We start from the raw sequence: 229318 nt of genomic DNA, 5'->3' as shown, positions 1-229318 counted from the left end.
ACGGTCCCGCTTCAGACGACCCTCTCCGGATCGACGTACCAGCTCAAGGACCCGACGCGCGGCAACACGTACACCGGCGACGCGGAGAACAAGACCGACCTGTGCATCTTCGGCATCTGCATCAGCCGCGCCCCGGCGACGCTGTTCACGGACGCCGACAACCACTGGGGCACCGGCGCGGCGACCGACCGCTCCACCGCCGCCGTCGACGCGCAGTACGGCACCGACGTCACGTGGGACTACTACAAGAACGTCCACGGCCGCAACGGCATCGGCAACGACGGCAAGGGCTCCTACAACCGGGTCCACTACGGCAACAACTACGCCAACGCCTTCTGGGACGACAGCTGCTTCTGCATGACGTACGGCGACGGCAACGCGACGCAGCTCGGCCCGCTGGTGGCGCTGGACGTGGCAGGCCACGAGATGTCCCACGGCGTGACGTCGAAGACGGCCAACCTGACCTACTCGGGCGAGTCCGGCGGCCTCAACGAGGCCACGTCCGACATCTTCGGCTCGCTGGTCGAGTTCTACGCGGGCAACGCCTCCGACGCCGGCGACTACCTCATCGGCGAGAAGATCGTCCGCTCCGGCTTCGGCCGGGACGCCCTGCGCTACATGGACAAGCCGAGCAAGGACGCCAACTCCGCCGACTACTGGAGCAGTTCGGTGGCCAACCTCGACGTCCACTACTCCTCGGGCGTCGCCAACCACTTCGCCTACCTCCTCGCGGAGGGCAGCGGCACGAAGACGATCAACGGGGTCACCTACAACTCCCCGACGTACAACGGCGCCACGCTCACCGGCATCGGCCGCGACAAGCTCGGCGCGATCTGGTACCGGGCCCTGACCGTCTACATGACGTCCTCGACGAACTACGCGGGCGCGCGGACGGCCACCCTCAACGCCGCCAGGGACCTCTACGGCAGCGGCAGCACGGAGTACAACGCGGTGGCGGCGGCCTGGAGCGCGGTCAACGTGAATTGACTTCCTCGTGGCCGGATCACCCGCTAGGCTCCCCCGGCGCGCACGTCCGGCGCGCGCTGGGGGATCAGGGTGACCAGGGGGTACCGGGGGTAATGGGGGACATGGGCGAGGAAGTCGGCGTGGCCGAGAAGGGGCCCAACGCTTGGGCCCAGGCTACGGCGGCGCTGGTCGTCGTCGGGGTCATCGGGGGCGGGCTGTTCGTGATGCAGAAGAACACGGCCGACGCCGTCGACAAGCCGGCCACCTGCTCGGCCGACGCCGAGGCCGGCAAGGAAGCCAAGGAAGCGGCTGCGGCGAAGCGTCTCTCGGCATCGCAGTTGTGCACGGCGCTCAACCGCGCGGACCTGCCCACGCTCCTCGGCACGCCGCAGGAGCAGGCGCGCGGGACGGGCCAGGGCACCACCGGTTCGGCCACGTCGCTCATCGGCGTCGTCCCCGAGGCGACCGTCACGCTGGACACCTACACCGTGAAGCTCTCGCGGTCCTACGACGACCTCCCGGTGGCCCAGCTGGAGGGCCTGCTGGACGGCGCGCAGAAGAAGACGATCCTCGGGCATCCCGCGGTGCTCTACTCGAGCCGGACGATCGCCATCCGTTTCAACCTCGGCGGCGGCAAGTCCGAATCCGGCCCCGGTTCCGTCGCCCGCAGCCTGCTCGTCGCCCCGGACGCCAAGGACGGCGGCGGCTCCTACGAGATAGCCATCTGGCGGCAGGACGAGCTGGTGCCCGACGACGCGGCCCTGATCCGCGTCGCACAGCAGGTGCTGCCGACGGTCCCCGGATGGACCGCCGGGTGAGCCGTTCCGCCACTCCGGGCGCCCTCGCGCGCGGTCTTCTGATCGGCGCCCTGGTCGGGGCGTCGTCGGCGATTCTGGTCGTCGGCGTCGTCCTCGAGAGAGGCTCCCTGTTGGTCGTCGGCCTGGCGCTGGCCGTGGTGCTCGTCGTGATCGGCGTCGTCGTGAGCGGACCGAGACGCGCCCGCGAGGCGGCCGTCCCGCGCCGCACGGCTCTCGCGATGATCGAGAGCCTGCGCGCGGACTCCACCGAGTCCGGGGACGTGCCGATCAGCTTCGAGCTCACGGTCGCGCCGGACGACGCACCGGCGTTTCGCGTGCAGCTCAGCCACAACGTCAACCTGGTCGACCTCCCCGACTACCGTCCGCGCGGGATCCTCGTCGTCGAGTACCCGGCGGACCGGCCCTGGCGGACCGGGATCGTCAAGCGGCCGACGCCGGAGTGGAAGAGCCGGGCGGCCGACGCCCTCATCGACTCCGCGCCCGAGTCCGCCCTCGTGCGACGGCCACCCGAGGAGCAGGCGTTCCGCGCCGGCTTCTTCGTCGGGCTGCTGCTCGGCGCGGCGGCCGTCCTCCTGCCGTTCCGCGCGGACCTGACGGGCCCGGACGGCTTCGGGTCGCCGGCCGCGTCCGAACCGTCCGTGTCCTCTTCCTCCTCCTCTTCCTCGTCGTCCACCACGGTCACCTCGACGTCGGTGTCCGGCACGGTCTCCGTCGGGCCGGACCGGTCGCTGCTCGACGAGGGCGAACTGCGCCGCGCGGTCGAGGCCTTGACCAAGGGCAAGGACGAGAACGCCGCACGGGCGATCACCGTGGTCGTCCAGGAGCGGCTGCTGACCGTGGTGTTCGCCCCCGCCGGCGCCGCCGTCCCGCAGTTCGACCTGGACGCCCTGCCCTACGCCCGCATCCCCGCCCTGGTCCGGGAGGCCACGAAGACCCTCGGCGCCGGCTCCCCGGGGACCTGGCAGCTCACCGCCGACCACCTCACCAACTCCCTCGCCCTCCGGGTCACCGTGACCGGCCCGGACGGCGCGGCCTCGCTCGACGCGGACGGCGCGGGGAAGATCGTGCGGCGCAGTCCGGCGCAGTGAGACGGCGGGAGGGCCGGCGCCTTCCGGCACCGGCCCTCCCGCCGTCTCGGTCGTTCCTCGTCAGGCGACCAGCTCCGGTTCCTCTGCCGGGGCCGTCTGCGCCGTCTGCGGCTTGCGGTCGCGCATCACCAGGGTCGCCAGGACGGCGGCGGCCAGGACGCCGATCGCGCTGACCGTGAACGTCGTCGTCATCGAGGCGGTGAAGGCCTCCCGGGCCGCCCGGACCAGACCGGCGTCCTCGCCGGCCACCGCCAGCGCCCCGCCGATCGACTGCCGGGCCGCCTCAGGGGCGTCGGCGGGCATCTCGGCGGCGAAGCCGCTGGTCAGCAGGGAGCCGAGGATCGCGATGCCGAGGGCGGTGCCGGCCTGCTGGATGGTGTCGTTCAGGGCCGAGCCGACGCCCGCCTTGTCCGCCGGGATGGTGCTCATCAGCGCGCCGACGGCGGCGGGCATCGCCAGACCCGCGCCGAGGCCGAGCAGCCCGAGGGATATCGCCGGGACGGTGAAGCCCGAGTCGGCGTCGACCGTCGTCAGCAGGGCGAAGCAGGCGACCATCACGAGCATGCCGGCCAGGATCACGAACCGGTTGCCGATCTTCTCGGCCAGCTTGACGCCCACGCCGTTGCCGATCAGCGCGGCGATGGCGAGCGGCAGGAAGGCGAGGCCCGCCTTGACGGGGGAGTAGCCGAGGACGAACTGCAGGTACTGGGTGAGGACCAGCAGCAGACCGCCGTTGCCGATCTGGACCAGGGCCAGCGAGAGCGAACCGCCGCTGAAGTTGCGGTGCTTGAACAGGACCAGCGGGACCATCGGCGACGCGGTGACGTTCTCCCAGATCACGAACCCGGCCAGACCGACGACGGCGACCATGAGGCTGACGGCGGAGCGGCCGCCGAACGCGCCGTGCTGCGGGATCTCGATGATCCACCAGACCAGCGCGGTCATGCCGACCGCGGACAGCACGGCGCCCAGCGGGTCCGCCTTCTGCCAGGGCGCCTTGGACTCCGGCATCAGCAGCACACCGGCGACGACGGCGAGGGCGACGACCGGGACGTTGATGAGGAAGATCGAGTGCCAGGAGAAGTGGTCGATCAGGACGCCGCCCAGGACCGGGCTGCCGACCAGCCCCAGCATCGACACCGAACCCCAGGCCGCCATCGCCTTGCCGCGCTCGTCCTCGTCGAAGACGGTGATGAGGATCGAGAGGGTGGAGGGCATGATCAGCGCCCCGCCGACGCCCATCGCGGTGCGCACGGCGATCACCTCGCCGGGGCTGGTGCAGATCGTCGCGGCGAGTGAGGCCGCCCCGAAGAGCACCAGGCCGATCAGCATCACCTTCCGGCGGCCGAAGCGGTCGCCGAGGCTGCCCGAGGTGAGCAGGAGACCCGCGAAGACCAGGATGTAGGAGTCGAGGATCCACTGCGTGTCCTGGGCGGTGGCGCCGAGGTCCTCGGTCATCGAGGGGACCGCGACCGTGAGCGCCATGCTGTCGATCGTCAGGACCACCGTGCTCAGGCACAGCACGACGAGGATCCACCAGCGGCGGGGGTCGCGCCCGCTCCCACTGTTCTCGGCACGCGCTTCCATGGTTTCTCCCCTGTTGTGTGCGAACGCTGTTCCTTCGATGCGCACACTGTACGCATGGCGGAACAGTGTGCGCAAGTGTTGAACTCTGTACGCTGGAAGCGCACGTTGTACGCACCGGAGTGTGGGAGAGCCCATGGCAGCCAAGGCGAAGAACCCGAACCCCGTCCCGTCCGTCTGGGCCCGGCAGCAGCGCGAGCCCGACCAGCCCGCACTGAGCAGGGCGGCGATCGTCCGCGAGGCGATCACGATGCTGGACGCCGACGGCGTCGAGGCGCTGAGCATGCGCAAGCTGGGCGCCCGGCTGAACGCCGGCGCGACCTCCCTCTACCGGCACGTCGCCACCAAGGACGAGCTGATGGAGCTGGCGGTGGACGAGGTGGCCGGCGAGATCCACGTCCCGCCCGCCGACACGCCCGACTGGCGGGCCGCCGTCACCGAGGCCGCGGGCTCGTTCCGTACGACGGCGCTACGGCACCCCTGGCTGTCCTCGGTCCTCGGCCAGGCCGGCCTCGCCTACCTCGGCCCCAACCTCATGGCCTTCTCGGAGAAGCTGGCGGCGCTGTTCACCGCGGCGGGCTTCCCCGAGCCGAGCGGCGCGATCGACACGGTCCTGTCGTACGTGATCGGCATGAGCACCACGGAGGCGGCCTGGCTCACCACGGTCGCCCGCTCCGGCGAGACCGAGGCCGACTTCATCGCCCGCCTGATGCCCGCCGCCCAGCAGGCCGCCGCCTCCTACGACCACCTCTCCGAGGGGTACGCGGCCGGTGCCGCCGCGGTGGGCAACCCGGTCGCCCTGCGCGACGCCAAGTTCGCCTATGGCCTGGACGTCGTCCTGGACGGCCTGGCGCTACGACTGCCCCGCTGACTCAGGGGTTGGCCATCTCCACCCGCACCGCGCACACCTTGAACTCCGGCATCCTCGAGGTCGGGTCCAGCGCCGGGTTGGTCAGGGTGTTGGCGCGGCCCTCGCCCGGCCAGTGGAACGGCATGAAGACCGTGTCCGGGCGGATTCCGGTGGTGATGCGGGCCGGCGCGACGGCCCGTCCCCGCCGGGACACGACCGCCAACGGGTCGCCCTCGGCCGCCCCGAGCCGCGCTGCCAGCCGGGGGTGCAGCTCCACGAACGGGCCGGGAGCGGCGGCGTTCAGCTCGTCCACGCGCCGGGTCTGGGCGCCGGACTGGTACTGCGCCACGACCCGCCCGGTGGTGAGCAGCACGGGGTAGTCGTCGTCCGGCTCCTCGGCGGACGGCCGGTGCGAGACCGGCACGAACCGGGCCCGGCCGTCCGCAGTGGCGAACCGGTCGAGGAAGAGCCGGGGAGTGCCGGGCGGCACCGGACGGTCGTCGTCCGCCGAACCGTCGTCGTCGGCCGAACGGTCTTCGTCCGCCGGACCCTCTTCGTCGGCCGGGCAGGGCCAGAACACGCCTTCGCCCGCCCCCTCCGCCAGCCGCTCGTAGCTGATCCCGGAGTAGTCCGCGATGCCGCCCGCGCTGGCCCGCCGCAGCTCCTCGAAGACCTCCTCGGGCTCGACCGGGAACCCCTTCTCGACGCCCAGCCGCGCCGCCAGCTCGTGCAGCACCTCCAGGTCGCTGCGCACACCCTCCGGAGCGGTGATCGCCCGCTGTCGCAGCAGCACCCGCCCCTCCAGGCTGGTGGTCGTCCCCGTCTCCTCCGCCCACTGGGTGACCGGCAGGACGACGTCCGCGAGGGCCGCGGTCTCCGACAGGACGACGTCACAGACGGCGAGGAAGTCGAGGGACTTGATGCGCTCCTCGATGTGCGCGGCGCGCGGGGCCGACACCACCGGGTTCGACCCCATCAGCAGCAGCGACCGCACATCGGACCCCAACGCGTCCAGCAGTTCGTAGGCGCTGCGGCCCGGTCCGGGCAGCGAGTCGGGGTCGACGCCCCACACCTCGGCCACATGCGCTCGCGCCGCCGGGTCGTCCAGCTTGCGGTAGCCGGGCAGTTGGTCGGCCTTCTGGCCGTGCTCGCGCCCGCCCTGTCCGTTGCCCTGTCCGGTCAGACAGCCGTAGCCGCTGAGCGGCCGCCCGGCCCGGCCCGTCGCCAGGCACAGGTTGATCCACGCGCCGACCGTGTCGGTCCCCTTGGACTGCTGCTCGGGCCCGCGCGCGGTGAGCACCATCGCCGCCTCCGGCTGGCAGAACAGCCGCACGGTCTCCCGGAGTTCAGGAACGGACACCCCCGTGATCCGCTCCACGTACTCCGGCCAGTGGGCCATGGCGGCCGCCCGCGTCTCCTCCCAGCCGACGGTCCGCTCACGCACGTACTCCGCGTCGACCCGCCCCTCGGCGACGATCAGATGCAACAGGCCGAGCGCCAGCGCGAGATCCGTCCCCGGGCGGGGCGCGAGGTGCAGGTCGGCCTGCTCGGCGGTCTTGGTCCGCCGCGGGTCGATGACGATCAACGTGCCGCCGTTCTCCCGCAGTTCGTTGAAGAACCGCAGCGCGGGCGGCATCGTCTCGGCGAGGTTGGACCCGACCAGGATCACGCACCCCGTCCTCGGGATGTCCTCCAGCGGGAAGGGCAGCCCCCGGTCGAGCCCGAACGCCTTGATGCCGGCCGCCGCCGCGGACGACATGCAGAACCGGCCGTTGTAGTCGATCTGCGAGGTGCCGAGCACGACCCGCGCGAACTTGCCGAGCGTGTACGCCTTCTCGTTCGTCAGCCCGCCCCCGCCGAACACCCCGAGCGCGTCCGGCCCGTGCTCCGTGCGGATGCGGCCCAGCTCCCCGGCGATCCGGTCCAGCGCCTCGTCCCAGCCGGCCGGCACGAGCTCGCCGTCGGCGGAACGCATCAACGGGGAGGTCAGCCGGACGCCCGGCGCCAGCACCGCGGGAGCCGTACGCCCCTTGCCGCACAGGGCGCCCCGGTTCACCGGGAAGTCCGTGCGCTCGACCACCTCGACGCCCCCCGTGGGCAGAGGCGACAGGGCCATCCCGCACTGCAGCGCGCAGTACGGGCAGTGGGTGGGCGTCGAGGCGGTCCGCATGCGCTCAGCGTGCGTCGGCCGTGTTACGCGCCGTGCGGTCTCCTGTTACGGCGGTGTGGGCGTGCCCTCCCCGACGGCCGGCCGACGCGGTGAGGCGCCGCTCACGGTGAGATACCGGGCACGCCGTCTGCCGCGAGCGCCCGCGCCACGCCCTGCTCCTTCGGCCCGAGGAACCGCGGATCCGGCTCGAACACCGCGTCCAGGGCCGCCTTGCCGGCCGCGAGGATCTCCCGGGTCCCGCCGTAGTACCAGGTCACGTCATGCTTCGCGTCGACCCCGACCCCGTACGAGTCCACCCCGGCCGCCTCACACAGGGCCACGGCCCGCCGGATGTGAAACCCCTGGCTGATCAGGACGGCCCGGTCGACCCCGAAGATCTTCTTGGCGCGGACGCAGGAGTCCCAGGTGTCGAAACCGGCGTAGTCGCTGACGATCCGCGCGTCCGGCACCCCGTGCCCGGTGAGATAGGCGCGCATGGCGTCGGGCTCGTCGTACTCCTTGCGGCTGTTGTCGCCCGTCACCAGGACGACCCTGATCCGGCCCTCCCGGTACAGCTTCACCGCCGCGTCCAGCCGGTGCGCGAGATACGGGGACGGCTCGCCGTCCCACAGCCCGGCGCCGAACACCACGGCGACCTCGGTGCGCGGTGCGTCGGCGGTCGTGCCGAGCCGGTCGGCCGTCGACACGAACAGCCAGGTGGCCGGCAGCAGCGCGAGCACACACCCGGCCATCACGGCCTGCACCAGCCGACGCCGCCCGGCAAGGGTGCGCGGCAGCCGCAGCCGCGGTCGCAGCCGACGGATGTTCATGAGGTGTCCCCCCGGTTCGACAGCACCCTCGATCCCCTTCGGTCCCGTTCGATCCCCTTCGACCTGGGAGGACGCGCGCTACGGTGATCCGGTTCGTTTCCCCGCCCTCGTTTCCTCGCCGTGTGTCCCGCGCCTCACACCGCGCCCGCTGCGGCGGTGAACCCCCGGAAAACACTCGTGACGGTCAGGCAACGGGGGTGCAACCTCGCCGCGTCAGGATCGGTGCATGAGCCAGCCAAGCCTCGTCCACCTCGCCGGCCGCCGGCGTCCCGGCCCGCCCGCGCTGGTCGTCGTCGCCCACGGCAGCCGCGACCCGCGCGCCCTGAGCACCGTCCGCACGCTCCTGGACCGGGTCCGCGAGCAGCGCCCCGACGTCGCGGTCCACCTCGGCCACATCGAGCTCAACGAGCCCCTGCTGACCGACACCCTGGCCGACCTGGACGCCCGCGGCACCATGGACGCCGTCCTGGTCCCGCTCCTCCTCGCCCGCGGCTACCACGTCAAGCGCGACATCCCCGAGATGGCGGCGACGGCCCGGGTACGCACACGCGTGGCCGCACCGCTGGGCCCGCACCCGCTCCTGGTGGACACCCTGCGCACCCGCCTGATCGAGGCCGGCTGGAACCCGGAGATGACGGACGAGGAACGCCGCACGAGCGCGGTGGTCCTGGCGGCGGCAGGCTCCCGGGACCCCGACTCGGCGGTGGACACCCGCCGCACGGCCGACCTCCTGGCCCGCAGCCTGCGCGTCCCGGTGATCCCGGCCTACGCCACCACGGCGACCCCGACGATCCCGACCGCGCTGCGCGCCCTGGCGGCGAGGGGCCGCGACCGGATCGCGATCGCCTCCTACTTCACCGCCCCCGGCCGCTTCGCGACAGAGTGCGCGGCAGCGGCCCCCTGGATCGCCTCGGCCCCCCTGGGCACCCACTCCGCGATGGCCGACCTCCTCCTCCACCGCTACGACCAGGCAGCCGCAACAGGGGCCGGGACCAACGCCGCTTAAGGGGTACAGCAGCCCACCTGGCGCCCAATTGTCACTACCGCCGCTTACTGTCGAGTCATGCCCTACGACGAGCCGTCAACAGAACGCTGGGCTGCGGAGCCCGACAAGCGTCCAGGCCGCACCGCCTTCCAACGCGACCGCGCCCGCATCCTTCACTCCTCGGCGCTGAGAAGGCTCGCGGGCAAGACCCAGGTCGTCACCCCGGGCGAACGCAGCCAGGTGTGGGACGCCACCCCACGCACCCGCCTCACCCACTCCCTGGAGTGCGCCCAGGTCGGCCGGGAGCTGGGCGCGGCCCTCGGCTGCGACGCGGACCTGGTCGAGGCGGCCTGTCTCTCGCACGACCTCGGCCACCCCCCTTTCGGCCACAACGGCGAGCAGGCCCTCAACGACTTCGCCCAGGACTGCGGCGGCTTCGAGGGCAACGCCCAGTCGCTGCGGCTGCTCACCCGCATCGAGCCCAAGCGCTTCACCCCCGAGGGCTCGGTGGGCCTCAACCTCACCCGGGCCACCCTCGACGCCGCCACCAAGTACCCGTGGCCCCGGGGCGCCCACCCCACCGACCCCGCGTCCCCCAAGTTCGGCGTCTACGAGGACGACCGGCCGGTCTTCGACTGGCTCCGCAAGGAGGCCCCCGGCACGCGCACGTGCTTCGAGGCCCAGGTCATGGACTGGGCGGACGACGTGGCGTACTCGGTGCACGACGTGGAGGACGGCCTGCACGCAGGACACATCGACCCCAACGTCCTGCACGCCGAACCGGAGCGCCAGGAGGTCTACCGGGTCGCCGTCGGACGCTATGTGCCCGCCGACACCGATCTGGCCGAACTCGCCGCCGCCCTCGACCGCCTCCAGGAGGAGGAGTGGTGGCCGCACGGCTACGACGGCACGGCCACGGCCCAGGCCCGGCTGAAGGACACCACCAGCCAGCTCATCGGCCGCTTCTGCCTCGCCGCCGAGGGCGCCACCCGCGCGCGACACGGCACCGGTCCCCTCACCCGCTACGACGCCGAACTCGTCGTGCCGCACGAGACGCGCCTGGAGTGCGCCGTCCTCAAGGCGGTCGCCGACCGGTACGTCATGCAGCGCGTCGAACAGGAGCGGCTGCGGGCCGACCAGCGCATCGTCATCAGCGAGCTCGCCGAGGCCCTCACCGTCCGCGCCCCCGACGGCCTCGACCCGCAGTTCCGCTCTCTGTTCGACCAGGCCCCCGACGACCGCGCCCGCAAGCGCGTCGTCGTCGACCAGGTCGCCTCCCTCACCGACGCCTCGGCCCGCTCGCTTCACACCCGTCTTACCGGGCACACGAGACGGTGACGGGGGCGCTCCCGGTGCGCCCAAACGGGCCCGAACACGCCTCGGCGAGCCTTGATCGGGCACGTCCCCCTTCCCCCATCACGCTCCGTGCGGGACGCTCGCATGTGGCGGTTCGCACAGTGTTTTTCTGGGGGACATCCCCAGACCCCCCGGTAGGAGGCATCACGTGGTCGACGCGGATCAGACATTCGTCATCGTCGGAGGAGGCCTGGCCGGCGCCAAGGCGGCCGAGACGCTGCGGGCGGAGGGCTTCACCGGCCGAGTGATACTGATCTGCGACGAACGCGACCACCCCTATGTGCGACCGCCCCTCTCCAAGGGTTTCCTGCTCGGCAAGGAGACCCGCGAGAGCGTCTTCGTGCACGAGCCCGCCTGGTACGCGCAGAACGACGTCGAGCTGCACCTCGGCCAGACCGTCGACGCGATCGACCGCACCGCGAAGACGGTCCGCTTCGGTGACGACGGCACGCTCGCCCACTACGACAAGCTGCTCCTCGCCACCGGCGCCGAGCCCCGCCGGCTGGACATCCCCGGCACCGACCTCGCGGGCGTGCACCATCTGCGCCGGCTCGCGCACGCCGAGCGCCTCAAGGGCGTCCTGGCCGCCCTCGGCCGGGACAACGGCCACATCGTGATCGCCGGCGGCGGCTGGATCGGCCTGGAGATCGCGGCGGCGGCCCGCGAGTACGGCGCGGAGGTCACCGTCGTCGAACCGGCGGCGACCCCGCTGCACGGCGTGCTCGGCCCGGAGCTGGGCGGCCTCTTCGCCGACCTGCACCGTGAGCACGGCGTCCGCTTCCACTTCGGGGCCCGGCTCACGGAGATCGTCGGCCAGGACGGCATGGTCCTCGCCGCCCGCACCGACGACGGCGAGGAGCACCCGGCCCACGACGTCCTCGCGGCGATCGGCGCGGCCCCGCGGACCTCGCTCGCGGAGGCGGCGGGGCTGGAGATGGCCGACCGCGCCCACGGCGGCGGCATCGCCGTGGACGCGCAGCTGCGCACCTCCGACCCCGACATCTTCGCCGCCGGGGACGTCGCGTCCTTCCCGCACGGTCTGTTCGAGACCCGGCTGCGCGTCGAGCACTGGGCCAACGCGCTGAACGGCGGCCCGGCGGCCGCCCGCGCGATGCTCGGCAAGGACGTCGTCTACGACCGCGTGCCCTACTTCTTCTCCGACCAGTACGACCTGGGCATGGAGTACAGCGGCTGGGCCCCGCCGGGGACGTACGACGAGGTCGTGATCCGGGGCGACGCGGCCAAGCGGGAGTTCATCGCGTTCTGGCTGCACGAGGGGCGGGTGCTGGCCGGGATGAACGTGAACGTGTGGGACGTCACAGAGCCGATCCAGAAACTGATCACTTCGAAGGCCCCGGTGAACACGGAGGCGTTGGCCGACCCGCACGTCCCCCTCGAAAGTCTCGTCTCCTAGCCCGGCCGAGGGGTCGGCTCGTCCCAGGAGTGTCAGTCCACCCCCGTAGAATCACTCTGTGGCTGGGCGGATCAACGACGAGGACGTGAAGGCGGTTCGGGACGCGGTTCCGATCGACGCCGTCGTGTCCGAGTACCTCCAGCTGCGCAACGCGGGCGGCGGCAACCTCAAGGGCCTCTGTCCGTTCCACGACGAGAAGTCGCCGTCCTTCCAGGTCAGCCCCAGCAAGGGGTTCTTCCACTGCTTCGGCTGCCAGGAGGGCGGCGACACCATCACGTTCGTGATGAAGGTCGACCACCTCACGTTCTCCGAGGCCGTCGAGCGGCTCGCCGCCCAGGCCGGCATCACCCTGCGCTACGAGGAGGGCGGCTACAACCCCGCCCACCAGCGCGGCGAACGCATCCGGCTGGTCGAGGCCCACAAGATCGCCGCCGACTGGTACGCGGAACAGCTCGCCACCAGCCCCGAGGCCGACACCGGCCGGATGTTCCTCGCCGAGCGCGGCTTCGACCAGGCCGCCGCCCAGCACTTCTCCGTCGGCTACAGCCCCCAGGGCTGGGACCACCTCACCCGCTTCCTGCGCGGCAAGGGCTTCACCGACAAGGAACTCCTCCTCTCCGGGCTCGCCCAGGAGGGCCGCCGCGGCCCCATCGACCGCTTCCGGGGCCGGCTGATGTGGCCCATCCGCGACATCGGCGGCGAGGTCGTCGGCTTCGGCGCGCGCAAGCTCTACGAGGCCGACAACGGGCCCAAGTACCTCAACACCCCCGACACGGCGATCTACAAGAAGTCCCAGGTGCTGTACGGCATCGACCTGGCGAAGAAGGACATCGCGAAGTCGTCCCGCGCGGTCGTCGTCGAGGGCTACACCGACGTCATGGCCTGCCATCTGGCCGGGGTGACGACCGCCATCGCGACCTGCGGCACGGCCTTCGGCGGCGACCACATCAAGATCCTCCGCCGGCTCCTGATGGACAACGGCAGCGCCCGCGTCATCTTCACCTTCGACGGCGACGCGGCCGGCCAGAAGGCGGCCCTGCGCGCCTTCGAGGACGACCAGAAGTTCGCCGCCGAGACGTACATCGCGATCGCCCCGGACAACATGGACCCCTGCGACCTGCGCCTCGCCAAGGGCGACGAAGCCGTCGCCGACCTGGTCGAACCCCGCACCCCGCTCTTCGAGTTCGCGCTGCGCCAGATCGTCGTCCGCTACGACCTCGACACCCCGGCGGGCCGCGCCGGCGCGCTCGACGAGGCCGCGCCCATCGTCGCCCGTATCAAGAACAGCGGCGCCCAGCACGAGGTCGCCGTCCAGCTCGCCGGGATGCTCGGCATCCTGGACACCCAGTTCGTCGTCAAAAGGGTCGCCCAGCTGGCCCGTTGGGCCCGCGACCGCGGCGGCAAGGGCCCCGCGCCCGCCCGCGGCGGGCCCGGGGGCGGCGCTCAGCAGCCCTACGACGCCGCCCCCCGGCCTGCCGCGGGCGGCCCCGCCCTCAACCTCCGCAACGCCGTCTACGCCACCGAGCGCGAGCTCCTCAAGCTCGCCCTCCAGCGCCCCGAACTCGTCGCCCCGGCCTTCGACGCGTACGGCGTGGACGAATTCACCGCCGCCCCCTACGCGGCCGTACGCCAGGCGATCCTGGACGCGGGCGGCGCCGAGTGGGGCGTGCAAGACGGGCACGAGTACCTCGTACGCGTCCGCGACACCGCGCCCGACGACACGGTCCGCGCGATGGTGACGGAGCTCGCGGTCGAGGCGATCATGCGCCGCACGGTCGACGAGAACTACGCGGGCGAGCAGCTCGTGACCGTCCGCCGCAGGGCCGTGAACCGCCGGCTCACCGATCTGCAGTCCACGCTGACCCGCCTCGGGCACCTGGACCCGGCCCAGGCGGCCGCCGTCCAGAACGAGATGATGATCCTGACCAGGTACGACAGGGCGCTCCAGCACGAAGGCCCGTCCGCTCTCTGAACGTGTGGTCACGGACCGGCCGCAAAAAGTCACCGCACGCCCCTCGTGGCAGCGATGTGTCGTACTCCACACTGGGTTGCGGTGCCTGAGTCCTCGGAGCGCGGCCGATCCCGGACGGACAGCGGCGTGGCCGCCGACTCCGCCCCCGAAGTACCGCTGCTGCTCACCTCAGCAGCGATCATCCTGGAGGTCGCCCCCGTGCAGACCCAGACCCTCACCCAGACCGACAGCACTGCCGACAGCACGAACGCGAACGACGCCGCGGAAGCGGACGCCGAGACCGACGTCCTGGTCGCGGTCCCGCCGCAGAGCCGCGCCGCGCACCACCCGGAGACGCGGCCGGATCAGGAGAGCGGGCAGGAGAGCGGGCAGGAGGCCGGGCCAGAGAGCGAGCCGGAGACCGAGCCGCCCGCCGAGGTTCTCGCGGAAGCCCCCGAAGACGCCCCCGAGCCGGTCGCCCCGCCCCGCGCCCGCGCCACCGAGAGCGCCAGCCCGTCCTCCGACCTGTTCCGCCAGTACCTGCGCGAGATCGGCCGGATTCCGCTGCTCACCGCGGTCGAGGAGGTCGAGCTGGCCCGCCGTGTGGAGGCGGGCCTGTTCGCCGAGGAGCGGCTGGGCAGCGCGGCCGACCTGGACAGCGAGCTGGCCCTCGACCTCGACCGGCTGGTCGTCATGGGCCGGATGGCCAAGCGCCGCCTGATCGAGGCCAACCTGCGACTCGTGGTGTCCGTCGCCAAGCGGTACGTGGGCCGCGGGCTCACCATGCTCGACCTCGTCCAGGAGGGCAATCTCGGCCTGATCCGGGCGGTCGAGAAGTTCGACTACGCCCGCGGCTACAAGTTCTCCACGTACGCCACCTGGTGGATCCGTCAGGCCATGTCCCGGGCGCTCGCCGACCAGGCCCGCACCATCCGCGTCCCCGTCCATGTCGTCGAGCTCATCAACCGGGTCGTGCGCGTCCAGCGGCGGATGCTCCAGGAGCGCGGCTACGAGCCCACCGCCGAAGAGGTCGCCGCCCAGCTGGACCTGCCCCCCGAGCGCGTCGGCGAGGTGCTGCGGCTGGCCCAGGAGCCGGTCTCCCTGCACGCCCCGGTGGGCGAGGAGGACGACGTGGCCCTCGGCGACCTCATCGAGGACGGCGACGCCGCCAGCCCCGTCGAGTCGGCGGCCTTCCTGCTGCTGCGCGAGCACCTGGAAGCCGTGCTCTCCACGCTCGGCGAACGCGAGCGGAAGGTCGTCCAACTCCGCTACGGCCTCGCGGACGGCCGCCCGCGCACCCTGGAGGAGATCGGCCGCATCTTCGGCGTGACGCGCGAGCGGATACGCCAGATCGAGTCGAAGACCCTCAACAAACTCCGCGACCACGCCTTCGCGGACCAGCTGCGGGGCTACCTGGACTGAGCCGGGCCGCTCGCCGTCACCCGATGCGAGCGGCCCCACTCTCCACCGTGGCTAGTCGACCTCGGCCACCGCCTGCGCGAACTGTGCCGTGTACAGGCGCGCGTACGCCCCGTCCGCCGCGAGCAGGTCGCTGTGGGCGCCCTGCTCGACGATCGAGCCGTTCTCCATCACCAGGATGGTGTCGGCGTCCCGGATGGTCGACAGCCGGTGCGCGATGACGAACGACGTCCGCCCGTGCGCCAGCTTCGCCATCGCCTTCTGGATCAGCACCTCCGTGCGGGTGTCGACGGAGCTGGTGGCCTCGTCGAGCACCAGGATCGTCGGGTCGGACAGGAACGCCCGCGCGATGGTGATCAGCTGCTTCTCACCGGCGCTGACCCCGCTGCCCTCGTCGTCGATCACGGTGTCGTAGCCGTCGGGCAGGGTGCGCACGAACCGGTCGGCGTGCGCGGCCCGCGCCGCCTCCTCGATCTCGCCGCGGGTGACCTCCCGCGACGCCCCGTACGCGATGTTCTCCGCGATGGTGCCGCCGAACAGCCAGGTGTCCTGGAGCACCATGCCGATCGTGGCGCGCAGCTCGTCGCGGGTCATCCGCGCGATGTCGACGCCGTCCAGGGTGATGCGTCCGCCGGAGACGTCGTAGAACCGCATGAGCAGGTTCACCAGCGTCGTCTTGCCGGCGCCCGTCGGGCCGACGATCGCGACCGTGTGACCGGGCTCCACCGTCAGCGACAGATCCTCGATCAGCGGCTTCTTGGGGTCGTACCGGAAGGACACGCCCTCCAGCGCCACCCGCCCGCGCAGCTCCTCCGGCCGCACCGCCTCCGTCGGATCAGCCTCCTGCTCCTCCGCGTCCAGGAGTTCGAAGATTCGTTCCGCCGAGGCGACGCCCGACTGCACCAGGTTCGCCATCGACGCGACCTGCGTCAGCGGCAGCGAGAACTGGCGGGAGTACTGGATGAACGCCTGTACGTCGCCGATGGACAGCGTGCCGGACGCGACCCGCAGGCCGCCCACGACCGCCACCAGCACATAGTTGATGTTCGAGACGAACATCATCAGCGGCTGCATGACCCCGCTGTTGAACTGCGCCTTGAAGCCGGCCTCGTACAGCGCGTCGTTCTGCTCGGCGAACTGCTGCGCCGACTCCTGCTGGCGGCCGAACACCTTCACCAGCGTGTGGCCGGTGTACATCTCCTCGATGTGGGCGTTCAGCTTGCCGGTGGAGCGCCACTGCTGCACGAAGTGCGGCTGCGACCGCTTGCCCACGCGGGTGGCGACGACCGCCGACAGCGGCACGGTCACCAGCGCGACCAGCGCGAGCAGCCAGGACACCCAGAACATCATCGCCAGCACGCCGATGATCGTCAGCAGCGAGTTGACGAGCTGGCCCAGCGACTGCTGGAGCGTCTGCCCGATGTTGTCGATGTCGTTCGTGGCACGGGAGAGCACCTCACCCCGTTGCCGCTTGTCGAAGTACGACAGCGGCAGCCGGGACAGCTTCGTCTGCACGTCCTCGCGCATCCGGAACATCGTGCGGTTGACGGCCCGGTTCACCAGGCGCGTCGCCACCGCCATCAGCAGACCGGCGATCAGGAACACCCCGAGCGTGACCAGCAGGATCTCGCCCACCGCGCCGAAGTCGATGCCCTTGCCCGGGGTGAAGTCGGTGCTGCGGAGCATGTCGGCGACGCTGCCGTCGCCGCGCTCGCGCATCGCGTCGAGGGCCTGCTCCTTGCTCGTCCCGGCCGGCATCTCCCGTCCGACGATGCCGGCGAAGACCAGGTCGGTGGCCTGGCCGAGGAGCTTCGGCCCGACCACGTTGAGGCCGACGCTGAAGACCACGCAGACCAGCATCACGTAGAGCGTGAGCCGCTCCGGCTTGAAATGGGCGAGCAGCCGCCTGCCGGACACCTTGAAGTCCAGCGAGCGGTTCTCGGGACCGGTGCCGGCCATCATGCGTCCCATGGGCCCGGCCATCAGGCAGCCTCCGCTTCCGTGAGCTGGGAGAGCACGATCTCCCGGTAGGTCTCGTTGTCCGCCATCAGTTCGCGGTGGGTGCCGGCGCCGACGACCCGGCCCTCGTCCAGGACGATGATCCGGTCGGCGTCCCGGATGGTGGCGACCCGCTGGGCGACGATCACGACGGTCGCCTCGGCGGTCTCGCGGCCGAGCGCCGCCCGCAGGGCCGCGTCGGTGGCGTAGTCGAGGGCGGAGAAGGAGTCGTCGAAGAGATAGATCTCCGGCCGCTGGACGAGCGTCCGGGCGATCGCGAGCCGCTGCCGCTGCCCCCCGGAGACGTTCGTCCCGCCCTGCGCGATGGGGGAGTCCAGGCCGTTCTCCAGCTTGCTGACGAAGTCCCTGGCCTGCGCCACCTCCAGCGCGTGCCACAGTTCCTCGTCGGTGGCGTCCGGATTGCCGTAGCGCAGGTTGGTCGCGACCGTCCCGGCGAACAGATACGGCCGCTGCGGCACGAGTCCGACGGTCTTCGCGAGCAGCACGGGGTCGACGTCGCCGACGGCCACCCCGTCGACCAGGACCTCGCCCTCGGTGGCGTCGAACAGCCGGGGCACCAGCCCGAGCAGCGTGGACTTGCCGCTGCCGGTCGAGCCGATCACGGCCGTCGTCTCGCCCGGTCGCGCCACGAGCTCGACCGCCTTGAGGACGGGCTCCTCGGCGCCGGGATAGCGGAACCCGGCGCCCCGGATCTCCAGATGCCCGTGCCGGCGCAGTTCGGTGACGGCCGCTGTCGGCGGCACCACGGACGAGGAGGTGTCCAGCACCTCCTGGATGCGCTCGGCGCACACCTCGGCGCGCGGCACCATCATGAACATGAAGGTGGCCATCATCACGGACATGACGATCTGCATGAGGTAGGCGAGGAACGCGGTCAGATCACCGATCTGCATCCCGCCGCTGTCGATGCGGTGGGCCCCGAACCAGACCACCGCGATCGAGGACAGGTTCACCGTGGTCATGACCACCGGGAACATCAGCGCGAGCAGGTTGCCGGTCTTCAGCGAGATGTCGGTGAGGTCGGTGTTGGCCTTCCGGAACCGCTGCTCCTCGTACGCGTCCCGGACGAAGGCGCGGATGACCCGGTTGCCGGTGATCTGCTCGCGCAGCACCCGGTTCACGGTGTCCAGCCGCACCTGCATGGACCGGAACAGCGGCCGCAGCCGGCGCACGATCAGGGTCACGCAGATGCCCAGCGTGGGCACCACGGCGACCAGCACCCCGGACAGCGGCACGTCGAGGCCGAGCGCCAGCACGATGCCGCCCACGCACATGATCGGCGCGGACACCATCAGCGTGAACGTCATCAGGGCCAGCATCTGGATCTGCTGGACGTCGTTCGTCGTCCGGGTGATCAGCGAGGGCGCGCCGAAGTGGCCGACCTCACGGGCGGAGAAGGACTGCACCCGGTCGAAGACGCCGGCCCGCACGTCCCGGCCGAGCGCGGACGCGGTCCTGGCTCCGTAGTACACGGCGCCGATGTTGCACACGACCTGCGCCAGCGAGACGGCGATCATCACCCCGCCGAAGGACAGGATGTAACCGGTGTCCCCCTCGACGACGCCTTTGTCGATGATGTGCGCGTTGAGGGTGGGCAGGTAGAGGGTGGCGCAGGTCTGCAGGAACTGCAGCAGCACCAGCAGGGCGATGGGTTTCTTGTAGGGCCTGAGATAGGTCCGCAGAAGTCGTATGAGCACGCTACGTCTCTCGGAGTGGGGGCCAGGGGCATTGGTTGCCCCTGGCCCCCATCGTCGGACACTCCACCCGTGTTACCTCAACCGATTAAGCCGACAGCAGTGCTTTCCGCGCCACCCGTATCGCCCTATACGCGAAATGCCCCGGTATGGCTATATGCGAAATGCTCCCGGGTGGGTCTGCTCCCGCACCGACACGTACTGCTGCCGCACGGCCTGTCCCACGGCCAGCTCCTCGCCCGGGTCCAGTACCTGCGCCGCCGCCCCCTGCCAGGCAGGCGGGGTCCGCGGGTCGAGGGCGCCCTGCGACACCCCGAGCGCCCACGCGGCCTGCCGGGCCGCCCCGATCGCCGCGTAGTCCGCCGGCTGCGGTACGACCACCTGGACCCCGAACAGCGCCGGCGCCGCCGCCTGCACGGCCGCCAGCTCCGCCGCCGCCCCGAGCAGGAAGATCCGCCGCACGTCCACGCCCCGCCCGCGCAGCACGTCCAGCGCGTCCGCGAGCCCGCACAGCATGCCCTCGAAGGCGGCCCGCGCGAAGTGCTCGGGCTTCATCGACTCACGCCGCAGCCCCGCCAGCGTCCCGGCCGTGTGCGGCAGGTTCGGCGTCCGCTCACCCTCCAGATAGGGCAGCATGACCAGCCCGTGCGACCCGGGCGTCGACTTCATCGCCAGGTCCGACAACGCCTCCAGATCGGCCGCGCCGACCAGCTCGGCGGCCCCGCGCAGGGTCCGTACCGCGTTCAGGGTGGTGACGACGGGCAGATGCATGCCGGTCGCGTCCGCCAGCGAGGTGATCATCCCGCTCTGGTCGAAGAGCGCCTCGTGGTGCACGGCCATCACGGACCCGGAGGCGCCGAGGGACACGACCGCGTCGCCGAGCCCGATCCCGAGCCCCAGGGCCGCGGCCATGGTCTCGCCGGTGCCGGCGGAGATCAGCAGCCCCTCCGGCGTCGTACCGGCCGCGTCGGACGGTCCGATCACGTCGGGCAGCATCACCTGGTGGCCGAGCGCCAACTCCACGAGATCGGGCCGGTAACCGCCGGTGGCCGCCGACCAGTACCCGGTCCCGGAGGCCCCGCCGCGATCGGTGGTCCGCCGCACCGGCCGCCCGAGCAACTGCCACACCAGCCAGTCGTGGGCCTGGAGCAGCACGGCGGTCCGCGCGGCCGCGTCGGGCTCGCTCTTCGCCAGCCAGCGCAGCTTGGTCACCGGCTGCGGGGCTTGCGGCACGCACCCCACCGCCTGGGCCCATGCCTCGCGCCCGCCGAGCGCGTCGATCAGATCCGCCGCCGCGACCTGCGCCCGCTTGTCCCCGCCGACCATCGCCGGGCGCACCGTGTTGCCCTGCGCGTCCAGCGGGACGACGGCGTTCTGCTGCGAGGACACGCCGATGGCCTGCACGCCTTCGAGCAGCCCGCCGCCCGCGGCCTCGCCCAGGGACAGCAGCCAGGCCTGCGGATCGACATCCGAAGGCCGCGCACTGCTCTCCGCGCCCTCCATCGGATGCGGCGCGTATCCCTGCCGGAGCACGGCTCCGGTGTCCGCGTCGCAGACGACGATACGAGTGAAATCGGGCGAACTGTCCAGCCCGGCGACTATCCCCATAACGAAAATTCTGCCGCACGCGCCGCTCGGGTTTGGCCGCGGAGACCGCGGGAAGGGGTGCGCGACCGTGGGCACGGGCCCGTCGTGGCTGGTCGCGCCCGCGTGGCGCGGCGGCATATGTCACAGCCGTACGCCCGCCGGACGGGATTCCGCGCCTTCGCCGCCCTAGGTGTTGCTGGTGCCCCAGTCGTCCCCGCTCGCGCCGTTGACGTTGCGCTCGCGCAGGGACCGCACCCGCCCCGCCACCGATTCGGGCATCCGGTCACCGACCTTCTCGCTGACCGCGTGGTACGCCTTGCCCGCGTACTGGCGGCCCTGCTGGGCGGCGGTCTCGGCGGTGTTGCGCACGGCGGGGTTCTGGGCGACCTGCCGTGCGGACTTCTTCAACTGCTCGTAGCGCTCGCGCCCGGCACGCGTGCCCAGCACGTAACCCACAGCCAGTCCGACGACGAACGTGAGCTTGTAGCGCATGACGGCCACCCTTCCCTCGTGACGGTCCCGGCCGTGACCTCGACGCCGGGGGGAACCGATTGGCGGAGCACCCCCCTGCTTGCGCTAATGTATGTGTCGCAGCGAGCGAGCGCCCCCTGGCGAATACCCAGGTAGGTACGATCGATGCAACGAGGCATTCCCCTGTAGCTCAATTGGCAGAGCAGCCGGCTGTTAACCGGCAGGTTACTGGTTCGAGTCCAGTCGGGGGAGCTTCGATCTCCTGTAGCTCAATTGGCAGAGCAGCCGGCTGTTAACCGGCAGGTTACTGGTTCGAGTCCAGTCGGGAGAGCAGCGTGAACGAGGACCCCGTGGGGGTCCTTTTTCATGTCGGCGGGAACCGCGCAGGCCAGGGGGGCAGTCCTCATGGTCGTGCAAGGTCCACCAGCCGAAGCGTGAGATCGTATGAGCGGCTATGCTGCGGCAGACGGCGCGCACACATGTACGCGACACGCCGCTATGGGGCGGTAGCTCAGCCGGTTAGAGCAGCGGACTCATAATCCGTCGGCCGTGGGTTCGAGTCCCACCCGCCCCACCTGCGCAGGCTCCTGACCTGCGGAAACGTTCATTTTTGGGTGTCGGGGCGTCAACTTTGCCTGGGCGGGCCGAATCCGCTGCTCGTGGGCTCGGCGTCGTTGCCGTCGGCAGCAGTGAGAGCTCGGCTGACCTGCACAGATGCGATGGCGCCACGGTCCGGGAAATCGCCGAATACGGCCAGTGTGAGCGGCTGGACGTCGAATTCGGGACGCTCGTAGGACGCAGGGAAACGGAAGCCGCTCGTCCGTTGTCATGCCGTCGACGCCGTCACGGGGCTTCGGGTCGAGGCCGCGAGGTACGACGAGGGCGCGGTCCGCTAGCGGCGTAGATGGCGGCTGTACGCCACCAGTCGGCGTCGGCGGGCAGCGCGGTGGGGGGCGGGTTGCTCATGGTGCTCGGTCCTGACTGTTCTGAAGGTGGTGGGGTGGGGGTCAGTCCTTGACCGAGCCCTGGAGCGGCGCCTTGACGAAGTGGCGTTGCAGGAACAGGAACACGAGGTTCGTGGGGGCCATGATGGGCAGCGCGCCGGCGTTCAACAGCACCTGGTCGGTGGCGTATTTGGTGGTGAACGCCTGGAGCGCGCCGGCCATCGTCCGCTTGTCCGGGTCGTCGATCAGCACCAGGGCGAGCAGGAACTGGTTCCAGGTGAGCGTGCTGGACTTCAGCAGGGTCGTGATGTCGGCGACGTTCCAGGCGTCGACGAAGTTGTGCCAGTGCGGGTCGGACGATCAAATCAGACCCGAGGGGAAGGTTCCCTGGGGCGCCAGGGCCGCGCTGGCCATGCTCAGTAGCGGTACGACCGAGTAGAGCGCGGCGGCCGCGATCGGGATCAGCCCGGGGGCGCGGCGGCGCAGTGTCCGTGCGGTCTGTGCTCTTTGCGACGTGCGTACGGTCTGCGTTCGTTCGGGCATGGTCACTTCTCCCGGAACAGGCGCTGGAGCGGGACGACGACCGCGATGACGATCAGGGCGAGGACGACGGCGAGCGCGGAGGCCGCGCCGAGGCGGCTGTCGTTGAACGCCAGGGTGTGGACGGCGGCTCCGGGGACCATGGTCTGGGTGCCGGGGCCGCCCTGCGTGGCGAGGTAGACGACGTCGAAGCCGGCGAGGGCGGCGAGGGCGGCGATCGACTGCCCGCGAGACGCAAGGTGGACGCCGTGGTCGCGCCGGCGTTCCCGGTCGGCGAGGAGGAGCAGCGGCGGCTGGAGCTGATGGGCGTCACGGTCATCGCCGCAGGCGGCCAGCACGCGCCCTACCCGAACGTGTCCATCGACGACGAGACGACGAGACGACGAGACGACGAGACGGCGGGCCGCAGGGCGTGGACGCCATGGCCAAGCTCCTCAGCCGGCCGGAGCCGCCCACCGCCGTCTACGCCCACTCGGGCGAGATGGCCCTCGGGGCGATCCGCACCCTGCGACGGGCGGGCCTGCGCATCCCGGAGGACCTGTCGGTGATCGGCATCGACGACCACCCGGTCGCTGAACTGATCGATCTGACGACCGTACGGCAGTCGGTGCGGGAGCAGGGGGCCACCAGCCGCTGAACCGAACGGTGCCCCGGACGGCCCCGCCGCATAATGTGCCGCTCACAGGAGATCAGTAGTGCCCAGTACTGCACCCAGACCGAATTGTAGCCTGGCCGGTAGCGAATTCCCGCGGTTCACTCGGAGCAGCGAAATGGTCATTGTGGTCGGCGGCGGCAACTCCGGCGCCCAGATCGCCGAACGCACCACGAACGTAGGGACGGACTACGCGAGATCTCCGGGCCAACAGCAGAGAAATCCCTGCTCCGGATGCGTCCGGAAGGGTGAAGGGGCATGCTGAGAGAGGCAAGAGGAGCTCGATTCCTTAGACGCTGCCGTGGCGGAGCCTGCTAGGGAGAGTGGCCACACCTGAAGCCGCCGGTCCTTTTTCGTTCTTGAAGGTCCTAGCCCCCTGCACGCTAGATCCTTGAACATCGGCTGCCGTCCCCATGAAGAGAATGTTCCCACGCGTAACAATGAGTGGTGTGCCATGCGAAGAGAGATCCTGTCCGTGGCGGCCGTTTCAGGATTGCTGGTCTTCCCGGCGTTCAATCCGGCTCCGGACCCTGCCTTGGCGAGTCTTTCCGGGAGCAGCGCCGGCGCGCAGCCTGCGGCGGTACCGGCTTATGAAAGAGACACGACGTGTTCGCCCACGGGTGCCATCCCATATGGTCATGAATGTGGTGGCGAATTCACGATAGCACCTGGGGCGGAGCTATCCGTCAAACTCACCGGCGACGTCGCTATTGCCGATTTCGGGCTATTTGAGTCGGGTGGTGGGGGTCGCTTGCTCGCTGAAGCCGAGTACGTCGGCGATGAATGGGAGAAGCTGTGGACGAATGACACGGGAGAAGTCGTGGATGTGGTTCTGAAAGCCGATCCGTTCTCCGGTGTCGATAGCCAGAAGAAGATCAACGCAACAGTTCGCGTCGTGGAAGCGGTTCCGCAAGTCAGCGCGGCCGACCTGCTTTCCAAGGTCAGACACTGCGACCAGATATCGGACGGCAAGTACAGGACAAGCAGGAAGGCTCCGGCCACAGTGCCCGTGTGCGACACGAACGGGGCGGTGTTCTGGAAGGCAGACATGGACATCGACTGCGACGGCCAGGTCACCGATCAGTGCAACAAGCAAACCGACCCGTCGTTCAGGGGCGACACGGCCTTCCAGCAGTCCAACGGTAAGCCCCTGAACGCCGAGGAGCTGCCGTATGTGGTCGTGCCCGGCCGCAGCAACATCTGGAACTACGCTCGCTCCGGCATCAAGGGCGGCGGCGTGGTCGCCGTGATCTACAACAACAAGGTCGAGTACGCGGTCGTCGGTGACATCGGCCCCAAACGCATCATCGGTGAGGCGTCCTATGCGACGGCGGAGGCTCTGGGCATCGACACGGACCCGGCGACGGGCGGGGTCGACTCCGGGGTGACGTACATCCTGTTCAAGAACTCCAAGGCATCCCCCATCGAGAACCACCGCGCGGCCGTGTCGCTGGGTGAATCTCTGGCAGAGCAGTTCGTCCAGAACAACTGAGCTTCGCGGTCTCCTGACCATCTCCTTCGATCGTCGCTCTCGCCCGGCGGTGCGGCGCGAGTACCCCCAAGCGGTCAAGAAGATCACCAACGGCGCGGATGAGTTGCCGGCGTTCTTCGACTTCCCCGGCGATCGAATGTTCCCGCGCGTGACAATAGGAGGCGCGCCATGAGAAGAAAAACTCTGTTTGTGGCGGCCGTCTCGGGACTGCTGGCCATCCCGGCGTTCAATCCGGCTCCGGCATCCTCCCTGGCAAGCCCTTCCGGGAGCAGCGCCGGCGCGCAGCCTGCGGTGGCACCGGCTTACGAAAGGGATACGACGTGTCCGCTCACGACGGCCGTCCTGTACGATCATGAATGTCGTGGTGTATTCAGGATGGAGCCTGGAGCCAAACTCTCCGTGAAGCTTACCGGTAACGTCAAAATTGCCGATTTCGCGGTCTTTGAGCTGGGTGGTGATGGTCGCTTCTTCGGTGAAGTCGAGTACGTCGGCGATGAATGGGAGAAGCTGTGGACGAATAAAACGGGAAAAGCCGTGGATGTGGTTTTGAAGGCCCGCCCGTTCTCCTCTGTTGATAGCGAGGAGAAGATCAACGCAACAGTTCGCGTTGAGGAAGTGGTGTCGCTCCCGGGTGCCAAGCTCAGCCATGCAGAGGCGGACGCCAAGCTGAAGGCGGCCGGCATCCGGTGGAAGTCCAGCGGAAATTGCACCGATCGCAACAAGAAGAACTGCACGAGCTACGAGGGCATCCGGGTGGCCACCGTGGACGGCGCCATCGCCTTGAAGGAAAGCAGTGGCTGCGTGCTTACGGTCACTGGCGGCACCGAGAAGGGGCACTCCAGGAAGGGCAAGTACACCCACTGGAACGGCTACAAGCTCGACTTCAGCCGCACCAGCTGCCTCACCAAGTGGATCCGCGCCCACGCCGACAGGCTCAACGATCGCGGCGACGGTGCCCGTCAGTATCAAGGAACTCTCAACGACAGGACAGTCATTTACGCTGACGAGTACTGGAAGAATCACTGGGACGTCATTTACAAGTGAGCCTGCGCTACCTCGGCAGTGGAGGGGCGGCAGGGCCCAGCACTCGCAGCGCCTGCTCCAACAACTACGTAGCTGATGTCGTGTGCCTGCCTACCGTCGGCGATCAGCGTCCCGGGCCAGGAGTGGTGACGTCCCGGTGGCGTCAGGTTTTCGGCCGTGTCTCGTGTCGGCGGTATTCGCTCGGGCTGACGCCGTGTTCCTTCTTGAATGCGGTGCTGAGGGCGAAGGCGTTGGCGAAGCCGACGCGGTCGGCCACCACGGCGAGAGTCGTGTCGGGCTCGTGCAGCAGGTCGGCGGCGAGCGCCAGGCGACGTCGGCGCAGGTAGGTCATGGGCGGTTGTCCGACCAGGGCGTTGAAGCGGCGGGCGAGGTGCGCTCGTGACACGCCGGTTTTCGCCGCGAGTGCGGGCAGGGTCCACGGGTGGGCGGGGTCGGCGTGCAGCAGACGCAGTGCCGGGGCGACCACGGGGTCGCTGTGGGCCCGGTACCAAGTGGGGATCTGGGCGCCTGGACGGGTGAACCAGGCGCGCAGGGCGGTGATCAGCAGCAGGTCCAGTGTCCGGTCCAACAGGATCTGCTGCCCGGGTTCCTCGCGGGTGATCTCCGCGAAGGTCGAGTGACTGACCGGGCAGGTCCCCACGGACGCTTCGATGACGGCAAGCGGTGGCAGGACCGACAGCAGTCTGCCCGGCGTGCCGCTGTCCACGGTGTACAGGCCGTTGATCAGCAGGGTGCGGTCCGGCTCCGCGGCGGTCCAGGCGTCCGTGTCCGGCATCCGCGCGGGAAGCAGTTCCTCGCCTTGGGGCGTCGTACAGCGGCCTCCGGCCCGGATCACCACGTCCGGTTCCGTGCCCGGGGCGTCCGCGATCACATACGGCGCGCCCCCGCACAGCACCGCGACATCGCCGGGGTCGAGCCGGACCGGCGCGCCGCCCTCGGGGGTGATCCAGACGGAGCCGTGCACAAGGACCGCGAGGGCCAGCGGTGAGCCGTCCTCGAAGCGCGCCGCCCAGGAGCCGGTCGGGGAGGACTGGTGGAAGACCGAGCCACTGGTCCGGACGCCGTTCAGGAGACCGGTCAGCGGATCGACGCCGGTCAGGCCCGAGGGATCCATGCCGGTCAGCGTAGACGAACGCGTATGGAGGTGAGCCCGCGTGGCATGGGTGAGGCGGTCGGCGGCTGGTTCTGTTGAGGCCATGAGCGACGAGACGATCCTGGTGACGGGTGCTACGGGAAAGACGGGCCGCCGGGTGGCGCGGCTGCTTCGGGGGCGGGGGGTGGCGGTCCGCGATGCCTCCCGTTCCGGTACGCCGTCGTTCGACTGGACGGATCGGGGTACGTGGGAGCCGGCGCTGCGGGGTGTGACGGGGATGTATCTGGTGGTGCCCGATCTGGGCGGCCCGCAGGCCGCGGAGACGATCGCCGCGTTCGCCCGGCAGGCCGCGGCGGCCGGGGCACGGCGGGCGGTGCTGCTGTCCGTGCCCGAGGGCGGGGCGGATCAGGAGCACGTCCTCGCCGCGGAACGGGCGCTCGAACACGCGGGCCTGGACTGGACCGTGCTGCGGCCGCGGTGGTTCTTCCAGAACTTCAGCGAGGACTTCCTGCTCGACCCCGTGCTGAGCGGCGAGGTACGGCTTCCGGCCGGAGAGGGCCGGGAGGCGTTCGTCGACGCCGAGGACATCGCCGAGGCGGCGGTCGCCGTGCTCACCGAGGACGGGCACGCCGGGTGGCACTACGAGCTCAGCGGCCCGAGGCTGATGACCTTCCGGGACGCGGTCGAGGAGATCGCCCGGGCCACCGGCCGCGACATCCGCTACGTGCCGCTGCCCCCGGAGGCGTATGCGGACGAGCAGCGCGCCCAGGGCGTGCCCGAGAAGTGGGTGCAGCTGTCCGTCGACCTGTACGCGTACGTCCGCGACGGTGGCCTCGCCACACTCAGTGACGGCGTTCAGCGTTCGCTGGGCCGCGAGCCACGGGACTTCTCCGACTACGCCGAGGCCGCTGCCCGGCAAGGCGTCTGGAACGCCTGACCTTTCCGGAGCAACCACCGCGGACGCGTGCTCGAGCCCAGGCCATCGCGTCGGCGGTGACCACGGGCGCCGACACAGGTCGACCCCGCCCGACTGGATCCCGCCGACCGGACCTCGTCGACGGCCTTGCGCCCTCGGGTTCGAGAACGGGGCGGACCGCAGTCGTCGTGCCGGACAGCTGCAGTTCCTTTGCCGGTCACTTGTCCGTCAGCGCACCGCCAGTGTTTTCGTAGTGTGCTCCGGACTGGCCGTGGACCTGCCATTCGCGAGGCGTCGTACCGTATGCCGCGCGAAAGGCCCGGCTGAAATGGCTGGGATTCACAAAACCCCAGCGTTGGGCGATTGCCGCCACCCCCAACTCCCGGGCCATGGGCCGCAGAAGATCCCGGCGGCACTGCTCCAGTCGCTGCATCCGAATCCAGCCGCCCACGGTTGTGCCCTCGAGCTGGAACAGTTTGTGCAGGTAACGGACCGACATGAAGTGCGCTTCGGCGATCCTGGCCGGTGACAGGTCGGGGTCGTCGAGGTTGCGCATGACGTGCTCCTTCACCCGGTGGAGGGAGGCCGTGGCCACCTGCGGGCGCTCGCAGGCAAAGCGGCCACGCCGCTCGTCTATGAGCAGCACCATCAGATCGAGCGCGGTGGCGGCAACCCGGCGGCCGACGCCGTCGTCGAAGCCCTCGGCTTCACGTGCCATGCGCGCAAGATAGGTCGCCACGAGTGCGGCGCTGCCCTCCTCGCCGGTGAAGGCGGTGGCAGTCAGTGCCTGCAGATCCTCGTCCCGCACGTGAAGATCTTTGCGAGGGAAATGGAAGGAGGTGAAACAGAATTCCCCTTCGAGTTTGATCCTGAACCGGCGGGACGAGTCAATGATGGAGAATTCGCCCGGTTTTATCACGGATTCCCGCCCGTCCTGCTCCTTTATCGCGGTGCCTCGCTGCTGAAGGCTGACGGTAAGTGAATTCCGGTCCTCGCGGGAGATGTTGCGCCTGTTGCGCGTCACTACTTGCGGTCCGGCCTGAACGCGAGAGATCTGCAGGGCGCCGAGCCGACTGCTGACGATCGTTCCGGGCGACGGCTCCTTCTCGAGCAGATTCACATCCATCGGCATGAAGGTGCCGGAAACCGCTTGATGCCACCGCTCCGCCCGGTCGGCAGCGGACAGCGGAGCTGTGGAGAGGACAGTGCACACAGGTTTCCTCCGTGGACGTCGCGGGCGCTCGGAAAAGATCCGTACACGAATCCCCTGTCTGCGCAGCCGACGTGGATCCCGCTGCTCGGAGGTCGGACCGCAGAGCACCCGCCTGTCCCCCCAGCCTGCCGTGCGCCCTGGGGAGACGCATCAGTCGGTCGACTGGTCGGTGCCTCATGCCCGTGTCCCCGCCGGGGTCCGGCAGCGTCCCGCTCATCTACCGCTTGTCCCTTCCCATCCCATGCGCCGCTCGACTATGTCCCGCAGCTGATGGCGACTGCTGATGCCGAGCTTGGGATAGACGTTGTACAGGTGGGTGCCGACGGTACGAGGGGACAGGAAGAGCTGCTCCCCGATCTCGCGATTCGACAGGCCGTTCGCCGCGAGCCGGACGATCTGCTGCTGCTGAGCGGTCAGCTCCGCCAGCGGGGCGGCAGCCTCCGGCGCGGTGGTCCCACCGCTCGCACGCAGTTCGGCACCGGCCTGCGCGGCGAGCCGGTGCGCGCCGAGCCGGGTAGCGGCCTCGATGACGGTCGCCAACTGCTCGCGTGCTTCCCGGGGCCGTCGTTTCCTGCGCAGCCAGAGCGCGTAGCTCATCCGTGCCAGGGCGCGTTCCATCGGCCACTGGTCCGCTCCCGGATCGACCACGGCAAGGCGGAAATGCTTCTCGGTGTCGGCGTCCAGGTCCACCAAGGCTGCCGCGTGGTGCATCAACAGCGTCATCCGGAGGGTCGGCCGGCGGCCCTCGGTCTGTCGAACCGCCGCGAGGACGTGTACTGCCTCCCGGTGCCGGCCGAGCCGTTGGGCCGCACCGGCGAGGGCGGCGATGGAACGGCCGGAGAGGAGGTTGTGCACCGGAGTGCCGTCGTCCTCGAACAGGGACCGGAGGTGGCGGAAGGCGCTCTCGTGGTCGCCGAGGGACAGGGCGGCGAGTCCCCGCGCTCTGAGCATCCGGGCCTTGGTGGCGCGGTTCTCGTCGAGGCTGACGGCGTGCCAGTTCGGTCCGGTGAGTTCGACCCCCGGCTCGTTGTCCCCGCGCAGAGCATCCAGGGTCACTCGCAGTGCGTCGAGATCCAACTCGGCGCACGTCATCCCGCGGACGACCGTGAAGGCCTGCGCCTCCTCGATCAGCTCCGCCGCCTCCGCCCATCGTCCGGTGGCCAGCAGGGCGTCCGCCTGCACGGCAAGGAGGTGCGCGACCGGGCCCATGGCCCCCGCCGCCCGCAGCGGCACGAACACCTGCCGAAACAGGTCCACGCACAGGTCCGACTCGTCCGCGTGATAGGCAACCGCTCCGACCGCGACCATCCGGTGCAGTGTCGCCGGGTCCTGCAGGTCGGACAGCCGCGGCAGTAAGGCAAGCGTCTTCAACAGGCTGGAGGCTCCGGCGGGATCGCTGGTGGCCTGGACGACGGCCAGGAGCGAGGCGGTGACGTCGTCCCGGGTGAGGTTGGAGTAGTACGGCTCCGTCGTCCCGGGACCGCCCCGCTCGGCCCGGTTGATCAGGGTGGCCTGGTCGAGCATCCCCGGAAGGACCCGCAGGTGCTCATCGATTCCCGACTGGTGGGCGATTCCGCCGGCGATCGCGACCATGGCAGTGGCGGTCGTCCCATCGAGCGGGGGAGTGCGCTCCCACGCATCGACCAGCAGGGAGAAGGCCTCGCGCTGGAGCGAGAACAACGACAGCGCCCAACTGGTGGCGCAGATGGCAACGCTCAGCAACTCCGGGTCACGATTCACGGCGACGAAGCTCTCGTAGAGTTCGCGGACCCAGGCCGGGTCTCCGAAGTCGTTCGCTGCCGTCAGCGCTTTGGCGAGGCGGCGGGCCCGGTCGTCGTCGCAGGGGCTGAAGCGCGCAGCCTGCTCCAAGGTCTTCGCGGTGGCGTAGAGGCCTCCTCGGCGCTGGGCCAGGAGGGCGGTGGCCTCCAGAGCCGCAGCCACCGACTCGTCCGGGCCGATCGCCGCGCCCGCCAGGTGCCAGGCCTGACGTGACGGTTGCTCACCGAGCACCGCCGCCAAGGCCCGGTGCGCCTGCTGCCGTGACTGAACGGGCTCGCGGTGGAACGCCGCGGTGCGGATCAACGGGTGCCGGAACACCACGCGTCCGTCGGTGACGGAGATCAGGCCCGCGCGCTCCGCCGGGGCCCACACGGACAGGTCGTACCCGGTACCCAGGGCGGCCATGAGCGTCGCCAGTTCCTCGTGCGTCGATGCGGCGGCCGAGTACAGCAGCGCGCGCTGCGTCGCCGTCGGCAACGCATCCAGCTGGGCAGCGAACATCTGCTGGATACGCGAGGTCTGCGGTAGGGCGTCATTCGTCGGCGCAAGCGCCCTGTCGGTGCGAAGGGCTCGGCACAGTTCGATGACGGCCAGCGGATTGCCCTCCGCCTGATGGAGCAGGTCCAGCCTGGCGCCTCCCGTGGGCGCGCCCGGCTGCGCGTCCAGGAGCTGCGCCGCCGCCTGGGATGCCAGTGGCCCGAGCGGCAACACCGCGAGATCCGCGGGGATGCCCGGCGGGGGGACCTCACCGCGTGCCGCGAGCAGCACCATGACGGATTCGCCGGCCAGGCGTCGGGCCGCGAAGAGCAGGACGTCCAGGGAGTCGCGATCGCAGGCTTGGATGTCGTCGACGGCCAGCAGCACGGGGCTCGCCTGCGCGATGTGCCTGAGCAGCATCAGGACGGCGACGCGGAATGCCATGGGCTCGGCCGGCCCGGTGACCGGTGCGAGTCCGAAGGCCGCGCGGAGCGCATCCCGCTGGTGCTCCGGCAGGAACGCGAGATCGTCCAGCACCGGGAGCAGCAGTTGGTGCAGCGCTGCGAACGACTGCTGCATCTCCGTCTCGCAGCCCTGGGCGGCCAGTACACGCGTGCCCGTCCGGCTTGCCCGCTCCGTCGCGATGCGGAGCAGTTCGGTCTTGCCGGTACCGGCTTCGCCCAGCACCAGGAGGGACTGGGGCCGGTCACGACCGGCCTCGACGCACTCCAGAATCCGGCCGATCTCCGCCTCCCGGCCGATCGGACTGGTGGCCAGAGCGAAGATCGCCGTCACAATCTGCCTCGCAGTACACTTTAATGAACGATCAAGTACAGTATAAACTAGTCTATTAAATTGTACTCTTCCGTTATGATACTGAACTATCCGGTGGGTGGAGCGTGCCGGGCCTTGAACCGCCGACTCGGTCCCCGGCGTGCAACGTCAGCCCCCGGCGCACGGCCCGGTCTCCGTGGCCAGTGTTCCCCACCCCCGCGGGGCGGCGGCCGGAAAGCGAGCCTGCGATGCCGGGCCCGGTCCAGCTCGCGTCGGCAGGCGTCGAGCCGGCGCTGTCGTATCAGCTGACTCACTGTCGTGCCCTCGTGCTGGAAGACCTTGCGCAGATAGCGGACGGAGATGTTGTGGGCGGACGCGATCGATTCCGGCGACAAGTCCGCATCCGCCAGCTGCAGTTCGACGTATGCCCGGACACGGGACAGCGTCTGCTGTGAACCGCTGCATCGGCCGGCATGGTCTTCATCCCTTTCCTTCGGGCAAGACCGATCGTGGCAGCGGGGGCTGGGCGGGGCATCGCACGTTCTCGACCGGTTCCCGGAGCGCACGTGGGATGCCAAGCGCTCACGCTCCGTCGTGAAGCCGATGTCCGCCCTCACGTCTTGGTGGTCGTGCCCGGTTCTTCGGTCGGCCGGTCACCGCTGTGCGGCAGCTGGGACCGCTGCTCGCCCTCGAGCCCGGCGGGACCGCATGTGTCGGCGAGCCGACTCCAGGTCACGATTCCTGCAGCGCCGGGACGGAGAGCTCGCCCGAACCTCGGACGATCAGCCGGGTGGGAACGGTGATGGTGCGGGCTCGAGTGCGGTCCCCGTCCAGGCGGGTCAGCGCGGTGGTCGCCGCTGTTCTGCCGAGTTCTTCTGCGTCCTGGGCGACGGCCGTCAGGGCCGGCTCGAGTGCCTCGGCGAGCGAGACGTCGTCGAAGGCGACGACGGCGACGTCCTTGCGCTTGCTGCGGGCCAGTTCGGCGACGATGCCCAGCGCCATGATGTTGTTGCCGGCGAACAGGGCCGTCGGGGGATCGGCCAGCCCGAGGAGCTGGGAGGTCGCGGCCTCGGCGCCCTGCTGGTCGTGGGCGTTGGCGACGAGCGAGCGGTCGTGGGGGATGTCGGCTTCCTGGAGTGCCGAGCGGTAGCCGGCCAGACGTTCGCGGCGCGTGTACAGCTTCAGGGGCAGGTCGCCGACGAAGCCGATGCGCCGGTGTCCGTGGGCGACGAGGTGGGCGACGCCGTCGTGGGCTCCGGCGCGGTTGGAGCTGACGATGCTGTCCGTGGCGAGGCCGACCCCTGGTCGGTCGAGGAAGATCACGGGCAGTCCCGCCGTGCGCTGGGACTTGAGGTGGGAGTGGTCGGCGCCGACGGACGGGACGACGATCAGGATGCTGACGCGGCGGGCGAGGAACTTGTCCGTCAGGGCGCGTTCGCGCTCGGGGTCGTCCGCGGAGGAGCCCATGAGCAGGGTCAGTCCGCGTTCGCGGACGGTGTCCTCGATGGCGCGGGCCACGGCTCCGAAGAAGGGGTTGGCGAGGTCGGGGATGACCAGGCCGATGGTGGTGTCCGGGCCGCCGACGCGGATGTTGCGGGCCATGAGGTTCGGCTGGAAGCCGAGCTTGGCCACTGCGGCCAGTACCTGTGCCCTGGTCTGTGCGGAGGCGGGTCCGTCCTCGTTGAGGACTCGGGAGACCGTCTTGGCGCTGACGCCGACTTCTCGGGCGACATCGGCCAGGGTGGGGCGGCGGTTCGCTGCCATGGAGGAAACCGTCTCCTGAGGGCTCTCGGTTCCGGCCACGGCCTTGGCCGGAGACTGCGAGAGCGGGGTTGTGCTGTCAGTTGGCCTGGACTCCGGCGGCCTTCGCGGCCTCCGAATCCGCTACGACAGTATCTCCGGCTTCGTCGACGGTGAGAGCGCCGGTCATGATGGCGACGACCTCGGCCATGGAGTAGTCGGAGGGCTTGATCACGGCAGCGCGCCGGCCGAGGCGGTGGACGTGGATCCGGTCGGCGATCTCGAAGACGTGCGGCATGTTGTGACTGATCAGGACGACCGGCATGCCCTTGTCGCGGACCCGGCGGATGAGGTCGAGGACCTGGCCGGACTCCTTGACGCCGAGGGCGGCGGTGGGTTCGTCCATGACGACGACGGAACGGGCCCAGGCGACGGAACGGGCGACCGCGACGGCCTGCCGCTGTCCGCCGGAGAGCGTCTCCACCGACTGCGTCAGCGAGCGCAGGCCGATCTTCAGGTCGGCCATGTGCTCGGCGGCCTCCTGGCGCATGCGCTTCTTGTCCAGCATGCGGAAGACACTGCCGAGGACGCCGGGGCGGCGCAGCTCGCGCCCGAGGAACATGTTCGAGGCGATGTCCATGGAGGCGGCCACGGCGAGGTCCTGATAGACCGTCTCGATGCCGTGGGCGCGCGCACTTTGCGGCCCGGAGAACTGGATCGGCTCGCCGTTGAGTCGTATCTCGCCCGCGTCGGGGGCCACCGCGCCGGTGAGGGCCTTGATCAGGCTGGTCTTGCCGGCGCCGTTGTCGCCGATGACGGCGAGGACCTCGCCGGGGAGCAGGTCGAAGTCGGCGCCGTCGATGGCGGTGACCTGGCCGTACCGCTTGACCAGGCCGCGGGCCTGCAGCACGGGCGTGGGGGAGGAGGTGACGGTCATCGGGCCTTCTTCCGGGAGAGCTGGTCGACGGTCACCGCGAGGATCACCAGGACTCCGGTGATCAGGGTCTGGTAGATGGAGGCGACGCCCATCAGCTGCAGGCCGTTGCGGAACACGCCGACGATGAGGACGCCGATGAAGGTGCCCAGGACCGAGCCGCGTCCGCCGAAGAGGCTGGTGCCGCCGAGGACCACGGCGGTGATGCTGTCGAGGTTGTCGGTCTGCCCCGCCTGCGGGTCGCCGACTCCGGTGCGGGAGATGAGCAGCAGGGCGGCGATGCCGTACAGCAGGCCGGCGACGGTGTAGATGCCGATGGTGAGGCGGGAGGTGCGGATGCCGTTCAGCCGGGCGGCCTCGGCGCTGTTGCCCAGGGCGTACACGTGCCGGCCCCAGCCGGTGCTGCTCAGCGCGTAGGCGAGGACGAGGAACAGGGCGATGGTGACGAGGGAGCCGTAGGTGATGTCCGTGTGGCCCAGCGGGAAGGTCTCCCCGAGGGCGGTCAGCGGGCCGGGCAGGTTGGTGACCGTCTGTTCCTCGGAGTAGATATGGGTCAGCGCGAACGCCACGTTGAGCATGCCGAGGGTGACGATGAACGGCGGCAGCGGGATCTTCTGCACCAGCAACCCGTTGAGCAGCCCGAACCCGCCGCAGACCGCCAGGCCCAGCGCGATCGCGACGAGCGGGGGTACGGATCCCTCGGCGGCCATCTTGGCGATCACGATGCTGCCGAACGCCATCACGGCCCCGCACGACAGGTCGATCCCCGCCGTGAGGATGATCAGGGTCTGCCCGATGGCGAGGGTGCCCACGACCATGACCTGCTGCACGATCAGCGAGAAGTTCCCGCCGGTCAGGAACTGGTCGGTCGAGAAGGAGAAGAAGGCGCAGGCCAGGAGGAGGGCGGCCAGGGGTCCGGTGGTCGGCGCCGTGAGCAGTCGCCGGGCCGTGGTCGGCGCTTTGAGCTCCGAGTACGGGGTGGTCGTGGCTGTCATGCGAGGTCCTTGTCGGAAGACAGTTGTCCGGGTCGGCGGACGGGGGAACGAGACGGTTCTGGCGAAGTCGGGTGAAGTCGGGTGGCGCGACAGCGCCCCCGGCAGGGGCGCGGGGCACTGCGCGACCAGCCCCCACCGGGCCCGCAGCAAACACCGCGCCCACCCAGCGGAGCGCTTCGCTCAGCCCCAGCAGTTCTCCAGGCCGTAGGCGGTGTCCTTCGACGTGACCCCGGCCTGCGCCTTGTCGGTGATCAGCGTGACGCCGGTGTCGGTGTAACCGGACGCCTTCTTACCGTCCTTGGCGTACGTCACGACTGCCTTGACGCCCTCGGCGGCCATCTTCAGCGGGTACTGCTGCGAAGTCGCGGCGATCTTGCCGTCCTTGACGGCCTGGGTGCCGGTGCAACCGCCGTCGACGGAGACGATCAGGACGTCCTTCTCCCGGCCCTTGGCCTTCAGCGCGGTGTACGCGCCCAGGGCCGCCGGTTCGTTGATGGTGTAGACGACGTTGATGTCGGGCTCCTTCTGGAGACAGTTCTCCATCGCCGTCTGGCCCTTGGCCTGGTCGCCACCGGTGTCCTGGGCGCACACGACGTCCTTGTCGGTGGCGCCGAAGCCCTTCAGGAAACCGTTGTGTCGCTGGACGCCGACGGAGACGCCCGGCGCCAGGTCGAGGGCGGCTATCTTCGCCGTCTTGCCCTTCATGGCGGCCTTGGCGTACTCGCCGATCAGCTCACCGGCCTTGAGGTTGTCGGTGGCGAAGAGTGCGTCGACCGCGCTCTCCGGCTCGGTCGGGGTGTCCAGGGCGATGACCAGGACACCCTTGGCGCGGGCCTTCTCGATCGCGGGCACGATCGCCTTGGAGTCGCTCGGGGTGATCAGGATGCCCTTCACCCCGGCGGCGACCATGTTCTCCATGGCGGTGACCTGCCCGGCGTTGTCCCCGTCGAACTTGCCCGCCGCGGTGGACAGTTGGGCGCCGTTCTCCTTGGCGGCCTTCTCCGCGCCCTCCTTCATCTTCACGAAGAACGGGTTGGTGTCGGTCTTGGTGATCAGACCGACCTTGACCTCGCCGGAGCCGGAACTCGACGAGCCCGATCCGGAGCCGGAGCCGCAGGCCGTCAGGGTGAGGGTCGCGACGCCCGTGACCGCGGCGGCTCTGAGGAGGGAGGAGGACAGGCGAGTGGTGCGAGACATCATCGACTCCTGTGGGATAGCGAGCGGCACGGATTTGGGATCAGAGCACGCCGCTCGGGATGTCATCGTTGACTTATGTCATCGTTGACACTGCCTGGCCAGGATGATGGACTCCGGATCCCGGCAACGTCAATGCCTTCCACTCGTCACAAATCGGCAACGTCCGTCGCCGTCGGCTCCGCGCGGCCGGCCAGTGGCTGTGTCGCCGGGCCGCCTCTTTGCCCGGTCTTTCCGAGCCTTTCCGAGCCTTTCCGAGTCCTTCCGAGGGAGAGCAGCCCATGAGCCCGCGTCAGATCACCGTTCTGGGAGAGTGCGTCGCGGACGCCTTCGCCGAACCGGCAAACGCCTCGAACGAGCTCGCCCTGCGGGTGCTGCCCGGCGGCGGACCTGCGAACACCGCGGTGGCCCTGGCCCGACTGGACACACCGGCCCGCTTCCTCGCACGCCTGTCCGGCGATGTGTTCGGCCGCCTGTTCCGGGCCCATCTGGAGGCGTCCGGCGTCGACCTGTCGTACGCCGTCGCCGCCGCCGAGCCCAGCACGTGGCCGTGGCGGAGCTGGACGCCACCGGGCAGGCCGCGTTCTCGTTCCACGCGCAGAACACGGCCGACTGGCAGTGGACTCCAGGCGAACTGGCGACGGTGGATCTGTCCGAAACGGCCTGTGTGCACACCGGGTCGCTGGCGCTGGTGCGTGAACCCGGCGGGGCGGTGGTGGAGGAGTTCCTGGCGGCTGCTGCTCCGAGTGCCACCATCAGCATCGATCCCAACGTCCGGCCGCTGCTGGTGCGCCCCGAGGTCTACCGCGCCCGGCTGGCGCACTGGTGCGCTCTCGCCGACATCCTGCGGCTGAGCGAGGACGACCTGGAACTCCTCCTGCCGGGCACTCCGCCCGAGCAGGCGTGCGACATCTGGCATGCGGCGGGGGTACGGCTCGTCGTGATCACGCTCGGTGCCGACGGCGCTCTGGCCTCGCTCGACGGCGAACGGCTTCGGGTGCCCGCGGTGGCCACGCGGGTCGTCGACACGGTCGGCGCGGGGGACTCCTTCACCGCCGGTCTGCTGCACCACCTCGGCGTCCGCGGACTCCTCGGCGGCCGGCTGGCCGATCTCGGTCTCGACGAGGTCGCGGAAGCCTGCCGGTTCGGCACCCGGGTCGCGGCCCTGACCTGCTCGGTCGCCGGTCCCAATCCGCCGTGGCGGAACCAGCTGGCGCAGCTCACGGACGCCGGCGGTGCCTGACGGGTCGGGAGGGCCGCGCCGGGCGGTTTCGCCCAGCCGTCGTCCGGCACCCTCGACTCCGCCCACAAGTGACGTTCACGACCGACGCCCACGACTGACGCGCACGACTGACGCCCACGACTGACAAGGACACGAGACCGTGAAGAAGACCCTGCTCGCCGAGTTCACCGCCCGCGAGGGAGCACAGGACGAGGTCGCCCGTCTGATCGGCGACTACGCCCTGAAGGTGCGCGAGGAAGAAGGCAACCTCGCCTTCGACGTCTACACCAAGGCAGCCGCCCCGCGAGCCTTCTGGATCTTCGAGGTGTACCGGGACGAGGACGCCTTCCAGGCGCACCTGAACGCCCCGTACGGCAGCCCTTTCAACGCCGTCCTCGTTCCGCTGATCGAAGAGGACGCCTCCGCGCTGACGTTCCTGAACCCGCTGGCCACGAATCCGTGACGACCCGTTGACCAGGGCCTCCACCGGGGCGCGGGCTCATCCCGCACCGCGGCGAGAGGCGCCGGGCCTCCGCAGGGGGCTTCGGGTCCACCGGCGGGCATGCCACCGTGCCGAGAGTCGCAGGGGACGACGTCTGCTCTCAGCCCTGCGCCTCGATCTCGGCATCGGCGACGGCGATGGCGACGCCGAGCGCCGTGGCGATGTTGCCCGCTGCCGTCATGACGCGGGCGGTGCCCACGATGGGCGCGATGGCGACCAGGACGTCCTGAAGCTGGGCTGCGGTCATGCCGACCTTGAGGGCGGGGTCGATATGGGCCACGTAGGAGATCGGCGGGGCGTCCGAGGCGGCGAGTGCCGCGATGCGCGTGAGCAGAAGCATGTCCGGGGCCAGCCCGCAGCGCTCGATCGAGTCGACCGTCATGGCGGCGAGGGTGTCGAGGACGGGGGTGTCGGATGCAGTGGACATGGTGCATGCCCTTCTGGGTGTGTTTCCGCTGGTGGGGGGTCAGGCGGAAGAAACGGACTTCCGCGGAGGTGGGGGTTCCCCTCCACCGTAGAACCGATCCAGGTCTCGCGCATGGGGGTCATCGCAGGCGGCGCGGCGCGCCGTGCTGCTTCCCGGAGCCTGGTGGCGCGTCCTGCGCCTCGCGCAGGTCGGGGGTGGTGGCGTTGACGGCGTCGTACCAGTTCCCGTAGCGGACGGCGAAGTACGGTGCCGACATGCCGTGCAGCAGGATGCTGAGGCCGATGGTGGCCGCGATGACTCGGCTCAGCAGTTCGATCCCGGGCACGTGGTCCTCCACCAGGAGGAGTCCGAAGACCACGGAGGCCAGGCCGCGGGGGCCGAACCAGCCGACGTAGGCCACGGTGGGCAGCCGCATTCCGGTGCCGGCCAGCGCGAGGGCCACCGGAAGCATTCTGACCACCGTCAGGCTGAGCACCGCGTACGTGATGATCCGCCAGTCGAGGTGCTCCAGTGTCGGGCCCAGCAGGACCGCGCCGAAGACCAGGAAGCTCAGGGACCCCAGCAGCCCGCCCGCGTACTCGGCCAGGTCCGCGGGCCGCTCCTTGGCCGGTTCCGCACCCGTCGGCTCGCCCTTGCGCAGTGCGACGCCGAAGGCGAAGCCGCCCATCCAGGCGGCGATGAAGCCGCTTCCGTCCACGGCCGTCGCCACGCTGTACGCGGCGAAGGCCACCGCGAGGACGACCACCTGCTGCCACTCACCCATCACCCAGCTCCGGGCCCGCGCGAGGGTCAACAGCCACCCTCCGGCCCATCCGAAGGCGAGCCCCACCACGGAGCTGACCACCAGGGCCCGCCAGAACACTCCGCCCACGCCCTCCTCGGAGGCGGTCGTGCCGGGGATCGCGGCGAGGAACATGAGGAAGAACGGCAGCGCCAGACCGTCGTTCAGCCCGCTCTCCACGTTGAGCCCGTGCCGCACGAGAGCCGGGACACGCGGGCTGGAACTGGCGGTCTTGCCGAGCGCCGCGTCCGTGGGGGCGAGAACCGCGCCGAGCAAGGCGAACTCCCAGAGGGTCAGGCCGGGAAGCAAGGGCCACGCCAGCAGCCACCCCATGGCGATGCTCAGCGGCAGGCCGATGGACAGCAGCCGCAGGGGCAGGAAGCCGCCCGTGCGCAGGTCGTGTCGGCGCACGGTCATCGAGTCGGTGAAGAGCAGGAGGGCCAGGGCGGCCTCGATCAGCGTCAGGATCGGGCCGGCGTCATGGCCCAGGTCGAGAACGTCCAACCCGAGCGGCCCGATGAGCGCTCCGAAGCCGGTGAACACCATCGGAGCCGACACCGGCGTCGAGGCCAGGCGGCGCGAGAACAGCGCATAGCCGGCGGTGACGGCCGCGACGGCGGCTCCGGTCCAGGCGCTGCCACCACTCATGACGTCCCACCACTCATGACGCCCCACTCCTCTTGTCGCAACGCGCAACGCGCAACGCGCAACGCCGTGACCGCGCGACGGCAAGCCGGCCGCCCGGCCGTGCGGCAGCCGCGCCGCGAGGAGTGCACCTCGTGGGGCGGCTGGGCCGAGCGGGAATCAGTGTGACGCTTGGTCGGATCCCGGGTACGGCACCGACACGCGGCACCTGTGATCCACGCGGGCTACTGCGATCCGCGTGTTGCCGTCGACGAGAGTCCGAACTGTTCGGCGCGGATGACGATGACCTCCCGCGCGTATGCCGGTGTCCGACGCGGAGGTCACGCCTGCCGCTTGGCGTCGATCTCGGCGATCAGGGCCTCGACGCGGGTCTTGATCTCGTCGCGGATCGGGCGGACGGCCTCCACGCCCTTGCCGGCCGGGTCCTCCAGGGCCCAGTCGAGGTACTGCTTGCCGGGGAAGATCGGGCACGCGTCGCCGCAGCCCATCGTGATGACGTAGTCGGACGCCTGAACGGCTTCCGTGGTCAGGACCTTCGGCTTCGCTTCGGCGATGTCGACGCCGACCTCCTTCATGGCCTCGACCGCGGCCGGGTTGACCTGGTCACCCGGGACGGAACCGGCCGAGCGGACCTCGATCCGGTCGCCCGCGAGGTGGGACAGGAATCCGGCGGCCATCTGCGACCGGCCGGCGTTGTGAACGCAGACGAACAGCACGGAGGCGAGCGGGCTGGAGGACATCGGTTCTTCCTTCGTAAGTGAGGATCACCCCGGACTGGTATCAGTATGGAGTGATGTGAAAGTATCAGTCCATGATGATGTCAGTCGACACTGATCTGATGCGGGTTCTCGCGGACCCGATCCGGCTCCGGATCGTCACCCTGCTCGCCAAGGAGACGCTGTGCAGCACGCACCTGATCGAGGAGACGGGGGTCAGACAGACCAACCTCTCCAACCATCTGAAGGTGCTGCGCGAGGCCGGGGTCGTGGAGACGGAGCCGTGCGGCCGGTTCACCTACTACCGGCTCAAGCCCGATGTCATCGCGTCTCTCGCGGGACAGTTCGCCGATCTCGCCGAGGCGGCGCGCGTCACCGCCGAGAACAACGTCAAGCGGTCCTGCCCCTGACCTGGCGGCTCTCGCCGTCGCCCGCACCCGGAGTCCTGTCGACGACGACCGAGACGTCCTGCTGGCTGCCACCGAGGAGTCCTGTTGACCGCCACTGATGCCACCGAGAACGACAGGGCAGGGGACGTCATCCTCTCCGCCGCGACGGGGCGCGGTCCGCAGCCTGCCCCGGGTGCCGCCCCGCTCCGCACGCCGCTGACCGCCAGGGCGACGGCCGAGTTCATCGGCACCGCCCTCCTGGTCGCCGTCGTGATCGGCTCCGGCATCCAGGCCACCGAGCTGACCCGCGATGTCGGTGTGCAGCTGCTGGCCAACTCGATCGCCACGGTCTTCGGCCTCGGCATCCTGATCCTGCTGCTGGGCCCGGTCTCGGGCGCCCACTTCAACCCGGTGGTCACGCTGGCCGAGTGGTGGACGGCGAGGCGCGGCGGCGACGGCGTCACGACCCGCGAAGTCGCCGTCTACGTCCCCGTGCAGATCGTCGGCGCAATCGCCGGGGCGATCCTGGCCGACGCGATGTTCGCCGAGCCCCTGGTGGAGTGGTCCACCCATGACCGCTCGGCCGGGAACCTCCTGTTGGGCGAGGTGGTGGCCACCGCCGGCCTGGTCCTGCTGATCTTCGGCCTGGCCCGCACCGGCCGACTCCGCTTCGCGCCCGTCGCGGTCGCCTCGTACATCGGCGCCGCCTACTGGTTCACCTCGTCCACGTCCTTCGCCAACCCGGCGGTGACCATCGGCCGCACCTTCTCCGACACGTTCGCGGGCATCGCGCCCGGCTCGATCGCGGGCTTCGTGGGCGCGCAACTCATCGGTGGTGTGGTCGGCTTGGCCCTGGTGGCGCTCGTCTTCCGCCCGGGGCGATCCGCTGAATGACCCGCAGGCGGTAGGCGGTAGGCGGTAGGCAGTGGTGATCGGCGGCGTTCGTCCGGGCTCGCCGCCGGTCTCTGCCTGCGCCGCCCGCGCGGTCGTTCGAACGACTCAGCCCGGGGATCCGAGCATCTGCCTCATGGCGGCCACCACCGACGGCTCCACCTTGTAGTACACCCATGTGCCGCGCCGCTCGGAGGTGAGCAGGCCGGCCGCCTTGAGCTTCTTCAGGTGGTGGGAAACGGTCGGTTGAGAGACCCCGACGTCGGAGATGTCGCACACGCACGCCTCCCCGCCCTCGTGTGAGGCGACCAGCGAGAACAGTCGAAGTCTCACCGGGTCGCCGAGCGCCTTGAACATCGCGGCGGTCCGTTCGGCCTCCTCGGCCGTCAGCGGGTGCTCGGTCAGCGGCGGGCAGCACGGCACGACACTCTTGGCAGTCTCCGCGGCCGGCAGCGGCAACGCCTTGATGTTCGACATACTTCTATGTTGACACACGTCGAACCAGGCAGGTGGGGGCAGGTGGAGCTGCCTCGATGGCGCGAAGGGCGCCCGGTCGCCTGCGTACCTGCTTCGATGAATGTCTATGTTGACGCTTATCGATACAGGTGTCAGGCTGGGCCGTGTGCAAGCCATCGACAGATGTCGAAGCAAGCAAGGAGTCGCCGTGAACGTGCCTGCCCTCACCGAGCTGCCCGTCGCCGTGGTCGGAGCCGGTCCCGCCGGTCTTGCCGCCGCCGCTCACCTCCTCGACGAGGGTCTGGAGCCCTTGGTCCTGGAGGCCGGACCGGTCGCGGGGGCGGCGGTGCGGGAGTGGTCGCACGTGAAGCTGTTCTCCACCTGGGGCGAGGTGGTCGACCCGACCGCCGAGAAGCTGCTTGCCCCGACGGGCTGGACCAGGCCCGACCCGGCGACCTACCCGTCCGGCGGCGACTGGGCGACCCAGTACCTGGAGCCCCTCGCCGCGGCCCTCGGCGAGCGGGTCCGCTTCGGCGCGACCGTGACCGGCGTTTCGCGGAGCGGTCGCGATCGCATCGTCGACGCCGACCGCGAGACCCAGCCCTTCGTCGTGCACGTCGAGTACGCCGACGGCCGCGAGGCGCGGATCTTCGCCCGCGCGGTGATCGACGCGTCCGGCACGTGGAACACGCCCTCCCCGGCCGGTGCCGACGGGCTTCCCGCGCTCGGTGAGAAGGCGGCGGCCGACCGCATCGCGTACCAGGTCCCCGACCTGAAGGACCCCGCTGTCCGGGCCCGCCACGCGGGCAGGCGCACAGCGGTCGTCGGCTCCGGAGCGTCCGCCTTCACCGCACTCGCCTACCTGGCCGACCTCGCCAAGGCGGACGACGGCAGGGGCACGAAGGCGGTCTGGGTCCTGCGCCGCGGCATCTCCGGTTCCACCTTCGGCGGCGGGTCGGCGGATCAGCTTCCCGCCCGCGGCGCTCTGGGTCTGGCGGCGAAGGCCGCGGTGGACGACGGCTACGCCGACGCGGTCACGGGCTTCCGCACCGAGGCCATCGAGCGTGACGGCAGCGGCCGGCTGGTCCTGGTCGCCGAGGACGGCCGACGGCTGGAGCCGGTGGACGAGGTGATCGTGCTGACCGGGTTCCGCCCCGACCTGTCCTTCCTGTCCGAGGTCCGCCTCGACCTGGACGAGCGCCTCCAGGCACCGGTCGAGCTGGCGCCGCTGATCGACCCCAACCAGCACTCGTGCGGCACCGTCTACCCACACGGTCACCGCGAACTCTCCCACCCCGAACAGGGCGTCTACCTGGTCGGGATGAAGTCCTACGGCCGCGCCCCGACGTTCCTGGCGATGACCGGCTACGAGCAGGTCCGCTCCGTCGCCGCCGCGATCGCCGGTGACCTGGAATCCGCCGACCGCGTCGAACTCACCCTCCCCGAGACCGGCGTATGCGGTGGCGCCGGGCTGTTCGACGCCCCCGAGGCCGACCAGGACGCAGGAGGCTGCTGCACGCCCGCGCCCGCCCTCGTCCAGATCGGCGCCGCCGCCCCGGCCGTCGAACGCGCCGCCGCCCCGGCCGTCAAGGCGGACGAGCAGAGCCAGGCGGGCGGTTGCTGCGGCTCGTGACCGAACCGCGGCCCGCCCGCGGCGATGAACAGCCGCCCGCTCGGCGCGCGCGGCACGGACCTCATCACCCACGGGACCGCAGAGGCTGGGGTGCCGGCGAGCGGGCAGGGTGGTCGGGCCCGAGGAAGACGACGATGCCGTTGCCGTCGGGGGAGGGGTGAGTGGCCGGGGTCCAGCCCTGTCGGCGGTAGAAGGACATTGCCCGTCCGGACCCGACGGAGGTGAGCAGCCAGGAGCGGCCGTCCGGGGCGTCCGCGGTGACCGCCTCCAGCAGGTCGCCGGCCAGGCCCGTGCCCTGGGCGGCCGGACGGACCGCGAGTTCGTCGATCTCGCGGGCCCCGACCAGCCAGTCCACGGTGCGCTCGGGACCGAGGCCGGCGGCTGCCTGGGGGTAGCAGCGGTCGGTGGGGAAGGGGGCGAGGGTCGTCCAGGCCGTGGCGAAACCGACGACGTCCGCCCCCGCGAAGGCGAGCGCGGCGGTGAAGCCGGGACGCCGGACGTCGTCCGCCAGTCGGCCCAGGAACTCGACCCCCTTCTCCTCGTCCTCGTGCCACGGCGGCGCGCAGAACGCCTCGACGTAGACGGCGTGCAAGTCGTCGAAGTGCACGCGCAGTTCAGCGCACTTGAAGATGCGGATGTCGTTCATCAGGCATCGCCCACCCTTCCTGTCGTCAGGTTATTGCAAGTAGTTCGCAATAACCTCTAGATTGCAATAGTGCGGGGCATCGTAAGCCTGACAGCGTCCGTTCCATGGGCGGTGCCCCGCACCCATGCGCCGCCCTTACTGCCCGCCCGTGACGTGGGAGCCCTGCCATGCCCCGCCTGATGCCGGATACCCGACCGCAACGCGTCCTCGCGGCCTCGAACTTCGTCTACACCGTCGGCAGTGGCCTCTATCTGACCGCCGGGGTGCTGTACTTCACCGAGGCGGTTTACCTTCCGGCAGACCAGGTGGGGCTCGGGCTCGGCATCGCCGGACTTGTCGCACTGGCCCTCGGCGTTGCGGTCGGTCATCTGGCGGACCGACATGGAGCACGAGGCGTCTACGCGGCCACCCTTGTGGTCCAGGCGCTGGCCACGGCGGGCTTTGTACTGGTGGACGGCTTCTGGCCGTTCGTGCTGGCCGTCGGCTCGGCTGCCGGGGCGAAGGCCGCCGGAACAGCCGCCCGCTCCCCGCTCATCAGGCACTACGGAGGAGACCGGCCGCAGGAGTTCCGGGCCTATCTCCGCGCCGTGACCAACGTCGGCATCTCCCTCGGCGCGCTGGGAGCGGGGTGGGTCGTACAAGTGGGCACCCTCACCGCCTATCAACTCATGGCCGTCGGCAACGCGATCGCCTTCGTGGTCTCCGCGGCGCTCCTGATCCTGCTCCCGCCGGTCGCGCCGGTCCCGGCCGTCGGCGGCCCGCGCTGGATCGCCCTGCGAGACCGTCCGTACCTGCTGCTCACCGTCCTCGACGGCATCATGGCCATCCAGTTCAAGGTGCTCACCGTCGCCATCCCGCTCTGGCTGGTCGGTGCCACCACGGCTCCGCACTGGCTCATCTCGGGGACCATGCTCACCGGGACCGTCATCGTCGTGGCATTCCAGATGCGAGCCAGCCGCAACATCGATTCCCCCACGGCGGGCGGCCGCGCCTACCGCCGGGCAGGAGTCGCCTTTCTCATCGCCTGCTCGATGATCTCCCTGTCCGCGGGGATACCCGCGTGGGCTGCCGCAACCCTGCTCATCGCCGCCGTGGTGATCCACACGGTCGGCGAGCTCTGGCATGCCGCCGCCGGCTTCGAGGTGTCCTTCGCCCTCGCCCCGCAGCACGCCACCGGCCAGTACCTGGGCGTGTTCGGCCTGGGCGCCGGACTGGCCGAGGCCCTTGGGCCAGGTCTGCTCATCGCGCTGTGCATCACCTGGGGCCGCCCCGGCTGGTACCTCGTCGGGGCCATGTTCGCCCTGACCGGCCTGGCGGCACCGCCCGCCGTCCGCTGGGCACAGCAGCACCAGCACGTCGTGGATCCCGACGTGGTCGGCGCCCTCCTCACCCACCGCTCGGCGGACCCCCTCCTGCCGGCGCTGACCCCATCGCCGGCCGGATGTTCGTCAGCCAGAAGACCGTCAGCAAGCACAGCTACAACATCTTCACCAAGCTCGGACTCGAACCGTCCGAGGGGCGACCAGTCCACTTTGTTGTGACTGGCTCTGTCCTGGCCGTGCGGGCGCCCGTTGGGATGGACGTGGTTCCGCCGCAGCCGCTGCTGAAAGGCCCTCGATCACGATGCCGATGCCGATGACGATGCCGCGCGCACGCTCGTTCGTGCAGGTCGACGTGTTTTTCACGAGCCCCTATTCCGGCAATCCGGTCGCGGTCGTCCTGGACGGGACGGACCTGAGCGATGAGGAGATGCAGGGCCTGGCGCGGTGGACGAATCTGTCCGAGACCACGTTCGTGCTGCCCGCCACCGTCCCGGAGGCGGACTACCGGCTGCGGATCTTCACTCCGCAGGGTGAGCTGCCGTTCGCCGGGCACCCCACCCTCGGTTCCGCGCGCGCCTGGCTGGACGGTGGCGGAATGCCGCAGCACGACGACCACATCGTGCAGGAGTGCGCCGCCGGCCTGGTCACCGTGCGCCGCGGCGAGGACGCGCTGTCCTTCGCCGCCCCTCCTCGGGTGCGCGACGGCGCGCTCGACGACGCATATCTGAACCGGATCGTGGCCGCGTTCGGCATCACGCGCGACCGTGTCCTCGCCCACCAGTGGGTCGACAACGGACCCGGCTGGGCCGTGGTCCGGTTGTCCACGGCCGAGGAGGTCCTCGCCCTCGAACCCGATCTCTCCCTCATCCCGGACGCGATGGTCGGCGCGATCGGGGCCTACCCCCAGGGGTCCCCGCACCACTTCGAGATGCGTACCTTCGCCCCCGGCGTCGGCGTGCCCGAGGACCCCGCCTGCGGCAGCATGAATGCCGGCGTCGGGCAGTGGCTCACCGCCACCGGCGCCGCACCCTCCGCCTACCGGGTCTCCCAGGGCGCGAGAGTGGGCCGGGCCGCGAGCATCGAGGTCTCCGCCGACACGGACGGCACCGTCTGGGTCAGCGGCGCCGCCGCCGTCTGCATCCGCGGAACCATCACTCTCTGACCGCTCCGCCGCCCACGCCCTCGGCAGTGAGCGTCCTCACCGCCGGGCGGGCTCGTCGCCCTCGCGGTAGAGCACCAGGTGCTCGTGGAAGAGGACGCCGTCCCGGACGTCGCCGGTGGCGGTGAAGCCGGTGTCGTCGACGTAGTCGATGTGGGCGCCGGTGACGGTGTAGCTGCCGGTGTAGGCGCTGCGGCGGTTGCCGCGGGCTTCGTCGTAGCGGCCGTCGGGCAGTAGTTCCTGGCGGATGAACCCGTCCGCGGTCACCCACATGCCGACGTACGGGTGCGGGGTGCGGGGCGTGTCGTTGCTGGTCATGGCTCTACGATCGCCCCGGCGCCCGGGGGGAACCAGGCCGCCGTCCCCCCAGGTGAGGGCTTCCTGGGTGCCGGACACCTGGGATAACGGCGGCCTGGTTCCGGCTCCGCCGTGCGACGAACCTGGTGGTCGGGCAGCCGCTGTAGCTGCCGAACACTCGCCTCGGACCTGCATCGGCGCTCATTTCGCGCAGCGGGGAAACCGATGAGGCGACCCCACTGAGGAGCGCGCACATGAGCATCACCGAGACCCGCACCGCAGGCTGGAACCCCGAGGTCCTCGACGAGATCCTCGCGAACGACGAGGGCCGGCCCGTCCTGTTCACCAACGCCCGCATCCTGACCATGGACCCGCTCATCGGGACCATGACCGGCGCCGACCTCCTGTTCGTCGGCTCCCTGCTCGTGGGCGTCGGCCCGGGCATCATCACCGCCGCGGGGGACGACAACGCCATCGTCGTCGACTGCACCGGCCTGACCATCGCCCCCGCCGTCGTCGACACCGTCGCCCTGGCCGGCGGCCGCGGCCGTCGCTCGGAGTACGTCGCGACGCTGACCCCGGGCAACGTCCCCGACTTCCTCGTGGTGCCCGACGAGCTCGCCGCCGACGTGCCGAGCGCCGTCGCCGCGCTCATGACCTCGCCGAAGCAGGTCCACGCGCTCGTCGCGGCCGGCCGGCCGGTCCTGTGGGCCGGCACGGACGTCCCCGGCCGGGCCGCCGCCCCCGAGGCGGGCATCCCGGCCGCCGACGACCTGACCGGCAGCCCGCGCGTCGGCGTCTGGATCGACAGGAACGACTTCCTGCACCAAGAGCTCACCGCCGACGGCCGCTACGACGAGACCCGGGGCGGACGCCCGCACGCATACCAGGGCCGGTACTGGATCGACGGCGACCGCATCGACTACCTGGACGACCTCGGCTTCTGGGCCTACGGAGAGTTCCGGGGCGACGAGCTGCACCACGCGGGCTACGTCATGAAGCTCGGCTGACCCTCCCCCTCCCCCCCTCCCCTCCCTCGCTCCGCCCCTCCTGCGTACGGAAAGAAGACCCCTCATGAACGTCAACGACACCACCAGCGCCGCCGTGCTCGAAGAGCTGCGGCGCCGGCCCGCCGACCGGCGGCGCGTCCTGTTCACCGGCGCGACCATCGTCACCATGGATCCCGCTCTCGGCGTCATCGACGGCGGCGACCTCCTCGTCGAGGGCGACACGATCACCGCCGTCGGCCGTGACCTCGACGCGGCGGACGCCGTGATCGTCGACGCCACCGGCACGATCCTCACCCCCGGCTTCGTCGACACCCACCGGCACGCCTGGGAGGCCCAGCTGCGCCGGATCATGCCGGACGTCGACGACCTCGGCGGCTACGTCATGGCCACCCTGGCCGGCTACGCCACGGTCTACCGGCCCCAGGACATGTACATCGGCACCAGACTGGCCGCCCTGACCGCGATCGACAGCGGCATCACGACCATGCTCGACTTCTCCCACAACTCCCGCACCCGCGAGCACTCCGACGCCGCCGTCGAGGCCCTCGTCGACACCGGCATACGCGGCGTGCACGCCTCCATGGGCCCGCACTTCGGCACGTGGGACCGGCAGTGGCCCGGCGACCTGGCCCGCCTCAAGGACCGGTACTTCAGCAGCGACGACCAGCTGCTCACCCTGCGCCTGGCGACCCTGGCCACCGACGAGATCGCCGGACCGGCCCTCGCCTACGGCCCCGAACTCGCCCGCGTCGCGAAGGACTTGGGCATCGGAGTGAGCGTGGACGCCGTGTTCGGCGCGTCCGGCTCCGAGGCGGTGCTGCGCTGGGCCAAGGACGGCGTCCTCAGCCCCGACGTCACCCTCATCCACTCCACCGGCCTGACCTCCGAGGCATGGAAGGCGATGGGGGAGACCGGCACCACCGTCGCCCTCGCCCCCACCTCCGACGCGCAGATCGGCCTGGAGACCGCGATCCCCGCCGTCGACGAGGCCCTCGCCGTCGGCATCCGCCCCGGACTGAGCATCGACGTCGAAGTCGCCCTGGCCAGCGACATGTTCACCCAGATGCGGGCCCTGCACGCCATCCAGCGGATGCGCGCGGTCAACGCCGCCTACGGCACCGACCGGCAGCCCTCCCGTATCACCACCCACGACGTCCTCGACTTCGCCACCCTCCAGGGCGCCCGCACCAACGGCCTGGCCGGAGTCACCGGTTCACTCACCCCGGGCAAGAAGGCCGACCTGCTGGTCGTCCAGGCCGAGGACCTCAACAACATGCCGCTCAACGACCCGATCGGCACGATCGTGCTGGGCTCCGACGCCCGCAACATCAGCGCCGTCCTCATCAACGGCGAGCCCCGCAAGTGGGACGGCCGCGTCCTCGACGTCGACCTGGCCGCCCTGCGCGGCGAGGTGCACGCCTCGCGCGAGTACGTGCTGAACACCCCGGCCGCATGAGGGTTCGCGCCCCCGATCCATGGTCCCCGGCCGTCCTTTCCACCCCACGGCCGGGGACACCCCTTTGGAGTTCCCATGTCCCACCCCGTCACATCCCCTCGGCACTCGACGGCCGCGCCCGACACCCCCGACCAGCCGCCCTCCTGGGCCCCCGCCGCCCCGACCATCGCCCTGCTGACCGCACTCGGTGTCCTGATGGTCGGCCAGATGTACACCGTGCTGGCCCTGCTGCATCCCATGGCCACCGCGCTCGGCACCACACCGGAGCAGGTCACCTGGACCGCGACGGCGTTCGGCTTCGCCTACGCCGTCGGATTCCTCCTCGCCGGCCCCCTCTCGGACCGCTACGGCTCGCGTGCCGTGATCACCGCAGGGCTCGTGGTCGCCACCGCGGCCACCCTGGCGGTCAGCGCCGCCCCCGACCTCCCCACGGCCATCGCCCTGCGCAGCGTGCAGGGACTCACCGCCGCGACCTTCGCACCCTCCGCGCTCTCCTACGCCGTCCACCACCTCGCGCCACAGCGTCGCGGCACCGCCCTGACCTGCATCACCAGCGGCATGTTCGCCGCTGCCGTGCTCCTGCAGATCGGCGCCCAGGCCGTCGCGGCCGGGCTCGGCTGGCGCGCGGTCTTCTGGATCGGCGCCTCGCTGATGGCCCTGAGCCTGATCCCGGTGCGCCGTGTGCTGCGCCCCACCGCACACCGGGCCACCGGGGGCGGGCTGCGCCAGGCGTTCGCGGCGATGCCACGGCTGCTGCGCCGGCCGCGCCTGGTCGCCCTGTATCTGTCGACCGTGGCGTTGATGTCCGCCTTCGTCGCCGTCTACACGGCGGTGGCCATCGCCGGACCGTCCGGCATCGCCGGGAACTCCTCCGCGATCCTCGCCCTCAGGGCGAGCGCGCTGCCCGCCCTGGTAGCCGTCCCCGTGCTCGCCCCCGTGCTCCAGCGCCTGGCCGCGCCGCTGCGGGCGGTCCTCGCCTTCGCGCTGGCGGCCCTCGCCGTCGCGGTCGGCTCCTTCCTCGGCGGTCACACCGTGGCGCTGGCCTTCGCGCTGCTGCTGTTCGTGGCGGCCGTCGCGGCAGCGGCGCCCGCCGTCGTCGAGATCATCAACTCCCATGCCCCGCATGCCCGCGGCGCGGCCGTCGCCCTCTACGGATGCAGCATGTTCATCGGCGCCAGCCTGGGCCCGCAGCTCACCGGCGCCCTGACCGGCCTGGGCTTCGGCGGCATCCTCCGTATCGTCGCCGCCGCGCTAGTCCTCGGCGTCCTGCTCGCCCTGCCCACGCTCCGCCACCACCGCGCCGACTGACTCCGGACCCCTCCCGAGGGGCCGCCACGACCCACACGTCCGATGTCCCTACCTGGTCAGGGCCCTGGACCGGCGTCCCCAGCAGCGCGAGCGCCGTATCACCGCCCCGCAGCGCCTGCCGCTGGCCTGGGCGGGGATGCGCGGAGCCATCTCCCTGGCCGCGGCGCTGACCGTGCCCGCCGCGACCGCCGAGGGACACCCCGTCGGGCAACGCGACGCCGTCGTGTTCATCACGGCCGTCGTCATCGTCATCACCCTCGCGCTCCTCGGTCCCACCCTGCCGGCCGTGGTCCGCCGGGCCCGCTTCCCCCAGGACGAGGACAGTGACACCTGCGTCGGTCGGTGTCGCCGTCCCGCGTTCCCGTCTCCGCCAACGCGTCATGGCGGGGGAGGAACAGCCGGACGCTGTTCCTCCCCCGCCATGACGGGACGGACTTCAGATGGCCTGGGCGGTGGGCATGACGGTGATCTCGGTGAGGTTGACGTGGCGCGGTACGGCGGCCATGAAGGCGACGGTCTCCGCGATGTCGGCGGACTGCAGACAGTCGATGTCGTGGATGAGGTCGGCCATCAGCTTGGAGGCGTCCGGGTCGGTGACGTGGTCGGGCAGTTCCGTCTCGACCATGCCGGGCTCGATGGTGGCCACGCGGACCATCTTCGGGCCGAGTTCGACGCGGAGCAGCCGGGTGAGGTGGCTGATGTACGCCTTGGTGCCGGAGTAGATGGAGAACTTCTCCAGGATGCGGGTGGCCGCTATGGACGAGGTGTTGATCAGGTCGGCGGGCCTGCCCTGGGCGGCGGACTCCGTCAGGTGGGGGAGGAACCCGGCGATCACGTTCATCAGACCGCCGATGTTGAGGTCGATCTGGCGCTGCCAGTCGTCGACCTTGAGCTCCTCGATGCCGGAGATGAGCTGGACGCCGGCGTTGTTGAACACGAGGTCGGCCTTGCCGAAGCGGGCGGCGACCTGGTCGGCGGCGCTCTGGACGGCGGCGCGGTCGGTGACGTCGACGGCCAGGGCGAGCGCCGTGCCGCCGGCCGCCTCGACGGCCTTGACGACCCCGTCCAGCTTGTCCTTGCGGCGGGCCAGCACGACCACGGTGGCGCCGAGTTCGGCGAGGCGCTGGGCGGTGACGGCGCCCATGCCGCTGGAGGCGCCGGAGACGACGGCGACCCGGCCGGCGAGCGGGGTACCGGTGAGCAGAGCAGCAGACATCACAAAACCTCAATCTCTTCGATCGGAAGGCTCAGAGGTGGGGAGAGCCGGGATGGTGCCGCAGCCCGGCCGGCCAGGTCGTCCGGCCCGGCCGGGCTGGGGGAGAGAGCCGTGGGCGCACGGAGGCGAGGGCGCCCGACGGGATGTCAGGCGGCGTCCTCGTGGCCGGTGGCGGCGGACTTCTCGCGCCACGGCGCGAGGTCGTCCTGCACCTGCCGGTACTTGACGTCCAGCCGCTCGAGGGTGTCGCGCCCCAGGTAGAGGTGCGTGGGCAGCTTCTCGGTGGAGGCCACCTCGACGATGAGCGCGGCGCCCTTGACGGGGTCGCCGAGCTGGGCGTGGTTGGCCCGGTCGATCCAGTCCAGCGTGACGTGCGCGGGGGTGTCGTCGTAGTCGGCGATGCGGTCCGCGGCCACCGACAGGGAGCTGGCGTCGAGGAAGTCGGTGCGGAAGACCCCCGGTTCGACGACCATCGACTGGATCCCGAACGGCGCCATCTCGACGGAGAGCGCCTCGCTGATGCCGGCGACGGCGAACTTCGACGCGCAGTACAGGCTGACACCGGGCTCGCCCTCGAAACCGGAGCGGGAACCGATGTGCACCAGCCGGCCCGAGCCCTGCTTGCGCATGACGGGCAGCACGGCGCGGGTGACGTTGATCAGCCCGAACACGTTGAGGTCGAACAGCGACCGGGCCTCCGCGTCGGTGATCTCCTCCAGCGCGCCGAGCAGACCGCGGCCGGCGTTGTTGACCAGCACGTCGATGCCGCCGAACCGGTCCACGGCGGCCTCGACCGCCTGCGGGACGCTGTCGTTGTCCGTGACGTCCAGGGCGACCGCGAAGACCTGATCGGAATTTTTCAGATCGTCCGGCACGCGTTCCGGGTTCCGTACGGCGACCACGACATTGTTACCCCCTGCCAGAGCGGCGCGGGCGATTTCCGCACCGATTCCACGGGAGGCGCCGGTGACAAACCACGTAGCCATGGGGAAAACCTCTTTCGTCTTTTTCGGATCCCGTTTCGGGGATTTCCTGTTGACGAGTTCGAGTCTGCCCGGCGGCTGAGACGCCATGAAGGCCGCGCTTTTCCTGGGAGTCCCACACCTAGGAAAGGCGAGGTACTTCGGGTGCGCCGAGGGAGCCCAGCAGGGCCAGTCCGTCGGCGGAGGGGGAGCCCGGCTCCGCCTGCAGGACGATGAGCTGCTGTCCCGGGACGCTGCGGATGTTGAGGGCCTCGTGCCGCAACTCCAGGTCTCCCACGACGGAGTGGTGCACCTGCTTGACGTCGTAGGGCGGGACCCGGGTGTACTCGTGTGCCCACAGGGAGCGGAACTCGCCGCTGCGCACCGACAGTTCGCCGACTAGCTCCAGGATGCGGGGATCCTCCGGAGTGCCGGCGGCCGTCTGCTGAAGGTCGGCGACCGCGCGATGCCGGGCCCGCTCCGGGCTCCGGTAGAAGGACTTCGCCGCGGGGTCCAGGAACAGCATGCGGAGCACGTTGTCGTGCTGCGCGAAGTCACGGTAGAGGGCGTCGGCCAAGGCGTTGGTGGCCAGCAGGTCCTGGGCGTGACCGATGATGAAGGCCGGCGTCCTGGTCCAGCTCTCGATCAGCTGCCGCAGGTGCGGGCGGACCCGCTCGACCCGGGAGGGGGACTTCGTGCGGCGGGCCGTCGGCCGGGCCAGCCGGAAGAGCTTCCCCTTGTCCTCGTCCCCCAGTTGCAGCGCGCGAGCAAGGGCCTCCAGCACCCGGGGCGAGGGGCCGAGTTCACGACCCTGTTCGAGTCGGCTGTAGTAGCTCAGGCTGACTCCTGAGAGCGTCGCGACCTCGTCACGCCGTAGGCCGGGCACCTTTCGCCGGCCCGCGGTGGGCAGTCCTGCCGCGGCAGGGCTGAGGCGTTCTCTGCGGGAGCGGAGGAACTGGCCCAGCCCTCCAACCGGGTCAGGGTGCGTGTAGTTGTCCATGCTGCCAAGGTAGGCGGAAAACACCGGGCAGAGTCCGGCCGACGGTGGGTGCGTTACTCCCAGGAATACGGGCCCCCGGCAGCTGGCTACCCTTCGTGAATGTCGCGCTACATGGCGCCATAGTGCGTGACCGACAGTTCTCAGCGGCTGAAAAGCATCTACGCTTGCCGCATGAGCAATGGGACGCCTTTGGGTGATTTTCTCCGAGCCCGCCGAGAAGCCCTGAAGCCACACGACGTCGGTCTGCCCGAACACGGGCGACGCCGGGTTCCCGGACTGCGCAGAGAGGAAGTCGCGCTGCTCGCCGGAGTCAGCTCCGACTACTACATCAGGCTGGAACAGGGACGCGAGAACAGCCCGTCCCCACAGGTCCTCGACGCGGTGGCGCAGGCGCTGAAACTGGACGCGGAAGCCACCGACCATCTCAACCGCCTCTGCCTCACCGCCTCGCAACGCCCGCGGGACTGGGGCGAGACGGACGTCAGCGGGCAGTTGTTGCAGCTGATGGACGGATGGGACCACACTCCGGCCTTCGTCCTCGGCCCGGCCCTCGACATCCTGGCGGGCAACTCCCTCGCCACGGCCCTCCACAGCGGGTTCGAGAAGTTCGACAACCTCGCCCGCATGGTGTTCGTCGACCCCGCAGGGCGCGAGTTCTACCAGGAGTGGGAGCGAGCCGCGCACTCCTGTGTCGCCGAGATCAGGGCCGCCTACGGACACGACCCCGAATCGGCCCGTATCGCCGAAGTCGTGGCGGAACTGTCCGGTCAGAGCGAGGAGTTCGCCGAGATCTGGCAGTTGCACAACGTGAAGAGCAAGTCCCAGGAGGGCAAGCATCTCAAGCACCCCCAGGTCGGAGACCTGCACATCAAATTCGCGGCGTTCACGGTCAACGGAGCCCCGCACCAGCAACTGGTGGTCTATCAAGCAGAACCGGCCGGCCCGACCGCAGCTGCTTTCGAGACGCTGAGGGCCCTGGCCGCTCAGCCGAGGCAGGCCCAGGCAGCCGCGCCCGTGACCGATCTCGCCGGCGACGAGCGGTAGCGGCGAGCGGTAACGAACAGCGAACAGGGAACGGCGCGCGGGCTCAGCGGAGCAGCAACGCGTCCCCGGAGTGCTGGAGCGCCAGGACCGCGGCGGCCGTCACGATCACCGCGAGGGACGGCACGGCGATCTGCACCGCTCCGCGGCGGCTGTCCCACGCGGGAAGGAAGCCCGCGGGAACCGCCAACACGAGCAGTACGACGGCGAGTCCGGCCAGGGAACTCGTGACGAGCACGCTGCCCCACGCCTCGAACGGATGCTTCCAGGAACCGAAGCGGGTCGCCCACAGGACGGTCACGGTGGCCACGGTTGTCAGGGGAGCGGCGTAGGGGGCATGGCCGAGCCCGCCGGATCCCCGGAGAACGACGAGCATGACGGCCCAGACGGCCCCGGCGCACAGCGCGGTCAGCACATCGAGTCGCCATGTGCCCGTCCAGTCGCCCGCCGTCGCGGACGACCGATACGCCAGACGGGCCGCCACCGCGGCGCCTGCGGCACCGACGGCCGTCAGCGCCGGGAGCCAGCGGTGCAGGCGCGGGCGCAGACGGTGTTCGGGCCGGTGGGAGTCGCGTACGGCGCAGAAGGGCTGGGCGAGCATGCGCCAGGGGCTCGTGTCCCGTGACCGCCAACCCTGCACGACGACCCCGGATCGCCCTGACGGCGATCCGGCTACCCCTGCCCCGCTCCGCGGGAGCGGGCATTCACCCCGGCCCTGAAGGACCGGGCACCCTGCCCGAAAGCCAGGTGGACGACCGCTCAGGTCTACGTCGGCGCGAGCCCGAGGACCACCGCGCAGCAGGCGGTGCGCTCGCTCGCCGGCTATCAGAAGGTGCATCTGCGCGCCGGTCGGTCGAAGACCGTCCGGATCCGGGTCGACGCCCAGCAGTTGAAGTACTGGAACACGTCCGCCGACGCCTGGGCGCTCGGCACCGGGAATCGGAGCGTGTGGGTCGGCGGCTCGTCCCGGACGCTCCCCCTGCACACCGGCGTCGACGTCACCCGCTAGGTCCTGTCCGGCCGATCAGGTCGCAGACGCGGGGAGACCCAGGTCACAGTCCGGCGTGTCACAGGGCGGCGGGGGTGTCTCGTCTCAGGGGTGTAGGCAGTGACGATGACAGAGGAGCACACCATGGACGCGCGACTGAACTACTTCGCCACCCCGACCGCCGGCAAGGCCGTCCGGAGCTTCATGGCGACGGGCCGGGCGATCAAGGAGCTGCCGCTGCCGGCCGAGACGCAGGAGCTCGTGGCGTTGCGCGTGAGTCAGATCAACGGCTGCGCCGTCTGCGTCGACATGCACACCAAGGAAGCGGCCGCCGCCGGCGAGACCTCGGTACGGCTGAACCTGGTGGCGGTCTGGCGGGAGGCCACGGTCTTCACCGAGGCCGAACGCGCCGCGCTGGAGTTCGCGGAGCAGGGGACGCGGGTGGCGGACGCGGCCGGCGGGGTCGACGACGAGGTGTGGGCGGCTGCCGCCAAGCACTACGACGAGGATCAGCTCACCGCCCTGGTGGTCCTGGTCTCCTTCATGAACGCGGTCAACCGGCTGAACGTCATCAGCCGGCAGCCGGCCGGCGACTACGTGGTCGGGCAGTTCGGCTGATGGGCAAGGTCGAGGAGTTCGAGGAGCTGCGGCCGCTGCTGTTCTCGATCGCCTATCGGATCCTGGGCAGTGTGGGCGAGGCCGAGGACGCGGTGCAGGAGACATGGCTGCGCTATGACGGGTCGGCGACCCGGCCCACCTCGGTCAAGGCGTTTCTGTCGGCCACGGTGACGCGGCTCTCGATCGATGTGCTGCGGTCCGCGCGGGTGCGGCGGGAGGAGTACGTCGGGCCGTGGTTTCCCGAGCCGCTGCTGAGCGATCCGTACGACGATCCCGCGCGGTCGGTGGAGCTGGCCGACTCGGTGTCGATGGCGGCGCTCCTGTTGCTGGAACGGCTCAGCCCGCTGGAGCGGGCGGTGTTCGTGCTGCGGGAGGTGTTCGGCTTCGGGTTCGACGAGATCGCCGAGGCGGTGGGCCGGTCGGAGGAGGCGTGCCGGCAGCTGCTGGTGCGGTCGCGCCGGCACATGCAAGCCGGGCGGCCTCGGTTCGCGGCGGACAGTCGGGAACGGCAGGAGCTGGCGACCCGGTTCTTCGACGCGCTGAAGGACGGCGATGTGGGCGGGCTGCGGAACCTGCTGGCCGCCGACGTGACGCTGGTCGGGGACGGCGGCGGCAAGACCCCGCAACTGGCCAGGGCCGTCATCGGCGCGGACAACGTCGCCCGGGTGCTCGGCACGGTCTTCCCGCTGATGTTCCAGGTCGACGTCTCGTTCGAGCCGCAGCAGCTCAACGGGCAGCCCGGCGCGATCCTCCGCGACCGGGACGGCAGGATCCTGCACACCATGGTCCTCGATGTGCTCGACGGGCAGATCCAGACCGTCCGGGCGGTGATCAATCCCGACAAGCTCGGCCACCTCGGGCCCGTCGGCGACGCCTGGGCCCTCGACCGGGAGGTCAAGCTCGTCCGCCGACAGGCCCCTTAGGCACGGCGCCAGGGCGACCCGTGGTGCCTCCACCGAGCCGCCGCTCGGTGGAGGCATCGGTGGCTTCTCAGCCGCAGGAGCCGGTGAAGACGTCCACCTGGTCGCTGTTGCTGCTCGCCACGACCAGGTCCTGGGTGCCGTCGGACGTCAGGTCGGCGGCCGAGGCCTCGTAGGCGCCGTCGGACGTCAGTTCGGTCAGCGCGGTCAGTCCGCCGCCCGATGTGCCCTGGAAGACGCTGACGGAGCTCCCCTTGAGCGAGGAGACGAGGACGTCCGTCACCTCGTCGCCGTCCACGTCGGCGGCTCCCACAGCCACCGGCAGGGCGGACGTGGTGTAGGCGACGGAGTCGTCGAACGTGCCGTCGCCGTTGCCCGCGAACACCTCCAGGGTGTTGGAGCCGTTGCTGATGGTGGCCAGGTCGGTCTCGCCGTCGCCGTCGAAGTCGCCGTGGGCGATGGAGTAGAGGCGGGCGACGCTGGCGTACTCGGTGACGGCGCCGAAGGTTCCGTCGCCGTTGCCGAGCGCCACGCTGACGCCGCCCGCCGTGGCGACGCTTGCGGTGGCGATGTCCAGGTCGCCGTCGTCGTCGAAGTCGGTGAGGACCAGGCCGTGCGGCCTGGTCACGGTCACCGCCTCGACGTCGACGGTGAACGCGCCCTCGCCGTCCCCCGTCAGCAGGCTGACGCCGCCGCCCTGTTCCTCGGCCACCGCCAGATCGAGGTCGCCGTCCCCGTCGAGGTCGCCCGGGACCAGGGAGCGGGCGCCCGCGCCGACGGTGTACTGGACGGCGGTGCCGAAGGCGCCCGCACCGGTGCCGAGCAGGACGCTGACCGTGCCGCCGGTGAAGTCGGCGGTGGCGAGGTCCGGGTTGCCGTCGTCGTCGAAGTCGGCGATGACGGTCTGGTAGGGCTGGTCGCCCACCGGGTATTCGGTGGCCGCGCCGAAGGTGCCGTCGCCGTTGCCCAGCAGGACGGAGAGCGAGTCGCCGTCGTTGTCGGCCGCCACGACGTCCGCGTTCCCGTCGCCGTCGAGGTCGCCGGTCACCACATGGCGAGGGTTGTCGCCGACGTCGAGGGAGGTGGCCGACCGGGTGAAGGCGATGGCGGACGAGCAGGCGGTGGTCTGTGCCGCGAGAGATCCGGTCGCCGAGGCCAGGGCCGCGACGCTCGCGCCGATCGCCAACGCGCCGACCGTGCCGAGGACCAGAACGCGACGGGCCTTGCGTTTCCTGTGGTTGCTCATGAGAGCGAGCCCCTTCGATGTGAGTCATGCATCTGATTGTCATGCACCTGACTGGACTGTGCCTCACTGGAAATTAGGGGCGTCTGCTGTGATTCACGTGTAAAACGGCCGTGCTTTCGCACTCAAAGCGACAAGGGATCAAAGCGACAAGGGGTCAAACCGTCAGCGTGATCGCGCCGGTGTAGGTCCCGCCCGGCGCGACGGGGGTCGGCGTCCCGTCCACAGTCATCGTCACGGCGGAGCCGTCCGGGGCGGTCACCGCCGAGTCCGCGTCGAGGGTCAGCGCGCTGAGATACGACGTGCCGGTCACCGTCCACGTCGAACCGCCGGTCAGCGCGACGAGGACGCCGTTGTTGACGACCGGCTGGACGGTGTTGGTGACATGGCCCAGCTCGGTGTACTCGGCGGAGCCGATGGAGTCGACGGCGTGCCGGGAGACGGAGGCGGACAGAACGCCCTCGACGGTCGACCCGTCGAAGGTCAGCGCCAGGTTCTGCCCGCTGCGGCGCGCGTTGTAGAAGTCGCCCCGGACGGCGATGGCGGTGAAGGACGCCGTGGTGTCGGTGGCGTGCACCGCCGTCACGTCGAAGCCGGCGTCGCGTACCGGGTCGTCGGTGGGCTCGGTGTACACGCCGTTGAGGGAACCGGGGTTGTCGGTCTCCATCAGCTGGAGCACGACGCCGTCGCCGGGGGTGATCCGGGCGCCCTGGGAGCCGTCGACCGTGATGGTGGCGCGGACGGCCTTGACGAGGAAGACGGTGTGGCGGGTGGCCAGCGCCGTGGAGCCGTCGATGTGCAGGGTCCCGGCCCCGTGCCACAGCACGCCGAATCCCCGGGACTCGATCCGCGTGCCCTGCGCCGGGAGGGCGGCCAGTTCGGCGTCCGAGAGGCCGAGGGCGAGTTCGGCGTCGAGGGCCGCGACGGCCTCCGCGGTGCTGTCGCCGTAGTGCACGGTGGCGTTGGAGGCGCCGATGATCGTCGCGTAGGTGCCCGCGTCGATCTCACAGCCCAGGAGGCGCTCCACGACGTTTCCGTCCGCGAAGGTGCCGTATCCCTCGTCGCCCAGGTTGGCGATCCGACAGTTGACGGCGGTGGCCTTCGAGTTGGACGTCGAGTCCACGGAGAAGGCGCCCCAGGTCTCGGACTCGACGGTGGAGGAGAGATAGGTGGCCGTCGTGTTCGCGCCCAGCAGGTTGGTGGCCCGGACGTTGCCGGAGATGCCCAGCCGCCAGGGCACGACCAGCATGTTCGCGCCGCCCGCGGGGACGTAGTCGGCGGGCAGGACCCCGTTCAGGCAGCGGACGGTCGAGTTCTTGACCAGCAGGGCGCTGCCGTCCGCGGCCACGATTCCGCTGCGGACCACGCCCTTGTTGGTGATGGTCACGCCGTCCAGGACCAGGGACGTGCCCGCGCCGGTCCCGACCACGGCGGTGCCGTCCCCGATGAAGTCGCAGCGCCCGTTGCCGGTGAAGGCGATCTCCGAGCCGCGCAGCGCGTAGGCGCCGCCGCCCGCCACGTACACCCCGTTGAACGCCTCGCCGTTCGAGACGATGCCGACCTCGCTCGCCCCGGAGTCCGTCACCAGGCCCCCGGTCACCGCCGACAGCGCCGACCTGGCCGTGACGACCCCGGCGGCGCCGACGTACAGGGCTTGCCGGATCGGGAAGGTCACGTTCGCGAACGTCGCCGTGTTCTGCTCGGCCACGGTGAGCACGATGTCGCCCTCGTGGGAGCCGGGCGCGAGTGTCGTGGCGGTGGCCAGCGTCGCGGTGAGCACCGAGCCGGTCTCCACGCCGTCGACGGTCATCGTCAGGCTGTACCCGTCCGGTACGGCGAGTGTGCCGCCCTCGGCGATCGAGAGGGCGCTCAGCCGGGTCGTCGTGCTCAACAGGTAGGTCTCGCCGGCGCCGACGGAGAGTGTGTCGTCGCTCGACGCGGCGGCTCGGGCGGGCGCGGCGGGTAACGCGAGGGCCGCCGCCCCGAGGGCGAGGGCCCGCACGCGGGCTCGCATGGTCATGGACCTCATGGACAACCAACTCCCTGTGTCGCGGCAGGCGTGATCGGCGTGATCGGCGTGGTCGGCGTGACTGCTGGGGCAGTACTACCTTCCTAGTGTCGACACTAGGGAGTGGTCAATGGTCAGTTCGGGGAATTCAGCCTCAACTGTCGACAGTGTCGGCTGAATTCCCTGTGCTCGTCAGTCGAGCTGGGTCACCTTCGGAACGTCGCCCGAGGCCGACGCGTCGGCCGGGGGCAGGGCGGCGGGGTAGAGGCGGATGCCGCTGACGGCCCCGTTGGTGTACTCGCCATAGACGCCGGAGGCCTGCTTGCGGCCGATCTGGAGCGGGCCGGTGGCGTTCCACGGGGTGTAGGTCCAGTCCCGGGTGCCGGTGAGCTTGCCGTCGACGTACAGGCGCAGCTCCTTGGCGGTGGCGTCGTAGACGCCGACCAGATGGGTCCACCGGCCGGTGGTGGCCTTGCTGCCGTAGACGGCCCGCCAGACGGCGCCGGTGGCGTCGGTGCTGTGCCGGCCGAAGGCCCAGACCTGGGCGCCGGAGGAGTAGTACAGCTGGAAGCCGTTGTTGACGGCGCCGTTCTGCGAGACGAACGTGCTGTTGGTGCCGGTGAGGGAGTTGAGCTTCACCCAGGCCGAGACGGTGAAGCTCTTGGAGGTGTCCACCGCGGACGCGGCGGTCGCGCCGTACCCGGTGGTGCCGGTCAGGCCGAGGGAGTTGCCGCGGGTGGCGTCCGTCGTCCAGGAGTAGGCGCCGGACAGGCCGGCGGTGAGGGTGCCGGTGCTGTCGGCCGTGGTCGCGCCCGAGCCCTCGGCGAGCTTCCACCAGTGGGTGGCGGTGTCGGACACCGAGCCCAGGGAGACCGGGGCGGCGAAGTCGTAGGTGGGCGGGGAGGTGAGCACCAGGCTCTGGCGGTAGTTGTACTCGGTGAGCTGGCCGAAGGCGTCCACCGCGTACAGGTCGGGCATGCCGTCCGGGCCGCCGCCGCTCGTCGCGCCCAGCTGGACCGGGCTGTTGATGTCACCGGGTGAGGCGATGCGCGGGTAGGCGGTCGGCGACAGCGTGAGCCCCAGGCTGGTGTGCGCGGTGGGGTGGAGGAGGGCCGGGACGAGGGTCGTCGTGTCCACCGTGATCGGGTAGCTGTACAGGCTGCCCGTCGCGTTGTCCCGGGACCACAGGACCGGGCTGCCCTTGAAGGTGCCGGCGGCGATCAGGGTCTGACCGCTCCAGTCGCCGTCGCCGAGCAGGATCGGGTTCTTCAGGTGCTGGCCGCCGTCGGACTGGTAGATCCACAGCTCCTTGTTCTCGACGGTGATCACGGCCGGATAGCCGTTGGTGTTGCCGAAGACGTTGCCGGGCGCGATGAGCTGACTGACGTTCCAGGTCTGGCTGTTGTAGTCGGTGGTCCGGCAGCGGCTGTCGTCGGCCACGATGTCGGCCGGCGCGCAGGCGTCCTTGGCGACGACGTCGAAGCGTCGGCCGATGAAGCCGCCGTACGTGGAGTACGGGGACCTCGGGAAGGACGCGTCGTCGACCGGGTCCTGGTCGTTCTTGATGATGTACAGCTTGCCGCTCTTGTACGCGAACAGGTCGTCGACGTCCGCGCCGTGCAGGTTGCCGCGGTGGGCGATGAGGTAGGTGTTCCAGCCGGTGCCGTCGGGGGAGTCGGCGGCGGAGGCCACGGTGACCGGGCCGGTGACCGCGGGCGGGGTGCCGGTGACCGGGCCGCTCTGCACCGGGTCGGCCGGCTGCGCCGGGTCGCTGTTGCCGGGGATCAGGTCGAGGTCGCCGGTCTTGGTGGTGGCGAGCAGGTCGGGCACGCCGTCGCCGGAGATGTCACCGGGCTTGACCGGGGTGGCCGGGTCCCAGGGGACGGTGAAGGTGTAGCCGGAGGGGGCGGTGGAGATGTTGCCGGCCTTGTCGACGCCGGCCACGTACAGGGTGTGCACGCCCCAGTCGCGGATCGGCACGGGGATGGTCGCGGTGGCCCTGCCCTGGCTGTCGGTGCCGGTGAGCGCGGCGCTCTCGCCGTCGGCGGCGGTGGGCGGCGAGTCGAGCTGCCACAGGAAGGAGCTCATCCCGCTGGACTTGCAGGGGCCCGGGTCGCAGCTGGTGTCGGCGGCCGGGCTGTCGGCGCCGGCCACGGTGAAGTTGGTGGTCTTGCCCACGCCGGCGTAGATCACCGGGTCGGCGGTGCCCGAACCCACCGACGGGAAGGAGGAGTTGCCGGTCACCTCCGGCGTCGGCGGGGCGGTGAAGTCGGTGGAGAACCAGCAGTGGTCGGAGATCGGGGACTTCAGGTCGGAGGTCGAGTCGTCCTCCGCGTAGACGTCCCAGCCGTACTGGTGGCCGTCCTTGAGGGTGGCGCCGATCTTGACGGCCGCGTCCGTGCCCGAGTCGAGGAAGGCGCTGGCCGGGGTCGAGACATTGGCCCCGCTGCCGTCGCCGTCGGGATCGACCGTGCGGTCCCAGACGTGGTAGTGCGCCTTGACGTTCTCGCCCGACATCTGGGTCGTGACGGTGGAGTGCAGGGTGACCTCGCTGCCGGCGTCCGAGTAGGTGGTGGCGCCGATCCAGCCGGTGCCGTTCGTGGTGCAGGCGGCCGAGGCGCCGGCGGCGGCCGGGGTGGTGTGCAGGCTCGTCGGCACGGCGGGCGGGATGTCGAAGCGGGTGGTGAGGGTCAGGGTCGTCGACATGCGCAGGTAGTCGTCGTTGCCGGAGGTCTGCGACTCGTTGCCGTACAGGCCGATGGTCCAGGTGTTGGTGCCCGCGCCGAAGGTGCCGTCGGCGTCGTAGCCGTCGCCGTCCGCGTCGGCGATCTTCTGCGCCTGGTCGGTGACGTGGAAGGTGGCGGTGCTGTTGCTGCACGAGCTGCCGGAGTTGGCGCCGCTGGGCACGGTGTCGGTGGACGGCGGGAAGGCGGTGTCGTGCACGCCGGGCCGGGACAGCCAGTCGGTACTGGCGGAGATCGCGTTGGTGGTGTGCAGCGTCAGCGGCTGGTCGTGGCTGCAGTCGTAGCTGGCCGCGTAGGTGGTGGAGATCTTCACGAAGGCGTCGTAGACGACGAACGCCGGGTGCAGTCCACCGGTGTTGATCGTCCAGTACGAGCGCTCCACGCCGACCCCGCAGGCGCCGCCCCACTGCTGGTAGCCCACGCCCTGGCCGTTGGTCTGCGCCTTGTCGTACTGCGGTGCGTCGTCGCAGGTCGAGCTGGAGTAGACCTCGGTGAAGTGGCCGGCGGTGGAGGAGACCGGGTTGGTGTACGGGTCGATGTACACCGGGTAGGCGGTGTCCGGGTCGGTGAGCATGCCGGCGTCCGGGGTCAGCGTCAGGGCCTTGCCGGTGGCGGTCATGGCGACCGGCTCGGTGTCGGCGCCGGGGCCGGGGCCGTCCACGGACGAGACCAGACCGTCGGTCGGGCCGGGCGTCGGGGCGGGCGTCGAGGCCGGCGTCGGGGCGGTGGCGGCCGTCGTGGTGCCGGAGTCCCACATCAGCGGCTGGGGGCTGGTGTAGGCCAGGTCGCCGTCGGTCGCGGTGGCGCTCATGCTGTCGGCGTCGGTGGTGGCCAGGGTCAGACCGTGGGTGGCGGTGGCCAGGGTGAGCTTCTTCAGCTCCGGATTCGCGGCGGCCTCGGCGTCATGGACGATCAGGACGTCGCTGAAGCCGCCCTGGTCGGTGACGGACACCGACAGGTCGACGCCGGGCAGCACCGAGGAGTACAGGGCGGTGTCGCCGTCGACGCTCGGCTTCGGCAGTGTGAACGGCAGGGTCAGGGCCATGCTCGGCCCGTCGGCGTGGGTCAGGGTGACCAGCGGGCCGTCGCCGCCGCCGGAGAGCGTGACCCCGTTCGGGGTGGCCGTGGGCGTGAAGCCGCCGTGGCCGTCGGCGACCAGGGCGGAGTCGACCGGGGTCCACTCGCCGTCCTTGCGGACGCGGGCCGGCAGCACGCTGGTGGTGTTGGAGAAGGTGCCGTCCGGCAGCGCCTCGGTGGTGGAGACCTCGGTGGTCAGCGCGTTCACCGGGACAGCCTTCCCGGTGGACTTCGCCTGCGCCTGCGCGGCCAGCAGCGGATCGGCCGGGGTGGACGAGAAGTCGTCGGCGGCGGCGGGCAGGACGGGCAGGACCGGGAGGACCGTCAGCAGGCCGAGGGCGGCCGCGAACAGGGCGAGTCGGCGCACCGGAGCAGCGCGTCTTTGGCCGGTTCGTATCGGTGATCCGGAGGGGCTGGGAGCTCTCAACACCTGGCGGGCTTCCTTCGATCGCTGGCATCGGGGTGGGGGAAGCCCGGTAGCCACAGGGCAGTGATCAATTTCGGTACAGAAACTACACACGCTCTGCCAAGTTGAAGCACGGTCTTCTCACGGAATTGGCAAAGGGTATTGAGTCGCGATCATGGCCGCATTTAGCTTCCGGTCGATCACTCACACGTGTGCGGTGACGAAATGACGGCCTCTCAGGGCCGGATTCCGGGGGTTCGCGTGAGTGGCAGACGGCGCTGGTTCGCGGGTGTATGGCATCGAAGATTCCTTGGCGGACTTGGCCTTTGGGCCATTCCGGTCGCCCTCTTCGCACTGCTCCTGCCGGTCGCGATAGCCACCGGCGTCGGCACCCCGGGCTTCCTCGCCGGCCACTCGGACGACCCCGACTTCGGCCACCACGGCGGCTTCACGTTCGACGGCACCGTGTGGAACCCGAAGGACCCCAAGAGCGTCGACACCACCCGGGCCGTGGGCGCGCACGCCCTGACGCCGAAGACCCCCGCGCACCCCAAGGGCTACCGGCCGTTGGGCACCTACACCGCGGACGCCCCGCAGTGGCCGAAGGCGGGCACGGCCACCGTCGACCTGTCGGCCGCAGGCGCGACCGAGCCGGTCAAGGCGGGCGCGCTGCCGGTCTGGGTGGCCTCCGCCGACGCCGCGCACACCGTCCCCGGGGTCCGCGTCCAGACCGTGTCCCACGACCGGACGCTCAAGGCCGGCGCCAACGGCATGCTGCTCGGCCTCACCGCGAGCGGCACCCCGAGCGGCACGACCGCCGCAGGCAGTCGCGTGCAGGTCGTCATCGACTACGCCGCGATCGCCAAGGCGTACGGCGGCGGCTACGGTTCACGGCTCCAGGTGGTCCAGCTGCCGGGCTGCGCGCTGACCACGCCGGAACGCACGGAGTGCCAGAAGCGCACCCCGGTGAAGTTCACCAACCGCGCCACCGCCGACCAGCTGACCGCGACCGTCACCCTGGACTCGGCACCCGCTTCCGCCTCCGCCTCCACCGCCGCTCCCGCCCCCGCTGCCTCCTCCTCCGCCGAGCCGCAGCAGAAGGACCAGGACGACGACACGGGCGGCGGCCCGACGACCATGTCCGTGCGCACCGAGCCCCTCACGGCGGCTGCCCCCGCCGACACCACCGCGCTGGCCGTCACCTCCGGAACCTCCGGCTCCCAGGGCGACTTCGGCGCGACCAGCCTCTCCGCCGCCGGCACCTGGCAGGCCTCCGCCACCGGCTCCTTCACCTACGCCTACCCGGTCTCCGTGCCCGCCGCGATCGGCGGCAACGCCCCTGACGTCGGCCTGAGTTACGACTCCCAGTCGGTGGACGGCGAGACCACCGCCCGTAACTCCCAGTCCTCCTGGGTCGGCGACGGCTGGAGCTACCAGGTCGGCTCGGTCGAGCGGAGCTACCGCAGCTGCGGCTCGCTCCTCGACTCCGACGGCAAGAGGATCCTCAAGGGCTCGGGCGACGAGTGCTGGGGCGGCGACAACGCCACGCTCTCCTTCGGCTCGCACTCCGGTGTGCTGGTGCCCGACGGGGTCGACTCCGGCGTCGCCGGCGAGATCCGCCAGTGGCGGCTGCAGGGCGACGACGGCACCCTCGTCCAGGAGCTGTCCGGCGCCGACAACGGCCTCCACGACGGCGTCTACTACCGGGTCCTGACCACCGACGGCACCGCCGCCTACTTCGGCGCCGACCACGCGCCGACCGGCGCCGGCACCGAGGCGACCATGCCCGCGAGCCCCGCCGACGACTCCACGCACTCCGCCTGGGGCGTCCCGGTGCTGCACCCGCGCTCCACCGACCCCTGCTACACCGGCGCCAAGGGCAAGGCCTCCCAGTGCGACAAGCCCGAGGGGTGGCGCTGGAACCTCGACTTCGTCGTGTCGCCCACCGGGTTCGTGCAGCGCTACGACTACTCGACCGAGTCGAACTACTACGACCTCGGCGGCGGCCAGGCGGCCGAGAGCGACGACACCGACGACACCGGCACCCTGACCTCGTACACCCGCGGCGGCGCGCTCTCCCTGATCTCGTACGGCTACACCCTCGCGGACGAGAAGGCCGGGCGGACCCCGGCGGCCCAGGTGGACTTCGGCCTGGCCCAGCGCTGCCAGACCACCTCCTCCTTCACCGACTGCTCGGCCGGCAACCTCAAGGACTCCACCGCCACCCACTGGCCGGACGTCCCATGGGACCTGCACTGCGACTCGACGGACAAGACCAAGCTGCCGGACGGGGCGACCACGGTCCCCGACGACGTCTGCATCACCTCCGGCCCCAGCTTCTGGACCACGACCCGGCTCGACTCCATCACCACCAAGGTCCATGTGAAGGCGACCGACCAGCTCACCGCGGTCGACTCCTACAAGCTGGGCCAGGTCTACTCGGACGCGGGCGGCACCGTCGACCCGGTCACCGGCACCTCGGTAGACCCGAAGGACGCCGGAATGCTCCAGGCCGTGATGTGGCTCCAGTCCGTGAGACACACCGGCAAGGACACCTACGACAACGGCAACAGCGATATCGCGCTGAACCAGGTCTCGTTCACCGGAACCGAGATCGACAACCGGGTGAACGACGATTCACCGTCCGCCCCGCCGTTGTACCGGCCGCGGATATCGAGCGTGCAGACCGAGACCGGCGAGTCGATCGCCGTCGAATACAACTCGACCCCCTGCGCGGGCCGAACGCTGTCCATATCGCAGGCCGACAGCAACACCAATTCCTGCTATCCCGTCTACTGGACCGTCCCCGGCGCCTCCAAGCCCATCGCGGACTGGTTCAACAAGGTCACCGTGAACAGCGTGGCCGTGTCCGACCTGACGATCGCCGGCCAGTACAAGCCGGACGCGCAGAACAACCCGGCGGGCTCCGAGACCCAGATCTCCCGCTACAGCTACTCCGGCCCCGCCTGGCACCGCGACGACTCCGCGCTGACCGACGACCAGTACCGGACCTGGGACCAGTTCCGCGGCTTCCGCACCGTCACCGTGCAGACCGGACAGGCCCCCGAGCCCGTCACCCAGCAGAGCACCACCTACCTCCAGGGCATGGACGGCGACTACAAGGCCGACGGCACCCGCCGCTCCGTCACCGTCGACGCCAAGGTGGGCGGCAGCACCGTCCTGAGCGTCACCGACGCCGATCAACTGGCCGGCACCACCCTCCAGGACGACACCTACACCGAGGCCGGCGGCACGGTCGACGCCAGCAGCGTCAACGGCCCCTTCACCTTCACGGCCACCGCCTCCGCCCACCAGACCCCTTGGACGGACTGGACGCAGGAGGACAACCCCGGCGACACCGAGCCCGCCCTGGCCACCCTCCCCGACCTCGCCGCGCACCGGATCAAGGCCAGCAGCTCCCGCGAGTACGAGCGCCTGGCCGGCGGCGGCTGGCGGCACACCACGACCGACACCGCGTACGACGCCCAGGGCCGCGTCTCCACCGTCAACGGCCACGGCGACGGCGTCGATCCCGACCAGGAGAAGTGCGCCACCACCGGCTACGCGACCCCGCCCGCGTCGAACACGATGATGCTGTCCTACACGGACCGGGTCACCTCGATCGTCGGCGCCTGCGGCACCGCCCTCGGCGCGAGCAGCCTGCTGACGGACCAGAAGATCTACTACGCGGGCGACGGCACCCTGTCCGGCCTGGGCGCCTTCGGCTCGGTCACCGCCGACGGCCAGGTCACCGGCACCCAGACCGCCACCGGCTTCACCGGCAGCACGGAGAACTGGCAGACGACGTCCGCCACGGCCTACGACGGCGCCGGCCGCGTCACCGACGCCTACGACGCCACCGGACAGAAGACCCACACCGACTTCGACCCGGACTGGACCGGCGCGGGGAACAACACGAACGCCACCGGCAAGTCCTCCGTCAACAGCCAGGGCTGGACGGTCGGTTCCACCCTGGACGCGCTGCGCGGGCTGCCGCTGGAGAGCGTCGACGCCAACGGCCGCAAGACCGACATGACGTACGACGCGCTCGGCCGGCGCACCGCGCTGTGGCTGCCCGGCCGCGACAAGGCCGCCGGACAGAGCGCCGACGAAACCTTCGCGTACGAGATCAACCCCGGCGCGGTCCCCGCCCCCGGCGACACGATCACCCAGCCCGGCGCGCCGACCTCGGTCACCACCAGGACACTGCGCGAGGACGGCACGTACGCCACCTCGATCTCGATCTACGACGGCATGCTCCAGCCGCGGCAGACCCAGTCCACCGCGATGGGCGACTCCAACTCCGGCCGGATCGTCTCGGACACCTTCTACGACTCGCACGGCTGGCAGACCGCGTCCTACGCGGCCTACTCCGAGCCGAACGACTTCCCCTCGACCACGCTGTACGCGGCGAACGAGAACCAGATCCCCTCCGAGACCACCACGACCTACGACGGCCAGGGCCGCCCGCTGCGCGAGACGCTCTGGCACCAGGCCGTCGAGCAGTGGCACGGCTCCACCGCCTACCCGGGCGCGGACGAGGTCGACACCACGGCCCCGGCCGGCGGCCGCTCCACCGCGACCTTCACCGACGCCGTCGGCCGGACCACCAGCACGGTCGTGAAGAACACCGGCTCCACGGTCACCCTCCCGGGCGGCTCGGTGATCCCCTCCGGCACCTCGCTGACCTCGGACAGCGTCCGCCTGACCATGCAGGCCGACGGCAACCTGGTGCTCTCCGCGCTGGCCACCGGCAAGACGATCTGGTCCTCCGCCACCAGCGGCCACCCGGGCGCCTGGGCGAAGTTCGGCACCGACGGCAACCTCGTCGTCTACAGCACGGCCGTCGCCCAACTGTGGACCACCGGCCTGACCGCTACCACGGGCGCGACCTTCCAGGTGCGCAACGACTCCACCGCGGCCGTCGTCGCCCCCGGCGGCTCCACCGTGCTGTGGAAGCAGGGCACCGCGAACGCCGTCCCGGCCGCCGACGCCACCACCCACTACACCTACACCGCGGCCGGCCAGCTCGACTCGATCAAGGACAACGCGGGCAACGCCTGGTCGTACACCTACAACGCGCTCGGCCAGAAGCTGTCCCAGACCGACCCGGACGCCGGAAAGACCACGTTCGACAAGTACGACCTGGCCGGCAACCTGCTCCAGACCACCGACGCGCGCGGCCAGGTCCTCTCCTACGCCTACGACTGGGACAACCGCCCCACCGCCGAGTACTCCGGCGCCTGGTCCGCGGCCCCCGACCAGACCAAGCTGCTCGCGTCCCATGAGTACGACACGCTGGAGAAGGGCTACCAGACCTCCGCGACCCGCTATGTCGGCGGCGCCACGGGCAAGGCCTACAAGCAGGCCGTCACCGGCTACAACACCGCCTACCAGCCGCTGGGCACCACCCTGACGATCCCGGCCGCCGAAGGCTTCGCCGCCGCCGGCCAGTCCGCCGCGCCCGCCTCCGGCACGGTCACCTACACCTCCACCTCCCGCTACACCCCGAACGTAGGCCTGCTCTCCACCCAGCACTACCAGGCGGACGGCAACCTGCCCGCCGAGGACATCGACTACGGCTACACCCAGCAGGGCAACCTCGACGGCATCGGCGGCTTCATCAACTCCGCCAACACACCCGCCTACGTCGACGCCACCGTCCACGACGCGTTCGGGCGCGTGCTGCAGACCAACTACGGGCCCACCGGCAAGGAACTGGCGACCTTCGCCCAGTACGACGCCACCACCGGCCGCGTCACCCAGGCCAGCAGCATGCTCCAGACGTCGACCACCGCCCTGGACGTCGTCAACCTCCGCTACGACCAGACCGGCGAGCTCACCGCCGTCGACGACCTGCAGAACAACACCACGCACGACACCCAGTGCTTCACCTACGACTCCTTCCAGCGGCTGACCGCCGCCTGGACCGACACCGCCGGCATCACCGACCCGGCCGCCGCGACGGTGGGCGCCGTGGGCGGCTGCACGACGGCCAGGGTCCAGACGACCACCGCCTCCCCGATCAAGACGACGACCGTCGGCGGCCCGGCCCCGTACTGGCAGACCTATACCTACGACCAGCTCGGCGACCGCACCGGCATGGTCGGCCACGACACCACCGGCAACGCCCTCAACGACACCACCCAGGCCATCGCCTACACCGGCACGGACGGCACGACGACCGCCACGCTCCCCGACCAGGCGGGCACGGCCACCATCGGCAACCCCGGCACCGGCACGGCGAGCATCGCCGCCGCCTACACCGACCCGTCCTACGCCAACGCCAACGCGGGCGACACCATCAGCCGGAAGGTCACGACCACCGGCCCGCTGTCCAACGCCTTCACGCTCTCCGGCGGCGCCAAGAAGTGCATCGAGGACGCGGGCAGCTCCACGACCGCCGGCGCCAAGGTGCAGATCAACGCGTGCAGCGGGGGCACCGGCCAGAAGTGGACCATCGGCACCGACGGCACGGTCAAGGTCCTCGGCCTGTGCCTGGACACCACCGGCAACGCGACCGGCGTGGGCACCCTCGTCGTCATCGACACCTGCAAGACCGACGCCACCCAGAAGTGGAAGGTCACCACCGCCGGCACGCTGGTCAGCAACGCCAACAGCGCGGTCTGTCTCACCGACCCCGGCGCCTCCGCCACCAATGCCACCCAGCTGACCATCGCCACCTGCGGCGGCAGCGGCCAGACCTGGACCGGCGCCCCCACCGGCGCGATCCCGGCCGGCCAGAGCCAGACCTTCACCTACGACGCCGAAGGCCGCACCGCCACCGTCGCCACGACCTCCGGCACCCACACCAACACCAGCAAGTACCTCTACGACGCCCAGGGCGACCTGCTAGAGCAGACCGCAGCCGTCGACGGCGCCGACAAGACCCGCATCCTCTACCTCTTCGGCGGCACCGAGCAGATCACCCTCAACGTCTCCGCGAAGACCTGGACCGGACTGCGCGACATCACCGGCCCGGACGGCACCACCGTCGCCCGCTCCAGCAGCGGCACGGTCAGCTACGAGATCGTCAACGGCCAGGGCACCGCCGTCACCGCCGTCGACGCCTCGTCGCTGGCCGTCACCCGCCGCGCCTACGACCCGTGGGGCAACCCGCGCGGCGCCAAGCCCAGTTCCTGGGTGGCCTCGGACGAGAACGCGGGCTTCCTGGGCCAGCCGACCGACGCCACCACGGGCCTCAACCTCCTGGGCGCCCGCAACTACGACCCCGTGACGGGACGCTTCCTCACCCCCGACCCGGTCTTCGAGCCCGGCGACCCCAACCAGATGGGCGGCTACACCTACGCGGGCGACAACCCGGCCAGCTCGGCGGACCCGAGCGGGCTGATGCTGGTCGCCGACGGCGGCGGTGGCTGCGGCTCCGCCTGCCAGGCCGCGGCCGCCAAGCCGGACACCAGCACCTCCAGCGGCAAGAAGAAGCACCACAGCAGCGGAGGCTGCCACGGCTTCTTCGGCTGCGCCGGGCACTACTTCAAGAAGGCGCTGCCCGTCGTCGCGACCGTCGTCACGGTCGTGGTCGTGGTGGTCGCCGTCGCGGTGGTCGTCTCCGCCTGCGCCGGCACCGTGATCGCCGCCCCCGCCTGTGTCCTGGGCGCTGCCGAGGGCGCCGGAATGGTCGGCGGCATGTTCGGCGGCGACTGCGCGGCGATGGGCTGCGCGGGCGGCGGCGGATTCGCCGCGGAGGAAGGGGACTCACCCCCTGCGGGCGGCGGAACCGACGCGGCCCCCAAGGCCGCCGCGGAACCCGCCCCGCACGACGCCACCGGCAGCTCCGGCGGCTCGGGCGACGCCGCCGCCGACGCGAGCGCGGGCAAGCAGTCCGCGAAGGACGCGGCCGGCGAGAACGCCGCCGAGCCGAAGAAGTCCGACGCCCAGCACGACGCGGCGGCCTCCCGCAAGGCCGCGGCCGCCTCGGACGATCCCGGCACCGGCAACTCCGGCACCGAGGAGGGCGGCCAGTGCAGCTTCTCCCCGGACACGCCCGTCCTCATGGCCGGCGGCAAGACCAAGAAGATCGGCGAGATCAGGACCGGTGACAAGGTCGAGGCCGCCGACGCGGGGACCGGCGAGCACGCCGGCGCCCGTGAGGTCCTCGCGACGCTGGTCCACCGGGACAAGGACCTGATCGACGTCACGGTCGACACCGGCCACGGCCATGCGGCGACCCTCCACACGACGTCCAAGCACCCCTTCTGGGACGCGACCGCCCACGCCTGGGTCCCGGCGGGCAAGCTCGTGGCAGGGCACGCCCTCACCACGGAGGACGGCCACCGCGTCCTGATCGCCGGGGTGCGGGCGACGCCCGGCGCGGCCGACCGCTACAACCTGACGGTCCGCGAGCTGCATACGTACTATGTGCTGGCGGGTTCCACGCCGATTCTGGTCCACAATTCCTGTGGGCCGGCCGACGTGACGGTTCAATGGAAGCCCGGAATGCCGAAGGGGCAGTTCAACCTGAAGGCAGCCGCGTTGCAGAAGCTCAGCGACAGCGGGGTTCTCTTCAAGGCGCCCAACCCGGTGGCCCGCGACACGACGGTGACCAACAACTACAAAGCGAATCTGATTGCTCGGGTGTTCGACCAGTTCAGCTCGACCAACCCGGAGTTCGCGGAAGCCCTGAAGATCCGGGTGCTGAAGATGAATCCGGATCACGTCTGGGAGCTTCAGCTGGGCGGGCCGGACGACGCGAGCAATCTCCATATCCTGGAGGCGTTCACCAACCAGGACATCGGCCGTCAGATATGGCAGCAGATTCGAACGCTCCCGGACTACACGCCCATCCGCATCACTATTCAGGGACCCCCATGATCTCGCCTGAAGTTCAGCAAGCCCTGGCGACGGCGCGGGCGACTGTGTCGCTGGAGCAGGAGTGGTCGATGATGAACCACCTCCCGGCAGGGGCGACCGCCCCTGTCCGGGCGGAGGTTCCGACCGAGTACCTGGAACTGCTCTCCGTCACCGACGGCGGAGTCTTCGGCCGAATCCTCGTGTTCGACGTCAAGGATGTCGGCAAGATGCAGTTCTATGCCGACGACACCGAAGGCGCCCTGGTGCCGCTCGGCCACGATGCGTGGTTCTGCTTCGGGAAGGTCAACGAGGACCCGCTTTTCATCAAGCGGGAAGACGGATCCGTCTGGGGATTCCCCGACAGGGGGATCATCTGGTGGCAGAGCGAAGGCTTCGAGCGACTGGCCGACAGCCTCGGTGCGTTTCTGGACGAGTATGTCTTCGGTCGTCGCTATCGGTATCTTTCGGGAGCCCCGGAAAGCGACCAGTGGTGGCGTCTGCTGCTGCACATGGGACGAGTCGAATAAGTGAGGGATTGACGCCGTGGCGTATCTGATCATGGGCCTCGTCGGAGTGCTCGCCGGAATCCGGGCGCTGGCGCTCCGGCGCAAGCAGCTGAGCGGGGCCGGTGGGGCGTCCGCTCAGCTGATCCTGCGTCCCGCGTTCCTGGCCGTCCTCGCCGGAATCGCCATCGTCGGCGGCGCCTTCCTGCTGGCCGGCGGCGTCGCGGCCCTGGTGGAGGGCTAGGTCCCTTCCTGGAGACTCGACGACCAGGTCAGCTGGTGGACGAGTTCGGCGTCGTCGGACCGGCCCACGGGCGGCGTCGCGCCGGGCGTGCGGGGCTGGGGTACCTGGACGCCCCGGGAGATGTTGCCGCTGACGGTCGTGTTGCGCTCCACGCGCGGCCGGCGCAGCTCCTCGTAGCGGGAGAGCGCGGAGTCGAGATCCGGGGCGTCGCGCAGGCACTTGGCGAGGATCACGGCGTCCTCCAGCGCCATGGACGCGCCCTGCCCGGTCGCGGGGGAGGCCGCGTGGGCCGCGTCCCCGACGAGCAGGGTCCGGCCGCGCCGCCACGGGGTGCCGTTCGGTATCTCCGTGGCGTTGGTGACCAGCACGGGTTCCGTGGTCGCCGCGACGATGTCCGCGGCCCCGGTCGGGTCCTTGCGCAGCAACGGAACGAGCAGCTCACGCCATTGGGCGGGGGTGGCGTCGGCCAGCTCCTCGGCGGCCAGCGGCGTGTCGGCGTCGACGCGGACGAACCAGTACGTCTCCCCGCCGGGTGACGTCATATGGCCGAAGGCGGCCCCGCTGCCGCGGGTCATCGTGATGCACGCGCTCTCGTCCCCGTCGGCCTTCGGCGCGGCGGTGGTGTAGCCGTAGAAGACGCGCTGGCCCGCGTAACACGGCTGGACGGCGGGCTCGGCGGACTCCGTGGGCGCGGTGACCCGGCGGACCGTGGAGTTCAGGCCGTCGGCGCCGAGCAGCAGATCGCCCGTGGCCGTGCCGCCGTCGGCGAAGTGCGCGGTGACGCCGTCCGGCCCGTCCTCGACGGAGACGAGCCGCGCCCCGTGGACGATACGGATCTCCCGCCGGACGGCCTCCGCCTGCAGGGCCGCGTTGAGCTCGCCGCGCCGCAGACACCGGTACTGCAGCCGGGGGTCGCCGAACTCGCCCAGCGGAGCGCGCACCACCTCCGCGCCCGTCGCGTCGACGACGCGCATCGAGGTGAGCGGGAAGCCGATCGAGGTCACCGCGTCGGTGGCGTCGATCTGCGCCAGCGCCCGCAGGCCGTTGCTCGCGAGGGTGAGGAACGCGCCGATGTCCTCGGCGGTGTCCGGATGCGCCTCGAAGACGGCGACCTCCTGCCCCGCCTTGCTCAGCGCCAGAGCCGCCGCCGTGCCCGCGATCCCGCCGCCGATGATGAGTACCCGCGCCATGCTGAACACCCCGTTCTTCCGCGTTCTCCCGCGTACGGACCCGGCGATCGTATGCGCCCGTACGTGCGTCAGCGGCCGCTACGGCGTCCCAAGGCGTCGAGAACGCCCGCGAGTTGGCGCAGCGGCTCCTCGCCGACGATACGCAGGACGACCGTGTCGGCGCCGGCCGCGGCCAACTCGCCGATGCGTCCGACGGCTTCGGCCGCGGTGCCGGAGACGGTGAACACGTCCTCCTGTGGACGGCCGAGCCAGGCGCCGTGGCCCTCGGTGTGCGGGTGGAGGGTGCGGGCGACGTCGGCGGGGTCGTCGCCGACGCAGGCGAAGGCGAGGACGGTCAGCGTGTGGTCGGACCCGGCGCCGCCCTTGGCCGTCAGCGCCCGGGTGTTCGCCAGGTCCTGCGGGCCGTGGCCCTCGGCGATCAGGGTGCCGTCCGCGACCCGGCCGGACAGTTCGAGGGAGCGGGGCCGGACCACACCGGCCACCACCGGCGGTACCTGGACCGGCGGATGCACCAACTGGACGCCGTCCAGCCGCACTTCGCGTCCGTCGAGCTCGACCCGCTCACCGCGCAGCAGCGCGCGCACGGAGGTGATCGTCTCCTCGAGGAGCGTCAGCGGAGAGCGGGGCGCGACGCCGACCGACTCCATCCACTCCCGCACCCCGTGTCCGATGCCGGCCACCAGCCGGCCGGGGAACACCCGGGCCAGGGTGGCCAGTTCCATCGCCAGCAGCGCCGGACTGCGCAACGGGGCCGGCGCGATCCCGATGCCCACCCGCAGCCGCTCGGTGGCGCCCAGCGCCACGGCGGCCGCCGACACCCCGCCGTTCCAGCCGAGGTCCTCGACCACCCAGAGGTCGTCCACCCCGAGCGCCTCGGCCTGCCGCGCGAACCCGGGCAGGCTCTCGGGGGCCCAGTCGCGGTCGAACATGACACCGATGCGTGCGTGCGTCGCGTCCGTCATACGTAGGAACCTGCTTCCTGTCTCGTGCCGGGCGGCAGAGGCTCCGCCCGGACCGGAGTCGGGGCGGAGCCTCTGAGGGGTGTGGCGCGAACCGTGTCGGCGGCGGGGTCAGCCCTTGACGGGCTTGCCGCGGCCCCAGGCCCAGGCGAGGCGGTCGGCGCCGGACTGGTTGGTGGTGGCCAGCCAGGGGCGGTCGGTGGTGCCCGTCAGGGTCTGGATCGAGTACATGTCGTCGGTGCGCAGGCCGGGCCAGTAGACGGAGCCCATCTTCAGCTCGCGGAAGGTGTCGGTGACGGCCTGCATGTAGTTGATGAAGTTGTTGTCGGGGGTCTTCTTGTTGTAGTCCAGGCCCGTGGTCATGAAGGCCCCGAACTCGTCCGCGACGGTCCGGTTCGCGCAGTCGCCGATACGGACCTTCAGGTCGGCCACCCACTGGTCGTAGGTCGCGTACTCCTTCCAGAACCCGTAGTGGTGCAGCGAGAGATACGTGCCCTTCAGGCGCGGGTCGGCGCAGACCGTCGTCACATGGTCGTTGTAGCCGGCGCCGCTGACGAACACCCGGTTGCGCGGCACCTTCGAGTACGTCGACAGCCACTTGGCCGCGATGTCGGCCCACTCGGTGTCGGTGTAGCCGTGCGGCTCGTTCATCGGCTCGAAGTAGACGCGCTTGTCGTTCTTGTACGCCTTGACGACGGTGTCCCACATCGGCCAGTAGCGGGCCGTGTCGTCGATGAAGCCGTCCTTCTGGGCGCCGGTGCCCTCCCAGTAGGAGACGATCACCTTGAACCCCTGGTCCGAGGCCGCGTCGATGACCCCGCGGTAGGACTTCCAGTAGGCGCCGTTGACCGTGTACGGGTTGATCGGCAGCCGCACGGTGTTGGCGCCGAGGTTCGCCCGGAACGCCGCGATGATCCGGCTCGCCTTGGCGTAGGTCTGCTGGTAGGTGTCCGAGGTCGACAGGCCGGACAACTGGAGGTAGTCGTCGGCGAAGTTGTCCCGGGGGTCGGCCCAGTTCACGCCCTTGAACGAGGTCGGGTCGAGGGTGGGCGCGGCGGCATGCGTGGAGGTGGCCGAGGCCGGGCTGCCGGCCAGGGTCGCGCCGGTGACGGCGGCGACGGCGACCGCGACGAAGGCGGCGCGCAGACGGGGGGAGAGGGAGGACGCTCTGGCGGGGGACTTGCGCATCAACTTGCCCTTTCAAGTTCATGTTTGCGTAAACATGGAGCCCCGCAGTGGCTGATGTTTACGTAAACATAGCGGCGCCGGAATCGTGGCACCCGGGCCGGTGATCGTCAAGGTTTCGCGCACGTAACGTCGGATGACTCGTGTGGCGGTCGTGGCCAGAGCGTCGAGGCCGCCGCCGACCCCGCCTCCGTCGCCCCCGCCGCCGACCCCGCCTCTGTCGTCCCCGTGCGGGACGGCAAGGATCCCGCTCGAGGCGCGCTCGTCCTCGGGGCGACAGCCCGGCGCTGCTTCGGCACTTCGGTCAGGGCGTCGGCGTGAGCGTCACGCGCCCAGCGGGTTCAGCGTCAGCGGCTCGATCTTGCCCTCCAGCATCGCGCCCAGGCCCTGGGCCGCGCAGATGTCGGGGCGTTCGGCGATGTGCACCGGCATGCCCGTGGCCTGGCGGAGCATCTGGTCGAAGCCGGGCAGCAGCGCGGAGCCGCCGACCATCATGATCCCGCGGTCCGCGAGGTCGGCGACCAGGTCCGGAGGGCACTCGCGCAGCACCCTGCCGATGCCGTCGAGCACGGCGGTCAGCGGGGTCTCGATGGCGTCCCGGACGGCCGCGGTGTCGACCCGCACCGAGCGGGCGAGGCCCGTGGCGACGTCCCGTCCGTGGATCTCGGTGGACGTCGGCCCCTGCGGGGTGAGGCCGTTGCCGGACAGGGCGACCTGCAGGGGCCGGACGGACTGGCTGGGCAGCATCAACTCGTGCTCGTGACGCAGGTGTTGGACGATCGCGTGGTCCACCGCCTCACCGCCGACGGGAATGCGTTCGGCGGTCACGATCGAGCCCAGGGAGAGGACGGCGACCTGTGTCGCGGCCGCCCCGCACACCATGATCATGGTGGCCTCGGGGCGTTCGACGGGCAGCCCGCAGCCGACGGCGGCGGCGATGAGCGTGTCGACCAGCTCCACGCGCCGCGCGCCGAGACCGACCAGGGTCTCGATCGCGGCGCGCTGGGCGAGCGGGTCGGCGTCGTGCGGTGTGCAGGCGGCGGCGCGCAGGAAAGGCTTGCGGCGCAGCTGGCGGCGGATCTTGTCGCCGAGCAGATGGCGCAGCATGCGCTGCGCCATCTCGATGTCGACGACGGTGCCGCCGGAGACCGGGCGCACCACACGGATGTAGTGCGGAGTACGGCCCGTCATCTTCTCGGCGAACTCGCCGACCGCGATCAGCGCACCGGTGCGGGTGTTCACGGCGGCGGCGGACGGCTGGTCGACGACGAGCCCGGCGCCCTTCACATACACCCGCGTCCGCGCCGCTCCCAGATCGACGGCGAAGTGGCAGCGGCGCAGCTGCTCCAGACTGGCGGTCATCGCAGTTCCTCCCGAGAGCACAGACCGTGCAGGCCGCCGGGCGGTCGGCCTCCCTCGCATCGTGCGGGGGCGGGGCGTCGGCCGCCTTTTCAGGGGGGCCGGGCGGGGTGCGGCCGAACGGGTGGGACTACAGGTTCCGGGCCGCTTCCAGCACCGGCGTGAGGGAGGGGACCGCCACATCGCAGCCCGCCCTCAGCAGGGCCTGCTCGACGGTCGGGTTGCGGGCGAGGCCGATGAAGCGCAGGCCCACGGCCTGGGCGGCGGCGAGCTCGGCGAGCGTGGAGCCGATCACCAACCCCGTGACGGCGGGCGTGCCGAGGGAGCTCAGCGCGCGCAGCAGACAGTGCGGATCCGGCATCAGGCGGCCGAGGTCGTCATCGCGGCCGTGCACGCCCTCCAGGAGCGGCAGCAGCCGGTAGGACTCCAGATGGCGGCGGACGGCGGGTTCGCACACGTCCGTGGCGACGGTGACCCGGCGCCCGGTCTCGCGGAGCGCGCGGACGAGGGCCGCGGAGTGGTGTGTCGTCGGCGCGTCCGGTACGGCGTCCAGCTCCAGTCGGTCGAGGCGGTCCCGCAGGACGGGGGCCAGCCGGTCGTGGGCGAAGGTGCGCAGGACGTCGAGCGGGTGCACGAACAGCTCCCGGCCCGCCGACCCGCCCGGAGCGACCGGCGGACGGCCCGCCAGGGCGTCCTCGGGGTCGCGGTGTTCGGCGACGACGAAGAGCAGGTCGAGGGCGGCCGCGCGGGCCGACGTCGACGTGAACAGGCGGGCGAGGGGGCCGTCGAAGCCGAACAGCACGGTCTCGGAGTCGGCCAGCAGGTCCGCCAGCGGGCGGTCGGAGGGTCCGGTCGGCCGACGCACCTCGGGGGGCGGGGCGTAGCCCGGCGCGAGGGTGACCGCGCAGGTCACCGCCAGCCCCGGCACCGGCCACCTGCCGAGCTGCGCGTTCACCGCGCGCTGCGCGCCGGGCGCCCGCCGGACGGAGTGATGGCGGGTGATCCGGGCCCCTGCCTTGCGCACGTGCGCCATCAGCTGATCGGCCAGTCCGAACACCTCCGCCCGCACGAACGCCACCGGGTCGGCCACCCGCCAGGACAGCTCCACGGCCGCCGAGAACGCGCCCTTTCCGGAGCTGGGCAGGGAGACCCGGTGGACGGCCTGCTGGGGCGTGAGGTCCACCTCGTAGTAGGTCGTCGGGGCGGGCGGGCGTCCGCCGTAGGGGTCGGCGGGGTTGAGGAGGGTGAGCGGGCCGTCGGGACGCGTGTGGACGATCGCGGTGCGGCCGGGGGCGGGTATGCCGAGCTGTCTCAGGTCACGGGTGAGCAGCGGCCCGCGCACCAGGTCACGCCCGTCGTCCGCGGCGCGCGGCGCGGGCAGCGGGCAGTGCCAGGCGAGCGGCGGAGCGTCCTCGGCGTCGCCGTACAGCGGCCGGAAGCGGTGGGGGCCGGAGGCGGCGGAACTGTGGGCGAAGGCGTCGTGGAGGGCGGGCGGGACGGTGATGAGGACGGGCGCGTCGCTCTGCGGCGGCGTGAAGGGGGTGGGGCCGTCATGGAACGTCACGCGCAGGCGCGGCGGTTCGGCCAGGTCGGCGAGCGGGCCGGGGAGCCAGCGCAGGGCGGCGGCGAGGACGGGCAGGAGATAGGCGTCGGGGCGGAACCGGACGACGTAGCCGTCCTTGCGGACGAAGACCTCGTACTGCTGCGGTGTGAGCGCGCCCCGGGCGAGCACTTCGTGCACGGCGACTTCGAGGGTGATGCGGGTCTCGGGGCGAGCCGTGAGGTCGGCGTCGGTGGTGAAGAGGAGCGTGGGGGAGGGCGTGGGATCGGACCTGGGCTCGGGCGCCGGGACGGGGGGTTCCGCCAGGTCCCCGCCCAGCCGGGCCACCGTCTCCGCGCTCACCGTCGCGAACGCCGGACCGCCGTCGTCTCCGCCCCCGTCGGCGCCCGTCTCCGCGCGGAACTCGCCTGCCGTGCGGCCCGCTCGTTCGTCGATCAGGCCGCCGATGTGCTCCAGGAGTTCGCGGGCGCGGCCGCGTGTCGTGCGCGGCAGGGTACGCAGCAGGAGGTCGCGGACGCCGGGCCGGAAGTCGTAGGAGCCCGGCGGGCCGGGGGCGGTGGTGAGCATGCCGCTGAGGATCACCTCGGCCAGGTGCTGGGGCCGCGGGTCGCGGTTCACGGCCCGCTGGACCAGGCGCATCACCGGGACGGACGGCACGGCGAGCGCCAGATGACCGGCCAGCCGGAAGGCCTCCGGGGACGCGGTGGCGCGGAACCGCAGGACCAGGTCCTGGGCGGGCAGGGCGACCGGGTCGGGGGCCTCCCGGTCGGTGGTCGGGGGAGCGGCGGGGGCCGGCGGGAGCCAGGCCGCCGCCCCGGGGGTGCGGGCGCCGCCCGGACCGGCCACCAGCGCCGCCCAGTTGGCCAGCCAGGGCGCGCCCGGTTCCAGGACCGGCAGGGGCAGCGCCGCGTCGGGCACGGGCCGCCCGGCCTCGGGGTCGGCATCGGTGTCGTACGGGGTGAACGCGAGCGCGGTGAGCGGGGCCGCCATGGTGGGGGACGCGAGCAGGCCCGGCTCAGCAGGCAGTGCCGTCGTGGGCCACAGGTGCTCGGGGAGCGGCTGGACGACGGCCAGCGGCATCCGGGCCGCCCAGTGCCGCAGGGTGGCGTACCAGCGCGTCCCGGCCGGGCCGGGGCGCCACTGCGGGCCCATGCAGTCGCTGACGACCAGGGTGACCGTCCGCCCGTCGGCCGGAGCGGGGAGGTGCCGGGCCCGGCCGTCGGGCGTGGCCGGGTGCAGGGTGACCGTGCGGAAGATGCCCGACTGGACCAGCACGGTGTGCAGTTCGCGGACGAGGGGCCGCCAGACCGGCATCGTCGGGCCCGTGTCGTGGACGAGGTGGAGCCGCAGCCAGCGGTCGCGCGCCGGGCGCAGGACGGGCAGCCACACGTCCGGGTGGGCGCCCAGCCGGGCGATGCGGTCGGTCGTCGCCCGCTCGTCGAGCAGCCGGGCGCGCGCCGACGGCACCGTCCGCTTCAGCGGGCGCAGGGCGCGCTGGAGGGCGAGGGGGTGGGGGAGCATCGGCGGCGCGGGCGCGAGGAGCGGCCGGCTGCCGGTGCCGGCGGCGCCGCCCTGGGCGGCGGGGAGGCGGAGGGGGACGCGCTCGGCGGGGGCGGCGGGGACGGCGGGGGTGATCGGCGGGTCCGGTCGGGCGGCCGGCGGCGGCACGGGCGTGGCCGGCGGCGTCCTGCTCCCGGCCGGGTCGCCTGCGGCACTGCCTGCCGTACCGCCGTCTGCCGTCCCGTCCGCGATCTCCGTGGCGCGCTCGTCGCCCTCCTCCGACCGCCCTGCCAGCCACAGCAGTTCCGCCAGCTCGCGCGGGGTCGGCGGCGTCTGCGCGGTGGCCGTCAGGAGCGCGGTCAGCCGGGCGAGGGCGGAGGAGTCCTCGGCCGCGCGCGCCGGTGTTCCCTCAGAAGCCATCGCCGTCCGCCGTCGTGCTCAGGTAGGGCATCAGCTGTTCGGCCAGGGCGTCCCGGGAGTCCGTGTCGAGGCCGGTGACGCCGGTGAGGTAGAGGGCGTTCAGCAGCTGGTCGGTGGCGAGTTCGCCGTCGGCCGCGCGGGTCAGGAAGCGGCCGATGAGGCGTTCCGCCTCGCCGGGCGGGGTGTCGAGGTGGGCCCGGACGATGTCGGTGAGCTGGGCGTGGTCGGGGCGGCGCAGCTTCAGCCGGACGCAGCGGCGCAGGAAGGCGGGCGGGAACTCGCGCTCGCCGTTGCTGGTCAGGACGACGAACGGGAACGCGCGGCAGCGGACCCGGCCGCGGGTGACGGCGACCGGGGTGTCCGAGCCGTCGGCCAGCACCTCCGCGGTGGCGTCCGCGGCGGAGTGGCGGGCGGCGCGCATGAGTTCGGGGATCTCGTACTGGCCCTCCTCCAGGACGTTCAGCAGGTCGTTGGGGAGGTCGAGGTCGCTCTTGTCGATCTCGTCGACGAGGAGGGCGCGCGGCCGTTCGTAGGGGAGCAGGGCGGTGCCGAGGGGGCCCAGCCGCAGATGGTCCTCGACCCCGCCGCCCAGGCTCTCGACGTCCCCCTCGGCCCCCGCCCGTGCCGCCTGCCGGGCCGCGTACAGCCGGGACAGCGGGTCGTAACTGTAGAGGCCGTCGGCCAGGGCGGAGCGGCTGGTGATGTTCCAGCGCAGCACCGGGCCGAGGCCCAGCTCGCGGGCGACCGCGTAGGCCAGGGAGGACTTGCCGGTGCCGGGCGGGCCGGTGACCAGCAGCGGGCGGCGCAGCACGAGGGCCGCGTTGACGAGCTCGACGCTCTGCGGGGTGGCGACGTACGAGCGGGCGCGGTGGACGCGGTCGGGCGAGACGGCCGCCTCGTCGTCGGCGTCCCGGGGCGGCGGCACGACGGGCTCGCCGTCGAACGCGCGCCAGGGCGGCGGCGCGGGCAGCCGGTCGATGCCGTCGTGCGGCTCGCTGCTTCCGGTGTAGACGGACCAGTGGGGCATGGTTCTCCGAAACGTGGGGGTGGGGCGGCGGCTCAGGCCACGGGGGAGTGGGCGTGGGCGGGCGCGCCGTCGTGCGGGTCGGTGAAGACGCGTGGGTCGTCCCACAGCAGCTGGATGTCGTGCGCCCAGTGGCCGTCCTCCGCGTCGGCCTCCTCGCGGAGCGCCAGGACCCGGCGCGGGAGTTCGGCGGGCGGCACCTGGGACAGACAGACGTCGAGCTCGTCCAGGAACGTCTTGCCCGCGCACCCGTCCCCGCCGGTGCAGGGCTCGTCCGGCCCGGTGGCGCAGCCCTCGCGGGACCAGACCACTATCGGGGCGGGCGCGTTGAGCGAGGTGTCGAAGTGGGGGCGGGTGCGGGGCACGCCCGGGGCGGTGGCGAAACCGGCGAGACAGGCGTCGTCCTGGCGCAGCCGTATCCGGAGCCGGCGGGGTTCCTCGGGGCCGCCGCACTCGACCCGGTGCACGCGCGCGCCCGGCGCGGAGTCGAGCCGGTTCCACGCCCGGGTGAGCTGGTGCCGCACGCTCGCCCTGCGGCGCGCCTGGTCGGTGACGACGAGCGGGTACACGCAGCCGAGCGGGGTGTCGTCGTCGGGGGCGCTGGCCCAGCGGTCGACGGGCAGGTCGATCCAGTCGCGGGGCAGCGCGAACGCGATCAACTCGTCGCAGCCGGGCGTCAGATAGCGGAAGGCGGCCTCGATCCGGTCCTGCACATAGGCGCGCAGCCCGGCCTGCGGGACGGTGTCGGAGCCGACCGGATGCCGACGGCCCCCGCTGTACGCGGACACCTCGACGCGGACGTGTCCGTCGCCCGCGCCGCTGTGCTGGAGGTCGACGAGGATCGGCGACCAGTCGGGCGCCGCGGCCGTCTCGACGGGGGCCTGGAACATCGACTCCACATGGGCGGTGAAGCGGGCGACGGTGGCCGCCGCGTCGGCGCCGTCGACCTCGCACAGCACGAACAGGGCGGCCGACCACAGCGAGTCGAACCCCTCGTCGGGCGCGTCCGGGTCCAGCGGACCCCGGGCGGCCTCGTAGAGCCGCACGCGCCGCCCGACGGCGCCGGGATCGCCGGGATCGCCGTCCAGGCCCTCGCGGACCGCGCGTTCGACGAGTTCGCGCAGCCGGGCGCGGTCGGCGGTGCGGTGGTCGGAGGTGGGCACCAGGCCCGCCAGGTCGGGCCAGTAGCGGGCCATGACCTCGACCGGCATCATCCGCCCGTTGTGCACGCCCCGGTCGCCGGCCGCCGCGGTGACCATGCCGACGACCTCGCCGGTGTCGGCGAGCGTGACGGCCGCGCCGCTGAACCCGGGCGCGAGCGGCTGCCCGCCGGGCTGCCAGGCCTCCAGCTGGATCCACTCGCGGTTGAGCAACTGGGTCGCGGTGATGCGGTACTCGGCGAGCGTGCCCTCGTCGAAGCCGACCGGGAAGCCGTAGACGACGAGCTTGCGCGGCCGGTCGGACCGGTGGGCGTGGGCGTCGCCGACGGGGGCCAGTGCGGCCGGGGCCATGGGGACCTCGTGGGCCAGCTCCAGGACGGCCAGGTCGCCCAGGTCGGTCGCCGAGCCGCCCCAGCCGCCGTCGGCGACCACCCGGGCCGGCACGGCCGGCGCGCCGGGGCGCTCGGTGAACGTCACCGTCAGCGTGTCGGCGGCGGCCCGGTGCACGACATGAGCGCAGGTCAGCACCTTGCGCGGGGTGATCAGGAAGCCCGCCCCCGCCACCTCGCCGGCGCTCTCGATCCGGGCGTGCCACTCGGCGCTGTTCATGAGACGGCGGCGGGCCCCGGCCCCTCCGTGGAGGACGGCGACCAGGTCAGCTTCACCACGAGATGCCCCTCCGCCGTGCCCTTGGCGATGATCGCGCCCGTCTCCGCCGACAGCTTCACCCCGAACTCGATCTCCACCCCGTCCGGCTTCAGCGCCCCGTCCCGGAACACCCGCAGCGCGGACTCGGCGGCCGCGCGCACGCCGTCCAGGGCGCTCTCGAAGGTGCGGGCCGCCTGGACGGTGCCGTCGCCCCGGGCCACCAGCCGCGAACCGGGCCGCGCCTGGGTGACCGCCTCGACGGCGACCACGGCGCCGCTGTCGGTCCTGAACTCCACCAGCTCTTCCACTACGCCCCCGTGGCCCCTTTCCGTTCCCGTGCCGTTCCCGTGCCGCTTGCGACGCTCTGCCGCGCTGCGGCTCTGCGCGCATCCATTGTCACGGACGGTGCTCGGGATTGTCCCGCATTCAGTGGGGCCGCGTGGGACGGATCACTCCCAGCTCCATCAAGTCCTGCGGTCGGATGCGGAGTTGATCCGCCGTCAGTTCCACCTCTGCCTCGGGGCGCTTGAGGATGGCGGCGGCGAGTTCCGGGGCGATGACGGAGAAGTAGCTGTCCGGCGTGGCCCAGGTGCGGCCGGGCGCGGCCAGCGCCAGCGCGCCGCCGGAGCCGCCCTCGCCGATCACCAGCGTGGTGAGCGGGGTGCGGGCGGTGGCGACCACGCCGAACAGCTCCGCGATCGCCGCGCCCGCCCCCTGCCGTTCCGCCTCGGCGTCGTTGGCCGCGCCCGGGGTGTCCACCAGGGTGAGCACCGGGATGCCGAGGCGGTCCGCGAGCCGGATCAGCCGGGCGGCCGTGCGGTAACCGGCGGGCCGGGTCGCCGCCCCGGTCTGCGCGGCGTACGCGACCGTACGGCCCTGGTGGGCGCCGAAGCCGCACAGCATGCCGGCGGGGTCCGCGCCGCCGCACCGGTCGCCGGAGATCGCGAGCCGGTCGGTGAAGTAGGCGTCCAAGTAGCGTGCGGCACGCGGGCGTCGCGGCGAACGGGCCCGGCGCACGGCATCCCAGCCGGAGGCCGGGAGATCCGTCGTCCCGAGGGCCTCGGGCACCGGAGCCGGGTCGGTCGAGACGCCCGTCAGCAGCCGCAGCCACCGCCCCAGCGTCTCCCGCAGCTCCTGCGGCCGGACGACCGCGTCCGCCGACCCCGCCATGACCTGCGCCTCGGCCGTGTAGGCGGCCGGGTCCGCGTCCGGCGGCCGGACCCGCGACCCCGCGAAGCCGACCTGCGCGCCCGGCAGCGCCAGCACCACGTCGGCGCCCGCGCCCAGGGTGGCCCAGCCGCCGCCGGTCGTCGGATCCCGCGCCACCGCGATCTGGGCCAGCCCGGCTTCCCGGGTGAGCGCCGACTGCCGTGCCACCCGCTGGAGTTGGGTGAGGGCGAGCATGCCCTCCTGCATCCGGCTGCCGCCGGTGGCGACCAACGGCACGACCGGCAGCCGGTGTTCACGGGCGTACGCGTACGCGGCCTCCAGCCGGTCGCCGGTGCGCTCGCCCAGAGAACCGCCCAGGAAGCCGAACTCGAAGGCGATCAGCACGGCCCGGGCGCCCTCGACGCGTCCGACGCCGCAGACCACGGACTCCGACTCGCCGGTGCGCCGGGCGGCGCGGGCCCGCGAGTCGTCGTAGCCGGGCCAGGCGAGGGGTCCGTCGCGGGTGAAGTCCTTCTCGTCGTGGGGGAGTTCATGGAACTCGTCGGCGACGAGGGCGATGACCTCCCGCGCGCTCGCCCGGTCCGTCGTCATGAGGGCAGCGCCCGCTTCATGATCTTCCCCATGTCGTTGCGGGGCAGCGCGTCGAGATACCGGACCACGCGGGGCCGCTTGTGCGGCGCGAGCCGACGGGCCACATGGTCGGCCAACTCCCGTTCGTCCGGCGGCACTTGCGGATCCGACGGCACGATCCAGGCGACGATCCGCTCCCCGAGGTCTGCGTCCGGCTCCCCGGTGACGGCGGCCTCGCGCACCCCCGGATGCTCCAGCAGCGCGTTCTCGATCTCACCGGCCCCGATCTTGTACCCGCCGCTCTTGATCAGGTCGGTGGCCTTGCGCCCCACGATCCGGACGTACCCGTCGGGATCGCGCACGGCCACGTCCCCGGTCCGGAACCAGCCGTCGGCGGTGAAGGCGGCGGCGGTCGCGTCGGGACGGTTGAGGTACTCGGTGAACAGGTTCGGCCCGCGCACCTGGATCTCCCCGACGGTCTCCCCGTCGTACGCCGTGACGACGGTCCCGTCCTCCTCCACGAGCCGCAGCTCGACGCCCGGCAGCGGCACCCCGACGGTTCCCGCCCGCGCCTCCCCGTCGGCCCGGACGCTGGTGTTCATCAGCGTCTCCGTCATGCCGTACCGCTCGATCACCCGCCGTCCGGTCGCCGCCTGGATCCGCTCGTGGTCGTGCACGGGCAGCGCGGCCGAACCGGACACCAGGAGCCGGGCCCGGCCCAGCGCCTTGGCCAACTCCGGCTGTTCGGGGAGGTCCTGGGCGATCCGGTGGTACATCGTCGGGACGCCGAACAACATGGTCGCGCCGTCGTTCAGTTCCCGGGCCACGCCCTCGGTGGTGAAACGGCCGAGGTGACGGACCGAGCCGCCGCGCCGCAGCGGGCCCAGGACGCCCAGGACCAGGCCGTGGACGTGGAAGAGGGGGAGGCCGTGCACCAGCACGTCCTCGTCGGTCCACTGCCAGGCGTCGGCGAGCGCGTCCAGGGTCGTGGCGAGCGCCCGCCGCGGAAGGACGGCGCCCTTCGGCGGCCCGGTGGTGCCGGAGGTGTAGACGACGAGGGCCGGGTCCTCGTCGCCCACGGGCTCCCGGGCCGCCCCGCCGCCGCGGGGGGCGTCGTGCACGTCGACGTCGATCCGTTGCAACTCCCGGAGCGCGGCGGGCAGTTGGTCGCCCGGGGCCGCCAGCACCAGGCGCGGCGCACTGTCGGAGAGGATGTGCCCGAGTTCCTTCTCGCCCGACTTCGGGTTGAGCGGGACGGCGGCGACGCCCGCCTCCAGCGCCGCCACCACGGCCACCGCGGTCTCCAGTTCCGGTGTCGCCCAGACGGCCACCCGGTCGTGGCCCGCGAGCCGGTCGGCCAGCGCGCCGGTCGCGGCGGCGAGCTCCGCGTACGTGAGGGAGCGGTCGCCGAACCGCAGGGCGGGCCGCCCCGCTGAAGCGCCCGTCAGGGCCGGGAAGAGAGAGGACACGCGTCATGCTCCTTAACTGTCGAACCTGCCGTCTGCCGCCTGCCGGGTCTACCCGAACCCTGGCACGACCATCACCAGCCACACCACCGCGGGTACGACCGCCACCACGGCCCCTCCGTAGATCATCAGCTGTCTGAAGAAACGCTCGCGGTCGACCTCCGGCGCCGCGGCCAGAACGAGCGCGCCGTTCGTCGAGAACGGGCTGACGTCCACGACCGTCGCCGACACCGCGAGCGCGGCGATCATGCCGACCGCCCCGATCTCGCCCTGCGCGAGGAACGGCACGGCCAGCGGGATCAGCGCCCCCATGATCCCCACGGAGGAGGCGAACGCGGACACGATCGCGCCGATGTAGCAGAGCAGCACCGCCGCCAGCAGCGGGACGCCGATGCCGCTCACGCCCTCGCCGGCCCACTTGATGGTGCCCATCTCGTCCAGGACGCCGACGTACGTCAGGACACCGCAGATCAGCAGCACCGTCGACCATGCGATCTGGCCCACCGCCTTGCGGCTGTCCTCCGGCCAGAAGGTGCTCAGCAGGACGGCGAGGGTGATCGCGGTCAGCCCGGCGTCGAGGTCGAAGGCGAGCACGGCGACGACGAGGGCGACCAGCGCGCCGAGGGTGGCGACCCGGGCCGGGGTGAGGCTCACGGCGACGGCGACGGCGGGAGCGTCGCTGGCAGCCGCGACGACGGTGGCGGTGCCGGAGGGCTGCCCGGCGGTGTCGGAGGGTTGTGCGGCGGTCCCGTCGAGGGCCGGGGGGTCCCCCTTCGCGGGTGCGGCGCCGGCCTCCGGAGCCGGCCCCGCCGCGGCTTGCGCGCCCCGCGCCCACAGCTTCCGTCCGCCGAACAGCACGAACACGACGGCGGCGATGACGAGATTGGCGAACAGGGAGGCGAGGAAGAGCGCGACCTCGTTGCCGGGGAGGTGCTCGCGCTCGACGATGCCGTTGACGATCGTCCCGTAGATGCTGATCGGCGAGAAGCCGCCCGCCTGGGCGCCGTGCACCACCATCGCGCCCATCAGCAGCGGACTGATCCCGTACTGGGCGGCGAAGCTCAGCGCGATCGGCGCGACGATGGCGACCGCGGCCGGGCTGACCGCGCCGATCGCCGTGAGCGCGCCGGTGAGGGCGAACATCACCCAGGGGATGAGCGCCACCCGCCCCCGCACGAGCCGGATCGCGGCGTGCACCAGCCAGTCGGTGGTGCCGTTGGCGCGGGCGATCGCGAAGAGGTACGTGACACCGACCAGGACGACGAACAGGGCGCCGGGGAAGCCGGCGAAGATCCCGTCCGCATCGAGGTCGGCGACGAGTTCGCCGACCCCGAAGGCGGCGGCGAAGGCCAGCGCGCCCATGTTGACGGAACGGGTGGTGGCGATGACGAACACCACGACCAGGACGAGGATCGAGATGAGTTCGGGGGACATACGGGCTCCCGTCGTTGGGTCCCGAGCGCAGGAGAGTGGGGGGAGTGGTTCGGTGGTGGTTCGGTGGGCGGTTCGGTAGTGGTTCGGTGGCTGAGTGGATCAGCCACTTTGCTGGGCTGGGGGTAGCGTGGAGGCAGCCGGAGCGCCCGTCAAGAGGGCGTGCGGCGACGAGAGGGGGACCCCGTGACCGACGCCCTGCGGCCCATGACGAAACAGCGCCTCTACGAGCAGGTGCTGGACCGGCTGCGTCAGTACGTCGTCGAGGGCGGCCTGAAGGCCGGTGACCGGCTCCCGCCGGAGCGCGACCTGGCCCAGCGGCTGGGCGTCAGCCGGGCCTCGGTGAAGCAGGCCATCGTGGTCCTGGAGGTCCAGGGCCTGGTGGAGGCGCGGCACGGCGGGGGCACGTATCTGGTCCGCGACAGCCTGGACGTCGAGCCGGTCGAGGAGATGGTCGAGCGCCGCCGGCGGCTGCCGGACGTGCTGGAGGCCCGCGAGGCGCTGGAGACCAAGCTCGCCGAACTGGCCGCCGAGCGCCGCACGGAGGAGGACCTGACCGCGATGCGCTCGGCGCTCGCGCACATGGCCGAGGAGATCGAGCGGGACGCTCACGGCGTCGAGGGCGACCGCCGCTTCCACGCGGCGGTGACGGCGGCCGCCCACAGCAGCCTCCTCGCGGAGTTCATGCGCTCCATCGCCGACCAGATCGCCGAGAGCCGTACCGAGTCCCTGCGCCAGCCCGGCCGACCCGCCCGCTCCCTCGCCCAGCACCAGGCCATCGTCGACGCGATCGCCGCCCGCCGGCCTCGGCAGGCGGCCGCGGCGATGCGCCGGCACGTGCGCACGGTGGCGAAGGTGCGGCTGCTGGACTGGGAGCCGGGCGACGACGAGAGGGAGGGCGAGGGCGAGGACTGACGGTCGGGTCGTCGGCCGTTAGCCTGCACGGGTGCGCGAAAGGCGCACGGACGTACGAGAACGGAGTCCTGTCGTGCCCCGAGTCGCCCTCGTCACCTATGACCCCCGGCCGGAGCCGAGCAAGGACCGCGACCTTCCCGTGCTGCGAGCCGCGCTGGAGGCGGCGGGGGCCGAGGCCGACGCCGTGATCTGGGACGACGACGAGGTCGACTGGGCCTCCTACGACCTCGCCGTCATCCGCTCGACCTGGGACTACAGCTGGCGGGCGGACGAGTTCACGGCGTGGGCGGAGCGGTGCGGCAAGTTGACGCGACTGGCGAATCCGGCCGCCGTCGTGCGCTGGAACAGCGACAAGCGCTACCTCGGGGAGCTCGCGGCGGCCGGGGTGCCCACGGTCCCCACGCGCTACCTCGCCCCGGGCGAGCCCACCGGCCCCGACGGCCCCACCGGCTCCCATGGACTGCCGGGCGACCACGAGTACGTCGTCAAGCCCGCTTCCGGCGCCGGCGCCCGCTACGCCGCCCGGTACACGCCCGAGCAGCACGAGACGGCCGTCCGGCACCTCGCGCGGATGCACGCGGAGGGGCTGACGGCGATGGTGCAGCCGTATCTGCGCGGCATCGACACCGGCGGCGAGCGGGCCCTGCAGTTCTTCGGCGGACGCCTCCTGCACGCCAGTCGCAAGCGGGCGGTACTGGCGCCCGGCATCGCCTTCGACGCGGACAAGGTCGCCCACCCCGGCCTGGAGCCCTGGACGCCGACGCGGGCCGAGCTCGCCGTCGCGGAGCGCGCCCTGGCCGCCGTGCCGGACGCGCCCGAGCTGCTCTACGCGCGGGTCGACCTGGTGGACGGCGACGACGGCGAACCGCGCGTGATGGAGCTGGAGCTGGTCGAGCCGAACCTCTTCCTGTTCCTGCACCCGGAGTCGGTGTCGGCCGTGGCGGCGGCGATCCTGGCGGCGGCCGTCACCCCTTGACCGCCGCCTGACCGCGGCCTTCGGATTCCCCTGTTCTTCCCCCGTTCCTCCTACTGTCTGGCCGTCGTCCGTTGCAGCAGTCCCCAGGTGAACTCGGAGACGACCTCCCGTTCCACCCCCCGACCGTCCGGTGCGGTGTAGGCGAGGCCCCAGCGGGTGGGGGCGGAGCCCTCCAGGGGGTGGGCCGGGGCGAAGGCCTCGGCGACCTCGTCGACCGTGCAGGACCAGGGGGTGAGGTCGGCGAGGCTGGTCAGGGTCGGCGGTTCGGATTGCGGGGCGCGGACCAGCCACTCGTTCCAGGCCATGCCGTTCGGGGCGACCAGCACCTCGAAGCGCAGCTCGGGCCAGAGCTGGACCGGCCAGAGCCAGGCCTCGCAGTCGAGGTCGCCGACGCGGCGGGGGGTTCTGGACTCCGGTTCGCCGAGCACCGTGCGGTAGCGGGAGAGCGCGCCGCGTGAGTGCGGGGAGTGGGTCATGGACTGCCAGCGCTTGTTGGCCTCCCGCATCTGGGTGAGGGAGACGCCGAGTCCGCGGCGTGCCGTGTCCACCAGTTCCGGGTTGTGGTCGTTCATGCGGCGCAGCAGGACGAGTTGGAAGTCGAACGATGTGAAAGAGCCGGCAAGGCGCTTCTGGGTCGGCATGCCCCCCATCCTGGCCCACCCGCACGTTTCACGACCATTGCCCAGCGGAAAGCCATATGACAGCCTGTGTTCGTCATGCCGATCGCCTGTTGAAATCTCGAACACAGGCACTGAGACAACTAACTAAGGGAGGGGGCCGGACATGGGACGCCTCGTACCTGCCGTGACCCGAGCTCTCGACATTCTCGAGCTCTTCCTCGACGGGGACGGTTCGCTCTCCGCCCCCGACATAGTGCGCAAGCTCCAGCTTCCGCGCACCACCGTGCACGAACTCGTGACCACGCTCTCGGCGCGGTCGTACATCGTTCCCGTGCCCGGACAGCCCGGACGGTACCGCCTGGGGGTCCGCCCGTACCAGCTCGGCAGCCGCTACGCAGAGCAGCTCGACCTCGCCGCCGAGGGTCAGCAGGTCGCGCGCACCGTCGCTGAAACGTGTGACGAGACGGTCCACGTAGCGATCCTCGAAGGCACCGACGTCATCTACATCGCCAAGGTCGACTCGACGCACGCGGTCCGGATGGTCTCGGCCGCGGGCCGCCGGCTGCCCGCCCACTGCACCTCCGTCGGCAAGATGCTGCTGGCCTCGCTCCCCGAGCCGGAGCTCAGCGCGCGGATCCCCGACGACGCCGACCTCGTCCGGATGACCCCCAACAGCATCACCGAGCCCGACGCCCTGCGCGAGGCCCTGGCGGAGATCCGCGAGCGCGGGGTCGCCGTCGAGAGCCGCGAGTCCAACCCGGACGTCAGCTGTGTCGCGGCTCCGGTGCGCGACCGCACGGGTCAGGTCGTCGCCGCCCTCTCCATCTCGGTGCCGATGATCCGCTGGAGCGACGAGCGCCGCGTCGAACTGGAGCAGCTCGCCATGAAGGGCGCGGCCGAGCTGTCCGAGCTCCTGGGCTACCGGAGCGTGGCATGACGACGACCGGCACGGCCTACGAGGTCGCGGTCCGGGCCGAGGCGACCCTCGGCGAGGGCCCGACCTGGGACCCGGCCGCCGGCCGGCTGCTCTGGCTCGACATCCTGGGCTCCCGGCTGCACACCTACGACCCCGCGACCGGCCGTCGCACGGTCCGGGTGACCGACCAGCACGTGGGCGCGGCCAAGCCCCGCGCCGGCGGCGGCCTGGTCCTCAACCTGCGGGACGGCGTGGGCCTCCTCGACGACGACGGCGGCTTCCGCTGGCTGCACCACGAGCCGGTCCCCGGCCGCCGCGCCAACGACGCGGCCGTGGCCCCCGACGGCTCCCTGTGGGCCGGCACCATGCGCTACGACGAGGCGCCCGGCGGCGGCACCCTGTCCCGGCTCACCGGCGACGGCTCGGCCGAGGTGATCCTCGACGACGTGGCGGTGAGCAACGGGACGGGCTGGAGCCCGGACGGCACGCTGATGTACTACATCGACTCGCCGACCCGCCGCGTCGACGTCTTCGACCGCGCGCCGGACGGACGGGTGTCCGGCCGCCGTCCCCTGGTCGAGATCGAGGACGGCGCGGGCTTTCCCGACGGCCTCACCGTCGACGCCGACGGCTGTGTGTGGGTGGCGCTGTGGGACGGGGCGGCGGTCCGCCGCTACACCCCGGACGGCGCACTGGACCGGGTGATCGCCCTGCCGACGCCGCGCGTCACGGCCTGCGCGTTCGGCGGCCCCGACCTGACGGACCTGTACATCACCACGGCCCGGGTGGGCCTGGCCGCCCCGCACCCGGTGGCGGGCTCACTGCTGGTGGTCCCGGGGGCGGGAAAGGGCCTGGCCCAGCCGCCGTTCAAGGGCTGACAGCTCGTCACCGCGGGCAGCGGCGCCGCGGGGGCGGCTCCCGGCCCACCGGGGGCGGCCCCCCGCAGCGCCGGGCCGCGCAACCCGCCCCGCCGCCCCCGACGGCCGCGCCTACTCCAACCCGGCCCGCTTCAACTCGTCCCCCGACAGCGGCGGCCCGCTCAACGCGGGCTTCAGCGACCCCACGGCGGCGGCCACCAGCACCGACGGGGTCAACAGCACCTGCGGGCCGCGCTCCAGCGACGTCACGTCCGTCACCCGGCGGGCGATCCGGCCGTTGCCGGTGGCCGTGTGCATCAGACGGCCGACGTACGCCGACTGGAGCCGGTCCCGCAGCGTCGGCCCGTTCTCGGTCGCGCCCGGATAGAACACGTCCTGGCCGACGGCGAGGTCCCAGGCGGTCTGGGCCGGCCGGGCCACCGCCTTCTGGACGCGACGGGACAGCCGGGGCGAGTCCCACCCGTGCCGCCGGACGACGTCCCGCAGGGCCACCGCGCTCTGGGCGGCGACCGCGAGGCCATGGCCGTAGAGCGGGTTGTACGCGGCGAGGGCGTCCCCGAGGACGGCGAAGTTCTCCGGCCAGGCCGGCATCCGCTCGTAGAAGTGACGGCGGTTGAGGGTGGTCCGGGTGTACGACACGTCGGACAGCGGCTCGGCCTGTTCCAGGAGCTGCCCGATGACGGGGTGGCGCAGTTCCTCACGGGCGAAGCGGACGAAGTCGTCGTTGGCGGAGGAGGGTTCGCCGCCCCGGGTGCCGTTGAGGGTGACGATCCAGCGGCCGTCCTCGATGGGCAGCAGAAACCCCGCCCGACCGGGCCGGCCGTCCCGCGGGTCGGGCTGCACGTTGACGATCGGGTACCCGGACCGCGCCTGCTCGGGCGCGAGATACAGCCGACTGGCATAGGCGAGCCCGGAGTCCACCTCGCGCCGCTCCACCGACGGCAGCCCGAGCTCCCCCAGCCACCCCTCGGCCCGCGATCCCCGCCCGGTCGCGTCGACGACGAACCCGGCCGGGATCACCCGCTCCGCGCCGGATCGTTCCTGCGCCCGTACCCCGGTGACCGCACCCGCGTCCCCCACGAGCCCCACCGCCTCGGTTCCGGACAGCAGTTCGACCCGGTCGTCCGCGAGGACCTGCGCGCGGATCGTCGCGTCCAGGAGGTCGCGGCCGGCCAGGATCACGTGGTGGGACTCGGGCCAGCGGCGGAACCAGCCGCGCGCGCCCAGGACGACCATGTCCGTCGTCACCGGGGACCGGCGCGCCCCGACGGCCAGCAGCGCCTCGACGATGTCCGGCAGCAGTTCCGCCACCGCCCGCACCCCGCCCGACCACAGCATGTGGGCGTGGCGGGCCTGCGGCAGGCCCTTGCGGGGCGCGGGGCCGTCGGGCAGCACATCCCGCTCGACGACGACGACCCGGTCGGCGAGGCCGGTCAGGGCGCGTGCCGCGAGCATGCCCGCATGGGATCCCCCCAGGACTACGGCGGTTCTGGCGGGGTTGGAGGGTTCACTCATGCGTGGACAAGCTCTCTGCCGGGGCGTTCGCGCGGGCGCGCACCGCCTGGATGTCGTCGGGGTGGCGAAGGACGAGGGACACCGCCTGGATCTCCCGCAGGAGGTAGGTGGTGTCGGCGCGGGGCGGGGAGGACAGGGAAGCGGCGGCGGAGGCAGGGGAGGCGGAGGCGGGGGAGGCGGGGTGTTCCGGCGCGGGCGGCTGCGCGTGCGGCCGGGACCGCTGCTCCCTCGCCTCGACGGCGTCCAGGAGCGTCACCGCGGCGGCCAGCGTCTGGGCGACGCCGCGCTCGAAGCCGAGGGCGACGGCGGCCTCGTAGGACCGGGCGCGCAGATCGTCGTCGAGGTGCCGGGCCAGTTGGAGGAGCGCGTCGCGGATGAACGTCTCGCGGCGGATGAGCCGCAGTTCCGGGGTGGCGCGCAGGTCGAACGGCTCGCGCCCGCCCGCGACGGTCCGCATCAGCCGGGACAGCGGCTTGAGGCTGCGGTGCCGACGGCGGATCCGCCACCGCTCCTGCAGGTACTGGCCGGCGTGCGGGACGATGAAGCCGATCGCGACCAGCGTGGCGGCGACACAGGCCGCCGACGGCGCGATGCTGGTGTTCAGCCAGTCCAGGTCGTGCCCGGTCCACCGGGCCGCGACGGCCGTCAGCTTCGCCGCGCTGAACAGCAGGTTCGTCACATAGCCGGCCCCCAGGAACCTCAGGCCCCAGCGCAGCCAGGCGTCGAGGCCGTCGGTGCGGCTCCAGTTCCACACGAGCCGGGCCGTGACCGAGCAGGCCACCGTGTGCGCGAGCAGGTAGAGCAGGATCTCCTCGCGCATGAACGGCGTGTTGGCGTAGTAGGTGTCCAGGTCCTGGATCTGCTCCACGGGGACGTCGGCGAGCGCGAACAGCACCCACAGCGCGACCACCACACCCGCGTAGACGGAGACCACCCAGCGGGTCGCGCGCCGGGTCTGGGCGGAGCGCTCGGTGCGGCCGTTGCGCCAGGCGATGATCAGCAGCAGCCAGGACGCGGACAGCGCGGTGAGCAGGGAGTACACCCAGGGGGCCGCGATGTTCGGCACACCGGTGACCCGGTTGGTCCAGGCGATGGTCTTCGGGGCCGCGAACACGAACACCGCGCAGGCGAACACCAGCAGGCCGCCGACGGCGCGCAGCAGCGGGTCCCGCCAGAGCTTGAGGATGCTGGGCAGCTTGATGGCGAGGGCCGCGCCCAGGACCACGGTGGGCAGCCAGAACGAGATGTACATTCCATGGCTCACCGCGCCGCACCCCGGCGTCCGCGATAGCCGAGGGTCCGCTGGACCGCGGAGGTCTCGGCGGCGGGGCCGACGGGTCCCGCCTGTCCCGCGGATCGGGCCGACCCGGAGACCGTCGCTGCGGAGTCGGTCAGATAGCGCCGGACGCGGGCCGCGAGCCGGTGCCCGAAGTCGTCGGCCTCGGCCTCGTCGTCCGCCCGGGAGCCGTTGCGGGCGGCGACGGTCAGCGCGATGGAGTCCCAGTCGGACCGGTCGGCGATCCGGTCGGCGAGGACGCCCGCCGCGGCCGTGCCGACGCCGTGGTGGTGGTGCCGGTGCCCGGCGTGCAGATGCCACAGCTCATGGCCGAGGATGACCAGCTGCTGCACGTCCTCGGCCCGCTCCTCGACGATGACCAGGTCGAAGTCCTGGAACTCCACCCACAGCCCGGTCACCTCGAAGGCGTCGGGGAAGCGCTCGAAGCGCAGCTCGACGGGGCGTCCGCCGCGCAGCGCGGACATCTCCTCGCACAGCGCCCGGCACACGTCCCGCACACCGCGGGGCCGACAGGGGCGCGCCCGCAACGCGGCGGAGAGATCGCCGGTCAGCTCGCGCATGGCGGGTCCGGTCCTCGCGCGCCGCAGCGCCGAGGCGATCCGGGCCGCCCTCCCGCGCGCGCCCGCGACGTCCATCAGCTCCCCCTTCGCAACCGCCGTACGGCGGCCTGTTCGAGACTACGCGGCCGGTCGTGTCCCCGTCACGAGAAGTCGTCGAGCGGGAGATCGGCGAAGGAGATCGTTGAGGACTCAAGGATAGAAAGCGCTATCAGAGATCCTGTCGAAAGCATTGACGCGCAGGCGCTTCGATTTTACGGTCCGTTCGAAGTTGCGAGCATGATCCGAAATGTCGAACGAATGGTCACCGACAGCAACGACAGGGGCAAGGTATGGGACAACCTGGCCTGAATCGCAGGCAACTGCTCGCCGCCGCGGGCGGACTGGCGGTGGCGGGCAGCCTCGGCTTCGCGGCCCTCGGCACGGGAGCCGACGCGCTCGCGGCCGGCGCCCGCACCCGCGTCCGTTACTGGAACCTTTTCCAGGGCGGCGACGGGGCCAACCAGGTCGCGATGGTGGACGCCTTCCGCAAGGCGAACCCGGACACCGCGGTCAAGGACTCCACGCTCGCCTGGGGCGGCCCCTACTACACCAAGCTCGCCATGGCCGCCGCCGGAAACCGCGCCCCCGACCTCGGGGTCATGCACCAGGGCCGCATCCCCGGCTTCGCGCCCGGCCGCCTGCTCGACCCGTGGGACGTGGACCTCCTCGCCCAATACGGGGTGCGAGAGGCCGACTTCAACCCGGTGCTGTGGCAACGCGGCGTCGTGGACGGCAAGTTGTACGCGCTGCCGCTCGACATCCACGTCCAGCTGAACTTCTACCGCAAGGACGTCTGCGAGAAGGCCGGCCTCCTCGACGCCGACGGCCGCCTCCCCACCGCCACCTCCACCGACGACTGGTTCGAGATCCTCAAGACCGCCAAGGGGCAGCTGAAGAACGGCCGGCAGACGCTCGGCCTGCACGCCAACGACCAGAACTTCTGCTGGTGGTTCTTCGTCGCCTTCTACCAGCAGCTCGGCGGCACCTACTTCGACGACGACCGGACGACCCTCACCTTCGACACCGACAAGGCCACCCAGGTCCTGGAGTTCCTCCGCAAACACGTCACCGACGGCTATGTCACCGTCGGCGAGGCGGACGGCGAGGCCTTCCTCGCCGGTTCGCCCTTCACCTGGGAGGGCAACTGGTCGGTGCCGTACTTCAACGGCGAGAAGGTCGAGTACGGGGCCCAGCCGCTGCCTCCGGTGTTCGGCTCCCCGGCCACCCACGCCGAGTCGCACTCCTTCGTCCTGCCCCACCAGGCCGGTCGCGGCGGCGACGCGGACAGGGGCGCGTACCGGCTCGCCGCCTACATGGTCACCCACGCCACCACCTGGGCGAACGGCGGCCATGTCCCCGCCTATCTGCCGACCTTCGAGGACCCGGCCTATCTGAAGCTCGCCCCGCAGAACGAGTACTCGCGCCCGGCCATGGACCACCAGGCCAACGAACCCCACATCTGGTTCGCCGGCTCCACCGGCATCCTCGCCCAGCGCCTCGGCCCGATCGTCGCCGCCTCCAACCTCGGCTCCGCCGCACCGGACGCGGCGGCCCGCCGCATGAAGTCGACGCTCCGGCAACTGCTGACGATGAAGAACCCGATGGACGGCCGCACGGCAGCCGAGGAGCTGAAGGGAGCGAGCGCGTGACCACCCACCCGAGCACCCACCTGAGCACGCTCGCGCACGCCGGGACGCTGCCGTCGTCGCGCACCGCGGTGGCCGCCGACTCCGCCCGCGCCCGCTGGGGCCGCCGTTTCCAGCACGGCGGCTGGTTCGTGGCCCCCTTCTTCGTCCTCTACGGCCTGTTCGTCGTCCTGCCGGTCGTCCGCGGCCTCTACCTCAGCTTCACGGACGCCAACATCTCCGGAGAGCACACCGGTTTCGTGGGCCTCGACAACTACCGCGAGGCCCTGAAGGACGACCTGGTCTGGGACTCGCTCTGGCACAGCGTGCAGTTCACCCTGTACGTGGTCCCGGCGATCGTCGTCCTGGCCCTGCTGATGGCCCTGATCGCCCACCACACCGTGCACTTCAAGTGGCTGTGGCGGCTGTGCTTCTTCGCCCCGTTCCTGCTGCCCTCCGCGGTCATCGGCAACCTGTGGTGGTGGCTGTTCCAGCCCACCAACGGCATGGTCAACCACGTCCTGGGCTGGGACACCCCCTGGCTCACCCAGAAGTCCACGGCGATGCTCGCGGTCGTCATCGCGACCGTCTGGTGGACGGTCGGCTTCTCCTTCCTCCTCTATCTGGCCGCCCTCCAGAACATCCCCCAACATCTCTACGAGGCGGCCGAGTTGGACGGGGCGAACGCCTTCCAGCGGATGCTCCACATCACCGTGCCCAACCTGCGCAACATCACCGGGCTGGTCTTCGCCCTGCAGATCCTGGCCTCGCTCCAGGTCTTCGACCAGGCGGTGGTGATGTACCAGTTCGGGCCGGGACCCGAGGAATCGACCCGCACCTTCGTCCAGTACACCCTCGAACAGGGCTTCACCAGCTACCGCGTGGGCTACGCCTCCGCGATCTCCTTCATCCTCTTCATCATCGTCGCGGCCGTCGCCCTCGGGCGGATGTGGCTGCTGCGCAACCGCGAGGAGGGCACGCCCCGATGACGACAGCGACGACGAACCCGACGGCCGAGCGGCCGACCCCCCTCCTCCGCAAGCCGCGCAGCACCTGGACCCCGGCCCAGATCGCCCTGACCCTGGTGGCGGCGGCCCTCTCCCTCCTCTGGCTGGCCCCGCTGGCCTGGGCGCTGTCCACCTCGCTCAAGACCCCCACCGACTCGGTGACCTCCCCGCGCTGGATCCCGCAGGACTTCACGGCGGAGTCCTGGAAGGCGGTGATCGAGGCCGGCAACATCCCCAACTGGTTCGTGAACTCGGTGGTCGTGTCGGTCTGCGTCACCTTCATCGTCCTGGCGGTCGCCTCCCTCGCGGGCTACGGCTTCGCCCGCACGGAGTTCCGGGGCAAGTCGGCCCTGCTGGCGCTGACGATGGCGGGCCTGATGTTCTCCCCGGCGATCCTCGGCGTCCCGCTCTTCACCACGGTCCAGTCGCTCGGCATGGTCGACACCTACTGGGGCATGATCCTGCCGCAGTGCGCCCCGGCGGCGATGGTCTACATCCTCTACAAGTTCTTCCAGTCGCTGCCCCGCGAACTGGAGGAGGCGGCCTTCATCGACGGCGCGGGCCGCTGGCGGATCTTCTTCACGATCGTCCTGCCGCTGTCCAAGCCCTCCCTCTCGGCGGTCGGCATCTTCACCTTCATCGCCTCCTGGAACAACTTCCTCTGGCCGTACATGGTGACCAACAACCCCGACCTGATGACCATGCCGAACGGCATCGCCACCGTGCAGAACGCCTTCGGCATCGTCTGGCCCCAGCTCATGGCCGGCGGCCTGCTGGCGGGCCTCCCGCTGATCGTCGTGTTCGTCTTCTTCCAGAGCCAGATCGTCAAGGGCGTGGCCCACACGGGACTGGCGGGACAGTAAGGAGATCCGGTGCGCCTCAGTCTCAGATCCGCGACGACCCTGCTGATCGCGGCGGTCGTCACCCTGCTCCCGGGCACGGCCCGGGCCGACGTCACCTACCCCGACCCGCAGCCGATCACGGGCCAGCAGATCATCCACGACCCGACGGTGCTCCGCCTCAAGTCCGGCGGCTACGTGGCCTATTCGACCGGCGGCGTCATCGGGGCCCGCACATCGAGGGACCGCGTCCGGTGGGACGACGCGGGCAACGCCTTCGACCGGCCGCCGAGTTGGTGGTACGAGTACAACGACACCGGCGACCCCTGGGCCCCCGACCTCTCCTACCGGGCCGGCCGCTACTGGCTGTACTACGCGGTCTCCTCCTGGGGCACCAACCACTCGGCGATCGGCGTGGCCACCTCCCCGAGCGGCCTCCCCGGCACCTGGACCGACCACGGCAAGGCCTTCGCCTCCGAACGCACGGACTCGTGGAACGCCATCGACCCGGCCCTGATCCAGGCCGACGGCCGCCTGTGGATGAGCTTCGGCTCGTACTGGACAGGCATCCGCATGGTCGAACTCGACCCGAGAACGGGCAAGGCGCTGCCGGACGCGCAGGTCCACCATCTGGCGACCCGCCCGGACGCCCCCTACGCGGTCGAGGGCCCGTACATTGTCAAGCACGGCCGCCACTACTACCTCTTCGCCTCCTACGACACCTGCTGCGCGGGCGTGAACTCCACCTACAGGATCAGGGTGGGCAGATCGACGTCGGTGACGGGCCCGTACGTCGACAGCACGGGCAAGCCCCTGCTGGAGGGCGGCGGCGACCTGCTGCTGGCCGGCCACGGCCGCTACGTCGGCACCGGCGGAGAATCGATCTTCAAGGACAGGGGCAGAGATGTCCTGGCGTACCACTACTACGACGCGGCGGACGGCGGCACGCCGAAGCTGGGGCTGAACACCCTGACCTGGAAAAAGAACGGCTGGCCGGCAGTCCTTTAGGGGCGCGGGCAACCCCCGCCCACCCGCACCCGCCGACGAAACCGCACCCCCTCCCCGAAAGGCGCACATGCACACCGCCCAGTTCACCCTCGACCCCGCTTTCAAGGTCGGCGAAGTAAACCCCCGGCTCTTCGGCAGCTTCGTGGAACACCTCGGCCGCTGTGTGTACACGGGCCTCTTCGAACCCGACCACCCCACCGCCGACGAGGCGGGCCTGCGCCAGGACGTCCTGGAGCTCGTCCGCGAACTCGGCGTCACGGCCATCCGCTACCCCGGCGGCAACTTCGTCTCGGGCTACAAGTGGGAGGACTCGGTGGGCCCGGTGGCGGACCGCCCCCGCCGCCTGGACCTCGCCTGGCGCTCGACGGAGACGAACCGCTTCGGGCTCTCCGAGTACATCGCCTTCCTGAAGAAGGTCGGCCCGCAGGCCGAGCCCATGATGGCGATCAACCTCGGCACGCGGGGCGTGGCGGAGGCCCTGGAACTCCAGGAGTACGCCAACCACCCGGCCGGCACGGCGCTCTCGGACCTCCGCGCCGACCACGGCGACAAGGACCCGTTCGGCATCAGGCTCTGGTGTCTGGGCAACGAGATGGACGGCCCCTGGCAGACCGGCCACAAGACCGCCGGGGAGTACGGCCGCATCGCCGCCGAGACCGCTCGCGCCATGCGCCAGCTGGACCCGTCCGTGGAACTGGTCGCCTGCGGCTCCTCCAGCCAGTCCATGCCGACCTTCGCCGAGTGGGAGGCGACGGTCCTCGCGGAGACGTACGACCTGGTCGACTACATCTCTCTGCACGCCTACTACGAGCCCCAGGACGGCGACGTCGACTCCTTCCTGGCCTCCGCCGTGGACATGGAGTCGTTCATCGAGAACGTCGTCGCCACCTGCGACCACATCGGCGCGAAGCTCAAGTCGAAGAAGAAGATCAACCTCTCCTTCGACGAGTGGAACGTCTGGTACATCTCGGGGTGGCACGCGATCGAGAACTCCGGCGCGCGGGACTGGGCGGAGGCCCCCCGTCTGCTGGAGGACAACTACAGCGTCATGGACGCCGTCGTCTTCGGCTCCCTCCTCATCGCGCTGCTCCGGCACGCCGACCGGGTGACGGTCGCCTGTCTCGCCCAGCTCGTCAACGTCATCGCGCCGATCCTCACCGAGCCGGGCGGCCCGGCCTGGCGGCAGACGACGTTCTTCCCGTTCGCGCAGGCCTCGAAGCACGGCCGCGGCACGGTCCTCGACGTTCGGGTGGACTCGCCGACGTACGAGACGGCGAAGTACGGCGAGGCGGACCTGCTGCACGCGACCGCCGTCCGCGCCGAGGACGGCACGGTCACCGTCTTCGCCGTCAACCGCAGCCGCACCGAGCCGCTGCCCCTCCAAGTCGGGCTGAACGGGCTGGACCTGACGTCGGTCGTCGAGCACAGCGTGCTCGCGGACGCCGACCCGGACGCGCGCAACACGCTCGCCGACCCCGAGCGGGTCGCCCCGCACGCGGCGGAGGGGACCGCGCTGACGGACGGCCGGCTGACGGCGACGCTGGAGCCGCTGTCCTGGAACGTGATCAGGCTGGCGTGACGGGCTCCGGTGCGGGGATGACCTCACAATGGGGTCATGAGGATCTCGGCAAGGGCGGACTACGCGGTACGGGCGGTGCTGGAGCTCGCCGTGCGGCAGGGCGGCGGCGACCCGGTGAAGGCGGAGTCGATCTCCGCCGAGCAGGACATCCCGCACAAGTTCCTGGAGGGGATCCTCGGCGATCTGCGGCGCGGCGGGATCGTCGACAGCCGGCGCGGCGGCGGAGGCGGCTACCGGCTGGCCCGTGATCCGGCGGCGATCACGGTCGCGGACGTGATCAGGGCGGTGGACGGCCCGATCGTGTCCGTACGCGGCGAACGTCCGACGGGCCTGACGTACACGGGCTCCGCGCAGCCCCTGCTGCCGCTGTGGATCGCGTTGCGGGCGAACGTGCGCCGGGTCCTGGAGGGCGTCACGATCGCCGACATCGCGGCGGACGCGCTGCCGGCCCCGGTGAAGGAGCTGGCGGCGGAACCCGCGGCCTGGGAGAACCCCTGACGGCTGTGCGGGCCGCCGCTCTCGTGAAGCGGCGGCCCGGCACTGCGGGGTTTACGCGTGCCTGATCAGGCGGAGTCGACGCCCACGGTCAGCGTCGCCTTGTAGCCGTCGGACACGCTGGAGCCGAGGGCGGTCAGGGTGAGCAGCCCGGAGGACGCGCCGCCGTCGTCGTAGATGCTGTCGTTGGCCAGCGTCGTCTCCTTGGTGGTGTTCGCGGAGTACGGCGAGGTGGCCTGGATCTCCTCGTTGATGTCGGCGTCGAAGAAGAGCTGACCTGTGTGGATGACGTCGCCGCCGGTGTACGAGTCGTCGGTGAGCGTCACCTCGGTGTGCACCCGCATGTGGACGTGCACGGCGCGGGAGACGTAGTGGCCGGGCCAGATCGAGGTGATGCTGCACTGGCCGTTCGCGTCGGTCATCTGACCGCCGCGCAGGAAGGTGCCGTTGTCCTCCTCGGTGTGGCCGTTGCCGCCCACGAAGCCGGAGTACTCGCCCAGCGCGTCGCAGTGCCAGATCTCGACCAGCGCGTCGGCGAGCGGCGCACAGTCGTTGGCCTGGTCGACGACGGTGAAGGTGTACTGGACCTCGAAGCCCTCCTTGTCCTCCCGGATGTCCTCGCGGACGAGGGCGCCGTCCAGGGAGTACGGGCCCTCGGTGACCTCGGCGTTGAGGGTGCAGACGCCGCTGGACGCGCTGGTCGCGGCCTCGGCCTCGGTGGCCGCGGTGGTGCTGTCGGCGGTGCTGTCGGCCGCCGAGGCGAACCCGGCGACGGCGAGGCCGCCGGCCGCGGCGACCGCGGTGCCGCCGATCAGGACGCGGCGCCGCTTCATGCTCTTGTCGAGCCGGTGCTTGCCCGGCTGGTTGTCGTTGGTGTCGATGGACTCGTCGTGGTGCTCGGTGTTTCCCGTCATGCAGAGGAAGTTAGAAGCGGACCTGAGGAAATCCTTAATGCGGGGCTGTGCAGGACCTGGGGATGCAACGGTCAACTGCCTTCCTTTCCACGTTAGTTCGGACATGGTTCGGACATGGCTCGGACATGGCGAAACACCGGACGCCGGATCCGCGATCTCTCTAGCGTTGAGCTGCGCCGCACCGATCCGAGGGAGACATATGGCAGACGACCGCGTCGAACTGGCCGACGCCGTACAGGCGGTGAGAGATGAGCTGATCACGGCCGCGAGCCGCGCGACCGGGCAGGACGTCGTCTTCGAACTGGGCGACATCGAGCTGGAGTTCACCGTCGAGATCCGCAAGGAGACCGCGGGCGGTCTCAAGGTGAAGGCATATGTCTTCGAGGCGGGAGCGGACGCCCGGGGCGGCAGCTCCAGCACCCACAAGGTCGCGGTCACCCTCAAGGCCCTGGACGCGCGTACCGGGCAGCCGTGGAAGGTGGGGAACGAGAGCAGGGGGAGCGTGGCGCGCTTCGGGCGCAGCGGTGACGGGCGGTGATCGCAGGGACGGCGCTGGGCCGGGTCGTCGCCGTGCGGGCCGACGGCCAGGGGAGCGGTGTGCTCATCGACACCCACTTCGTGCTGACGGCCCGGCACCTGGTGCAGGGGCATGACCTCATCGAGGTGATCCACCCGTCCGGCTCGGCGGTGGAGTGCACGGTCGAGTGGGCGGACGACTCCTTCGACGTCGCGCTGCTGCATGCCAGGGAGCGGGTGATCGCGCCCGAGAGCGAAGCCGCCCTGGGGGTCTTCCGCAACGGCCGGATCGACACCGGCCAGCCCGTCCCGCACTGCCAGATCGTCGGCTTCCCGGGGGTCCAGCGCTACGGGGAGCGCGGTGAGGAGCTGGAGTTCGACCAGTACCGTGCGACCGTGCTGCCGATGGCCGGACGGATGCGCGACCTTCTCGTCTGCGAGCTCGACCGGCCGGCCGCGGCGGAGCGGGGCCGCGAGGCCTCGCCGTTGCAGGGACTGTCGGGCGCGCCCGTCTTCGCCGGGGAGGTGCTGCTCGGCGTCGTGACCCAGATACCGCGCGGCCGGCATCACCTGCGGATCGAAGCCGCCCCGATCGAGGCGGCGTTGAGCGTGTCGCGCAGTTCGGGATTCGCGATCCCCTGGTTCGAGGCGGTGACCGAGGTCCATCCCCAGGACCAGCTGTTCGAGAACCGCTATGCGGCCGACCTGAGTTCGCAGTACCGCAAGACGGAGATCTTCGGGATCGACGACCTCGGCAGAAGCGAATCGCGCTGGGATCTCGACACCGCCTATCTGAGCCTGCAGGCCGACGAGCCCCGGATCCTCGCGGACAGCGGTTCCAGGACGTCCGACACCTCGCCGCAGCGCATCGACAGTCTGCTGACCGCTCGTCCCCGCGTTCTGCTGCGGGGCGAGGCCGGGGCCGGCAAGACCACCCTCGTCTGGTGGCTCGCGGCGCACGCGGCGAACGGCACCCTCGGGCCGGAACTCGCCGAACTGAACGGCCTCGTCCCCTTCGTCATCCCGCTGCGGGAGATGTACGCCCGCGGCGGACGATTCCCCACGGTCTCGGAGCTGCCGTCCGTCGGCCGGGGCATCACGGACGGCGCACCCCACGGCTGGACCCGCCGGGTTCTGGAAGCCCGCCGGGCACTGCTCCTGGTGGACGGGCTGGACGAGGTCCCGGGCCGACAGCGGGAGGAGGCCCGCCGCTGGCTCTCCGCCCTCCTCGACCGCTACCAGTTCACCCGCTGCCTGGCGACCGTCCGCCCCAACGCCGTCGAGAAGGACTGGCTGGCGCAGGACGGCTTCGCGGAGCTGACGCTGCTCCCCATGAGCGACGAGGACATCACCACCTTCGTCGGTGCCTGGCACGACGCGGCCCGGCTGGAATGCGATCACCTCTTCGACACCCGGCGCGGCGTCGACGAGCGGAAGCTGCTGACCACCCTGGAGCAGGACCTGATCCACCAGCTGGGCCGGAACGCCGCGCTGCGCGACATGGCCCGCACGCCCCTGCTCTGCGCCGTGATCTGTGCGCTGCACCGCCGTCGGCGGGGCCTGCTGCCCACCACCCGCTGGTCGCTCTACCGGGCCGCCCTCGCGATGCTCCTCGGCGGCCGGGACGCCGGCCGGGGCGTCCTGCACACCGACCACGTCACCCTCGACTCCGACCTGCAGCACGAGTTGCTCCAGCGGCTCGCCGTCTGGCTGGTGCGTACCGGACAGCAGCAGCTGACCCGCGCCCAGGCCATCCGGCAACTCGAACCGGCGATACGGGACGTGGACCAGCTCCGCGACGAGGAGACGCCCGAGCGGGTGCTGCTCTTCCTGCTGCACCGGAGCGGGCTGCTCAGGGAGCGCACGAACGACACCATCGAGTTCATCCACCGCACGTTCCAGGACTACCTCGCCGCGAAGGAGCTCCACGAGAGCGGATACGTCCTGGAGCTCCTGAAGCACGCGGAGGACGAGACGTGGAGCGACGTGATCGTCCTGGCCGTCGGCCATGCCACGCGCAAGGACGCCCATCACCTCGTCGAGGAACTGGTCCGGCGCGGGGACGCCGTCGCGAAGAGGGTGCAACGGTGGCACTTCCATCTGCTGGCGGCGCGGTGCGCGACGAGCCTCCTGTCGCTGGACGAGCGGCTGATGGGCGGGGTGCGGGACCGGGTCCGCAGCCTGATGCCGCCGCAGGGCGGCACGGAGGTCAGCGAGGTCACGGAGCTGGGCGACTGGGGCGTGGAGACGCTGCCCGGCCCGGACGGCCTGAGCGAGGAGACCGCCAGGAAGATCGTCGCGGTGCTCGTGCGGATCCGCACCGCACGAGCCCGGCAGGCGCTCAGACGATTCGCACCGCACCCGGCCGAGGACGTCCGACGGGACGTCGTGACGGGCTGGGCCCTGCAGCCCACCGAGGAATACGCCCGTGACGTGCTGGCCGGGATGCACTGTCCGCTGCTCCGGGTCCGGCTGCCCTCGGAGCTGGCCTGTCTCACCCGGTTCGGCTCCATCCGGCGGCTGGTCGTCAGCGGCCCCCACTCGGCGGAGGAACTCGAGGCCACGCTTCCGGTGGACGGGATCGAAGAGATCGAGATTCGGGCCAACGCGGCGGTGGAGCATCTGGAATTCCTGCGCAGGCGCGGCGATCTGCGGAATCTCGTGCTGTCCGGCTGTACCTCCCTGCGGGATCTCCGGGTGCTGCCCGACCTGAATCTGACCTCTCTCTCCCTACGGGTCCAGGGCTTCTCCCGGGAGCAGCTCGGGCTGCTGGCCGGGATGCGCGAACTGCGCGGACTCGCCCTTTCCGGAGTGCCCAGGCAAGGCTGGGCGGCCCTGCGGCCGCACAGCGGGGTGCGCGAGTTGAGCGTGACCTCGGAACACGACGAGTGGCTCGCGGATCTCGACGGCTGGGCGAGCCTTCGCCGTCTGCACGCGGACATCGCGGGCCGGGACGTTCCGGAGATCGTGCAGGCGGTGTCCCGATCCCCCCAGGTCGAGGACCTGGCGCTGGCCATCCGCTCGCTGCAGGAACTGCTGCCGGCCGCCCCACTGCCGCAGATCCGGAATCTGGAGCTGTCCGGCCTCATCGAATACGGCCATCTGTCCCAGCTGCGCCGGGTGTTCCCCGGGATGAGAAGGCTGCATCTGTCGTTCGACCCCTATTCGCGGGCCCCGCAGTCATTGGACCTGACGCCGTTGCTGGACATCCCCGACCTCGTCGTCCATCTCGTCGGTATCAGCCGCGAGGGGGCCGGCATCGCCGGAGCCAAGGAATTCGGTCCCCGGCTCGCGATCTCCGCGATCTCCGCCGTACGCCTGGCGGAGGTGTGAACGGGCCCGGGTGAATGGCCGGAGTTCGACCTGACTGTGGTTCAGGGGGCTCCCTACGATGCGATCGCCCCGGTTCTTCACAGCAGCTTCACAGTTTTTCCGTGGAGCCGACGCTGCGTGCAGCCGGGCGCTGCCACCCCCCACCCTTCGATCGAAGGAGAGATCATGGCAAGTGGGCTGCTCCTGGGCGGCGCGGTCGCCGCTCTCATCACAGCGGCGATACCCGCGCACAACTCGTCCCCCGTTTTCGACAACCCGCCGCCGGACAGGATCGTCATCGACGTCGCGACCGTGAACGGCTCGGGCTGTCCGGCCGGTACGGCGGCGGTCGCCGTCTCCGAGGACAACACCGCGTTCACGGTGACCTACAGCGACTACCTCGCCCAGGTCGGCGGGAGCTCCAACCCCACCGCCTTCCGTAAGAACTGCCAGCTCAACCTGGTCGTCCACGTGCCGTCGGGCTTCACGTACGCCATCGCCAAGGCGGACTACCGCGGCTACGCCTCGCTCCAGTCGGGCGCGAGCGCCGTCCAGCGGGCCTCGTACTACTTCCAGGGCTCGTCGCAGACGGTGTTCAAGAACCACAACTTCAGCGGCTCCCTCAACGACAACTGGCAGGCGACCGACACCACCGACTGGGCCCAACTGGTCTGGGCCCCCTGTGGAGTCCAGCGCAACTTCAACATCAACACCGAGCTCCGGGTCAACGCCGGCACCTCGACGCCGAGCAAGGTCAGCTTCATGACCATGGACTCGACCGACGGCGACCTCAGCACCGTCTACCACATGGCCTGGCAGCAGTGCCCGGCCAAGTGAGCCCGCGCTAGCGGATCGCGGTCCGCGTCGGGCACGCCGACTGGGCGTCACCAGGACTTCGGTGACGCCCAGCCGGTCATGCGGTGCTCAGCTCTCGGTGGTGCTCAGCTCTCGGCGCTCAGCTCTCCACGCCCAGTGTCAGCGTCCCCGCGTAGCCCGAGGACGTCGAGCTGCCCAGGGCCGTCAGGGTCACCAGGCCCGACGCGGCCCCTCCGTCGTCGTAGATGGAGTCCTGGGCGAGGGTGGTGCGGGTGACCGTGTTGGTCGAGTACGGGGAGACGGCCGCGACGGCGGTCGTGATCGTCTCGCTGAAGAAGAGCTGACCGGTGTGCAGTTCCTGGCCGCCGGTGAACGAGCCGTCCGAGGTCAGGGTGACGTTCGTGTGCACCTTGATGTGGATGTGGATGCAGCGGCCCCGGTACCACCCGGGGTAGATCGTGGTGAGCGATGCGACGCCGCTGGAGTTGGTCAGGACTCCGCCGCGCAGGAAGGTGCCGCTGTCCGGCTCGCTGTGGCCGTTGCTGCCGACGAAGCCGGAGTACTCGCCGAGGGCGTCGGCGTGCCAGATCTCCACGAGCGCGTTGGACAGGGGCACGCAGGTGTCGTCGTCGACGACCGTGAGGGTCAGCTTCAGCGGGATGCCCGCCTTGCCCTCGGTGATGTCGGCGCGGACGTACTGTCCGTCGAGGTAGTAGGGGCCTTCGGTCATCTCCTTCGTGAGGGTGCAGACGGCCGCGGCGGCGACGGGGGCGGTGTCCGGCTGCTGCTCGGCGGTCGGGGCGGTGACGGCGGCGGTGGCGCCGACGGCCAGCGTCGCGGCGGTGGCGCCCGAGGCGATCAGCACGGTGCGCCGGCCGATGGGGTGGTCGGATTCGTGGGGGGTTCCGTTGGGGTTTCCCGTCATGTCTGTCATGAACACGGCACCGTAGGAAGGGTTCCTGTTGAGAGGCTGTCAGTTAGGCAAAGTGAGTGCTCGTCAAGTTACTTGCCGGGCAAGTGTCGACACAAGACTGCCGCCCTCCGGTTGGCCCGGAGGGCGGCAGCGCACGTCCCGCCCCTCTCGGCTCAGGACAGCAGCTTGATCGCCTGCCAGCCGCCGGTGCCCACGGCCACCGGCGGGCCCACCGGCCCGGTCCTGCGGCCCGGCAGGAACTCCAGGCCCGCCGCGGTGTTCGCCGTCGTCGTCCACAGGTCGGAGACGCCGTCGCCGTCGGAGTCGCCGTAGGCGGTGATCAGCGGCCGGGCCGCCGTCGTCCAACCGGTCGCGTACGCGGTGCGGTTGGCGATCGCGCCCAACGACGCCGGGTCGGTGCCGCCGTCGGTGACCCCGTCGCCGTCCGCGTCGCCCGGGCTGCGCCCGTGGTAGACCCACAGCTCGCCGCCCGCCGTGTTGCGGGCGATCAGGTCGGTGAAGCCGTCGCCGTCCACATCGCCGGGGGAGGCGAGCTGCATCCCGCTCCAGCCCGCGGTCCCGATGAGGTAGCCGGAGTCGAGCGTGCCGCTGAAGCTGCCCGGCATGAACCAGAGCTGGTCGCCGATGACCGCCACGAAGTCCGGGTAGCTCGCCTCGGCGTCCGCCGTGACGTCGCCGACCGAGACGATCTGCTTGATGGTCGCCGGGTCGGTCGCCACGTCTGTCTCCGGGTCCGGGAAGACGTACACCTCCTGCTTGGTGTCCTCGGTGAACTCGCCCTGTCCGCTGTTCGGGTAGAGCCACAGCTTGCCGTCGGAGCGGCGGGCCACCAGGTCCTCGTAGAAGTCCTCGGTCCAGTCGCCGCGGTGGGTCAGCAGCGCGCCGTTCCAGCTGCCGTCGGAGGACAGCGGGACCATCGTCGCCAGCCTTCCGGCACCCGTCCCGCCGTACAGCCGCAGGTTGTTCGTGCCGTCGACGGCGAAGAGGTCGGGCATGCCGTCGCCGTTGACGTCACCGGGCTTGTCCGTGACGCCGGGGCTCTTCACATAGAAGCGGTACGGGTAGACCGGGCCGACGTTGCCGCCCGCGTCCTTCAGCCGTACGTACAGCGTGTGCGGTCCCGGGGTGAGCGGGGTGATCTTCGCCTGGGCCGGGCCGCCCTTGGCCGCGGGCTTCGCCGGGCTGCTCGGCGGGGTGCGGTCCAGGCCGTACAGGTACTCGGTGGTGTCCGACACGCCGTTCGCGCCGAACTCGAAGGTGCCCTCGGTGCGGGCCAGCGCGCCCTCGACCGGCTCGACGTCGGCCGTCGTCTCGGGGTAGAGGTCGTCCTTGGAGTCGACCAGCGGCATCACGGTCGGCGCGTTCGGGTCGAAGCCGAAGCGGCAGCCGGCCGCGCCCGCCGTCGGCGTCCAGTCGGAGGCGAAGCCGTCGTCCGAGACGTCCTCGGCCTGCGCCTTCCAGGAGAACTGCCCGCCGCTCGCGCCCTTGTGCTGGTTGAGCAGCGCCTTCGGCACGGTGATCCGCGCCTGCGCGCCCTTGGAGTCGGTCGACTTGACGGTGACCTTCACCCGCTTGTCGAAGAAGATCCCCGGCGAGACGGCGTGCTTGCCGGTCGCCCACAGGTGGAACTGGACGTTGACCGAACCGCCGTCCGGGTCCCACACCTGCGCGGTGAGCGTCACGTCCGTGTTGCCGACCGTCACGTACGAGGAGCCGTTGCCGCACTCGTTCGCGCCGACCTTGGTGCTGGGGATGGTGTCCAGCGCCCACGGGGCCTTCGCCCGGCGGTTGAACTCGACGATCAGCTTGGCGTCCGGCTTGAACTTCTTCCAGCTGTACTCGTCCTTGGCGTCCTCCGCGCTCTGCGGGGCGCGCAGCCCGAAGGTGATGCTCGACCACTTGCTCGCCGCCGCCTTGACGGCCGCGTCCTTGGCGTCGAAGTCGACGGCCGCGTTCGGGCAGCCGAACGTCTCGTTGCCGTGGGCGACGCTGCGGCTGTCCTGCCGCGTCGACCAGGAAGGCTGCTTGTTCCAGGTGGTCGCCGAGCTGATCGCGCCCGTCAGATACAGCTCGACCGGCTTGGGCGTGCAGGACCAGGAGTGCGTCTCGGTGATCTGGAACTGCGCGTCGATCACCTTCACGCCCGCCAGGAACTTGGAGCCCACGCGGAAGAACGAGCGGGCCGTGCCGCCCGTGGACGACTCGTAGCCGACGCGCGCCTCGCTCGTCGTGCCGCCGTCCCAGCCGGTGCCGTTCCAGTAACTGCTGGTCGGATGCGGCTTGTAGGCGATCGTCCAGGCCTCGCGGGTGCCCGTCATCCGCGGGTCGATGTAGACCGGGAACTCGGTCTCCGGAGCGTCGAGCAGCTTCTGATCGGGTGTCAGGGAGATACGGCCGTCGGCCACTTCGACGCCGACCTCACTGCTCCTGGTGCCCGGGGTGAGCGGGGACGGGTCGGAGACGGGACCCGAGGTGTCGACAGCTGCGGCCGACGCCCCCGATCTGGCCGTTTTCGAAGTCGAGGCCGTCGGTGTCGGCGGCGCCTGTTCCGTCGTCCCCGACGAGTCCCACATCCGGGCCGTGGAGGAGGCGAACACCGTCTGCCCGGCCGCGTTGACCGCGGTGAGCGTGCCTGTCTCCGCGTTCTTGCGCAGGTCGAGGCCCTCGGTGCGCAGACCGAAGTCGATCTCCTTGAGCTCCGGGCGGTCGGCCGCCTCGGGCGTCTTGACGATCAGGGCCTGGCTGAAGCCGTCCAGGCTCGCCTTCACGGCCAGGTCGACGCCCGGGAAGACCTCCCGGTAGGTCGCCGTCGCGCCGTCCAGCACCGGCTCGGGAAGGGCGGTCGGCCAGGTCAGGGCCAGTTCGCCGCCCCGGTCGGAGAGCGTCACCAGAGCGTTGTCGCCGCCGGCCGAGAAGGTGACCCGGCCGGGCGCCGCCTTTGGCTGGATCCGGCCGGACGCCTCGGCGAGGGTGGTGTCCACCGGCGTCCAGACGCCCTCGCGCTTCACCCGCACGGGCAGGGTGTGCTGGGTGTGGCGGAGGTTGCCGTTGGGTAGTGCATGGGTCTCGCTGGTCTCGGTGCGCTCGGACACCAGCTCCACGGGCTCGCCGGTCTCGGCGGCCTGCTGGAGAGCGTGCTGCTCGGGGTCGGCGGCGGCGGTCGCGGCCGACACCGGTGAGGTCGGCGGTGTCAGGCCGAGCGTCCCGCCGGCGATCGCCGCGACCAGCGCGGCGCGCGCTAACCGCCGGGTCCGGTGTGGTCTTCGGGATGGTGCAGGCATGGGCGAATCCCCCCGGAGTTCGTTGCCGTGCGTGCCCCCGACCGGGGGCCGCGACGCCGAACAGTACCCGCGGTCATAGGCATTCCTTTGCCAACTCATAGCGAAAGTGGGGATTGTCGCATTGCCTGTGTATTACTTGTGCGAGTGATCGACAGCGCTTACTGTCTGACCGTTCAACACTCGGTCACACAGAGTGAGGGGGAGGTCCTTTTGTGGACCACTTGATAAGACAACTGCGCTATTTCGGTCATTGGACCAGATCCGTCTCCCTGTTAGTGGGGCTCGTGCTGTTCGTCGGGCTGATACCCGACGACGCCAGCGCCGCCGACGGGAGCACCCGGATCTCCGACGTCAAGCGCGACCGTTCCGTACCCGGCCAGGACTTCGACAAGAAGCGGCCCGCTACGCGCGACGAGGCCACGGGCGCCTTCAAGCCCGCCGCGGGGATCGTCCCCGCCCGCACCTTCACCACCCTGGTGACGGACCGCAGCGACAAGCTCCCGAAGAAGGCGCCGCTGACCACCGGCGCCGACCAGGGGGCGACTGCCGTACAGAGCGGCCCGGTGAAGGTCCGTCAGGCAGCCCGCGGCAAGTCCGCCCGCGCCGCCGCCGCACCCGGCGGCGCCGTCCAGGTCCAGGTCAGGGACGCGGCCGCCGCCCGCAAGGCCGGTGTGCAGGGCCTGCTGTTCACGGCGGCCCCCGAGCAGAACGGCCTGGGACCCGCCGCCTCCGGCGCGGTCGAACTGGAGCTGGACTACGCGTCGTTCAAGGACACCTTCGGCGGAGACTGGGGTTCCCGGCTCCGCCTCTACCGGCTTCCGGCCTGTGCGCTGACCACGCCCGAACTGGAACGCTGCCGTACCCGCACCCCGCTGCCGGGCGCCAACGACGCGTCCGCGCACACCGTTTCGGGCGCCACCGACCTGACGGCGGCGTCCACCGCGGCCGCCAGGTCCACCGCCGCCGCCGCGCCCGCCGTGTTCGCGGCCGCCGCCGAGGCCGCAGGGCCGGGCGGCAACCACGGCGCCACCTCGCTGTCGCCGTCCGGCTCCTGGATGGCGGGCTCCTCGTCCGGCGGCTTCTCCTGGAGCTACCCGATCGAGGCGCCCGAGGTCCCCGGCGGCCCGCAGCCCGAGGTCGAACTCTCCTACAGCTCCCAGGCGGTGGACGGCCGCACCGCCTCCACCAACGGACAGTCCTCCTGGCTCGCCGAGGGCTGGGACTACGAGCCGGGCTTCATCGAGCGCCGCTTCCGCTCCTGCTCGGACGACAAGGACCCGATCAAGGACGGCAACGGGGCCGAGCAGAAGCCCAACAACACCGGTGACAGCGGCGACCTGTGCTGGGGCTCCGACCACGTCGTGATGTCCCTGGGCGGCAACACCGCCGAACTCGTCAAGAAGGACGGCACCGACGAGTGGCGTCCGGCCGACGACGACGGCACCCGTCTGCAGCACAAGTCCGGTGCCGCCAACGGCGCGAACGGCGGCGAGTACTGGGTCCTGACCACCACCGACGGCACCCAGTACCACTTCGGCCTGAACAAGCTGCCCGGCGCGCCCGACGGCACGGTCACCAACTCGGCCCTCACGGTGCCGGTGTTCGGCAACCACCCGGGCGAGCCCTGCCACGCCACGGCGTTCATGGACTCCGACTGCTACCAGGCCTACCGCTGGAACCTGGACTACGTGGTCGACCCGCTCGGCGACGCCATGACCCTGTGGTGGAACAAGCGGACCAACTACTACGGCCAGAACATGAAGGCCGACCAGCAGATCCCCTATACCCGGTTCGCGGAGCTCGACCGTATCGACTACGGCCTGCGCTCCGACAAGCTGTTCGGCGTCCAGCCGGCCGGCCGGGTCGCCTTCACCGCCACCGAACGCTGCATCCCCACCGCCGCGTTCGACTGCACCGAGCCCAAGCGGACCGCGGCCAACGCCAAGCACTGGCCGGACGTGCCGCTGGACCAGGAGTGCCTGTCGGGCGCCAAGTGCACCGACAAGTACTCCCCGACCTTCTGGACGACCAAGCGCCTGACGAAGATCACCGCCAGCGTGCTCTCCGGCAGCGCCCTCAAGCCCGTCGACTCCTGGACGCTGGAGCAGTCCTACCCGGCCACCGGCGACGGCACCTCCCCGGCCCTGTGGCTGGACGCCATCGCCCGCACCGGACACGGCGCCGGCGGCAGCGCCGCCATGCCGAAGGTCACCTTCGCCGGCATCCAGCTGGACAACCGCGTCGACAAGGTGGAGGGCCTGCCGCCCTTCTCCCGCTACCGGGTGCACGCGATCGACACCGAGACCGGCGGCCGGATCGGCGTCACCTACTCGGCGCGCGACTGCCAGGCCCTGGAGCCGAAGCGGATGCCGGCCTCGCCCGAGTCCAACACCATGCGCTGCTTCCCGCAGTACTGGACGCCCAAGGGCGCCCTCAACCCGGTGAAGGACTGGTTCCACAAGTACGTCGTCACCGAGGTCCGCGAAGAGGACCTGGTCACCGACAGCCCCGCCAAGGTCACCTCGTACGAGTTCCTCGGCGGCGCCGGATGGGCCTACGACGACAGCGAGTTCACCGAGAACAAGCACCGCACCTGGTCGCAGTACCGCGGCTATGAACGCGTCCGCACCCGCCAGGGCACGGGCGACGACGTCAAGCAGCTCACCGAGCACCGCTACTACCGCGGCCTGCACGGCGACAAGCTGCCCTCCGGCACCCGCAACTCGTCGGTGACCGACAGCGAGGGCAAGACGTACAGCGATCTCCCGCAGTACCAGGGCCAGTTGCTGGAGCAGATCGGCTACGAGTCCGACGGCGGCCCCGTCGACTCGGCCACCGTCACCACCCCCTGGGCCGTGAAGACCGCGACCCGGACCCGCGCCGGAACCACGCCTCTCGAGGCCTGGATGACCCGCCCGGAGAGCGTCCGCACCCGCGAGCGCGTCAAGGGCGACACCTGGCGCACCACCACCGAGACCACCAAGTACGACAGCTACGGCCTGCCGTACGAGGTCGAGGAGAAGTCCCCCGGCGGCAAGCTCCGCTGCTCCACGGTCGCCTACGCCCGCAACACCACGGCGTATCTGATCGAGCCCGAGTCGCGGGAGCGGACCACGCTGGGCGCCTGCGGCGCCGCGAACGCCGAGGTCGTCGAGGACACCCGGACGTTCTACGACAACCTGGCCTTCGGCGCGGCCCCCACCAAGGGCCTGCCCACCGAGGTCCAGGAGCTCAACGGCACGGGCGACGGCTTCATCACCATCGACCGCACCGAGTACGACATCCACGGCCGCGAGACGGCGACGTACGACGCGGACAACCGCAAGACGTGGATGGAGTACACGCCGACCACGGTGACCCGGCCGACCAAGCAGGTCTCGCACGACCCGCTCGGGTTCACCGAGACCACGGTCTTCGACGACGTCCGCGGCCTGCCGCTGACCGAGACGGACGCCAACGGCAGGACGGCCACCATGGAGTACGACCCGCTGGGCCGGCTCCTCAAGGTCTGGGAGATCGACCGCGACCCGGCGACCCAGACCCCGACGGCCACGTACGACTACACCGTGCGCCGCGACGGTCCGACGATCGTCACCTCGCGCACGCTGAAGGACAACGGCCAGTACGCGGTCTCGTACGAGATCCTCGACGGCCTGCTGCGCGAGCGGCAGACGCAGGACGAGGCGGTCGGCGCGGGCCGGATCGTGAACGACGTCTTCTACGACAGCGTGGGCCGTCCGTGGAAGCAGAACGAGGGGTACTACAACTCGGCCGAGCCCGAGGCGAAGCTCCTCCAGGTCGGCGACAACGAGGTGCCGTCCCAGAGCCGCACGACCTTCGACGGACTGGGCCAGCCCACCGCCGAGGTCACCTACTACCGCGGCACGGAGAAGCTCCGCACGACGACCGAACGCGACGGCGACGTCTCCACGACGATCCCGCCGGCGGGCGACACCGTCACGGCCGTCTTCGAGGACGCCGAGGGCCGCACCGAGCGGCTGCGCGAGTACACCGACAAGGCCCGCACCAAGTGGCGGGACACGCTGTACGAGTACGACGACCTCGACAACCTGAAGAAGGTGACCGCGCCCGGCGGCGCCGCCACCAGCTTCGAGTACGACAAGCGGGGCCGTCAGACCGCGATCGTCGAACCCGACGGCGGACGCACCGAGATGCGGTACGACAACGCGGACAACGTGATCGAGACCGTCGACCCGCTCAAGCGGACCCTGGTCACCACGTACGACCAGGGCGGCCGTCCGACCACTCTGCGCGAGGGCAGCGATACCGGACCCAAGCGTCTGGAGTGGACGTACGACAGCCTCCGAAAGGGGCTGCCCACGGCGCAGATCCGCTACGACAGCGGCCGTGAGTACCGCGAGGAGATCACCGCGTACGACGACGCCTACCGGGTGAAGTCGACGAAGACGGTGATCCCCGTCGAGGAGACGGGCCTGGCCGGCGCCTACGAGTACGAGTACTCGTACACCCCGACCGGCAACCTCGCCTGGGTCGAGGTCCCCGGCCTCGGCGGTCTGGTGACCGAGCGGGTCGTCTTCCGCTACAACTCCGACGACCTGCCGATCGCCATCGGCGGCGCGTCCGCGTACCTCGCGGACGTCGAGTACTCGGCGTTCGGCGAGATCCTGCGCACGGACGCCGGACCGGCCGGCAAGAAGGTCTACGGCTCCTACGTCTACGACGAGTTCACGCGTCGGCTCCAGACGGCGACCTTCGACCGTTCGATCAGCCCGGTCCGGATCAACGAGACCCGGTTCGGCTACGACGAGGCCGGCAACGTCACCAAGATCACCGACGTGCCCGGCAGCGCGGCGCCCGACGCGGGCAAGACGGACACCCAGTGCTTCGTCTACGACCAGCTCCGTCAGATGACCTCGGCCTGGACGGCGAAGACCGAGGACTGCTCGGCCGCCCCGTCCAAGGACACGGTCGGCGGCCCGGACGCCTACTGGCAGTCGTACGAGTACGACACCGCGGGCAACCGCAAGACCCTCGTCGATCACGACCCGACGGGCGACGCGGCGCAGAACGTCACCCGCACGTACACGTACGGCAAGGCGGGCGTGGGCGGTCCGAACGCGCTGGCCGAGATCAAGTCGGTCGGCCCGCAGGGCGAACGCCTCAACACGTTCGCGTACGACAAGGCCGGCAACACCACCGGACGCCAGAACGGCGGCACGCAGCAGACGCTCGAGTACGACATCGAGGGCCAGCTGCGCAAGGTGACCGAGCCGGTCGAGGGCGGCGGCGCCAAGGCCACGTCGTACCTGTACGGCGCGGACGGCAACCGTCTGATCCGCACCGGCGCGGACGGCAGCCGCACGCTGTACCTGGCGGATGCGGAGTTGACGGTCGACGCGGCCAACACGAGCGCGAAGGCCGAGCGTTTCTACGGGCATCCGGACGGCTCGGTGACGGTCCGGGCGACCGGCGGCGTCCGTCAGCTGATGCTGGCCGACCACCACGGCACGTCCCACACGGTCGTGGACCTGGTCGACCCGGCCATGGCGGTCACCCGCCGCAAGTCGATGCCGTTCGGCGAGGCACGGGGGTCGCAGCCCACGGCCTGGCCCGGGCAGCGCGGCTTCGTCGGCGGCACGGTGGACAAGGACACCGGCCTGACCCGGCTGGGCGCCCGTGACTACGACCCGGTGACGGGCCGGTTCCTCACGGTCGACCCGATGGTCGACTACACCCAGCCGGCGACGATGAACCCGTACGGCTACAGCAACAACGCCCCGGCCACGTTCTCCGACCCGTCGGGGGAGTTCTTTCCGATCCTGATCGGCCTCGCGGCCCGGATCGCCATCCAGGCGGCGATCCGTGCGGCGGCCCGTCGTGCGGCGATCATCGCGGCGCGTAAGGCGGCCCAGGCGGCGGCCCGACGGGCGGCGGCGCTGGCCCGCAAGCGGGCGATCGAGGCCGCGAAGCGCGCGGCGGCGAAGGCCCGCCGGGAGGCGGCCCGAAAGGCGGCCGCGGCGAAGCGCGCGGCGGCGAAGAAGGCGGCGGCCCGTGCGGCGGCCAAGCGGGCGGCGGCCAAGCGGGCGGCAGCCCAGGCCCGCGCCCGCGCGGCTCGCGCGGCGGCGAAGAAGGCGGCAGCCCGCCGGGCCGCGGCCCGCAAGGCGGCGGCCCGCCCGAAGCCGCGAGCCAAGCCCCGCTCCCAGCCGAAGGCGCGTCCGAAGCCGTCGCAGGTGAAGCGAGCGGTGAAGAAGGTCGCGAAGGAGGTACGGGAAGAGGCCAAGGAGACGGTCAAGGACGAAGCCCAGAGCCAGGTCTGCGAGGCCAACAGCTTCGTGGCCGGGACCCGGGTTCTGATGGCCGACGGCTCGACCAAGCCGATCGAGAAGGTCAGGGCCGGCGACAAGGTCGTCGCGACGGACCCGAGGACGGGGAAGACCACCGTCCAGGGGGCCACGGCGACGATCATCGGCAAGGGCACCAAGAACCTGGTCCGCATCACCCTGACGGTCCACGACGGCTCGACCGCCAAGGCCACGACCACGTCGGTGACGGCGACGGCCGGCCACCCGTTCTGGGTGCCGTCCCTGCGGGAGTGGGTCGACGCCGGTGAACTGAAGCCGGGCCAGTGGCTCCAGACGTCCTCGGGCACCTGGATCCAGATCGGCGCGGTCGAGGCATGGACCGCCAAGAAGGCCACGGTCCACAACCTGACCGTCACGGACGTCCACACGTACTACGTGCTCGTGGGGGCGGCGCCGGTCCTCGCGCACAACTGCATCGATCCCCGGCCCGACTTCAACTCGGATCTCTCCGCCAACGGGCACTACGCCAAGCACGTCAAGGGCGTCGACTTCCGCATCAAGAAGGGGCGTGTGCGCGAGCCGCGTGCCTGGGAGGCGAGCATGCCCGAGTTCGACAGGCTCGGTGGCCGGAGGGCGTATCGGGAAGCGGCCAGGGACTTCATGCACGGCGACGGACCGGACGGCTCCATCACCGTGCGGACGTCCGGTGGCGCCATGCACCGGTTCGACCCCAGCACGGGCTACTACGGTTACCTCAACAACGGAGGCACGATCTCCACGTTCTTCCGTCCGGCCGATGGGTTGTCATACTTCCGGCGCTCGGCGATGAGTGCCCGTTAGGCAGGTGGCAAGCGACATGAGCAGTTCCTTCGTCGACAGGTTCGGATACCTGGCCGTGCGGGCGGGACGCCGTCAGGCGAGCACTCCCTTCCGTGCGCTGGAGATCTGGGAGTCACTCGTCGACGACGCCTGCGACGGATACGCAGGGACGCTGTTCGAATACTGGGACGAGCTCTCGGTGAGGCGGTTCCTGCAGGGAGTGCTGGACGATCCCGTCATCGGGGAGACGCCGGAGATCGCGTGGTTCGCCGCGGAAGTGGCGCGGATCGACGGGAGGTTCCGGGAGCTCCTCGACGCCGGGCACGCGGTGCCGGGCGGCGGGCCGGAGTGGTGGGCTCGCAGGATTCCTCGGGTGGCCGACGAGGAGATGGCCCAGAACGTGAAGGACCATTTCGGCATCGAGCTGGAGGTCATCTGACCCGGATGCGGCACGGGACGGCTCCCCCGGAGACTCATCCGGGGGAGCCGTCCGCAAGCGTGCGGCGGCCGCCGTTCGTCCACGGGTTGAGGACTCCGGAAGGGGAGGCGATGGGACGCATGCTCAAGCGGGTTCCCCAGGTCCCCTGGGGGAGTCTCAGGGACTCGACGGGATCGGCTCGCGACATCCCGCCACTCCTTTCCAGAGTGGCCTGGGGTGACGAGGAGACCGTGAGTGAGGCCGTCGACGAACTCGGCGACCGGGTGTGCGCCCTCGGCTTCGTCGTGTCGGAGGCCACGCCCCATGTGGTGCCGTTCCTGGTGGAGTTGGCCGGAGCGGACACCGTCCGCGGCCGTGCGCAGATCCTGGAACTCATCGCCAGGATCTACGCGGCCAGGGAGCGGGAGTCCACCGCCCGTCTGGCGCCGGGCAAGGACGCGCAGGGGTACCAGGAGAAGATCGCCTGGGAGGCCGCGAGCCAGAGCGCCGTTCTGGCGGGCGCCGGGGTGTTCCGGGGCTTGCTGGACGATCCGGACCCCGAAGTCTCCAGGGTCGCGCGAGAACTGATCGCGGCCCTCACGTAGGCGAAGGCGGCATCGGCGGCTCCCCTCTGGGTTCCAGGGGGGAGCCGTCCGTTTCTCGAAGACTTTCGAGTGTCCGCGCGGGCCGTTGACGCGCAAGGGGTTCGAATCTACGGTCCCGCCCGACGACGCGACCGCTGTTCGACATCGCGAACAGCGGGCCCCCACCGAAGGAGCGTCCGTATGAGCCGCACCTCACGCAGAGCCGCCCTGTTCGCACTCCCCGCCGCGATCCTGCTCGCCCTGACCCCCTCCACCGCCTCCGCGTACCCCAACCCCGGCACGGTCACCGGATCGACGGTCGTGCACGATCCGTCGATGATCCGCACCTCCGCCGGCCGCTACCTCCTCTACGCCACCGGCGGCGGTCTCGCCCACCGCACCTCCACCGACCGCATCGCGTTCAGCGCGGGCGGCGACGCGTTCTCGACGAAGCCGGGCTGGTGGTCGTCGTACGGCGCCACGGAGGCCTGGGCGCCCGACCTCTCGTACCAGGGCGGCAAGTACCTGATGTACTACGCCGTCTCGACGTTCGGCTCCAACAGGTCGGCCATAGGACTGGCCGGTTCGACGACCGGACTGCCCGGCTCCTGGACCGACTACGGCACCGTCTACACCTCCACCACCGCCAGCGACTACAACGCCATCGACCCGAACCTCTTCGTCGACGACGACGGCAAGTGGTGGCTGTCCTTCGGGAGTTGGTGGACGGGGCTGAAAATGATCCGGATCGACCCCGCCACCGGGAAGCAGCTCTCCTCCGACACCGCGCGCCGCTCGATCGCCTCCCGCCCCACCGGGACCAAGGCCGTCGAGGCGCCGTACATCGTCAAGCGGGGCGGCTACTACTACCTCTTCGCCTCGTACGACACCTGCTGCGCCGGCGTCAGCTCCACGTACAAGGTCAAGGTCGGCCGCGCCACCGGCGTGACGGGGCCGTACTACGACAAGAGCGGCGTCGCGATGACGAACAACGGCGGGACTCCCGTACTGGAGTCGCACGGCCGGTACATCGGCCCCGGCGGCCAGTCGATCATGAAGGACTCCGACGGGGACCTGATCGTCTACCACTACTACGACGGCAACGACAACGGCACGCCCAAGCTGGGCGTCAACCTCCTCGACTGGAGCAGCGGTTGGCCCGTCGCCTACTGAGGCCGCCTGCACGGCAGGGATGGGCGCGGGCGCGCTGCCGGCCGAAGGCCGCGCAGCACGCCCGCGCCCACGAAGCGGTGGCTAGCTGACCTGGCCCATACCCGCCGCGTTCGGCCAGCTCTGGGCGTTGGGCCAGCCGGTGGCAGCCGCGGGGGAGAGGCCGTTGGTGCCCCTGACCTGGGCCGCGGTGAGGCCGCCGCGGGCCGGGACGCCGGTCGGGGTCGGGCCCATCGGCGGGGCCTGGGCGGCCGGGGCCATGGCGGGCGCCATCGCCGCGGGGGCCATCGCCGCCGGGGCCATGGGCTGCGGGGCGGGCACCGGTGCCGGCATCTGCACGGGCTGGGGGAAGACCTGTGCTGCGGCCGGCATCGGCATCCCGACGCCGTCGGACGGTGCGGACTGCGCCATCGCCGGGGCCATCGCCGGGGCCATCGCGGGGGCGGCCATCGCCGGGGCGGCCGCGACCAGCCCCGGCATCTGGGCGCTCATGCCCATGGCCTGAGCGGCAAGGCCGGGCATGCCGGCCCCGTTGGTGACCAGCCGGTCCACCGCCGCCGTACCCGAGCTGTAGCTGATCCCGGTGCTCAGCTCGGGCACGGCAGCTCCCCTCCTGGTCCCGTAGAGCACCTGTTCCAGGCCGGACACCAGGCGACGCACGTCCACCTGGGGGCGCACCACGAGCCTCAGGAAGCGGCTCGACGAGCCGATCTTGTTGCCGCACTCGCGGACCAGGATGCGGTGCTCGGCGAGCAGCCGGTCGCGGACCACGGTGCCCTCGGCGCCGACGGGAAGGCGCACGAAGAGGAAGTTCCCCTGGGAGGGGTAGACGGTCAGCCCCGGCAGCGCGCTGAGCTGGCTCGCCATGTCGAGACGGTCCCGGCGCACCTGCATCAGGCTCTGCGCGTACTCGGGGCCGTGCTCCTTCAGCATGAACACCACGTACTCGGCGAAGGCGTTGAGGTTCCACTTCGGCAGCATCGAGCGGACCCGGCCGGCCAGCGACGGGTTGGCGACCATGTAGCCGAAGCGGATGCCGTGCAGACCGAAGTTCTTGCCGAGGCTGCGCAGCACGATGACGTTCGGCCGGATCATCGCCTCCTGGACGACGCTCGGTTCCTGCTCCGCGTCCGCGAACTCCAGGAACGACTCGTCGATGACGATCAGGTCCAGGTCGGCCATCGCGTCCATGAACTGCACGAGCGCGTGCTTGTGCAGGAAGCCGCCGTCGGGGTTGTTCGGGTTGCAGATCACCGCGACCTTGGTGCCGCGGGTGCGGATGAACTCGGCGTACTGCGCGAGGTCCAGGGCGAAGCCGCTGGACTCCTGGAGCGGGAACATGTCGACCCGCTTGCCGGTCTCCATCGGCTGGTCGGTCCAGCGGCCGAAGGTGGGCACGGGGACGGCCAGCGACTCCCGGACCAGCAGATGGTCGATCCAGGTGATCAGCTCGGTCGAGCCGTTGCCCATGGCGACGGCCTGCGGCGGGAGCTGGAGCAGGTTGCAGAGCTCGGCCGTGATCGTGTCGGCGCCGCTGGGGTAGTACGTGATGATGTCCCGCAGCCGCGCGGACATGGTGTCCATCATGGCCGGGGTGGGGAAGTACGGGTTGCAGGGGATGCAGAAGTCCACCGGGCCGACCCCCTCGCCGCCCTCGCGAGTCAGTGCCGCCATCGACGGACTGTGGGCCGCAGTGTTACGGAACAACGAGGAGACGTTGTCGGCCATGGAACCTCCGTATGGGGCGGGCCCGGCGGGGACGACCGGGCCCGTCGTCATTGGGTGGCCCGCGCGGGGGAGCGCGGGCCGCTCTTACATACGGAGACTGGCGGGGTGTTGTTCAACGGGTGTGAAAGCAGTGTGAGTTCTTGTTTGGGTTCCGGAACCCTGGGCACGCTCGCGCCGTCTTACCCCTACCTGCCACCGTCACCGCATCAGCAGTAATGCCGGCTACGCGTCGAACGTGTGGATCGTCGTCGTCCGGTAGGTCTGTCCGGGCCGCAGCACCGTGGAGGGGAACGCCGGCTGGTTCGGCGAGTCCGGGAAGCCCTGTGTCTCCAGGCAGAGGGCGTCGCCCTGGCGGTAGGCGCGGCCGCCGGGGCCGACGAGCGTGCCGTCCAGGAAGTTGCCGGAGTAGAACTGCAGTCCCGGCTGGTCCGTGGCGATCTTCAGGGTGCGGCCGGAGCCCGGGTCGCGCAGCGTGGCCACCTGGACCGGCTCGGCCGTGAGGCCCTTGTCGAGGACCCAGTTGTGGTCGTAGCCCTTGGCCCGCAGCTGCTGGAGGTGGCCGGCCCGGAGGTCCCGGCCGATCGTCTTGGGCTCGCGGAAGTCGAAGGGGGTGCCGGAGACGTCCGCGAGCTCGCCCGTGGGGATCAGGCCCGGGTCGGTGGGCGTGTAGCGGCCGGCGGCGATCGTGAGCTCGTGCCCCTCGATCGTGCCGCTGCTCTCCCCGGCCAGGTTCCAGTAGACGTGACTGGTGAGGTTGACGACGGTGGCCCTGCTGGTGGTGGCCTCGTAGTCGATGCGCCACTCGCCGCGCTCGGTGAGGGTGTAGGTGACCTTCACCTCGAGCGTGCCCGGGTAGCCCATCTCGCCGTCGGCGCTCGTGCGGAACAGGTGCAGGCCGACGTCGGATCCCTCGGTGAACGGCTCCACGTCCCACACCTGCTTGTCGAAGCCCGTCGCGCCGCCGTGCAGGCTGTTCGCGCCGTCGTTGACGTCGACCTGGTGGGCCGTGCCGTCGAGGGTGAAGCGGCCCTTGCCGATGCGGTTGCCGTAGCGGCCGATCAGCGCGCCGAAGTACGGGGTGCTGGCGACGTAGTCCTCGATGCCGTCGAAGCCGAGGCAGACGTTGGCGTGGCGGCCGTGCCGGTCGGGGATCTCCAGGGACTGGACGACGCCGCCCCAGGAGAGCACCTTCAGCCGGGTGCCGCCGTTCTCCAGGAACCAGCTGGAGACCTCGGTGCCGTCGGCCAGTGTGCCGAAGGGCGTCTTCAACATGTGCTGCCTTCCACTACCTGCCTGCCGCCGAAAACAGAACGGGCCCCGCCTTCCGGCGGGGCCCGTTCCGGTTCAGGAACCGGACTTGCGCTTGTTCCAGACGTCGAACCCGACCGCGGCCAGCAGGGCGAGGCCCTTGATGACCTGCTGCCAGTCGGTGCCGACGCTGAGGAGGTTCATGCCGTTGTTCAGCACGCCGAGGACCAGACCGCCGATGATCGCGCCGAGGACGGTGCCGACACCGCCGCTCATGGACGCTCCACCGATGAACGACGAGGCGATCGCCTCGAGTTCGAAGCTGAGGCCGGCCTTCGGGGACGCCGCGTTCAGCCGCGCGGCGACCACGAGACCCGCCAGGGCCGCGAGCACGCCCATGTTCAGGAAGACCAGGAAGGTGACCTTCTTGTCCTTCACGCCGGACAGCTTCGCGGCCGGCAGGTTGCCGCCGATCGCGTAGATGTGACGGCCGAAGACCGCGTTGCGCATGACGTAGCCGTAGCCGACCACCAGCACGGCCAGGACGATCAGGATGATCGGCGCGCCCTTGTAGCTGGCGAGCAGCATCGTGACCGTGAGGATCGCGGCGACGATGGCGACGAGCTTGAGCAGGAAGAGGTTCCTGGGCGCCACTTCGAGGGCGAACTCCTGCTGCCGCTTGCGGTCGCGGACCTCCTGAAGGACCGAGAAGGCGATCAGGGTGAAGCCCAGCAGCAGCGTGAGGTTGTGGTAGTTCGTGTCCGGGCGGACCTCCGGGAGGAAGCCGTTGCCCATCTTCTGCAGGCCGTCCGGGAACGGGCCGAGCGTCTGGCCCTTCAGCAGCATCTCCGTCAGACCGCGGAAGATCAGCATGCCCGCGAGGGTGACGATGAAGGAGGGTATGCCGAGGTAGGCGATCAGGAAGCCCTGGGCCGCGCCGGCCACCGCGCCGATGGCCAGGCACAGCAGCAGCGCGAGGGGCCACGCGATGTCGTGCTGCACGGTCAGCACGGCCGCGAAGGCACCGGTGAACGCCGTGAGCGAGCCGACCGACAGGTCGATATGACCCGCGATGATCACCAGCATCATGCCGATCGCGAGGATCAGGATGTAGCTGTTCTGCAGCACCAGGTTGGAGACGTTGCGCGGCAGCAGCAGGTCGCCGTTCGTCCACACCTGGAACAGGAGCACGATCAGACCGAGGGCGATCAGCATGCCGTACTGGCGCATGTTGCGGCGCAGGCCGTCCAGCATCAGCTGGAGCAGTCCGCCGCCGGAGGCCGACCCGCCGCTCTTGCCGGGCGGCGCGGTGGCCGGGCTCTTGGTCACATCGGTGCTCATCGCGTTACCTCTTTGTCCTTCGTCATCTGACGCATCAGCACTTCCTGCGTGGCCTCGGCACGCGGGAACTCACCCGTGAGCCGCCCGGCGGCCATGGTGTAGATGCGGTCGCACATGCCGAGCAGTTCGGGCAGCTCGGAGGAGATGAAGACGACCGCCTTGCCCTGGGCGGCCAGCTGGTCGATGACCGTGTAGATCTCGTACTTGGCGCCGACGTCGATGCCGCGCGTCGGCTCGTCCAGGATCAGCACGTCCGGACCCGCGAAGATCCACTTGCTGAGGACGACCTTCTGCTGGTTGCCGCCGGAGAGCTTGCCGACCCGCTCGAACACGGTCGGGGCCTTGATGTTCATCGACTTGCGGTAGCCCTCGGAGACCTGCCGCTCCTCTTGCTCGTCGACGACCCCTCGCTTGGCCACCTTGTTCAGCGCGGTGAGCGAGATGTTGCGGTTGATCGTGTCGATGAGGTTGAGGCCGTAGTGCTTGCGGTCCTCCGTGACGTAGGCGATGCCGTGCTCGACCGCCTCCGCGACGGACTTCGTACGGATCTCCTTGCCGTCCTTGAGGACCGTGCCGCCCGCGTACCGGCCGTAGGAGCGCCCGAAGACGCTCATCGCCAGCTCGGTGCGGCCGGCGCCCATCAGGCCCGCGATGCCGACGATCTCCCCGCGGCGCACCTGGATGGACACGTCGTCGACGACCTTGCGCTGCTGGTCGATCGGGTGGTGCACGGTCCAGTCGCGGATCTCCAGGGCCGGGGCCGCGCCCTTCTCCGGCTCGTGCGGGGTGCGCTCGGGGAAGCGGTGGTCGAGGTCGCGGCCCACCATGCCGCTGATGATCCGGTCCTCGGTCGTCTCCGCCGACCTCACGTCGAGCGTCTCGATGGAGTGCCCGTCGCGGATGATCGTCACCGAGTCCGCCACCTTGCGGATCTCGTTGAGCTTGTGGGAGATGATGATCGAGGTGATGCCCTGGTTCTTCAACTCCAGGATGAGATCGAGGAGTTTGTCGCTGTCCTCGTCGTTCAGCGCCGCCGTCGGCTCATCCAGGATGAGGAGCTTCACCTTCTTCGACAGCGCCTTCGCGATCTCCACGAGCTGCTGCTTGCCCACGCCGATGTCGGCGACGCGGGTCTCCGGGTGGTCGCTCAGACCGACCCGGCGCAGCAGCTCCGTGGCGTGCCCGAGGGTCCTCCTCCAGTCGATGAACCCGCCCTTGGCGTGCTCGTTGCCGAGGAAGATGTTCTCCGCGAGGGAGAGGTACGGCGACAGCGCCAGCTCCTGGTGGATGATGACGATGCCGTGCTGCTCGCTCGCCCGGATGTCCCTGAAGGAGCAGATCTCTCCCTCGAAGAGGATGTCACCCTCGTAGCTGCCGTGCGGATGGACGCCGGAGAGCACCTTCATCAAGGTGGACTTCCCGGCGCCGTTCTCACCGCAGATGGCGTGGACCTCGCCCTGACGGACGGTCAGTGAGACGTCCGACAGCGCTTTTACGCCGGGAAAGGTCTTGACGATCGAGCGCATTTCCAGGACGGGTCCCGCCATGGTCGTGCCTTCCAATCCGTAAGGTTCGACGCTTACTTGAGCTGGTCCGCCGTGTAGTAGCCGCCCTCGACGAGCTCCTTCTCGTAGTTCGTCTTGTCGACGCTGACCGGCTGCAGCAGGTAGGCGGGGACGACCTTGGTGCCGTTGTCGTACGACTTGGTGTCGTTGATCTCGGGCTTCTTGCCGTTGAGCGAGGCGTCGACCATGTCCGTGGCGACCTGGGCGAGCTTGCGCAGGTCCTTGTAGACGGTCATGGACTGCTCACCGGCGATGATCGACTTCACCGAGGCCAGCTCGGCGTCCTGGCCGGAGATGACCGGCAGCGGCTTGGCGGCGGTGCCGTACCCGTCCGACTTCAGCGCGGCGAGGATGCCGATGGAGATGCCGTCGTAGGGCGAGAGGACCGCGTCGACCCGGCCGGTCTTGTACGTGGAGGTGAGGATGTCCTCCATGCGCCGCTGGGCGGTGGCGCCGTCCCAGCGCAGCGTGGTGACCTTGGTGAGCTCGGTCTGGCCGGACTTGACCACGAGCTTCTTGCTGTCGATGTACGGCTGGAGCACGCTCATCGCACCGTTGAAGAAGTACTTGGTGTTGTTGTCGTCGTTCGAGCCGGCGAACAGCTCGATGTTGAACGGGCCCTTGCCGGCGGCCAGGCCGAGCTTGTCGACGAGGTAGGTGGCCTGGAGCTTGCCGACCTTCTCGTTGTCGAAGGACGCGTAGTAGTCGACGTTCTTCGTGCCGAGGATCAGACGGTCGTAGGAGATGACCGGGATCTTGGCGTCGGCGGCCTGCTGGAGCACGTTGTTCAGGGACTTGTTGTCGATGGCGGCGATGATCAGCGCCTTGACACCCTGGGTGATCAGGTTCTCGATCTGCGAGACCTGCTGGTCGGGGTCGTCCTCGCCGAAGACCAGCTTGGTCTTGTAGCCCTTGGCCTTGAGGTCCTTCTCGACGTTGGCGCCGTCGGTGATCCAGCGCTCGGACGACTTGGTCGGCATCGCGATGCCGATCGTCCCGCCCTTGGCGTCGCCACCGGCGGCCTCGCTGCCGCCTTCGCCGGACTGTCCGCAGGCGGACAGGGTCAGGGCGAGGGAGGCGGCTCCGGCTATGGCGGCGAGTGCGGCTCTGCGGTTACGCATGTTCATCATCCTTGATGTGTGTGCAGGGATCGGTCTCGCGGTGCCAACGGGCCCTGGCGCTCCCGGAGTTGAGGCCGGGAAGACCGAGAAGAAACCGAGAAGAAGATGTGTGGGATTCTGCGCGCCTGTGTCGGCTTGTGTGAAGCAGGGTTTCCGGAACGTTATGAGTGAATGTCGAACCGGTTCAGTTCGCCGGGCAGCCGCGAGCCGAGAGGCGCCATGTCGCCGTCCGCTCCGTGCCGCGCGAGCAGGTCCAGCGCGAGCCGTCCGCGCCGCACTCGTTCCCGGGCCGTGGAGAGCGTGAGATCGCGCATGTGGTGACCATACGGGTAGATCCCGGGGGCCTTGGACAGACCGAACTTCAGGTAGAGCGGTGCACCGCGCCGGATCAGCTCGGCGACCTCGTACATCCGGATATAACCGCCGAGATCGTCGGGGGCCTCGATGTACATGTCCATGGGGGCGCCCGACGCCCGCCGGATCTCGGTGAGGTGGTCCAGCGTGAGATCGCTGGGCACATTGACCGAGTCGGCGCCGAGGCGCTCGTAGACCGCGTACGCGGCCGGGTTGACGGGGCCGATGAGCGCCGACACCTTCAGGGTCGTGTCCGCCGGGATGATCCCGGCCTGGCGGGCCCGGTGCAGCGTCCACAGCACGCCCTCGTCGGCGACGAGGAGGCACTTGACGCCCAACTCCGTTGCCCGGACGGCGTCTTCGACGCAGCCGGCCACCGCGTCGTGGCCGCGGGCCCTGAGGCCCCCGCCGCGCGAGTCGGTCCGGGTGGAGCCGCCGATGTCCCAGGTGCCGCGCGGACCGGTGAACAGGCAGAGCTCGATGTCGCGCTCGCCCGTCGCCTCGACCATCTCGGTGATCTCGGCGTCGGAGAGCATCCACACGCCGCTGCCCTGGCTGATCCGGTGGATCGGCACGTCGAGCCGCGAGGCTTCCTTGAGGATGACGGCCAGCGCTTCGGGACCCTCGCACGAAGGGACCTCGGTGCGCCAGCGGCCGCCGCCCGGGAAGGTGTGGGAGGAGGCGTCGGCGGGGTCGAGGGCGGGCGCGCCCAGGCCGAGCGCGGTGAGCGCCTGCTCACCGGGTCGGCGGGCGGCCGTGGCGGAAGCGTCGGTCGTCACAAGCTGTCCTTTGTGTTCGATATTTCGGACGAGGTTCGCGGCTCAAGGCGTGCGGGGGGTGGGTGTACGCCGGTACGGCGGCCGTCAGGTCGCCTCCGTACCGGCGTACGGCTAAGGGTTTCGCCGGCGCTCGGCCGGCTTTTCCTAGGGGCGGAGCAGGACCTTGCCCACCTTCGGATCGCCGGATCCCACGAGCTCGATGGCCTCGGAGAACTCGGCGAGCGGCAGCTCGTGGGTGACGAGCGGCAGCGGATCCAGCAGCCCGGCCCCGAACACCCGCACGGTGTGCGACCAGGCGTCCGGCGGTGCGCCGAAGACGGTGTGCACCTCCAGCTGCCGCACGACCAGGTCCGTCGGGTCCAGCCCGTCGGCGCCCGGCGCGGGGATCCCCGTCAGCACCAGCCGTCCGCCACGTCGCAGCAGCGCGGCGGCCGTGCGCGCGGCCGACGCGGAGCCGGCGGTCTCGATGACGACGTCGAAGTCGTCCGGCAGCTCCTGGTCCCGGGTGCGGAAGTCGGAGGCGCCGAACCGGCGGGAGAGGCCCTCCCGGTCGTTGCGGGTCCCGACGACCAGCAGCTCGGCCGGGGAGCCCGCCTTCAGGAACTGGACGGCGAACATGCCCAGGGTGCCGGTGCCGACCACGGCCACCTTCTCGCCGGGCAGCGCGTGCGCCTTGATCGCGGCGGCCGCGATGCAGGCGGCCGGCTCCAGCAGGGCGGCGGCGGTGAGATCGGCGTCGTCCGGGAGCACGTGCAGCAGCCGGGCCGGCAGGGTGAGGGTGGCGGCCATCGCCCCCGGCTGGGTGAAGCCGGTCTCCTCGTACCCGTCCGTGCACAACGTTGTCTCGCCCGCGTGGCAGCGGTCGCAGACCTGGCAGTTGCGGAAGCCCTCGCCCACCACCTTGCGGCCGACGAGGGACGCGGGGACCCCGGCGCCGACCGCCTCGACCGTCCCGGACCACTCATGGCCGGGGGTCAGCGGGTAGCGGACGTACCCCTCGGGCCGGTTGCCCTGGTACACCTCGCGGTCGCTGCCGCAGATGCCGGTCGCGTGGACCCGGACCAGCGCCTCGCCGGGCTCCGGCAGCCGGGGCTCGTGCGGGACGATCCGGTGCTCGCCCGGCGCGTCGACGACGACTGCGGTGCTCACTTCTCGGCGCCCTTCGGCTTGCGCTGCTCCCAGCCCTCGGCCCACAGGTCGAAGCGGGCCTGCTGCTGCGGGAACTCGGCGGCGGCGTCCACGTCCAGCTCGACGCCCAGACCGGGCTTGTCGGAGAGGTGGAAGTAGCCGTCGATCACCTCGGGCGCGCCCTTGACGACCTTCTTGATCTCCGCGTCCGCGAAGTCGTTGAAGTGCTCGAGGATCTTGAAGTTCGGGGAGGTGAACCCGACCTGGAGGGAGGCGGCGGTCAGCACCGGGCCGCCGACGTTGTGCGGGGCGACCAGCACGTAGTGCGCCTCGGCGGTCGCGGCGAGCTTCCTGGTCTCCCAGATGCCGCCGATGTGGCCGACGTCCGGCTGGATGATGTCGACGGCCTGGCTCTCGAACAGCTCGCGGAACTCGATGCGGTCGTGGATGCGCTCACCGGTGGCGACCGGGATGTCGACCTTGGCCGCGACCTTCTCCAGCGCCTTCAGGTTCTCCGGCGGGCACGGCTCCTCCAGCCACGCGGGCTTGAAGGGCGCGAGCTCCTTCGCCAGCCGGATGGCGGTGGCCGGCGAGAACCGGCCGTGCATCTCCAGCATCAGCTCCGAGTCCGGCCCGATGGCGTCGCGCACGGCCTCGATGAGGGAGACGGCGTACAGGGTCTGCTCGTGGTCCAGCTCGAAGTGGCCGGTGCCGAAGGGGTCGATCTTGAGCGCCTTGTAGCCGCGCTCCATGACCCCCTGGGCGGCCTTGTGGTAGGCCTCCGGGGTGCGCTCGGTGGTGTACCAGCCGTTGGCGTACGCCTTGACCTTGTCGGTGACCTTGCCGCCGAGCAGCTGCCAGACCGGGACGCCGAGGGCCTTGCCCTTGATGTCCCAGCAGGCCATCTCGACGACGGCGATGCCGGACATCACGATCTCGCCGGCCCGCCCGTAGTCGCCGTACTTCATCCGGCGCACGAGGTCCTCGACAGCGAACGGGTCGGAGCCGAGAATGTGGTTGGCCTCGGCCTCCTTCAGGTAGCCGATCAGCGCGTCGGTGTGGCCCAGCATGCGGGTCTCGCCGACACCCGTGATGCCCTCGTCGGTGTGCACCAGGACGTAGGTCAGGTTGCGCCAGGGCGTCCCGACCACGTGTGTGCTGATTCCGGTGATGCGCACGGAAGTTGCCCTTCGACTGTTCGAGATTTCGTCACTTGTTCGAAATGCTGGGCAGACAGTAAGGATGGCGCGCGGCGGGTGTCAATGGGTCGAACAGGTAACGGTTTCGATAGTTTCGGCCCGGCTTTCGACACGGACTGATCAACTCGCCACGCCGAGATGATCGATTTCCTACACAACCTTCACAGCCGGACCTAGGAACGTGACCACCCGGGAACCTAGTCTTCCCGCGTCATGGACTACTGCAACCCGTGCCGAAGGCACCTCAACGGCGCCCTCGCCTGCCCGGGGTGCGGCGCATCCGCCGAAACGCTACGCGCGTATCCCCAGGAACCGGCCCGGACGTGGGAGGAACCCGCGCCCGACGTGCTCGCGCCCGACGCACCCGCGCCCGACCCCGTCGAGGACCGGGACCGGCACCCGGACGACGGCGTCGAGGGCGAGAGCCCGGACACCGAGCCGCAGGGCCGCGCCGCGCGCCGCCGCGAGCAGGGCCGGGGCGGCCGGCGGGCCCCCGCGGGCACCGCCGCCGCGTCGGACGCCAGTCGTCGCGATCGCAAGGCCACGGTCCATCGGCGGCGTCGCAAACGCACCATTCTGGTCACCGTCGGCTTCGTCCTGGCCGCGGGCGGTCTGAGCCTGGCCGAACTCGGCATAGACGCGCCGGGGTTCTCCTCCACCCCGGACCCGGCGGTGGCCGGGGGCGAGTCGGCCGAGGTCGACGGTTCGACGGCGGAGCCGAGCGCCTCCGCACAGCCCCTGGACGACAGGACCGGCACGGGCGGGGGCACGGCTTCGCCCTCCCCCGACGCCTCCGGCTCCCCGTCGGCCTCGGCCTCGGCCTCCGAGTCCCCGGACGACGAGGCCACGGCCACGCGGAGCCCCGACAAGGAAGCCCAGTCGGCCCCCCTCCCCGGTTCCTCCGGCTCGACGACCCCCTCGGACTCCGACGCCACCTCGACGGCCGACCCCACGCCGGGGAGCTCCCCGGAGCCGTCGCCGTCGGAAACGTGCACGCGGTTCCTCTGGTGGTGCTCGTAGCTCGTCCGACGTGCGTGGCTCGTCCGACGCGCGTGGCTCGTCCGTGCGGCGACCCGGCGCAAGGGCCTGCCGAGGAGGATGTACCGGGCGTCCGACCCGCCCAAGAGCCCTGCGGCGGGCTTGAGTTGGGCGGGTCGTGGTCACTCGTCCCGTCCGCCCTCGCCACCCGGCGCGTTATTCAACCGTGACGCCGTTCCGATGCAACCCTCTTGACCGCTGTGAATTGTTAGCGCTCACAATGACCTCCGCATTCACCAGTCGGCGTCCACCGCCGCGGCGCGGCAACATCCGCCCGCAGCGCAGGACTTATCGGCAGACGATCGCCAAGGAGGTACGGCCGTGACCCGCGCTCAGCTTCGACCGCCCACCATGGCTGACGTGGCGCGACTGGCCGGTGTCTCCCACCAGACCGTGTCCCGTGTGCTGGGGGATCACCCCAACGTGCGGGACGAGACCCGGTCCAGGGTGCTGCACGCGATCGAGGAGATGGGATACCGTCGCAACTCCTCCGCACGAGCCCTGGCGACTCGGCGCACCCGGACCCTGGGTGTGGTCGCCTCCGACACCACCCTGTACGGGCCGGCCAGCACGTTGTTCGCGCTCGAGGAGGCGGCCCGCGCCGAGGGGTATCTCGTCTCGACGGTCAGTCTGCGCGAACTGACCATGGAGAAGGTGTCCGAGGCCCTGAACCACCTCAGCGAGGGCGGGGTGGAGGGCGTGGTCGCCATCGCCCCACAGCGGTCGGCGGTGGAGGCTCTGGCCGAACTCCGCCATCCCTTCCCGGTGGTGGTCGTGGGCAGCGGGCCCGGCATGGACGTCCCCGGCGTCAGCGTGGACCAGCACCTGGGCGCGCGGCTGGCCACCGGTCATCTCCTGGCCGCCGGCCACCGCACGGTCTGGCACCTCGCCGGGCCGGAGGACTGGCAGGAGGCGGCCGACCGGGCCGCCGGCTGGCGGGCGACCCTCGAAGCGGCGGACGTCGAACCGCCCATGCTGCTGCAGGGGGACTGGAGTCCGCTGTCGGGTTACCGGGCCGGCCAGGAACTGGCCGGCTGGGTGGGCCGAGGACTGACCGCCGTCTTCGTCGCCAACGACCAGATGGCGCTGGGCGTGTTGAGGGCCCTGCGCGAGGCGGGGGTCCGAACCCCCCAGGACGTCGCGGTGGTCGGCTTCGACGACATCCCGGAGTCGGAGTTCTTCGCGCCTCCGCTCACCACCGTCCGACAGGACTTCGCGACGGTGGGCAGGCGGGGCATCGCCCTGCTCCTGGAACTGATCGAAGGCCGGCCGCCGGCCACCGCGAACCGGCTTGCGATCGAGCCCCAACTCGTCGTCCGCGCCAGTTCCTTCCCGTACGCCGCCCAGTCGGAAGGCGTACCTCTCTGACGGACCGACAGGTCTTCCCGCCCCCCACTGTGGCCGACATACCGAACAATGATCGACAGGCTGGACGCAGTGCGGCCGGTCCTCTCGAGTGTCAACGGGTCCATCCCCGGACCGGCTCTTCAAAGGAGAAGAACATGCTCAGCAGAAGGAACTTCCTCACCGCGGCGGTCGGCGTGGCGGCAGCGGGCGGCCTGACCGCCTGCGCCAAGAAGGACGACACCGCGTCCAGCTCCTCCTCCGGGGACGGCAGCAAGGCGATCAGCCTCGGCTTCTCCCAGGTCGGCTCGGAGAGCGGCTGGCGCAGCGCCAACACCGACTCGGTGAAGTCGGCCGCCAAGGAAGCGGGTTACAGCCTCAAGTTCTCCGACGCGCAGCAGAAGCAGGAGAACCAGATCTCCGCCATCCGCAGCTACATCGCGCAGAAGGTGGACGTCATCGCCTTCTCGCCGGTGGTCGTCACCGGCTGGGACGCGGTGCTCAAGGAGGCGAAGGCCGCGAAGATCCCGGTGGTCCTCACCGACCGCTCCGTCGAGACCTCCGACGAGTCCCTGTACGTCACCCTGGTCGGCTCCGACTTCACCGACGAGGGCCGCCGCGCCGCGAAGATCCTGGAGAAGGTCATCGCGAAGGCCGGCCTGAAGGGCGCCGTGAAGATCGCCCAGCTGGAGGGCACCACCGGCGCCGCCCCGGCGATCGAGCGCGCCAAGGGCTTCAAGGAGGTCATGGACGCCGACCACGCCTCCGACTGGAAGGTCGTCGTCAGCCAGACCGGTGACTTCACCCGCGCCGGCGGCAAGCAGGTCATGGCGGCCTTCCTGCAGTCCAACCCGGACATCAACGTGCTCTTCGCGCACAACGACGACATGGCCATCGGCGCCATCCAGTCCATCGAGGCGGCGGGCAAGAAGCCGGGCACGGACATCCTGATCGTCTCCATCGACGGCGTGAAGGACGGCTTCGTGGCCATGTCCGAGGGCAAGATCAACGCCATCGTCGAGTGCAACCCGCTGCTCGGCCCCCAGCTGATGGACGTCGTGAAGAAGGTCAAGGACGGCGAGACGGTCGAGCGCTGGATCAAGACCAAGGAGGGCGACTTCATGCAGGACCAGGCCAAGGCCGCGCTCCCGACCCGGAAGTACTGACCGACGCACCCACCGGCAGGGAGCCTCCGGCCGACCGAGCGCCATCGGTCCCGGGGCTCCCTGCGGGCCCGAACCTTTTCTCACGAGGAGCACTGCGATGGCAGAGCCGCGGCCCGTCCTGGAGATGACGGGCATAGTCAAAGAGTTTCCGGGGGTACGGGCTCTGTCGGACGTCGACTTCCGGCTCTTCCCCGGCGAGATTCACGCCCTGATGGGCGAGAACGGCGCGGGGAAGTCCACCCTCATCAAGGTCCTGACCGGGGTCTACACCCTGGACGGCGGCACGATCACCCTGGACGGGAAGTCCGTGCGGTTCGGCAGCCCGCTGCAGGCGCAGCAGGCCGGCATCAGCACGGTGTACCAGGAGGTGAACCTCTGCCCCAACCTGTCGGTGGCGGAGAACATCTTCATCGGGCGCGAGCCCACCCGGATGGGCCGTATCCAGTGGAAGCGGATGCGCAAGGAGGCCGCGGAGCTGGTGGACCGGCTCGGCCTCGACATCGATGTGACCGCGCCGCTGTCCTCGTACCCGCTGGCCGTGCAGCAACTCGTGGCGATCGTGCGGTCGGTGGGCACCGGCGACAGCGACGGACAGGGTTCGGGCACCAAGGTGCTGGTCCTGGACGAACCGACGTCCAGCCTCGACCGCGACGAGGTCCAGGAGCTGTTCCGCCTGATGCGGCAGCTCAAGGACGAGGGCGTGGCGATCCTGTTCGTGTCGCACTTCCTCGACCAGATCTACGAGATCTGCGACCGTATGACGGTCCTGCGCAACGGCACCCTCGTCGGCGAGCACCTGGTCGCGGACCTCGACCAGGTCGCGCTGATCCAGCTGATGATCGGCAAGGCCCTGGACCAGCTGGAGGAGCTCCACGACCAGCAACTGCACGCCGACGTGGGCGAGACGCTGCTCAAGGCGGACGGCCTCGGCCGGACCGGCGGCATCGCCCCCTTCGACCTGGAGATCAAGAAGGGCGAGGTGATCGGCCTCGCCGGCCTCCTCGGCTCGGGCCGCACCGAGCTCGCCCGGCTGCTCTTCGGCGCCGACCAGCCGGACAGCGGCAAGGTGTCCATCGGCGGCAAGCAGGTCTCGATGAGCGCCCCGAACGACGCGATCGGCGCAGGCGTCGCGTTCTGCTCCGAGAACCGCAAGACCGAGGGCCTGGTGCCCGATCTGACGGTCCGGGAGAACATCATCCTGGCCCTGCAGGCCTCCCGTGGCTGGACCCGGCCCATCCCGGTCGCGCAGCGCGACGAACTCGTCGCCAAGTACATCAAGGCGCTGGACATCCGCCCCGCCAACCCCGAGGCCAGGGTCGGCCAGCTCAGCGGCGGCAACCAGCAGAAGGTGCTGCTGGCCCGCTGGCTGATCACCCAGCCGAAGCTGCTGATCCTCGACGAGCCGACGCGCGGCATCGACGTCGGCGCGAAGGCGGAGATCCAGAAGCTCGTCGTCTCGCTCTCCGAGGACGGCATGTCCGTGCTGTACATCGCGGCCGAACTCGAAGAGGTGCTCCGGCTCAGTCACACGATCGGAGTGCTGCGCGACCGCCGGCTGGTGGCGCAGCTCGCCAACGGGCCCGAGATCACCACGAGCCGGATCCTGGAGACCATCGCGAGCGGAGAGCACCAGTGACCACCTCCACCTCCACCTCGACCTCCACCCGATGGCGAGCGCTGACCCGCCATCACCTGTTCTGGCCGATAGCGGTCCTCGTCTTCCTGCTGCTCGTCAACGTTCCCTTCACCCCCGACTTCTTCTCGATCAAGATGGCGGACGGCCACCTCTACGGCAGCCTCGTCTCGATCGTGCTGTTCGGATCGCCGCTCATCCTGGTGGCGGTCGGCATGACCCTGGTCATCGCCACCGGCGGCATCGATCTGTCCGTCGGCGCCGTGGTCGCCATCACCGGAGCACTGGCCTGCTCGTACATCAGCGACCAGGCCGATCAGAGCGCCCTGTCCGGGGTGCTGCTCGCCATGGGCCTGGGCCTGGTGGCCGCGGTCGTCTGCGGCCTGTGGAACGGCTTCCTGGTCGCCCGGATGGGCATCCAGCCGATCATCGCCACGCTGATCATCATGGTCGCCGGGCGCGGTGTCGCCCAGCTGATCACCGACGGCCAGATCATCACCATCAACAGCGAGCCGTACAAGCTGATCGGCGGCGGCTACTGGCTGACGCTGCCCTTCTCCATCTTCGTGGTGGCCGTGGTGGTGGCCGTCACCGTCGCGCTGACCCGGCGCACGGCGCTCGGGCTGCTGGTCGAGTCGGTCGGCGGCAACGCCGAGGCCAGCCGGCTGGTGGGCATCAGGTCCCGGCGCATCAAGATCATGGTGTACGCGTTCTGCGCGCTGTGCGCGGGCATCGCGGGCCTGATGATCAGCTCCAACACCTCCGCGGCGGACGGCAACAACGCCGGTCTGTGGATCGAGCTCGACGCGATCCTCGCCGTGGTGATCGGCGGCACCTCCCTGCTGGGCGGCCGGTTCTCGGTCGGCGGCACGGTGGTCGGCGCCCTCGTCATCCAGACGCTGACCACCACGATCTACACCATCGGTGTGCCGACCCAGACCAACCTGGTCTTCAAGGCCGCCGTCGTCATCGTCGTCTGTCTGCTGCAGTCCCCGAAGTTCCGGGCCAAGGTCTTCGGCGCCGGATTCGGCGCCAGGTTCGGCGCGAAGGCAGGCGCCAAGTCGGCCGCGGCGCCCGCGGACACCGCCGCGGCGACCGAGGCCGCTCCCAAGATGGAGGTGTCGTGATGAGCACGACCACCCAGGCCCCCACGGCCCCGGACAGCCGTACCCCGTCCAAGGCCGCGCGGCTGCTCGGCGACCGGCGGCTGCCCGTCGTGGCGACGGCCCTGCTCTTCCTCGTGATGTACGGCGTGGGCCTCGGCCGCTACCAGTACTACGGGTTCGCCGAGCCGCAGGTCTTCCTGAACCTGTTCATCGACAACGGCTATCTGCTGGTCGCCGCCGTCGGTGTCACCTTCGTCATCCTGTCCGGCGGCATCGACCTGTCCGTCGGCTCGGTGATCGGCTTCACGACGATGTTCACGGCCTGGCTGGTCGAGCGCCAGGGGCTGCCGATCGTGGTCGTGATACCGATGGCGCTGGCCGTGGGCGCCTTCGGCGGGTTCCTGATGGGCTATGTGATCCACAACTTCGAGATCCAGCCCTTCATCGTGACCCTCGCCGGCCTCTTCCTCTTCCGCGGCCTGTGCCTGGTCATCAGCAAGGAGTCGATCTCCATCGGCGACTCCTCGGTGAGCAGCATGGCCCAGGCGCAGGTGTCGCTGGGGATGGGCTTCCTGTCGATCGGCGCGATCGTCTCGCTGGTCGTCCTCGCCGTGGCGTTCTACGTGCTGCACTACACGCGCTTCGGGCGCCGGGTGTACGCCATCGGCGGCAACGAGCAGTCGGCCCTGCTGATGGGTCTCCCGCAGGGCGGCACGAAGATCGCGGTGTACACCGTGAGCGGGTTCTGCTCGGCGCTCGCCGGGCTGCTCTTCACGCTGTACATCCAGTCCGGCGACCCGCTGCACGCGACGGGCATGGAACTCGACGCGATCGCCGCGGTCGTCATCGGCGGCACCCTGCTGACGGGTGGCTCCGGCTATGTCCTGGGAACCCTGTTCGGTGTTCTGGTGCTGGGTCTGATCAAGAGCATCATCCAGTTCGAGGGCACGCTCAGCTCCTGGTGGACGAAGATCGCCACCGGTGTGCTGCTGTGTGCGTTCATCCTGATCCAGCGCTTCATGACGACCCGCAGGAAGACCTGAGCCGAGGGGACGTTCCCGGTCCGGAGCGGTCCGGCGCACCCACCCCGTGCGCCGGACCCTCGCCGTTTCCGCTTCCGCGTCGCCCGTCGCCTGCCTGCCGTCGGCTCAGCCGGACTTGAAGATCGTCCAGACCGTTTTGCCGATGGCGTGTTCCGTGATGCCGAAGTCGTCGGAGACGTGCCGGGCCAGATGGAGGCCTCGGCCCGCGCAGGCCTCGGAGGTCGGGGGGTCCGCGGGGACCGGGTGGTCGCCGGTGTCGCGGACGGCGAGGCGGATCAGCGGGCCGTCCAGGGTGAGGGTCACGCAGTACTGGCGGCCCGGGGGCACGCCGTGCAGCAGGGCGTTCGTGGCGAGCTCCGAGACGCACAGTTTTATGTCGTCCAGCCGGTCGACGCAGCCCCACTCGGTCAGGATCTGCTCGACGAAGGCGCGGGCGGCCCGTACGGAGGCGCGCGAGCGGGGGAAACGACGTTGCCGTGTCAGGGGCACGGGGGGCCACCTCCGGTGGTTCAGGGGCGTCCTGCGGCGATACCTTACTGTTATTCGCGAAAGGTAACAAGGTAGTGAAGGGTGGCTGAGGGTGGCTCGGGGTGGCGGTTGGCGGATCGGACAGGTCGCCTACCGTGTAGGGCGGCAGGGTCGAAAGAACGGTCGGCCGTACAGGAGGACGTCGTGGGTGGGAGCGATTGGGTCAGCACGTCGTTGCCGTATCTGATGCCCCGGGGGACGGGGCAGGGCGACCCCTGGGCGGCCGAGGCCGCGGCACAGGGGCGGCGGGGTACGCAGCGGATAGTGCATGCCGGCGAGGTGCCCGCCCCCGCCGACGTGGCGGCGTTGCTCGACGTCCCGGAGGGCGAGCCCGTCGTCGTGCGCCGACGTCTGATCCTCCTCGACGACGAGCCGAGCGAGCTCACCGACACCTATTACCCGACCGCCATAGCGGCCGGCACCCGCCTCGCCGGCACCGCCAAGATCCGCGGCGGCGCCCTCGCCCTGCTCGCCGAACTCGGCCACGTCGGCGTCCTCGTCCGGGAGGACGTCACGGCCGGGATGCCGGACGACGACGAGCGCCAGGCCCTGCGCACCGCCCCCGACGAGCCCGTCCTGCGGCTGGTCCGGCTCACCCTGGACCGCGACGACCGGCCGATCCAGGTCGACCGTATGGTGATGCCTGCCCTACGGCAGAGGCTGCGCTACCAGATCAGGATCGGATGACCGTGCCCAAGGCAGAACCGGAAGCCGTCGACCGCCGATCCCTGCACGAGCGGATCGCGGCCGATCTGCGCGACGACATCATGAGCGGAGAGCTCGCCCCCGGCGCCAACCTGCCCACCACCGCCCAGCTCAAGGACCGCTTCGACGCGTCCAGCGCCACCGTGCAGAAGGCCCTTCAACTCCTCAAGGACGAAGGCCTGGTGATCGGCCGCGCGGGCGCCGCCGTCACCGTCCGCGAACACCGTCAGCGCACGGTCCGGCCCGCCGCCCTGATGGCGCCGGGCGGTCCCGGCGCGCCCTACCGCTGGCTCACCGAGGCAGCCAAGCACGGCACGCACGCCCGCACCGAGCTCCTCGACGTGACCGAGACCCGACCGCCGGCGGACGTCCGCGCCGCCCTCGGCCTCCCGCCGGACGGCACCGCCCTGCTGCGCGCCCAGATACTCCTCGTGGACGACGAACCCGCCGAACTCGTCGAGTCCTACTACCCGTCGGACCTCGCGCAGGGCACGCCGCTGGCCGAGCGCCGCCGGATCAGGGGCGGAACTCCCGCCCTGCTGACCGAACTCGGCCACCCGCCCCGCCGCAGCACGGACCGGGTCTCCGCCCGCGTGCCCACCCAGGACCAGTACCGGGCCCTCCGCCTCACCAGCAGCATGCCGGTACTGCGTACACTGCGCGTGATCCACAGCGACGACGACCGTGCCGTCGAGGTGACCGTGATGGTGAAGGCCGGTCATCTCTACGAGCTGCAGTACGAGTTCACAGCGGAAGGAGGGGGAGGAGCGTGACCGTGCTCGTCCTCTCGGGGCTCCTCGCCCTCGTCCTCGGCGGCTGCGCCTGCGTCTGGTGGGCGGCGCGCGGCGGCCCGCGCTGGGCGCGCGGCGTGAGCGTCGTGGTGCTGGCGATCGGCGAGCTGGTGCGGCAGGCGGACCGCAGCGGCCGACGCGGCAGCGGACAGTCGACCTCGGACGGCGGGCAGGACGACTAGCGCGACCAGGACGGCCGGGACGGCCGGGACGCCGGACAGGCCCTAGGGTCGGCTGCCCTCGGTCGTCAGCATGCGCTGCAGCAGTCCCCGCAGCGCCTCCCGCTCCTCGGCCTCCAGCCCCGCCAGCGGTTCCCGGGCGAACCGCAGCGACTCGCGCAGGCCCTTGGCGATCCGCCGCCCCTCGTCCGTCGCCGCCGCGAGCTTGACCCGGCGGTCGGCCGGGTCGGGACGACGTTCGACCAGACCGCGGGACTCCAGGCGGTCGACGATGCCGGTCACGTTGGACGGCTCGCACTTCAGCTTCTTCGCCAGCTTCCGCATCGGCAGCGGCTGCAGCGAGAGCAGGCTCAGCAGCCGGGCCTGCGCCCCGGTCAGGGCGTGGTCGGCGGCGGCCTCCTCGTAGTCCTCGTAGTAACGGGCCACGACCTCGCCGATCAGCTCGACGACCTCCATGGTCACAGGGTCGGGGAGGCGGGTCGCATGTGAGGTCGGCATGGAATCAGCGTACCTCGTTACTTGACATCATGAAATATTCAGAGGCATGGTTGTTTCAGGTACTGAAGTATTTTGCAGTGAAGCAACAGAAGCATCTGAAGCACTGAAGCATGCGAAAGGCAGCCTCCCCATGACTGACTCGGCCTTCCCCACCACCAGCCGCGAATGGCGTCTGCTCAGCCGCCCCGTCGGCTGGCCGAAGCCCGAGGACTTCGAGCTGGCCGAGGCGGAGATCCGCCGGCCCGCCGCGGGCGAGGTGCTGGTCCGCAACGCATACGTCTCCGTCGACCCGTACATGCGCGGCCGTATGAGCAGCGCCAAGTCGTACGTCGCCCCCTTCGAGCTGGGCAAGGCCATGCAGGGCGGGGCGGTCGGCGAGGTCGTCGCCTCCGCCGCCGAGGGCGTCTCCGTCGGCGACCACGTCCTGCACTTCGGCGGCTGGCGCGAGTACGCCACCGTCGACGCCAAGCAGGCCGTCAAGGTCGACCCCGAGGCCGCGCCCCTGTCCACCTACCTCGGCGTCCTCGGCATGACCGGCCTCACCGCCTACGCCGGCCTGCTGCGCACCGCCTCCTTCAAGGAGGGCGACTCCGTCTTCGTGTCGGGCGCGGCCGGCGCCGTCGGCAGCCAGGTCGGCCAGATCGCCAAGCTCAAGGGCGCCTCCCGGGTCATCGGCTCCGCCGGCTCGGACGACAAGGTCAAGCTCCTCGTCGAGGAGTACGGCTTCGACGCGGCCTTCAACTACAAGAACGGCCCCGTGGCCGAGCAGCTGCGCGCCGCCGCTCCCGACGGCGTCGACGTCTACTTCGACAACGTTGGCGGCGAGCACCTCGAGGCGGCCATCGGCTCCCTCAACCTGCACGGCCGGATCGCGATCTGCGGCATGATCTCCGTCTACAACAACACCGAGGCCGCCCCCGGCCCGAAGAACCTGGCCCGTCTCATCCAGACCCGCGGCCGTATCGAGGGCCTGCTGGTCGGCGACCACTACGACCTCCAGTCGGAGTTCGTCGCAGAGGTCGGCGGCTGGATCCGCTCCGGTGAGCTGAAGTACCGCGAGACGGTCGTCGAGGGCATCGAGAACAACCTGGAGGCGTTCCTCGGGGTGCTGCGCGGCGACAACATCGGAAAGATGATCGTCAAGCTCTGATCCGGCCTTGAGCCGAATCGGATCCGGCCCTGATCCGGCCCTGATCCGACTCTGATGCGCACGACGAAGGCCGCACCCCTGGACGACGTTCTTCCAGGAGTGCGGCCTTCGCCCTGCCGTCAGCCGGCCAGTGCCGCCCGGTGCACGGCCGCCACCAGCCGCTCGTTCTCCGGGGCCGCCCCGCCCGGGAAGGCGAACCGGCGCCGCGTGTAGCCGTAGGCCAGCCCGCTGCGCGGGTCCGCGAACGCCTGGCAGCCGCCCGCCCCGCTGTGCCCGAACGCCCCGACGCCCAGGAACGGGTACCAGGTGTCCGCGGTCGCCTGGAAGCCCAGCCCGTACGACTTGTGCGTGCGCGCCACCACGTCGTACCCCACGGAGTGCAGCTGCCCGAACTCCGCCGCCGTGTCCTCCTTCAGCAGCGGCGCCTTCCCGTCGACCTCGCTGATCGCCGCCGCGTACAGCCCGGCCAGCCCGCGCGCCGAGGCGACCCCGCCCACCGAGGCCGGCCCCTTGGCTCGGATCAGGGGGTCGTTCGGCAGGAGTTCGAGGTCGGTCGGCTCGGCGGTATGGCGGTTGAAGGCGACCGCGGCGAGGGTGTGCGGCCCGCCGGGCAGGGAGTCGAGCAGCGCCCGCTGCTCGGCGGTCGGCGCCATCGGCTGCGCGGCCTTGAAGCGCGGCTCGTGCACCGCCGGCAGCCCCAGGAAGAAGTCCAGCCCGTACGGGGCGCGCACCCGCTCCTCGTACACCTCCTGGAGCGTACGGCCCGTGGCCCGCCGTACGACCTCGCCGGTGAGCGCCCCGATGACCAGCGCGTGGTAGCCGAAGGCGGTGCCCGGACGCCAGAACGGCCGTTGGTCGGCCAGGCGTTCGGCGAGCTGCCGGTCGTCGGCCAGCTCCTGCGGCGAGAACCCGCCGTCCGTGCCGATCACGCCCGCCCGGTGGGCGAGCAGTTCGCGCAGGGTCAGCGCGCCCTTGCCCTCGGCGGCGAACTCCGGCCAGTAGTAGGTGACTTTGCGGTCCAGCTCCAGGGTGCCCTCCTGGACGAGGAGCGCGACCACCAGATGGGCGGCGCCCTTGGTCGACGAGTAGACGCCGTAGAGGGAGTCGGCGGCATCGGGGGAGCCGGGGGAGTCGGCGTCGGCACCGGGCACCCACAGGTCGACGACCCGCCGGCCGTGCACATACGCGCACAACTGGCCTTCGTAGTCGGGCCGTTGCGCCGCCTCCTCCGCCACGAAGGCGGCGAACTCCTCCCGCACCGCTTCGAATCCGTCGGCGACGGTGCCGTGGATCTCCTTGGTCGTCCGAGTCAATCGAGTCATCCGTTCTCCTCAACCAGCCCGCTGCTTGCGTGAGCCATGGTGATCAACGCCTGTGCGACCTGCGGGAACTCGCCCTTCGGGTGATCCCGGAAGAGGGGTTCCGTGCCGAACAGGACGGCATGCGGCCCGCTGACGACCGCCGGCTGTCCGGCCGCGGCGGCGGGTCCGCCCGAGCCGTCGGCCAGGGCCCGCCAGTGGCCGGAGACGAGCGGGTTCCCGGTGGCGTACGACTGCTCGACGCGCACCCCGGAGCCGAGACCGGTGAACCAGACCGGTGCGTAGACGAAACTGTGACCGGGTGCCGCGGCCGTCACCGGACCGCCCGAACCCACCACCCGCACCACGCCGTTGGCATCCCCGTTGCCCTCGACGGCCGTGACGTCCAGCAGCCCGGCGCCGGTGCCGACCGAGGCTCCGCCGACGCCCCGACCCACCAGACCGTGACCGGCCAGGAAGGCGTCCAGGGCGTTCCGGGCGGACGCGCCGAGAGCGGCCCGGTCGAGCCCGGTGGACACGAACAGCACGTCCACCGACGACCAGTCGAAGCCCGCGTCGAGGACAGCCGTCGAGACGGGCGTGACGTCGAAGCCCATCTCCCGCAGCGCGAACAGCTCGCCCGGGGTGACGGCGGCGGCGACGCGCACCGGATGCAGCGCGGTCGTCGTGCCGGTGAGTCCCGCGGCCGTGAAGGAGACGTCGTAGGCCCGTGCCGCGACACCTGCCTGTCCGCGCGCCGACGCGGGCACGACGACGCTGCCGTCCGCGGCCCGTCGTACCTGAACCCCTTGCCGCAGCAGGGAGTTGAGCGCGGCCACGGCGCTCGGGTCGTCGAGCCGCAGCCGCAGGTCGCCGCGCGGGGCGACGGCGGCGACCGGGGCCGCGGCGGAGACGGGCCGCAGGGCGAGCCCCGCCAGGCCGCCGCCGGTCACCGGCACGACCTCGGCTCCCCAGAGCCGCCCCAGACTCCAGCCCGAGATGTCGTACATCACCGACACCTTGTCGCTGATGTCCCGCCCGTCGGCGAGCAGCACGTTCGCCATTCCCCGCTTGGGCTGATGCAGATCGACGACGTAGGAGCCCGCCGGATACGTCCGCCCGCCGAGCCGGAACGCGCGCGTGGCACGGGTGACACGGACGTCGTTGGCCAGGAGATGGTCGACGAGACGGGCGGTGGCCGTGGATGCCTTGCCCGCCGGGAGGACGTAGGCGCGCGGGAAGGCCGTCGTGTAGACGTCCTCCGGGCCGATGCCCGGCACCCCCGGGACGGTCTGCGCCGACACCGGCACCTGCGCCGCGCCGACGGAGCCGCGCCGGAACACCTCGATCTGGTCGGCGACCAGCGAGGCGCGGTGGGTCCGCACGAAGTCGAGGGTGGCGCGCAGGGCCGCCCCCGCCACGTCCACGTTGACGGCGGAACGCCGGCGCAGCTCCGTCACCGGCAGCGTGTTGTAGGCGGAGTTGTTGACGACCAACGGGATCTCCACCGTGTGCGCGGCGACCGTGCCGTGGAAGGCGGCGTACTGCGGGGTGAAGATCGGGGGCCAGTCGTCCCAGCCCTCCTCCTGGTCCCGGAACGGGATCTGGGCGGGCTGCACGCCGTCCTTGGCGGGCGTGTAGCCGAGGCCGTTGACGGCGGCCTCCATGCCGAGGGCGTTGGCGTAGGTGTTCTTCAGGAAGAGGTCGTATTCGTAGTTCTCGCCGTGCGGCGGGGTGGTCGGCTCGATGAGGGTGCCGTTGACGTACCCGTGCAGGTCCAGCATGACGGCGGGCTGCTTGTCGATCTCGATCTGCCGCATCGCGCGCGCCTCGGGCTGCGAGGCGGTGACGAAGTCCCGGTTGAGGTCGAAGCCGTTGGCGTTCGCCCGGGTTCCGGCGATCCGGCCGTCCGGGTTGGCCGTGATGTTGAAGTAGAGGCGGCTGTGCGCGAGTAAGTCCTTCGTCCGCGCGTCGTTCGCGGTGGCGAGGCGCTCGATGAGGGCGAGGGAGGCGTCGGTGCCCTCCCACTCGTTGCCGTGGATGTTGTTGTTGAAGAAGACCGGGGCCTTGTAGCCGGCCTTGATCTCCTTGCTCCGGGCCGCCGTGACCGGAGCGTTCTCGATGAGCTCGCGCATCCGTTCCTGGGCCTGCGCCTGACGGACGGTCTCCGGGGCGGTGACGGTGACCAGATAGAGCCGGTGCCCGCCCGCCGACCGCCCCGCGACCTCCACGCTCACCCGGTCGCCGAGGGCCTGGAGGGCGTTCAGCTTCGGGGCGATGGCGTGGTACGGGGTGAGGCCGAGCTTGAGGGACTTGTCGGCGGGGTTCTCGGGATCGGCGGCGAGGGTCTGTCTGCGCGGGTAGCCGCGGACGCCGGTCCTCTCTGCCGCCGGTGCGGTCAGGGCGCGTTGAGCCGCGCTCTGCGGGGAGGCGGCGGCCGTGCGGTCGAGGGCGGAACCCGCGGAACCCTCCCGGGTGACGGGTTTCGGGTCGGCGCCGGCGGGGTGGGGGGTGAGCAGGAGAGAGCCCGTCGCGGCGAGCGCGAGGGCGCTGATCAGAACAGGTCGGGCAGGGTAGGTGCTCGTGGTACGCACGTGTACCTCCTCTGGACTTGCCGAGATCGTTGCTTCCGAAGAGCGGTACGGCGAGGTGTACCCGTTCGACTCAACTGCAACAAGAGGGTGTTGGTGTCACCGATACCCCGGATGGCCCACCGGATGGCCTACCGGACGGCCGAGGAGGGCTGTTCGAGCACGACCGATAGGGTTCGGGCATGCGCGATCTCGGGGTGGGGTTCAGATACCTCCTGAAGGGCCAACGGTGGGTGGCCCGGCACGGCAGGCAGTACGGGTTCGGGCTCGTTCCCGGCCTGATCACGCTCGTTCTCTACGCGGCGGCGCTGGTGGCGCTCGCGGTGTGGGGCGAGGACTTCGTCGGCTGGGCGACGCCGTTCGCCGACGACTGGTCGAGCCCCTGGCTCGGCCTGTTCCGCGGCTTCCTCACCGTCGTGCTGTTCGCCCTCGGCCTCCTGCTGTCCGTCCTCACCTTCACCGCGGTCACCCTGCTCATCGGACAGCCGTTCTACGAGAGCCTCTCCGAGACGGTCGACCGGGACGTCTCGCCCGACGGCATCGCCCCGGAGTCCGGGCTGCCGCTCTGGCGCGAACTGTGGATCTCCGCCCGCGACAGCCTCCGGGTCCTGGCCCGGGCCCTGGTGTGGGCGGTGCTGCTGTTCGCCCTCGGGTTCATCCCGGTCGTCGGCCAGACCGTCGTCCCGGTGATCGGGTTCATGGTCACCGGCTTCTTCCTCACCGAGGAACTCGCCGCCGTCGCCCTCCAGCGCCGGGATGTCGACCTGCGCGCCCGACTCGCCCTGTTCCGCTCCCGCAAGACCCTGATCTGGGGCTTCGGCACACCCCTGGGCCTGGCCTTCCTGGTCCCCTTCGCCGCGGTGTTCCTGATGCCGGGCGCGGTCGCGGGCGCCACCCTGTTGGCCCGCGAACTGCTCGGCGAGGAGATCCGCGAGGAAGCGGTCGCGCCCGAAGAGGAGAACGTCACGTCATGACCGAGCTGCTCGCCGTCGCCCTCATCACCGTGCTGGCCGTCATCGCCCCCGGCGCCGACTTCGCGATGATCGTCCGCAACAGCTATCTCTACGGCCGCCGTACGGGACTGTTCGCGGCCACCGGAGTCGCCGCGGGCGTCCTCGTGCACGTCACGTACACGATGCTCGGCGTGGGCCTGCTGATCGCGTCCTCGACGTTCCTCTTCACGATCATCAAGCTGGTCGGCGCCGCCTACCTCGTCTACATCGGCGTCCGCACCTTCCGTACCCGCGGCGAGGTCGAGATCGATCTGACCGGGAAGACCGAGCTGACCCCGCTCGCCGCGCTGCGCACCGGCTTCCTCACCAACGTCCTCAACCCCAAGACGACCCTGTTCGTCGTCTCGACGTTCTCCCAGGTCGTCAGCCCCGGCACCCCGGCCCACCAGCAGGTCGGCTACGGCCTGTTCATGTCGCTGGCCCACCTGCTGTGGTTCGGTGTGGTCGCCGTCTTCTTCTCCCAGGACCGGATGCGCACGCTGATGCTGCGCGGTCAGAAGGTCCTCAACAAGGTCATCGGCTCGGTCCTGGCGGGCCTGGGCGTCAGCCTCGCGTTCGCTCCGTCGCACTGACCGCCACGGTCAGGATCGCCCGCACCTGGGCGACGATGTCCAGCCGGTTGCGCACGAACTCCGCATCGGTCACCTCGGTGGTGTTGCCGGCCCCGAACTGCAGGACCGGCGTGTGCACATGCCCGCCCGGCAGGCTGTCGTGCAGGCCCAGCCGGTCGCGCAGCAGGGTGGCCCGGTAGGCGATCTCGTTGGAGAGGTAGTTCCCGCCGCCCCCGGCCCGCGCGGTCGACCCCGCCGTCGGCCCGTCCGGCCGCACCACCGGAGCCGTGCCTCCCCCAGTGCCAAAAGCCTGGGAGGTACCCCCAGCCGGGATCTCCGTGACGCTCGTGTTGTCGTAGACGGGGAACCGGCCGGTGTCCGCCGCCACGATCGCGGGGTACGGCAGGGTCGTGGTCGTCCACTGCGGCTGCGAGGCGGGGTCGGCGACCGGGACCGTCTCCGTCCGCCCGATGTTGTCGTTGTCGGGGAAGCCGCCGCGCCAGGCCCCGTTGGTGCGCTCCACGTCGAACCGGCCGACGCGGCCCTGGCTGACGGTCGTGAACAGGTCCACGTGCGGCAGATACGGCCGCAGGGTGCGCTCCACGGTCCCTTCCGCGAAGTCCTGCCAGCGCACCGGGAAGACGGCCGTCTCCACCCGGGCCGGCCCGTCCGCGGTGCGGATCACCGTGCCGTCGAGGGCGAGCGCGGTGGCCCCGGACGGGTTGGAGATCCGGATGTCCCGGTCCAGGGTGAACGGGTCGAAGCCGGTGACCAGGACCCGCTTGAGCCCCTTGGCATGGGCCGGGTAGCGGATGTCGCTCTGGCCGCGGGAGGTGCGCTCCAAGGCGTCGAGCAGCGCGGTCCGTTGGCGCTCGGTGACCGTGAACGCGGGCTCCCAGGTGCGCACCTCGCTCGTCATGCCGAGCCGCGCCCAGTACAGCGGCCGGTCGTCGTCCCGGCTGAGGTCCCCGCCGGCCGGACCGCGCCCCTGCACCCGGTCCACGGCCCGCCGCCACAGGGCCGCGCCCTCCCGGTCGACGAGCCGCCGGGCCTGGGCGTAGGAGTGCGAGGCCTGCAACAGCCGGGCGAACCGCGGAGCCACCGCGTCGAACCCGGACCGGGCGAGGATCTCCTGAGGAACGGCCCCCGCCAGTCGCTGTTCCTCGACGGTGGGCGCGGGCGCCGTCTCGGCCGCGGTCGCGGCGCTGGGGGAGGAGAGCCCGGCCAACAGGGCCAGGCCGAGGAAACCGACGCGAACTCGTATGGAATGCACGGGGGTTGAGGTCCTTCCGTCGCTGTGGGGGAGAGCGTGGGTGTGGGACGACGGAAGTATCCCGTGACGGGAGTGGTCTACGCCATGCCGCGAGGGATCGCGGCCGCCGCCTCCCGCAGCGCGGCGACGAACGCCTCCGCCGCCGGAGCGAGCGCGCGTCCCCGCTGCGTCGCCGCGTACACCGCCCGCGCCGGGGCGCCCTCGTCGCGTACCGGCAGCAGCACGACGTCCGGCCGTACGGACGCGGCGGCGAGCGCCGGCACCAGGGCGACGCCGAGACCCGCGGCCACATAGCCCTGCTTGGCCGTCCACTCGGCGACGACATGCGCCACCCGCGGCCGGAAGCCCTCCCGCAGGGCGGCGTCGAGGAGGGTGCCCTCGGGCCGCGCGGACCCGGAGACCCAGTCGGCGTCGGCGAGTTCGCCCAGCCGCACCGGCCGACGGCGACCCGAGAGGGGATGCCCGGCCGGCACGGCGACGTACAGGGACTCGTCCAGGAGGTGCTGCAGGGCGTACGACTCCAACGCCGTGCGGCCGGTCGTGGACACCACCGCCAGGTCGAGGTGCCCGGCGTCCAGCCGCTCCAGCAGGGCCGGCGTGAGCCCCTCCTCCCGGGTGACCCGCACCCGGGGACAGCGGGCCCCGAACGCGGCCAGCGCCTGCGGCACCAGCGCCGCGTCCGCCGTCGGGAACGCCCCGAACCGCAGCCGCCCGCCCGCGCCCTCCCGCAGCGCGGCCAGCTCCCGCCGCGCCCCCTGCACGGCCTCGGCGACGGACTCCGCGTACGGCACCAACGCCCGCCCGGCCTCCGTCAGCCGCACCCCCCGGGGCAGTCGGTCGAACAGCGGCCCCCCGCCCAACGCCCCCTCCAGCGAGGAGATCTGCCGCGACACCGCGGACTGCGTCCACCCCAGTGTCCGAGCGGCCCCCGTGAACGACCCGCCCCGCGCGACCTCCAGGAACGCCCGCAGCCACAGGGTGGACAGATCGGTCTCCGGGAACCGCGGCCCAGGCGTGTCATATGTTCCATGCTCTCCATGCGAGTTCGGCATGGCTGCCATGCTAGACATTCGCTTGTCGCATCACCGGGACGGACCTAGCGTCGACGGCATGGAGAAGACCGCACCGCACGTCACCCTCGACAACCCCGCCGGCGCGCCCCAACCACTCAGCCCCTACTACTCCCAGGTCGCCCGCGTCCGGCAGGCCGACGGCAGCGCCCTGCTGTTCCTCTCCGGCCAGATCGCCGAGGGCGCGACACTCGCCGAGCAGAGCCGGGGCGTGTTCGAGACCATCGACGCCCTGCTGAAGGCCCACGGGGCCACCCTGGCCGACGTCATCAACATCCGTACGTACCTCACCGACATCTCCCGCCTCGAGGAATACGGCGCCGTGCGGCGGGAGTTCCTCACCGGGACCCCGCCCACCAGCATGACCTTCGAGGTGCCGCGGCTGTTCCGGCCGGAGGCACAGATCGAGATCGAGGTCGTGGCGGCGGTGACCGGCGGCTAGGGCCGCCCAGGGCCGCCTAGGGCCCGTCCGGCTCCTCGCCCAGCAGGTGCAGGAAGTCGCGGAACGCGCCCGGCATGTCCACCGACTCCGGGTCCAGCAGCCACTGGAACTGCAGACCGTCCATCACCGCCACCAGCAGCGGGGCCGTGCGCTCCGGGGTGAGGCCGTTCGGGAGGCGGTCGCCGTACCCGGCGCGCAGCACCGCCGCCATGGTGGCGCGCACCCGTGTGTACCGCTCGGTGAAGTACTCCCGCGCCGGATGCCCCTCCGTGACGCTCTCGCCGAGCAACGCCGAGAAGGTCTGGATGATGGCCGGCCGCATCGCGTTGTACTCGACCAGCGAGACCAGCAGATCCACCCGCCACCGGGTGTCCGGCACGGCGTCCCACTGGTCGCGCTCCTGAAGCACCGCCACCAGCAGCGCGTCCTTCGTCGGGAAGTGGTGCAGCAGCCCCTGCTGGGTCAGTCCGACCCGCTCGGCCACCGCCGCCAGGCTCGCCCCCCGGTAACCGCGTTCGGCGATCACCTCCAGGGCCGCCCGCACGATCTCGGCCCGCCGCTCCTGGCTCCTGGTACGCCCGCTCATGCCGTCACCGTAGCGGCATCCGAGCCATTGAATGTAACGGCTGGATAACGAAACCTACCGCTCTACAGGTGACCGTGCAGGATGGAGGTGCACGATGAAGGCGTCGCACCGGCACGGCACGGATCGGCACGGCACGTCACTCAACGAGGAGGCACCGCATGGCGGGAACCGAGGAGGATCGGGAGGCGGCCGTCGAGAGTGCTCTCGGCAAGCTCGACCTGGACGCCAAGACCCGGCTGCTGGCCGGCCAGGACGTGTGGTCGCTGCCCGAGCTGCCCGAGATCGGCCTGAGCTCCCTCGTCATGTCCGACGGCCCCGTGGGCGTCCGGGGCGTGCGCTGGACCGCCGACGACCCGTCCGTCGCCCTGCCCTCCCCGACCGCCCTCGCCGCCGCCTGGGACCCGGAACTCGCCCACCGCGCGGGCGTCCTGCTCGCCCAGGAGGCCCGCCGCAAGGGCGTCCACGTGCTGCTCGCCCCCACGGTCAACCTGCACCGCTCCCCGCTCGGCGGCCGCCACTTCGAGGCCTACAGCGAGGACCCGTACCTCACCGGTGTGATCGGCGCGGGCTATGTCAACGGCGTCCAGTCCGGCGGCGTCGGCACCACCGTCAAGCACTTCGTGGCCAACGACGCCGAGACCGACCGCTTCACTGTGAACAACCTCGTCGGCGAACGAGCCCTGCGCGAGCTGTACCTCGCGCCCTTCGAGGCCATCGTCGAGCACGCCCGCCCCTGGGGCGTCATGACCGCCTACAACAGCGTCGACGGCACGACGATGACCGAGCACCACCGGCTCGTGAACGAGGTCCTGCGCGGCGAATGGGGCTTCGACGGCTTCAACGTCTCCGACTGGATGGCCGCCCGCGACACCGTGGGCGCGCTCCGCGGCGGCCTGGACGTGGCCATGCCCGGCCCGCAGACCGTCTACGGCCCCGCACTGGCCCGGGCGGTACGCGACGGCCGCCTCGACGAGTCCGAGGTCGACGACGCCGTACGCCGCGTCCTGCGCCTGGCCGCCCGCGTCGGCGCCCTCGCGGACGCCGAACCGGCCGTCACCGCGCTTCCCGCCCCGGTCGACGGCGAGGCCCTGGCCCACGAACTGGCCCGCCGCTCCTTCGTCCTGGTCCGCAACGAGGCGGACGCGCTCCCGCTCAGGCCCGGCACGGTCGCCCTCATCGGCGCCGCCGCCCGCGACGCCCGCGTCCTCGGCGGCGGCTCGGCCACCGTCTTCCCGGCCCACACGGTCTCCCCGCTGGACGGCCTGACCGCCGCCCTCCCCGAGGGCGCCCTCACCTACGCCGTGGGCGCCGACCCCACCACCGAACTCGCGGTCGCAGGCAAGGGCTTCGAGCTGCGGACGGTCTGCCGGGACGCGGCCGGGGAAATCATCGGCGCCGGCTCCGCGCCGGGCGGCCTGATCCAGTGGATGGGCTCGGACCTCCCTACGGGCGTCACCCACGACAACCTCCACACCGTCGAGCTGACCGGCGTCTTCACCCCGCGCGAGAGCGGCCCGCACACCTTCGGCATCAAGGGCACCGGCGCCTTCACCCTCACCGTCGCCGGGACGACGTACTTCGACGACGTCCAGCTCCCCGCCGACGGCACCGACCCCTTCGAGGCGTTCTTCGGCGCCCCGGCCCCCCGCGCCCAGGCCGAACTGACCGCCGGCGAACCCGTCGAGGTCTCCCTCACCCATGTCTTCGCGCTCCCCGAGGACATCCCCTTCAAGGTCATCTCCTTCGCCCTGGCCCACCAGGGCCCGCAGCGCGACCCCGACGAGCTGATCGCCGAGGCCGCCGAGGCGGCGCGAGCCGCGGACACGGCCGTCGTCGTGGTCGCCACCACCGACCGCGTCGAGTCCGAGGGCTTCGACCGCAGGGACCTCCGCCTCCCCGGCCGACAGGACGACCTGGTGCGCGCCGTCGTCGCCGCCAACCCGAACACCGTCGTGGTCGTCAACGCGGGCTCCCCGGTGGAGCTGCCGTGGCGCGAGGACGTCGCCGCCGTCCTGCTCACCTGGTTCCCCGGCCAGGAGGGCGGCGCGGCGCTGGCGGACGTCCTGACCGGCGCCCACGAACCCGGCGGCCGCCTGCCCACCACCTGGGGCTCCCTCACCGACGCCCCCGTCACCGAGGTCACCCCCACCGACGGCGAACTCCCCTACACCGAGGGCGTCTTCATCGGCTACCGCGCCTGGGAGAAGGAGCACCGCACCCCGGCCTACCCCTTCGGCCACGGCCTCGGCTACACCGACTGGACGTACGAGGCGGTCGCCATCACGGGCTCCACGGTCAAGGTGCGGCTGCGCAACAGCGGCGAGCGCACGGGCCGTGAGGTCGTGCAGGTCTATCTCGCACCGATCGGACCGGCCCCGGCAGCCGACCGCCCGGCGCCCGACCGCCCCGCCCGCTGGCTGGCCGGCTTCGCCGCCGTCGAGGCCGGTCCGGGGGAGAGCGTCGAGGTCACCGTGGACATCCCGCAGCGCGCCTTCGAGGTGTGGGACGAGGCGGATCACCGATGGTTCTTTGTGAAGGGTTCGTACGAAATCCAGGTGGGTCGCTCGATCGCCGACCGTAGGATCACCGCGACGATTAACGTGTGACCTGGCGCCCGCCGCCCCACGAACAGCCCCGGTCCGGGACCTGACCCCTGGACCGGGGCAACATCTTTTTCCCGGCGGCCCAAGCGGGTCGGGCGAAGTCGGCTGCGGTGCGGCAGCGCCCTGAAGGGGCGCGGGGCGCTGACATCTGCGGCTCCGCCGCGATGGGGGTCCCCCCGCTCGAGCGCAGCCGAGAGTGGGGGAGCGACCGGCCACGATGGCGCCGCGGCGAAACGACGGCACATCGCGGCGGCCCCAGCGGAGCGCCTAGCGCACCGAGAAGCCGTACACCGTCTCCGACCGGTACTCCGCGCCCGGCAGCAGCACGGTGCTCGGGAACTCCGGCCGGTTCGGGGAGTCGGGGAAGGCCTGCGTCTCCAGCGCGACCCCCTCGCCGGGCACGAAGGGCTCGCCCAGGTGGTCGGCGGTGTACAGCTGCAGCCCCGGCTCGGTCGTCGCCACCGTCAGCACCCGCCCGGACGCCGGATCGTGCAGCTCCGCCACCTCGACCGGTGTGTCCGTGACGCCCTTGTCGAGCACGAAGTTGTGGTCGTAGCCGGCGCCCACCTTGCGGGCCGCGCGGAAGTCGAAGCGGCCGTCCGCCACCTGCGCGAGCTCACCCGTGGGAATCAGGTCGGCGTCCACCGGCGTGTACCGGGAGGCGGCCAGCCGCAGCTCGTGACCGCCCGCGCTGCCGGTCCCGGGCCCGCCGAGGTTGAAGTAGCTGTGGTTGGTCAGGTTCACCACCGTCGGCGCGTCCGTGACCGCCCGGTAGACGAACCGCAGCGCCCCCGACGCGTCCAGCGTGTAGGTCGCCGAGACCTCCAGACGGCCCGGGAAGCCCTCCTCGCCGTGCGCGGCGACCCGGCTCAGCCGCAGCCCGTGCTCGACCGGCTGCACCTCCCACACCCGCTTGTCGAAACCGCGCGACCCGCCGTGCAGGGAGTTGGGCGCGTTGTTGGGCTCCAGCGCGTACGTCACGCCGTCCAGCGGGAAGCGGGCGTGCGCGATCCGGTTGGCGTACCGGCCGATCAACGCGCCGAGGTAGGGCTCCGGGTGCGCGAGATAGCCGTCCAGGTCCGCGAACCCCAGCACCACGTTCGCCGCGTGTCCGTCCCGGTCCGGGACCTCGACGGACTGCACGATCCCGCCGTACGACAGCACCCGCACCCGGGTGCCCGCCCGCTCCAGGGTCCAGCGGTGCACCGGGGTGCCGTCGGAAAGTGTTCCGAAGTGTTCGCTCATGAGCAAAACTCTAGGGCAGGCCCAGGTCACGAGGCCTGCGCGGTGACTCCTCGATACGCCATCTCCGCGAGCCGCGCCTGTCCGTCCTTGCTCGGATGGAACCAGTCCCAGTGGCTCAACTGGTCCGTGCCGAATCGGAAGTCGTACACCGCGCCGCCGTCGAACCGGCACCGCACGTCCTTCGCGCAGACCTCCTTCAGCACCGTGTTGTAGTCCTCCACCCGCTTCTGCACGGTGTCCCGCCGCAGGGTCGCCGCCGAGTCCAGCGCGTCCGCGTCGGCCAGCATCGACGGACAGATGCCCAGCTTCCACACCTGCTTGCCCAGCGCGTTCGTCCGCCCCTGCGACCACAGGCGCTTCAGGTTCGGCACGCTCGCCACGTACACCTGCGTCTTCGGCAGCGCGCGGCGCAGCGTGCTCAGCGCGTCCTCGAACTCCGCCCGGAAGTCCGCCACCGGCGTCATCGCCTCCGTCGACGCGCGACAGGCGTCGTTCGCGCCCGCCATCACCGTGACCAACTGCGGTTTCTCGGCGACCGCCTGCGCCATCTGCCCCGGCACGTCCGCCATCCGCGCCCCGGTCGCCGCGTAGTTCCAGCTGTGCGTGGCCGCCTTCGCCGCGCCCAGCAGCCGCACCGCGAGACTGTTCACCTCGGTGCTGCTGCCCGTCGCCCAGGACACCTCGGGACAGTCCGCGAGGACCGTACACGCGTCGAAGCCACGGGTGATGGAGTCGCCCACCGCCGCGACCGAGTCCGGAGTGGAGTCCCACACCGGGGTCGGCGACGGGGACGGCTTCGCCTGCCGAGCCTGGGTGCCCGAAGCCCCCGAGTCGTCGCCGCCCCCCAACGCGTCGCAGCCGGCCAGGCCCAGGACGGCCGCCGTCGTACCCGCGAGCACGGCCCGCGCGTGCCGTTTCCGTTTCCGCATCCGCCGGTGTTCCCCTCGCTCTTCGATCGACGCCCCCCCGTTATGACAACGCACGGGAGTTCCCGGCGAATCACACCCACAAGATGGAACGCTTCACGCCACTACAGGCGTCCTGCCGAGTGAATGGCGGTGGTTCACGGCACCGGGACCGACGGTACGTCACACTCCTTGCGCCGCCGCACGGTAGCCTCGCCATCAACGCGGCTGCCTGCCACCGCAGCCATGCCAGCCTGCAAGACTGTCCCGCTCTGTCCGGAGGTCCCGGTGACGACACGTGGAGTTCTGTACGTGCACTCCGCGCCGCGCGCGCTGTGCCCGCACGTCGAGTGGGCCGTCGCCGGGGTGCTCGGCACGCGCGTCAGCCTCGACTGGATCCGGCAGCCCGCCGCGCCCGGCACCTGGCGCTCGGAGTTCTCCTGGAAGGGCCAGGCCGGCACCGCCTCCAAGCTCGCCTCCGCGCTGCGCGGCTGGCAGATGCTCCGCTTCGAGGTCACCGCGGAGCCCTGCGCGACCGCCGAGGGCGAGCGCTACAGCTGCACCCCCGACCTCGGCATCTTCCACGCCGTCACCGGAATCCACGGCGACATCCTCATCCCCGAGGACCGCCTGCGCGCGGCTCTGCTCCGCAGCCGGCGCGGCGAGACGGACCTGGAAGCCGAACTCTCCAAACTCCTCGGCAAGCCCTGGGACGACGAACTGGAACCCTTCCGGTACGCGGGAGAGGGAGCCCCGGTCCGCTGGCTGCACCAGGTCGTTTAGGGGCGCGGGGCTGTATCGATATGCGGCTCCGCCGCGGGGCGCGAGAAGCCCCACCGGCCAGCACCCGGCCGACAACGCACACCAGAACGGCGATTGGCCCGCCCCCAACCAGGGGTGCGGGCCAATCGCCGTTCACGAAACGTCTCAGATGGTCCGGAACGCCAAGACGACGTTGTGCCCACCGAACCCGAACGAGTCGTTGAGGGCCGCGATCCGGCCCTCGACGGGCAGCTTGCGCGCCTCGCCGCGGACGATGTCCGCGTTCGCCTCGGCCTCGGGGTCGAGGTTCTCGACGTTGATGGTCGGCGGAGCGATCCGGTTGTACAGCGCGAGGACCGTCGCGACGGTCTCGACGCCGCCCGCGCCGCCCAGCAGGTGGCCGGTCATCGACTTGGTCGCCGAGACGGCCATGTGGTCCGCGTCGTCGCCGAAGACCTTGCGCAGCGCCTTCAGTTCGGCGATGTCACCGGCCGGCGTCGACGTGGCGTGCGCGTTGACGTGCACGATCTCCGCCGGGTCCAGGTCGGTGCTGTCCAGCAGGTGCTGCAGCGCGTGCGAGATGCCGCGGCCCTCGGGCTCCGGCTGCACGATGTCGTGGCTGTCGGCGGAGATGCCCTGTCCGACGGCCTCGGCGTAGACGCGGGCGCCCCGCTGGGCCGCGTGCTCCGCGGACTCCAGGACGATCACGCCGGCGCCCTCGCCCATGACGAAGCCGTCGCGGGCGACGTCGTAGGGACGCGAGGCGCCCTGCGGGTTCTCGTTGTTCTTGGACATCGCCATCATGTTGCCGAACGCGGCGATGGGCAGCGGGTGGATCGCCGCCTCCGTGCCACCGGCGACGACGACGTCGGCGCGGCCGGTACGGATCATCTCGATGGCGTAGCCGATGGCCTCCGCGCCCGACGCACACGCCGAGACCGGAGTGTGCACACCGGCACGGGCGCCCACGAGCAGACCCACGTTGGCGGACGGGCTGTTCGGCATCAGCATCGGCACGGTGTGCGGGGAGACGCGGCGGACGCCCTTCTCCTTCAGCACGTCGTACTGGTCGAGGAGGGTGGTCACGCCGCCGATGCCGGAGGCGATGACCGCGCCGAGCCGGTCGGGGTCGACCTTGCCGTCGCTGCCGTCCTCACCGGCCTTGCCGGTGAAGCCGGCGTCCTTCCAGGCTTCCTGGGCCGCGATCAGCGCGAACTGCGCCGAGCGGTCCAGCTTGCGGGCCTGCGGCCGGGGGATGACCTCAAGAGGCTCCACCGCGACCGGGGCCGCGATACGGACGGCCTGATCGGCCGCCCAGTCCTGCTCCAGGACCTTGACACCGGACTTGCCGGCGACGAGACCCTCCCAGGTAGAGGCTGCGTCGCCACCCAGCGGTGTGGTTGCGCCGATACCGGTGACGACCACGGTGCGATTGGTCGGGCTCACGGATTCATTCTCCAAGTTACGAGGATTCAGCGGCGCCACCGCCGGGTGGCGGGGCAGTTCAGCCCAGGGCCGGTGGATCAGGCCTGGTTCTTGAGGATGTAGTTCGTCGCGTCGCCGACGGTCTTGAGGTTCTTGACGTCCTCGTCCGGGATCTTGACGTCGAAGCGCTCTTCGGCGGCGACGACGACCTCGACCATGGACAGCGAGTCGACGTCCAGGTCGTCGGTGAAGGACTTGTCCAGCTGGACGTCCTCAACCGGGATGCCGGCGATCTCGTTCACGATGTCGGCAAGACCGGCGACGATCTCTTCCTGAGTGGCGGCCATCTTGGCGCTCCTTCTTTGCTTTTCCAGAGGGTGTGGCAAGGGGTGTTTCCCGTGCCGGACCGGGTGATCCGGCACGGAGTGCCTAGGGGAGGGTAACGACAGTCGCGGCGTAGACGAGACCCGCCCCGAATCCGATGACGAGCGCGGTGTCGCCGCTCTTCGCCTCACCGGTCGCCAGGAGTCGCTCCATTGCGAGCGGAATCGAGGCGGCCGAGGTGTTGCCGGTGGTGCGCACATCACGGGCGACCGTGACGGACTCCGGCAGCTTGAGAGTCTTCACCATCGAGTCGATGATCCGCTCGTTGGCCTGGTGCGGGATGAAGACGTCGAGTTCGTCGGCGGTGATGCCGGCGGCGTCCAACGCCTCCTTGGCGACCTTCGCCATCTCGAACACGGCCCAGCGGAAGACCGCCTGGCCCTCCTGCGTGATCGCGGGGAACTTGGCGACAACGCCGTCGCGGTAGTCCGTCCACGGCACGGTCTGCTTGATGGTGTCCGACTTGTCGCCCTCGGAGCCCCACACGGTCGGGCCTATGGCCGGCTCGGCGGAGGGTCCGACGACGACCGCGCCCGCGCCGTCGCCGAACAGGAAGGCCGTCGCGCGGTCCTCCAGGTCGGTGAGGTCGGACAGCCGCTCGACGCCGATGACGAGGACGTACTCGGCCGAGCCCTCGACGACGATGCCCTTGGCGAGCGTCAGACCGTAGCCGAAGCCCGCACAGCCCGCCGAGATGTCGAACGCGGCGGCCTTGTTCGTGCCGAGCTTGTCGGCGATCTCGGTGGCCACGGCCGGGGTCTGCTTGAAGTGCGAGACGGTCGAGACGACCACCGCGCCGATCTGCGCGGCGGTGATCCCGGCGTCGGCGATCGCCTTGCCGGACGCCTCGACCGACATGGCGGCGACGGTCTCCTCGTCGTTCGCCCAGTGCCGGGTCTCGATGCCCGAGCGCGAGCGGATCCATTCGTCGGACGAGTCGATCGTCTCGAGGATCACCTCGTTGGGGACGACCCGGGTGGGCCGGTAGCCGCCGACGCCGAGGATGCGCGCGTACGGGGAGCCCTTGCTGGGCTTGATCTTCGCCATCAGAGCTCCTCAGGCGACGCCGTGCTCGGCGATGAGTTCGCGAGCCGCGTCGAGGTCGTCGGGTGTCTTGAGCGCGAGCGTCTTCACACCGGGCAGGGCGCGCTTGGCCAGGCCGACCAGCGTGCCGCCGGGGGAGACCTCGATGATCGCGGTCGCGCCGAGCTCCTTGAAGGTCTCCATGCACAGGTCCCAGCGGACCGGGTTGGCGACCTGGCCGATCAGCCGGTCCAGGATCTCGGCGCCGGTGGCGACGGCCCGGCCGTCCTTGTTGGAGAGGTAACGGACCGTCGGGTCGGCCGGCGTGACCTCCGTGGCGGCCTTGGCGAGGGTCTCGACCGCGGGCGCCATGTGCACGGTGTGGAAGGCGCCGGCGACCTTCAGCGGGACGACCTTGCGGACGCCCTCCGGCTTGTCCTCGTTCAGCGCGGCGAGCTGCGCCAGCGTGCCCGCGGCGACGATCTGGCCCGCGCCGTTGATGTTGGCCGGGGTCAGCCCCAGCTTCTCCAGATGCGCGAGGGAGACCTCGGGGTCGCCGCCGAGCAGGGCGGACATACCGGTCTCGGTGATCGCGGCGGCGTCCGCCATCGCCAGGCCGCGCTTGCGGACGAGGTCCAGCGCGACGGTGTCGTCGAGGACGCCGGCGAAGGCGGCGGCGGTGAACTCGCCGACGCTGTGGCCCGCGACCGCGCCCGGGGACACGTCGCCGAGTGCCGTGGCGGACAGGATTCCGGCGGCGACCAGCAGCGGCTGGGCCACCGCGGTGTCACGGATCTCGTCCGCGTCGGCCTGCGTGCCGTAGTGGGCGAGGTCCAGGCCGATGGCGTCCGACCACGCGGCGACACGGGCGGCGGCGCCGGGCAGTTCGAGCCAAGGAGTCAGGAAGCCGGGCGTCTGGGCGCCCTGGCCGGGAGCGACGAGTACGAGCACTCTCACACTCTCTCTTGGGGACGGCCGAAGCCGCCCGTGGGGACAGGGACGAAGAACGGCAGGGGGTTTTGTGGAGCCCCGACAAAAGGCTAGGTCTGGGGATCGCCGTCGACCAGACGCCCCAGGATCAGTGCGATCCGGAGCGTGAACGCGGAGCGTACATCCGAAGGCGACCAACCGGTGACGTCAGTCACACGTCGAAGCCGGTAGCGCACGGTGTTCGGGTGAACGAAGAGCATCCGCGCGGCCCCTTCGAGACTGGACGCCTGTTCGAGATATACGGAGAGGGTCTCCAGGAGCGCCGATCCGGCCTCCTCGAGCGGTCTGTAGATCTCCTCCACCAACTGATCGCGCGCACCGGGATCACCGGCGATCGCGCGCTCCGGAAGCAGATCGTCCGCCAGTACCGGCCGGGGTGCGTCCTGCCACGCCGAACAGGCCTTGAGCCCGGCCGCGGCGGCCTGTGCGGACCGGGTCGCGGCGAGCAGATCGGGCACGACGGGCCCGGCCACCACGGGCCCGGCGGCGAACGGCCCGATCAGCGACTTGGCGACGGCGAGCGGGTTGTCGCTGCCGCCGGCGATCACCACCAGCCGGGTGCCGAGCACCCCGGTGAGCACCTGGAGCTTGGCGTGCCGCGAGGCCCGCCGGATGGCCTCGACGGTCAGCTCGGAGTCCCCCTCGGGGGCGGTCCCGAGGACGACGCACACATGCTCCGGAGAGTTCCAGCCCAGTGCGGCGGCCCGGCTCACGGCCCCCTCGTCGGCCTCGCCGCTCAGCACGGCGTTCACGACGAGCGACTCCAGCCGGGCGTCCCAGGCGCCACGGGCCTCGGCGGCCTGGGCGTAGACCTGCGCGGTGGCGAAGGCGATCTCCCGGGCGTAGACGAGGAGCGCCTCACGCAGCACGTTCTCGTCGCCCGGCGCCGCGACCTCGTCGATCGCGGACTCCATGACCTCGATGGTGGTCCGCACCATCTCGACGGTCTGGCGCAGCGTGATGGCCCGCGTCAGCTCACGCGGCGCCGTGCCGAACACATCGGTGGAGATGGCCTGAGGGGCGTCCGGATGCCGGAACCACTCGGTGAAGGCGGCGATGCCCGCCTGGGCGACCAGCCCGATCCAGGAACGGTTCTCCGGGGGCATCGCCCGGTACCACGACAGTGTCTCGTCCATCCGCGCGATGGCCTGGGCGGCGAGACTTCCGGAGGACTTCTCCAGCCGCTTCAGCGTGGCGGGGTGGGAGTGGACGGCGTGCGCCGCGGGATCGGGGTGACTGGTTTCGGGTTCGGGCACGTGGACAAGACTGCCTTATCGGGACGGCGGAGTGTGCCGCCGGGTCTACCGTGGTCCCGTGATGGACGTGAGGCGCGCCGACGAGCGCTATCGAGGCGGGGACCCGGCCGCAGGCGTCGAGTCGTGGCACGCCTTCTCCTTCGGCCCGCACTTCGACCCCGACAACCTCCGCTTCGGTCCGCTGATCGCCTGCAACGAGGAGCGGCTCGCCCCCGGCGCCGGTTTCGACGAGCACCCGCACAGCCACACCGAGATCGTGACCTGGGTGGTCGAGGGCGAGCTGACCCACCGCGACTCGGCCGGCCACGAGACCCGGGTCCGCCCCGGAGACGTGCAGCGGCTCAGCTCGGCGGGCGGCGTCAGGCACGTGGAGCGCAATGACGCCGACACGCCCCTGACCTTCGTCCAGATGTGGCTGGCCCCGCTGGACCCCGGCGGCGACCCCGCCTACGAGATGGTCCACGGCATCGCGGACTCCACCCCGTACGCCGTCCCGGAGGCGGGCGCGATGCTCCACGTACGCCGCCTGGCCGCAGGGGAACGCACGGCGGTGCCGGACGCGCCGCACGTCTACGTCCACGTGGTCAGCGGCGAAGTGCTCCTGGACGGCGAACGGCTGGGCCCGGGCGACGCGGCCCGGGTCACGGACGCGAAGGATCTGGAGGCGGAAGGGGCGACCGACGCCGAACTGCTGGCCTGGGTCTTCAGCCCGTCAGGCGACGACTGAGGGCGAGGCGGTTCAGCCTCGCAGCTCGGCCAGTACCGCGTCCGTGAACGGCGGCCAGGCCTCGACCGCCCATGCCCCGAACGCCCGGTCCGTCAGCGCGACCGCGGCGACGCCCGCTTCGGGATCGATCCACAGGAACGTGCCGGACTGGCCGAAGTGGCCGAAGGTCCGCGGGGACGACGAACCTCCCGTCCAGTGCGGTGACTTGGAGTCGCGGATCTCGAAGCCGAGACCCCAGTCGTTGGGGTTCTGGTGCCCGTACCCCGGCAGGACGCCCTTCGTGCCCGGGTACTGCACGCTCATCGCCGCCGCCACCGTCCGCGGATCCAGCAGCCGGGGCGCCTGCACCTCCGCCGCGAACCGCAGCAGGTCCTCGACCGTCGAGACGCCGTCCTTCGCCGGGGAGCCCGCCAGCGAGGTCGCCGTCATCCCCAGCGGCTCCAGCACCGCCTGCCGCAGATACTCCGCGAACGGGATGTCCGTCGCCTTCGCGATGTGGTCGCCGAGCTGCTCGAACCCGGCGTTGGAGTACAGCCGTCGCTCACCAGGCGGGGCGGTCACCCGATGCTCGTCGAAGGCGAGCCCGGAGGTGTGCGCGAGCAGATGGCGGACGGTCGCCCCGGGCGGACCGGCCGGCTCGTCCAGCTCGACCGCGCCCTCCTCGTACGCCACGAGGGCCGCGTACGCGGCGAGCGGCTTGGTGACCGAGGCCAGCGGGAAGCGCTGTCCGACCGGGCCATGGGTCCCCAGGACCGTGCCGTCGGCCCGTACGACCCCCGCCGAGGCGGAGGGAACCGGCCAGTTCTCGATCAAGGCGAGGCTCTTCAGCGACATGCGGTCGAGCCTATGCGCCGCACAGCGGCAGCTCCATCAAGGGGTCCGGCTCGGGATTGACGGCCAGCAGGCGCGATCAAGCCGCGTCCCTCGGTTTTCTTACCGATTCCGCTTGCTTCGAGCGCACTCCAAGGCCATAGCGTTGGTGCCATGACGGTGATGGAGACCACGGGTACCAGGACCGACAGCTGCGCCGCCCCGCCGCACCCGCATCGGCGGCCGGAAGGCCAGGACAGCTACACGATCAGCGAGGTCGTCGCTTTCACGGGCCTGACGGCCCACACCCTGCGCTGGTACGAGCGGATCGGCCTGATGCCGCACGTCGACCGCTCGCACACCGGTCAGCGCCGGTACAGCAACCGCGACCTGGACTGGCTGGACCTCGTCGGCAAACTCCGGCTCACCGGCATGCCGGTCGCCGACATGGTGCGGTACGCGGAACTGGTGCGCGAGGGCGACCACACGTTCCCCGAGCGCTTCGAACTCCTCGAGTCGACCCGCCGGGACGTCCTGGCCCGGGTCGCCGAACTGCAGGACACGCTCGCCGTGCTCGACCGGAAGATCAGTTTCTACGCGGACGCCGCGCACCTCTATGACAAGGAGAAGGTCGGATGACCGACAGCAGGATCCCGAAGGCCCGACTCGGCGAGGACGGCCCGGAGGTCGGCGTCCAGGGCCTCGGCTGCATGGGGATGAGCTTCGCCTACGGCCCCGCGGACGCCGACGAGTCCCGGGCCACCCTGGAGCGCGCCCTGGAACTCGGCGTCACGTTCTACGACACGGCGGACGCCTACGGCGAGGGGGAGAACGAGAGGTTCCTCGCCCCGTTCTTCAAGGCGCACCGCGACGAGGTCGTGATCGCGACCAAGTTCGCCCTGGCGATCCCGCCGGGCGAGCCGACCCGCCGGGTCATCCGCAACGACGCGCCCTACATCCGCCAGGCCGTCGAGGCGAGCCTCAAGCGTCTGGACGTCGACGTCATCGACCTCTACTACATGCACCGGCGCGATGTGAACGTGCCGATCGAGGACACCGTCGGCGTGATGGCCGAGCTGGTGCGCGAGGGCAAGGTCAAGCAGCTGGGGCTGAGCGAGGTGACGGCCGCCGAGCTGCACGCGGCGCAGGGCGTCCACCCCATCGCCGCCGTGCAGTCGGAGTGGTCGCTGTTCAGCCGGGACATCGAGGCGCAGGTGGTGCCGGCGGCCCGTGAGCTGGGCGTGACGCTGGTCCCGTACTCCCCGCTCGGCCGGGGCTTCCTCACCGGCTCCTTCGCGAACGCCGACACGGACCTCACCGCCGACGACTTCCGCCGTCACCAGCCCCGCTTCACCGGGGAGAACGCGGCCGCCAACGCGGCGCTCCTGGAGCCGATCCGGGCGCTGGCCGAGGCGCACGCCGTGACGCCGGCGCAGATCGCCCTGGCCTGGGTCCAGCAGCAGTCCCAGGTGCACGGCCTGCCGGTGATCCCGATACCGGGGACGCGCAAGCCCGGGCGGGTGGCCGAGAACACCGCGGCCGTCTCGATCGTCCTGAGCGAAGAGGAGCTGGGGCTGCTGGAGCCGATCGCGGCGAAGGTGTCCGGCGACAGGTACGCGGACATGAGGTTCACCTCCGCCGGACGCGAGTGATCACAGCTGTGACAGCAGTTCCGCCTTCTTCACGGAGAACTCCTCGTCGGTGACCAGCCCGGCCCGGTGCAGTTCCCCGAGGTGGCGGATGCGTTCGGCGATGTCGGCGGGATCCCGGCGCGGCGGGGCGGCGGGCACGGCGGCCACCGGCCGTTGTGCCCGCACCCGCGCCAGCACCGCCGCGGCGAACGGCAGGGACTCGTGCACGGGGCCGTACCCCAGCCCGAACACCACCGTCGCGGGGTCCTGATCGGCCTGCGCGGGCCGGCCGTCGCCGTCCCTGGGCAACAGCCGCAGGTGTCCCTCGAAGACCTCGGGCGACCGCCACTCGATCCCGCTCAGCTCGGACACGGCGAAGCTCTGGTCGCCGGCTTTCCACTTCGCCGACGACGCGCCCGTCCAGAACCACCGGAAGCGCACCGTCCGCCCGTCGAAGGACGCCTTGCCGTCGTACGCCTTGAACGACAGCGGCACCTCGGGCGCGTCCACCAGGAACCGCTCCGCCGGGCCGGGCTCGGACTCGGTCAGCTTCTCCCGCAGCTCGTCGGCGTAGTACTCGGCGAGTGTCTCCTGCTCGGCGGGCAGCACCAGCCGGTACGGGTCGCACGCCTCCTTGAGCTGTCCCGCGGCCGCCTCCATCAGCGGATCGGCTCCCGGTCGTGGCTCCGCGTGCAGCACGACCGTCCCGCGCCGGCCGGGGGCCAGCGTCACCCGGGCGATCGCCGACAGCGGGATCCGGCGCTCGCCCAGCGCCGACAGCAGCTTGGGCGTGCGCAGCCCCCGTTCGTATCGGATGAGGACGGAGTCGGACTCGAACTCCCAGGCGGCATGAAATCCGGCCAGTACGTCACCCATGCGGCTCATCGTATGCGGGACACCCATTCTTCGTCCCCTCCCCGCGCGTGCCGCAATTCATGCGTCTCTACGCGCGTCCGGCCTCTGTCGTGTCGGACAAACCCACCGTGCACGCGTCATCGTCGTGGGCGCACTCCACCGAGCGGTACGAGCCAGTGCCGATGTCGGCGAGGTTGCGCAGGCTGTCCGTACCCGGTTCGAAGTAGCCGCCGTGGCCCTTCGCCTCCCGTGCGGACAGCACGCGCGCCCCGAACGCGTCGGCCATCGGGTCCTGGCCGTGCCCGAGGCCGCCGACCTCCAGGTGCGGCACGTCCTGGATCCAGTCGTCGGCGTCGCGCATCGCCCACACCCGGGCCTCGGTGCCCAGCTGCTCCGCGTTCTCCACCCGCATCCCGGGGCTGCCCGCCACCGCTATGTCGGTCACCCGGTCCGGCATGTCGTCCGCGGCGACTCCGCAGACCACCGAGCCGTAGCTGTGGCAGAACATCGACACGGGCGTCCGGCCGGGCAGCGCGCTCAGCAGGGCGTTCAGCCGGACGGCGCCGCTCTCGGCGCGCATCGCGGTGGCCGAGTCGATGCCCAGGCCGTCGGGGGAGGTGTAGTCGGCCCAGGCGATCACGGCCGTGCGCGTCGACGGGCTCGCCTCGCGCTCGGCCGAGTAGAGGGCCTGGGCCATGCCGACGGGCGCCGAGTACTTCCGGTTGGTGCGCTGGAAGGTGAGCAGATCGGTGTCGACGCCGGGGACGACGACGGAGATCCGCTCGGCCTCGTCGAGGTTGCCGAACACCTCGGCGACCCGGCCGGAGCCCCCCGGGTCGAAGGCGAGGATCTGCCGGTCGGCGGTGCTCAGATCCTCGTAGCGGTGCATGCGGCGGCCGGCCAACTGCTGCCCGGAGGGCGTGAGTCGGCTGTCGTGCATACGTTTGCGCTCGATCCCCACCTGCTGGAGCAGCGCCACGCGGTTGGCGCGGTAGCGCAGTTCGGCGGGGGCGCCGTTCATGTTGCCCACCGCGAGCGCGTAGTCGTGTGCGAGCGCGGTGCGCTGCGGGGCGGTCAGCGAGGCGAAGAAGCGGGTGAGCCGGGAGGGGGCGGAGTCGGTGTCCGGCAGCGGTCGGCCGCCGATCCGAGCGTGCTCCCACGCCGTGCGCGAGGTCTGCAGGGCGCTGGTTCCCCGCTCGTGGTGCATGGCGGTCCAGCCCGTGGTCGCCAGCATCACGAACACCACCGCCAGGGCGGCCAGTGCGCGCCAGACGCTGAGTTGGGGGGTCGTGTCGAAGGAAGTCACTGAAAGGACACACTAGGAGAACGAGAGGGTCTCGGGTGAGCCAAGTGACGGGTATCACGTTTCGTGAGGCGTGGGATTGGTCATAACGCCCTTTAGGCCTCGCGCCAGTTTCCCAGCAGAGCGGGCCCGATCCCGTCGAGATACCGGGCCGTCAGCGTGCGCATCTCCGCCACGCCGAAGCTCTCGCCCGTGGACCACCGGCGCTCCACCACCCGCATCACGCCGCTGAACACGGCCACCACCAGCTGCGGCCGCGGATCGGCGTCCACGTCGAGCCCCTCGCGGTCGGCGATCACCCGGGCGAGCCCCTCCTCGATCTCCGCCGAGCGCCGCAGATGCGCGGCGAGCAGCACCGGCGTCGACTCGATCACCCGGTACATGCGCAGATGCAGCTCCACGGGCACGATCGACTCGACGATCTCGTTGATCGAGTCCCAGCTGTCCAGGACGGCCTGGCGCAGCGCCTCCAGCGGCGCCTCGTGCGGCGGGCGGGCGCGCACCGCCTCGACGAACCGCGCCACCGACATCTCCACCAGCGCGAGCGCGGCCTCGTCCTTGCCCGCGAAGTAGCGGAAGAAGGTGCGCTGCGAGACGTCGACGGCCTCGGCGATCTCGTCGACGGTCGTCCGCTCGTACCCCTGTGACGTGAAGAGCTCCAAGGCGGCCCGCAGCAGCGCGTCCCGGGTGCGCTGCTTCTTCCGTTCGCGCAGTGTTTCCATGGGTGTCAGTTACTGACTTGTGAACTTGTTTGTCAAATGTCAGCGGCTGTCACTAGCCTCGAACGCATGACTAGTCAGACCACCATCGACACGACCGGCCCGGGGGACAAGGCACCGCCGGACCCGTCGGACGGGCCGCCCGCCAAGGGGCTGCGCGGCCACCCGTGGTTCACCCTCATCACCGTCGCCGTCGGCGTCATGATGGTGGCCCTGGACGGCACCATCGTGGCCATCGCCAACCCGGCCATCCAGCAGGACCTGGGCGCCACCTTCGCCGAGGTCCAGTGGATCACCAACGGTTACTTCCTCGCCCTCGCGGTCTCCCTGATCACCGCGGGCAAGCTCGGTGACCGCTTCGGCCACCGCCAGACGTTCCTGATAGGCGTCGTCGGCTTCGCCGCCGCCTCCGGCGCGATCGGGCTCTCCGACAGCATCGCGCTGGTCGTCGTCTTCCGCGTCCTGCAGGGCCTCTTCGGCGCCCTGCTGATGCCCGCCGCGCTCGGTCTGCTGCGCGCGACCTTCCCGGCCGAGAAGCTCAACATGGCCATCGGCCTGTGGGGCATGGTCATCGGCGCCTCGACCGCCGCCGGCCCGATCCTCGGCGGTGTCCTCGTCGAGCACGTCAACTGGCAGTCGGTGTTCTTCATCAACGTGCCGGTCGGCGCGATCGCCCTGGTCCTGGGCCTGCTCATCCTGCTCGACCACCGGGCCGCCCTCGGGCGGAGCCCGGAAAATGGATACAGCGCCCCGCGCTCCTTCGACGTCCTCGGCATCGCCCTTCTCTCGGGCGCGATGTTCTGCCTGGTCTGGGCCCTGATCAAGGCCCCGACCTGGGGCTGGGGCGACGGGCGGACCTGGGCCTTCATGCTCGGCTGCGCCGTGCTCTTCGCGGCCTTCGGCTTCTGGGAGACGAAGGTCAAGGAGCCGCTGATCCCGCTGGCGCTGTTCCGCTCGATCCCGCTGTCGGCGGGCGTGGTCCTCATGGTCCTGATGGCGATCGCCTTCCTGGGCGGCCTGTTCTTCGTGACGTTCTACCTCCAGAACGTGCACGGGATGAGCCCGATCGACGCGGGCCTGCACCTGCTTCCGCTGACCGGCATGATGATCGTCGGCTCCCCGCTCGCGGGCGCGCTGATCACCAAGCTGGGCCCGCGCATCCCGCTGGCCGGCGGCATGGCCGCCACCGCCGTCGCCATGTACGGCATGTCCACGCTGGAGACGGACACCGGCAGCGCTGTCATGTCCATCTGGTTCGCCCTGCTGGGCCTGGGCCTCGCACCGGTCATGGTCGGCGCCACGGAGGTTATCGTCGGCAACGCCCCCATGGAGCTGTCGGGCGTGGCGGGCGGTCTTCAGCAGGCGGCCATGCAGATCGGCGGCAGCCTCGGCACGGCCGTGCTGGGCGGTGTGATGGCAGCCAAGGTCGACAGCGACCTGGCCGCCAACTGGAAGGGCGCCGGCCTGCCCGAGCTCACCCCCGCCCAACTGGAGCAGGCCTCCGAGGCGGTCCAGGTCGGCGCGGCGCCGGTCGCGCCGGGCACTCCCGCGGAGACGGCCGCGAAGATCACGGACGTCGCCCACGACACGTTCATCTCCGGTATGAGCGCCGCGTCCCTGGTCGCGGCCGTGGTGGCGGTGGTGGCCGTCTTCATCGCGCTGCTCACCAAGCGCGGGGAGAACGCCGAGGCGGGCGCGGGCCTCGGCCACGTCTGAGGCCCGCCGAAAGAACCCGCCGAAAGAACCCGCCGAAAGAAGAGGACACGGGAGCGGGGACACCGGGGGGAGAGAGAGACACCGGGGGAACCTGACGGGATTTCAATGAATTTCCCCTATCAGGGTGACAACGCTAAAGGTTCCTCGCTTCCGGCACGCGCCACAGGTCACAGTTAGTCAGGCCCTCCGTACGGCATCTCCGTCGCGGAGGGCGGCCAGGGCTGCGGCGCGCTGCCGGAGGGGGACAGCGCGCCGACCGCCCGGCAATCGTGGGGCACGGACCGCTCCTGGAGCGCCGTCACCTCCGTCCGCAGGGCCCGCACCTCCTCCGTCAGCGCCAGGATCGCCGCCGTCTGGGCGCGCTCCTCGACGTCGTCCTTCTCGAACCGCTCGATGAACCACGCCGCGATGTTCGCGGTCACGACACCCAGCAGCGCGATCCCGGAGAGCATCAGTCCGACGGCGATGATGCGCCCGAGGCCGGTGGTCGGCGAGTGGTCCCCGTACCCCACCGTCGTCATCGTCGTGAACGACCACCACAGGGCGTCACCCAGCGTGCGGATGTTCCCGTCCGGCGACTCCCGCTCCACCGACAGCACGGCGAGCGAGCCGAACATCAGCAGGCCGATCACCGCGCCCACGACATACGTCGTCATCCGGATCTGCGAGGCCATCCGCGCCCGCCGCCCGACCAGCAGCAGCGTCGAGACCAGCCGCAGCAGCTTGAGCGGCTGCACCATCGGCAGGACCACCGCGCACAGATCCAGCCAGTGCGTACGGACGAACTGCCGGCGGTCGGCCGTGAGCGCCAGCCGGACCAGGTAGTCCGCGGCGAACGCCCCCCACACCAGCCACTCGACCCTGGTGCACGCGGCGGTCAGCGCGCGGTCGGCCGAGGTGTCCACGATCGGTATGGCGTATGCCACGGCGAACACCACGGCGAGCGCCAGCAGCGGCCGCTGCGTCCGCCGTTCCCACCGGGCCTGTGCCGTTCTTTCGTGCATGTCCGCATCGTAAAGAACGAGTAAGGGCGGCGGAGCCAGAAGCCCCACCGCCCTCACCTCATGGCCGCGCTCGCAGCGTCAGGCATCGCCTCCGGCGGCCCCCGGGTCGGCCGCCGACGCGTCGAGGAGCTGGTACCGGTCGATGGCCTGCTTCAGCAGCGAACGGTCGACCTTCCCCTCCTTCGCCAGCTCGGTCAGCACGCCCACGACCACCGACTGGGCGTCGATGTGGAAGAAGCGGCGCGCCGCCCCACGGGTGTCCGCGAAGCCGAAACCGTCCGCGCCCAGCGACTGGAACGTGCCCGGCACCCAGCGCGCGATCTGGTCCGGCACCGACCGCATCCAGTCCGAGACGGCCACGAACGGCCCCTCGGCCCCGGAGAGCTTGCGCGTCACCCACGGCACGCGCTGCTCCTCCTCCGGGTGCAGCAGGTTGTGCCGCTCGACCTCGACGGCCTCGCGCCGCAGCTCGTTCCAGGAGGTCGCCGACCAGACGTCGGCCTTGACGTCCCACTCCTCGGCGAGGATCTTCTGCGCCTCCAGCGCCCAGGGGACGGCCACGCCGGACGCGATGATCTGCGCCGGGATCGACCCCGCGACGCCCTCGCTGAAGCGGTGGACGCCCTTGAGAATGCCCTCCACGTCCACGTTCGCGGGCTCGGCCGGGTGCTGGATGGGCTCGTTGTAGACGGTGAGGTAGTAGAAGACGTCCTCGCCGTGCGGGTGCTCGGCGGAACTGCCGTACATCCTGCGGAGCCCGTCCTGCACGATGTACGCGATCTCGAAGCCGAACGCCGGGTCGTAGGCGACACAGCCCGGGTTCGTGGAGGCGAGCAGCTGCGAGTGGCCGTCCGCGTGCTGGAGCCCCTCACCGGTCAGCGTCGTACGGCCGGCGGTCGCGCCCAGCACGAAACCGCGCGCCAGCTGGTCGGACATCTGCCAGAACTGGTCGCCGGTGCGCTGGAAACCGAACATCGAGTAGAAGACATAGACCGGGATCAGCGGCTGGCCGTGCGTGGCGTACGCGGAGCCCGCCGCGATCAGGGACGCCGTGCAGCCCGCCTCCGAGATGCCGTCGTGCAGCATCTGGCCGGTCGGCGACTCCTTGTAGGCCAGCAGCAGATCACGGTCGACCGCCTCGTACTGCTGACCGAGCGGGTTGTAGATCTTCGCACTCGGGAAGAAGGAGTCCATGCCGAACGTGCGGTACTCGTCCGGCGCGATCAGCACGAACCGCCTGCCGATCTCCTTGTCCCGCATGAGGTCCTTCAGGAGCCGCACAAAGGCCATGGTCGTCGCGATGGACTGCTGGCCCGAGCCCTTCTTCACGGACGCGTACGTCTTGTCGTCCGGCAGCGCGAGCGGCTGGGAGCGCACGACCCGCGTCGGGACGTAACCGCCGAGGCCCTTGCGGCGGTCGTGCATGTACTGGAGCTCTTCCGAGTTCCGGCCGGGGTGGTAGTACGGCGGCGCGCCGGACTCCAGCTCCTTGTCGGAGATCGGCAGGTGCAGCCGGTCGCGGAAGCCCTTGAGGTCGGCGACCGTCAGCTTCTTCATCTGGTGCGTGGCGTTGCGGCCCTCGAAGTTCGGGCCCAGCGTCCAGCCCTTGACCGTCTTGGCGAGGATGACCGTCGGCTGGCCGGTGTGCTCCACGGCCGCCTTGAACGCCGCGTAGATCTTCTTGTGGTCGTGACCGCCGCGGCCCAGGTGCAGGATCTGGTCGTCGGTCATGCCCTCGATCATGGCGCGCAGCCGCTGGTCGTCGCCGAAGAAGTGATCGCGGATGTACGCGCCGGACTCGGTGGCGTAGGTCTGGAACTGGCCGTCAGGGGTCGTGTTCATCCGGTTGACGAGGATGCCGTCGCGGTCCTGCGCGAGCAGCGGGTCCCACGACCGGTCCCAGATCAGCTTGATCACGTTCCAGCCGGCGCCCCGGAAGACCGACTCCAGCTCCTGGATGACCTTGCCGTTGCCGCGCACCGGCCCGTCGAGCCGCTGCAGGTTGCAGTTGACGACGAAGGTCAGGTTGTCCAGGCCCTCACGGGCGGCGATGGTCAGCTGGCCGAGCGACTCCGGCTCGTCCATCTCGCCGTCCCCGAGGAACGCCCACACATGCGACTTCGAGGTGTCGGCGATCTCGCGCGCGTGCATGTAGCGGTTCATCCGCGCCTGGTAGATCGCGCCGATCGGGCCGAGGCCCATCGACACGGTCGGGAACTCCCAGAAGTCCGGCATCAGGCGCGGGTGCGGGTACGAGGACAGCCCGTAGGGCGCCTTCGACTTCTCCTGGCGGAACGCGTCCAGGTTCTGCTCGCTGAGCCGGTCCAGCAGGAACGCGCGCGCGTAGATGCCCGGGGAGGCGTGGCCCTGGAAGAAGACCTGGTCGCCGCCGTCGCCCTCGTCCTTGCCGCGGAAGAAGTGGTTGAAGCCGACGTCGTAGAGCGACGCGGACGACGCGAAGGTGGCGATGTGCCCGCCCACGCCGATGCCCGGGCGCTGGGCCCTGGACACCATCACGGCGGCGTTCCAGCGGGTCGCGTTGAGGATCCGGCGCTCGATCTCCTCGTTGCCCGGGAAGAACGGCTCGGCCCTGGTGGGGATGGTGTTGACGTAGTCCGTGCTGCGCATCTCGGGCACGGCCACGCGCTTCTCGCGGGCTCGCTCGATCAGCCGCAGCATCAGATAGCGGGCCCGCTCCCGGCCGCGCTCGTCGATCGCGGCGTCGAGGGAGTCGAGCCACTCCTGGGTTTCCTCGGGATCGAAGTCAGGAACCTGACTCGGAAGGCCGCCAATGATGATCGGGTTGCGATCGGATCCGGAAGCCACGCTGTTCCTTACCTGTCAGAGGGCTGTGTGGGGCTGTTTTTCTCGCTGGGTATCTCACTGGTATTTCGTTGCTTCTTCAGTACCTGCACCGCCCCCATCGTGTACCGCGAGGCCGCAAACGTCATCTCTACCCCTAGGTAACCGGCACCCGTTCGAATCTCGTACCCTTGGATGGTTCTCAAATACGCAAACAGGGCAGATAGGTGTGGTGTACGTCACGATCTGCCCGAATCGCGCGACTGGAGTTGCGTCGACACAGCCAGGATCGTCACCGTTTCGGCGGTCCGAACCGCCGGGTACTTGCGCGATCCGTCCCGCCCGTGTGGACTACGGCCAATGCTTCGCGCACGCGCGTGGCTGAGCTATTCCCCAAAACATGATCAGGAGGCAACCCGTGAGCGCGACCGCGGACCACGCGGAGGAGCGGACCAGCCCTGCCGTCAGGCTGGGTTTCCAGCCCGAGCAGGTGGTCCAGGAGATCGGCTACGACGACGACGTCGACCAGGAGCTCCGCGAGTCCATTGAGGAAGTCATCGGCAGCGATCTGGTGGACGAGGACTACGACGACGTCGCCGACGCCGTGGTCCTTTGGTTCCGCGACGATGACGGAGACCTGACGGATGCGCTGGTGGACGCCACCACGTACATCGAAGAAGGCGGGTCGATCCTCCTCCTGACGCCGAAGACCGGCCGTACGGGATACGTGGAGCCGAGCGACATCTCCGAAGCCGCGACGACTGCGGGTCTGTCGGCCAGCAAGAGCGTCAGCGTCGGCAAGGACTGGAGCGGCAGTCGGCTGGTGACGCCCAAGGCCGCGAAGTCCAAGAAGTGACGTCCCAGAGGTGACGTCCGAGAAGTGATGTGACGCCGAAGGGCCGGGTCCTTGTGCCCGGCCCTTCAGCGCCCCTTCGGCGACCGCTGCGTAGGGTGTTCTCACCCAGACAGCCCCCAGAAGGGACAATCAGGCGATGGCGATCCAGGTCGGCGACAAGGCCCCCGACTTCGAGCTCAAGGACAACCACGGCGCCGCCGTGAAGCTCTCCGACTTCCGGGGCAGCAAGAACGTCGTCCTGCTCTTCTATCCGTTCGCCTTCACCGGCGTGTGCACCGGCGAACTGTGCGAGGTCCGCGACAACCTGCCGCAGTTCGCCGACCGCGACACCCAGGTGCTCGCGGTCTCCAACGACTCCATCCACACCCTGCGCGTCTTCGCCGAGCAGGAGGGCCTGGAGTACCCGCTGCTCAGCGACTTCTGGCCGCACGGCGAGGTCAGCCGCGCCTACGGCGTCTTCGCCGAGGACAAGGGCTGCGCGGTGCGCGGCACCTTCGTCATCGACAAGGAGGGCGTCGTGCGCTGGACGGTCGTCAACGCGCTGCCGGACGCGCGCGACCTCGCCGAGTACGTGAAGGCGATCGACACCCTGTGATTCTTCGGCTCCAAGGCCTGCATACAGCGGGAACCCGTCACTAGGATCGACTCGTTGATCCGATATCCAACGCACGACGGGGCTCCCTGCCCCAGGACACCAATGGAGGACTCGTGGGAGTCAGCCTCAGCAAGGGCGGCAACGTATCGCTGACGAAGGAGGCCCCGGGCCTGACCGCGGTCATCGTCGGTCTGGGATGGGACGTCCGCACCACGACCGGCACGGACTTCGACCTGGACGCCAGCGCGCTGCTGGTGAACAACGCCGGCAAGGTCGCCAGTGACGCCAACTTCGTCTTCTTCAACAACCTCAAGAGCCCCGACGGCTCGGTGGAGCACACCGGTGACAACACCACCGGTGAGGGCGAGGGCGACGACGAGGCGATCAAGGTCAACCTCGCCACGGTCCCGGCCGACGTCGACAAGATCGTCTTCCCGGTGTCGATCTACGACGCCGAGAACCGGCAGCAGTCCTTCGGGCAGGTCCGCAACGCGTTCATCCGCGTCGTGAACCAGGCCGGCGGCGCCGAGATCGCGCGCTACGACCTCAGCGAGGACGCGTCGACGGAGACCGCGATGGTCTTCGGCGAGCTCTACCGGCACGGCGCGGAGTGGAAGTTCCGCGCCATCGGTCAGGGCTACGCGTCGGGCCTGCGCGGTATCGCGCAGGACTTCGGCGTCAACGTCTGAGTCGCCCGAAGAATCTGAAGTCACCAGTTCGTCCGGCGTCGCACCGTTTACGGTCGGCGCCGGACGTGCAGGACAACCGAAGAAGCAGTACCTAGGGGAGGACCAGCAATCATGGGCGTCACGCTCGCCAAGGGAGGCAATGTCTCCCTGTCCAAGGCCGCGCCGAACCTCACTCAGGTGATGGTCGGACTCGGCTGGGACGCGCGCTCCACCACCGGAGCCGACTTCGACCTGGACGCCAGCGCACTGCTGTGCACCAGCGGGCGCGTGATGGGGGACGAGTGGTTCGTCTTCTACAACCAGCTCCACAGTCCGGACGGCTCGGTGGAGCACACCGGCGACAACCTCACCGGTGAGGGCGACGGGGACGACGAGTCGCTGTTGGTGGACCTCTCCAAGGTGCCGCCGCAGTGCGACAAGATCGTCTTCCCGGTCTCCATCCACATGGCCGACGAGCGCGGCCAGACCTTCGGGCAGGTCTCCAACGCGTTCATCCGCGTCGTGAACCAGGCCGACGGCCAGGAGCTCGCCCGCTACGACCTCAGCGAGGACGCGAGCACCGAGACCGCGATGATCTTCGGCGAGCTCTACCGCTACCAGACCGAGTGGAAGTTCCGGGCGGTCGGACAGGGGTACGCGTCCGGACTGCGGGGCATCGCACTCGATTTCGGGGTGAACGTGTCCTGAGCGACGGCCCGTTCAGGGGTTCGAGGAGGCGGCCTCCGGATCTGGCTCGAAGCCGGTGACCTGCGGCTCTTTGGCCAGAACCAACCCAGGTGTTTCGCCCGTTGAGTTCGCATCTAGACTTCGTGGTCAAGGATGAGTAAAGCCGAGTACGGCGCGGGGGAGACCCGTACATACACGATTGGGTAGCCAGTGCTTCTGAAAACCTTCGGCTGGTCGTTCGCGGTCACCGCGCTCGGCCTGGTCGCAGCGGTCTTCTACGGGGGGTGGGAGGGCTTCGGCATCGTGGCGATCCTCTCCATCCTCGAGATCTCGCTGTCGTTCGACAACGCGGTGGTCAACGCCGGAATCCTGAAGAAGATGAATGCCTTCTGGCAGAAGATCTTCCTCACCGTCGGTGTCCTCATCGCCGTCTTCGGCATGCGGCTGGTCTTCCCCGTCGTCATCGTGGCCGTCACCGCCAAGATGGGGCCGATCGAGGCCGTCGACCTCGCGCTCAACAACAAGGACCAGTACCAGGAACTCGTCACCGACGCCCACCCGGCGATCGCCGCCTTCGGTGGCATGTTCCTGCTGATGATCTTCCTGGACTTCATCTTCGAGGAGCGCGACATCCAGTGGCTGCGCTGGATCGAGCGGCCGCTGTCCAAGCTCGGCAAGGTCGACATGCTGTCGGTCTGCATCGCCCTGGTCGTTCTGCTGATCTCCTCCTTCACCTTCGCTGCCAACGCCCACCAGCACGCCGGCGGTCACGCCGACAAGGCGGAGACGGTGCTGATCGCCGGTATCGCCGGTCTGATCACGTACATGATCGTCGGCGGTCTCTCCGGCTACTTCGAGGACAAACTCGAGGAAGACGAGGAACGCGAGCACGAGGAGGAGGAAGAGGCCGTGCGCAGCGGCAAGCAGCGCTCGCCGGTCGTCCTGGCCGGTCAGGCCGCCTTCTTCATGTTCCTCTACCTCGAGGTCCTCGACGCGTCCTTCTCCTTCGACGGCGTGATCGGCGCGTTCGCCATCACCAACGACATCGTGCTCATGGCCCTGGGCCTCGGCATCGGCGCGATGTACGTGCGTTCGCTGACCGTGTACCTGGTCCGCCAGGGCACCCTCGACGACTACGTCTACCTCGAGCACGGCGCCCACTACGCGATCGGCGCCCTGGCCGTGCTGCTGCTGGTCACGATCCAGTACCAGATCCACGAGGTCATCACCGGTCTCGTCGGCGTCCTCCTGATCGCCTGGTCCTTCTGGTCCTCCGTGCGCCGCAACAAGGCGCTGGCAGCGGCAGAGGGAAAAGCCGAGGGCTCGGACGACAAGACTGAGGTCTCGTCCGGGGTGTGATCACCTTCTGAGTGAGGAACGCTCTTGTGCGGGGCGGCCGGTGAGGAAACTGTCCTCCACGGCCGCCCCGCCGGTCTTCTCGGCGGACGTTCGTGGATGTGGATGTGGGGGGCGGGAAATGGGCTTCTTCGACGGGCTCCTGGGCAGCCGGGCGGCCGACTTCGACTCGGGCAACGCGGCGACCAACGCGATCGAGTTGACCAAACGGCACCATCAGGTCTCCCTGACCAAGCAGGGCGCCGCGACCGGCAACCTGCGGGTCAACCTGACCTGGCGGATGCGGACGTCCGACATCGGCGGGCCGCAGCGGGAGAGCCTGCTGCGGCACCCCTTCAAGGCGCTGCGGCCTCCGGAGGTCATCGGACACAGCCAGAGCATGGTGAACGTCGACCTCGACCTCGGGTGCCTGTACGAGCTGGCCGACGGCACCAAGGGCGTCGTGCAGCCGCTGGGCGGGCTCCTGGGGGACGTGAACGGGCCGCCGTACGTGAAGCTGAGCGGGGACGACCGGTTCGGGTCGGCCTCCGGCGAGACGATGTACGTCAACCTCGACCATCGGGAAGAGATCAAGCGGCTGCTCGTCTTCGTCTACATCTACGACGCGACGCCGGCGTTCGACCGGACCCACGCGATCGTCACGCTGTACCCGAGCAACGGACCGCGGATCGAGATAGGCCTCGACGAGCGGCATCCGCAGGCCCGGTCCTGTGCTGTGGTGATGATCGAGAACGTCAAGGGCGAGCTCATGGTGCGGCGCGAGGTGCGGTTCGTCTACGGGTTCCAGGCGGAGCTGGACCGGCTGTACGGCTGGGGGCTCACCTGGGGGCGGGGCTACAAGGCCAAGGCGGGGAAATGACCTCGCCCACCGGGACCTCGCCCACCGGGACCTCGCCTACCGGCCGATGAACTGGGGCCCCTGCGGCGGCAGGCGGAAGGAGCCGTCCGGGTAGCCGTAGCCGTAGGTGGGGAGGTTGGCCGGGTAGCCGTAGGCCGGCTGTTGCTGGGGGACGGCCGAGGTCGGCTGCTCGGGGGGCAGGGGCTGGGAGAGGCTCGGGGTCTGGGGCGTCTCCGGGGCGGCTGCCTCCTCCGACTCGTCCACCGAGATGCCGAAGTCGGTGGCCAGGCCCTTGAGGCCGTTGGAGTAGCCCTCGCCCAGCGCGCGGAACTTCCAGCCCTCGCCACGCCGGTACAGCTCGCCACAGATCAGGGCCGTCTCCTCGCCCGTCTCGGGACGGATGTCGAAGGTGGCCAGCGGCTCGCCCTCGGTCGTCGCGTCGTACAGCAGGATGGTGAGGGAACGTACGCGGTCGAACGTGACGCCGTCCGCCGAAGCGACGAGCAGAATCTGTCCGACGCCGGGCTCGACACCGGAGAGATCTGTCTGGATGGTGTCGGTAAGGCCCTCGGCGACCCGCTTCTTGCCGAGCCGCCACACCTTCCCGGAAGGGTGCCGGGGCTGGTTGTAGAAGACGAAGTCCTCGTCGGAGCGCACACGACCGTCGAGGCCGAGGAGCAGCGCCGAGGCGTCGACGTCCGGGACCCCCTGCCCGGGGGTCCAGCGCAGCACGGCGCGCACCGTGGTGGCTTTCAGCGGGACGTTCGACCCCTTCAGCATCGCGTGCGTCATGCGGTCATCCTGCCTTCTCGGTCCTGCTCACGACAACGCGGGGTGTACGGCAACTCTCACGGGTGAGTTACCTGAAGTTCATGCCCGGTGGGAACCTCTGACATGGATCCCTACGTACTATTACCGGCCACCTCTTGCCGAATCCACCGACTTACCTTGCACCACGGGGGAGATTTATGCGTCATTTCGGGCACCTCGCCCCTGAGGTGCGCCAGCGCCTCTTCTACCGGGAGCCGTGCGTCTTCGACACGGACTCTCCGGCCAGGCTGCTCTCCGCGGCCCTGGGCGCCACTCTGTACAGCCCGGCCACCCGGCCCCGGCTGGCGGACGACGTCGTCAAGCAGACCGGGCGCGGCGTGGTGTCGATGGTGCTGTGCCTGGAGGATTCCATCGGCGACGAGGACGTGGCGGCCGGCGAGGAGAACCTCGTCCGGCAGTTCGCCGACCTGGCGGGCCGCACCGACGTCGAGAGGCCGCTGCTCTTCATCCGGGTGCGCACGCCCGAGCAGATCCCCGACCTGGTGCAGCGGCTCGGCGACACCGCACAGCTGCTGAGCGGGTTCGTGTTCCCGAAGTTCACCGAGGCGCGCGGCATCCCCTTCCTGGAGGCCCTGGCGGGCGCCGAGGCGGCGAGCGGACGCCGGCTGTTCGGCATGCCCGTGCTGGAGACGCCCGAGCTGATGTACCGCGAGTCCCGGGTGGACGCCCTGGAGGGCATCGCCCGCGCCGTCGACAAGTACCGCAGCCGGGTCCTCGCGCTGCGCCTTGGCGTGACCGACTTCTGCTCCTCGTACGGGCTGCGCAGAGCGCCCGACATGACCGCTTACGACGTCCAGATCGTCGCCTCCGTGATCGCCGACGTGGTGAACATGCTGGGGCGGGCCGACGGCACCGGGTTCACGGTGACCGGGCCGGTGTGGGAGTACTTCCGGGTCCCCGAGCGCATGTTCAAGCCGATGCTGCGGCACAGCCCCTTCCTGGAGGGACAGGCCGTGGAGCTGCGCGAGAGACTGATAGAGCACGCGATGGACGGGCTGCTGCGCGAGATCTCCCTCGATCACGCCAACGGCCTGCTCGGCAAGACCTGCATCCATCCCTCGCACGTGCCGGCCGTGCACGCGCTGTCCGTCGTCAGTCACGAGGAGTACAGCGACGCGGCGGACATCCTGCGGCCGGAACGCGGCGGCGGGGGCGTGCTGCGGTCGCAGTACACGAACAAGATGAACGAGGTGAAGCCGCACCGCGCCTGGGCCGAGCGCACCATGCTCCGCGCGGAGGTCTTCGGCGTCGCGCACGAGGACGTCAGCTTCGTCGACCTGCTCGCCGCCGCCATACCCGGCTGATCACCACCTCACTACCTAGGGACGCATGAACAACGCAGTGAACAACGGGGCAGCGGACGACGGGGCCGACGGCATCTGGTCCGGGACCTGGGTCGCCGAGCGGCTCGGTGTCGAACTCCTGGGCGACGGCACCCTGACGGACCTGCTGGGGCTGGCCCTGCGCCGCAACCCCAAGCGGGCGCATCTGCTGGTCTCCAACGTGCTGGGCAAGCACGTCCCGCAGTCCCCGTCGGTGGTGCACGGCCATGGGTTCGCCCTCGGCCGCCGGGTGCGCGAGCTGCTCGGGGCCGAGGAGGCGGCCGGGGCGGTCGTCCTGGGCTATGCGGAGACCGCGACCGGCCTCGGTCACTGCGTCGCCGACGGCCTCGGCACCGCGCCCTATCTGCACTCCACGCGCCGCCCGGTCCCCGGCATCGCCCCGGCGGGCGGCTTTGAGGAGTCCCACTCCCACGCCACCTCCCACCTCCTCCTCCCGGAGGACCCGGCCCTGCTGATCGGCGACGGCCCGCTGGTCCTGGTCGACGACGAGTTCTCGACCGGGAACACGGTGCTGAACACGATCCGTGCCCTGCACGAGCGGTATCCGCGCCGGCGGTATGTCGTGGTGGCGTTGGTCGACATGCGGTCGGCGGCGGACGCGGGGCGTCTGGACGCGTTCGCCCGCGAGATCGCTGCCCGCGTGGACCTGGTCACCACCGCCTCCGGCACGGTGCGCCTACCGGCGGGCGTGCTGGAGAAGGGGCAGGAACTGGTTGCGCGATACGAGTCTTCTGCGGGTGCGTCGGGGCCGGTCGCGCAGTTCCCCGCGCCCCTTCAGGGCGCTGCCGGGCCGGCGTTGGAGCGTGGCCAGGGAGTTGAAGCCGACGTCCAGCCCAACCCCCCAGGGGCGCGGGGAACTGCGCGACAGGCCCCCACCGGCCCGCACCCGGACGACAACCGCAACCTCACCCGCGTCGACCTGGCCTGGCCGCGCGGGCTGCCGGACGGCGGTCGGCACGGCTTCACACCCCACCATCGAATACGACTGGACGCGGCCCTCCCAGCCATGGCCGCCCGCCTCGCCGAAGCCCTCCCGGAGGGCTCGCGCCGCGTGCACATCCTCGGCTTCGAGGAGCTGATGTACGCCCCCCTCAGACTCGCCCGCGAGCTGGAACAGGTCACGGACGCCGAGATCCGCTACTCGACCACCACCCGCTCACCCGTCCTCGCGGTCGACGACCCCGGCTACGCGATACGCAGCCGAATCGTTTTCCCCGCTCATGACGACCCGGCCGACGGCCCCGGCGAGCGCTATGCCTATAACGTCGCAGGCGGCGGCTTCGACGCCGTCGTCGCCGTGGTCGACTCGGTGGCCGACACCGCCGCGCTGCACGCCCCCGACGGCCTCCTGGCCCAGCTCGCCGCGCACACCCCGCACGTGATCCTCGCGGTCGTGCCCTCGTACGTCCCCGAGCCGCTGTACGTACCCGAAAGGCCCGCCATGCTGCCCGAGCCCCTTCGCGGCCCCGCCTTCTCCTCGTACCCGCCCGAAGAGGTCGGCTGGCTGCTCCAGGACCTCTCGGACGTGACGCTGGAGGCGCCGACCGAGGAGCGGGAGGAGGCCATCCAGAGCGGCGGCGCGCACTACGCCGAGTCGCTGCCCGTGGAGTACCAGCCCAGCGAGCAGTACCAGGAACTGTTCCACGCGGCCCTGGAGACCTCCGCGGCCCGCATCGCGCAGGCGACCGGCGTCGTCACGGAGGCCGTGCTCGCCGAGCGGTCGCCGCGCCCCGTCCTCGTCTCGCTGGCCCGCGCCGGCACCCCGGTCGGTGTGCTGATGCGGCGCTGGGCGCAGTTCCGGCACGGGCTCGACCTGCCGCACTACGCCGTGTCGATCGTGCGCGGCCGGGGCATCGACGCCAACGCGCTGCGCTGGCTGGCGGCCCATCACGACCCGCGGGACGTCGTCTTCGTCGACGGCTGGACCGGCAAGGGCGCCATCACCCGTGAGCTGGCCGCGGCGATCGAGGAGTTCGAGGCGGGCGGCGGCGCGGCCGGCTTCGACGCGGAGATCGCGGTGCTGGCCGACCCGGGCTCGTGCGTGCGGACGTACGGCACCCGGGAGGACTTCCTCATCCCGTCCGCGTGCCTCAACTCGACCGTCTCCGGGCTGATCTCGCGGACCGTGCTGCGCGCGGACCTGGTCGGGCCGAACGACTTCCACGGCGCGAAGTTCTACCGCGAGCTCGCCGGCGCGGATGTCTCGGTGGCCTTCCTGGACGCCGTGGCCGCCCGCTTCCCGGAGGTCTCGGACGCCGTCGACGGCGCGGTGAAGGAGCTGCTCGCCAGTGACCGCACCCCGAGCTGGGAGGGCTGGCGCGCGGTCGAGCGGATCAGCGAGGAGTACGGCATCCACGATGTGAACCTGGTCAAGCCGGGCGTCGGCGAGACCACCCGGGTGCTGCTGCGCCGGGTGCCGTGGAAGATCCTGGCGCGGGCCGGCGCGGGCGCCGACCTGGACCATGTGCGGCTGCTCGCCGGACAGCGAGGGGTGCCCGTCGAGGAGGTCGACGATCTGCCGTACACCTGCGTGGGGCTGATCCACCCGCAGTACACCCGGGGCGCGACCGGCGCCGACGGCAAGGCGGTGGCGGTCTGATGCCGGTGCTGGTGGCGAGCGATCTCGACCGTACGCTCATCTACTCGGCGGCCGCTCTGGCGCTGACCATGCCCGACGCCCGCGCGCCGCGGCTGCTGTGCGTGGAGGTGCACGAGGCGAAGCCCCTGTCGTTCATGACGGAGACCTCGGCGCAGCTGCTGACCGACCTCGGCGACGCGGCGGTCTTCGTGCCGACGACGACCCGGACGCGCAAGCAGTACCAGCGCATCAACCTCCCCGGCCCGGCGCCGAAGTACGCGATCTGCGCCAACGGCGGCCATCTGCTGGTCGACGGGGTCACCGACGAGGACTGGCACGGGAGCGTCCTAGCGCGGCTGGCCGACGAGTGCGCGCCGCTCGGCGAGGTGCAGGAGTACCTGACGCAGACGGCGGATCCGCTGTGGCTGCGCAAGCAGCGGATCGCCGAGGACCTGTTCGTCTATCTCGTCGTGGAGCGTGAGCTGTTGCCCGAGGAGTGGGTGAAGGAGCTCGCGGCCTGGGCGGAGAACCGCGGCTGGACGGTGTCCCTCCAGGGCCGCAAGATCTACTTCGTGCCGAAGCCGCTGACCAAGAGCTCGGCCGTGCGCGAGGTGGCCCGCCGCACCGGCGCCGAACTGACGCTGGCGGCGGGCGACTCGCTGCTCGACGCCGATCTGCTGCTGGCCGCGGACCGCGGCTGGCGCCCGGGGCACGGCGAGCTCGCCGACACGGCCTGGACGGCCCCGGAGATCACCGCCCTGCCCGAGCGGGGCGTGCTGGCCGGCGAGCGCATCCTGCGGGAGTTCCTGAAGGGCACCCGCGGACAATAACCCTCAGGAGCTCAGGAGCAGCAGCCTCCGCCGCAGCAACCGCCTCCGCCGCCCCCGCCGCCCGAATTGGCCGCGGGGGCGGACTTCGTTCCTCCCACGGCGACCGTTGACAGAAGTTTGACCGTGTCTGCATGGCCCGCCGGGCAGTCGGCGGGGTCCGCGGACTGGGCCATCGGGCGGCTCAGTTCGAAGGTGTCGCCGCAGGTCCGGCAGCGGTACTCGTAGCGTGGCATGGGGTCAGAGTAAGCCCCTATGGTCGGACATGGTGTCAGCAGTTTCACCTCTGTTCACTTCTGTCGTTTTCTTATGTGGAGAATTCGCGAAGGGCGCTGGTAATTTGAGAGCGCCGCGTTGAACCCCAAGGTCGGGAGGGTTCAAACTTTGCGGCCGCGTCAACGGCAACCATGTCAGGCCCTCGTAAGTCTGTACGTCTGCCCGCGAGCAATACGAAGTGCGGAGGGAGACGCGTCGTGACCCAGGCGGGGCAGGGGGAGGAGCCCCAGGAGCCGGATGCCACCATGCAGTTGAAGGTCCCTGCCTCTTTCCAGGCGGACGAGACCATGCAGCTGCGAATGTCCGACATTCCTAAAGTGTCGGACATATCCGAGGGTGACGACGGAAAGAAAGCGCGTTCTTCGAAAAACCCGCGCAAAGCTCCCACTCCTTCACTATTTGCCCGAATATCCGCGGCTCTGGGTCCTCGGCTCGCGCCGCTCATGGCCGTCCTCGCCCCGTACGTTGCTCGTGTCAAGCCCTACGTCCGCAAGCTGCGCCCGCAGTACCCGCGCCCCGGCCGTATCGGCTGGCGGCGCTGGATACCCTCCTGGCGGCAGTGCCTCGGCGGCTTCCTCGCCTCCGTAGGCCTGAGCGGCATGATGCTGGTCGTCGCCTACGCGGCCACCGACGTCCCGGACAACCTCAACTCGTACGCCACCCAGCAGGACAACGTGTTCTTCTGGGCCGACGGGACGCCGATGGCCCGCACCGGCTGGGTGCAGCGGCAGGCGATGCCGCTGAAGGACATCCCCGAGGACGTCCGCTGGGCGGTGCTCGCCGCCGAGAACGCGAGCTTCTACAGCGACCCCGGCATCTCCTTCAAGGGCATCAGCCGCGCCCTGTTCCGCACCATCGGCCAGGGCGACACCCAGGGCGGCTCCACGATCACGCAGCAGTACGTCAAGAACGTCTACCTGAACCAGAACCAGACGGTCAGCCGCAAGTTCACCGAGGCGATGATCTCCCTCAAGCTCGACAACCAGATGAGCAAGGACGACATCCTCGAGGGCTACCTCAACACCAGCTGGTTCGGCCGCGGCACCTACGGCATCCAGCGCGCCGCCCAGGCCTACTACGGCAAGGACGTCAGCCGGCTCAACGCCAGCGAGGCCGCGTTCCTCGCCTCCCTCCTCAAGGGCGCGGGCCTCTACGACCCCACCCTGAGCTCCGCCAACCGCGCCCGGGCCGTCGAACGCTGGACATGGACCCTGGACCGGATGGTCGAGATCGGCAAGCTGTCCAAGGCCGAGCGCGCGAAGTACAAGACGTTCCCCGAGCCGCTCAAGTCCAACCCGCTGTACGACACCGGTGAGCAGAGCGACTACCTGGTGGAACTCGCCACCCAGTACGCCAAGAAGGCCGGGAACATCTCCGACAAGGACTTCGACCTCGGCGGCTACCAGATCTACACGACCTTCGACAAGAAGCGCGAGACACAGCTCACCGACGCCGTCGCCAAGGCCCGCAAGCAGGCCCAGAAGGACGACCCGAAGATCGCCGCGGCCGCGCACTACGGCGCCTCCTCGGTGGCCGCCGACGGGCGGATCCTCGCCGTCTACGGCGGCCCCGACCACCGTACGCAGGGCTACAACGAGTCCAACGCCACGACCGTCTCGGCCGGTTCGGCCTTCCAGCCGTTCGTCTACGCGGCCGGCCTGGAACACGGCATCCACAAGAGCCGCGACGGGGACACCACCGACGTCACCGGCGAGTCGCTCTACGACGGCGCCAACGACGCGCTGCTGACCACCCCAGAGGGTTTCTACTGGGACCGCAACGGCAAGAGGTTCGCCACCGAGAACGACGGAGAGCGGTCCTACGGTCAGATCTCCCTGCACCGGGCGCTGGAACTGTCGGTGAACGCGCCGTTCACCCAGCTCGGCATGGACACCGGCCTGGACCTGGTGCGCTCCACCGCCGAGAAGTCCGGGCTGCTGCCCTCCAGCTTCGGGGCGCAGGTCCCCGCGCTGTCCACGGGCAGCGCCACGCCCAGTGCGATCCGCATGGCCAGCGGCTACTCCACCTTCGCCGCGGGCGGCAAGCACACCGAGCCGTACTCGGTGCGCATGATCACCAGGAACGGCACCAAGGTCGCCCTCGACGCCCCGGACTCGACCCGCGCGTTCGGCGCCGACGTGGCCGAGGAGGTCAACTCCGCGCTCGCCGACTCCTTCAGCACCGCCCACCCGGACGATGTGCCCGCCTCGCAGTCGCAGGCCGACCGGTCCGGCTCGCTCGGCCAGGTGACCGGGAAGAAGGGCACCACCCAGAACGACACCGCCGCCTGGTACGTCGGCTCGGCCAAGGCCGTGTCCACGGCGGTCGTCGTCTACCGCATCGACCTCTCCAAGAGCCTCGAACCGCTTCCACTGAAGGGCATCGCCGGCACGACCGAAGACAGCGTTCCCTACGGCATCTGGTCAGGTGCCATGAGCCCGCTCGGCTGACCATCGAGCAGGGCACCCCTGTCCCCGATTTCCGGAGAATGATCCGCACATGAAGTCACCGTCGGGCCGTCGCCGAAAGGCCCCGGCACCGCGCCGCCCCGCCACCCCGCATCCGGGGTTCATGACGCTTGCGGCGCTCCTCGTCGTCGCGTCCCTGGTGGGCGGCTACCTGGTGCTCAACCGCACGACCAACACCGCGCCGACTGCTTCCTCGGGGGAGAGCAAGAAGAGCGCGACGAAGGCCACCGAGGAGCCGGTGTGGGACGGCAAGACCCACGTCCTGGGGGACGGCTCCACCTCGTACACCGGGCCGCAGACGGGCCAGTTGAAGCCGGTCCCGCTCAAGCCCGGTGAGAAGCCGCCGCAGTTCGTCGTCTTCTCCTGGGACGGCGCGCTCATGGGCGACGACGGCCTCTTCGAGCACTACCGGAAGATGGGCGAGCAGTACAACGCCAACATGACCTTCTTCCTCACCGGCATCTACCTGCTGCCCAAGAGCAAGAAGGACCTGTACTCCCCGCCGCAGCACTCCAAGGGCGCGGCCGCGATCAGCTACCCCACCGACGAACACATCCGCACCACGCTCGAGCAGCTCGGCGAGGCGTGGCAGGAGGGCAACGAGATCGGCACCCACTTCAACGGCCACTTCTGCGGCGCCAAGGGCGGCAAGGACTGGAGCGTCGAGGAGTGGAAGAGCGAGATCGACCAGTTCTACGAGTTCGTGGAGAACTGGAAGACCAACACCGGCTACAAGGACATCGCCCCGCTGCCCTTCGACTTCAAGAAGGAGGTCACCGGCGGCCGGGCGCCCTGCCTGGAGGGCCAGGAGAACCTGCTGAAGGCCGCCAAGAGCTACGGCTGGCGCTACGACGCGTCCAACCCGGGGGGCTTCCAGATCTGGCCGACGAAGAAGAACGGCCTCTGGGACTTCCCGCTCCAGGCGCTCCCGTTCGGCGACGTCCAGTCCCTGTCCATGGACTTCAACTTCCTGGCCAACCAGTCCGACGGCCAGCCCGACGGCGACCCCGCCAAGTACGCACAGTGGGAGCAGGAGACCCTCGACGCCTACATGGCCGGCTTCAACCGCGTGTACTACGGCAGCCGGGCCCCGCTGTTCATCGGCAACCACTTCGAGGAGTGGAACGGCGGCATCTACATGAAGGCCGTCGACCAGGTCATCGAGAACGTGTGCACCAAGAAGGACGTCAAGTGCGTGTCCTTCAAGGAGTTGGCCGACTGGATGGACGTCCAGACGCCCGAGACGCTGGAGCGGCTGCGCACGCTGGATCCGGCGCAGAACCCCGACTGGTCGACGGTCGTGCAGTGACGCCTGAAGCGGTCCGCGACGTAACCAAACCTCAACCGCAACCCTCTTCACAACTCATGCACACGTCATGCAAAGATGCCCTTCCCGGCATCCCTCCGCCGGGGCAAGAGGGGAAACATCAGTGAAGTCAAGGAAATTGAGCGGGACGCGCCGTCGTGTCTCGATACTCGGGGCAGCCGCGACCTCGGTCGTCGCCGGAGTCGCTCTCCTGCCCAACTGGTCCGCAGGCGCCGCGGTCACCGACGACCCCACGGTGGACGCGGGCACCAAGGCCACCTTCCAGCGGTTGGCGGACGCGGTCTTCACCGACCGTACGGACGCACTCGTCACGGGCAAGCAGGGCGACCGGGAGAAGCCGCTGACCAACGGCTTCTCCGGCGACGTCAAGCTGTCCTCCACCACCGCCCGCACCGAGGACTCCACCCTGTCCTCGCTGGGGCAGCGCAAGGACAAGCTGGCCAAGGCCGGCGAGAAGTACAGCAAGGCCGCCACCACCGTCACCCTGAACGCCACGCGCGTGACGGGCCGTACGGCCAAGGCCGCGGTCACCGAGACCACGACCCTGACCTACGCCCAGACGACCGGCAATGCGCCGAAGACGACCGGCTTCCAGGCCCAGCACGAGCTGACCTTCAAGGCCGACCGGCAGGGCAACTGGCAGCTGACGGACATCCGCGACACCGACCAGGGCGGTCTCGCGGTGAACACGCTGTCCAAGCCGGCCACCGTCAAGGCGACCACCGCGGACGACACCATGCCGAACGCCCCGCGCGCGGCGACCACCCGCAACCCGGCCGCCGTCCCGAAGACCGGCACCGCCTATGACTACAAGGCGATGGCGACGTACGCCGAGAAGTACTGGAACGTCTACAACAAGGACTACCCGGACTTCAACGGCCACGGCGCGGGCGGCGACTGCACCAACTTCGTCAGCCAGTCCCTGAAGGCCGGCGGCTGGAAGCACGTCCCCGGCTACGTGTACGACTACACCAAGTGGTTCGGCAACGCCGACATCCAGTCCGACTCGTTCGTCGGCGTCAACGAGTGGTCCTGGTTCGCCCAGAACTCCAAGCGGACGACCAGCCTCGCGAACGTCTACCAGCTGGAGGTCGGCGACGTCCTCCAGGTGGACTTCGACCGGGACGGGTCCAAGGACCACACGATGATCGTCACCTCCAAGAGCGGTGGCGTGCCGTACGTGACCTACCACTCCAACAACACGCTCCGCAGGTCGGTGGCGAGCCTCGTCGCCTCGTACCCGAACGCGTACTACTACGCGTACCGCACCTGATCCGGTACGCGCAGCCCGTCTGATCCGGCCGGCCCGTCACCTCGTCACTGATCGGGGTGGCGGGCTCGCCAGTAGGGGTTGTCGTGCGGCAGGGCGGACCCCACCCTGCCGTACATCCCGAAGACCATCAGCAGGATCCCGATCACAAAGCTGAGCATGCAGTTCTGGATCTTGAAGGCCAGGAAGTTGTAGTCCGTCTCCAGCAGCGCCATGTTCAGGAAGCCGCTGGCGATGAACAGGACGCCGAGGGTCATGTTGAGCGTGGACGCGAAGTTCCCGCCGATCACCATGCCCACGAAGAGCAGCAGCCCGACGCCGATCGACAGCCAGCTGAGCGCGCCGTTGGTGTTGAGACTCCACACCTCGTCCCCGCCGGTGTCGAAGAAGCCGATCTTGTCGATGACGCCGAAGATCCCGAAGACCAGCAGCCCGAGGCCCATCAGCCCGGCGCCGATCCGGTAGACCAGATTCAGCCGGTGGTCGACCGGCAGATGCTCGTTGAACGTGATCCGCCGCCTGGGACGGCTGTGCAGTGCGTGTGCGGCCATCTCCGCCTCCCTGGGAGTGGACGTGCCGACGGAGGCCTTGCGTACCCAATATCCGCCCGTCGCCCCCCGGGGGCAACGGCGGACGCCGTCAGTGCCCGGTGCCGCGCTCCTCGCGGATCAGGGACACCACGTGCGCGACCGCCCGCCGGACCGCCTCCGTCTCGGTCAGGAAGTGCCAGTAGTCGGGGTGCCGGCCCTCCAGCGTGGTGATCGCCCGCTCCAGCCGGGCCACCGAGTCGTCCAGCGGGCGCGCATGCCGAGGATCGGGCGTGTTGCGCCCCGCCATGGCCAGCCGCTGGGCGTCCCGGATCGCGAACCGGGTCCGGTCGATCTCCGCCTGCGGATCCTTCTGCACGGCGTTCAGCCTGGTCAGCCGGTCACCGGCGGCCGAGACCGCCTCGTCCGTGTTGTTCAGCAGGGCCCGCACCGTGGACAGCAGCGCGGTCGCGTCCGGCCAGCGCTGCGCGTCCCGCGCCGCCTGCGCCTCCTTCAGCTTCGCCTCCGCCTGCCGGACGCTCTCCCCGGCCTGGTCGGGGACATGCTGGAGGTCCTGCCAGCAGGCCGCCGCGAACCGCCGCCGCAGCTCGCTCAGGATCGGCTCCACCTGCCCGGAGCGCGTCTCCAGCGCCTGCGCGCGGGTGCGCAGCGACACCAGCCGGTGGTCGATCTCGGCGGCCCGTTCCGGCAGCCGCTCGGCCTCCGCCCGGACCGCCTCGGCCTCCCGCGCGACCCGCTCCGCCCGCTCCAGCGTCCCCGGCACCCCGTGCTGCCCCGCGCCCTGGTTCAGCTTCGTCAGCTCGGGCGCGAGCGCCGCCAGCCGCGCCGCGAGATCGTCGGCCCGAAGCCCGCTCTCCCGTACGGCGTCCAGCGCGTTGGACGCGGCCAGCAGCGCCTGCCGGGCCCGCTCCACGGCGGGTGCGAGCCGGGCCAGCTGGGTCTCGGCCTTGCCGAGCAGCGGGCCGAGACCGTCGGCGAACCGGTCCAGTTCCTGCTTGACGCGCCCCAACTCGTCCTTGGCGCGGGTCAGCTCGGTGCGCGCCTGGGCGGCCGCCGAGGCCTCCAGGTCGTCCCGGTCGAGATCGTGGGCGTCGACGGCGTCGATGTACTGGTGGCTGGCCTCGTCGATCCGCCTGCCGACGGCCTCGAAGTCGGCGACGGCCCGCCGGGCGGCCGGCGTGTCGTCCACGGCCTGGATCGTCTCGATCGAGATCCGCAGGTCGCGCTGGGCGGTGTCCAACTCGTAGAAGGCGGCCGCCGCCGCGTCCTTCGCCGCCTGGGCCTCGGCCCGCTGGCCCTCCGCCCGACCGCCGAACCAGCGCCGGGTGCCGCCGCCGGCGAACGCGGCGGGCAGCGCGAGAGCGACCACGAGAGGAAGGGCGACGAGCGTCAGTGTGTCGGTGAGCGCATGAAGGGCACGAAGTCGTGCGTGCGGCACCAACGGCGAATGCGGCTGCGCTGGTGTCGCCGTCACATCCCTCTCCCGTGCTGTCATCCACCCTGCCCGGTGTCATTCTCCCACCGGTTAAGGACGAACACACGGGTCGGTTAGTTCGCGTTCCTGAGGGTGACTTTGCCGTCGGCCGAGCGTGCGCTCACGACGTGCGCGCTGGACTCGTCCCGCGGCACGGAGACGTCCACCGCGCCGTCGTCGGTCTTCGTGGTCACCCGGTACGTCGCCGCGGGCAGCGTGATCGTCACGGACCCGTCGTCGCTGACCGACTCCACCCGGTCCGGCACGGCACTCAGGGTGAGCCGCACCGAGCCGTCCTGCGTGCGTGTGGTCACCGTGCGCGAGGAGACCTCGGCGCGGACGGAACCGTCGTCGCTGCGCAGCTCCAGCGGCCCGCTGGAGTCGGTGACATGCACGGAGCCGTCCTCGGTGCGCACGCTCAGCGCGTCCCGGAAGCCCCGCGCCCGGACGCTGCCGTCGTCGCTCCCGACCTTGACGGCGACACCCCGGGGCACCTCGATCCGGTGCTTGGCGGCGCAATCGGCGACCACCCCGGAACACCGCACCCGCAACGTCAGCCGGTCGTCCTTCATCGACCAGGTCACCTTCGGCTCCTTGCCGACGGCGACCGACCCCTGGAACCACCGGGTGACGTCGACCGTGCCCGCCCCGGTGTCGTCCGACGCGACGATCTCGAGCGCCGAGTCGTCGGAGTCGACGGTGAGCGTGCCGCCCTCCAGGGCGAAGGACCGCCGATCGGGATGCTCGTCGTCGTCGGCGGACGCGGTGCAGGCGGTCGCGATCACGGCGAGGACCACGACGGCTCCGCCGACGAGGACGGCACGGGCGGAACGGGTTGTCCGGGTTGTACGGGCCATGGTCGGTCTCCCCCTGAGGCGCTCTGACGAAGCACTCACGACGGTAGCCAGCGGCGGCCCGCCGCTCGATCCGGCACGCTCCCGGAACCGGGGTGGGGATAACCCCCGAGACGCCGTTACGGGGCGATACGGGTTTGCGGGACCCGGCCCCGGGCAATGTAGGCTGTCGACTCGTCCTGGGTGCGTAGCTCAGGGGTAGAGCGCCTGCCTTACAAGCAGGATGTCGGCGGTTCGAAACCGTCCGCGCCCACACAGGAGCAAGTGAGAAGAGGGCCCCCGGAAACCCGGGGGCCCTCTTCTCATGACCGGACGCGATTAGTTGCTTCGCGCATCGGTTGTCTGATGCATCGGTTGCCTGGTACATCTGTTGTATGCGGAACGAGGATCGTGTCACGGCGGTGCGCGCCCATGCTCGGCGTGTTACGCGTGAGCTGGGGTTCATGGAGCAGACGCTGGCCGCGACGCCCTATCCGCCGTCGACCGTGCATGCGCTGATCGAGATCGATCGCACGCCCGGGATCACGGCCGCCGAACTCGCGGACGAGTTGCTGCTGGATCGTTCGACCGTGAGTCGGCTGCTGCGCAGGCTGGTCGACGCCGACGAGATTCGTGAGGATCCGGGCGAGACGGACCGTCGGCACAAGGCGCTGTCGCTGACGGGCAAGGGGCGGCAGACCGTCCGGGCGATCCACCGGCATGGAACGGCTCAGGTGGAGAAGGCGTTCGCGCACCTCGGGGAGTCGGAACAGGAGGCGGTGCGGCGCGGCCTGCGCACCTACGCCGAGGCTCTGGTGCGCAGCCGTCTGGGGCATCCGCTCCCCGGTTCCCGGGCGGCGATCGAGGTGGACACGGAGCTGCGGCCGGGCGACGTGGGGCAGATCGCCGCGCTGCATGCGCGGGAGTACGCCGTGATCGCGGGCTTCGGGGTCGCGTTCGAAGCGGTGGTCGCCGGGGACCTCGCCGAGTTCGTCGGGCGCGAGGGCTCGGCCGGTCGGATCTGGATCGCCCGCGACGAGGGCGGCACGGTCGTCGGCTCGATCGCCGTCGACCTGTCCCACGGCCCGCACGAGGCGCACCTGCGCTGGTTCCTGGTCGGCCGGGAGGCTCGCGGCACCGGCCTCGGGCGGCGGCTGCTGGACGACGCGGTGTCCTACTGCGACGCCTGCGGTGCCGAGGCGACGACGCTGTGGACGTTCCAAGGGCTCGACACGGCCCGCGCGATGTACGAGAAGCACGGCTTCGCGCTGGTCTCGGAGCAGTCCGGGGACCGCTGGGGAAGCACCGTCGTCGAGCAGTTGTTCCGACGCCCGGCCCGCGCCGGTCTGTCGAGTACCTGAGGCTCGCGGCCACGCGTCAGCAGGCGTCGTACTTCCAGGCGTCGCCCTCCAGGGTCCACGGCTGCGCCTGCTGGTCGAACTTGGGCAGGCCCTGCACCTTGTAGGCGACTCGGGCCAGCGTGCCCGACACCTGGGCCGTGATGTCCGTCGCCGGGTGGTCCTCGCCGTAGTCCGCTTTCGCCTGCTCGACGACGCCGGCGTACGCGTCCTTGGTCGTCTGCTCGGCACAGCGGGCGGAGAGCATGCCGTACGCGGTGTCGGTGTCGGCGGCGAAGTACGCGGCGGTGTAGACGGCGACGGCCGCCTTCAGGTCGTCGCCCTCGTGCTCGGCCGGGACGCTGACGGTGGGCTCGGCCGCGGGTGTCCCCGAGTCGTTGGCCGGGGCCGTGTCGTCGCCGGGCGAGGAGCAGGCGGTGAGTGCGACGAGCGCTGCGGTGAGCGTGATGGCGGCGCGGATGCGCATGTGTCCCCCCACGGACAGAGCGGTCTGAAGGGGGCATCGTGTCATGGGGGTCGGGAGGGGAGAAGCCGCCCTCTACTCGTGCGCGTGCTTGAGGTTCATACGGGCCTCGACCCGGTCCGGCACCGCGATCTCCGCCCAGTAGCGGTGGCAGGTCACGAAGACCGCGAGCTCGTGTTCGCGCTGTCGGAGCTTCTCCACCTCGGCCTGTTCGTCGGCCGTCCAGCCGGGGGAGGCGGGGCGCTCGGTCTTGCGCCAGCCGGTGTCGTCGCTGAAGCCGTCCAGGGGCTCGACCGACCAGGGGAGCCGCTTCAGCAAGGCCGACAGCTCGGCCCGGACCTGGTGCAGCTCCTCCTGACCGGCGCGCAGGTCGCTGGGAAAGTCATAGGTCTTGGCCACACGGCAATGGTACGCCTGTTCGAATTTGGGTGGCGAGCTCCTTTGGGGTGTTCGTGTGAACGTATGTTCGAGTAGGGCGGTGGGTCTCAGGTGTCCGTGCGGGCCCGGTCGAGGATCGTCACGCCCATTCGGTCCGTGAGCTGCGGGTCTCCGTTGAGGCGGTGGACGACCACCCAACCGCCGTCGGGCATCGCCCCGGCGAAGAGCGAGGCGTGGCGGGTCGCGCCGTTGTGCCAGAGCAGCGGGCCGGTCGTCGCCCAGGAGGGTGAGGGATCTCCCAGCCGGCGTTCCACCAGGAGCCTTACGACCAGGTCGGCCACGGCGCGCGGAGTGGCCCACAGGCCGCCCGCCGGCAGGATCGCGCCGTCCATCGTCCACGGGCGGCGCGACCTGCCGAACAGGCCCGGGGCCTGGAGGCACCGTGCCGGGTCGGGGCGCGCCGTCATCTCCGCGATGTCCAGCGGGCGCAGTACGTACGCCGTCGCCAGCTCCTCGTACGCAGTGCCGGATGCGGCGGACAGGGCCGCGCCGAGGAGCGCGTAGCCGAAGTTGGAGTACTCCTCCTCCTGGCCCGGCGGGCGGGTGACGAGCGTGGCGAGTCGGGGGAGGAGGGCTTGCAGTGCCGAGTCGTCGAACGGGGCGTACGGGTCGCGGCGGGGGAGGCGGACGGGTGGCAGGCGGGGGAGACCGGACGTGTGCTCGACCAGATGCCGCAGCGTGATGCCGGTGCCGGGGGAAGCGGTGGGCAGCAGGCGTTCGACGGGGTCGTCGAGGCCGAGGACTCCGGCCGCCGCCATCCGGACCAGCGCCGTGCCGGTGACGACCTTGGTGAGCGACGCGATCGGGACGTAGCGGTCGACCGCGTGACCGTCGCTCAGGGCGGGCGGGGTTGCGTGGGTGAGGACACAGGTCGGGATGCGACGACGCATGACGGCCTCTGACTCCCTTCTCTCCTTCGCGGTGCTGTCCCGACGCTACGGGGTCGGACCCGGTTGTCAGACCCTCGCTCTACGGTGGGCGCATGGATCACAACGCTGTGGAGCAAGTGCGGCTGGTGCCCTGGTCGGAGGGCGACCTCTGGTTGCTGAAGCGGACCAACAGCCCCGAGATGACCGCGCACTTGGGCGGGCCGGAGAGCGAGGAGAAGCTCGCCGACCGGCATCGGCGGTATGTCGAGCCGTTCAACGGGTGCATGTACCGGGTCACGCTCGCCGACGGCGGGGAGACCGTCGGCTCGATCGGCTACTGGGAGCGCGAGTGGCGGGACGGGACGGTGTGGGAGACGGGCTGGGCGATCCTGCCCGAGTTCCAGGGCAGAGCCCTCGCGGCGCTGGCCGCCCGCACGCTCGTCGACGTCGTACGGGAGACCGGCGGGCACCCGGCCCTGCACGCCTTCCCCAAGGTGGACCATCCCGCGTCCAACGGGGTGTGCCGCAAGGCCGGGTTCACGCTGCTCGGGCTGGTCGAGCTGGAGTACCCGAAGGGGAACCCGATCACATCCAACGACTGGTACGTCGACCTGCGCACCGGTTCCTGAGGAGTGCCGGGTCCATCGAGTGGCGGGTCCAACGAGTGGCGGGCCCGGCTACCGGGTGGTGTCCGTCCAGCGGGTGGTGTCCGTCAACTCCCTTACCAGGCGCGCCGTCACCGGCGTCGGCACGCCGTGCCGTTCGGCCGCGCGCAGCAACGCCCCGCCGATGGCGTCGAGTTCGAGGGGACGGCCCGCCTCGGCGTCGCGCTGCATCGAGGACTTGGCGGTGGCGGCGAACGCGTCGTACCGGGCGAGCGCCTGGGCGGGGTCGGCGGGGGCGCCGCAGGCGGTGCTGACCGCGGCGGTCTCCTCGACCAGCGCGGTCAGCTCCTCGCGGTACCGGGTGCGCACCTCGCCGAGCGGCAGGCCGTGCCGGGTGGTGAGCAGGGCGAAGGGCGCGAGGAACGCCATCTTGGCCCACAGCGCGGCCGTCTCGTCCGGCAGGACGCGCACGGTCGGGCCGGCCCCCGTCAGCGCCTGCGCGAGCGCGTCGAGGCGGGGGCGCGGCACGGCGTCGCCGGTCAGGTCGATCTCCGCGAAGGCGCTCCCGTGCTCGATCACGCCCGGGGCGACCCGGGTCGACTCGACGCGGATGACGGCCGGGGCCACCCGGTCCGGGCGATGGTGCGTGCGCAGGACGGCCGGATGCTCGACGCCGTTCAGGAACGGCACGAGGAGGGTGTCCTCGCCGAGCGCGGAGGCCGGGACGCGGGTCAGCGCCGCGTCGAGGGCGGTGTGCTTGACGGCGATCAGGACCGCGTCGACCGGAGCGCGCAGCTCGGTGTCCGCGTCCACCCGAGCCGTGAACTCGCCGAACGGCGTGCTGCGGACGCGGATGCCGTCGGTGCGCAGGGCCGCGGCCGTGTCCTCGCCGGCCAGACAGGTCACCCGGTGGCCGGCCCGGGACAGCAGGGCCGCGAGCAGGCCGCCCACCCCGCCGGGGCCGAGGACGGCAACGGTGCGTATGTCGTTCGCCATGATGTTTGTTGTTCCTCTCGTCGGTCGACCCCGCGGGTGCGGTGGCCGCCTCTGAAGTGATCATGGCATGCGAATTCGGAGAGAGAACCGGAGAGGGAGACTGGGTACATGTGCCGGAGTATCAAGACGCTTCGTCCGCCCGCGTTGCCCGAGGAGGCGACGGAGGACGAGATTCGCGCCGCAGCCCTGCAGTACGTCCGTAAGGTGTCCGGCTTCCGGGCGCCGGCCGAGCACAACCGGGAGGTGTTCGAGAGAGCCGTCGAGGTCGTCGCCGCGGCCACGGCCGAACTGTTGGACGGCCTGGAGGTGCGCGGCTCGGGCCGCAGCGTGGCGGCGGGCGCGTAGCGCGTAGCGCCTGGGGGCCCCAGGGACAGGGGCAGAGACAGGGGCAGAGACAGGGACAGGGGGGACCCGGACCCGGGCCCGCTACGCCGGCTGTCTGCGCATCACGTACCCCGCGCCCGCCCCCGCGCCGACCAGTGCGAGCACCGAGACGCCCGTCGCCAGCCAGGTCGTGCCGAGCCAGTGGGCGCCGAAGTAGCCGAGGGCGGCGCTGTAGGCCGCCCAGGACAGGCCGGCCAGTGCGGACCAGGGGAGGAACTCGCGGGGGCGGCGGTGGGCCGTGCCCGCGATGAGGGAGACGACGGAACGGCCGGCCGGGGCGAAGCGGGCCAGGACGACCAGTGCGCCGCCGCCGCGGGCCAGGGCCTCGCCGAGACGTTCCTGCGCGGTGGTCAGCCGACGGGAGCGGGCGATCGCGCGGTCCAGGCGCTCACCGCCGCGCCAGGCCAGCCGGTAGGCCACCAGGTCGCCCAGCACGGAGGCGGTCGTCGCGGAGAGGATCAGGACCATGATGTCCGGGACGTCGTGGGGGACCTGTCCGGCCACAGCGCCCGAGCCCGCCGCCGCGGCCGTCGCCGCCGTGATGACGAGCACCCCGCTGGGCAGTACCGGAAGGAACACGTCGAGGAGGACCGACAGGCCCACCACCGCGTAGATCCAGGGGCTGCCGAGCAACGCCCCCACACTCTCGAACACCGCAGACTCCCCGTGTCTCCCCCGTGGCGACCCGACCGTGCCGCTGTGTCGCGGGGGAGCGGCAAGTGCGGCCAATGACAGCCATACAGCGTACGCCTGGGGTGTGACAGTAGATTCACGGGGGGCTCGTGTGTTCGGCACAGCTCGTTCACCTGCGGGGTGATCCACGCAGTGACTCGTGCAGTGACCCATGCAGCGACCCATGCAATGACCCATGCTGTGGTGCGCGACCGGCACGCACCACAGCATGGATCGGCCGTCGGGTCAGGCGTTGACAGTGGCCTTCTGCGCCGTCGGCGTCCGTTCCGCGGCCGTGCGACGGCCCGAGAACAGACGGTCGAGGCCGAGTGCCCCGGAACCGGTGAAGATCAGCAGCAGGAAGGCCCAGCAGAACATCGCGGAGGCCTCGCCGCCGTTCTCCATCGGCCACAGGGCGCCGGGCTGGTGCACGTCGAAGTAGGCGTACGCCATGGAGCCCGAGGCGAGGAACGCGGCGGCCCGGGTGCCCAGGCCCAGCAGCACCAGGCTGCCGCAGACGAGCTGGATCACGGCCGCGTACCAGCCGGGCCAGGCGCCGGCGTCGACGGTGCCGCCGTCGGTGCCCGCGGCGCCGCCGAGGACGCCGAAGAGGGAGGCCGCGCCGTGGCAGGCGAAGAGCAGGCCTACGACGATGCGGAAGAGGCCGACCGCATAGGGCTGTGCGGTATCGAGCTGTGCGGTGTTGAGACGAGCAGGCATGTGGGGGGTGCTCCTTCGGTGTCGGTCGTTGGGGGCGGCGGTACCGAATGAGCGACACACGTTAGGCGCACCTAATCTATGCTTGCAAGTTCAACTTTTGGCCATGGCTCGGATTCCGTTTTCGCCCCCGTCTCCCGGATCGCCGCACGCAGGACGGCTCTCGCGACCGCGTCGGCATCCGAGAGCGTGACCGAATCCACCCCCGGGCGGGCGCCCGCCGCGGTGACCCAGTGCACGCCCTCCGTGGGCACCCCGAAGGCGAACCTCCTTGCGTGCGACCGGCCCTGACGGTCGATCAGATGGTAGGGGCGCTGCGTTACGTCCAGCCCCCCGGTCACGTAACCGTCCACCGTGTGCGGACGGCACTGCCCGGTCTTCAGCAGCCGGGCCAGCAGGCCGTCGGCGGTGCGGCGGACGTCCGGTTCCGGGAGCCGCGCCTCGACGAGCGTCGTGACCCGGACGGCCGAGCCCGGCACCTCCGGCGAGTGCGCCCGCCAGGCCCCGTCCTCCTCGCGCACCTCCAGCCGGGGGCCGAGCACCTCCACCACCCCCGCCGCCACCAGGGCCGTCAGCTCCTCGATGCGGCGGCGCGGCGGTCCGATGGACAGGAAGGCGTTGAGCGGGGTGTACCAGCGGTCCAGATGGTCCCGGCGGGACGGGCCGGCCAGACCGGCGTGGTCGACGATCAGCCGCAGCTCGTTGCGCAGGTCGCGCAGCACGTCCAGGGCCGCCTTCGACGGCCCCTCCACATTGCCCCGGGCGGCGTCCTCGGCGTCCCTGCGCAGATACGCCAGCAGCCAGTCCCGCCACTGCCCCGGATGCGCGAACCGCCGTTCCGTATACGGCCGGGAGATCCGGTCCCAGCTCCAGCGGTCCGCCTCCGGCACCCCGAACTCGTCCAGCAGCAGGGCCTCTCGGGGGTCGCGGTGCGGGACGGCGAGGAATCGGTCGGCGAGGAAACGGCCGACGAGTCCGGGGCGGTCCGTCAGGGCCGTGTAGTAGACCGTCTCGACCTCCTTCGCCACCAACGGCCATATCTCGGCCAGGAAGTCGGGCGCCTCGCCGGAGTCCGCGCGCTTGCGGAAGCCCGCGATCACCTCCGGGGTGAGGACGAGCGGGGTGTGACGGCCGTACGGCCCCTTGGCGTTGTCGCCGCGTGCCTGGTACGGGACGCCGCGCCGGGAACCGGCGTACAGCCGGGGCTCGTGACCGGAGGGTATGTAGCGCAGGGCCCGCCCGGCGCCGCGGTGGCCGGCCCCGCCGGCGTCGGGGACGAAGCGGCCGCCCCGGCCGGTGGTCAGCAGGGCCATGTGGTCGAAGAAGTTCAGGCCCAGCCCGCGCAGCAGCACCGGTTCGCCCGGCGCGAGGGCGGAGAGGTCGACGTCGGCCGGGTTGGCGGGCGGGACATGGCGCAGGCCGTGGCGTTCGGCGTAGGCGGTGTGGCGCTGCTGGGCGCTGTCGGCGGCCACCGGCAGATGCCCCTGGGCGAGGACGACGGCGGACAGGCCGAGCAGGACGCGGCCGTCGGCCAGGGTGAGGACCTGGCGGCCGTCGGCGGCGTCGTCGAGCCGGATCGCGCGGGCCGCGTGCGTCTCGACGCGGATCGACGGCGGGGCCTGGCGCACGGTCCGCGCGAACACCCACTCCAGGTAGCGGCCGTAGTGCGCGCGGGTCGGGTACTCGTCCGGGCCCAGCGCGCCGCGCGCCCACGCGTGCAGACTCGGGCCCGGACGGATCGGGCCCGCGCAGTCCACGCTGTCGTCGGTGAACAGGGTCACCTGCGAGGCCACGGTGTTCATCAGCAGCTCCCGCGACTGCGCGGTGCGCCAGACGCGGCCCGGCCCCGGCGGGTCGGGATCGACGACGTGGACCGTCAGGCGCGCCCCGGGCGGCAGGAGTTCGGGCGCGGAGGCGCAGAGGCGTTCCAGGACGCTGGTGCCGCGCGGCCCGGCGCCGACGAGGGCGACGGAGACGGAGACGTCGATGGCGGCGGCACCGGCTGTGTGTTCCGCGTTCACTGAGGGCAAGGGGGTGACTCCCGGGCGTGTGGGGCGCGATGGAGCAGCCCGTCCACGAGGCGGTGCGAGGCGGTGCGAGGCCGTGAGGGAAGCGGACGGACTGCCTCATCATGCCTCCCCCGAACTCTTCGAGCACGGGGGTGCCCCCACCCTCCCGGAAGCCAACGCGGGCCCCACCCGCCCCAGTTGTCCCGTTGCCGCCCCGCGCTCGTCCCTTCGCCGTCCGGATCAGGGGGTGAGGTCGGACTCCTGGACGGTGGCCAGCACGCCGTCGGCCCGCGCCTGTTCCAGCCGCAGCCGGGCCGAACGTCCGTGCAGGGTCAGCGACATGAGCTGGTTGCCGAACCACGGTCCGCCCGTCTTCCGCCAGTCGACGGGCGGCCGCGGGCAGCGGCCGTGCCGGGCGAACCGACGGCCGAGCGCCCGGGCCGCGGCACTCCAGCCGAAGCGGAAGCCCGCCCTTATCGACAGCGGGATGGCGTTGTGGACGGGGGAGCAGGTGAGTTGCAGCACACGCGCGTCGGGACCGGTCCCCTCGGGCCAGCGGGGCTCGGCCACATACGCGTGGTGCACGTCCCCGGACAGCACGAGCACGCTCGCCGGGGCCTGCGCCCCGGTGGCCGCCCCGCTGCCCGCCTCGGCGATCAGCGCCGTCAGCGCGGCGAAGGACGTCGGAAAGGCCGCCCAGTGCTCCAGGTCCGCCGCCCGGCGCAGCTTCTCCCCGAACCGGGCCCAGCGCGGCCCGCGCTCGCCCCGGCACAGGGCCGCGTCCCACGCCTCGGCGTCGTGCACCAGCTGCGGCAGCAGCCAGGGCAGCGAGGTGCCGATCAGCAGGTGGTCGTAGGAGCCGGGACGGTCGAGGGCCTGTGCGCGCAGCCATGTCTGCTCGCCGGCGTCGAGCATCGAGCGCCCGCCCTCGTCGAGGACCCGCGCGGCCCGGGTGTCGACCATCAGCAGCCGTACCCGTCCGAAGTCGCGCCGGTAGCTCCACCGCACGGACGCCGGGTCCGCGTCGGCCCGGCAGGCGAAGGCGCGCAGCACGTCGGTGCCGTCGGGCGTGTCGCGGACGGCGGCGTAGAGCGGGTCGGCGGCCAGCTCGGCCGGGGTGAGGTTGCCGAGGTGCTGGTGCACCCAGTACGACATCAGGCCGCTCAGGATCCGCTCGCGCCACCAGGGCGTGGCCCGCATGTCGGCCAGCCAGGCGGCGGAGGTGTTCCAGTCGTCGATGACGTCATGGTCGTCGAAGACCATGCAGCTGGGCACGGTGGACAGCAGCCAGCGCACCTCGGGGTCGAGCCAGGACTCGTAGTACAGCCAGGTGTACTCCTCGAAGTCCGCGACCTCGGCGCCCGGCGGATCGGCGAGGCCGCGGCGGGCGGCGATCCGCTCCCTGGTCCTGTCGGACACCTCGTCGGCGTACACCTGGTCGCCCAACAGCAGCAGGACGTCGGGTCGTTCGGCTGTCGGATCGGCGGCGAGGCGTGCGGCCAGGCTGTCCAGGGCGTCGGCGCCGACGGGGTCGCGGTCGTCGACCGGGGGTGCGGCCCAGCGGCAGGAGCCGAAGGTCACGCGGACCTCGCCGTCGCCGTCGTCCGCACCGGCGGCCGGGGTGCGGATGACCGACGGCGGGAAGGGGGAGTCGGGCGGCGGCCAGACGAGGGCGCCGTCGAGGAAGACCTCGTAGGCCGTCGTCGTGCCCGCCGTCAGGCCGTCGACCTGGACCAGGGCGTAGTGATGGCCCGCGACCTGGAAGGTGCGGGCCGTGCCGGCGGCGCCGTCCGCGCAGCGCACCTCGGCGGCGCACGGACGGCTCGCCTCGACCCAGACGGTCGCGGACGAGCCGTCGGCGTACCTCAGCAGTGGTCCCAGCCGCAGTCCGGCCACGTGATCGCCCTCCTCCGTCGCCCCGTACGGTACGGAACGACGGAGGTCCACGGGGAGATCCCGGCGGCTACGGATCGATCAGCTTCCGTGAATGTCGATCAGCAGCTGGCGAGGTAGCTCGTCAGCGCGCTCTTCTCGGCGGAGTCGACCGAGAGGTCGTAGTAGTACTTCACCTGGACCCAGGCGCGGACGTAGGTGCAGCGGTACGAGGTGACCGACGGCATCCACTCGGCCGGGTCCTGGTCGCTCTTCGACTGGTTCACGTTGTCCGTGACGGCGATGAGCTGCGGCCGGGTCAGGTCGTTGGCGAAGTTCTGCCGCTGGGTGGAGGTCCAGCTGTCGGCACCGGAGTCCCAGGCCTCGGCCAGCGGGACCAGGTGGTCGATGTCGAGGTCGGAGGCGGCGGTCCAGGTGGCGCCGTCGTAGGGGGAGTACCAGGTGCCGCTGGTGGCGGCGCAGGCGGAGCTGGTGACGACGTTCGTACCGTCCCGCTTCAGGACCGTCTCACGGGTGTTGCAGGTGCCGGAGATGGTGATCCAGTGGTTGAACAGGTCGCGGTCGTAGCCGGTGCGGTCCTCGGTCGCCACGGTGAGCGAGGCGAGGTAGGTGCGGGCGGTGGCGGCGCTGACCGGGGTGGGGAGGGCGGCGGAGGCGGTCGGGGAGTTGATGAGCCCGACCGAGGCTATGAGACCGGTGAGGGCGGCGAGTATGCTCAGCCGTCCACGCGCGTAGAACTTCGACATGCGAACTCCATGGGGGATGCGGGGTGTTGGAGCGCGAGCGTTCGAATGCTCGCGGTGCCGAGTTGCGGGGAGATGAGCGCTCGGTAAGAAACTAATGACGCGTGCATGACACGACAAGGTTTATCGCAGAACGATCTCGTACAATGGGGAGCGCAGAAGGGGAGTAGCTCTTCGCCGGACCGTCGACATACTGCTCAGCTCGTCTGAGCCGGCGCCCGGAGGCAGACCCGTCGTACGGGTCGGCCAGCGAGACCTTCGGCAAGCAGTGCACGCCCGTGCCCTACGGCACGGGTGACTTGTGTGCTGCCGTGCCGAGGTGTCTTTGTGCGAAGTATGTGAGGTACTGCACTCTCGGTGGGGCGGCCCCGACCGATTGAGGAACCTTGATCAGCATCACCGTCACGGCGCTCGTCTTCGGCGTCGTCTTCCTGGCCGAGCTGCCGGACAAGACCGCCCTCGCCGGCCTCGTCCTCGGCACCCGCTACCGCGCCTCCTATGTCTTCGCGGGCGTCGCCGCCGCCTTCACGCTGCATGTCGTGCTCGCCGTCGCCGCGGGCAGCGTGCTCACGCTGCTGCCGCAGCAGCTCGTGCACGCGCTGACGGGCGTCCTGTTCCTGGGCGGCGCGGCGGTGCTGCTGCTGAAGAAGGACGAGGGCGACGAAGAGGTCCGGCGGCCCGAGAACCAGTCGTTCTGGAAGGTCTCGGGCGCGGGCTTCATGCTGATCCTCGTCGCCGAGTTCGGCGATCTCACCCAGATCATGACGGCCAACCTCGCCGCCCGCTACGACGACCCGCTCTCCGTCGGCCTCGGCGCGGTGCTGGCGCTGTGGGCGGTGGCCGGACTCGGCATCGTCGGCGGAAAGGCCCTGATGAAGAGGGTCCCGTTGAAGCTGATCACCCGGATCGCGGCCCTGCTGATGCTGGCGCTGGGCGTGTGGAGCCTGTGGGAGGCGGTCGCGGGCTGACCCCGGGCCCGAGCGGGTCCTGACCGGTCCCGAGCGGGCTCCGAGCGGGTCCGGCGGAGCTGAACGGCGGGTGAACGGTTTTCGGACCTTTTCCGGTGGGGTGGCGGTCGGGCCGGATTATTTTGTACCGTAGGGAAACAAAGTGGCTCCCGCCCGTTTTCCCTGACCGGCGGGCGGGGCCGCCTTGTTCTCTTCCCGGCCGCCTTGTCCCTTCTTACCCGGAGCTGCCTGATGCCGGTCCTGACCGCCCGCGCCCTCCTGCTCGACATGGACGGCACCCTCGTGAACTCCGACGCCGTCGTCGAGCGGGTCTGGCGGCGCTGGGCCGACGCGCACGGGCTCGACGGGGACGAGGTCATGAAGGTCGTCCACGGCCGGCAGGGCTACGCCTCGATGGCCGTACTGCTGCCCAGTCGGCCGATGCATGTGAACCTCGCGGACAACGCGCGGATGCTGGCGGAGGAGACCGCCGACCTGGAGGGCGTGGTGCCGGTGCCCGGCGCACCGGAGTTCCTCGCCTCCTTGCGCGGCGTCCCGCACGCGCTGGTCACCTCGGCGGACGTCCCGCTGTCGACGGCCCGGATGGCCGCGGCGGGACTGGACCTCCCGGACGTGCGTGTCACCGCGGAGTCCGTGGGCGCGAGCAAGCCGGACCCGGAGGGGTTCCTGAAGGGCGCGGCCGAGCTGGGGATCGCCCCGGCGGAGTGCGTGGTCTTCGAGGACTCCGGGGCGGGCATCGAGGCCGGACGCGCCGCCGGGATGCGGGTCGTGGGCGTGGGCCCACGGGCGGCGGTGCACGGACCGGACGCGGTGGTGCGGGATCTGCGGCAGGTGCGGGTGGAGACGGTGGCGGACGGGGTGCGGGTTCACTTGGGGTGAGGCGCCGGAGCGCGGGTCGGCATCGTCCAGCCCGCCCCTACGGCTCCTTCGTCTCCGACTCCAGCTTCTCCCGGGTCACCGGTCCGTACACGCCCAGTCCGTCCTCCGTCGTGCCGCGCGCCCACTGGAAGTTGCGCAGGGCGCTCTCGACATCGCTGCTGAACGTGCCGTCGGCCTCGCCGGTGTAGAGGAACACCTCGGTCAGCCGCAGCTGGAGTTCGGTCACCTCGGCTCCCGTGTCGCCGAGTCGCAGCACGAGGTCGGGGGAGGTCCCCTGGCTGTTGTCGGCGCCGTTCTCGGGCCCCGAGGAACTGGTGACGCGAGCGGTCGGGGTGGCCTCGACGGCGTCGGCCGACCGCGACGCCGAGGGTGAGGCGCTCGCCTGCGACCTGGACGGCGACGGGCTCCCGCTCTCGGAGGGCGACGGCGAGGCGCCGGAGGCCGACGGAGACGCGGAGCGGCTCGCCGACGGCGACCCGGACGACGCGCTCGTGGAGGTGTCGGGCACGGCTGCCCGTACGTCCTTGGGGGCGGCCGTGTCGCGTGTCGGCGTCTCGTAGGAGAACAGTCCGCTCGCGAATCCGGCGGCGGCCAGGACGGCCACGACGGCGGCGGTCGTCGCGATCAGCAGGGCGCGGCGACGGCGCGGGCTGCCCGGTTCCTCGTCGTCGGGGCGCGCGGTGTCGAGCTCGTCCGCCTCGAACAGGCTCAGGTCGCCGGCGCTGGGCGCTAGGCCGGGCGGAGCCAGCGGAGTCGGTAAAGCCGTCGTCGCGTCCGGGGGCGGCGGGCCGGTGGGGTCCACGGCGCGCAGCGGCATCGTCGCGTCGGCCGGGAACGGCGGGGCCGTCGGGAGCGTCGGGACCGTCGGGATCGGCATGGTCACGTCGGCGGCGGAGGAAGCCGCGGCCCCGGCCCCCGCCCCCGTCCCGACCCCGGTGTCCCTCCCGGAGGTGACCGCGCCGTCCAGTTCCACGTACGGCCGTATCCGCAGCGGATCGAAGTCCTCCGCCGCGGCGGCCTCCGCCGTGCGCGTGTCGCGCAGGGTGTCGGCGGCGCGCTGGGCGCAGGCGCAGGACGGGGTGTTGTCGGGCGCGCGCAGTGCCCCGCACTCCGGGCACGGCAGCCCGTACTGCTCGGGTCGCCCTTGTTGCCCCGTCGGATCGATCACTTGTTCGTCCCTCCCCATCCAAACTCCAGAGATTATGCAGATCCTCCACACAGCCGGCCGCGCGCGACCCCCGGAATGTCGGATTCCGCCAGGATCCCGAGGGATTACCCTCGGGCACCCGGAAAGATCGCGGCGGTTCCGAGCGCGGAATCAAGCGGACTCAAGAGGCCATAACGGGTCACACCGATCACGATGAAGGGGTCACCAGAGCCACCAGAGCCGCAGGAGGCATCCATGGCCTTGGACGCGCACAGCAGGACCGCGGATCCACGTCAGGAACACGTGTCCGGAAACGTCCTCGTCTCGATCGGCGCCCTGCTGCTCGGCATGTTCCTCGCCGCCCTCGACCAGACGATCGTGTCGACCGCCCTGCCGACGATCGTCAGCGACCTCGGTGGTATGGAGCATCTGTCCTGGGTGGTCACCGCGTACCTGCTGGCGTCGACGGCCGCGACCCCGCTGTGGGGCAAACTGGGCGACCAGTACGGCCGCAAGAGGCTGTTCCAGATCGCGATCGTCATCTTCCTGATCGGTTCGGCGCTGTGCGGAATGGCGCAAAACATGCCGCAGTTGATCGGCTTCCGGGCGCTCCAGGGCCTGGGCGGCGGCGGGTTGATGGTGCTGTCGATGGCGATCGTCGGCGATATCGTCCCGCCGCGCGACCGCGGCCGCTACCAGGGCCTGTTCGGGGCGGTGTTCGGCGCCACGAGCGTCCTCGGCCCGCTGTTGGGCGGACTGTTCACCGAGGCCCTGAGCTGGCGCTGGGTCTTCTACGTCAACCTGCCCGTCGGCGTCGTCGCCCTCGCCGTCATCGCGACGGTGCTGCGCATCCCGCGCAAGTCGACCAAGCACGTCATCGACTACCTCGGCACCTTCCTCATCGCCTCGGTCGCCACCTCTCTGGTGCTGGTGGCGTCCCTCGGCGGCACCACCTGGGACTGGGGCTCCCCGCAGATCGTCGCACTGGCGGTGCTCGGGGCGCTGCTGGCCGTCGCGTTCGTGGCCGTGGAGCGCCGGGCGGCCGAACCGGTCCTCCCGCTCAAGCTGTTCCGCATCCGCACCTTCACCCTCTCCGCCGTGATCAGCTTCATCGTCGGCTTCGCGATGTTCGGCGCGATGACGTATCTGCCGACCTTCCTCCAGGTGGTGCACGGCGTCTCGCCGACCATGTCCGGCGTGCACATGCTGCCGATGGTGGCGGGCATGCTGCTGTCGTCCACCGGCTCCGGGCAGATCGTCAGCCGCACCGGCCGCTGGAAGGTGTTCCCGGTCGCGGGCACCGCCGTCACCACCCTCGGCCTGCTGCTGCTCCACCAGCTCGACGAACACAGCTCCACGGGCGAGATGAGCACCTGCTTCTTCGTCTTCGGCCTCGGCCTCGGCCTGGTCATGCAGGTGCTGGTGCTGATCGTGCAGAACGCCGTCGGGTACGAGGATCTCGGCGTCGCCACCTCCGGCGCGACCTTCTTCCGCTCCATCGGGGCCTCCTTCGGCGTCGCCATCTTCGGGACGGTCTTCGCGGGCCGCCTCGGCGACAAACTCACCGACGCCTTCCGGGGCGTCCGGCTGCCGTCCGGGGTCTCGGCCGGAACACTGGAGTCCGATCCACGGGGCATCGCCGACCTGCCGCCCGACCTGCGCCCGGGCGTCCTGGACGCGTACGCCTCCGCCATCACCGACGTCTTCCTGTACGCCGCGCCCGTCGCGCTCCTCGGCTTCGTCCTGGCCTGGTTCCTCCGGGAGGACCCGCTGCGCGGCTCGGTCACCGCCCCCGACGTCACCGAGACCCTCGCCAGCAACCCGGTGGAGCGGTCCTCGTACGACGAGGTGTGCCGGGCGCTGTCGGTCCTCGGCACCCGTGAGGGCCGCCGCGAGATCTACCGGAAGATCACCGCACAGGCGGGCTACGACCTCCACCCGGCCGCGAGCTGGCTGCTGCTGCGGATCAACCGGTACGGCAGCGTCGAGCCGTCGGTGCTGGCCGAGCGCACCACCGTCCCGCTGTCGGTGATCATGGACGCCGCCCGGCAGGTCGAGGAACGCCGGCTCGCCGTGCGCGAGGGACTCGACATGGTGCTGACCGACGCGGGCCGCGAGGTCGCGGAACGGCTCGCCGAGACCCGCGAGCAGTCACTGGCCGAGCTGCTCGGCGACTGGTGGGGACCCGACCGGCCCACCGACCTGGTCCAACTGGTCCGGGAACTGAACAGCGAGCTGTGCGGCTCGGAGCGGGAACAGCCGCACGGCGGACGGGTCGTGCCCGACCACCGGCTCCCCTGAGGTCACAGCACCAGCGGCCTGGCGAACCAGTGGTCGGCGTACGGGTCCGCGTTGTGCGGCTCGGTCTCCGTGTAGCCGAGCCGGGAGTACAGGGCGCGCGCCTCGACGAGGTCGCCGCGGGTGTCGAGGATCATCCGGGTGACGCCGAGCGCGCGGGCGGCGTCCTCGGCGCCCCGGACGAGCAGCGCGGCGCCGCCCCTGCCCCGCAGTTCCGCCCGGACGAACACCCGGGTCAGCTCGGCGGTCGTCGCGTCCAGCAGCCGTATGCCCGCGGTCCCGGCCGGTTCGCCGTCGTACCGCCCCACGAGCAACCGCCCTCGGGGCGGGGCGAGTTCGGCGCCGGTGCGGGCGGCGATCTCCCGCTCCAGCTCCTCCGGGTCGGTCCGGCGCCCTTCGTGCAGCAGGTAGTAGCGGTCGCTGACCTCGGTGTAGTACGCCCGCCAGAGCGCGACGGCGGCGGGGGAGTCGACGGCTTCCGGGGCGATCGTCCAGGTCATTCGCTCATTCTGCCGAGCCGGTGTGCGCGGCCCGCAAGCGAATATGCGCGGCGCCCCGCTCGTCGACCCGGTACCCGGCCGGCCGTCGCGCGCTGTTTGGCGGACGACTTCCGGGCAACACGACATGGGAACCGGCCCGTGGGGCCGACCCACCGGAAGGCAAGGCATGTCCACAGGCGTGATCATCGCTCTGATCGTGATCGTGATCGTGGCGGTCATGGTCGTCGCGGCAGTCCGCATCCTGCGCGCCCGGGGCGGCTCGCACGGCGGACGAGGCCTGAAGCACCGCTTCGGGCCCGAGTACGACAGGGCCGTGGCCCGGCACGACGGGGACGTCGGCGCCGCCGAGAGAGAGCTCGACGCCCTCGTGCAACGGCACGGCGAGCTGCGCGAGCGGCCGTTGGAGCCGGCGGAGCGCGAGCGGTTCCAGGCCCGTTGGCGGGCCGCGCAGGAGAAGTTCGTCGACTCGCCCCGGGAGGCGGTCGCCGACGCGGACCACCTGCTCGCGGAGGTGGCCGGCGCCCGCGGCTTCCCGGACGGCGGCGAGCACGAGGAGCAGCTCGCCGCGCTCTCCGTCCACCACGCGAACCATGTCGACGGCTACCGGCGCGTCCACGGCGCCGCACACGCGGCCGGCACGGACGACGGCCGGGCGCCGGGTACGGAGGACATGCGGACGGCCATGGTCGAGGCCCGCGCGCTCTTCGACGACCTGGTCGGTTCCGCTCCGCAGCAGCCCCAGCACCAGGTGCAGGCCAAGGCTCAGACCAAGGATTCCTCCCGGTTCGGCCGCCACCTGCCGTGGAACTTCCCCCGTCACCAGGCGAAGGAGAGCTGACCGCCATGCCGGACGTGACACCGCGCACGAGCACGAGCACAAGCACGAGCACGAACGCAAACACGAGGACGGCCCCCGTCGACCACGGGGGGCCGCTCCTGCCGGACGACGAAGGCAAGCGGATCGCCCTGCGCATGCGGCACGCGGTCGTCGGGTTCGTCGACGGGCCCCGGGACGCCGTGGTGGAGGCCGATCAGGCACTGGAGGAACTGGCCGCCCGCCTCACCGAGGCCATGGCCCGACGCCGCCGCACCCTGCGCCGGTCCTGGCAGCCGACGACGGACGGCGCCGAGGACCGACCGGCGACAGCCGCGGCCGCTGCGCCCGCCGCGACGACCGCCACGACGACCGTCGACACCGAGCAACTCCGGCTGGCTCTACGCGACTACCGCGAATTGACGGAGCGGCTGCTACGCCTCTGACTGCACCTCTGACTGCCCGGCCGTCGTCCCGCGCTCCTGCTGTTCCCGCCGCGCCTGGCGCTCCCGCCACTCCTGTACGACCGCCTCGACGTCGTACGGCTTCATGCCCAGCGGGGGCCCGGGCGGCGGCTTGAACATCATGTCGCGCAGTTTGACGTTGACGTCTGTGATGATCTTCCGGACGATGCGTTCCGAAGGCGCCTCGTACGCTGCGGCGAGCGCGTCCTCCGCCTCCTTGCGCAGGGCGAGCGTCGGCGGCAGCACGGAGAGGCCCTCGCGGGCCATTTTGCGCTTGATCCACCAGAGTTCGTCGTACGAGGTGTCCGTGATCTCCGGCAACGGCCGACCCGCGCCCGGGAGTTGGGCGAACTCGCCGCGCTGCTCCGCGTCACGGATCTGCTTGTCGACCCAGGACTCGAAAGGGACACCAGGTGGCTTTCGCTCGGTCATGCGTCCATTGTGCCGGACGCGGTGGGGCCGGGCGATTTATCATGCGGCCGCTGTACAAGCACACTTAGGACCCAGGACGCCGACAGGCATGTCAAAGACATCTCAAGGGGAGCGCACGTGCTCGAACTGACCATGGCCACCGTCTCCGGCACGGAAGAGGGCGCCACGGCCGGCATGCTGATGGCCGACTCGCCCAGCGATCCGGGCGCCGTGCTGCGGGTGGGCCGGGACAAGTCCGTGTGTCGCCTCGCGACCCCCGACGACTGGCTGTTCGTCTCCCGGGTCCACCTGGAGTTCCTGTGCGGCCCCGATGGCGTCTGGCAGGTCTCGTGGCTGCGCGGCTCGCAGGACGAGCCGTCCTCCGAGGTGCGGCTGGTGAGCGGGCAGTACACGCAGCCGCTCGCGTACGGCGGGAGCATGCCGCTGGCGCGCGGCGGCTCCGGCGAGATCATCGTCATCGACCGCACCGGGCCGCGCAGCGTCAACGTGGGCTTCTATCACGAGGCCTGAAGCCCGGAGTGTGAGGCTCGAGGCCTGAATTCCGAGGCCTGGAAACGTGGGGCTACGCGAGGACGCGCGCCAGCGCGAAACCGTCGTAGCCCTTCGTCCCCACCGTCTGGATCGCCGTGCCGCTGAGCCTCGGGTGCGAGCCGATCAGCTCGATCGCGGCGCGGGTGCCGAGCACGTCACCCGTGTCGCTGTCCGCGTCGACGACCCGGCCGCCCCGTACGACGTTGTCGACGACGATCAGACTGCCCGCGCTCGTGAGCTTCAGCGCCCACTCCAGGTAGTGGGCGTTGTTCGCCTTGTCGGCGTCGATGAAGACGAGGTCGAACGGGGGCGGGTTCTCGTCGGCCAGCAGCGGCAGCGACTCCAGGGCCGCGCCGACCCGCACCTCGACCACCTTGTCCAGACCCGCGCGGGCGATGTTGCGGGTGGCGACCTCCGCGTGCCGCGGGTTGTACTCCAGCGAGATCAGACGGCCGTCGGCGGGAAGGGCGCGGGCCAGCCAGATCGTGCTGTATCCGCCGAGTGTGCCGATCTCCAGGATCGCCCGGGCGCCCTGGATCTCGGCGAGCAGCTGGAGCAGCTTGCCCTGGTTCGCCGAGACGCTGATCTGCGGCATCTCGGCGGCCTCGCTTTCGCGCAGCGCGGCCTCCGTCGCCTCGTCGTCCGGCGCGAGATGGTCGGTGAAGTAGGCGTCGACGGCGTCCCAGACCTGCGACTCGCTCATGCGCTCTGCCTCTCGTGTACCTGACATGTCTGGCGGCATGTCTAGTTAGGAATGCTAACTAGTCAGGCTGGTCTTCGGCAGCGGATTTCAGCCGTTCGGCGCAGGGGGCGCGAAGCGCGAGCGAGGCGGCGTGCGGGGCCCCGGGGGAGTGGCGGGAGCGGCAGGGGTGGCAGGAGTGGCAGGAGCTCCTGGGGCACCAAGTCCCGGGGACGGCGGTGGCGCAGCCGGCATCGGGGGCGTGGAGCGAGACGTGGAGCGCGACGTGGTGCGAGATATGGGGGGCCGTAGGAAGGCAGGTACGGAGGGAGGCGCGGAGGGCATGGGAGGAACGGAGGGCGCGGGAGTCGCTGGAGGCCCGGGAGGAACGGAGGGCGCGGGAGGCCGGGGAGGCGCGGGGGGCCGGGGAGGCGCGGGGGGCGTCGGCGGCGCGGCGAACCTGGGGGGCGCAGCCGGCATGGCTGTCGCGGTCGGAGCCTGAGCGGGGGCCGGGGCCGGCGCCGGAGTCGCGCTCGGAGCTGTGCTCGGAGCTGCGGTCGGAGCCTGAGTCGGCATCGGAGGCGCGCCCGGAACCGGGTTCGTGGCCGTCGGCTGACATCCCACCGCATGTCGAGGTCCGGGCAGGCCCGCCCGGCGGGTCCGTCCCCAGCGCACGCCCAGGACGACCGCGGCCGTGTTCAGGACGGCCAGTCCGCCGACGACCGTCAGCAGCCACACCGGAATCCCGGCCAGCGCGAGCAGCCGGTCCTCGTAGATGACCTGTCGGAACGCCGTGTCCGTCGTGGCCCGGCGCAGCTCGAGGTCCCCGGAGATCTCCGCGGGACGCGGGAACTCCTGGGCGACGGCCGTCAGGAACGGGGCGCCCTTCGCCAGCTCGGCCAGCGGCCCCGTCGTCGTGCCGGGCCGTCCCGCGAACGTCACCCGGGGCCGCTCGCCGCCGATCCGGGAGGCCGGTTCCATCCGGTGGGCGGCGAGGACGTACAGGCCCAGCGACTGCGGTGTGGCCGCCAGCCGGGACAGCCGCATCGGGTAGACGAGGGTGTCGGCGGCGAAGGTGAGGTGCAGCGGGTCGAGCCGGCCGCTCAGCGCGGCGCCGGTGGTCTCGGGGGTCAGCCGGACCGCCACGTACTCCCAGCGCCGGTCCACGTACGGCTGGAGGGCGGCCTTCAGGGCGGCGGGGAAGGCGAAGTCGTTGCTGCGCAGCCAGTCGTCCAGGCCGGCCGGGTCGGTGGCGGTGAGCCGGGCCACGTCGAACGGCCCGAGCCGTTGGCGTCCGACCACGCTGACGCCGCCGGGCCCCGCGCCGGGCGGTGGCGGGCCCACCTGGCCGTCGCCGGTGGTCAGCGGCCAGTCGCCGTCCTGCGGCCAGAAGTGGTGTCGGGTGCGCTGCTCGGGCGCCGTGGCCCCGGCCAGCTGGTCGAAGAGCTCCGGGTCGCCGAGCGCGACCGTCGCGCGGTTCGGCACGGGCATGATCCAGGCGGCCCGGTCGGCGTCGCCGTCGACGGTCAGGCTCATCACGAGCTGTTCCTGCTTGCCGTCCCAGCGCACGACGGAGGCCTCCCGGCCGACCGTCAGCTGCCGGTCGTCGCCCGGGACGAGCGCACCGCAGCCGCATGCGTAGGCCGGTGCCACGAGCGAACCGAGCTGGATCGCCAGCAGCGCCAGGAGGACGGTGACGACCCGCCCGCGTAACCGCTTGCCCCACGCCCGCAACCGCCGTCGCCGTTCCCGCAGGAAACCGACCATGCTCCGTATCCCCTCCGTCACCCTCCACTGCGTATGTGGTGCCAAGGACGGTACGGCGGAAGAGCCGAATCTGTTCGCACCGTGATCCAAATCCCGCCCCCGCGGAGGCGACCGGTCCCCCGGACGACTATCGTCTTCCGGACAAAAGGAGGGCGGACGTCAGGTGAAATGGGGGTGGCCTGCGTCTCTCTCCGGGGAGGCGCGACCCTCGTAAAGTGCGCGTAGGAAATTTGCGCATGGGACGCGTGGCACGAACGGGGCGGGAGGCCTACGAGGCGTGGCGAATGCGGAGCACAGCGGGCGGCCGACGGAGGCCTTCGGGTCGACGGCGGTCGACACGGTGGTCGACACGGCGCGGGCGCGGCTTCGCGCGGCCCGCCTCGGCCTCTGGCTGGTGGCGGCGGTCCTCGCCGTACGCCAGGTGGCCGTCGTCCTCGGCACCCCGCGCGGTGAGCGGCTGACGGACCTGGAGACCTGGGTCGGACCGAACGGCGTGCTGCACGTCAACGGTTCCCTCTACGACTCGACCCAGTTCACGGGTACTCCGTTCGGTGGGCTCGTCCTCAAGCCCTTGACCCGGGCGGCCGAACAGGCCCTCGGCTGGGGCTGGACCTTCGGGACCCTGCTGCTGGTCGCCGCCCTCGGCCTGGTCGTGGCCCGCGCCCTGCCGCAGCCGATCAGCAGACGCACCGCACTGCTGGCCTCGCCCGTCGCGACCAGCCTGCTGATGCTGTCACTGCCGGTGCGCAACACGCTCTGGCTCGGCCAGACCAGCATCATCCCCGTCCTGCTCGTCCTGCTGGGCTGTTTCGTCGTACGGGACTGGCGGGCGGCCGGCGTCCTGATCGGCGTGGCGGCCGCCCTCCAGCCCACGGTCCTGCTCTTCGCCGCGCTGCTCTGGTTCACCGGTCGCCGCCGGGTCGCGGCCGCCACCGGCGCCACGTTCGCCGGGCTCACCGTGCTCGCCTGGGCGGCGATGCCGCACGACTCGTACACCTACTGGGTGCACCACATGGCGGGCGTCGGCCTCGGCGGCGAGGCGGATGCACTGGCCAACCAGTCCCTGCACGGCGCCCTGCTGCGCCTCGGCCTCGCCGGCCCGATCGAGATCGGCCTGTTCCTGTCGCTGGGCGCGGCCGTCGCCGTCCTGGGGATCCGCCGGGCGGTCCGCTACGCCCGTGACGGTCAGCTGCTGCTGGCGGTCGCGCTGACCGGCTGCGCGGCGATCGTCGTCTCGCCGACGACCTGGCAGCACCAGCTGCTGTGGGTCCTGCTGGCGGTGGTCGGGCGGGTCGGCAAGCGCGCCTCCGACCGCTATGTGTGGCCGGTGGCGGTGATCCTGGTGATGACCCTCCCGGCGAAGATGATGCTGCCGAACATGGCGGCCCTCTACCCGCTGCGCGACAACGCGGTGCTGCTGGCCGCGATCGCCGCGGCCACGGTCGTCCCGTTCCTGCCGCGGACGTCCCCCTATTACCGGGCGCCGATACCGACGGAAGTCGCGCAGCCGGTTCCGACGCGCTGGCGTCGCGTACCGCTGCTGCCGTTCCTGAAGCGCGTCCTGACCCGCCCGAACCTCCTGCTGGAGCTTCTGCTCATCCGTGTCACGTACGCGGCGTACCAGCAGGTCAGGCTGGCGGCGACCGGCGGCTCGAACTCGGCGGGCCGGGTCCGCGCGGAGGTCCATGGCCAGCAGATCCTCGACATCGAGCGCTTCCTCCACATCGACATCGAGCACGCGGTCAACCACTGGGTGGTCGGCGTCGGCTGGCTCCGTGACTTCTTCGACTTCTACTACACGTCCTTCCACTTCGTGGTCCCGCTGACGGTCCTGGGCCTCCTGTACTGGCGCCGCCCGGTCGACTACCGCTGGGCCCGTGCGTCCCTCGGCTTCGCGACCCTCCTCGCCCTGGTCGGCTTCTGGCTCTACCCCCTGGCTCCCCCGCGTCTGATGCCTTCCCTCGGCATCATCGACACGGTCCACGGCGCCCAGGACTTCACCAAGCCGGACTACGGCACACTGACGGCCCTCACCAACCAGTACGCGGCGATGCCGTCCCTGCACTTCGGCTGGTCCCTGTGGTGCGGCCTGGTCATCGCGATCGTCGCCCCGAAGTGGTGGATGAAGCCCCTGGGCCTCCTCCACCCCTTCTTCACGGTCTCGGCCATCGTCGCCACCGGCAACCACTGGATCCTGGACGCGGCCGGCGGCGCGGCGGTCGTAGGAGGCGGCTTCGCCCTCTCCTACCTGTTCATGGGCCCGAGGGCACGGGTGGCGACGACGACGCCGGAACCGGCCGCGCGGCCGGCAATACCGGAGAGGGACCCGGCACCGAGCTGATCTGCTCCGGCGTGCCTTCTTCGGCCGGCCGCTCGTGCAGTCGTACGTGTCGGAACCGGTGGACGGGGCCCGCCGTCCGTAGAAGACTGCGGCGGCGGGCGTCCTCCAGGAAGTGCACCAGGGGGCACGGGGCGTCCCCATCGGGGGAGGGCGGACATGCGCCGTTGGCAGAAGGTGCTGCTGGCGGTCGATCGCCGCTTGGGAACCGGCGAGCTGCCTACCCGGCTGGAACTCACGGTGGCGCGCCACCCGGTGCGGACCGGTGTGGTCTGCGGGATCGTGTTGGCGGTCGCGTTCATCTGGGCCTTGTCCGGCTTTGACGATCCCGGGGTGCTGTTCCAGGCGGCTCTGTTCGGTGCCGGGATGGGGCTGTTCCTCTGGGGCGCGGCCCGTCTTACGCGATGGCAGCAGGCCTATGACGCAAGGACCGGCAGGTACGAGGAAGCGCGGCAGGCGGCTGCGTGGAAGCGGGCGGAGCCTCTCTCACCAGGTGCGGTGGCTCTGCGGCTGCTCGGCGTATGGGTAGTCATGTCAGGGGCGTTGTGGGCGATCGGCTCACTGGATGACCCTCCCTGGGGCTTGCTGTGGTCTGCCGTTTTCGGAGCCCTGATCGTGGTGGTGTCCTTCACTGCTGCCTGGCTCAAGCAGAAGCGTTCTCGGTGACCTCGAACCACACCGTCTTTCCGCCCCCGGGTGCCGGTGACACCCCCCACTTGTCCACCTTCGCGTCCAGCAGGAACAGGCCCCGGCCGCCTTCCGACTCCGGGTGCAACTCCGCCGGGGTCGGGAATAGTTGTCCGTCACCTCGGCTCTGACTCCCGTCGGTTGTTTCAGGAGGAGCAGCTTGCAGTGGCGGTCCGGGACGTGGCGGATCACGTTGGCGATCAGTTCTGTCAGGGCCAGTTCGACCGGGTCCGTCAGGTCCTTCAGGTCCCAGTCCGCCAGGAGGGCGCGGGCGATTCTGCGGATGTGGCGGGCCGAGTGGGTGTCGGCCGTCAGCGTCATCCGGTACTGCGTGGGGACCGGGGGCGCGTAGATCGAGGGGAAGTATCCGTTCACGGGACGAGGGTGACCTGCTCCAACTACTCTGGGCTACACCGTGAATACAACCCGTTGTGTCGTGGGAGGTCCTGCGTGACCCATGTCAACGTCCTCGATCCCGGAGCCTCGCCGCTCGACTACTACGGGTTCGAGCTGCGCCGGTTAAGGGAAGCGGCCGGGCTCACTCAGCAGCAGCTCGGGGACATCCTCAACTACACCGGGTCGCTGGTTGGGCAGGTCGAGACCGCGCGCAAGGTTCCCACCCCTGAGTTCAGTGAGCGCGTGGATGCGGCCCTCGGGACCGGCGGTCTCTTCTCGCGGCTCGTCGAGCTTGTGCTTCGCAGTCAACTTCCGGCCTGGTTCCGGCAGGTGGCGGAGCTGGAAGCGCGGGCCGCTGAGATCTGCACCTTCCAGACCCACCTGGTGCATGGCCTGCTCCAGACCCCCGCTTACGCGCGTGCCGTGCTCGGCGTGCTCGACAAGAACGACCTCGACGACCGCGCCGCCGTCCGGCTCGCTCGCCAGCGCATCTTCGAGAAGGGCGAACCGCCCGTCTTCTGGCTGGTGTTGAGTGAGGCCGCGCTGTGTCAGGAGATCGGTGGCCGGGCCGTCATGCGCGAGCAACTCGCCCATCTGTTGTCGTTCGAGAACGATCCCCGGATCAACATCCAGGTGCTGCCGTTCGCCGCCGGGGCGCACCCCGGGACGCAAGGCTCGTTCAACCTCTACCGGTTCTCCAGCGACCCGACCATCGTCTATACCGAGGGGTATGGCATCGGGTATCCGAGCGCGAACCCGGACACCGTCAAGGACTGTTCACTCCGTTACGATCATCTCCGGGCTGCTGCTCTCTCCCTCAAGGATTCGGCACGGCTGATCCGGCGAGTGATGGAGGAACGCTATGGAGAAGAACTGGCGTAGGTCTTCGTATAGCGGTGACCAGGGCGGGGATTGCGTCGAGATCGCCGAAACCCCCGCCACCGTCGCCGTCCGTGACTCCAAGAACCCGACGGGTCCGGTCCTCGTGCTTCAGCCCGCCGTGTTCTCGGAGTTCGTCCGCTGGACTACAGCCGCTGGATGATCGTCCCCGTTGCCACTGCGCCGCCTGCGCACATCGTGATGAGGGCGAACTCCTTGTCCGTGCGCTCCAGTTCGTGAAGTGCTGTCGTGATGAGGCGGGCTCCCGTCGAGCCGACGGGGTGGCCCAGGGCGATCGCTCCGCCGTTGACGTTGACCTTGTCCAGCGTCTGGTTGAAGACCTTTGTCCAGCTCAACACCACCGACGCGAACGCCTCGTTGATCTCGACGATGTCGATGTCCTTCAGGGACATCCCCGCCTTGCCCAGGACCGCCTTCGTTGCGTCGATCGGGCCGTCCAGGTGGAAGTGCGGGTTCGCGCCCACCAGGGCCTGGGCGACGATCCTCGCCCTCGGCCTCAGCTTCAGCGCCCTTGCCATGCGCTTCGACGACCACATGATCGCTGCTGCGCCGTCCGATATCTGCGATGAGTTGCCTGCCGTGTGTATCGCGGTCGGCATGATGGGCTTCAGGCGCGACAAGGCCTCCGCCGATGTGTCGCGCAGGCCCTCGTCCCGGTCGACCAGTCGCCACATGCCCTGGCCCGTCGACTGCTCCTCCTCCGTCGTCGGGACCTGGACGGCGAAGGTCTCCTTCTTGAAGCGTTCCTCCGCCCAGGCCGTCGCCGCGCGGGATTGGGACAGCAGGCCCAGGGCGTCCACGTCCTCGCGGGTCAGGCCCCGGTGGCGGGCTATGCGTTCGGCCGCCTCGAACTGGTTGGGGAGGTCTACGTTCCACTCCTCCGGGAACGGTTTGCCCGGGCCGTGCTTCGAGCCCGAGCCGAGGGGGACGCGTGACATCGCCTCCACCCCGCAGCTGATTCCCACGTCGATCACGCCCGACGCGATCATGTTCGCCGTCATGTGGCTGGCCTGCTGTGAGGAGCCGCATTGGCAGTCGACCGTCGTCGCCGCGGTCTCGTAGGGGAGGCCCATGGTCAACCAGGCCGTCCTCGCGGGGTTCATGGACTGTTCGCCGGCGTGGGTCACCGTGCCGCCGACGATCTGCTCCACGGCGTCGGCGGGGATGCCGGTGCGGCCGAGGAGTTCGCGGTAGGTCTCGCCCAGGAGGTAGGCGGGGTGCAGGTTGGCGAGCGCGCCGCCGCGCTTGCCGATGGGGGTGCGGACTGCTTCCACGATCACGGGTTCGGCGGCCATGGGTGCGGATCCCTTCGGAACTAGTACGTGTTCTAGTTCTGCTGAGTGCAGTCTGCTTACGTGATGTGGGTCACCGCAAGGGTCTTGCAGCCTCGAGGGTCCTGAACTACCTTCACGGCAATCTATTTCTGATGAACCGTCAGATCCATCGTAGATCGACCGCAGATCCGCCGTGGATCCACCGTAGATCGACCGTAGATCGACCGTCAGCTTGCATCGTCAGATGGCTGGAGCCGCCGATGCCCTGTCCAGCGCTTCCCGACGGGTTCGACTTCACCGATCCCGACCTGCTGCAACACCGTGTACCCCTCCCCGAGTTCGCCGAGTTGCGGGTCGCCGAACCGGTCCGCTGGATCCCGCAGTCGGGCAACGTGGCCGGCTTCGAGGACGAGGGGTACTGGGCGGTGACCCGCCACGCGGACGTGAAGTACGTTTCCACGCATCCGGAGATCTTCTCCTCCTACCTCAACACCGCGATCATCCGGTTCAACGAGCACATCGAGCGGGCTTCCATCGACGCCCAGCGGTTGATCATGCTGAACATGGATCCGCCCGAGCACACGCGCGTGCGGCAGATCGTGCAGCGTGGGTTCACGCCGCGGGCCATCCGTGGGCTGGAGGAGCGGCTGCGGGAGCGGGCCACCGCCATCGTCGCCGGCGCCCTCGCGCAGGGCGGTTCCTTCGACTTCGTCACCTCCGTCGCCTCGGAGCTGCCCCTCCAGGCCATCGCCGAGCTGATCGGCGTGCCCCAGGAGGACCGATCCAAGATCTTCGACTGGTCGAACAGGATGATCGCGTACGACGATCCCGAGTTCGCCGTCACCGCCGAGGTCGGGCAGCAGTCCGCCGCCGAGATCCTGGCGTACGCCATGAACATGGCCGCCGAGCGGAAGCAGTGCCCCGCTCACGACATCGTCTCGACGCTCGTGGCGGCCGAGAACGAGGGCAATCTCAACTCCGACGAGTTCGGGTTCTTCGTGCTCATGCTCGCCGTGGCTGGGAACGAGACGACTCGGAACGCCACCACCCACGGGATGCACGCCTTCCTCACCCACCCCGAGCAGTGGGAGCTGTACAAGGATCAGCGGCCCGGCACCGCCGCCGAGGAGATCGTGCGGTGGGCCACCCCGGTCACCGCCTTCCAGCGGACCGCCACTCAGGACACCGAACTCGGCGGGAAGCTGATCAGGAAGGGGGACCGGGTCGGGATCTTCTACGCCTCCGCGAACCGGGATCCCGAGGTGTTCGACCATCCCGATTCGTTCGACGTCACCCGGGATCCGAACCCGCATCTCGGGTTCGGCGGGGGCGGGCCCCACTTCTGCCTCGGCAAATCCCTTGCCGTGCTGGAGATCAACCTCATCTTCAACGCCATCGCCGACGCCATGCCGGGGCTGCGGCTGGTGGAGGATCCACGGCGACTGCGGTCCGCCTGGATCAACGGGGTGAAGGAGCTGAAAGTCAGCGCCGGGTGAGTATACGGCGACGTATACTCCGGGTATGTCTGATGCGATGATCAGGGTTCCTGCCGAGGTGCGGGACCGCTTGGCAGTGATCGCGGAGTCCCGGGGGACGTCGATCCGGTCCCTGGTTCAGGACTTCGCCGAGTCGACGCTGACCGAGGAGGAGCGCCGGGAGCGGGCGGAGCGGACCCGCGCGTATCTGGCGGAGCACTTCGGCATCGATGTGAGCGACGAGGAGAGTGCGGCCATGGGTCGCAGGCTCAGGGAGGCTTTCGCGCGGCAGCAGGGTGAAGCTGCGTGATCCTGCACCACCTGATCCTGGACTCCCCGACGTTGGTGGCGTTGTCGGGTAACCGTCAGGTGTCCGCGCTGGTCCACCGGGCTCACTTCGAGACCGAGACCCGTCTGTGGGTGTCGACGCTCTCGGTTCTGGAAGCCGACCGCGAGCATCGCGGCCTCGCCGAGCATGTCGGCCAGTTGGAGGTGCTGCACACCGTCGATCTGGACTACTCGGCGGCGCTCGCGGTGGCCAGGATGCATCGTGACGGCGTACCTCCGGGGATCGGCGCCGCGATCCACGCCGCTGGCCACCTGCCGGAGTGGGACGCGGACGCGCTCGTCGCCACCGTGGATCCGAAAGCGTACGAAGGGCGCGGTGTGCCCGTGCTGGACCTCAACCGCTGAAGGCGGTCGGTACGCCGAAGGCGGCGGCCCCGGGGATCGGGGGCCGCCGCCTTCGGCGCGTATGGGGGAGGGTGGCGTGGCTCAGTACCAGCCGTTGGCCTGCCAGAAGTTCCAGGCGCCGACCGGGCTGCCGTAGCGGGAGTTCATGTAGTCCAGACCCCACTTGATCTGGGTCTTGGCGTTGGTCTTCCAGTCGGAGCCGGCCGAGGCCATCTTGGAGCCGGGCAGGGCCTGGACGAGGCCGTAGGCGCCGGAGGAGGCGTTGGTGGCGTCGACGTCCCAGCCGCTCTCGTGCTTCACGATGTTGGCGAAGGCGTTGTACTGAGCCGTGCTCGGGATCATCTTGTGCGCGATCGCCTGGGCCTGGGAGGCCGAGGCCACGGACGACGTCGCGGCCTGGGCGGGCGCCGCGGACAGCGCCATGCCGGCGGTGGCGGCGGCCACGGCGACGACGGTGAGGGCCTTCTTCGGGGAAGCGATGCGACGGATGACGGAGACGGACACGGAGAACCTTTTTCTTCGGGGACAGAGTCGGTCGCTGCATGCCGGAGTCACGCGGTGCGTGGCCGCACCGCGTGGTGTGCGGTGGGTGGCTGCATGCGACGGCGCCGAGGCCCGTGGGCTCGTCGGCACCGTGCGACGTCATCCAGAGAAGCAGGGTCGGGAGCCGTCCGCAAAGACCCCCTTTGCTAGTTGTGGTCGTATTCGGGGTGAAGGTCGCTTGTATGACCTGGCTCTCAATGCGCAGGTCAGGGCGGGTAATGGCATGCGCATGGCGTCCCATTTGCCCGACTAGGTTGGATAGTAGGTGATGTGGGTCATGTGGGGTGGTTCACCGATCAACGGCCCTCCGGGCCCGTCGCAGGAGCCTCGAATGTGACGGCGGTCTCGAACGGGTACGTTCATGGCCATGCCGGAGACAGGGACGGGGGCAGGGATGGGGATGGGCGCGGGGATGGGTACGGGCGTGGGGCGGCTGCTCGGCTCGGGCCGTACGGCCGACGTGTACGAGATCGACGAGGCGTGGGTGCTGCGCCGGGACCGGGAAGGGTGGGGGGACGCGGCCGTCGAGGCGGCGGTGATGGCGTATGTGCGGGCGTACGGCTACCCCGCGCCCGCCGTCCGGCCCTCCGGTTCGCGCACCGAGCTGGTGATGGAGCGCCTGGACGGGCCGACGATGCTCCAGGCGTTCGCGGCGGGCGCGCTGGACGCCGAGGAGGCGGGAGCCACTCTCGCCCGGCTGCTGCGCGCGCTGCACGCCGTACCGGGACGGGTCTCGGCCGGCGCCCGCATCCTGCACCTCGACCTCCACCCCGACAACGTGATGTTGACGGCCGACGGTCCCCGGGTCATCGACTGGGCCAACGCGGAGGAGGGCGACCCCGGGCTCGACTGGGGCATGTCCGCGGTGATCCTCGCCCAGGTCGCCGTCTCTCCGCAGCCCATCGCCGATCCGGCCCGGGCGATGCTGACCGCGCTGCTCGCCGACCCCTCCGACCTCACCGAGGAGGGCCTGGCGGAGGCCCTGCGGAGGCGGGCGGTCAACCCGACGATGAGCCGCGAGGAGACGGAACTCCTCGTACCGGCCGCTGAGTTGATCAGGTCGACGGCGGGCTGCTGACTAGGCCGCCCGCCAGACCGTCATGTCCGCGGTCACGAAGGCGATGTCCGGCAGTGCGGTCGACTTCACCTGGATCACGAGCAGTGCGATGTCCCCGGAGGGGTGCTTGACGCAGATCTCGCTGCCGGCCGCCGCCGCGGCGAGGGGAAGCCGGTGGCTCTTGGCGCCGGTGAGGAGGATGCGGCACGTGTCGAGGCCGCCGCCGGGGTCGCCGTACACCAAGGAGAGCACGCTGGTGTCGCTCTCCAGCGCGCAGTCGTCCTGCTTGCAGGCGAAGCGGATGTCCCCCTTGCCGTCCTCGCGCCGGACCGGCTCCTTGACGTCCAGCGAGGTCTTCGCGTCCAGCCACTGGAGGGGGTACGCGGTGGCCTGCGGCGCCTTGGGCACGGTCGAGCCGGCCGTCGACGAGGACGCCGACGGCCGTGCGGACCCGGTCGGACCGGGTGCCGAGGACGCCCCGGCCGTGTCCCGGTGGCGGAGTCGGTCCGCCGCCTCCATGACCGTCCACGCCAGGCCGCTCAGCACCAGTGCACCCGCGGTCACGGCGGCGGCCGTGAGCAACGCGGTGCGCCGCCGCCGGGTCGGCCGCCCGTCCGGACGCGTCGGCTGCGACTGAAACGGCGACTGTAACTGTGGCGGCGCGAGCAAGGGCATCGCGGGCTGGGGCACCTGGTACGCGGCCATCGTGTGCCGGTGCGTCTCGTGCGAGGGCGGCGCGGGCAACGTCGGTATGTGCACCGGGGTGGGATCGGGGACCGGAGACGGAACTGTCACCTCCGGCCCGGTGACCTCCTGCCAGTCGGTCGGCCCGGCGCCGTTGTCCGCGTCTCCGTCCAGACGTCGCCTGCACCACTCGACGATCTCCGCCGGGGTGACCCGCTCCGCCGGATCGGCGGCGAGGCAGCGGGCGATCAGCGGACGGAGCGGTTCGGGCAGCAGGGACAGATCGGGTTCCGAGTGCACGATCCGGTACAGCACGCTGACCGAGGGGCCGTCCCCGTACAGCGCCTCGCCCAGGGCCGCGAACGCCGCCGTCTGACCGAGCGCGAACACGTCGGTCGCCGCGGTGACCTCACCGGCGGTCGCCTGCTCGGGAGCCATGAACTGCGGTGTGCCGACGGCGAGGCCGGTGGCGGTGTTCGAGGTGACGTCGGAGGCCAGCGAGATGCCGAAGTCGATCACGCGCGGCCCGTCGGCGGCGAGCAGTACGTTCGACGGCTTCAGGTCCCGGTGCACGATTCCCGCACCGTGGATGACCTGGAGCGCCTCTGCCACCCCCGCCACCAGCCACAGGACCGCGGGCACCGGCAGCGGCCCGCGCCGGGCGACGGCCTCCGCCAGCGAGGGCCCGGGCACGTACAGCGTGGCCAGCCAGGGAGGTACGCCGTCCGCGTCGGCGTCGATCAGCTCGGCGGTGTACGCGCCACGGACCCGCCGGGCGGCTTTGATCTCCCGGCGGAACCGCCGCCGGAAGGCCGGGTCGTCGGCCAACTCCGGGCGTACCACCTTGATCGCCAGCGGCCGGCCGCCCTGTGTGTGCGACAGGTAGACCCGTCCCATGCCGCCAGCCCCGAGCCGGGCGGCGAGACGGTAACCGGCCACCAGGGGCGGATCGTCCGCCTGGAGTGGCTGGAACACCTCAGTCGCATGATTCATCGGCCCTCATCCCCCTAATGCCCCTGGCCCCCCGGCCCCCGGTCCCCGTGATCCGACGATCCGATCAAGTCAGCAGCCTACGCGGGGTGTCGGTCCGCCGAAGGGGAGGAACAGGACCCGGGTCTCCAGCAGCCACACCCCGTCGACCTGGCGGAACGCGTCCTGATAGTGCCCGACCTGGACGGGTGGTCCGGCGGGGACGACGCCCCCCTCGTAGCCGTCGACCCGGTACGTCGAGAAGTACGAGGTGGCCAGGGCGGTGTCCGCTGCGGTCGGGGTGACCAGGATGTTCGACATGAGGCGGCGCGAGAGCCGGTCGAAGGGACGCGAACCGAAGTACTCCCGCAGCGCCGACCGCCCCTTGACCAGCCGCCCGCCCTCCGGCCACTCCCAGGTGCCGTCCTCGGCGAACAGCTCGGCCACCGAGGCGGGTTCGCCGAGATCCAGCCGGTGGACGAAGTCGACGACGAGGCGCTCGCAGGCGCGTTCGGCGAGCAGCCGCTGCAGGGGGTCCATGAGGGCGTTGGTATCAAGGAGCCGGCGCCCGCCGCGAGTGATTTACACCGCCACGTACGTCACCGGATCGCTCCCGGTCACCGCCTCCGCGTGCCCCTGCTTCACCAGTCGCCGCAGATGGGCCTCGGCCTCCGAGACCGCGATGTTCCGTGAGCCGTACGGGA

191 protein-coding genes, 4 tRNA genes and 6 pseudogenes (1 of these 201 cut by a window edge) are annotated in these 229318 nt (G+C 70.8%); 100 read left to right on the top strand and 101 right to left on the bottom strand.

From position 1 onward, the window contains the following. From ABZ725_RS30920 to ABZ725_RS30910, 3 genes are all read left to right on the top strand, one after another. Nucleotides 1–987, top strand: the 3' portion of a protein-coding gene (locus ABZ725_RS30920; RefSeq protein ID WP_358805796.1) for a M4 family metallopeptidase. The gene continues 660 nt to the left of window position 1, outside the view; the window shows 987 of its 1647 coding nt (coding positions 661–1647); its start codon lies off the left edge, out of view; it ends in the stop codon at nucleotides 985–987. Between the two features lie 101 nt (nucleotides 988–1088). Further along, nucleotides 1089–1784: a DUF6215 domain-containing protein gene (locus ABZ725_RS30915; protein WP_358805795.1), complete on the top strand. Its 696-nt coding sequence runs from the start codon at nucleotides 1089–1091 to the stop codon at nucleotides 1782–1784. Next, nucleotides 1781–2872 carry a hypothetical protein gene (locus tag ABZ725_RS30910; RefSeq protein WP_358805794.1) on the top strand — a complete coding sequence of 364 codons (1092 nt, stop codon included), beginning with the start codon at nucleotides 1781–1783 and terminating at the stop codon, nucleotides 2870–2872. The genes ABZ725_RS30915 and ABZ725_RS30910 overlap by 4 nt, the downstream gene beginning before the upstream one ends. Nucleotides 2873–2932: 60 nt before the next feature. Here the strand turns inward: ABZ725_RS30910 and ABZ725_RS30905 are convergent, their stop codons facing one another. Next, complete coding sequence (locus tag ABZ725_RS30905; protein ID WP_358805793.1) at nucleotides 2933–4459, bottom strand: MFS transporter; 1527 nt, start codon at nucleotides 4457–4459, stop codon at nucleotides 2933–2935. 133 nt (nucleotides 4460–4592) lie between these two features. On the opposite strand from ABZ725_RS30905, the gene ABZ725_RS30900 reads away from it, so the two are divergent. Then, the gene (locus tag ABZ725_RS30900) at nucleotides 4593–5327 is read left to right on the top strand and encodes a TetR/AcrR family transcriptional regulator C-terminal domain-containing protein (RefSeq protein WP_358805792.1); all 735 of its coding nucleotides are present in this window, start codon (nucleotides 4593–4595) and stop codon (nucleotides 5325–5327) included. 1 nt (nucleotide 5328) lies between these two features. On the opposite strand, the gene ABZ725_RS30895 is transcribed toward ABZ725_RS30900, so the two are convergent. Next, complete coding sequence (locus ABZ725_RS30895; RefSeq protein ID WP_358805791.1) at nucleotides 5329–7476, bottom strand: molybdopterin oxidoreductase family protein; 2148 nt, start codon at nucleotides 7474–7476, stop codon at nucleotides 5329–5331. 101 nt (nucleotides 7477–7577) lie between these two features. After that, nucleotides 7578–8285: an ElyC/SanA/YdcF family protein gene (locus ABZ725_RS30890; RefSeq protein ID WP_358805790.1), complete on the bottom strand. Its 708-nt coding sequence runs from the start codon at nucleotides 8283–8285 to the stop codon at nucleotides 7578–7580. 226 nt (nucleotides 8286–8511) lie between these two features. Here ABZ725_RS30890 and ABZ725_RS30885 point away from each other — a divergent pair, with 226 nt between their 5' ends. The 5 genes from ABZ725_RS30885 to ABZ725_RS30865 all read left to right on the top strand — a co-directional run bounded on the left by ABZ725_RS30885 (nucleotide 8512) and on the right by ABZ725_RS30865 (nucleotide 15413). After that, nucleotides 8512–9291 (top strand): sirohydrochlorin chelatase, encoded by a 780-nt coding sequence (locus tag ABZ725_RS30885; protein WP_358805789.1) that lies wholly within the window; start codon nucleotides 8512–8514, stop codon nucleotides 9289–9291. A gap of 57 nt (nucleotides 9292–9348) precedes the next feature. Next, nucleotides 9349–10608 (top strand): deoxyguanosinetriphosphate triphosphohydrolase, encoded by a 1260-nt coding sequence (locus ABZ725_RS30880; RefSeq protein ID WP_358805788.1) that lies wholly within the window; start codon nucleotides 9349–9351, stop codon nucleotides 10606–10608. A 166-nt stretch (nucleotides 10609–10774) separates the two neighbouring features. After that, a complete protein-coding gene (locus tag ABZ725_RS30875; protein WP_358805787.1) occupies nucleotides 10775–12040 on the top strand; it encodes an FAD-dependent oxidoreductase in 1266 nt (421 codons plus the stop codon). Nucleotides 12041–12098: 58 nt separating this feature from the next. After that, nucleotides 12099–14012, top strand: a complete 1914-nt coding sequence (gene dnaG, locus ABZ725_RS30870; protein ID WP_358805786.1) for a DNA primase — start codon at nucleotides 12099–12101, stop codon at nucleotides 14010–14012. A gap of 54 nt (nucleotides 14013–14066) precedes the next feature. Beyond that, a complete protein-coding gene (locus ABZ725_RS30865) occupies nucleotides 14067–15413 on the top strand; it encodes an RNA polymerase sigma factor (protein ID WP_358805785.1) in 1347 nt (448 codons plus the stop codon). Between the two features lie 51 nt (nucleotides 15414–15464). Here ABZ725_RS30865 and ABZ725_RS30860 read toward each other — a convergent pair whose 3' ends face one another. The 4 genes from ABZ725_RS30860 to ABZ725_RS30845 form a co-directional block, all read right to left on the bottom strand. Further along, nucleotides 15465–17393 (bottom strand): ABC transporter ATP-binding protein, encoded by a 1929-nt coding sequence (locus ABZ725_RS30860; RefSeq protein ID WP_358805784.1) that lies wholly within the window; start codon nucleotides 17391–17393, stop codon nucleotides 15465–15467. Continuing rightward, a complete protein-coding gene (locus ABZ725_RS30855; RefSeq protein ID WP_358805783.1) occupies nucleotides 17393–19126 on the bottom strand; it encodes an ABC transporter ATP-binding protein in 1734 nt (577 codons plus the stop codon). The genes ABZ725_RS30860 and ABZ725_RS30855 overlap by 1 nt, the downstream gene beginning before the upstream one ends. A gap of 150 nt (nucleotides 19127–19276) precedes the next feature. After that, nucleotides 19277–20731: an FGGY family carbohydrate kinase gene (locus tag ABZ725_RS30850; protein ID WP_358805782.1), complete on the bottom strand. Its 1455-nt coding sequence runs from the start codon at nucleotides 20729–20731 to the stop codon at nucleotides 19277–19279. Nucleotides 20732–20896: 165 nt separating this feature from the next. Continuing rightward, nucleotides 20897–21202, bottom strand: a complete 306-nt coding sequence (locus tag ABZ725_RS30845) for a YtxH domain-containing protein (RefSeq protein ID WP_351908869.1) — start codon at nucleotides 21200–21202, stop codon at nucleotides 20897–20899. Nucleotides 21203–21360: 158 nt separating this feature from the next. Here ABZ725_RS30845 and ABZ725_RS30840 point away from each other — a divergent pair. The 3 genes from ABZ725_RS30840 to ABZ725_RS30830 all read left to right on the top strand — a co-directional run bounded on the left by ABZ725_RS30840 (nucleotide 21361) and on the right by ABZ725_RS30830 (nucleotide 21755). Beyond that, a tRNA-Asn gene (locus ABZ725_RS30840) sits at nucleotides 21361–21433 on the top strand. 6 nt (nucleotides 21434–21439) lie between these two features. Continuing rightward, nucleotides 21440–21512, top strand: a tRNA-Asn gene (locus ABZ725_RS30835). Nucleotides 21513–21681: 169 nt separating this feature from the next. Continuing rightward, a tRNA-Ile gene (locus ABZ725_RS30830) sits at nucleotides 21682–21755 on the top strand. 433 nt (nucleotides 21756–22188) lie between these two features. Here the strand turns inward: ABZ725_RS30830 and ABZ725_RS30825 are convergent. The 3 genes from ABZ725_RS30825 to ABZ725_RS30815 form a co-directional block, all read right to left on the bottom strand. Further along, the gene (locus tag ABZ725_RS30825; RefSeq protein ID WP_358805781.1) at nucleotides 22189–22377 is read right to left on the bottom strand and encodes a hypothetical protein; all 189 of its coding nucleotides are present in this window, start codon (nucleotides 22375–22377) and stop codon (nucleotides 22189–22191) included. A 108-nt stretch (nucleotides 22378–22485) separates the two neighbouring features. Next, nucleotides 22486–22668: a hypothetical protein gene (locus ABZ725_RS30820; RefSeq protein WP_358805780.1), complete on the bottom strand. Its 183-nt coding sequence runs from the start codon at nucleotides 22666–22668 to the stop codon at nucleotides 22486–22488. Between the two features lie 2 nt (nucleotides 22669–22670). Next, complete coding sequence (locus ABZ725_RS30815) at nucleotides 22671–23003, bottom strand: hypothetical protein (protein WP_358805779.1); 333 nt, start codon at nucleotides 23001–23003, stop codon at nucleotides 22671–22673. Nucleotides 23004–23035: 32 nt separating this feature from the next. Here ABZ725_RS30815 and ABZ725_RS30810 point away from each other — a divergent pair. The 3 genes and pseudogenes from ABZ725_RS30810 to ABZ725_RS30800 form a co-directional block, all read left to right on the top strand. Continuing rightward, nucleotides 23036–23302, top strand: a pseudogene (locus ABZ725_RS30810) (substrate-binding domain-containing protein); the annotation flags it as partial. 928 nt (nucleotides 23303–24230) lie between these two features. After that, nucleotides 24231–24809: pseudogene (locus ABZ725_RS30805) on the top strand (glycoside hydrolase family 75 protein); the annotation flags it as partial. A 168-nt stretch (nucleotides 24810–24977) separates the two neighbouring features. Further along, nucleotides 24978–25853: a hypothetical protein gene (locus tag ABZ725_RS30800; protein WP_358805778.1), complete on the top strand. Its 876-nt coding sequence runs from the start codon at nucleotides 24978–24980 to the stop codon at nucleotides 25851–25853. A gap of 142 nt (nucleotides 25854–25995) precedes the next feature. Here ABZ725_RS30800 and ABZ725_RS30795 read toward each other — a convergent pair whose 3' ends face one another. Further along, nucleotides 25996–26967, bottom strand: a complete 972-nt coding sequence (locus tag ABZ725_RS30795; RefSeq protein ID WP_358805777.1) for an AraC family transcriptional regulator — start codon at nucleotides 26965–26967, stop codon at nucleotides 25996–25998. A gap of 82 nt (nucleotides 26968–27049) precedes the next feature. Between ABZ725_RS30795 and ABZ725_RS30790 the strand changes: the two genes are divergently transcribed. Then, the gene (locus tag ABZ725_RS30790) at nucleotides 27050–27883 is read left to right on the top strand and encodes an NAD(P)H-binding protein (RefSeq protein ID WP_358805776.1); all 834 of its coding nucleotides are present in this window, start codon (nucleotides 27050–27052) and stop codon (nucleotides 27881–27883) included. Nucleotides 27884–28079: 196 nt separating this feature from the next. On the opposite strand, the gene ABZ725_RS30785 is transcribed toward ABZ725_RS30790, so the two are convergent. From ABZ725_RS30785 to ABZ725_RS30755, 7 genes are all read right to left on the bottom strand, one after another. Next, the gene (locus ABZ725_RS30785; RefSeq protein ID WP_358805775.1) at nucleotides 28080–29075 is read right to left on the bottom strand and encodes a helix-turn-helix domain-containing protein; all 996 of its coding nucleotides are present in this window, start codon (nucleotides 29073–29075) and stop codon (nucleotides 28080–28082) included. A 213-nt stretch (nucleotides 29076–29288) separates the two neighbouring features. Continuing rightward, nucleotides 29289–32126 (bottom strand): AAA family ATPase, encoded by a 2838-nt coding sequence (locus ABZ725_RS30780; RefSeq protein WP_358805774.1) that lies wholly within the window; start codon nucleotides 32124–32126, stop codon nucleotides 29289–29291. Nucleotides 32127–32718: 592 nt separating this feature from the next. Then, a complete protein-coding gene (locus tag ABZ725_RS30775) occupies nucleotides 32719–32841 on the bottom strand; it encodes a hypothetical protein (protein ID WP_358805773.1) in 123 nt (40 codons plus the stop codon). Continuing rightward, nucleotides 32838–33869: a LacI family DNA-binding transcriptional regulator gene (locus ABZ725_RS30770; RefSeq protein WP_358805772.1), complete on the bottom strand. Its 1032-nt coding sequence runs from the start codon at nucleotides 33867–33869 to the stop codon at nucleotides 32838–32840. The genes ABZ725_RS30775 and ABZ725_RS30770 overlap by 4 nt, the downstream gene beginning before the upstream one ends. Nucleotides 33870–33945: 76 nt before the next feature. Further along, the gene (locus tag ABZ725_RS30765) at nucleotides 33946–34782 is read right to left on the bottom strand and encodes an ATP-binding cassette domain-containing protein (protein WP_358805771.1); all 837 of its coding nucleotides are present in this window, start codon (nucleotides 34780–34782) and stop codon (nucleotides 33946–33948) included. Next, a complete protein-coding gene (locus tag ABZ725_RS30760; RefSeq protein ID WP_351908911.1) occupies nucleotides 34779–35774 on the bottom strand; it encodes an ABC transporter permease in 996 nt (331 codons plus the stop codon). The genes ABZ725_RS30765 and ABZ725_RS30760 overlap by 4 nt, the downstream gene beginning before the upstream one ends. A gap of 180 nt (nucleotides 35775–35954) precedes the next feature. Further along, nucleotides 35955–36971: a sugar ABC transporter substrate-binding protein gene (locus tag ABZ725_RS30755; protein ID WP_358805770.1), complete on the bottom strand. Its 1017-nt coding sequence runs from the start codon at nucleotides 36969–36971 to the stop codon at nucleotides 35955–35957. Nucleotides 36972–37249: 278 nt separating this feature from the next. Here ABZ725_RS30755 and ABZ725_RS30750 point away from each other — a divergent pair. Beyond that, a pseudogene (locus tag ABZ725_RS30750) lies at nucleotides 37250–38211 on the top strand (carbohydrate kinase). Nucleotides 38212–38350: 139 nt separating this feature from the next. Then, nucleotides 38351–38653, top strand: a complete 303-nt coding sequence (locus ABZ725_RS30745) for an antibiotic biosynthesis monooxygenase family protein (protein WP_358805769.1) — start codon at nucleotides 38351–38353, stop codon at nucleotides 38651–38653. 139 nt (nucleotides 38654–38792) lie between these two features. Here ABZ725_RS30745 and ABZ725_RS30740 read toward each other — a convergent pair whose 3' ends face one another. The 3 genes from ABZ725_RS30740 to ABZ725_RS30730 form a co-directional block, all read right to left on the bottom strand. Next, nucleotides 38793–39119, bottom strand: coding sequence for a carboxymuconolactone decarboxylase family protein (locus ABZ725_RS30740; protein ID WP_351908921.1), 327 nt, complete (start codon nucleotides 39117–39119; stop codon nucleotides 38793–38795). Between the two features lie 118 nt (nucleotides 39120–39237). After that, nucleotides 39238–40548, bottom strand: a complete 1311-nt coding sequence (locus ABZ725_RS30735; RefSeq protein ID WP_358805768.1) for a cation:proton antiporter — start codon at nucleotides 40546–40548, stop codon at nucleotides 39238–39240. Between the two features lie 317 nt (nucleotides 40549–40865). Further along, nucleotides 40866–41285 (bottom strand): arsenate reductase ArsC, encoded by a 420-nt coding sequence (locus ABZ725_RS30730; RefSeq protein WP_358805767.1) that lies wholly within the window; start codon nucleotides 41283–41285, stop codon nucleotides 40866–40868. Nucleotides 41286–41356: 71 nt separating this feature from the next. On the opposite strand from ABZ725_RS30730, the gene ABZ725_RS30725 reads away from it, so the two are divergent. Together ABZ725_RS30725 and ABZ725_RS30720 are read left to right on the top strand one after the other, a co-directional pair. Then, nucleotides 41357–41671, top strand: a complete 315-nt coding sequence (locus ABZ725_RS30725; RefSeq protein WP_358805766.1) for a metalloregulator ArsR/SmtB family transcription factor — start codon at nucleotides 41357–41359, stop codon at nucleotides 41669–41671. Nucleotides 41672–41800: 129 nt separating this feature from the next. Beyond that, on the top strand, nucleotides 41801–42544 hold the full coding sequence (locus ABZ725_RS30720; protein ID WP_358805909.1) for an MIP/aquaporin family protein: 744 nt from the start codon (nucleotides 41801–41803) through the stop codon (nucleotides 42542–42544). A gap of 105 nt (nucleotides 42545–42649) precedes the next feature. Here the strand turns inward: ABZ725_RS30720 and ABZ725_RS30715 are convergent, their stop codons facing one another. Further along, nucleotides 42650–43018, bottom strand: coding sequence for a metalloregulator ArsR/SmtB family transcription factor (locus ABZ725_RS30715; RefSeq protein ID WP_358805765.1), 369 nt, complete (start codon nucleotides 43016–43018; stop codon nucleotides 42650–42652). Nucleotides 43019–43205: 187 nt separating this feature from the next. On the opposite strand from ABZ725_RS30715, the gene ABZ725_RS30710 reads away from it, so the two are divergent. Further along, the gene (locus tag ABZ725_RS30710) at nucleotides 43206–44630 is read left to right on the top strand and encodes an NAD(P)-binding domain-containing protein (protein WP_358805764.1); all 1425 of its coding nucleotides are present in this window, start codon (nucleotides 43206–43208) and stop codon (nucleotides 44628–44630) included. A 64-nt stretch (nucleotides 44631–44694) separates the two neighbouring features. On the opposite strand, the gene ABZ725_RS30705 is transcribed toward ABZ725_RS30710, so the two are convergent. Then, nucleotides 44695–45276: a GNAT family N-acetyltransferase gene (locus ABZ725_RS30705; protein ID WP_358805763.1), complete on the bottom strand. Its 582-nt coding sequence runs from the start codon at nucleotides 45274–45276 to the stop codon at nucleotides 44695–44697. 167 nt (nucleotides 45277–45443) lie between these two features. Between ABZ725_RS30705 and ABZ725_RS30700 the strand changes: the two genes are divergently transcribed. Together ABZ725_RS30700 and ABZ725_RS30695 are read left to right on the top strand one after the other, a co-directional pair. Then, nucleotides 45444–46817 (top strand): MFS transporter, encoded by a 1374-nt coding sequence (locus ABZ725_RS30700; protein ID WP_358805762.1) that lies wholly within the window; start codon nucleotides 45444–45446, stop codon nucleotides 46815–46817. A gap of 94 nt (nucleotides 46818–46911) precedes the next feature. Then, on the top strand, nucleotides 46912–47760 hold the full coding sequence (locus ABZ725_RS30695) for a PhzF family phenazine biosynthesis protein (protein ID WP_358805761.1): 849 nt from the start codon (nucleotides 46912–46914) through the stop codon (nucleotides 47758–47760). Nucleotides 47761–47796: 36 nt separating this feature from the next. Here the strand turns inward: ABZ725_RS30695 and ABZ725_RS30690 are convergent, their stop codons facing one another. Further along, nucleotides 47797–48075: an Atu4866 domain-containing protein gene (locus tag ABZ725_RS30690; RefSeq protein ID WP_358805760.1), complete on the bottom strand. Its 279-nt coding sequence runs from the start codon at nucleotides 48073–48075 to the stop codon at nucleotides 47797–47799. Between the two features lie 233 nt (nucleotides 48076–48308). On the opposite strand from ABZ725_RS30690, the gene ABZ725_RS30685 reads away from it, so the two are divergent. The 3 genes from ABZ725_RS30685 to ABZ725_RS30675 all read left to right on the top strand — a co-directional run bounded on the left by ABZ725_RS30685 (nucleotide 48309) and on the right by ABZ725_RS30675 (nucleotide 51828). Continuing rightward, nucleotides 48309–49064, top strand: coding sequence for an Atu4866 domain-containing protein (locus ABZ725_RS30685; protein WP_358805759.1), 756 nt, complete (start codon nucleotides 48309–48311; stop codon nucleotides 49062–49064). Nucleotides 49065–49128: 64 nt separating this feature from the next. Continuing rightward, nucleotides 49129–50520, top strand: a complete 1392-nt coding sequence (locus ABZ725_RS30680) for an amidohydrolase family protein (protein ID WP_358805758.1) — start codon at nucleotides 49129–49131, stop codon at nucleotides 50518–50520. Between the two features lie 75 nt (nucleotides 50521–50595). After that, nucleotides 50596–51828 carry an MFS transporter gene (locus ABZ725_RS30675; RefSeq protein WP_358805757.1) on the top strand — a complete coding sequence of 411 codons (1233 nt, stop codon included), beginning with the start codon at nucleotides 50596–50598 and terminating at the stop codon, nucleotides 51826–51828. 436 nt (nucleotides 51829–52264) lie between these two features. Here the strand turns inward: ABZ725_RS30675 and ABZ725_RS30670 are convergent, their stop codons facing one another. The 3 genes from ABZ725_RS30670 to ABZ725_RS30660 form a co-directional block, all read right to left on the bottom strand. Next, nucleotides 52265–53047: an SDR family oxidoreductase gene (locus tag ABZ725_RS30670; protein WP_351908945.1), complete on the bottom strand. Its 783-nt coding sequence runs from the start codon at nucleotides 53045–53047 to the stop codon at nucleotides 52265–52267. Between the two features lie 143 nt (nucleotides 53048–53190). After that, entirely contained in the window at nucleotides 53191–54030 is an 840-nt protein-coding gene (locus tag ABZ725_RS30665; protein WP_358805756.1) for an SDR family NAD(P)-dependent oxidoreductase, read from the bottom strand. A gap of 118 nt (nucleotides 54031–54148) precedes the next feature. Further along, nucleotides 54149–55006, bottom strand: a complete 858-nt coding sequence (locus tag ABZ725_RS30660; RefSeq protein ID WP_358805755.1) for a helix-turn-helix transcriptional regulator — start codon at nucleotides 55004–55006, stop codon at nucleotides 54149–54151. 171 nt (nucleotides 55007–55177) lie between these two features. Between ABZ725_RS30660 and ABZ725_RS30655 the strand changes: the two genes are divergently transcribed. Next, a complete protein-coding gene (locus ABZ725_RS30655; protein WP_358805754.1) occupies nucleotides 55178–56050 on the top strand; it encodes a helix-turn-helix transcriptional regulator in 873 nt (290 codons plus the stop codon). Nucleotides 56051–56093: 43 nt separating this feature from the next. On the opposite strand, the gene ABZ725_RS30650 is transcribed toward ABZ725_RS30655, so the two are convergent. Continuing rightward, nucleotides 56094–56648, bottom strand: coding sequence for a hypothetical protein (locus tag ABZ725_RS30650; protein ID WP_358805753.1), 555 nt, complete (start codon nucleotides 56646–56648; stop codon nucleotides 56094–56096). Nucleotides 56649–56762: 114 nt separating this feature from the next. Here ABZ725_RS30650 and ABZ725_RS30645 point away from each other — a divergent pair, with 114 nt between their 5' ends. The 3 genes from ABZ725_RS30645 (at nucleotide 56763) to ABZ725_RS30635 (ending at nucleotide 58576) form a co-directional block, all read left to right on the top strand. Continuing rightward, nucleotides 56763–57056, top strand: a complete 294-nt coding sequence (locus ABZ725_RS30645) for a fibronectin type III-like domain-contianing protein (RefSeq protein ID WP_358805908.1) — start codon at nucleotides 56763–56765, stop codon at nucleotides 57054–57056. Between the two features lie 123 nt (nucleotides 57057–57179). Then, nucleotides 57180–57653, top strand: coding sequence for a carboxymuconolactone decarboxylase family protein (locus ABZ725_RS30640; protein ID WP_358805752.1), 474 nt, complete (start codon nucleotides 57180–57182; stop codon nucleotides 57651–57653). Further along, entirely contained in the window at nucleotides 57653–58576 is a 924-nt protein-coding gene (locus tag ABZ725_RS30635) for an RNA polymerase sigma-70 factor (RefSeq protein WP_358805751.1), read from the top strand. The genes ABZ725_RS30640 and ABZ725_RS30635 overlap by 1 nt, the downstream gene beginning before the upstream one ends. Nucleotides 58577–58643: 67 nt before the next feature. Here the strand turns inward: ABZ725_RS30635 and ABZ725_RS30630 are convergent, their stop codons facing one another. The 3 genes from ABZ725_RS30630 to ABZ725_RS30620 form a co-directional block, all read right to left on the bottom strand. Further along, a complete protein-coding gene (locus ABZ725_RS30630) occupies nucleotides 58644–59819 on the bottom strand; it encodes a VCBS repeat-containing protein (protein ID WP_358805750.1) in 1176 nt (391 codons plus the stop codon). A gap of 154 nt (nucleotides 59820–59973) precedes the next feature. After that, entirely contained in the window at nucleotides 59974–61845 is a 1872-nt protein-coding gene (locus ABZ725_RS30625) for a hypothetical protein (RefSeq protein WP_358805749.1), read from the bottom strand. 171 nt (nucleotides 61846–62016) lie between these two features. Further along, nucleotides 62017–66012: a LamG domain-containing protein gene (locus ABZ725_RS30620; RefSeq protein WP_358805748.1), complete on the bottom strand. Its 3996-nt coding sequence runs from the start codon at nucleotides 66010–66012 to the stop codon at nucleotides 62017–62019. A gap of 300 nt (nucleotides 66013–66312) precedes the next feature. Between ABZ725_RS30620 and ABZ725_RS30615 the strand changes: the two genes are divergently transcribed. Genes ABZ725_RS30615 through ABZ725_RS30605 form a run of 3 tightly spaced genes read left to right on the top strand, consistent with a single transcriptional unit; the run spans nucleotide 66313 to nucleotide 75609 of the window. Further along, entirely contained in the window at nucleotides 66313–74883 is an 8571-nt protein-coding gene (locus ABZ725_RS30615; protein WP_358805747.1) for a ricin-type beta-trefoil lectin domain protein, read from the top strand. Continuing rightward, nucleotides 74880–75389 carry a hypothetical protein gene (locus ABZ725_RS30610; RefSeq protein WP_351908971.1) on the top strand — a complete coding sequence of 170 codons (510 nt, stop codon included), beginning with the start codon at nucleotides 74880–74882 and terminating at the stop codon, nucleotides 75387–75389. Before ABZ725_RS30615 ends, ABZ725_RS30610 begins: the two co-directional genes overlap by 4 nt. Nucleotides 75390–75405: 16 nt before the next feature. After that, on the top strand, nucleotides 75406–75609 hold the full coding sequence (locus tag ABZ725_RS30605) for a hypothetical protein (RefSeq protein WP_358805746.1): 204 nt from the start codon (nucleotides 75406–75408) through the stop codon (nucleotides 75607–75609). Here ABZ725_RS30605 and ABZ725_RS30600 read toward each other — a convergent pair. The 3 genes from ABZ725_RS30600 to ABZ725_RS30590 all read right to left on the bottom strand — a co-directional run bounded on the left by ABZ725_RS30600 (nucleotide 75606) and on the right by ABZ725_RS30590 (nucleotide 78946). Then, nucleotides 75606–76799, bottom strand: coding sequence for an FAD-dependent oxidoreductase (locus tag ABZ725_RS30600; protein ID WP_358805745.1), 1194 nt, complete (start codon nucleotides 76797–76799; stop codon nucleotides 75606–75608). The two genes, ABZ725_RS30605 and ABZ725_RS30600, sit on opposite strands and share 4 nt — an antisense overlap. Before the next feature lie 68 nt (nucleotides 76800–76867). After that, a complete protein-coding gene (locus tag ABZ725_RS30595) occupies nucleotides 76868–77761 on the bottom strand; it encodes an LLM class flavin-dependent oxidoreductase (RefSeq protein WP_358805744.1) in 894 nt (297 codons plus the stop codon). Nucleotides 77762–77869: 108 nt separating this feature from the next. Further along, the gene (locus tag ABZ725_RS30590; protein ID WP_358805743.1) at nucleotides 77870–78946 is read right to left on the bottom strand and encodes a cellulase family glycosylhydrolase; all 1077 of its coding nucleotides are present in this window, start codon (nucleotides 78944–78946) and stop codon (nucleotides 77870–77872) included. A gap of 141 nt (nucleotides 78947–79087) precedes the next feature. Here ABZ725_RS30590 and ABZ725_RS30585 point away from each other — a divergent pair. Further along, nucleotides 79088–79264, top strand: a pseudogene (locus ABZ725_RS30585) (DUF397 domain-containing protein); the annotation flags it as partial. Between the two features lie 3 nt (nucleotides 79265–79267). Here the strand turns inward: ABZ725_RS30585 and ABZ725_RS30580 are convergent. The 8 genes from ABZ725_RS30580 to ABZ725_RS30545 form a co-directional block, all read right to left on the bottom strand. After that, nucleotides 79268–80305 carry a rod shape-determining protein gene (locus tag ABZ725_RS30580; RefSeq protein WP_358805742.1) on the bottom strand — a complete coding sequence of 346 codons (1038 nt, stop codon included), beginning with the start codon at nucleotides 80303–80305 and terminating at the stop codon, nucleotides 79268–79270. Nucleotides 80306–80432: 127 nt separating this feature from the next. Continuing rightward, nucleotides 80433–83783 carry an SAV_2336 N-terminal domain-related protein gene (locus ABZ725_RS30575; RefSeq protein ID WP_358805741.1) on the bottom strand — a complete coding sequence of 1117 codons (3351 nt, stop codon included), beginning with the start codon at nucleotides 83781–83783 and terminating at the stop codon, nucleotides 80433–80435. Further along, a complete protein-coding gene (locus ABZ725_RS30570) occupies nucleotides 83773–84810 on the bottom strand; it encodes a MoxR family ATPase (protein WP_358805740.1) in 1038 nt (345 codons plus the stop codon). Before ABZ725_RS30570 ends, ABZ725_RS30575 begins: the two co-directional genes overlap by 11 nt. A 32-nt stretch (nucleotides 84811–84842) precedes the next feature. Further along, nucleotides 84843–86576 carry a trypsin-like peptidase domain-containing protein gene (locus ABZ725_RS30565; RefSeq protein ID WP_358805739.1) on the bottom strand — a complete coding sequence of 578 codons (1734 nt, stop codon included), beginning with the start codon at nucleotides 86574–86576 and terminating at the stop codon, nucleotides 84843–84845. Next, the gene (locus ABZ725_RS30560) at nucleotides 86573–86923 is read right to left on the bottom strand and encodes a CU044_2847 family protein (RefSeq protein WP_358805738.1); all 351 of its coding nucleotides are present in this window, start codon (nucleotides 86921–86923) and stop codon (nucleotides 86573–86575) included. The genes ABZ725_RS30565 and ABZ725_RS30560 overlap by 4 nt, the downstream gene beginning before the upstream one ends. A 118-nt stretch (nucleotides 86924–87041) precedes the next feature. Continuing rightward, nucleotides 87042–88376, bottom strand: coding sequence for a carboxyl transferase domain-containing protein (locus tag ABZ725_RS30555; protein WP_358805737.1), 1335 nt, complete (start codon nucleotides 88374–88376; stop codon nucleotides 87042–87044). Then, nucleotides 88373–89824 (bottom strand): acyl-CoA synthetase, encoded by a 1452-nt coding sequence (locus tag ABZ725_RS30550; protein ID WP_358805736.1) that lies wholly within the window; start codon nucleotides 89822–89824, stop codon nucleotides 88373–88375. Before ABZ725_RS30550 ends, ABZ725_RS30555 begins: the two co-directional genes overlap by 4 nt. A gap of 48 nt (nucleotides 89825–89872) precedes the next feature. Further along, complete coding sequence (locus tag ABZ725_RS30545; protein WP_358805735.1) at nucleotides 89873–91255, bottom strand: SLC13 family permease; 1383 nt, start codon at nucleotides 91253–91255, stop codon at nucleotides 89873–89875. A 183-nt stretch (nucleotides 91256–91438) separates the two neighbouring features. On the opposite strand from ABZ725_RS30545, the gene ABZ725_RS30540 reads away from it, so the two are divergent. Both ABZ725_RS30540 and ABZ725_RS30535 read left to right on the top strand, forming a co-directional pair. Then, nucleotides 91439–92167 (top strand): FadR/GntR family transcriptional regulator, encoded by a 729-nt coding sequence (locus ABZ725_RS30540; RefSeq protein ID WP_358805734.1) that lies wholly within the window; start codon nucleotides 91439–91441, stop codon nucleotides 92165–92167. A 73-nt stretch (nucleotides 92168–92240) separates the two neighbouring features. Then, on the top strand, nucleotides 92241–93143 hold the full coding sequence (locus ABZ725_RS30535; protein WP_358805733.1) for a hypothetical protein: 903 nt from the start codon (nucleotides 92241–92243) through the stop codon (nucleotides 93141–93143). A 50-nt stretch (nucleotides 93144–93193) separates the two neighbouring features. On the opposite strand, the gene ABZ725_RS30530 is transcribed toward ABZ725_RS30535, so the two are convergent. Next, nucleotides 93194–93784, bottom strand: coding sequence for a hypothetical protein (locus ABZ725_RS30530; RefSeq protein ID WP_351909001.1), 591 nt, complete (start codon nucleotides 93782–93784; stop codon nucleotides 93194–93196). A 142-nt stretch (nucleotides 93785–93926) separates the two neighbouring features. On the opposite strand from ABZ725_RS30530, the gene ABZ725_RS30525 reads away from it, so the two are divergent. Beyond that, complete coding sequence (locus ABZ725_RS30525; protein ID WP_351909003.1) at nucleotides 93927–94700, top strand: IclR family transcriptional regulator; 774 nt, start codon at nucleotides 93927–93929, stop codon at nucleotides 94698–94700. Next, nucleotides 94697–95557, top strand: a complete 861-nt coding sequence (locus ABZ725_RS30520; RefSeq protein WP_358805732.1) for an SMP-30/gluconolactonase/LRE family protein — start codon at nucleotides 94697–94699, stop codon at nucleotides 95555–95557. Before ABZ725_RS30525 ends, ABZ725_RS30520 begins: the two co-directional genes overlap by 4 nt. A gap of 111 nt (nucleotides 95558–95668) precedes the next feature. Here the strand turns inward: ABZ725_RS30520 and ABZ725_RS30515 are convergent, their stop codons facing one another. From ABZ725_RS30515 to ABZ725_RS30505, 3 genes are read right to left on the bottom strand one after another with little or no spacing between them, the layout of a single operon-like run. After that, on the bottom strand, nucleotides 95669–97072 hold the full coding sequence (locus tag ABZ725_RS30515; protein WP_358805731.1) for an FAD-dependent oxidoreductase: 1404 nt from the start codon (nucleotides 97070–97072) through the stop codon (nucleotides 95669–95671). Then, the gene (locus ABZ725_RS30510) at nucleotides 97065–98324 is read right to left on the bottom strand and encodes an MAB_1171c family putative transporter (protein WP_358805907.1); all 1260 of its coding nucleotides are present in this window, start codon (nucleotides 98322–98324) and stop codon (nucleotides 97065–97067) included. Before ABZ725_RS30510 ends, ABZ725_RS30515 begins: the two co-directional genes overlap by 8 nt. Before the next feature lie 8 nt (nucleotides 98325–98332). After that, on the bottom strand, nucleotides 98333–99004 hold the full coding sequence (locus ABZ725_RS30505; protein ID WP_358805730.1) for a toxin-antitoxin system, toxin component family protein: 672 nt from the start codon (nucleotides 99002–99004) through the stop codon (nucleotides 98333–98335). A 254-nt stretch (nucleotides 99005–99258) separates the two neighbouring features. Here ABZ725_RS30505 and ABZ725_RS30500 point away from each other — a divergent pair, with 254 nt between their 5' ends. The 6 genes from ABZ725_RS30500 (at nucleotide 99259) to ABZ725_RS30475 (ending at nucleotide 105524) form a co-directional block, all read left to right on the top strand. Then, on the top strand, nucleotides 99259–100617 hold the full coding sequence (locus tag ABZ725_RS30500; RefSeq protein WP_358805729.1) for an extracellular solute-binding protein: 1359 nt from the start codon (nucleotides 99259–99261) through the stop codon (nucleotides 100615–100617). Nucleotides 100618–100664: 47 nt separating this feature from the next. Then, entirely contained in the window at nucleotides 100665–101582 is a 918-nt protein-coding gene (locus ABZ725_RS30495; RefSeq protein ID WP_358805906.1) for a sugar ABC transporter permease, read from the top strand. Beyond that, entirely contained in the window at nucleotides 101579–102463 is an 885-nt protein-coding gene (locus tag ABZ725_RS30490; RefSeq protein ID WP_358805728.1) for a carbohydrate ABC transporter permease, read from the top strand. Before ABZ725_RS30495 ends, ABZ725_RS30490 begins: the two co-directional genes overlap by 4 nt. Nucleotides 102464–102472: 9 nt before the next feature. Beyond that, nucleotides 102473–103447 carry an arabinan endo-1,5-alpha-L-arabinosidase gene (locus ABZ725_RS30485; protein ID WP_358805727.1) on the top strand — a complete coding sequence of 325 codons (975 nt, stop codon included), beginning with the start codon at nucleotides 102473–102475 and terminating at the stop codon, nucleotides 103445–103447. 67 nt (nucleotides 103448–103514) lie between these two features. Then, entirely contained in the window at nucleotides 103515–105026 is a 1512-nt protein-coding gene (locus ABZ725_RS30480) for an alpha-N-arabinofuranosidase (RefSeq protein ID WP_358805726.1), read from the top strand. A gap of 36 nt (nucleotides 105027–105062) precedes the next feature. Then, entirely contained in the window at nucleotides 105063–105524 is a 462-nt protein-coding gene (locus ABZ725_RS30475) for an Rrf2 family transcriptional regulator (protein ID WP_358805725.1), read from the top strand. 65 nt (nucleotides 105525–105589) lie between these two features. On the opposite strand, the gene ABZ725_RS30470 is transcribed toward ABZ725_RS30475, so the two are convergent. Then, entirely contained in the window at nucleotides 105590–106435 is an 846-nt protein-coding gene (locus ABZ725_RS30470) for an intradiol ring-cleavage dioxygenase (protein ID WP_358805724.1), read from the bottom strand. Between the two features lie 199 nt (nucleotides 106436–106634). On the opposite strand from ABZ725_RS30470, the gene ABZ725_RS30465 reads away from it, so the two are divergent. From ABZ725_RS30465 to ABZ725_RS30455, 3 genes are all read left to right on the top strand, one after another. After that, nucleotides 106635–106973, top strand: a complete 339-nt coding sequence (locus ABZ725_RS30465) for a trypco2 family protein (protein WP_358805723.1) — start codon at nucleotides 106635–106637, stop codon at nucleotides 106971–106973. Further along, entirely contained in the window at nucleotides 106970–110284 is a 3315-nt protein-coding gene (locus ABZ725_RS30460; RefSeq protein ID WP_358805722.1) for an NACHT domain-containing protein, read from the top strand. The genes ABZ725_RS30465 and ABZ725_RS30460 overlap by 4 nt, the downstream gene beginning before the upstream one ends. A 165-nt stretch (nucleotides 110285–110449) precedes the next feature. After that, nucleotides 110450–111100 (top strand): DUF4360 domain-containing protein, encoded by a 651-nt coding sequence (locus tag ABZ725_RS30455; protein WP_358805721.1) that lies wholly within the window; start codon nucleotides 110450–110452, stop codon nucleotides 111098–111100. Nucleotides 111101–111218: 118 nt separating this feature from the next. Here ABZ725_RS30455 and ABZ725_RS30450 read toward each other — a convergent pair whose 3' ends face one another. Together ABZ725_RS30450 and ABZ725_RS30445 are read right to left on the bottom strand one after the other, a co-directional pair. Then, nucleotides 111219–112004: an intradiol ring-cleavage dioxygenase gene (locus ABZ725_RS30450; RefSeq protein WP_358805905.1), complete on the bottom strand. Its 786-nt coding sequence runs from the start codon at nucleotides 112002–112004 to the stop codon at nucleotides 111219–111221. A gap of 161 nt (nucleotides 112005–112165) precedes the next feature. Then, nucleotides 112166–115294, bottom strand: a complete 3129-nt coding sequence (locus ABZ725_RS30445; RefSeq protein ID WP_358805720.1) for a VCBS repeat-containing protein — start codon at nucleotides 115292–115294, stop codon at nucleotides 112166–112168. A gap of 212 nt (nucleotides 115295–115506) precedes the next feature. On the opposite strand from ABZ725_RS30445, the gene ABZ725_RS30440 reads away from it, so the two are divergent. The 4 genes from ABZ725_RS30440 to ABZ725_RS30425 all read left to right on the top strand — a co-directional run bounded on the left by ABZ725_RS30440 (nucleotide 115507) and on the right by ABZ725_RS30425 (nucleotide 124572). After that, nucleotides 115507–122418, top strand: a complete 6912-nt coding sequence (locus ABZ725_RS30440) for a polymorphic toxin-type HINT domain-containing protein (protein ID WP_358805719.1) — start codon at nucleotides 115507–115509, stop codon at nucleotides 122416–122418. A 16-nt stretch (nucleotides 122419–122434) separates the two neighbouring features. After that, entirely contained in the window at nucleotides 122435–122836 is a 402-nt protein-coding gene (locus ABZ725_RS30435; RefSeq protein WP_351909037.1) for a hypothetical protein, read from the top strand. Nucleotides 122837–123066: 230 nt separating this feature from the next. After that, on the top strand, nucleotides 123067–123420 hold the full coding sequence (locus ABZ725_RS30430; RefSeq protein WP_358805718.1) for a hypothetical protein: 354 nt from the start codon (nucleotides 123067–123069) through the stop codon (nucleotides 123418–123420). Nucleotides 123421–123600: 180 nt separating this feature from the next. Then, the gene (locus ABZ725_RS30425; protein WP_358805717.1) at nucleotides 123601–124572 is read left to right on the top strand and encodes an arabinan endo-1,5-alpha-L-arabinosidase; all 972 of its coding nucleotides are present in this window, start codon (nucleotides 123601–123603) and stop codon (nucleotides 124570–124572) included. 81 nt (nucleotides 124573–124653) lie between these two features. Here ABZ725_RS30425 and ABZ725_RS30420 read toward each other — a convergent pair whose 3' ends face one another. From ABZ725_RS30420 to ABZ725_RS30385, 8 genes are all read right to left on the bottom strand, one after another. Beyond that, the gene (locus tag ABZ725_RS30420) at nucleotides 124654–126297 is read right to left on the bottom strand and encodes a histidinol-phosphate transaminase (RefSeq protein ID WP_358805716.1); all 1644 of its coding nucleotides are present in this window, start codon (nucleotides 126295–126297) and stop codon (nucleotides 124654–124656) included. Nucleotides 126298–126519: 222 nt separating this feature from the next. Next, the gene (locus ABZ725_RS30415; RefSeq protein ID WP_358805715.1) at nucleotides 126520–127569 is read right to left on the bottom strand and encodes an aldose epimerase family protein; all 1050 of its coding nucleotides are present in this window, start codon (nucleotides 127567–127569) and stop codon (nucleotides 126520–126522) included. 72 nt (nucleotides 127570–127641) lie between these two features. Beyond that, entirely contained in the window at nucleotides 127642–128886 is a 1245-nt protein-coding gene (mmsB, locus tag ABZ725_RS30410) for a multiple monosaccharide ABC transporter permease (RefSeq protein ID WP_358805714.1), read from the bottom strand. After that, nucleotides 128883–130433, bottom strand: a complete 1551-nt coding sequence (gene mmsA / locus ABZ725_RS30405; RefSeq protein WP_358805713.1) for a multiple monosaccharide ABC transporter ATP-binding protein — start codon at nucleotides 130431–130433, stop codon at nucleotides 128883–128885. The genes mmsB and mmsA overlap by 4 nt, the downstream gene beginning before the upstream one ends. Nucleotides 130434–130465: 32 nt before the next feature. Continuing rightward, complete coding sequence (gene chvE / locus ABZ725_RS30400; RefSeq protein ID WP_358805712.1) at nucleotides 130466–131572, bottom strand: multiple monosaccharide ABC transporter substrate-binding protein; 1107 nt, start codon at nucleotides 131570–131572, stop codon at nucleotides 130466–130468. A 161-nt stretch (nucleotides 131573–131733) separates the two neighbouring features. After that, nucleotides 131734–132705 (bottom strand): hypothetical protein, encoded by a 972-nt coding sequence (locus ABZ725_RS30395; protein ID WP_351909053.1) that lies wholly within the window; start codon nucleotides 132703–132705, stop codon nucleotides 131734–131736. Between the two features lie 144 nt (nucleotides 132706–132849). Continuing rightward, nucleotides 132850–133854 carry an alcohol dehydrogenase catalytic domain-containing protein gene (locus ABZ725_RS30390; RefSeq protein ID WP_358805711.1) on the bottom strand — a complete coding sequence of 335 codons (1005 nt, stop codon included), beginning with the start codon at nucleotides 133852–133854 and terminating at the stop codon, nucleotides 132850–132852. Next, a complete protein-coding gene (locus tag ABZ725_RS30385; protein WP_351909057.1) occupies nucleotides 133851–135011 on the bottom strand; it encodes a mandelate racemase/muconate lactonizing enzyme family protein in 1161 nt (386 codons plus the stop codon). Before ABZ725_RS30385 ends, ABZ725_RS30390 begins: the two co-directional genes overlap by 4 nt. A gap of 234 nt (nucleotides 135012–135245) precedes the next feature. On the opposite strand from ABZ725_RS30385, the gene ABZ725_RS30380 reads away from it, so the two are divergent. The 6 genes from ABZ725_RS30380 to yjfF all read left to right on the top strand — a co-directional run bounded on the left by ABZ725_RS30380 (nucleotide 135246) and on the right by yjfF (nucleotide 142362). Then, nucleotides 135246–136052: a hypothetical protein gene (locus tag ABZ725_RS30380; RefSeq protein WP_358805710.1), complete on the top strand. Its 807-nt coding sequence runs from the start codon at nucleotides 135246–135248 to the stop codon at nucleotides 136050–136052. A gap of 339 nt (nucleotides 136053–136391) precedes the next feature. Beyond that, the gene (locus ABZ725_RS30375) at nucleotides 136392–137438 is read left to right on the top strand and encodes a LacI family DNA-binding transcriptional regulator (RefSeq protein ID WP_358805709.1); all 1047 of its coding nucleotides are present in this window, start codon (nucleotides 136392–136394) and stop codon (nucleotides 137436–137438) included. 134 nt (nucleotides 137439–137572) lie between these two features. Beyond that, nucleotides 137573–138580: an ABC transporter substrate-binding protein gene (locus ABZ725_RS30370; protein ID WP_351909063.1), complete on the top strand. Its 1008-nt coding sequence runs from the start codon at nucleotides 137573–137575 to the stop codon at nucleotides 138578–138580. A 97-nt stretch (nucleotides 138581–138677) separates the two neighbouring features. Further along, a complete protein-coding gene (locus ABZ725_RS30365) occupies nucleotides 138678–140216 on the top strand; it encodes a sugar ABC transporter ATP-binding protein (RefSeq protein ID WP_351909065.1) in 1539 nt (512 codons plus the stop codon). Then, complete coding sequence (locus ABZ725_RS30360; RefSeq protein ID WP_358805708.1) at nucleotides 140213–141340, top strand: ABC transporter permease; 1128 nt, start codon at nucleotides 140213–140215, stop codon at nucleotides 141338–141340. Before ABZ725_RS30365 ends, ABZ725_RS30360 begins: the two co-directional genes overlap by 4 nt. Further along, entirely contained in the window at nucleotides 141340–142362 is a 1023-nt protein-coding gene (yjfF, locus tag ABZ725_RS30355; protein ID WP_358805707.1) for a galactofuranose ABC transporter, permease protein YjfF, read from the top strand. The genes ABZ725_RS30360 and yjfF overlap by 1 nt, the downstream gene beginning before the upstream one ends. 105 nt (nucleotides 142363–142467) lie before the next feature. Here the strand turns inward: yjfF and ABZ725_RS30350 are convergent, their stop codons facing one another. Continuing rightward, nucleotides 142468–142851 (bottom strand): ATP-binding protein, encoded by a 384-nt coding sequence (locus tag ABZ725_RS30350; RefSeq protein ID WP_358805706.1) that lies wholly within the window; start codon nucleotides 142849–142851, stop codon nucleotides 142468–142470. A 183-nt stretch (nucleotides 142852–143034) separates the two neighbouring features. On the opposite strand from ABZ725_RS30350, the gene ABZ725_RS30345 reads away from it, so the two are divergent. Genes ABZ725_RS30345 through ABZ725_RS30335 form a run of 3 tightly spaced genes read left to right on the top strand, consistent with a single transcriptional unit; the run spans nucleotide 143035 to nucleotide 144568 of the window. Further along, nucleotides 143035–143577 (top strand): UTRA domain-containing protein, encoded by a 543-nt coding sequence (locus ABZ725_RS30345; RefSeq protein ID WP_358805705.1) that lies wholly within the window; start codon nucleotides 143035–143037, stop codon nucleotides 143575–143577. Continuing rightward, nucleotides 143574–144368 carry a GntR family transcriptional regulator gene (locus tag ABZ725_RS30340; protein ID WP_358805704.1) on the top strand — a complete coding sequence of 265 codons (795 nt, stop codon included), beginning with the start codon at nucleotides 143574–143576 and terminating at the stop codon, nucleotides 144366–144368. Before ABZ725_RS30345 ends, ABZ725_RS30340 begins: the two co-directional genes overlap by 4 nt. Then, nucleotides 144365–144568 (top strand): hypothetical protein, encoded by a 204-nt coding sequence (locus ABZ725_RS30335; protein ID WP_358805703.1) that lies wholly within the window; start codon nucleotides 144365–144367, stop codon nucleotides 144566–144568. The genes ABZ725_RS30340 and ABZ725_RS30335 overlap by 4 nt, the downstream gene beginning before the upstream one ends. A gap of 42 nt (nucleotides 144569–144610) precedes the next feature. On the opposite strand, the gene ABZ725_RS30330 is transcribed toward ABZ725_RS30335, so the two are convergent. Next, nucleotides 144611–145063, bottom strand: a complete 453-nt coding sequence (locus tag ABZ725_RS30330; RefSeq protein WP_358805702.1) for a MarR family transcriptional regulator — start codon at nucleotides 145061–145063, stop codon at nucleotides 144611–144613. A 130-nt stretch (nucleotides 145064–145193) separates the two neighbouring features. Here ABZ725_RS30330 and ABZ725_RS30325 point away from each other — a divergent pair, with 130 nt between their 5' ends. Next, nucleotides 145194–146213: an NADP-dependent oxidoreductase gene (locus ABZ725_RS30325; RefSeq protein ID WP_358805701.1), complete on the top strand. Its 1020-nt coding sequence runs from the start codon at nucleotides 145194–145196 to the stop codon at nucleotides 146211–146213. Nucleotides 146214–146332: 119 nt separating this feature from the next. On the opposite strand, the gene ABZ725_RS30320 is transcribed toward ABZ725_RS30325, so the two are convergent. Further along, nucleotides 146333–147535: a serine hydrolase domain-containing protein gene (locus tag ABZ725_RS30320; RefSeq protein ID WP_358805700.1), complete on the bottom strand. Its 1203-nt coding sequence runs from the start codon at nucleotides 147533–147535 to the stop codon at nucleotides 146333–146335. Beyond that, nucleotides 147532–150105, bottom strand: a complete 2574-nt coding sequence (locus ABZ725_RS30315) for a M14 family zinc carboxypeptidase (protein ID WP_358805699.1) — start codon at nucleotides 150103–150105, stop codon at nucleotides 147532–147534. The genes ABZ725_RS30320 and ABZ725_RS30315 overlap by 4 nt, the downstream gene beginning before the upstream one ends. Nucleotides 150106–150284: 179 nt before the next feature. Here ABZ725_RS30315 and ABZ725_RS30310 point away from each other — a divergent pair, with 179 nt between their 5' ends. Together ABZ725_RS30310 and ABZ725_RS30305 are read left to right on the top strand one after the other, a co-directional pair. Continuing rightward, nucleotides 150285–151076, top strand: a complete 792-nt coding sequence (locus tag ABZ725_RS30310; RefSeq protein WP_358805698.1) for an EI24 domain-containing protein — start codon at nucleotides 150285–150287, stop codon at nucleotides 151074–151076. Next, complete coding sequence (locus ABZ725_RS30305; protein WP_358805697.1) at nucleotides 151073–151687, top strand: LysE family transporter; 615 nt, start codon at nucleotides 151073–151075, stop codon at nucleotides 151685–151687. The genes ABZ725_RS30310 and ABZ725_RS30305 overlap by 4 nt, the downstream gene beginning before the upstream one ends. Here the strand turns inward: ABZ725_RS30305 and ABZ725_RS30300 are convergent. Next, nucleotides 151659–152939: a pyroglutamyl peptidase gene (locus tag ABZ725_RS30300; RefSeq protein ID WP_358805696.1), complete on the bottom strand. Its 1281-nt coding sequence runs from the start codon at nucleotides 152937–152939 to the stop codon at nucleotides 151659–151661. The two genes, ABZ725_RS30305 and ABZ725_RS30300, sit on opposite strands and share 29 nt — an antisense overlap. A gap of 77 nt (nucleotides 152940–153016) precedes the next feature. Further along, entirely contained in the window at nucleotides 153017–153991 is a 975-nt protein-coding gene (locus tag ABZ725_RS30295) for a LysR family transcriptional regulator (protein WP_358805695.1), read from the bottom strand. Between the two features lie 58 nt (nucleotides 153992–154049). Between ABZ725_RS30295 and ABZ725_RS30290 the strand changes: the two genes are divergently transcribed. Next, nucleotides 154050–154451 (top strand): RidA family protein, encoded by a 402-nt coding sequence (locus tag ABZ725_RS30290; protein ID WP_358805694.1) that lies wholly within the window; start codon nucleotides 154050–154052, stop codon nucleotides 154449–154451. Between the two features lie 16 nt (nucleotides 154452–154467). On the opposite strand, the gene ABZ725_RS30285 is transcribed toward ABZ725_RS30290, so the two are convergent. Next, entirely contained in the window at nucleotides 154468–155037 is a 570-nt protein-coding gene (locus tag ABZ725_RS30285) for a TetR/AcrR family transcriptional regulator (protein WP_358805693.1), read from the bottom strand. 158 nt (nucleotides 155038–155195) lie between these two features. Here ABZ725_RS30285 and ABZ725_RS30280 point away from each other — a divergent pair, with 158 nt between their 5' ends. Next, nucleotides 155196–157643 carry a glycoside hydrolase family 3 C-terminal domain-containing protein gene (locus ABZ725_RS30280; RefSeq protein WP_358805692.1) on the top strand — a complete coding sequence of 816 codons (2448 nt, stop codon included), beginning with the start codon at nucleotides 155196–155198 and terminating at the stop codon, nucleotides 157641–157643. 264 nt (nucleotides 157644–157907) lie between these two features. On the opposite strand, the gene ABZ725_RS30275 is transcribed toward ABZ725_RS30280, so the two are convergent. Further along, nucleotides 157908–158885 carry an aldose epimerase family protein gene (locus tag ABZ725_RS30275; RefSeq protein ID WP_358805691.1) on the bottom strand — a complete coding sequence of 326 codons (978 nt, stop codon included), beginning with the start codon at nucleotides 158883–158885 and terminating at the stop codon, nucleotides 157908–157910. Between the two features lie 26 nt (nucleotides 158886–158911). After that, nucleotides 158912–159814, bottom strand: coding sequence for an SGNH/GDSL hydrolase family protein (locus ABZ725_RS30270; RefSeq protein WP_351909101.1), 903 nt, complete (start codon nucleotides 159812–159814; stop codon nucleotides 158912–158914). A 264-nt stretch (nucleotides 159815–160078) separates the two neighbouring features. Between ABZ725_RS30270 and ABZ725_RS30265 the strand changes: the two genes are divergently transcribed. After that, nucleotides 160079–160573: a DUF3145 domain-containing protein gene (locus ABZ725_RS30265; RefSeq protein WP_358805690.1), complete on the top strand. Its 495-nt coding sequence runs from the start codon at nucleotides 160079–160081 to the stop codon at nucleotides 160571–160573. A 144-nt stretch (nucleotides 160574–160717) separates the two neighbouring features. Here the strand turns inward: ABZ725_RS30265 and ABZ725_RS30260 are convergent, their stop codons facing one another. The 5 genes from ABZ725_RS30260 to ABZ725_RS30240 form a co-directional block, all read right to left on the bottom strand. Then, nucleotides 160718–161998, bottom strand: a complete 1281-nt coding sequence (locus ABZ725_RS30260; protein WP_351909105.1) for a beta-ketoacyl-[acyl-carrier-protein] synthase family protein — start codon at nucleotides 161996–161998, stop codon at nucleotides 160718–160720. 77 nt (nucleotides 161999–162075) lie between these two features. Then, nucleotides 162076–162324 (bottom strand): acyl carrier protein, encoded by a 249-nt coding sequence (locus tag ABZ725_RS30255; protein WP_351909107.1) that lies wholly within the window; start codon nucleotides 162322–162324, stop codon nucleotides 162076–162078. Between the two features lie 82 nt (nucleotides 162325–162406). Beyond that, on the bottom strand, nucleotides 162407–163408 hold the full coding sequence (locus ABZ725_RS30250; protein WP_358805689.1) for a ketoacyl-ACP synthase III: 1002 nt from the start codon (nucleotides 163406–163408) through the stop codon (nucleotides 162407–162409). 9 nt (nucleotides 163409–163417) lie between these two features. After that, a complete protein-coding gene (locus tag ABZ725_RS30245; protein WP_358805688.1) occupies nucleotides 163418–164335 on the bottom strand; it encodes an ACP S-malonyltransferase in 918 nt (305 codons plus the stop codon). 89 nt (nucleotides 164336–164424) lie between these two features. Continuing rightward, on the bottom strand, nucleotides 164425–165630 hold the full coding sequence (locus tag ABZ725_RS30240; protein ID WP_351909113.1) for a helix-turn-helix domain-containing protein: 1206 nt from the start codon (nucleotides 165628–165630) through the stop codon (nucleotides 164425–164427). A 61-nt stretch (nucleotides 165631–165691) separates the two neighbouring features. On the opposite strand from ABZ725_RS30240, the gene ABZ725_RS30235 reads away from it, so the two are divergent. Beyond that, nucleotides 165692–166357 carry a pirin family protein gene (locus ABZ725_RS30235; protein WP_358805904.1) on the top strand — a complete coding sequence of 222 codons (666 nt, stop codon included), beginning with the start codon at nucleotides 165692–165694 and terminating at the stop codon, nucleotides 166355–166357. A gap of 12 nt (nucleotides 166358–166369) precedes the next feature. On the opposite strand, the gene ABZ725_RS30230 is transcribed toward ABZ725_RS30235, so the two are convergent. Continuing rightward, a complete protein-coding gene (locus tag ABZ725_RS30230; RefSeq protein ID WP_358805687.1) occupies nucleotides 166370–167191 on the bottom strand; it encodes a serine hydrolase domain-containing protein in 822 nt (273 codons plus the stop codon). 150 nt (nucleotides 167192–167341) lie between these two features. On the opposite strand from ABZ725_RS30230, the gene ABZ725_RS30225 reads away from it, so the two are divergent. Both ABZ725_RS30225 and ABZ725_RS30220 read left to right on the top strand, forming a co-directional pair. Beyond that, nucleotides 167342–167806 (top strand): MerR family transcriptional regulator, encoded by a 465-nt coding sequence (locus ABZ725_RS30225; protein WP_351909117.1) that lies wholly within the window; start codon nucleotides 167342–167344, stop codon nucleotides 167804–167806. Beyond that, on the top strand, nucleotides 167803–168819 hold the full coding sequence (locus ABZ725_RS30220; protein WP_358805686.1) for an aldo/keto reductase: 1017 nt from the start codon (nucleotides 167803–167805) through the stop codon (nucleotides 168817–168819). Before ABZ725_RS30225 ends, ABZ725_RS30220 begins: the two co-directional genes overlap by 4 nt. Here ABZ725_RS30220 and ABZ725_RS30215 read toward each other — a convergent pair whose 3' ends face one another. The 3 genes from ABZ725_RS30215 to ABZ725_RS30205 all read right to left on the bottom strand — a co-directional run bounded on the left by ABZ725_RS30215 (nucleotide 168820) and on the right by ABZ725_RS30205 (nucleotide 171678). After that, nucleotides 168820–169683 (bottom strand): DUF4429 domain-containing protein, encoded by an 864-nt coding sequence (locus ABZ725_RS30215; RefSeq protein ID WP_358805685.1) that lies wholly within the window; start codon nucleotides 169681–169683, stop codon nucleotides 168820–168822. It abuts the gene before it with no gap. A gap of 58 nt (nucleotides 169684–169741) precedes the next feature. After that, entirely contained in the window at nucleotides 169742–170959 is a 1218-nt protein-coding gene (locus tag ABZ725_RS30210; protein ID WP_358805684.1) for an alpha/beta hydrolase, read from the bottom strand. A gap of 92 nt (nucleotides 170960–171051) precedes the next feature. After that, nucleotides 171052–171678, bottom strand: a complete 627-nt coding sequence (locus ABZ725_RS30205; RefSeq protein ID WP_358805683.1) for a TetR family transcriptional regulator — start codon at nucleotides 171676–171678, stop codon at nucleotides 171052–171054. Between the two features lie 66 nt (nucleotides 171679–171744). On the opposite strand from ABZ725_RS30205, the gene ABZ725_RS30200 reads away from it, so the two are divergent. Beyond that, nucleotides 171745–173391 (top strand): MFS transporter, encoded by a 1647-nt coding sequence (locus ABZ725_RS30200; protein ID WP_358805682.1) that lies wholly within the window; start codon nucleotides 171745–171747, stop codon nucleotides 173389–173391. Between the two features lie 173 nt (nucleotides 173392–173564). Here ABZ725_RS30200 and ABZ725_RS30195 read toward each other — a convergent pair whose 3' ends face one another. Further along, nucleotides 173565–174395 (bottom strand): potassium channel family protein, encoded by an 831-nt coding sequence (locus ABZ725_RS30195; protein WP_358805681.1) that lies wholly within the window; start codon nucleotides 174393–174395, stop codon nucleotides 173565–173567. 78 nt (nucleotides 174396–174473) lie between these two features. After that, nucleotides 174474–177221 (bottom strand): pyruvate dehydrogenase (acetyl-transferring), homodimeric type, encoded by a 2748-nt coding sequence (gene aceE, locus ABZ725_RS30190; protein ID WP_358805680.1) that lies wholly within the window; start codon nucleotides 177219–177221, stop codon nucleotides 174474–174476. A 394-nt stretch (nucleotides 177222–177615) separates the two neighbouring features. Here aceE and ABZ725_RS30185 point away from each other — a divergent pair, with 394 nt between their 5' ends. The 6 genes from ABZ725_RS30185 (at nucleotide 177616) to ABZ725_RS30160 (ending at nucleotide 182218) form a co-directional block, all read left to right on the top strand. Beyond that, entirely contained in the window at nucleotides 177616–178053 is a 438-nt protein-coding gene (locus ABZ725_RS30185; protein ID WP_057583034.1) for a DUF3052 domain-containing protein, read from the top strand. Between the two features lie 136 nt (nucleotides 178054–178189). Then, nucleotides 178190–178648, top strand: coding sequence for a peroxiredoxin (locus ABZ725_RS30180; protein ID WP_351909131.1), 459 nt, complete (start codon nucleotides 178190–178192; stop codon nucleotides 178646–178648). Nucleotides 178649–178761: 113 nt separating this feature from the next. Further along, the gene (locus ABZ725_RS30175) at nucleotides 178762–179337 is read left to right on the top strand and encodes a TerD family protein (RefSeq protein ID WP_057583419.1); all 576 of its coding nucleotides are present in this window, start codon (nucleotides 178762–178764) and stop codon (nucleotides 179335–179337) included. 111 nt (nucleotides 179338–179448) lie between these two features. Continuing rightward, the gene (locus tag ABZ725_RS30170) at nucleotides 179449–180024 is read left to right on the top strand and encodes a TerD family protein (protein WP_358805679.1); all 576 of its coding nucleotides are present in this window, start codon (nucleotides 179449–179451) and stop codon (nucleotides 180022–180024) included. A 189-nt stretch (nucleotides 180025–180213) separates the two neighbouring features. After that, complete coding sequence (locus tag ABZ725_RS30165; protein ID WP_351909135.1) at nucleotides 180214–181362, top strand: DUF475 domain-containing protein; 1149 nt, start codon at nucleotides 180214–180216, stop codon at nucleotides 181360–181362. Nucleotides 181363–181480: 118 nt separating this feature from the next. Beyond that, entirely contained in the window at nucleotides 181481–182218 is a 738-nt protein-coding gene (locus ABZ725_RS30160; protein WP_351909137.1) for a Tellurium resistance, read from the top strand. 36 nt (nucleotides 182219–182254) lie between these two features. Here the strand turns inward: ABZ725_RS30160 and ABZ725_RS30155 are convergent, their stop codons facing one another. Further along, complete coding sequence (locus ABZ725_RS30155) at nucleotides 182255–182989, bottom strand: TerD family protein (RefSeq protein ID WP_358805678.1); 735 nt, start codon at nucleotides 182987–182989, stop codon at nucleotides 182255–182257. 176 nt (nucleotides 182990–183165) lie between these two features. Between ABZ725_RS30155 and ABZ725_RS30150 the strand changes: the two genes are divergently transcribed. Genes ABZ725_RS30150 through ABZ725_RS30140 form a run of 3 tightly spaced genes read left to right on the top strand, consistent with a single transcriptional unit; the run spans nucleotide 183166 to nucleotide 187779 of the window. Beyond that, nucleotides 183166–184332 carry an HpcH/HpaI aldolase/citrate lyase family protein gene (locus ABZ725_RS30150; protein WP_351909141.1) on the top strand — a complete coding sequence of 389 codons (1167 nt, stop codon included), beginning with the start codon at nucleotides 183166–183168 and terminating at the stop codon, nucleotides 184330–184332. Between the two features lie 25 nt (nucleotides 184333–184357). Next, nucleotides 184358–186970: a phosphoribosyltransferase gene (locus ABZ725_RS30145; RefSeq protein ID WP_358805677.1), complete on the top strand. Its 2613-nt coding sequence runs from the start codon at nucleotides 184358–184360 to the stop codon at nucleotides 186968–186970. Beyond that, nucleotides 186970–187779: an HAD family hydrolase gene (locus tag ABZ725_RS30140; protein WP_358805676.1), complete on the top strand. Its 810-nt coding sequence runs from the start codon at nucleotides 186970–186972 to the stop codon at nucleotides 187777–187779. Before ABZ725_RS30145 ends, ABZ725_RS30140 begins: the two co-directional genes overlap by 1 nt. 11 nt (nucleotides 187780–187790) lie before the next feature. On the opposite strand, the gene ABZ725_RS30135 is transcribed toward ABZ725_RS30140, so the two are convergent. After that, nucleotides 187791–188012 carry a zinc ribbon domain-containing protein gene (locus tag ABZ725_RS30135; RefSeq protein ID WP_351911312.1) on the bottom strand — a complete coding sequence of 74 codons (222 nt, stop codon included), beginning with the start codon at nucleotides 188010–188012 and terminating at the stop codon, nucleotides 187791–187793. A gap of 285 nt (nucleotides 188013–188297) precedes the next feature. Here ABZ725_RS30135 and ABZ725_RS30130 point away from each other — a divergent pair, with 285 nt between their 5' ends. From ABZ725_RS30130 to ABZ725_RS30120, 3 genes are all read left to right on the top strand, one after another. Then, the gene (locus ABZ725_RS30130; protein ID WP_358805903.1) at nucleotides 188298–190502 is read left to right on the top strand and encodes a transglycosylase domain-containing protein; all 2205 of its coding nucleotides are present in this window, start codon (nucleotides 188298–188300) and stop codon (nucleotides 190500–190502) included. 49 nt (nucleotides 190503–190551) lie between these two features. Continuing rightward, nucleotides 190552–191829, top strand: coding sequence for a hypothetical protein (locus tag ABZ725_RS30125; RefSeq protein WP_358805675.1), 1278 nt, complete (start codon nucleotides 190552–190554; stop codon nucleotides 191827–191829). Between the two features lie 121 nt (nucleotides 191830–191950). After that, nucleotides 191951–193120 carry an amidase domain-containing protein gene (locus tag ABZ725_RS30120; RefSeq protein WP_358805674.1) on the top strand — a complete coding sequence of 390 codons (1170 nt, stop codon included), beginning with the start codon at nucleotides 191951–191953 and terminating at the stop codon, nucleotides 193118–193120. Nucleotides 193121–193164: 44 nt separating this feature from the next. Here ABZ725_RS30120 and ABZ725_RS30115 read toward each other — a convergent pair whose 3' ends face one another. From ABZ725_RS30115 to ABZ725_RS30105, 3 genes are all read right to left on the bottom strand, one after another. Continuing rightward, nucleotides 193165–193668 carry a DUF4383 domain-containing protein gene (locus ABZ725_RS30115; protein ID WP_351911309.1) on the bottom strand — a complete coding sequence of 168 codons (504 nt, stop codon included), beginning with the start codon at nucleotides 193666–193668 and terminating at the stop codon, nucleotides 193165–193167. 88 nt (nucleotides 193669–193756) lie between these two features. Further along, nucleotides 193757–195139: a hypothetical protein gene (locus ABZ725_RS30110; RefSeq protein ID WP_358805673.1), complete on the bottom strand. Its 1383-nt coding sequence runs from the start codon at nucleotides 195137–195139 to the stop codon at nucleotides 193757–193759. A gap of 74 nt (nucleotides 195140–195213) precedes the next feature. Next, on the bottom strand, nucleotides 195214–195996 hold the full coding sequence (locus ABZ725_RS30105) for a DUF4097 family beta strand repeat-containing protein (protein WP_358805672.1): 783 nt from the start codon (nucleotides 195994–195996) through the stop codon (nucleotides 195214–195216). 178 nt (nucleotides 195997–196174) lie between these two features. On the opposite strand from ABZ725_RS30105, the gene ABZ725_RS30100 reads away from it, so the two are divergent. Together ABZ725_RS30100 and ABZ725_RS30095 are read left to right on the top strand one after the other, a co-directional pair. Beyond that, nucleotides 196175–196246, top strand: a tRNA-Val gene (locus tag ABZ725_RS30100). 190 nt (nucleotides 196247–196436) lie between these two features. Further along, on the top strand, nucleotides 196437–197333 hold the full coding sequence (locus ABZ725_RS30095; protein ID WP_358805671.1) for a helix-turn-helix domain-containing GNAT family N-acetyltransferase: 897 nt from the start codon (nucleotides 196437–196439) through the stop codon (nucleotides 197331–197333). A gap of 16 nt (nucleotides 197334–197349) precedes the next feature. Here the strand turns inward: ABZ725_RS30095 and ABZ725_RS30090 are convergent, their stop codons facing one another. The 3 genes from ABZ725_RS30090 to ABZ725_RS30080 all read right to left on the bottom strand — a co-directional run bounded on the left by ABZ725_RS30090 (nucleotide 197350) and on the right by ABZ725_RS30080 (nucleotide 199121). Continuing rightward, nucleotides 197350–197796: a hypothetical protein gene (locus ABZ725_RS30090; RefSeq protein ID WP_358805670.1), complete on the bottom strand. Its 447-nt coding sequence runs from the start codon at nucleotides 197794–197796 to the stop codon at nucleotides 197350–197352. A 72-nt stretch (nucleotides 197797–197868) separates the two neighbouring features. Next, nucleotides 197869–198192: a hypothetical protein gene (locus ABZ725_RS30085; RefSeq protein WP_351911303.1), complete on the bottom strand. Its 324-nt coding sequence runs from the start codon at nucleotides 198190–198192 to the stop codon at nucleotides 197869–197871. A gap of 86 nt (nucleotides 198193–198278) precedes the next feature. After that, the gene (locus tag ABZ725_RS30080) at nucleotides 198279–199121 is read right to left on the bottom strand and encodes a serine hydrolase domain-containing protein (RefSeq protein ID WP_358805669.1); all 843 of its coding nucleotides are present in this window, start codon (nucleotides 199119–199121) and stop codon (nucleotides 198279–198281) included. 92 nt (nucleotides 199122–199213) lie between these two features. Here ABZ725_RS30080 and ABZ725_RS30075 point away from each other — a divergent pair, with 92 nt between their 5' ends. After that, a complete protein-coding gene (locus ABZ725_RS30075) occupies nucleotides 199214–199729 on the top strand; it encodes a GNAT family N-acetyltransferase (RefSeq protein ID WP_358805668.1) in 516 nt (171 codons plus the stop codon). A 48-nt stretch (nucleotides 199730–199777) separates the two neighbouring features. Here the strand turns inward: ABZ725_RS30075 and ABZ725_RS30070 are convergent, their stop codons facing one another. Next, the gene (locus ABZ725_RS30070; protein WP_358805667.1) at nucleotides 199778–200701 is read right to left on the bottom strand and encodes a 2-dehydropantoate 2-reductase; all 924 of its coding nucleotides are present in this window, start codon (nucleotides 200699–200701) and stop codon (nucleotides 199778–199780) included. Nucleotides 200702–200809: 108 nt separating this feature from the next. On the opposite strand from ABZ725_RS30070, the gene ABZ725_RS30065 reads away from it, so the two are divergent. Next, on the top strand, nucleotides 200810–201046 hold the full coding sequence (locus tag ABZ725_RS30065) for a DUF2277 domain-containing protein (protein WP_358805666.1): 237 nt from the start codon (nucleotides 200810–200812) through the stop codon (nucleotides 201044–201046). An 81-nt stretch (nucleotides 201047–201127) separates the two neighbouring features. On the opposite strand, the gene ABZ725_RS30060 is transcribed toward ABZ725_RS30065, so the two are convergent. The 5 genes from ABZ725_RS30060 to ABZ725_RS30040 all read right to left on the bottom strand — a co-directional run bounded on the left by ABZ725_RS30060 (nucleotide 201128) and on the right by ABZ725_RS30040 (nucleotide 207122). Beyond that, complete coding sequence (locus ABZ725_RS30060; RefSeq protein WP_351911298.1) at nucleotides 201128–201739, bottom strand: VTT domain-containing protein; 612 nt, start codon at nucleotides 201737–201739, stop codon at nucleotides 201128–201130. 264 nt (nucleotides 201740–202003) lie between these two features. Continuing rightward, on the bottom strand, nucleotides 202004–202477 hold the full coding sequence (locus ABZ725_RS30055) for a DoxX family protein (protein WP_358805665.1): 474 nt from the start codon (nucleotides 202475–202477) through the stop codon (nucleotides 202004–202006). A 71-nt stretch (nucleotides 202478–202548) separates the two neighbouring features. Continuing rightward, nucleotides 202549–204495 (bottom strand): FAD/NAD(P)-binding protein, encoded by a 1947-nt coding sequence (locus tag ABZ725_RS30050; protein ID WP_358805902.1) that lies wholly within the window; start codon nucleotides 204493–204495, stop codon nucleotides 202549–202551. A gap of 228 nt (nucleotides 204496–204723) precedes the next feature. Next, nucleotides 204724–206379: an alkaline phosphatase D family protein gene (locus ABZ725_RS30045; protein ID WP_358805901.1), complete on the bottom strand. Its 1656-nt coding sequence runs from the start codon at nucleotides 206377–206379 to the stop codon at nucleotides 204724–204726. A gap of 98 nt (nucleotides 206380–206477) precedes the next feature. Next, the gene (locus tag ABZ725_RS30040; protein ID WP_358805664.1) at nucleotides 206478–207122 is read right to left on the bottom strand and encodes an HNH endonuclease family protein; all 645 of its coding nucleotides are present in this window, start codon (nucleotides 207120–207122) and stop codon (nucleotides 206478–206480) included. Nucleotides 207123–207505: 383 nt separating this feature from the next. On the opposite strand from ABZ725_RS30040, the gene ABZ725_RS30035 reads away from it, so the two are divergent. Next, a complete protein-coding gene (locus ABZ725_RS30035) occupies nucleotides 207506–208087 on the top strand; it encodes a TMEM165/GDT1 family protein (protein WP_358805663.1) in 582 nt (193 codons plus the stop codon). A 231-nt stretch (nucleotides 208088–208318) separates the two neighbouring features. Beyond that, nucleotides 208319–208966: an HAD family hydrolase gene (locus ABZ725_RS30030; RefSeq protein WP_358805662.1), complete on the top strand. Its 648-nt coding sequence runs from the start codon at nucleotides 208319–208321 to the stop codon at nucleotides 208964–208966. 37 nt (nucleotides 208967–209003) lie between these two features. Here ABZ725_RS30030 and ABZ725_RS30025 read toward each other — a convergent pair whose 3' ends face one another. Then, nucleotides 209004–210134 carry a peptidoglycan-binding domain-containing protein gene (locus ABZ725_RS30025; protein WP_358805661.1) on the bottom strand — a complete coding sequence of 377 codons (1131 nt, stop codon included), beginning with the start codon at nucleotides 210132–210134 and terminating at the stop codon, nucleotides 209004–209006. Nucleotides 210135–210368: 234 nt separating this feature from the next. On the opposite strand from ABZ725_RS30025, the gene ABZ725_RS30020 reads away from it, so the two are divergent. Further along, nucleotides 210369–212414 (top strand): MFS transporter, encoded by a 2046-nt coding sequence (locus tag ABZ725_RS30020; protein ID WP_358805660.1) that lies wholly within the window; start codon nucleotides 210369–210371, stop codon nucleotides 212412–212414. A gap of 2 nt (nucleotides 212415–212416) precedes the next feature. Here the strand turns inward: ABZ725_RS30020 and ABZ725_RS30015 are convergent, their stop codons facing one another. Further along, nucleotides 212417–212911 carry a GNAT family N-acetyltransferase gene (locus tag ABZ725_RS30015; RefSeq protein WP_358805659.1) on the bottom strand — a complete coding sequence of 165 codons (495 nt, stop codon included), beginning with the start codon at nucleotides 212909–212911 and terminating at the stop codon, nucleotides 212417–212419. Between the two features lie 166 nt (nucleotides 212912–213077). On the opposite strand from ABZ725_RS30015, the gene ABZ725_RS30010 reads away from it, so the two are divergent. Together ABZ725_RS30010 and ABZ725_RS30005 are read left to right on the top strand one after the other, a co-directional pair. Then, nucleotides 213078–213749, top strand: coding sequence for a hypothetical protein (locus ABZ725_RS30010; protein WP_358805658.1), 672 nt, complete (start codon nucleotides 213078–213080; stop codon nucleotides 213747–213749). Between the two features lie 95 nt (nucleotides 213750–213844). Next, a pseudogene (locus tag ABZ725_RS30005) lies at nucleotides 213845–214171 on the top strand (hypothetical protein); the annotation flags it as partial. Here the strand turns inward: ABZ725_RS30005 and ABZ725_RS30000 are convergent. Then, entirely contained in the window at nucleotides 214160–214621 is a 462-nt protein-coding gene (locus ABZ725_RS30000; protein ID WP_358805657.1) for a DUF1992 domain-containing protein, read from the bottom strand. The pseudogene ABZ725_RS30005 and the gene ABZ725_RS30000 sit on opposite strands and share 12 nt — an antisense overlap. A gap of 117 nt (nucleotides 214622–214738) precedes the next feature. Here ABZ725_RS30000 and ABZ725_RS29995 point away from each other — a divergent pair, with 117 nt between their 5' ends. Further along, nucleotides 214739–215131: a hypothetical protein gene (locus tag ABZ725_RS29995; protein WP_351911287.1), complete on the top strand. Its 393-nt coding sequence runs from the start codon at nucleotides 214739–214741 to the stop codon at nucleotides 215129–215131. A gap of 52 nt (nucleotides 215132–215183) precedes the next feature. Here ABZ725_RS29995 and ABZ725_RS29990 read toward each other — a convergent pair whose 3' ends face one another. Together ABZ725_RS29990 and ABZ725_RS29985 are read right to left on the bottom strand one after the other, a co-directional pair. Next, nucleotides 215184–215855: an O-methyltransferase gene (locus ABZ725_RS29990; RefSeq protein ID WP_351911286.1), complete on the bottom strand. Its 672-nt coding sequence runs from the start codon at nucleotides 215853–215855 to the stop codon at nucleotides 215184–215186. Between the two features lie 87 nt (nucleotides 215856–215942). Then, nucleotides 215943–217598 carry a DUF2330 domain-containing protein gene (locus tag ABZ725_RS29985; RefSeq protein ID WP_358805656.1) on the bottom strand — a complete coding sequence of 552 codons (1656 nt, stop codon included), beginning with the start codon at nucleotides 217596–217598 and terminating at the stop codon, nucleotides 215943–215945. A gap of 277 nt (nucleotides 217599–217875) precedes the next feature. Between ABZ725_RS29985 and ABZ725_RS29980 the strand changes: the two genes are divergently transcribed. The 4 genes from ABZ725_RS29980 to ABZ725_RS29965 all read left to right on the top strand — a co-directional run bounded on the left by ABZ725_RS29980 (nucleotide 217876) and on the right by ABZ725_RS29965 (nucleotide 222061). Further along, a complete protein-coding gene (locus ABZ725_RS29980) occupies nucleotides 217876–219939 on the top strand; it encodes a bifunctional glycosyltransferase 87/phosphatase PAP2 family protein (protein WP_358805655.1) in 2064 nt (687 codons plus the stop codon). A 156-nt stretch (nucleotides 219940–220095) separates the two neighbouring features. Beyond that, nucleotides 220096–220602 (top strand): hypothetical protein, encoded by a 507-nt coding sequence (locus ABZ725_RS29975; RefSeq protein WP_358805654.1) that lies wholly within the window; start codon nucleotides 220096–220098, stop codon nucleotides 220600–220602. Between the two features lie 471 nt (nucleotides 220603–221073). After that, a complete protein-coding gene (locus ABZ725_RS29970; protein ID WP_358805653.1) occupies nucleotides 221074–221901 on the top strand; it encodes a helix-turn-helix transcriptional regulator in 828 nt (275 codons plus the stop codon). Further along, complete coding sequence (locus tag ABZ725_RS29965) at nucleotides 221882–222061, top strand: DUF397 domain-containing protein (RefSeq protein WP_358805652.1); 180 nt, start codon at nucleotides 221882–221884, stop codon at nucleotides 222059–222061. Before ABZ725_RS29970 ends, ABZ725_RS29965 begins: the two co-directional genes overlap by 20 nt. On the opposite strand, the gene ABZ725_RS29960 is transcribed toward ABZ725_RS29965, so the two are convergent. Beyond that, nucleotides 222045–223214 (bottom strand): steroid 3-ketoacyl-CoA thiolase, encoded by a 1170-nt coding sequence (locus ABZ725_RS29960; protein ID WP_358805651.1) that lies wholly within the window; start codon nucleotides 223212–223214, stop codon nucleotides 222045–222047. The genes ABZ725_RS29965 and ABZ725_RS29960 overlap by 17 nt on opposite strands. Nucleotides 223215–223453: 239 nt before the next feature. On the opposite strand from ABZ725_RS29960, the gene ABZ725_RS29955 reads away from it, so the two are divergent. From ABZ725_RS29955 to ABZ725_RS29945, 3 genes are read left to right on the top strand one after another with little or no spacing between them, the layout of a single operon-like run. Further along, a complete protein-coding gene (locus tag ABZ725_RS29955) occupies nucleotides 223454–224689 on the top strand; it encodes a cytochrome P450 (RefSeq protein ID WP_358805650.1) in 1236 nt (411 codons plus the stop codon). Between the two features lie 25 nt (nucleotides 224690–224714). Next, complete coding sequence (locus tag ABZ725_RS29950) at nucleotides 224715–224978, top strand: hypothetical protein (RefSeq protein ID WP_358805649.1); 264 nt, start codon at nucleotides 224715–224717, stop codon at nucleotides 224976–224978. Next, a complete protein-coding gene (locus ABZ725_RS29945) occupies nucleotides 224975–225361 on the top strand; it encodes a hypothetical protein (RefSeq protein WP_358805648.1) in 387 nt (128 codons plus the stop codon). The genes ABZ725_RS29950 and ABZ725_RS29945 overlap by 4 nt, the downstream gene beginning before the upstream one ends. An 81-nt stretch (nucleotides 225362–225442) precedes the next feature. On the opposite strand, the gene ABZ725_RS29940 is transcribed toward ABZ725_RS29945, so the two are convergent. Further along, nucleotides 225443–225865, bottom strand: coding sequence for a transglycosylase SLT domain-containing protein (locus ABZ725_RS29940; RefSeq protein WP_358805647.1), 423 nt, complete (start codon nucleotides 225863–225865; stop codon nucleotides 225443–225445). 406 nt (nucleotides 225866–226271) lie between these two features. Between ABZ725_RS29940 and ABZ725_RS29935 the strand changes: the two genes are divergently transcribed. Next, on the top strand, nucleotides 226272–226982 hold the full coding sequence (locus tag ABZ725_RS29935) for a phosphotransferase (RefSeq protein ID WP_358805646.1): 711 nt from the start codon (nucleotides 226272–226274) through the stop codon (nucleotides 226980–226982). Here the strand turns inward: ABZ725_RS29935 and ABZ725_RS29930 are convergent, their stop codons facing one another. The 3 genes and pseudogenes from ABZ725_RS29930 to ABZ725_RS29920 form a co-directional block, all read right to left on the bottom strand. Next, a complete protein-coding gene (locus tag ABZ725_RS29930; RefSeq protein WP_358805645.1) occupies nucleotides 226983–228638 on the bottom strand; it encodes a serine/threonine-protein kinase in 1656 nt (551 codons plus the stop codon). Between the two features lie 69 nt (nucleotides 228639–228707). Further along, nucleotides 228708–229154 carry a nuclear transport factor 2 family protein gene (locus tag ABZ725_RS29925; protein WP_358805644.1) on the bottom strand — a complete coding sequence of 149 codons (447 nt, stop codon included), beginning with the start codon at nucleotides 229152–229154 and terminating at the stop codon, nucleotides 228708–228710. A 42-nt stretch (nucleotides 229155–229196) separates the two neighbouring features. Next, nucleotides 229197–229318 (bottom strand): annotated as a pseudogene (locus tag ABZ725_RS29920) (MBL fold metallo-hydrolase); the annotation flags it as partial.

The organism is Streptomyces sp. NPDC006872 (assembly GCF_040635845.1).
GTDB lineage: Bacteria > Actinomycetota > Actinomycetes > Streptomycetales > Streptomycetaceae > Streptomyces.
This window is presented reverse-complemented; position numbering and strand designations above follow the sequence as displayed.

Coding starts and splice junctions, on each gene's coding strand:
- ABZ725_RS30800 (WP_358805778.1), top strand. CDS start 24,978: ATGAGAAGAAAAACTCTGTTTGTGGCGGCCGTCTCGGGACTGCTGGCC.
- ABZ725_RS29950 (WP_358805649.1), top strand. CDS start 224,715: ATGTCTGATGCGATGATCAGGGTTCCTGCCGAGGTGCGGGACCGCTTG.
- ABZ725_RS30865 (WP_358805785.1), top strand. CDS start 14,067: ATGTGTCGTACTCCACACTGGGTTGCGGTGCCTGAGTCCTCGGAGCGC.
- ABZ725_RS30735 (WP_358805768.1), bottom strand. CDS start 40,548: ATGAGTGGTGGCAGCGCCTGGACCGGAGCCGCCGTCGCGGCCGTCACC.
- ABZ725_RS30905 (WP_358805793.1), bottom strand. CDS start 4,459: ATGGAAGCGCGTGCCGAGAACAGTGGGAGCGGGCGCGACCCCCGCCGC.
- ABZ725_RS30635 (WP_358805751.1), top strand. CDS start 57,653: ATGGGCAAGGTCGAGGAGTTCGAGGAGCTGCGGCCGCTGCTGTTCTCG.
- ABZ725_RS30080 (WP_358805669.1), bottom strand. CDS start 199,121: ATGCGTCGTCGCATCCCGACCTGTGTCCTCACCCACGCAACCCCGCCC.
- ABZ725_RS30845 (WP_351908869.1), bottom strand. CDS start 21,202: ATGCGCTACAAGCTCACGTTCGTCGTCGGACTGGCTGTGGGTTACGTG.
- ABZ725_RS30115 (WP_351911309.1), bottom strand. CDS start 193,668: ATGGCCGCACACGCACTGCACAGCCGTCCCAGGCGGCGGATCACGTTC.
- ABZ725_RS30890 (WP_358805790.1), bottom strand. CDS start 8,285: ATGAACATCCGTCGGCTGCGACCGCGGCTGCGGCTGCCGCGCACCCTT.
- ABZ725_RS30195 (WP_358805681.1), bottom strand. CDS start 174,395: ATGCACGAAAGAACGGCACAGGCCCGGTGGGAACGGCGGACGCAGCGG.
- ABZ725_RS30070 (WP_358805667.1), bottom strand. CDS start 200,701: ATGGCGAACGACATACGCACCGTTGCCGTCCTCGGCCCCGGCGGGGTG.
- ABZ725_RS30895 (WP_358805791.1), bottom strand. CDS start 7,476: ATGCGGACCGCCTCGACGCCCACCCACTGCCCGTACTGCGCGCTGCAG.
- ABZ725_RS30180 (WP_351909131.1), top strand. CDS start 178,190: ATGGCGATCCAGGTCGGCGACAAGGCCCCCGACTTCGAGCTCAAGGAC.
- ABZ725_RS30065 (WP_358805666.1), top strand. CDS start 200,810: ATGTGCCGGAGTATCAAGACGCTTCGTCCGCCCGCGTTGCCCGAGGAG.
- ABZ725_RS30230 (WP_358805687.1), bottom strand. CDS start 167,191: ATGTCGCTGAAGAGCCTCGCCTTGATCGAGAACTGGCCGGTTCCCTCC.
- ABZ725_RS30130 (WP_358805903.1), top strand. CDS start 188,298: ATGCAGTTGAAGGTCCCTGCCTCTTTCCAGGCGGACGAGACCATGCAG.
- ABZ725_RS30630 (WP_358805750.1), bottom strand. CDS start 59,819: ATGAGCAACCACAGGAAACGCAAGGCCCGTCGCGTTCTGGTCCTCGGC.
- ABZ725_RS30250 (WP_358805689.1), bottom strand. CDS start 163,408: ATGGCGAAGATCAAGCCCAGCAAGGGCTCCCCGTACGCGCGCATCCTC.
- ABZ725_RS30690 (WP_358805760.1), bottom strand. CDS start 48,075: ATGACCAGCAACGACACGCCCCGCACCCCGCACCCGTACGTCGGCATG.
- ABZ725_RS30015 (WP_358805659.1), bottom strand. CDS start 212,911: ATGACCTGGACGATCGCCCCGGAAGCCGTCGACTCCCCCGCCGCCGTC.
- ABZ725_RS30565 (WP_358805739.1), bottom strand. CDS start 86,576: ATGAACAGCGCCGAGTGGCACGCCCGGATCGAGAGCGCCGGCGAGGTG.
- ABZ725_RS30600 (WP_358805745.1), bottom strand. CDS start 76,799: ATGGCGCGGGTACTCATCATCGGCGGCGGGATCGCGGGCACGGCGGCG.
- ABZ725_RS30675 (WP_358805757.1), top strand. CDS start 50,596: ATGTCCCACCCCGTCACATCCCCTCGGCACTCGACGGCCGCGCCCGAC.
- ABZ725_RS30695 (WP_358805761.1), top strand. CDS start 46,912: ATGACGATGCCGCGCGCACGCTCGTTCGTGCAGGTCGACGTGTTTTTC.
- ABZ725_RS30465 (WP_358805723.1), top strand. CDS start 106,635: ATGGCAGACGACCGCGTCGAACTGGCCGACGCCGTACAGGCGGTGAGA.
- ABZ725_RS30685 (WP_358805759.1), top strand. CDS start 48,309: ATGAGCATCACCGAGACCCGCACCGCAGGCTGGAACCCCGAGGTCCTC.
- ABZ725_RS30610 (WP_351908971.1), top strand. CDS start 74,880: ATGATCTCGCCTGAAGTTCAGCAAGCCCTGGCGACGGCGCGGGCGACT.
- ABZ725_RS30290 (WP_358805694.1), top strand. CDS start 154,050: ATGGAGAAGACCGCACCGCACGTCACCCTCGACAACCCCGCCGGCGCG.
- ABZ725_RS30425 (WP_358805717.1), top strand. CDS start 123,601: ATGAGCCGCACCTCACGCAGAGCCGCCCTGTTCGCACTCCCCGCCGCG.
- ABZ725_RS29925 (WP_358805644.1), bottom strand. CDS start 229,154: ATGGACCCCCTGCAGCGGCTGCTCGCCGAACGCGCCTGCGAGCGCCTC.
- ABZ725_RS30255 (WP_351909107.1), bottom strand. CDS start 162,324: ATGGCCGCCACTCAGGAAGAGATCGTCGCCGGTCTTGCCGACATCGTG.
- ABZ725_RS30765 (WP_358805771.1), bottom strand. CDS start 34,782: ATGACCGTCACCTCCTCCCCCACGCCCGTGCTGCAGGCCCGCGGCCTG.
- ABZ725_RS30040 (WP_358805664.1), bottom strand. CDS start 207,122: ATGTCGAAGTTCTACGCGCGTGGACGGCTGAGCATACTCGCCGCCCTC.
- ABZ725_RS30365 (WP_351909065.1), top strand. CDS start 138,678: ATGGCAGAGCCGCGGCCCGTCCTGGAGATGACGGGCATAGTCAAAGAG.
- ABZ725_RS30880 (WP_358805788.1), top strand. CDS start 9,349: ATGCCCTACGACGAGCCGTCAACAGAACGCTGGGCTGCGGAGCCCGAC.
- ABZ725_RS30570 (WP_358805740.1), bottom strand. CDS start 84,810: ATGCCCCACTGGTCCGTCTACACCGGAAGCAGCGAGCCGCACGACGGC.
- ABZ725_RS30470 (WP_358805724.1), bottom strand. CDS start 106,435: ATGACGGGAAACACCGAGCACCACGACGAGTCCATCGACACCAACGAC.
- ABZ725_RS30530 (WP_351909001.1), bottom strand. CDS start 93,784: ATGCCGACCCAGAAGCGCCTTGCCGGCTCTTTCACATCGTTCGACTTC.
- ABZ725_RS30285 (WP_358805693.1), bottom strand. CDS start 155,037: ATGAGCGGGCGTACCAGGAGCCAGGAGCGGCGGGCCGAGATCGTGCGG.
- ABZ725_RS30915 (WP_358805795.1), top strand. CDS start 1,089: ATGGGCGAGGAAGTCGGCGTGGCCGAGAAGGGGCCCAACGCTTGGGCC.
- ABZ725_RS30545 (WP_358805735.1), bottom strand. CDS start 91,255: ATGTCCCCCGAACTCATCTCGATCCTCGTCCTGGTCGTGGTGTTCGTC.
- ABZ725_RS30520 (WP_358805732.1), top strand. CDS start 94,697: ATGACGACGACCGGCACGGCCTACGAGGTCGCGGTCCGGGCCGAGGCG.
- ABZ725_RS30095 (WP_358805671.1), top strand. CDS start 196,437: ATGGAGCAGACGCTGGCCGCGACGCCCTATCCGCCGTCGACCGTGCAT.
- ABZ725_RS30055 (WP_358805665.1), bottom strand. CDS start 202,477: ATGCCTGCTCGTCTCAACACCGCACAGCTCGATACCGCACAGCCCTAT.
- ABZ725_RS30790 (WP_358805776.1), top strand. CDS start 27,050: ATGAGCGACGAGACGATCCTGGTGACGGGTGCTACGGGAAAGACGGGC.
- ABZ725_RS30105 (WP_358805672.1), bottom strand. CDS start 195,996: ATGGCCCGTACAACCCGGACAACCCGTTCCGCCCGTGCCGTCCTCGTC.
- ABZ725_RS29990 (WP_351911286.1), bottom strand. CDS start 215,855: ATGAGCGAGTCGCAGGTCTGGGACGCCGTCGACGCCTACTTCACCGAC.
- ABZ725_RS30135 (WP_351911312.1), bottom strand. CDS start 188,012: ATGCCACGCTACGAGTACCGCTGCCGGACCTGCGGCGACACCTTCGAA.
- ABZ725_RS30140 (WP_358805676.1), top strand. CDS start 186,970: ATGCCGGTGCTGGTGGCGAGCGATCTCGACCGTACGCTCATCTACTCG.
- ABZ725_RS30305 (WP_358805697.1), top strand. CDS start 151,073: ATGACCGAGCTGCTCGCCGTCGCCCTCATCACCGTGCTGGCCGTCATC.
- ABZ725_RS30900 (WP_358805792.1), top strand. CDS start 4,593: ATGGCAGCCAAGGCGAAGAACCCGAACCCCGTCCCGTCCGTCTGGGCC.
- ABZ725_RS30595 (WP_358805744.1), bottom strand. CDS start 77,761: ATGACGGACGCGACGCACGCACGCATCGGTGTCATGTTCGACCGCGAC.
- ABZ725_RS30850 (WP_358805782.1), bottom strand. CDS start 20,731: ATGGGGATAGTCGCCGGGCTGGACAGTTCGCCCGATTTCACTCGTATC.
- mmsB (WP_358805714.1), bottom strand. CDS start 128,886: ATGAGCACCGATGTGACCAAGAGCCCGGCCACCGCGCCGCCCGGCAAG.
- ABZ725_RS29965 (WP_358805652.1), top strand. CDS start 221,882: ATGGAGAAGAACTGGCGTAGGTCTTCGTATAGCGGTGACCAGGGCGGG.
- ABZ725_RS30625 (WP_358805749.1), bottom strand. CDS start 61,845: ATGAGGTCCATGACCATGCGAGCCCGCGTGCGGGCCCTCGCCCTCGGG.
- ABZ725_RS30505 (WP_358805730.1), bottom strand. CDS start 99,004: ATGGACGTCGCGGGCGCGCGCGGGAGGGCGGCCCGGATCGCCTCGGCG.
- ABZ725_RS30475 (WP_358805725.1), top strand. CDS start 105,063: ATGAGGATCTCGGCAAGGGCGGACTACGCGGTACGGGCGGTGCTGGAG.
- ABZ725_RS30580 (WP_358805742.1), bottom strand. CDS start 80,305: ATGACCGCCAGTCTGGAGCAGCTGCGCCGCTGCCACTTCGCCGTCGAT.
- ABZ725_RS30740 (WP_351908921.1), bottom strand. CDS start 39,119: ATGTCCACTGCATCCGACACCCCCGTCCTCGACACCCTCGCCGCCATG.
- ABZ725_RS30725 (WP_358805766.1), top strand. CDS start 41,357: ATGATGATGTCAGTCGACACTGATCTGATGCGGGTTCTCGCGGACCCG.
- ABZ725_RS30320 (WP_358805700.1), bottom strand. CDS start 147,535: ATGACTCGATTGACTCGGACGACCAAGGAGATCCACGGCACCGTCGCC.
- yjfF (WP_358805707.1), top strand. CDS start 141,340: ATGAGCACGACCACCCAGGCCCCCACGGCCCCGGACAGCCGTACCCCG.
- ABZ725_RS30000 (WP_358805657.1), bottom strand. CDS start 214,621: ATGACCGAGCGAAAGCCACCTGGTGTCCCTTTCGAGTCCTGGGTCGAC.
- ABZ725_RS29955 (WP_358805650.1), top strand. CDS start 223,454: ATGCCCTGTCCAGCGCTTCCCGACGGGTTCGACTTCACCGATCCCGAC.
- ABZ725_RS30480 (WP_358805726.1), top strand. CDS start 103,515: ATGCACACCGCCCAGTTCACCCTCGACCCCGCTTTCAAGGTCGGCGAA.
- ABZ725_RS30715 (WP_358805765.1), bottom strand. CDS start 43,018: ATGTCGAACATCAAGGCGTTGCCGCTGCCGGCCGCGGAGACTGCCAAG.
- ABZ725_RS29975 (WP_358805654.1), top strand. CDS start 220,096: ATGCGCCGTTGGCAGAAGGTGCTGCTGGCGGTCGATCGCCGCTTGGGA.
- ABZ725_RS30310 (WP_358805698.1), top strand. CDS start 150,285: ATGCGCGATCTCGGGGTGGGGTTCAGATACCTCCTGAAGGGCCAACGG.
- ABZ725_RS30220 (WP_358805686.1), top strand. CDS start 167,803: ATGACCGACAGCAGGATCCCGAAGGCCCGACTCGGCGAGGACGGCCCG.
- ABZ725_RS30660 (WP_358805755.1), bottom strand. CDS start 55,006: ATGGACAACTACACGCACCCTGACCCGGTTGGAGGGCTGGGCCAGTTC.
- ABZ725_RS30820 (WP_358805780.1), bottom strand. CDS start 22,668: ATGCCCGAACGAACGCAGACCGTACGCACGTCGCAAAGAGCACAGACC.
- ABZ725_RS29935 (WP_358805646.1), top strand. CDS start 226,272: ATGCCGGAGACAGGGACGGGGGCAGGGATGGGGATGGGCGCGGGGATG.
- ABZ725_RS30445 (WP_358805720.1), bottom strand. CDS start 115,294: ATGCCTGCACCATCCCGAAGACCACACCGGACCCGGCGGTTAGCGCGC.
- mmsA (WP_358805713.1), bottom strand. CDS start 130,433: ATGGCGGGACCCGTCCTGGAAATGCGCTCGATCGTCAAGACCTTTCCC.
- ABZ725_RS30075 (WP_358805668.1), top strand. CDS start 199,214: ATGGATCACAACGCTGTGGAGCAAGTGCGGCTGGTGCCCTGGTCGGAG.
- ABZ725_RS30415 (WP_358805715.1), bottom strand. CDS start 127,569: ATGTTGAAGACGCCCTTCGGCACACTGGCCGACGGCACCGAGGTCTCC.
- ABZ725_RS30555 (WP_358805737.1), bottom strand. CDS start 88,376: ATGACGACGGACCGGGCGAGCGCGCGGGAGGTCATCGCCCTCGTCGCC.
- ABZ725_RS30705 (WP_358805763.1), bottom strand. CDS start 45,276: ATGAACGACATCCGCATCTTCAAGTGCGCTGAACTGCGCGTGCACTTC.
- chvE (WP_358805712.1), bottom strand. CDS start 131,572: ATGCGTAACCGCAGAGCCGCACTCGCCGCCATAGCCGGAGCCGCCTCC.
- ABZ725_RS30700 (WP_358805762.1), top strand. CDS start 45,444: ATGCCCCGCCTGATGCCGGATACCCGACCGCAACGCGTCCTCGCGGCC.
- ABZ725_RS30760 (WP_351908911.1), bottom strand. CDS start 35,774: ATGACAGCCACGACCACCCCGTACTCGGAGCTCAAAGCGCCGACCACG.
- ABZ725_RS30860 (WP_358805784.1), bottom strand. CDS start 17,393: ATGGCCGGGCCCATGGGACGCATGATGGCCGGCACCGGTCCCGAGAAC.
- ABZ725_RS29960 (WP_358805651.1), bottom strand. CDS start 223,214: ATGGCCGCCGAACCCGTGATCGTGGAAGCAGTCCGCACCCCCATCGGC.
- ABZ725_RS30340 (WP_358805704.1), top strand. CDS start 143,574: ATGACCGTGCCCAAGGCAGAACCGGAAGCCGTCGACCGCCGATCCCTG.
- ABZ725_RS30650 (WP_358805753.1), bottom strand. CDS start 56,648: ATGCTCGCCCAGCCCTTCTGCGCCGTACGCGACTCCCACCGGCCCGAA.
- ABZ725_RS30235 (WP_358805904.1), top strand. CDS start 165,692: ATGGACGTGAGGCGCGCCGACGAGCGCTATCGAGGCGGGGACCCGGCC.
- ABZ725_RS30295 (WP_358805695.1), bottom strand. CDS start 153,991: ATGCCGAACTCGCATGGAGAGCATGGAACATATGACACGCCTGGGCCG.
- ABZ725_RS30435 (WP_351909037.1), top strand. CDS start 122,435: ATGAGCAGTTCCTTCGTCGACAGGTTCGGATACCTGGCCGTGCGGGCG.
- ABZ725_RS30885 (WP_358805789.1), top strand. CDS start 8,512: ATGAGCCAGCCAAGCCTCGTCCACCTCGCCGGCCGCCGGCGTCCCGGC.
- ABZ725_RS30215 (WP_358805685.1), bottom strand. CDS start 169,683: ATGAGCCGCATGGGTGACGTACTGGCCGGATTTCATGCCGCCTGGGAG.
- ABZ725_RS30150 (WP_351909141.1), top strand. CDS start 183,166: ATGCGTCATTTCGGGCACCTCGCCCCTGAGGTGCGCCAGCGCCTCTTC.
- ABZ725_RS30325 (WP_358805701.1), top strand. CDS start 145,194: ATGACTGACTCGGCCTTCCCCACCACCAGCCGCGAATGGCGTCTGCTC.
- ABZ725_RS30665 (WP_358805756.1), bottom strand. CDS start 54,030: ATGGCTACGTGGTTTGTCACCGGCGCCTCCCGTGGAATCGGTGCGGAA.
- ABZ725_RS30200 (WP_358805682.1), top strand. CDS start 171,745: ATGACTAGTCAGACCACCATCGACACGACCGGCCCGGGGGACAAGGCA.
- ABZ725_RS30795 (WP_358805777.1), bottom strand. CDS start 26,967: ATGGATCCCTCGGGCCTGACCGGCGTCGATCCGCTGACCGGTCTCCTG.
- ABZ725_RS30730 (WP_358805767.1), bottom strand. CDS start 41,285: ATGTCCTCCAGCCCGCTCGCCTCCGTGCTGTTCGTCTGCGTTCACAAC.
- ABZ725_RS29985 (WP_358805656.1), bottom strand. CDS start 217,598: ATGGTCGGTTTCCTGCGGGAACGGCGACGGCGGTTGCGGGCGTGGGGC.
- ABZ725_RS29930 (WP_358805645.1), bottom strand. CDS start 228,638: ATGAATCATGCGACTGAGGTGTTCCAGCCACTCCAGGCGGACGATCCG.
- ABZ725_RS30020 (WP_358805660.1), top strand. CDS start 210,369: ATGGCCTTGGACGCGCACAGCAGGACCGCGGATCCACGTCAGGAACAC.
- ABZ725_RS30330 (WP_358805702.1), bottom strand. CDS start 145,063: ATGCCGACCTCACATGCGACCCGCCTCCCCGACCCTGTGACCATGGAG.
- ABZ725_RS30170 (WP_358805679.1), top strand. CDS start 179,449: ATGGGCGTCACGCTCGCCAAGGGAGGCAATGTCTCCCTGTCCAAGGCC.
- ABZ725_RS30640 (WP_358805752.1), top strand. CDS start 57,180: ATGGACGCGCGACTGAACTACTTCGCCACCCCGACCGCCGGCAAGGCC.
- ABZ725_RS30225 (WP_351909117.1), top strand. CDS start 167,342: ATGACGGTGATGGAGACCACGGGTACCAGGACCGACAGCTGCGCCGCC.
- ABZ725_RS30655 (WP_358805754.1), top strand. CDS start 55,178: ATGAGCAATGGGACGCCTTTGGGTGATTTTCTCCGAGCCCGCCGAGAA.
- ABZ725_RS30515 (WP_358805731.1), bottom strand. CDS start 97,072: ATGAGTGAACCCTCCAACCCCGCCAGAACCGCCGTAGTCCTGGGGGGA.
- ABZ725_RS30680 (WP_358805758.1), top strand. CDS start 49,129: ATGAACGTCAACGACACCACCAGCGCCGCCGTGCTCGAAGAGCTGCGG.
- ABZ725_RS30280 (WP_358805692.1), top strand. CDS start 155,196: ATGGCGGGAACCGAGGAGGATCGGGAGGCGGCCGTCGAGAGTGCTCTC.
- ABZ725_RS30450 (WP_358805905.1), bottom strand. CDS start 112,004: ATGACGGGAAACCCCAACGGAACCCCCCACGAATCCGACCACCCCATC.
- ABZ725_RS30575 (WP_358805741.1), bottom strand. CDS start 83,783: ATGGCTTCTGAGGGAACACCGGCGCGCGCGGCCGAGGACTCCTCCGCC.
- ABZ725_RS30490 (WP_358805728.1), top strand. CDS start 101,579: ATGACGACAGCGACGACGAACCCGACGGCCGAGCGGCCGACCCCCCTC.
- ABZ725_RS30160 (WP_351909137.1), top strand. CDS start 181,481: ATGGGCTTCTTCGACGGGCTCCTGGGCAGCCGGGCGGCCGACTTCGAC.
- ABZ725_RS30270 (WP_351909101.1), bottom strand. CDS start 159,814: ATGCGGAAACGGAAACGGCACGCGCGGGCCGTGCTCGCGGGTACGACG.
- ABZ725_RS30590 (WP_358805743.1), bottom strand. CDS start 78,946: ATGCGCAAGTCCCCCGCCAGAGCGTCCTCCCTCTCCCCCCGTCTGCGC.
- ABZ725_RS30125 (WP_358805675.1), top strand. CDS start 190,552: ATGAAGTCACCGTCGGGCCGTCGCCGAAAGGCCCCGGCACCGCGCCGC.
- ABZ725_RS30030 (WP_358805662.1), top strand. CDS start 208,319: ATGCCGGTCCTGACCGCCCGCGCCCTCCTGCTCGACATGGACGGCACC.
- ABZ725_RS30205 (WP_358805683.1), bottom strand. CDS start 171,678: ATGGAAACACTGCGCGAACGGAAGAAGCAGCGCACCCGGGACGCGCTG.
- ABZ725_RS30370 (WP_351909063.1), top strand. CDS start 137,573: ATGCTCAGCAGAAGGAACTTCCTCACCGCGGCGGTCGGCGTGGCGGCA.
- ABZ725_RS30510 (WP_358805907.1), bottom strand. CDS start 98,324: ATGTACATCTCGTTCTGGCTGCCCACCGTGGTCCTGGGCGCGGCCCTC.
- ABZ725_RS30455 (WP_358805721.1), top strand. CDS start 110,450: ATGGCAAGTGGGCTGCTCCTGGGCGGCGCGGTCGCCGCTCTCATCACA.
- ABZ725_RS30145 (WP_358805677.1), top strand. CDS start 184,358: ATGAACAACGCAGTGAACAACGGGGCAGCGGACGACGGGGCCGACGGC.
- ABZ725_RS30380 (WP_358805710.1), top strand. CDS start 135,246: ATGGACTACTGCAACCCGTGCCGAAGGCACCTCAACGGCGCCCTCGCC.
- ABZ725_RS30155 (WP_358805678.1), bottom strand. CDS start 182,989: ATGACGCACGCGATGCTGAAGGGGTCGAACGTCCCGCTGAAAGCCACC.
- ABZ725_RS30420 (WP_358805716.1), bottom strand. CDS start 126,297: ATGGCCGACAACGTCTCCTCGTTGTTCCGTAACACTGCGGCCCACAGT.
- ABZ725_RS30275 (WP_358805691.1), bottom strand. CDS start 158,885: ATGAGCGAACACTTCGGAACACTTTCCGACGGCACCCCGGTGCACCGC.
- ABZ725_RS30010 (WP_358805658.1), top strand. CDS start 213,078: ATGTCCACAGGCGTGATCATCGCTCTGATCGTGATCGTGATCGTGGCG.
- ABZ725_RS30525 (WP_351909003.1), top strand. CDS start 93,927: ATGGGACGCCTCGTACCTGCCGTGACCCGAGCTCTCGACATTCTCGAG.
- ABZ725_RS30755 (WP_358805770.1), bottom strand. CDS start 36,971: ATGTCTCGCACCACTCGCCTGTCCTCCTCCCTCCTCAGAGCCGCCGCG.
- ABZ725_RS30500 (WP_358805729.1), top strand. CDS start 99,259: ATGGGACAACCTGGCCTGAATCGCAGGCAACTGCTCGCCGCCGCGGGC.
- ABZ725_RS30770 (WP_358805772.1), bottom strand. CDS start 33,869: ATGGCAGCGAACCGCCGCCCCACCCTGGCCGATGTCGCCCGAGAAGTC.
- ABZ725_RS30090 (WP_358805670.1), bottom strand. CDS start 197,796: ATGCGCATCCGCGCCGCCATCACGCTCACCGCAGCGCTCGTCGCACTC.